The sequence below is a fragment of the Pseudomonas sp. GM102 genome, from assembly GCF_000282555.1.
Classification (GTDB): domain Bacteria; phylum Pseudomonadota; class Gammaproteobacteria; order Pseudomonadales; family Pseudomonadaceae; genus Aquipseudomonas.
This window is the reverse complement of record NZ_AKJB01000012.1, coordinates 1-192,171: the sequence shown is the minus strand read 5'-3', so window position 1 is coordinate 192,171 and position 192,171 is coordinate 1. Positions and strand designations below refer to the sequence as shown.

General features: G+C 59.7%; 170 protein-coding genes and 4 pseudogenes. 78 read left to right on the top strand and 96 right to left on the bottom strand.

Features of this window, described 5'->3' with window-relative positions; genetic code table 11:
- From PMI18_RS31420 to sctW, 12 genes are all read right to left on the bottom strand, one after another.
- Positions 1 to 236, bottom strand: a 236-nt coding sequence (locus PMI18_RS31420) for a hypothetical protein (protein WP_007895867.1), incomplete at its 3' end; no start/stop codon positions are given.
- Between the two features lie 363 nt (positions 237 to 599).
- Positions 600 to 1,691 (bottom strand): type III secretion system export apparatus subunit SctU, encoded by a 1,092-nt coding sequence (gene sctU, locus PMI18_RS25705; RefSeq protein ID WP_007895866.1) that lies wholly within the window; start codon positions 1,689 to 1,691, stop codon positions 600 to 602.
- Positions 1,692 to 1,724: 33 nt separating this feature from the next.
- On the bottom strand, positions 1,725 to 2,525 hold the full coding sequence (gene sctT, locus PMI18_RS25710) for a type III secretion system export apparatus subunit SctT (protein WP_007895865.1): 801 nt from the start codon (positions 2,523 to 2,525) through the stop codon (positions 1,725 to 1,727).
- Position 2,526: 1 nt separating this feature from the next.
- On the bottom strand, positions 2,527 to 2,787 hold the full coding sequence (sctS, locus tag PMI18_RS25715; RefSeq protein WP_007895864.1) for a type III secretion system export apparatus subunit SctS: 261 nt from the start codon (positions 2,785 to 2,787) through the stop codon (positions 2,527 to 2,529).
- 41 nt (positions 2,788 to 2,828) lie between these two features.
- A complete protein-coding gene (gene sctR, locus PMI18_RS25720) occupies positions 2,829 to 3,482 on the bottom strand; it encodes a type III secretion system export apparatus subunit SctR (protein ID WP_007895863.1) in 654 nt (217 codons plus the stop codon).
- Complete coding sequence (locus PMI18_RS25725; protein ID WP_007895862.1) at positions 3,479 to 4,549, bottom strand: FliM/FliN family flagellar motor switch protein; 1,071 nt, start codon at positions 4,547 to 4,549, stop codon at positions 3,479 to 3,481. The genes sctR and PMI18_RS25725 overlap by 4 nt, the downstream gene beginning before the upstream one ends.
- A gap of 1 nt (position 4,550) precedes the next feature.
- Positions 4,551 to 5,084: a type III secretion system HrpP C-terminal domain-containing protein gene (locus PMI18_RS25730; protein WP_007895861.1), complete on the bottom strand. Its 534-nt coding sequence runs from the start codon at positions 5,082 to 5,084 to the stop codon at positions 4,551 to 4,553.
- Complete coding sequence (locus tag PMI18_RS25735; protein WP_007895859.1) at positions 5,081 to 5,542, bottom strand: hypothetical protein; 462 nt, start codon at positions 5,540 to 5,542, stop codon at positions 5,081 to 5,083. Before PMI18_RS25735 ends, PMI18_RS25730 begins: the two co-directional genes overlap by 4 nt.
- Positions 5,529 to 6,884 carry a type III secretion system ATPase SctN gene (gene sctN, locus PMI18_RS25740; RefSeq protein ID WP_007895857.1) on the bottom strand — a complete coding sequence of 452 codons (1,356 nt, stop codon included), beginning with the start codon at positions 6,882 to 6,884 and terminating at the stop codon, positions 5,529 to 5,531. The genes PMI18_RS25735 and sctN overlap by 14 nt, the downstream gene beginning before the upstream one ends.
- Positions 6,884 to 7,849 (bottom strand): FHA domain-containing protein, encoded by a 966-nt coding sequence (locus tag PMI18_RS25745; RefSeq protein ID WP_007895855.1) that lies wholly within the window; start codon positions 7,847 to 7,849, stop codon positions 6,884 to 6,886. The genes sctN and PMI18_RS25745 overlap by 1 nt, the downstream gene beginning before the upstream one ends.
- A gap of 12 nt (positions 7,850 to 7,861) precedes the next feature.
- On the bottom strand, positions 7,862 to 9,955 hold the full coding sequence (gene sctV / locus PMI18_RS25750; RefSeq protein ID WP_007895853.1) for a type III secretion system export apparatus subunit SctV: 2,094 nt from the start codon (positions 9,953 to 9,955) through the stop codon (positions 7,862 to 7,864).
- Positions 9,952 to 10,983 carry a type III secretion system gatekeeper subunit SctW gene (gene sctW, locus PMI18_RS25755; RefSeq protein ID WP_238542579.1) on the bottom strand — a complete coding sequence of 344 codons (1,032 nt, stop codon included), beginning with the start codon at positions 10,981 to 10,983 and terminating at the stop codon, positions 9,952 to 9,954. Before sctW ends, sctV begins: the two co-directional genes overlap by 4 nt.
- A gap of 105 nt (positions 10,984 to 11,088) precedes the next feature.
- Here sctW and PMI18_RS31005 point away from each other — a divergent pair, with 105 nt between their 5' ends.
- The 3 genes from PMI18_RS31005 to PMI18_RS25765 all read left to right on the top strand — a co-directional run bounded on the left by PMI18_RS31005 (position 11,089) and on the right by PMI18_RS25765 (position 12,463).
- Positions 11,089 to 11,277, top strand: a complete 189-nt coding sequence (locus PMI18_RS31005; protein ID WP_157221662.1) for a hypothetical protein — start codon at positions 11,089 to 11,091, stop codon at positions 11,275 to 11,277.
- Positions 11,278 to 11,420: 143 nt separating this feature from the next.
- Positions 11,421 to 11,888 (top strand): RNA polymerase sigma factor, encoded by a 468-nt coding sequence (locus PMI18_RS25760; protein ID WP_238542578.1) that lies wholly within the window; start codon positions 11,421 to 11,423, stop codon positions 11,886 to 11,888.
- Positions 11,885 to 12,463 (top strand): GNAT family N-acetyltransferase, encoded by a 579-nt coding sequence (locus tag PMI18_RS25765; RefSeq protein WP_007895840.1) that lies wholly within the window; start codon positions 11,885 to 11,887, stop codon positions 12,461 to 12,463. Before PMI18_RS25760 ends, PMI18_RS25765 begins: the two co-directional genes overlap by 4 nt.
- Positions 12,464 to 12,826: 363 nt before the next feature.
- Here the strand turns inward: PMI18_RS25765 and PMI18_RS25770 are convergent, their stop codons facing one another.
- The 4 genes from PMI18_RS25770 to fliB all read right to left on the bottom strand — a co-directional run bounded on the left by PMI18_RS25770 (position 12,827) and on the right by fliB (position 16,599).
- Positions 12,827 to 14,035, bottom strand: coding sequence for a T3SS effector HopA1 family protein (locus PMI18_RS25770; RefSeq protein WP_007895838.1), 1,209 nt, complete (start codon positions 14,033 to 14,035; stop codon positions 12,827 to 12,829).
- On the bottom strand, positions 14,032 to 14,415 hold the full coding sequence (locus PMI18_RS25775) for a CesT family type III secretion system chaperone (protein ID WP_007895837.1): 384 nt from the start codon (positions 14,413 to 14,415) through the stop codon (positions 14,032 to 14,034). Before PMI18_RS25775 ends, PMI18_RS25770 begins: the two co-directional genes overlap by 4 nt.
- Before the next feature lie 61 nt (positions 14,416 to 14,476).
- Entirely contained in the window at positions 14,477 to 15,241 is a 765-nt protein-coding gene (locus PMI18_RS25780; protein ID WP_007895836.1) for a substrate-binding periplasmic protein, read from the bottom strand.
- Positions 15,242 to 15,423: 182 nt separating this feature from the next.
- Complete coding sequence (gene fliB, locus PMI18_RS25785) at positions 15,424 to 16,599, bottom strand: flagellin lysine-N-methylase (protein ID WP_007895835.1); 1,176 nt, start codon at positions 16,597 to 16,599, stop codon at positions 15,424 to 15,426.
- 216 nt (positions 16,600 to 16,815) lie between these two features.
- Here fliB and PMI18_RS31830 point away from each other — a divergent pair.
- Positions 16,816 to 17,613: pseudogene (locus tag PMI18_RS31830) on the top strand (MCP four helix bundle domain-containing protein); the annotation flags it as partial.
- Entirely contained in the window at positions 17,608 to 18,471 is an 864-nt protein-coding gene (locus PMI18_RS31825) for a methyl-accepting chemotaxis protein (RefSeq protein WP_443200861.1), read from the top strand. The pseudogene PMI18_RS31830 and the gene PMI18_RS31825, both read left to right, overlap by 6 nt.
- 41 nt (positions 18,472 to 18,512) lie before the next feature.
- Here PMI18_RS31825 and PMI18_RS25795 read toward each other — a convergent pair whose 3' ends face one another.
- Both PMI18_RS25795 and PMI18_RS25800 read right to left on the bottom strand, forming a co-directional pair.
- Positions 18,513 to 19,409, bottom strand: a complete 897-nt coding sequence (locus PMI18_RS25795; protein ID WP_007895833.1) for an alpha/beta hydrolase — start codon at positions 19,407 to 19,409, stop codon at positions 18,513 to 18,515.
- 126 nt (positions 19,410 to 19,535) lie between these two features.
- Positions 19,536 to 21,311, bottom strand: a complete 1,776-nt coding sequence (locus tag PMI18_RS25800; protein ID WP_007895832.1) for a sigma-54-dependent Fis family transcriptional regulator — start codon at positions 21,309 to 21,311, stop codon at positions 19,536 to 19,538.
- A gap of 285 nt (positions 21,312 to 21,596) precedes the next feature.
- Here PMI18_RS25800 and PMI18_RS25805 point away from each other — a divergent pair, with 285 nt between their 5' ends.
- The 10 genes from PMI18_RS25805 to PMI18_RS25850 all read left to right on the top strand — a co-directional run bounded on the left by PMI18_RS25805 (position 21,597) and on the right by PMI18_RS25850 (position 35,547).
- On the top strand, positions 21,597 to 23,072 hold the full coding sequence (locus PMI18_RS25805; RefSeq protein WP_007895831.1) for a benzaldehyde dehydrogenase: 1,476 nt from the start codon (positions 21,597 to 21,599) through the stop codon (positions 23,070 to 23,072).
- Positions 23,073 to 23,131: 59 nt separating this feature from the next.
- Complete coding sequence (locus PMI18_RS25810; RefSeq protein WP_007895830.1) at positions 23,132 to 23,899, top strand: coniferyl-alcohol dehydrogenase; 768 nt, start codon at positions 23,132 to 23,134, stop codon at positions 23,897 to 23,899.
- 101 nt (positions 23,900 to 24,000) lie between these two features.
- Complete coding sequence (locus PMI18_RS25815; RefSeq protein WP_007895829.1) at positions 24,001 to 25,650, top strand: DUF1302 domain-containing protein; 1,650 nt, start codon at positions 24,001 to 24,003, stop codon at positions 25,648 to 25,650.
- A 15-nt stretch (positions 25,651 to 25,665) separates the two neighbouring features.
- Positions 25,666 to 27,027, top strand: coding sequence for a DUF1329 domain-containing protein (locus PMI18_RS25820; RefSeq protein ID WP_007895828.1), 1,362 nt, complete (start codon positions 25,666 to 25,668; stop codon positions 27,025 to 27,027).
- A 69-nt stretch (positions 27,028 to 27,096) separates the two neighbouring features.
- The gene (locus tag PMI18_RS25825; RefSeq protein ID WP_007895826.1) at positions 27,097 to 28,200 is read left to right on the top strand and encodes a WD40/YVTN/BNR-like repeat-containing protein; all 1,104 of its coding nucleotides are present in this window, start codon (positions 27,097 to 27,099) and stop codon (positions 28,198 to 28,200) included.
- A 52-nt stretch (positions 28,201 to 28,252) separates the two neighbouring features.
- Complete coding sequence (locus PMI18_RS25830) at positions 28,253 to 30,676, top strand: efflux RND transporter permease subunit (protein WP_007895824.1); 2,424 nt, start codon at positions 28,253 to 28,255, stop codon at positions 30,674 to 30,676.
- A gap of 147 nt (positions 30,677 to 30,823) precedes the next feature.
- Positions 30,824 to 31,807 carry a helix-turn-helix domain-containing protein gene (locus PMI18_RS25835; protein ID WP_007895823.1) on the top strand — a complete coding sequence of 328 codons (984 nt, stop codon included), beginning with the start codon at positions 30,824 to 30,826 and terminating at the stop codon, positions 31,805 to 31,807.
- Positions 31,808 to 31,885: 78 nt separating this feature from the next.
- Complete coding sequence (locus PMI18_RS25840; RefSeq protein ID WP_007895822.1) at positions 31,886 to 32,821, top strand: SphA family protein; 936 nt, start codon at positions 31,886 to 31,888, stop codon at positions 32,819 to 32,821.
- A 10-nt stretch (positions 32,822 to 32,831) separates the two neighbouring features.
- Positions 32,832 to 34,079: an MFS transporter gene (locus PMI18_RS25845; RefSeq protein ID WP_007895821.1), complete on the top strand. Its 1,248-nt coding sequence runs from the start codon at positions 32,832 to 32,834 to the stop codon at positions 34,077 to 34,079.
- 16 nt (positions 34,080 to 34,095) lie between these two features.
- Positions 34,096 to 35,547, top strand: coding sequence for an amidase (locus PMI18_RS25850; RefSeq protein ID WP_007895820.1), 1,452 nt, complete (start codon positions 34,096 to 34,098; stop codon positions 35,545 to 35,547).
- 82 nt (positions 35,548 to 35,629) lie between these two features.
- Here PMI18_RS25850 and mhpT read toward each other — a convergent pair whose 3' ends face one another.
- Positions 35,630 to 36,865 carry a 3-(3-hydroxy-phenyl)propionate transporter MhpT gene (mhpT, locus tag PMI18_RS25855; RefSeq protein ID WP_007895819.1) on the bottom strand — a complete coding sequence of 412 codons (1,236 nt, stop codon included), beginning with the start codon at positions 36,863 to 36,865 and terminating at the stop codon, positions 35,630 to 35,632.
- 335 nt (positions 36,866 to 37,200) lie between these two features.
- Between mhpT and PMI18_RS25860 the strand changes: the two genes are divergently transcribed.
- Positions 37,201 to 38,511, top strand: a complete 1,311-nt coding sequence (locus tag PMI18_RS25860; RefSeq protein WP_007895818.1) for an OprD family porin — start codon at positions 37,201 to 37,203, stop codon at positions 38,509 to 38,511.
- A 57-nt stretch (positions 38,512 to 38,568) separates the two neighbouring features.
- Here the strand turns inward: PMI18_RS25860 and PMI18_RS25865 are convergent, their stop codons facing one another.
- Positions 38,569 to 39,057: a MarR family winged helix-turn-helix transcriptional regulator gene (locus PMI18_RS25865; protein WP_007895817.1), complete on the bottom strand. Its 489-nt coding sequence runs from the start codon at positions 39,055 to 39,057 to the stop codon at positions 38,569 to 38,571.
- A gap of 212 nt (positions 39,058 to 39,269) precedes the next feature.
- Here PMI18_RS25865 and PMI18_RS25870 point away from each other — a divergent pair, with 212 nt between their 5' ends.
- The 5 genes from PMI18_RS25870 to PMI18_RS25890 all read left to right on the top strand — a co-directional run bounded on the left by PMI18_RS25870 (position 39,270) and on the right by PMI18_RS25890 (position 45,737).
- Positions 39,270 to 40,100, top strand: a complete 831-nt coding sequence (locus PMI18_RS25870; protein WP_007895816.1) for a p-hydroxycinnamoyl CoA hydratase/lyase — start codon at positions 39,270 to 39,272, stop codon at positions 40,098 to 40,100.
- A gap of 128 nt (positions 40,101 to 40,228) precedes the next feature.
- Complete coding sequence (locus PMI18_RS25875; protein WP_007895814.1) at positions 40,229 to 41,677, top strand: aldehyde dehydrogenase; 1,449 nt, start codon at positions 40,229 to 40,231, stop codon at positions 41,675 to 41,677.
- Positions 41,678 to 41,809: 132 nt separating this feature from the next.
- Positions 41,810 to 43,693, top strand: coding sequence for a feruloyl-CoA synthase (locus PMI18_RS25880; protein ID WP_007895812.1), 1,884 nt, complete (start codon positions 41,810 to 41,812; stop codon positions 43,691 to 43,693).
- Positions 43,690 to 44,937, top strand: a complete 1,248-nt coding sequence (locus tag PMI18_RS25885) for a thiolase family protein (RefSeq protein ID WP_007895810.1) — start codon at positions 43,690 to 43,692, stop codon at positions 44,935 to 44,937. Before PMI18_RS25880 ends, PMI18_RS25885 begins: the two co-directional genes overlap by 4 nt.
- Before the next feature lie 86 nt (positions 44,938 to 45,023).
- Positions 45,024 to 45,737, top strand: a complete 714-nt coding sequence (locus PMI18_RS25890) for a GntR family transcriptional regulator (RefSeq protein ID WP_007895809.1) — start codon at positions 45,024 to 45,026, stop codon at positions 45,735 to 45,737.
- Between the two features lie 11 nt (positions 45,738 to 45,748).
- On the opposite strand, the gene PMI18_RS25895 is transcribed toward PMI18_RS25890, so the two are convergent.
- From PMI18_RS25895 to PMI18_RS25905, 3 genes are all read right to left on the bottom strand, one after another.
- On the bottom strand, positions 45,749 to 46,699 hold the full coding sequence (locus PMI18_RS25895; protein WP_007895806.1) for a PDR/VanB family oxidoreductase: 951 nt from the start codon (positions 46,697 to 46,699) through the stop codon (positions 45,749 to 45,751).
- Entirely contained in the window at positions 46,696 to 47,742 is a 1,047-nt protein-coding gene (locus PMI18_RS25900; RefSeq protein ID WP_007895804.1) for an aromatic ring-hydroxylating oxygenase subunit alpha, read from the bottom strand. The genes PMI18_RS25895 and PMI18_RS25900 overlap by 4 nt, the downstream gene beginning before the upstream one ends.
- 139 nt (positions 47,743 to 47,881) lie before the next feature.
- On the bottom strand, positions 47,882 to 49,369 hold the full coding sequence (locus PMI18_RS25905; RefSeq protein WP_007895790.1) for an aldehyde dehydrogenase family protein: 1,488 nt from the start codon (positions 49,367 to 49,369) through the stop codon (positions 47,882 to 47,884).
- A gap of 273 nt (positions 49,370 to 49,642) precedes the next feature.
- Between PMI18_RS25905 and PMI18_RS25910 the strand changes: the two genes are divergently transcribed.
- The 3 genes from PMI18_RS25910 to PMI18_RS31700 all read left to right on the top strand — a co-directional run bounded on the left by PMI18_RS25910 (position 49,643) and on the right by PMI18_RS31700 (position 52,960).
- Entirely contained in the window at positions 49,643 to 50,812 is a 1,170-nt protein-coding gene (locus tag PMI18_RS25910) for a p-hydroxyphenylacetate 3-hydroxylase oxygenase component (RefSeq protein WP_007895788.1), read from the top strand.
- Between the two features lie 68 nt (positions 50,813 to 50,880).
- Positions 50,881 to 51,837: a p-hydroxyphenylacetate 3-hydroxylase reductase component gene (locus PMI18_RS25915; RefSeq protein WP_007895786.1), complete on the top strand. Its 957-nt coding sequence runs from the start codon at positions 50,881 to 50,883 to the stop codon at positions 51,835 to 51,837.
- A 217-nt stretch (positions 51,838 to 52,054) separates the two neighbouring features.
- Positions 52,055 to 52,960, top strand: a complete 906-nt coding sequence (locus PMI18_RS31700) for a methyl-accepting chemotaxis protein (protein WP_007895784.1) — start codon at positions 52,055 to 52,057, stop codon at positions 52,958 to 52,960.
- Positions 52,961 to 52,999: 39 nt separating this feature from the next.
- Here PMI18_RS31700 and PMI18_RS25925 read toward each other — a convergent pair whose 3' ends face one another.
- Positions 53,000 to 54,310 carry a hypothetical protein gene (locus tag PMI18_RS25925; RefSeq protein WP_443200860.1) on the bottom strand — a complete coding sequence of 437 codons (1,311 nt, stop codon included), beginning with the start codon at positions 54,308 to 54,310 and terminating at the stop codon, positions 53,000 to 53,002.
- A 321-nt stretch (positions 54,311 to 54,631) separates the two neighbouring features.
- Here PMI18_RS25925 and PMI18_RS25930 point away from each other — a divergent pair, with 321 nt between their 5' ends.
- The 3 genes from PMI18_RS25930 (at position 54,632) to feaR (ending at position 57,769) form a co-directional block, all read left to right on the top strand.
- Entirely contained in the window at positions 54,632 to 56,131 is a 1,500-nt protein-coding gene (locus PMI18_RS25930) for an APC family permease (protein ID WP_007895780.1), read from the top strand.
- Positions 56,112 to 56,696, top strand: coding sequence for a DUF3156 family protein (locus PMI18_RS25935; protein ID WP_033035785.1), 585 nt, complete (start codon positions 56,112 to 56,114; stop codon positions 56,694 to 56,696). Before PMI18_RS25930 ends, PMI18_RS25935 begins: the two co-directional genes overlap by 20 nt.
- A gap of 110 nt (positions 56,697 to 56,806) precedes the next feature.
- Positions 56,807 to 57,769, top strand: coding sequence for a transcriptional regulator FeaR (gene feaR, locus PMI18_RS25940; RefSeq protein WP_007895776.1), 963 nt, complete (start codon positions 56,807 to 56,809; stop codon positions 57,767 to 57,769).
- Positions 57,770 to 57,914: 145 nt separating this feature from the next.
- Here the strand turns inward: feaR and PMI18_RS25945 are convergent, their stop codons facing one another.
- From PMI18_RS25945 to PMI18_RS25970, 6 genes are all read right to left on the bottom strand, one after another.
- Complete coding sequence (locus PMI18_RS25945; protein ID WP_007895775.1) at positions 57,915 to 58,682, bottom strand: SDR family oxidoreductase; 768 nt, start codon at positions 58,680 to 58,682, stop codon at positions 57,915 to 57,917.
- A complete protein-coding gene (locus PMI18_RS25950; RefSeq protein ID WP_007895767.1) occupies positions 58,675 to 59,475 on the bottom strand; it encodes an SDR family NAD(P)-dependent oxidoreductase in 801 nt (266 codons plus the stop codon). The genes PMI18_RS25945 and PMI18_RS25950 overlap by 8 nt, the downstream gene beginning before the upstream one ends.
- On the bottom strand, positions 59,468 to 60,289 hold the full coding sequence (locus tag PMI18_RS25955) for a molybdenum cofactor biosynthesis F family protein (RefSeq protein WP_007895765.1): 822 nt from the start codon (positions 60,287 to 60,289) through the stop codon (positions 59,468 to 59,470). Before PMI18_RS25955 ends, PMI18_RS25950 begins: the two co-directional genes overlap by 8 nt.
- 85 nt (positions 60,290 to 60,374) lie before the next feature.
- A complete protein-coding gene (locus tag PMI18_RS25960; RefSeq protein WP_007895763.1) occupies positions 60,375 to 61,034 on the bottom strand; it encodes a helix-turn-helix transcriptional regulator in 660 nt (219 codons plus the stop codon).
- Positions 61,035 to 61,088: 54 nt separating this feature from the next.
- Entirely contained in the window at positions 61,089 to 61,454 is a 366-nt protein-coding gene (locus tag PMI18_RS25965; RefSeq protein ID WP_007895762.1) for a cupin domain-containing protein, read from the bottom strand.
- 50 nt (positions 61,455 to 61,504) lie between these two features.
- The gene (locus PMI18_RS25970; protein WP_007895761.1) at positions 61,505 to 62,803 is read right to left on the bottom strand and encodes an NAD(P)/FAD-dependent oxidoreductase; all 1,299 of its coding nucleotides are present in this window, start codon (positions 62,801 to 62,803) and stop codon (positions 61,505 to 61,507) included.
- 234 nt (positions 62,804 to 63,037) lie between these two features.
- On the opposite strand from PMI18_RS25970, the gene hpaR (PMI18_RS25975) reads away from it, so the two are divergent.
- Complete coding sequence (gene hpaR, locus PMI18_RS25975) at positions 63,038 to 63,463, top strand: homoprotocatechuate degradation operon regulator HpaR (RefSeq protein ID WP_007895760.1); 426 nt, start codon at positions 63,038 to 63,040, stop codon at positions 63,461 to 63,463.
- 93 nt (positions 63,464 to 63,556) lie between these two features.
- On the opposite strand, the gene hpaI is transcribed toward hpaR (PMI18_RS25975), so the two are convergent.
- From hpaI to PMI18_RS26015, 8 genes are all read right to left on the bottom strand, one after another.
- Positions 63,557 to 64,357: a 4-hydroxy-2-oxoheptanedioate aldolase gene (gene hpaI, locus PMI18_RS25980; RefSeq protein WP_007895759.1), complete on the bottom strand. Its 801-nt coding sequence runs from the start codon at positions 64,355 to 64,357 to the stop codon at positions 63,557 to 63,559.
- 18 nt (positions 64,358 to 64,375) lie between these two features.
- On the bottom strand, positions 64,376 to 65,179 hold the full coding sequence (gene hpaH / locus PMI18_RS25985) for a 2-oxo-hept-4-ene-1,7-dioate hydratase (RefSeq protein ID WP_007895758.1): 804 nt from the start codon (positions 65,177 to 65,179) through the stop codon (positions 64,376 to 64,378).
- 12 nt (positions 65,180 to 65,191) lie between these two features.
- The gene (locus PMI18_RS25990) at positions 65,192 to 66,496 is read right to left on the bottom strand and encodes an MFS transporter (RefSeq protein ID WP_007895757.1); all 1,305 of its coding nucleotides are present in this window, start codon (positions 66,494 to 66,496) and stop codon (positions 65,192 to 65,194) included.
- Between the two features lie 50 nt (positions 66,497 to 66,546).
- The gene (locus tag PMI18_RS25995) at positions 66,547 to 66,939 is read right to left on the bottom strand and encodes a 5-carboxymethyl-2-hydroxymuconate Delta-isomerase (RefSeq protein ID WP_007895756.1); all 393 of its coding nucleotides are present in this window, start codon (positions 66,937 to 66,939) and stop codon (positions 66,547 to 66,549) included.
- 45 nt (positions 66,940 to 66,984) lie between these two features.
- Entirely contained in the window at positions 66,985 to 67,842 is an 858-nt protein-coding gene (gene hpaD / locus PMI18_RS26000; RefSeq protein WP_007895755.1) for a 3,4-dihydroxyphenylacetate 2,3-dioxygenase, read from the bottom strand.
- A gap of 203 nt (positions 67,843 to 68,045) precedes the next feature.
- Positions 68,046 to 69,506: a 5-carboxymethyl-2-hydroxymuconate semialdehyde dehydrogenase gene (hpaE, locus tag PMI18_RS26005; protein WP_007895754.1), complete on the bottom strand. Its 1,461-nt coding sequence runs from the start codon at positions 69,504 to 69,506 to the stop codon at positions 68,046 to 68,048.
- Positions 69,507 to 69,511: 5 nt separating this feature from the next.
- On the bottom strand, positions 69,512 to 70,297 hold the full coding sequence (locus tag PMI18_RS26010) for a fumarylacetoacetate hydrolase family protein (protein ID WP_007895753.1): 786 nt from the start codon (positions 70,295 to 70,297) through the stop codon (positions 69,512 to 69,514).
- A 12-nt stretch (positions 70,298 to 70,309) separates the two neighbouring features.
- Positions 70,310 to 70,969, bottom strand: coding sequence for a fumarylacetoacetate hydrolase family protein (locus tag PMI18_RS26015; protein ID WP_007895752.1), 660 nt, complete (start codon positions 70,967 to 70,969; stop codon positions 70,310 to 70,312).
- Between the two features lie 180 nt (positions 70,970 to 71,149).
- Between PMI18_RS26015 and hpaA the strand changes: the two genes are divergently transcribed.
- The 3 genes from hpaA to PMI18_RS26030 all read left to right on the top strand — a co-directional run bounded on the left by hpaA (position 71,150) and on the right by PMI18_RS26030 (position 75,059).
- Positions 71,150 to 72,052, top strand: coding sequence for a 4-hydroxyphenylacetate catabolism regulatory protein HpaA (hpaA, locus tag PMI18_RS26020; RefSeq protein ID WP_033035781.1), 903 nt, complete (start codon positions 71,150 to 71,152; stop codon positions 72,050 to 72,052).
- Positions 72,053 to 72,234: 182 nt separating this feature from the next.
- Positions 72,235 to 72,657, top strand: coding sequence for a homoprotocatechuate degradation operon regulator HpaR (hpaR, locus tag PMI18_RS26025; protein ID WP_033035779.1), 423 nt, complete (start codon positions 72,235 to 72,237; stop codon positions 72,655 to 72,657).
- A gap of 314 nt (positions 72,658 to 72,971) precedes the next feature.
- On the top strand, positions 72,972 to 75,059 hold the full coding sequence (locus PMI18_RS26030) for a TonB-dependent siderophore receptor (protein WP_050548129.1): 2,088 nt from the start codon (positions 72,972 to 72,974) through the stop codon (positions 75,057 to 75,059).
- A 106-nt stretch (positions 75,060 to 75,165) separates the two neighbouring features.
- Here the strand turns inward: PMI18_RS26030 and PMI18_RS26035 are convergent, their stop codons facing one another.
- The 6 genes from PMI18_RS26035 to PMI18_RS26060 all read right to left on the bottom strand — a co-directional run bounded on the left by PMI18_RS26035 (position 75,166) and on the right by PMI18_RS26060 (position 82,094).
- Positions 75,166 to 77,352 (bottom strand): TonB-dependent siderophore receptor, encoded by a 2,187-nt coding sequence (locus tag PMI18_RS26035; RefSeq protein WP_007895747.1) that lies wholly within the window; start codon positions 77,350 to 77,352, stop codon positions 75,166 to 75,168.
- A 173-nt stretch (positions 77,353 to 77,525) separates the two neighbouring features.
- Positions 77,526 to 78,749, bottom strand: a complete 1,224-nt coding sequence (locus tag PMI18_RS26040; protein ID WP_007895745.1) for a DUF3422 domain-containing protein — start codon at positions 78,747 to 78,749, stop codon at positions 77,526 to 77,528.
- 168 nt (positions 78,750 to 78,917) lie between these two features.
- A complete protein-coding gene (locus PMI18_RS26045) occupies positions 78,918 to 80,132 on the bottom strand; it encodes a pyridoxal phosphate-dependent aminotransferase (protein WP_007895744.1) in 1,215 nt (404 codons plus the stop codon).
- A complete protein-coding gene (locus PMI18_RS26050) occupies positions 80,129 to 80,767 on the bottom strand; it encodes an RraA family protein (RefSeq protein WP_007895743.1) in 639 nt (212 codons plus the stop codon). The genes PMI18_RS26045 and PMI18_RS26050 overlap by 4 nt, the downstream gene beginning before the upstream one ends.
- Positions 80,767 to 81,429, bottom strand: a complete 663-nt coding sequence (locus PMI18_RS26055) for an RraA family protein (RefSeq protein WP_007895742.1) — start codon at positions 81,427 to 81,429, stop codon at positions 80,767 to 80,769. Before PMI18_RS26055 ends, PMI18_RS26050 begins: the two co-directional genes overlap by 1 nt.
- On the bottom strand, positions 81,429 to 82,094 hold the full coding sequence (locus PMI18_RS26060) for an RraA family protein (protein ID WP_007895741.1): 666 nt from the start codon (positions 82,092 to 82,094) through the stop codon (positions 81,429 to 81,431). Before PMI18_RS26060 ends, PMI18_RS26055 begins: the two co-directional genes overlap by 1 nt.
- 105 nt (positions 82,095 to 82,199) lie before the next feature.
- On the opposite strand from PMI18_RS26060, the gene PMI18_RS26065 reads away from it, so the two are divergent.
- From PMI18_RS26065 to PMI18_RS26080, 4 genes are all read left to right on the top strand, one after another.
- Complete coding sequence (locus PMI18_RS26065; RefSeq protein ID WP_007895738.1) at positions 82,200 to 83,093, top strand: LysR family transcriptional regulator; 894 nt, start codon at positions 82,200 to 82,202, stop codon at positions 83,091 to 83,093.
- 252 nt (positions 83,094 to 83,345) lie between these two features.
- Entirely contained in the window at positions 83,346 to 84,164 is an 819-nt protein-coding gene (locus PMI18_RS26070) for an alpha/beta fold hydrolase (protein ID WP_007895723.1), read from the top strand.
- A 174-nt stretch (positions 84,165 to 84,338) separates the two neighbouring features.
- The gene (locus PMI18_RS26075; RefSeq protein ID WP_007895712.1) at positions 84,339 to 85,226 is read left to right on the top strand and encodes a universal stress protein; all 888 of its coding nucleotides are present in this window, start codon (positions 84,339 to 84,341) and stop codon (positions 85,224 to 85,226) included.
- A gap of 44 nt (positions 85,227 to 85,270) precedes the next feature.
- Positions 85,271 to 85,975 (top strand): phosphoribosyltransferase, encoded by a 705-nt coding sequence (locus PMI18_RS26080; protein ID WP_007895709.1) that lies wholly within the window; start codon positions 85,271 to 85,273, stop codon positions 85,973 to 85,975.
- 36 nt (positions 85,976 to 86,011) lie between these two features.
- On the opposite strand, the gene PMI18_RS26085 is transcribed toward PMI18_RS26080, so the two are convergent.
- The gene (locus PMI18_RS26085) at positions 86,012 to 87,436 is read right to left on the bottom strand and encodes a homospermidine synthase (RefSeq protein ID WP_007895707.1); all 1,425 of its coding nucleotides are present in this window, start codon (positions 87,434 to 87,436) and stop codon (positions 86,012 to 86,014) included.
- A 243-nt stretch (positions 87,437 to 87,679) separates the two neighbouring features.
- On the opposite strand from PMI18_RS26085, the gene PMI18_RS26090 reads away from it, so the two are divergent.
- Entirely contained in the window at positions 87,680 to 88,009 is a 330-nt protein-coding gene (locus tag PMI18_RS26090; protein WP_007895705.1) for a hypothetical protein, read from the top strand.
- Positions 88,010 to 88,159: 150 nt separating this feature from the next.
- Here PMI18_RS26090 and PMI18_RS26095 read toward each other — a convergent pair whose 3' ends face one another.
- Positions 88,160 to 89,062, bottom strand: coding sequence for a LysR substrate-binding domain-containing protein (locus PMI18_RS26095; protein WP_007895703.1), 903 nt, complete (start codon positions 89,060 to 89,062; stop codon positions 88,160 to 88,162).
- 106 nt (positions 89,063 to 89,168) lie between these two features.
- Here PMI18_RS26095 and PMI18_RS26100 point away from each other — a divergent pair, with 106 nt between their 5' ends.
- The gene (locus PMI18_RS26100; RefSeq protein ID WP_007895700.1) at positions 89,169 to 90,566 is read left to right on the top strand and encodes an MFS transporter; all 1,398 of its coding nucleotides are present in this window, start codon (positions 89,169 to 89,171) and stop codon (positions 90,564 to 90,566) included.
- Positions 90,563 to 91,837: a glucarate dehydratase family protein gene (locus PMI18_RS26105; protein WP_007895691.1), complete on the top strand. Its 1,275-nt coding sequence runs from the start codon at positions 90,563 to 90,565 to the stop codon at positions 91,835 to 91,837. The genes PMI18_RS26100 and PMI18_RS26105 overlap by 4 nt, the downstream gene beginning before the upstream one ends.
- 82 nt (positions 91,838 to 91,919) lie before the next feature.
- On the opposite strand, the gene PMI18_RS26110 is transcribed toward PMI18_RS26105, so the two are convergent.
- On the bottom strand, positions 91,920 to 92,597 hold the full coding sequence (locus PMI18_RS26110) for a glutathione S-transferase family protein (RefSeq protein ID WP_007895690.1): 678 nt from the start codon (positions 92,595 to 92,597) through the stop codon (positions 91,920 to 91,922).
- Between the two features lie 307 nt (positions 92,598 to 92,904).
- On the opposite strand from PMI18_RS26110, the gene PMI18_RS26115 reads away from it, so the two are divergent.
- From PMI18_RS26115 to PMI18_RS26130, 5 genes are all read left to right on the top strand, one after another.
- Positions 92,905 to 93,840, top strand: a complete 936-nt coding sequence (locus PMI18_RS26115) for an alpha/beta fold hydrolase (protein WP_007895689.1) — start codon at positions 92,905 to 92,907, stop codon at positions 93,838 to 93,840.
- 100 nt (positions 93,841 to 93,940) lie between these two features.
- A complete protein-coding gene (gene phaC / locus PMI18_RS26120) occupies positions 93,941 to 95,629 on the top strand; it encodes a class II poly(R)-hydroxyalkanoic acid synthase (protein WP_007895688.1) in 1,689 nt (562 codons plus the stop codon).
- Between the two features lie 469 nt (positions 95,630 to 96,098).
- The gene (locus tag PMI18_RS31405) at positions 96,099 to 96,341 is read left to right on the top strand and encodes a hypothetical protein (RefSeq protein WP_238542577.1); all 243 of its coding nucleotides are present in this window, start codon (positions 96,099 to 96,101) and stop codon (positions 96,339 to 96,341) included.
- Positions 96,342 to 97,264: 923 nt separating this feature from the next.
- On the top strand, positions 97,265 to 97,498 hold the full coding sequence (locus PMI18_RS26125) for a hypothetical protein (RefSeq protein ID WP_007895686.1): 234 nt from the start codon (positions 97,265 to 97,267) through the stop codon (positions 97,496 to 97,498).
- Between the two features lie 161 nt (positions 97,499 to 97,659).
- Positions 97,660 to 98,352: an SOS response-associated peptidase family protein gene (locus tag PMI18_RS26130; protein ID WP_007895685.1), complete on the top strand. Its 693-nt coding sequence runs from the start codon at positions 97,660 to 97,662 to the stop codon at positions 98,350 to 98,352.
- Between the two features lie 96 nt (positions 98,353 to 98,448).
- Here PMI18_RS26130 and PMI18_RS0129280 read toward each other — a convergent pair.
- Both PMI18_RS0129280 and PMI18_RS26135 read right to left on the bottom strand, forming a co-directional pair.
- Positions 98,449 to 98,847, bottom strand: a pseudogene (locus tag PMI18_RS0129280) (DNA adenine methylase); the annotation flags it as partial.
- A gap of 19 nt (positions 98,848 to 98,866) precedes the next feature.
- A complete protein-coding gene (locus PMI18_RS26135; RefSeq protein WP_007895680.1) occupies positions 98,867 to 100,123 on the bottom strand; it encodes a tyrosine-type recombinase/integrase in 1,257 nt (418 codons plus the stop codon).
- A gap of 909 nt (positions 100,124 to 101,032) precedes the next feature.
- On the opposite strand from PMI18_RS26135, the gene PMI18_RS26140 reads away from it, so the two are divergent.
- Both PMI18_RS26140 and PMI18_RS26145 read left to right on the top strand, forming a co-directional pair.
- A complete protein-coding gene (locus tag PMI18_RS26140; protein ID WP_033035769.1) occupies positions 101,033 to 101,611 on the top strand; it encodes a hypothetical protein in 579 nt (192 codons plus the stop codon).
- 49 nt (positions 101,612 to 101,660) lie between these two features.
- Positions 101,661 to 102,335 (top strand): MarC family NAAT transporter, encoded by a 675-nt coding sequence (locus PMI18_RS26145; protein WP_007895675.1) that lies wholly within the window; start codon positions 101,661 to 101,663, stop codon positions 102,333 to 102,335.
- A 524-nt stretch (positions 102,336 to 102,859) separates the two neighbouring features.
- Here PMI18_RS26145 and PMI18_RS26150 read toward each other — a convergent pair.
- On the bottom strand, positions 102,860 to 104,278 hold the full coding sequence (locus PMI18_RS26150; RefSeq protein WP_007895674.1) for a diaminobutyrate--2-oxoglutarate transaminase: 1,419 nt from the start codon (positions 104,276 to 104,278) through the stop codon (positions 102,860 to 102,862).
- A gap of 26 nt (positions 104,279 to 104,304) precedes the next feature.
- Positions 104,305 to 104,520, bottom strand: a complete 216-nt coding sequence (locus PMI18_RS26155; protein ID WP_007895672.1) for an MbtH family protein — start codon at positions 104,518 to 104,520, stop codon at positions 104,305 to 104,307.
- 200 nt (positions 104,521 to 104,720) lie between these two features.
- Here PMI18_RS26155 and PMI18_RS26160 point away from each other — a divergent pair, with 200 nt between their 5' ends.
- Genes PMI18_RS26160 through PMI18_RS26185 form a run of 6 tightly spaced genes read left to right on the top strand, consistent with a single transcriptional unit; the run spans position 104,721 to position 128,301 of the window.
- Entirely contained in the window at positions 104,721 to 105,707 is a 987-nt protein-coding gene (locus PMI18_RS26160) for a TauD/TfdA family dioxygenase (RefSeq protein ID WP_007895670.1), read from the top strand.
- A 1-nt stretch (position 105,708) separates the two neighbouring features.
- Positions 105,709 to 114,639, top strand: a complete 8,931-nt coding sequence (locus PMI18_RS26165) for a non-ribosomal peptide synthetase (protein ID WP_007895669.1) — start codon at positions 105,709 to 105,711, stop codon at positions 114,637 to 114,639.
- Positions 114,640 to 114,647: 8 nt separating this feature from the next.
- Positions 114,648 to 117,764, top strand: coding sequence for a non-ribosomal peptide synthetase (locus PMI18_RS26170; RefSeq protein WP_007895668.1), 3,117 nt, complete (start codon positions 114,648 to 114,650; stop codon positions 117,762 to 117,764).
- Between the two features lie 23 nt (positions 117,765 to 117,787).
- Complete coding sequence (locus tag PMI18_RS26175) at positions 117,788 to 122,554, top strand: non-ribosomal peptide synthetase (RefSeq protein WP_007895667.1); 4,767 nt, start codon at positions 117,788 to 117,790, stop codon at positions 122,552 to 122,554.
- Positions 122,555 to 122,557: 3 nt separating this feature from the next.
- The gene (locus tag PMI18_RS26180) at positions 122,558 to 123,613 is read left to right on the top strand and encodes a TauD/TfdA family dioxygenase (protein WP_007895666.1); all 1,056 of its coding nucleotides are present in this window, start codon (positions 122,558 to 122,560) and stop codon (positions 123,611 to 123,613) included.
- Between the two features lie 56 nt (positions 123,614 to 123,669).
- Positions 123,670 to 128,301 carry a non-ribosomal peptide synthetase gene (locus tag PMI18_RS26185; protein WP_007895664.1) on the top strand — a complete coding sequence of 1,544 codons (4,632 nt, stop codon included), beginning with the start codon at positions 123,670 to 123,672 and terminating at the stop codon, positions 128,299 to 128,301.
- A 49-nt stretch (positions 128,302 to 128,350) separates the two neighbouring features.
- On the opposite strand, the gene PMI18_RS26190 is transcribed toward PMI18_RS26185, so the two are convergent.
- From PMI18_RS26190 to PMI18_RS0129270, 9 genes and pseudogenes are all read right to left on the bottom strand, one after another.
- Entirely contained in the window at positions 128,351 to 128,662 is a 312-nt protein-coding gene (locus PMI18_RS26190; protein ID WP_007895663.1) for a DUF3325 family protein, read from the bottom strand.
- Positions 128,655 to 130,202: a PepSY-associated TM helix domain-containing protein gene (locus PMI18_RS26195; protein WP_007895651.1), complete on the bottom strand. Its 1,548-nt coding sequence runs from the start codon at positions 130,200 to 130,202 to the stop codon at positions 128,655 to 128,657. Before PMI18_RS26195 ends, PMI18_RS26190 begins: the two co-directional genes overlap by 8 nt.
- The gene (locus tag PMI18_RS26200; RefSeq protein ID WP_007895648.1) at positions 130,202 to 130,513 is read right to left on the bottom strand and encodes a hypothetical protein; all 312 of its coding nucleotides are present in this window, start codon (positions 130,511 to 130,513) and stop codon (positions 130,202 to 130,204) included. Before PMI18_RS26200 ends, PMI18_RS26195 begins: the two co-directional genes overlap by 1 nt.
- An 89-nt stretch (positions 130,514 to 130,602) precedes the next feature.
- A complete protein-coding gene (locus tag PMI18_RS26205; protein WP_007895645.1) occupies positions 130,603 to 132,831 on the bottom strand; it encodes a TonB-dependent siderophore receptor in 2,229 nt (742 codons plus the stop codon).
- A gap of 101 nt (positions 132,832 to 132,932) precedes the next feature.
- Positions 132,933 to 134,597 carry a cyclic peptide export ABC transporter gene (locus tag PMI18_RS26210; protein WP_007895642.1) on the bottom strand — a complete coding sequence of 555 codons (1,665 nt, stop codon included), beginning with the start codon at positions 134,595 to 134,597 and terminating at the stop codon, positions 132,933 to 132,935.
- A 45-nt stretch (positions 134,598 to 134,642) separates the two neighbouring features.
- On the bottom strand, positions 134,643 to 137,918 hold the full coding sequence (locus PMI18_RS26215; protein WP_007895639.1) for a non-ribosomal peptide synthetase: 3,276 nt from the start codon (positions 137,916 to 137,918) through the stop codon (positions 134,643 to 134,645).
- Between the two features lie 153 nt (positions 137,919 to 138,071).
- Positions 138,072 to 138,362, bottom strand: a pseudogene (locus tag PMI18_RS30905) (aldehyde dehydrogenase family protein); the annotation flags it as partial.
- A 14-nt stretch (positions 138,363 to 138,376) separates the two neighbouring features.
- Positions 138,377 to 138,631 (bottom strand): annotated as a pseudogene (locus PMI18_RS30900) (enolase C-terminal domain-like protein); the annotation flags it as partial.
- 396 nt (positions 138,632 to 139,027) lie between these two features.
- Complete coding sequence (locus PMI18_RS0129270; RefSeq protein ID WP_033035760.1) at positions 139,028 to 139,417, bottom strand: hypothetical protein; 390 nt, start codon at positions 139,415 to 139,417, stop codon at positions 139,028 to 139,030.
- A gap of 188 nt (positions 139,418 to 139,605) precedes the next feature.
- Here PMI18_RS0129270 and PMI18_RS31165 point away from each other — a divergent pair, with 188 nt between their 5' ends.
- The 9 genes from PMI18_RS31165 to PMI18_RS26265 all read left to right on the top strand — a co-directional run bounded on the left by PMI18_RS31165 (position 139,606) and on the right by PMI18_RS26265 (position 145,105).
- Positions 139,606 to 139,788: a hypothetical protein gene (locus PMI18_RS31165; protein WP_007895620.1), complete on the top strand. Its 183-nt coding sequence runs from the start codon at positions 139,606 to 139,608 to the stop codon at positions 139,786 to 139,788.
- Entirely contained in the window at positions 139,739 to 139,939 is a 201-nt protein-coding gene (locus PMI18_RS26230; RefSeq protein WP_007895617.1) for a hypothetical protein, read from the top strand. The genes PMI18_RS31165 and PMI18_RS26230 overlap by 50 nt, the downstream gene beginning before the upstream one ends.
- Before the next feature lie 325 nt (positions 139,940 to 140,264).
- The gene (locus tag PMI18_RS26235; protein ID WP_007895615.1) at positions 140,265 to 141,056 is read left to right on the top strand and encodes an XRE family transcriptional regulator; all 792 of its coding nucleotides are present in this window, start codon (positions 140,265 to 140,267) and stop codon (positions 141,054 to 141,056) included.
- A 108-nt stretch (positions 141,057 to 141,164) separates the two neighbouring features.
- Positions 141,165 to 141,710 carry a DUF4410 domain-containing protein gene (locus PMI18_RS26240; protein WP_007895611.1) on the top strand — a complete coding sequence of 182 codons (546 nt, stop codon included), beginning with the start codon at positions 141,165 to 141,167 and terminating at the stop codon, positions 141,708 to 141,710.
- A 291-nt stretch (positions 141,711 to 142,001) separates the two neighbouring features.
- Positions 142,002 to 142,676 carry a polysaccharide lyase family 7 protein gene (locus PMI18_RS26245; RefSeq protein ID WP_007895609.1) on the top strand — a complete coding sequence of 225 codons (675 nt, stop codon included), beginning with the start codon at positions 142,002 to 142,004 and terminating at the stop codon, positions 142,674 to 142,676.
- A 289-nt stretch (positions 142,677 to 142,965) separates the two neighbouring features.
- On the top strand, positions 142,966 to 143,325 hold the full coding sequence (locus PMI18_RS26250) for a hypothetical protein (protein WP_007895608.1): 360 nt from the start codon (positions 142,966 to 142,968) through the stop codon (positions 143,323 to 143,325).
- A gap of 188 nt (positions 143,326 to 143,513) precedes the next feature.
- A complete protein-coding gene (locus PMI18_RS26255; protein WP_007895606.1) occupies positions 143,514 to 143,777 on the top strand; it encodes a hypothetical protein in 264 nt (87 codons plus the stop codon).
- A 66-nt stretch (positions 143,778 to 143,843) separates the two neighbouring features.
- A complete protein-coding gene (locus tag PMI18_RS26260; protein WP_007895603.1) occupies positions 143,844 to 144,536 on the top strand; it encodes an SOS response-associated peptidase family protein in 693 nt (230 codons plus the stop codon).
- A 155-nt stretch (positions 144,537 to 144,691) separates the two neighbouring features.
- Positions 144,692 to 145,105: a CBS domain-containing protein gene (locus PMI18_RS26265; RefSeq protein ID WP_007895592.1), complete on the top strand. Its 414-nt coding sequence runs from the start codon at positions 144,692 to 144,694 to the stop codon at positions 145,103 to 145,105.
- Between the two features lie 195 nt (positions 145,106 to 145,300).
- Here PMI18_RS26265 and PMI18_RS26270 read toward each other — a convergent pair whose 3' ends face one another.
- From PMI18_RS26270 to PMI18_RS26280, 3 genes are all read right to left on the bottom strand, one after another.
- Positions 145,301 to 145,555 (bottom strand): hypothetical protein, encoded by a 255-nt coding sequence (locus tag PMI18_RS26270; protein ID WP_007895590.1) that lies wholly within the window; start codon positions 145,553 to 145,555, stop codon positions 145,301 to 145,303.
- Between the two features lie 222 nt (positions 145,556 to 145,777).
- Positions 145,778 to 146,083 (bottom strand): hypothetical protein, encoded by a 306-nt coding sequence (locus PMI18_RS26275; protein ID WP_007895588.1) that lies wholly within the window; start codon positions 146,081 to 146,083, stop codon positions 145,778 to 145,780.
- A gap of 120 nt (positions 146,084 to 146,203) precedes the next feature.
- A complete protein-coding gene (locus tag PMI18_RS26280; protein ID WP_007895586.1) occupies positions 146,204 to 146,398 on the bottom strand; it encodes a hypothetical protein in 195 nt (64 codons plus the stop codon).
- A gap of 188 nt (positions 146,399 to 146,586) precedes the next feature.
- On the opposite strand from PMI18_RS26280, the gene PMI18_RS31400 reads away from it, so the two are divergent.
- Positions 146,587 to 146,781 (top strand): hypothetical protein, encoded by a 195-nt coding sequence (locus tag PMI18_RS31400; protein ID WP_007895584.1) that lies wholly within the window; start codon positions 146,587 to 146,589, stop codon positions 146,779 to 146,781.
- Between the two features lie 264 nt (positions 146,782 to 147,045).
- Here the strand turns inward: PMI18_RS31400 and PMI18_RS26290 are convergent, their stop codons facing one another.
- The 3 genes from PMI18_RS26290 to PMI18_RS26300 form a co-directional block, all read right to left on the bottom strand.
- Positions 147,046 to 147,276 (bottom strand): hypothetical protein, encoded by a 231-nt coding sequence (locus PMI18_RS26290; protein WP_007895583.1) that lies wholly within the window; start codon positions 147,274 to 147,276, stop codon positions 147,046 to 147,048.
- 93 nt (positions 147,277 to 147,369) lie between these two features.
- The gene (locus PMI18_RS26295) at positions 147,370 to 147,606 is read right to left on the bottom strand and encodes a hypothetical protein (RefSeq protein ID WP_007895580.1); all 237 of its coding nucleotides are present in this window, start codon (positions 147,604 to 147,606) and stop codon (positions 147,370 to 147,372) included.
- Between the two features lie 98 nt (positions 147,607 to 147,704).
- Positions 147,705 to 148,931 carry an RtcB family protein gene (locus tag PMI18_RS26300; protein WP_007895577.1) on the bottom strand — a complete coding sequence of 409 codons (1,227 nt, stop codon included), beginning with the start codon at positions 148,929 to 148,931 and terminating at the stop codon, positions 147,705 to 147,707.
- Positions 148,932 to 149,022: 91 nt separating this feature from the next.
- On the opposite strand from PMI18_RS26300, the gene PMI18_RS26305 reads away from it, so the two are divergent.
- Both PMI18_RS26305 and osmE read left to right on the top strand, forming a co-directional pair.
- On the top strand, positions 149,023 to 149,262 hold the full coding sequence (locus PMI18_RS26305) for a hypothetical protein (RefSeq protein WP_007895573.1): 240 nt from the start codon (positions 149,023 to 149,025) through the stop codon (positions 149,260 to 149,262).
- Between the two features lie 11 nt (positions 149,263 to 149,273).
- Positions 149,274 to 149,636 carry an osmotically-inducible lipoprotein OsmE gene (gene osmE, locus PMI18_RS26310; RefSeq protein WP_007895571.1) on the top strand — a complete coding sequence of 121 codons (363 nt, stop codon included), beginning with the start codon at positions 149,274 to 149,276 and terminating at the stop codon, positions 149,634 to 149,636.
- A gap of 70 nt (positions 149,637 to 149,706) precedes the next feature.
- Here the strand turns inward: osmE and PMI18_RS26315 are convergent, their stop codons facing one another.
- A complete protein-coding gene (locus PMI18_RS26315; protein WP_007895567.1) occupies positions 149,707 to 149,910 on the bottom strand; it encodes an SPOR domain-containing protein in 204 nt (67 codons plus the stop codon).
- 221 nt (positions 149,911 to 150,131) lie between these two features.
- Here PMI18_RS26315 and PMI18_RS26320 point away from each other — a divergent pair, with 221 nt between their 5' ends.
- On the top strand, positions 150,132 to 150,494 hold the full coding sequence (locus tag PMI18_RS26320) for an NUDIX hydrolase (RefSeq protein WP_007895564.1): 363 nt from the start codon (positions 150,132 to 150,134) through the stop codon (positions 150,492 to 150,494).
- 43 nt (positions 150,495 to 150,537) lie between these two features.
- Here PMI18_RS26320 and PMI18_RS26325 read toward each other — a convergent pair whose 3' ends face one another.
- The 8 genes from PMI18_RS26325 to PMI18_RS26360 form a co-directional block, all read right to left on the bottom strand.
- Complete coding sequence (locus PMI18_RS26325; protein WP_007895561.1) at positions 150,538 to 151,311, bottom strand: 1,6-dihydroxycyclohexa-2,4-diene-1-carboxylate dehydrogenase; 774 nt, start codon at positions 151,309 to 151,311, stop codon at positions 150,538 to 150,540.
- Positions 151,312 to 151,501: 190 nt separating this feature from the next.
- A complete protein-coding gene (benC, locus tag PMI18_RS26330) occupies positions 151,502 to 152,515 on the bottom strand; it encodes a benzoate 1,2-dioxygenase electron transfer component BenC (RefSeq protein ID WP_007895558.1) in 1,014 nt (337 codons plus the stop codon).
- Between the two features lie 10 nt (positions 152,516 to 152,525).
- Positions 152,526 to 153,014 carry a benzoate 1,2-dioxygenase small subunit gene (benB, locus tag PMI18_RS26335; RefSeq protein ID WP_007895555.1) on the bottom strand — a complete coding sequence of 163 codons (489 nt, stop codon included), beginning with the start codon at positions 153,012 to 153,014 and terminating at the stop codon, positions 152,526 to 152,528.
- Positions 153,011 to 154,375 carry a benzoate 1,2-dioxygenase large subunit gene (benA, locus tag PMI18_RS26340; RefSeq protein ID WP_007895554.1) on the bottom strand — a complete coding sequence of 455 codons (1,365 nt, stop codon included), beginning with the start codon at positions 154,373 to 154,375 and terminating at the stop codon, positions 153,011 to 153,013. Before benA ends, benB begins: the two co-directional genes overlap by 4 nt.
- A 253-nt stretch (positions 154,376 to 154,628) precedes the next feature.
- Complete coding sequence (locus PMI18_RS26345) at positions 154,629 to 155,588, bottom strand: AraC family transcriptional regulator (protein ID WP_007895551.1); 960 nt, start codon at positions 155,586 to 155,588, stop codon at positions 154,629 to 154,631.
- 193 nt (positions 155,589 to 155,781) lie between these two features.
- Complete coding sequence (gene catA / locus PMI18_RS26350) at positions 155,782 to 156,711, bottom strand: catechol 1,2-dioxygenase (RefSeq protein WP_007895548.1); 930 nt, start codon at positions 156,709 to 156,711, stop codon at positions 155,782 to 155,784.
- Positions 156,712 to 156,762: 51 nt separating this feature from the next.
- A complete protein-coding gene (gene catC / locus PMI18_RS26355; RefSeq protein WP_007895545.1) occupies positions 156,763 to 157,053 on the bottom strand; it encodes a muconolactone Delta-isomerase in 291 nt (96 codons plus the stop codon).
- A gap of 10 nt (positions 157,054 to 157,063) precedes the next feature.
- Positions 157,064 to 158,224, bottom strand: a complete 1,161-nt coding sequence (locus PMI18_RS26360) for a muconate cycloisomerase family protein (RefSeq protein WP_162131367.1) — start codon at positions 158,222 to 158,224, stop codon at positions 157,064 to 157,066.
- A gap of 127 nt (positions 158,225 to 158,351) precedes the next feature.
- Between PMI18_RS26360 and PMI18_RS26365 the strand changes: the two genes are divergently transcribed.
- Positions 158,352 to 159,242 (top strand): LysR family transcriptional regulator, encoded by an 891-nt coding sequence (locus PMI18_RS26365; protein WP_007895537.1) that lies wholly within the window; start codon positions 158,352 to 158,354, stop codon positions 159,240 to 159,242.
- Position 159,243: 1 nt separating this feature from the next.
- On the opposite strand, the gene PMI18_RS26370 is transcribed toward PMI18_RS26365, so the two are convergent.
- The 3 genes from PMI18_RS26370 to PMI18_RS26380 form a co-directional block, all read right to left on the bottom strand.
- Positions 159,244 to 159,495 carry a DUF1652 domain-containing protein gene (locus tag PMI18_RS26370; RefSeq protein WP_007895535.1) on the bottom strand — a complete coding sequence of 84 codons (252 nt, stop codon included), beginning with the start codon at positions 159,493 to 159,495 and terminating at the stop codon, positions 159,244 to 159,246.
- A 135-nt stretch (positions 159,496 to 159,630) separates the two neighbouring features.
- Positions 159,631 to 160,530, bottom strand: coding sequence for a polysaccharide deacetylase family protein (locus tag PMI18_RS26375; protein WP_033035750.1), 900 nt, complete (start codon positions 160,528 to 160,530; stop codon positions 159,631 to 159,633).
- Positions 160,531 to 160,699: 169 nt separating this feature from the next.
- The gene (locus tag PMI18_RS26380; protein WP_007895529.1) at positions 160,700 to 161,647 is read right to left on the bottom strand and encodes an ABC transporter substrate-binding protein; all 948 of its coding nucleotides are present in this window, start codon (positions 161,645 to 161,647) and stop codon (positions 160,700 to 160,702) included.
- A 296-nt stretch (positions 161,648 to 161,943) separates the two neighbouring features.
- Between PMI18_RS26380 and PMI18_RS26385 the strand changes: the two genes are divergently transcribed.
- The 3 genes from PMI18_RS26385 (at position 161,944) to PMI18_RS26395 (ending at position 164,628) form a co-directional block, all read left to right on the top strand.
- On the top strand, positions 161,944 to 162,930 hold the full coding sequence (locus tag PMI18_RS26385; protein WP_007895526.1) for an aliphatic sulfonate ABC transporter substrate-binding protein: 987 nt from the start codon (positions 161,944 to 161,946) through the stop codon (positions 162,928 to 162,930).
- 144 nt (positions 162,931 to 163,074) lie between these two features.
- Positions 163,075 to 163,911: an ABC transporter permease gene (locus PMI18_RS26390; protein ID WP_007895523.1), complete on the top strand. Its 837-nt coding sequence runs from the start codon at positions 163,075 to 163,077 to the stop codon at positions 163,909 to 163,911.
- A gap of 3 nt (positions 163,912 to 163,914) precedes the next feature.
- Positions 163,915 to 164,628, top strand: coding sequence for an ABC transporter ATP-binding protein (locus PMI18_RS26395; protein WP_007895520.1), 714 nt, complete (start codon positions 163,915 to 163,917; stop codon positions 164,626 to 164,628).
- Positions 164,629 to 164,815: 187 nt separating this feature from the next.
- On the opposite strand, the gene PMI18_RS31205 is transcribed toward PMI18_RS26395, so the two are convergent.
- The 3 genes from PMI18_RS31205 to PMI18_RS26405 form a co-directional block, all read right to left on the bottom strand.
- Positions 164,816 to 164,974 (bottom strand): hypothetical protein, encoded by a 159-nt coding sequence (locus PMI18_RS31205; protein ID WP_007895518.1) that lies wholly within the window; start codon positions 164,972 to 164,974, stop codon positions 164,816 to 164,818.
- A 67-nt stretch (positions 164,975 to 165,041) separates the two neighbouring features.
- Positions 165,042 to 165,353, bottom strand: coding sequence for an AzlD domain-containing protein (locus PMI18_RS26400; RefSeq protein ID WP_162830927.1), 312 nt, complete (start codon positions 165,351 to 165,353; stop codon positions 165,042 to 165,044).
- Entirely contained in the window at positions 165,353 to 166,051 is a 699-nt protein-coding gene (locus tag PMI18_RS26405; protein ID WP_007895507.1) for an AzlC family ABC transporter permease, read from the bottom strand. Before PMI18_RS26405 ends, PMI18_RS26400 begins: the two co-directional genes overlap by 1 nt.
- A gap of 393 nt (positions 166,052 to 166,444) precedes the next feature.
- Between PMI18_RS26405 and dapA the strand changes: the two genes are divergently transcribed.
- Positions 166,445 to 167,320 carry a 4-hydroxy-tetrahydrodipicolinate synthase gene (gene dapA, locus PMI18_RS26410; protein WP_007895504.1) on the top strand — a complete coding sequence of 292 codons (876 nt, stop codon included), beginning with the start codon at positions 166,445 to 166,447 and terminating at the stop codon, positions 167,318 to 167,320.
- Positions 167,321 to 167,380: 60 nt separating this feature from the next.
- Positions 167,381 to 167,764 carry a DUF2784 domain-containing protein gene (locus PMI18_RS26415; protein WP_007895501.1) on the top strand — a complete coding sequence of 128 codons (384 nt, stop codon included), beginning with the start codon at positions 167,381 to 167,383 and terminating at the stop codon, positions 167,762 to 167,764.
- Between the two features lie 15 nt (positions 167,765 to 167,779).
- Here the strand turns inward: PMI18_RS26415 and PMI18_RS26420 are convergent, their stop codons facing one another.
- Together PMI18_RS26420 and PMI18_RS26425 are read right to left on the bottom strand one after the other, a co-directional pair.
- Complete coding sequence (locus PMI18_RS26420) at positions 167,780 to 169,357, bottom strand: sensor domain-containing diguanylate cyclase (protein WP_007895498.1); 1,578 nt, start codon at positions 169,355 to 169,357, stop codon at positions 167,780 to 167,782.
- Between the two features lie 150 nt (positions 169,358 to 169,507).
- Positions 169,508 to 170,035 carry a DUF3087 domain-containing protein gene (locus PMI18_RS26425; RefSeq protein WP_032835278.1) on the bottom strand — a complete coding sequence of 176 codons (528 nt, stop codon included), beginning with the start codon at positions 170,033 to 170,035 and terminating at the stop codon, positions 169,508 to 169,510.
- Positions 170,036 to 170,262: 227 nt separating this feature from the next.
- Between PMI18_RS26425 and ppnN the strand changes: the two genes are divergently transcribed.
- Positions 170,263 to 171,636 (top strand): nucleotide 5'-monophosphate nucleosidase PpnN, encoded by a 1,374-nt coding sequence (ppnN, locus tag PMI18_RS26430; protein WP_007895491.1) that lies wholly within the window; start codon positions 170,263 to 170,265, stop codon positions 171,634 to 171,636.
- A 208-nt stretch (positions 171,637 to 171,844) separates the two neighbouring features.
- Here the strand turns inward: ppnN and PMI18_RS26435 are convergent, their stop codons facing one another.
- The 12 genes from PMI18_RS26435 to PMI18_RS26490 form a co-directional block, all read right to left on the bottom strand.
- Complete coding sequence (locus PMI18_RS26435; protein WP_007895489.1) at positions 171,845 to 172,204, bottom strand: DUF6124 family protein; 360 nt, start codon at positions 172,202 to 172,204, stop codon at positions 171,845 to 171,847.
- 519 nt (positions 172,205 to 172,723) lie between these two features.
- Positions 172,724 to 174,166 (bottom strand): FAD/NAD(P)-binding protein, encoded by a 1,443-nt coding sequence (locus PMI18_RS26440; protein WP_007895487.1) that lies wholly within the window; start codon positions 174,164 to 174,166, stop codon positions 172,724 to 172,726.
- A 14-nt stretch (positions 174,167 to 174,180) separates the two neighbouring features.
- Positions 174,181 to 174,948, bottom strand: a complete 768-nt coding sequence (locus tag PMI18_RS26445) for an ABC transporter ATP-binding protein (protein ID WP_007895484.1) — start codon at positions 174,946 to 174,948, stop codon at positions 174,181 to 174,183.
- 3 nt (positions 174,949 to 174,951) lie between these two features.
- A complete protein-coding gene (locus tag PMI18_RS26450; RefSeq protein WP_007895480.1) occupies positions 174,952 to 176,292 on the bottom strand; it encodes an ABC transporter substrate-binding protein in 1,341 nt (446 codons plus the stop codon).
- Positions 176,293 to 176,318: 26 nt separating this feature from the next.
- Positions 176,319 to 177,368 (bottom strand): branched-chain amino acid ABC transporter permease, encoded by a 1,050-nt coding sequence (locus PMI18_RS26455; RefSeq protein ID WP_007895477.1) that lies wholly within the window; start codon positions 177,366 to 177,368, stop codon positions 176,319 to 176,321.
- A 4-nt stretch (positions 177,369 to 177,372) separates the two neighbouring features.
- Positions 177,373 to 178,254: a branched-chain amino acid ABC transporter permease gene (locus PMI18_RS26460; RefSeq protein ID WP_007895472.1), complete on the bottom strand. Its 882-nt coding sequence runs from the start codon at positions 178,252 to 178,254 to the stop codon at positions 177,373 to 177,375.
- A complete protein-coding gene (locus PMI18_RS26465; protein WP_007895463.1) occupies positions 178,254 to 179,030 on the bottom strand; it encodes an ABC transporter ATP-binding protein in 777 nt (258 codons plus the stop codon). The genes PMI18_RS26460 and PMI18_RS26465 overlap by 1 nt, the downstream gene beginning before the upstream one ends.
- Positions 179,027 to 179,932 carry an AMP-binding protein gene (locus PMI18_RS26470; RefSeq protein WP_007895461.1) on the bottom strand — a complete coding sequence of 302 codons (906 nt, stop codon included), beginning with the start codon at positions 179,930 to 179,932 and terminating at the stop codon, positions 179,027 to 179,029. Before PMI18_RS26470 ends, PMI18_RS26465 begins: the two co-directional genes overlap by 4 nt.
- A 387-nt stretch (positions 179,933 to 180,319) precedes the next feature.
- A complete protein-coding gene (locus PMI18_RS26475; RefSeq protein WP_007895459.1) occupies positions 180,320 to 181,723 on the bottom strand; it encodes an LLM class flavin-dependent oxidoreductase in 1,404 nt (467 codons plus the stop codon).
- Positions 181,723 to 182,160: a hypothetical protein gene (locus PMI18_RS26480; RefSeq protein ID WP_007895457.1), complete on the bottom strand. Its 438-nt coding sequence runs from the start codon at positions 182,158 to 182,160 to the stop codon at positions 181,723 to 181,725. The genes PMI18_RS26475 and PMI18_RS26480 overlap by 1 nt, the downstream gene beginning before the upstream one ends.
- 10 nt (positions 182,161 to 182,170) lie before the next feature.
- The gene (locus PMI18_RS26485; protein ID WP_007895455.1) at positions 182,171 to 183,373 is read right to left on the bottom strand and encodes an SfnB family sulfur acquisition oxidoreductase; all 1,203 of its coding nucleotides are present in this window, start codon (positions 183,371 to 183,373) and stop codon (positions 182,171 to 182,173) included.
- Between the two features lie 156 nt (positions 183,374 to 183,529).
- On the bottom strand, positions 183,530 to 184,093 hold the full coding sequence (locus PMI18_RS26490; protein WP_008012097.1) for a helix-turn-helix domain-containing protein: 564 nt from the start codon (positions 184,091 to 184,093) through the stop codon (positions 183,530 to 183,532).
- Here PMI18_RS26490 and PMI18_RS26495 point away from each other — a divergent pair.
- From PMI18_RS26495 to PMI18_RS26525, 7 genes are all read left to right on the top strand, one after another.
- A complete protein-coding gene (locus PMI18_RS26495) occupies positions 184,088 to 185,116 on the top strand; it encodes a DMT family transporter (RefSeq protein WP_033035739.1) in 1,029 nt (342 codons plus the stop codon). The genes PMI18_RS26490 and PMI18_RS26495 overlap by 6 nt on opposite strands.
- Before the next feature lie 248 nt (positions 185,117 to 185,364).
- On the top strand, positions 185,365 to 188,295 hold the full coding sequence (locus tag PMI18_RS26500) for a monovalent cation/H+ antiporter subunit A (protein ID WP_007895431.1): 2,931 nt from the start codon (positions 185,365 to 185,367) through the stop codon (positions 188,293 to 188,295).
- Complete coding sequence (locus PMI18_RS26505; protein ID WP_007895429.1) at positions 188,295 to 188,639, top strand: Na+/H+ antiporter subunit C; 345 nt, start codon at positions 188,295 to 188,297, stop codon at positions 188,637 to 188,639. Before PMI18_RS26500 ends, PMI18_RS26505 begins: the two co-directional genes overlap by 1 nt.
- A complete protein-coding gene (locus tag PMI18_RS26510; RefSeq protein WP_007895426.1) occupies positions 188,636 to 190,321 on the top strand; it encodes a monovalent cation/H+ antiporter subunit D in 1,686 nt (561 codons plus the stop codon). Before PMI18_RS26505 ends, PMI18_RS26510 begins: the two co-directional genes overlap by 4 nt.
- Positions 190,318 to 190,806 (top strand): Na+/H+ antiporter subunit E, encoded by a 489-nt coding sequence (locus PMI18_RS26515; RefSeq protein WP_007895416.1) that lies wholly within the window; start codon positions 190,318 to 190,320, stop codon positions 190,804 to 190,806. Before PMI18_RS26510 ends, PMI18_RS26515 begins: the two co-directional genes overlap by 4 nt.
- Entirely contained in the window at positions 190,803 to 191,081 is a 279-nt protein-coding gene (locus PMI18_RS26520; protein ID WP_007895415.1) for a K+/H+ antiporter subunit F, read from the top strand. Before PMI18_RS26515 ends, PMI18_RS26520 begins: the two co-directional genes overlap by 4 nt.
- Positions 191,078 to 191,440, top strand: a complete 363-nt coding sequence (locus PMI18_RS26525) for a Na+/H+ antiporter subunit G (protein ID WP_007895414.1) — start codon at positions 191,078 to 191,080, stop codon at positions 191,438 to 191,440. Before PMI18_RS26520 ends, PMI18_RS26525 begins: the two co-directional genes overlap by 4 nt.
- 108 nt (positions 191,441 to 191,548) lie before the next feature.
- On the opposite strand, the gene PMI18_RS26530 is transcribed toward PMI18_RS26525, so the two are convergent.
- Positions 191,549 to 191,986: a DUF3995 domain-containing protein gene (locus PMI18_RS26530; RefSeq protein WP_007895413.1), complete on the bottom strand. Its 438-nt coding sequence runs from the start codon at positions 191,984 to 191,986 to the stop codon at positions 191,549 to 191,551.
- Between the last annotated feature and the right edge of the window lie 185 nt (positions 191,987 to 192,171).

The window sequence follows — 192,171 nt, the reverse complement described above, 5'->3', positions numbered from 1 at the left end:
GAGGCGGTGGAGCCAGAAGCCGCTGCCGAAGTGTTCGGTCGGCTGCTTGAGGAAGAGCCAATATGCAGGAGCTTGCCGAGCTTTTTCCTGAAGCGTTTACCGATACTGCCCAGTGAATGCGAGCTGCGTTGGGTCGGTTGTTCCGTTTGTTGATGAAATTCGCTGCTGCCGCCGGCTCGTTGCGCGGCATCCACGGAACCTGAACTGGAGGTCCGGACATTTGATGATGGGATCATGTAGGTACTCCTCGACTCGTACTGAAATCCGCGCGCCCGGACAGACCCTGCCTTGGGCGAACATTAGGGATGTATTCAGTCCGGTGAGTGGCAGGCCACGTCCGGCGGTTCCATGGGCACGGCGAATAGAGGCCGGATATCGAGGGGCAGGGGGTAATGCCTGTCAATTAAGGTTTCCCCAGTCGAACATTGTTCTGTGGCGAGCGAGCTTGCTCGCGCTGAGCTGCGTAGCGGCCCCAAAATTCTGGCAACAAATGCCGATTTTGTGAGTGCTGCGCACTCAAGCGCGAGCAAGCTCGCTCGCCACAATGGCACCTTATGGCTTGAGATCATTCTTAACTAACAGGCATTAGGGGCAGGGAATCAGTGCGGGTTGTCGGTTATTTCGATGATGTCGTCAGCGGCGTGCTCATCAAGCTCACGCAACAGGCGATAAGCCTGGGCCACCGCTTGCAGGGTTTCGCGTGGGATGAAACGACCAACCTCAGTGCGATACAGGGTGCGGGCCAGCCAGACGAAGCGTATGACCGGCACACCGGCCTCGCGGGCACGCTCGATCAGGTCGCGGGCTTCGGCGTCCTGACCCTTGCAGATGATGCGCGGCAGTGCGGTTTCCTCAGGCCGGTAGAACAGCGCCACGGCGTAGTGCGTGGGGTTGACCAGCAGCATATCGGCGTCTTCCACCGGGGCTTTTTGCGGCGCGGGCGCGGCACCGCCCTGGGTGAGTTCGCGGCCCATGGAGCGGCGGTGCGATTTCATGTGCGGGTCGCCTTCGGAATCCTTGTGTTCCTTGCGGATGTCCTCGTGGCTCATGCGTTGACCTTTGAGGAAGAAGTATTTCTGCAGCCCGAAATCAAGCGCCGCCAACACCAGCAACACCCCCAGGCAGATGCGCGAAAGCCGCGAGAACATGTCGATCATGGCGCGCCAGTACGTATCCAGATCGGTATTGGCCAGCCCGATCAGATCCCCCACGGCGGGCGGTAACAGTACATACAGCACGCAGGTGATCAGCACCGCTTTGCTCAGGCTGTTGAACAGGTTGAACAGTTGTTTGGCTGAGAACATCTGCTTGAACTGATTGATCGGGTTGAGCCGGTCGAAATCCAGTTTCAATGCCTCGGGTGCGAAGAGGATGCCGAACTGCGACCAGCCGCCGATGACCCGCATGATCACCGCCAGACCCAGTGCCGGCAGCATGAACAGCAGCAGGTCGATACTGGCCTTGACGAACATCTCTTTGAGCGCGGCCTGGAAGGGCATGCCCAGTTGCCCGAAGGGTACGGACATCAGGCCTTTGAGCTTATCCATGCCGCTTTCGGCCAGGGTGAAAATCAACTCGATCAGGGCGCCGAAGATCAATAGTTTGTGAACATCCTGGCTTTGCCCGATCTGGCCTTTCTTGCGCGCATCGTTGAGTTTTTTCTGGGTCGGCTTTTCTGTTTTTTCGCTCATCGCGGGCTCCTCGCAAGGGTGTCTGTCGAGGCATCAGGGCCTTGGGTTCAATAGCAACGGCAGGGTATGGCGCAAATCGCCCAAGGCATCGAGCCGGCCTTCGGCAAGGAACGACAGCATCGGCAGGTACAGCACCAGGAATGCCAGCCCGGCCAGGCTCTTGGCCGGCATCGCCAGGGTCGAGACTTGCAGTTGCGGGCTGTACAGACTGAGGATCGCCATGCCGAACTCGATCAGCAGCAGCAGGCCGACCAGGGGCGCGGCATAGAGCACCATGAAGCGGAAAATGCTCGCGACCAGGCTCAGGTAAACAGCGAAGCCATCGGCCGCGGGCATCGGCATCCACCGGGTCGCCGGCCACACGCTGTAGCTGTCCCACAGCACTTGAGTGAGGCTGGAAAAACCGGCGCCGAGGATCAACAGCATGATCAGCACTTGTTTGAACATGAAGCCGAGTTCAGAGGTGTTATCGCCAAGCGCCGGGTTGATCTGCCCACCGACCAGGGCGCCACGCTGGTTGTCGAACAGGCAGCCGATGGATTCGAACAGCCAGAACGGCATGGCCAGCAAGACCCCCAGCAGCATGCCGAGCACCGCTTCCTTGAGGGCCAGGCCGCAGAGGTTCAGCCAATGGAATTCAACCCCGGCCAGCGTGGCGCGGATCCCCGGCATGGGCATCAGGGCCAATGCCAGGACGATGCCGTTGCGCTGCATGCCTTTGAGTTCGCGAAAGGAAAATGCCGGTACCAGCAGCAGGCAAGGGTAGATCCGCGCCATGCCGAGGGTCAGGGCGATGACCGAGTCGGACAACAGGCTGATGACGTGCTCGAACATCTCAGTGCCCTGTCTGCGCAATCATGCCGAACGACAAAATGGTCAGTTGCATCAACTCGACGCCGATCCAGCGCCCGGTCAGGGCCAGGGCGACGCCGACCGCGACCAGTTTGATGGCGAACGGCAGCGTCTGGTCCTGCAACTGCAGCACCGCTTGCAGCAACGACGTCACGATGCCGACGATCACCGCCACGATCAGTGGCGGGGCGGAGAGCACGACCACCAGCAACATGGCCTGCTTGAACAGGTTCAGGATTTCCATAAGTGCCTCGATTTATCGCGCACAGCAGTGCAGGCAGGCGGTTACAGGTAGCTGTAGAACAGACCGTCGAGCAGGCGTGTCCAGCCGTCCACCAGAACGAACAGGAGGATTTTCAGTGGCAGGGAAATCGTCATGGGCGCGACCATTTGCATGCCCAGGGCCAGCAGGATATTGGAGACGATCAAGTCGATGACGATGAACGGGATATAGATCAGAAAACCGATCTGAAAACCGGCCTGCAACTCCGAGAGCACGAAGGCCGGGACGATGACCAGGATGTCCTCGCGACTGGCCTTGGCCGCCATCTCCGCCGGCCACATACGCTGGGTGTTTTCCAGTAGATGGGTCTGGGTGTCGGGATCGACATTGCGCGACATGAACAGCCGTAGCGGCTCGACGATCTGGCTGGCCGAACTCTGCATCTGCGCCAATGTTTCATGGCGTTCCGGCAATTGCTTGAAGCGTTGCCCCATCTCGTTGAACACCGGGGCCATGACGAACAGGGTCGCCGCCAGCGCGATGCCATACAGCGCCATATTTGGCGGCACCTGTTGCACCCCGATGGCGTTGCGGGTGATCAGCAGCACCATGGAGATTTTCAGGAAGGCAGTGCAGATCACCATCAATAACGGCACCATCGAGAGCCCGCCGAGAAACAAGGCGAGCATCATCGGATCGATCTGTCCCTCACTCATCGCTGTTGTTCCAAGCGCGTAATCTGCAGGCCGAGACGGCCCTCCACATCCACCAGTTCACCGTGGGCCAAAGGCCGTTCGCCATGGCACAGCGTGGCATTGCCTACGGTGCTGCCCTCCACGATCAGTACCGAGCCGATGGCCAGATTGTGCAGTTCGGAGAGCTTTAGCGAGACGCTGCCCATGCGCAGGGTCAACGCCAGTGGCAGGTCGGCGAAGCGGTCGGGGCTGGTGAGTGTTTCCTCGGCGGCGTCACGCTCGTGGTTGGGGTTGTCCAGGTCGGGCAAACCTTCAATGGCCTGCAGGTGGTCAAGGCTGGGAGGGCTGAGGTGATCGAGGGGGGCATTCATGGCGGTTTCTTCCAGTTCGGTGACAATGAAGCGCGGCGGGTTGGTACTCTCCAGCTGCAGACCCAGGCGGCAGCCACCGATTTGCAGCGGGCCTTGGCCGTCAGGGGCGAACATGGCTTGCTCGGGGAATACGATGTCGCCTTGACGCAAGGAGTGCAGGAGCGCCGCACTCATGTGGGTACGACCCAGCAGCAAAGGGATGCAGAGGGGCAGGTCACTCTCCGGACCTGACAGCGGTGGGCGCCAGTTGCCCCGATCGAGCAGCCGCAGCAAGGTGGTCGGTGCCAGTCGTAACCGGCTGCAAATGCGCAAACCGTTGATGCGCGCTTCCAGCAAACATTCCAGGCCGTTATCAAGCGTCGTTTGCGCGGGTTCCAGATGGACGAACAGCGCCTGCAATTCGGGGCTCAGGTACTGGTTATAGATCTGCCAATACCAGGCACTGTCTTCCGGGTTGCGATCACTGTCCGGCAGCATCGCCGGGCAACTGGATATCAGGCTGAGAAAGGCTTCCGCATCGCTCAGTAACAAGGGACCGCAGCCGCTGGTCATGACATTGCCGGTGATCGACCGGGGGGCGGTGTCGAGCAGGTGCACGCTCAACGTGCCGTGGGCCGCTTCCAGCTGAAAGTCCAGTTTCAGCCCTTTACCAAGACGTCTGCGCACCTGCGCTTCATCGTTTTTCATCGGCCGCAGCCTGAGTGCTTGAACGGTCATCTCAACGGTCCTTCAGATCGAATGACAACTTGACTCGCCGCCCGAGCCGCTGGCTCAACAGTTGGCGGCTGGATTCCTGGCTTTCCCGGCAGCGTGCCCAGGCTTCGCCCTGGGCAAAGCGCAGGGCGATATCCATGACGTTGCCCTGGCGCATGACCTGTACGGCGACTTCGCCCAGGTTCGGCAATTCGAAGACGGCCTCGATGGGCAGGTCATCCATAAGTGGTGGCTGCTCGTCGATATGCTGGATCAGGGCATCCCACAACGGTGCGCTATAGGTTGCTGCCGCAGACTCCGATTCGAACGACGACGGGCTGCCGGCGAAGCCCTGCGAAGAGCCTTCGCCCGTGAACCCTGTGAGCGCCGGGGTGAACCAGCCGAGATCGGGGCTGATCAGCGTCTCGAAGACTTCACCGTCGTGGCGGACCTCGCTCGCCGGCTCGAACGGGCGCGCGGCTCTGGGGAACTCGGCGCGTCCGGTCGCTTCCTGGGGGCGGGCGTTGGCCGTTTTGGCCGGGGCGTGAGCCTGGTTCATGACGCCTCCCGGGCAAGATCGAGCAAGTAATCGAGCTTCTCGACATCGCGCAGTCGACGGCTGACTTCGAGGCGACTTTCCTCAGCCCAGAGCGATTGTTGGTCGTGTTCTTTTTGCAGCGCGATGCGTGCCTGCTCGCTGCGCTCGATCCGTCGCAGCGACAGTTGTTCCTCGGCCAGGGAATCCTTGAGTTCAGTCAACGGCATCGGTTTGTCACGATACTGTTCGAGCAACTCGAGGCTCCGCTGGCGATGGATCGCCCGCAAGCGCATGGCTTCGGTAGTCAAACTGTCGAGCCGGGCGCGCATCTCGTCGAGCACCTGGCGCTGGCGGCGCCAGGCCTGTTCAGCGAGCCTCAGGCGTTGCCGACGAATAGGCGCCAGCATGTCGACCGTTTGGCCAATCGCAGCGAATTCGCCAGCAGGGCAGTCGTCTTGGTCTGCATCAGAGTGGGACATTGGCGGTTACCTGGGCAAGATGATCGAGGGTGTCCTCGAAGGACACCGGTTCGCGCAGTGACTGTTGCAGGAAGTCATTGATGGCCGAGCGCGAGTCCACCGCACAATCGGTCAAGGGGTCATGACCCGGTTGGTACTCACCGAGCTTGAGGAGCATTTCCACTTGCTGATACGTCGCCATCAATTTCCGTATCTGGGTGGCGCTTCTGACCTGTTCGGTTCCCACCACGCCGCTCATCGTGCGGCTGAGACTGGCAAGGATATCGACCGCCGGATAATGGCCGCTTTCGGCGAGCTTTCTCGAGAGCACGATGTGGCCATCGAGCAGCGACCGGACTTCATCGGCAATCGGGTCGTTCATGCTGTCCTGTTCGATCAACACCGAGTACAGGGCGGTGATCGCTCCGTCGTGGGTTCGTCCGGCCCGTTCGACCAGGCGCGGCAGCAGGCTGTACACCGAGGGTGGTAATCCGCTGCGCCCGCTTGGCTCACCACTGGCCAGACCGATTTCGCGCTGGGCCCGGGCGAAACGCGTCAGCGAATCGACGATCAGCAGCACCGATTTGCCTTGCTCACGGAAACCTTCGGCGATCGCGGTCGCGGTGAAGGCCGCCCGGGCTCGCTCCATGCTGCTGCGATCGGACGTCGAGCACACCAGCACGGTGCGGCTGCGTAACTGCTCATCGAGTTCATGATCGAGAAATTCGCGCAGTTCGCGCCCACGCTCACCGATCAGGCCGAACACGATCGCATCGCAAGGCGTGTTGCGCGCCAGCTCGGCGAGCAGGGTGGTCTTGCCGCAACCGGCGCCGGCGAACACCCCGACCCGTTGCCCCTCGCCGAGGGTCAGCATCCCGTCGATGCTGCGCAACCCGGTGGGCAGGGGCATCTCGATGCGTGGGCGGGCGGTCGCTGCCGGCGCATCGCGAATCACCGGGATGGCGCCTGGCGTGCCGGCATCGGCAAATGCGCTGGGGCCGTCGCCATCCAGACTGCGGCCGAAACCGTCCAGCACCGCGCCCAGCAAGCCCTCGTCGACACACAGGCTGTGGGGCTGGAACAACGGTTTCACCGGCGCGCCAATGGCAATGCCGTCAAGCGGGCCGAGGGCCGCGAGCAAGGTATTCTGGCGGTCGAAACCGACGATTTCGGCCAGCACCAAACTGCCGTCGGCTCGGCGGATTTCGCACAGGTCACCCATTCGCGCCTGGGGGATCTGGCTGTGCAGGAGAATCCCGCTGACCGCGCAGATACGCCCGTGAACTTCCACGGGAGCCGCCCGTTGCAGGCGTTCGCGTTCGCCCTGCGCCCAGTCGTCTAAACGCTCGAAAGCCTCACGCATCACCAGCTCAACTCGACGCGGCGATCGCCTTCGAAAATCACCCGGTTATCGTTAATTTCCACTAGGCGCATCCCGTCGATTTCGTCACCGAGGAACAGTCGGCGCCCATCGTTGGTGACGATATGGGCCAGTCGGCCATTGCTGATCTGGGCCACGGTAAAAGGCAGGATCGGTGTCGCGACCGGCAAGGCGCTCTGTACCCGGATCGGGCTTTGATACTGACGCTCGAAACGCAGCAACATCCGTTCGGTCAACTGCAGCAAATCGTCTTCGACGAAGTTGCCGTGCAAGAACATTTTTCCCGGCTCTTCGGTCAAGGTGATGCGATTTTGCAGGTCGCGCTGTTGCAGCATCTTCAGGATGACTTTGCGCACTTCCTGCGCATCGGCCAGCACCACTTTTGCGGCGGGTGGCGGTGCGGCGGGTACCGGCTCCTGCCGGTTGAATGCCCACAGCAGGATCCCGAGAAACAGTGCCAGGCCGGTGATCAGCAGCAGTGAGGCGATCAGCGAGGGGGGCTGGCGGCGTGGTTGCGAGTGTGCCGTTTCCTCACGTTGGGCGCTCATCGACAGCAGTTCTGGCTGCTCTTGAGGCTGTTCACTGACGATCGACGGCGTGTCAGACGCTGGAGGCGCTTGCTCGGCGGTGAGGGTCTCGTCTTCAGGCCAATCGGTGTTGGCACTGACCACCGAGAGCCAGACGCCGTTCAGGGAAAAAGGGGTATCGGGTTGCAAGGTCGAAATGGCATCGACGCGATGGCCCTCGTTGTCGGTGACGACGCCTTCCTGGCCGGTCAGCGACCAGGTGCTGTCAACCAGGCGTAACAGGCAGTGACGGTGTTTGATCCCGGTATCGTAGAGCGCGAGGTCTGCCTCGCTCGACGAGCCGATGCTCCACTCAGCGCCGGACAAAGGCAGTGCGGCGCCACGATGCAAACCGGTTAATACCCGCAATTCATACAGCATTGTTGTGCTCCGTCAGGCCAGCAAGGCCTGTGCCTCTTCCAGGTCGATACGTCCCAGGACATTGACCTGCACCGCGGATAACAACTCGGCGAAGGACAAGACCGGAACATGATTGAAATCATCCTGCAGCAGGCTGCGCATCGGGCTGCGCAGATCCTGAGCAACCAGCAGCACCGGCGCCGGTCTGGCACGCAATGGAAAGGCTTCGCGCAGTTGCTCGACGAAGGCGCCGGCCAGTTCCTGTTCGAGCGCGAAATAGGATTCGCTCTGGGTCTGGCGCAATGCGTCGCGTAACAGCACCTCGGTTTCCGGGGTCACCAGCCAGGCGTGCATGACCCCACCTTCGCTGTGCTGGTGGCAGATCTGGGCCTTGAGGGCGATGCGCACATAGTCGGTCAACGCACTCAGGTCACGTTCATGCTGGCCTTGCTCGATCAGCGTCTCGGCGATCAGGCGTACCGCCCGCAGGGAAACCAGTTCGGACGAAAGTCGCTGCAGCACCGCCGAGAAGCGCGCCAGGGGCAGGGTACGTTGCAGCTCCTGGGCGAGTTCCGGTTGCTCGCTTTCCAGCCAGCCGATAATCGCCTTGGTTTCCTGCAAGCCGATAAATTGCGGCCCCGTGGACTGGAAGGCGCGGTTCATGCGTTCGAGAATCAGCTCATCGCAACGGGCGCCTTCGACCTCGTCACGCAGCAGGATGGGGTGCTCGGGATCGAACCAGAACCACTGGCTTTCATCGCGCTCGGGCGCGCCGGGTTCGCCGCCATCGTCTTCATTGACCAAGTGATAAGCCACGGCCAGTTTTTGCGTGGCGAAACTTGCGCGGATCAGCGGCACCTCATACACGCTGAACAGAAACTCGTCGGTTTTTTGCAGCTCGTCGAATTCAATATCGAAGGAGGGCAGGGTCAGGCCGAACCGATGAACCAGGGTGTTACGCCGCTGGCGAATGATCTGGATCAATTGCTCGACTTCGCGGCTACCCTGATGACTGACATGGAAGCGCAGCAGATAGGCCCGGGACGGGTTGAAGCGGCGGATGTCTTCACGGCCATTCAACTCAGGGTTCTTGAGTCGCTCTTCTCCGGCGTTGGCCTGTTGGGTGCTTTTATGGCTGGCGCGCAACAGTTGAATCAAGCCACTGCTCAGGCACAGCATGCTGATCGTGATGAACACCAGGCTGGGCATTCCGGGGATGGCTGCAAAGCCGAGCATCCCCACCGAGGAGATGACCCAGGCCTTGGGCTGGCTGGTCAACTGTTCTGCGATTTCGCGGCCAATGTTCAGATCCAGGGATTGGCTGTCGGGGGCCACGCGGGTGATGATCATGCCGGCGGTCAGGGAAATCAGCAGGGCGGGGATTTGCGCGATCAAGCCGTCACCGATGGTCAGCACCGAGTACAGGTGCATCGAATCCGCCGGTTCCATGCCGTTCTGCAAGACACCGATCGAGAAGCCGCCGATCAGGTTGATAAACACGATGATCAGACCTGCGATGGCATCACCCTTGACGAACTTCATCGCACCGTCCATGGCACCGAACAGTTGACTCTCCTTACTCAACTGTTCGCGTCGCTGGCGGGCTTCGCGGACATCGATCAAACCGCCTCGCAGGTCACTGTCGATGGACATTTGCTTGCCGGGCATCGCGTCCAGGGTAAAGCGCGCGGCCACTTCCGCGACACGCTCCGAACCCTTGGTGATGACCAGGAAGTTGACGATGGTGAGAATCAGAAAAATCACCAGGCCGACCGCCAGGTTGCCACCGACGACAAAGCTGCCAAAGGCCTCGACGATGTGCCCGGCATCCTGTTGCAGCAGGATCAGGCGCGTGGTGGCGATGGACAGTGCCAGGCGAAACATGGTGGTCAGCAGCAACACGGCCGGGAACGTCGAAAACGCCAGCGGTCGTGGCAGGTACATGGCCAGCACGATCAGCAAGGACGAGATGCAAATGTTCAGGGCGATCAGCACGTCCACCAGAGCGGTGGGCAAGGGCAGGATCATCATGAAGACGATGGCCATGACCATGAACGCACCGACGATTTCGGTACGGCGCATCGCCGATATGGCCAGCCGGTTGAGCCAATAGATGAGCTTGTTCATCGTTTGGACTGTCCATCGGGAAGCCCAAGGGTTTTGCGCTCATGCCTGGACATTTCCTCCATCAAGCCCAGCATCAACCGCAGGCTGTTCTGCCGGGTCTTGTTGTCTTTCCATACCGGCAAGGGCAAACGCTGCAACAGAGACAACAAACCATTGAGGAAAATCGGTTGCAGACGTTGATCGCGGCCGACGGTTTCTTCGGTCAGGGTGGAAAGGTCACGGGCAAAGAAGCCATTGCCGCAGAACCGCACGATCCGGCGAGCCAGCTGCAGGGTGGTCATTTTACCGGCAGGGTTCTTCAGCGCGAGGCGTTCCAGCAGATCGCGACAGATCTGCAGCATATTGCTCAATTGGCTGGAAGCGCCCAGACCGCGCAACATCGAGCGTAATGCCACGCCGGGCAAGGACGGTGCCATGGCCGCGATGTCGTCGGCCAGTGCCCGTTGCAAGGTGCGCAGCACCCGGGGGAATTGCTCTTCATTGAAGCGTTCGAACAGCGACTCCAGCAGGCTGGACAAGGGCTGCTGCCCGACGATTGCTTTGTAATAGAGCTGACGAATGATCTTGCGTTGGTCTGCGTCCTGACTGAACAAGGCGATGGCGCTGGCAGTGTTCAGCCCCGCGCGAATCTTGTCGCCATGTGATGCTCGCAATTCCTCAATAGCGGCCTGCACGTCAGCGATTTCTTTCTCGTCGCCACTGGCGGTAGCCAGGCGCAGGGTTTGCTGCAAAACGATGTCGGTGCGTGCCGGATCATCCTGGGTCAGTGCCAGCATCGCCTGCATCGAGGGTTGCTGTTGCAGCAGCATCTGCATGCGCCGGGCCTGCTGTTCCAGGCTGGGTTGGTCAGGATGATCGAGTAGCCGATAGAGCTCGGTCAGCTTCTCGATTCTCTCCAGCCGGCTTGGCGCATGGGAGGTCTGCACGTGACGTTCGTCGATACGCTTGGAGTGCCGTTCGACACTCTCGCTGAACTTCATGCCGATTTCTTCCATGGAGTCCAGCAACGGGTTTCTGGGGACCTCCACGCGTTCTACTTTGGGGGCGAGTGGAGGAATGAAATCCGGTATTACAGGCGTGTCGTTATAAGCACCGATTTTCATAAATAAGGAACGCCATGAAAGAGTCTATGTGTGTTCTGTGTGGCACTTTCAGGTGTTGAGTTCCGTGAATGCTTAACTATTTTTTCTGTTTTAAAAGTTGTGCAAGAAATTGCATTTGGTTTGTGTCTGGAATGCAACAAATGGCGCGGTGCCACTATTTTGATTTATAAATATGCAAGCAAATCAGGTGGTTATATTGTTATAAAAGCTGGTACGTAAGCTGCTCTGTCTCTCTCGCCATGTTGGCTATTTCAATTGCATGAAGCGAGGGATTAATTTTGGAACTAAACAGCGTTCAGCCTGAGGTGATGGGCTCGATACATCTGGATGTTGGGGCGTTGGCAAAAAACAGTGAGCGAAAGTTGCGCAGCTTTATTACTCAGCGGGTGTTCAATGCCGCCGATGTCGATGATTTGATGCAAATGACTTACCTGGAAGCACTGCGTAACCAGCATAAGTTCATCGGCGCTTCGAAACCGGAAACCTGGTTGTTTGGCATTGCGATGAATCTTGTGCGCAATCACTTCAAGTGTATGTATAGCCAGCCGCAATGTAGCGAACTGGAAGAGTCAGGCGCCAACAACCTTGAGCATGGCCATGATCCAAGTAATGTGAGCGACCATCAGCGTGTTCTCAGTCGGACGCTGAAGGCCATCGGTGAATTGTCGGAGGACATGCGTAACGTCATGACACTGGTGGTTGAAACCGATATTAGCTATCAGGATGCGGCGGACAGTCTGGGTATCCCGATCGGCACCGTACGCTCGCGCTTGTCCCGTGCTCGCGAGCAGTTGAAGGCCAGCGTTTTTGCAGGAGCCGTTTACTCATGAGTAGCCTCAAGCAAGGCGTTCCCCAGCAAGTCCTGCCGCGCGGTGTCCGCGAATCCACTGACGCGGACCTTCCCGCCATGATGGCGATCTTCAACGAGACGGCTGACACGGGGGCCAATTCACCGGTGACCCGTCCCATGACCCTTGAAGAGGTCACCTTTTATATCAACCTGTACAAAAACGACGGCTTGCCGGTGTACGTCATCGAGCGGGGTTGCGAAGTGGTCGGCTGGTTATCGATCAACCGGTTCAGTTGGGGCACCCAGGCGTGTCGCAACACGGGTGAAGCCGCCATTTATGTGCGCGCTGACCATTACGGTCGGGGAGTGGGCGTGCGCCTGGGCCAGGCGTCGGTAATTCTCGCCAGGCAATATGGCCTGGAAACGGTGGTGTCATGGATCATGGGCGCGAACATGCCGAGCCAGCACATTGTTCAGGCCATCGGAGCACGTCTGTGGGCGCGCCTGCCCAACATCGCCCGATTCGGCGAAACCCGTGCCGATGTGCTGCTATTTGGCTTACCGCTCTATGAAGAGCTCTCGAGCCCGGCGCAACTGTTCAATCAAGACGCTTGATAGGAAGCAGATCAACCTGTGGGAGCGGGTGTGCTCGCGAAGGCGGTGTGTCAGTCAGCATCGATGTTGGATGTGCCGGCCTCTTCGCGGGCAAGCCTCGCTCCTACAGGTAATGCCGTTCACTTAAGAGAGTCTTGAGTCAGCGAGAAACCTGTGGCGAGGGAGGCATGCTCGCGCTTGAGTGCGGAGCACTCACAAAATTCGGCGATTGTTATCAGATTTTTGGGGCCGCTACGCAGCCCAGCGCGAGCAAGCTCGCTCGCCACAAAGGTAGGTTTGACTGAAGAATCTCGCTTAAGTGAACAGCATTACGCTCCCACAGGGGATTTGTGGTGTTGATGCAATGAGTGGCACACCGGGATTTTAATGTGGGAGCGAGCCTGCTCGCGATGGCGGTGTGTCAGTCAACATGGGTGTTGGTGTCATTCTGAAAGCCGGGTTGTCCGGGTTATAGCCTTTCGCGGCGAGCGCGGTTTTCAGCTTTTTCTCCAGGGCGCCGCTGCTGTGATCGCTCAGCACGGTCGCAATGATGTCTGCTCGTGACAGGCCATGACTGCTGGAGTCACCCTTGACCGTTTCGGCATAGGCCAGACCTTTGCCCGCCGACTGCATGCCCGCGGGGGTATGGTCGATGAAGGCTTGCGCGGGCAACATGCTCTGTAGTTTGCGGCCCAACGCCTGGGTCTCTGCGTAATCGCTGCGCACATAGAGAATGGCCGAATCGGTTCGTTGGCCAAATATTTCCGGCCCGGCTATTTTGCCGCTGAGGACATTGCCCTCGCTCTTGATCAGCGTCGTCATGGCCTTTGCCAATTCGCCGGCATAGCGCGGCTCGACACCGATGGTCAGCCGTCCCGTATCGTCTTCCTCAGTGCGACGAGAGTGTTCAGGCACGATCCGGTAGAAGTCCTTGCCTGCACCGGGATGCTCGGCCATGTAGACGCCGATTAGGCGGTCTTCCTTGTTCATGCCGTCCAGCCCTTGGGGCCACAGATCGATACCCTCCGTGCGTTCGAGCTTTTTAAACCCCTCCATGTAGGCTTTCTGCGCGTCGGGCGCCATGGGCTTGGACTTGGGTGTTTCCTGCTTGAACAGATGATAGATGGTCTCCCGCATGGGCTGTTTGAGCTTTTGCGCTTTTTTCGTCCAGGCGAGCAGGCTGGCAAAGGCTTTCTTGCCGTCGGGAATCTCGCCTTCTTTTGCCGTAACGGCGGTCGCCGAGGAACTGCTCTGGCCTTGCTCCAGGTTGATCTGTTGCAGATTGAGGCGTCCACCCAGTTGGCGCGTAAGCTGCGGCCGTGCAGAGGCTGCGGCGGCTTTCTCATTGAGCGTCTGGGCGATCCGCATGCTCTGACTCTGTCCGCCGAGAAGATGGCTGGCACTCTTGAAGAACTTGTCCACGGCGGCCTGTTTGTCCGGGCGTTGCACACTGAGTTGCCCATCCGCCGCGGCGCGGATTTCATAATGCTTGCCATTGACCTCGATCCGGCCGTGGGCCTTGAGCGCCCGCACGTCGACAGTCGAGTCTTTCAGCGCTTCGATACTGGTAAAGCGTGATTGCACGGGATTCATATACGCGCCTCACGCCAACCCTTGATCCAGTCGATCAGCGTCGCGATTTCACGCATCAACACCGCTACGCTGGCTTTTTCCCGGGCGATGCTTTGATAGGCAAAATACAAACCGCTGCCAGCATCCCAACCGAGCCCGGGACCGGCACTGACGAGGGGATTGAGCGCACCCCCCAACAAGCGCTGCAACGGCAGGTCTTTTGGTGTCTCGAGCAAGCCGATCAGAAGCAGGCGCTGGTGAGGGTCATTGCACGCCAGCTTCAGCGGATAGGTGTCATCGATGATCAGATCGCACATCCCTCGTGCATCGAACGCCAAGGGCTGCATCTCGAGGGCGGTGGAAAGATCTTTGAGCAAGGTTTTGTAGAAGAGGCCACTCATGGCTTAACCCGTTAATGATGGACATAGGGGCTAAGTGGTGTGGCGGGTGCTGGCGGTTCCGTTAATGCGACAAATAGCTCTGTTGTATACGCGCCAGGGTGCCGTCATCGCGAAGCGTTTCAACTGCCTTGCGCAAGTCTTGCACCAGTTGCTCGGAGCAAAGCCTGGAGCAAGCCAGATAGAGCTCCGCGCGGCTCATGACGGGGCTCATGAACAGCTTGCGTTCAGACATCTTCGGCCAGATGTACTGACTCTCGGGCACACCGTTGAACCAGGCATCAATGCGACCTTTCAAGAGCATCTGCGCAGGATTGTCGCCAATGGTCAGCGGGTAGATCTGCTCGTCGCTGAAGCCTTGTGCACGCAGGATTTCCTCCTGCGCACTGCCCAGGCCGACGCCAATCACCCGGTAGGTTTTTTTCGCTTGCGCAAAGCTGCTCACTGGCCGGTCGAGGCTGAAAAAGGCTCGCTCCATGGGCATGATCGACGCGATCCAGGTGAAGCGATCCTCGCGTTCTGGCGTACGTGACAAGGGGGCTATCAGGAGGTCCTGCTTCTCGCTGACGTATTTCTGCGATCTGGCCCAGGGAAGCCCATGGACATGAGCGACATAACCCGCGTTGGCAATGGCCGTCAGGACGGCTTCTCCGACCATTCCGTGGCCTTTGGAACCATCGACAAACGTCAGTGGCGGAGCGTCCGGGATATACAACTCAAGCGGCAAGGAGGCGCCCTGCGCGTTACAGGTGATCAGCAGCGATACCCACAGACAAAGCCTGCAAAGCGCTTTTGTATTGGCGATTAATACCCATGAGCTCTCGCTCATGGTTGATAGTTCAGGCATTGAACGTAAAAGGGCGCCACAATTCACCAGTGGTGTTGATCACAGGGATGATGAGTCTGCCGACCGTCGTTTGTTATTGAATCCGGTATCGACCCGGCATTCTACGCAGACTTGAGGTCAGGACACATCCTCCCTGGGTGACAGGGGCGCTTGTTGCTCTTTATTCAAACCTCTATTTGCCCAATCAGCGCGCCCAGATACGCTGCGCCCCTGTCACCGATTGCATGACGCAATGTCCTCTCGGTTACCGTGACAGCGTTATGGCTGGCCGCCCGGCAAAATCGATAAACCAGATCAACCACTTGTTGCCGGTCCGGTGCCTGTCGTGTGTCCGCATCACAATGGGCAAGCAGCAGGTGGCGTAGCGTCAAGGTCCGGATGGCCAGTGTGGCCGCCCACTCGGTAAGGTTCGCCCCATAATCAAGCCCGGCACTGGTACTGGAAATGAACGGGAATCCCGTGCGGGTCATTTCGGCGGCAATGAAACGCTTCAGGATCGGGTCGAGCGTGCCATGAATTTTTTCCCGGTAGAGGACTCGATAGGCAGGCTTAAGCATCCATTGAGTCTGTTCCGGCGTTTCGCCGGGCTCGATGAACGAGGCGCCGAGGATTTGTTGACGCAATGCCGGCGGCACGCCCGATGCGTTCAGAATGTTCATCAGCACGATCAGCAACGGGTCCGCAATGATCGGCTCGCTGCTGGCTATTGGCGGTTCATACCCTGCCGCCTGAAGGGGGAGCTCTTCGGCCCAACAGGCATAGGGCAACGCGTTCAGCCTGGCGGCGATCCAGTGCAGGCGCAGCAATACCTGTCCGGTGGACAGTTCCGTCGACAGCGCCATCTGCAGAAGAAAGTCGACCACTGAACGCCAGTGGGACGCGTCGATGCCAGCAAACGCCTGGTTGCTTGCCCCGTAAAGGTGGAAGTCGTCTTGCCGGCTTTCCTCGATACGGTACGGGTCGTCGCCAAACAGCCCCAGACGAGCGATTTCCGGGCAGCTCATGGTCGCCGACTTCACCAGCGAGCCATTGATCCGGCGATACATGCGCGGGTAGTTGGCACAGGTATCCGTGAGTACTTGTTCGCCCTGTTGCGCGTGTATCTGGCAACGTCCGCCCTGAAGCGCTCCACACTGACCGCCGGCCCTGCTCATTTGATAGCCGGAATCGTCTTTGACGATCAGGTTCAAGAGCTCAGGGTAGGTTCGGTTATACAAATCCTGACTGCGATCACTGACCGCGATGCGCCAGTCGCCCTTGCAGCAGTTGTCTTCGCAGCGTTCGGCCAAACACGCGAATTGCTGCACATACCTGAAAGCCCTGGTGGACTGAATTCCCATGAACAATCTCCAGCGTTCGTTTCAGACTGAGTGGACGTTGTGCTGGAGTTGTTCCATGGAGCAAGAGCAAATAACGAGGGAACTTCGGATCATCTTGATCGCGTTGCAATGGAACTGAATCGCTTCGGGCCGCCACTGAATTGAAACCGCTGGCTTGCTGGAGATCGTTCGGTTTTTGTTTTTCGCCAACGACGGAATTCTTATTTTAATAAAATAATGCGCAGGGAGATCAACATGGGACTGAAGCTGAACGTTGGGCAGAAACTGGGGTTGGGCTTTACCTTTGTGTTGATACTGACGCTCGCTTCCATACTGCTGGCCATGAGTCGCGTGCATGAAATCAAGGACACATTGACGCGAATCAATGACGTCAACAATGTGAAAACCCGCTACGCCATCAACTTCCGGGGAAGTGTGCATGATCGGGCGATCGTTTTGCGTGACATCCTGCTGATAAACAACATTCAGGATGTCTATCCAGAGCTTGAAAAAATAAAACAACTCGCGGCCAACTACACTGAAGCGGCCATCGCCCTGGACAAGATTTTTGCGTCGCGCACCGATATAACCGACGAAGAACAGCGAGCGCTTTCAGCGATTAAAGAGGTTGAGGTCAATACCTTACCGTTGATTGAAAAGGTCATCCATTTACGCATGAGCGAGCAAGCGCCACGCGCGGTAGAGGTCTTGCTTGCCGAAGCCCGGCCTGCTTTTGTGGAGTGGTTGCGCGTGGTCAACCAAATGATCAACCTCGAAGAAAGGATGAACCAGAAGGCTGCGGCACAAGCACGCGATGTCGCGACAAGCTTTGATGCACTGATGTGGGCACTGGCACTCGGAGTGATTCTGCTCAGTGCGGTGATGGCATGGCTGCTGACGCGCAGCATCACGCAGCCACTGCGCCAGGCTTCAAAGCTGGCTCAGGATATTGCTTCCGGTAATTTGTCCGGAGTGGTCAATATCAAGGGGACAGATGAGCTGGCAGGGCTGCTCAATGCGCTGGTCGGTATGCAGTCGAGTCTGAGTGGCACGATCAGGCTCATCTCGGACACGGCAGACAAAGTAGCCGTCTCCGCAGAACAGATGCAGGTGGCTACCGAGAAAAATACGCAGCACATGCACAAGCAGAGTGACGAAGTGATCCAGGCTGCAACCGCCGTCAATCAAATGAGTACGGTGGTCGATGATGTGGCACGCAATGCCGCGTCGACTTCAGATTCATCAGTCATCGCCAATCGTTCTTCCCGGCAAGGGCGGGACCAGGTGCTTGCCACGGTCGGTGCGATTCAGAACATGGCCGATGAATTGGGTCATACCTCGGTGTTGGTCCTGGGGCTGGCCGATAAAAGCCGGGAAGTCGGCCGGGTGCTGGATGTGATCCGTAACATCGCCGATCAAACCAACCTGTTGGCACTCAATGCCGCCATCGAGGCCGCCCGTGCCGGAGAAAGTGGTCGAGGTTTCGCCGTTGTGGCGGACGAGGTAAGGGCGCTGGCGCACAGAACTCAAGCGTCGACGGTTGAGATTGAAGCCATGATTTCCAGTATTCAAACATGCGTCGATGATGCCACACACTCCATGAGTCAATGCACGAGCAGAGCTGAAAGCACGCTCGAAGTCGCCAATTCTGCGGGTAGCGCCCTTGACGAAATTGCCGCTGCGGTCGAGCTGATCACTGAACGCAATCTGCTCATTGCCGGCGCCGCCGAGCAACAGGCCCAAGTGGCTCGGGAGGTCGATCATAATCTGGTCAACATTCGCCAACTCTCGATGCAATCCGCCGAAGATGCAGGTCGCTCCAGCGTGGCCAGCGGTGAACTGTCCAGGCTGGCTCAGGGCTTGCGGGAGATGGTGCTGAAGTTTTCGTTATGAAAGAAAACTTCAGCGATAGATAGAACACGCCCAGGCCGATATCAACGACCCAGGTGCCGCAGGAGGAAGGCGCTGATCTGGTCCAGTGCCTGGTGGGCTTCTTCGAGTTGATCGCTCATGGTCTGGAAGACATGAATCATTCCCGGCCAGACGTCCAGGTGGACCGCCACTTCGGCGCTGGCCAGGCGGCTGGCGAGCCGGGTTGAATCGTCCAGCAGGCATTCCCGACTGCCCACCTGGATCAGCACCGGCGGTAGACCCTGAAGGTCACCGTACAGGGGGGAAGCCAGCGGATTCAGTGGCTCGGCGCCCTGCAGATAGGTGTCGGCCATAAGGGTCTTGCCAGCAAGCGGGCCGAGCAATGGATCTCGAGCCTTCTGCAAATTCCACGACTCTCCTGTCTGAGCCATGTCCACCCAGGGCGACATCACTACTGCAGCCGCAGGCAGCGGCAAACCCGCGGCCTTGGCAGCCAGCATCAGAGCCATGCACAGACCGCCGCCGGCACTGTCTCCGGCCAGCACCAGGTGTTCGGCGTTCACACCGTTTTCGAGGAGTGCACGGTAGACATCCAGAGCGTCCTCTACGGCGGCCGGGAAAGGGTGTTCCGGGGCCAGGCGGTAATCGATGCACAGGGTACGAATCCGGCTGCGGGCTGCCAATTGGCTGGTGAGCGGGCGATAGGCCTGGGCACTGCCGAACGAGTAGCCTCCGCCATGCAGATACAACAACACGAAGTCAGGCCGGGCATCCGTGGGAATGGCCCAAAGCCCGCTGACGCTGGCAAGGTTGGCGCCCTCAAAGGTCACGCCCTCGGCACAGGAAGCGCTGCCGAAGAGTTGTTCTGCCTGTTGACGTTGTTGATCGATCGTCAGCGAGCCGAGGGGCGGCAGTTGGCTGAGTTGTTCGATGAGGCCGTCGATAGTGTTGTGGGCCATGTGGCTTCCTGATCGTTGTACCGAGATGGGATGGGGGCTTCCGTCAAACAAGTTAACTTCCAACATAGTTAATGTTAATAACTATATTGGCAAGATAATTTCGTTTCATCCCCAGGTCGGCCTGCATCAGGCCGATGCCTGTCGGTACTTCTTCAATCGGTACGCAAACTGCGCACGACTCAACCCCAGCAACCGCGCGGCGGCGGCCAGGTTGCCTTCGCTCTTTTGCAGTGCTTCGTCGATCAAGCGCGACTCCAGTCCTTCAATGGAGAAGCCGTGTTCCAGACGAGCCAGGGTTTCCAGCAAGGCCGGCCGAGGCTGTGTGCTGGCGGGGCTCGGGTCAGTGGCTGCGAGACTGCCATTGCCGTCCAGAGAGTACGCCTCCTGCGGCATGGGTTCGTTGCGAAACAGGTGGACCAGATCGATGGCTTGACCGTCTTCGCTGGCGATCAGGCCGCGCTCGACCAGATTCTGCAATTCCCGCACGTTGCCGGGGAAGTCATAGCGCAACAACACCTTCAGCGCGCGCATGGTCAGCCCGGCCGGCTTGCGCGCGTAGGCCTGGCAGTAGCGCCGCAGGAACGCGTTGACCAGCAACGGGATGTCGTCACGACGTTCGCGCAGTGGCGGCAACGTGATGGGGTAAACGTTCAGGCGGTAGAACAGGTCCTCGCGAAAGTCTCCGGCCGCCACGGCTTTGCGCAAGTCGACATTGGTGGCCGCCACCACCCGGACATCGACCTTGATCGGCTGGCTGCCACCGATGCGCTCGATCTCACGCTCTTGCAATGCACGCAGCAGCTTGCCCTGCCCAGGCAAGCTGAGGCTGGCGATTTCATCGAGAAACAGTGTGCCGCCGTGAGCGCGTTCGAAGCGTCCAGGGCGCGAATGGGTCGCGCCGGTATAGGCGCCGCGCTCGACACCGAACAGTTCGGCCTCGATCAGATTGTCCGGGATCGCGGCGCAGTTGAGGGCCACGAAAGGTGCTTGATGACGTGGGCTGAACTGATGCAACTGACGGGCGAACAATTCCTTGCCGACCCCGGACTCGCCGCTGAACAACACTGTGGCGGGCGTCGGCGCCACGCGCTGCAAGGCGAGGGTGGCGGCATTGAAGGCCGCGCTGGCGCCAATGGGTTTTGGTCCGCCGGGGTTTTCGCTGTCGTCGTCCTGGGGGGCGGGCGCCGGGGCTTGAGGCTGTTTGGACGCCACGCTGGAGGGCGAGGCGGTGAGATAACTCAGGTCCTGTTCGACATCGCCCCATTGCTCGGCGGTCTTGCCGATCACCCGGCAGCTCTCATGGCCCATGCCGCGGCACTCGGTTTCACGGAAGATCACCAGGCGGCCGAACAGCCCGCTGACATAACCGATGGCATAGCCCAGTTCGGTCCAGCACACCGGATCCTGGCCGATCCCGTAGGCGGCGATATGTTCGTCGGCCTCACAGGAGTGGTGCCAGAGGAATTCACCCTCGTAAAAGCCTGAGTCGGCGTCGAATTTGAAGTGCAGGGGTTCGACCTTGGTCATGCCTTCGAGCGTGTGCAGGCGCGTGCCTGCCGAGAAAACCGCCGCGGCATCGGCGTCTGGCCAGCGCTCGCGGATCAATCGCGCATCGCGTGCACCGGACAGATAGCCGGTGCGGGTAAACAGACCGCGGGTCTGTTCCAGTCCCTGGCGCTCGATAATCTCGCGCCGCAGCGCGCCGAAGGATGAACTGTGCAACAGCAACATGCGCTGGTCGTTAAGCCAGATGCGTCCGTCGACAGGGGAAAAGAACAGGCATTCGGTCAACTCGGCCAGGGTCGGTGAGTTGCCCTCGGCCAGTTGCGTACTGTCTCCCCGGGGCGAGAAATGTTCCTCCTGCACCGCGAGATGAGGAAGCAGCGAATGGGGATTGTTCATTGTTATGCCCCTGGGCGAGTCCACTGATCGAAATGATCAATTAGCAAAACAGTTATTAAACATAACTTTATCATTTGGACAAGTGGCCGGGTGCCGACCGGGCGCCACACGCCTTGCCCTATTCAATCAGTGCTCCTCTCAAACCTTCAGGCCAGAGCCGTCGCCACTTAAAACGCGTGGCAATGGAGGAAGTCGGCACAGCCCTTGCTCTAGTGCTTTCACGACGCTGCATCGTTTTCGCGAGGCGCGTCAGGCAATTACAAACACAAGAGCCGGGAGACCGAAATGTCGGTAAGTGAACCATCTGATTTTCTGCGGGACGAGCTGTGGTGCGAACGCATCTTCAATGGCGACTGGATACGTCCATTGGGCGGCGTGAACAGAGTCGTCGAGCCGGCCACCGGCGAGGTACTGACCGTCACCGGTTTAGCCGATGCGGCGGACATCGCGTTTGCCACCCTGACTGCCGCCCGTGTTCAACCGGCCTGGGCGGCATTGGGGCCACGGGAACGTGCAGAGATCTTTCGCAAAGCCGCAGACCTGGCCCAGCAACATTTTGCCGAACTGGCACTGTACATCGCCCGGGAAAGCGGCGGCAGCCTGTTCAAGGGTGAACATGAGGTTCGCGAGGCGATCGTCTTGCTGCATCAGGCCGCCGGTCTGCTGTCGCAACCCCATGGTGTGGTTCTCCCAAGTGAAGCGGGGCGTTTGTCCTATGCACGGCGGTTGCCCCATGGCGTGGTCGGGGTGATCTCGCCGTTCAACTTTCCCTTGGTGCTCTCCCTGCGTTCGGTGGCACCGGCGCTGGCGGCCGGTAATGCGGTGGTGCTCAAGCCCGATCCGCAGACCCCGGTCAGTGGCGGTTTCATCATTGCCCGGTTGTTCGAGGCGGCCGGTCTGCCCAAGGGACTGCTGCAGGTTTTGCCGGGCGCAGCAGTGGCCGGTGAGGCCCTGTGCCGCGACCCGCATGTTCGGATGATCGCGTTCACTGGTTCTACCGCCGCCGGGCGCAAGGTCGCGGAGCTGGCTGGGCGTCATCTGAAAAAAGTCGCCCTGGAGTTGGGCGGCAAGAACTCGTTGATCGTGCTCGAGGATGCCGATCTTGAGTTGGCGGCGAGCAATGCCGCCTGGGGTGCCTGGCTGCATCAGGGGCAAATCTGCATGGCCACCGGACGCATCCTGGCCCATGAATCGATTGCTGAGGAACTGGTCCGCCGGCTGGCAGAAAAAGCCCGGGCTATCACGGTCGGCAATGCCGCTCGTGGCGAGGCGGTATTGGGGCCTTTGATCAACAAACGACAGTTGCAACGCGTGCATGAAATCGTCACGGAGAGTGTGACTGCCGGGGCAAAACTGCAAGCCGGCGGCGAGTTTGAACAGCTGTTCTATCAACCCACGGTGCTTTCCGGCGTGCGCCCGGGCATGCGCGCATTCGACGAGGAGATCTTCGGCCCGGTGGCCACGGTGGTGAGTTTTGCCAGCGACGATGAGGCCATCGATCTGGCCAACCGCACCGAGTATGGCTTGTCCGCGGGGATCATTTCGCCTTCGGTCGGGCACGCGATGGCGATTGGCGAGCAACTCAATTGCGGTCTGCTGCACATCAACGATCAGACGGTGGCCGACGAGTGCATCAACCCGTTCGGTGGGCGCGGCAGCTCGGGAAATGGCGGCAGCGTTGGCGGCCCGGCCGACTGGGACGAATACACCCAATGGCAATGGGTGACGGTCAAGGATAAGGCGCCACGCTACCCGTTCTGACGGACAGGACCAGGCCGACGAGGTCGGGCGAGTACACAAAAATAATAAGAGGACTCAACATGAAACTCGACAACAAGATTGTGCTGGTGACCGGGGTCTCCTCGGGTATCGGCGCCGCTACTGCAAGCCTGCTGCGCGCCCACGGCGCCCACGTGATTGGCGTCGATCTGAAGGCCCCGCACATGACCCTGGACGGTTTTGTTCAGGGTGATCTGAGCAGCGCCGAGAACATCGACCGGCTCCTTCCGCAGCTGCCGGCGCGAATCGACAGCCTGTGCAATATCGCCGGGGTGCCGGGCACCGCAAACCCGCAACTGCTGGCGAAGGTCAACTACCTGGGGTTGCGTCACCTGAGTCAGGCATTGCTGCCGCGCATCACCGCTGGCGGCAGCATCGTCAATATCGCCTCGATCCTCGGCGCCGAGTGGCCATTACGCCTGGAGTTGCACAAGGCGCTGGCGCGCATCGAAGGTTTCGCCGCCGCGCAAGCCTGGCTGGCCGAGCACCCGGTACCGGACACGACCTGCTACCAGTATTTCAAGGAAGCCTTGATCGTCTGGAATTACCTGCAGGCCCAGCCCTGGTTTCTCGAACATTCAGTGCGCATGAACAGCGTGGCGCCGGGCCCGGTCTTCACGCCCATCCTTGGCGACTTCGTGAGCATGCTCGGTGAAGCACGAACCCAGGCCGATGCCCATCGCATGAAGCGCCCCGGTTATGCCGATGAGGTGGCGGCGGTGATCGCTTTCCTGTGTGCCGACGAATCGCGCTGGATCAACGGCGTCAACCTGGCTGTCGATGGCGGATTGGCCTCCACCTACATCTGAAACGCACACCTGTAGACAGCGGCGCAAGCCGCTCACTGAGCGTCCTGGCTGGCGCCACACGTGCAAAGCCATGCCAAAAATAAAAATAATGAGGAGCGTCCATGGACAACGTTAAACGTTGCTTTCGTTTCAAGCATTGCACCCTGTTTCTGGCGTTATGCAGTGCAGGCGTGATGATCGAAAGGGCCGAGGCCATGCAAATGGACCTGGGGGATTCGGACTGGAAACTGCGTTGGGACAACACCATCAAGTACAGCCAGGCCTGGCGTCTGCAAGGTCAGGACAGCCGATTGGTCAACGCACCGACCGCCAATGGCCTGTACCCCTCGATCCAGAGTCAGGGCGATAAAAACTTCAGCCGCGGCCTGGTCTCCAACCGCCTGGATCTGTTCTCCGAAATGGACCTCAGCCGGCAAAACTATGGGCTGCGTGTGAGCGGCGCGGCCTGGTACGACGATATCTACAACCAGGACACCGACAGCAGCGAGCAGCCGCATTTCCTCAGCGAAACCCGCGAGCTCCACGGTCGTGACGCGGAAATTCTCGACGCCTTCGTGTTCCTGCGCGGTGACCTCGGTGACGACTCCCAGGGCGTGGTGCGTCTGGGCCGGCATAGCCTGATCTACGGTGAAAGCCTGTTCTACGGTGGCAACGGCATCGCCAATGCCCAAGGCCCGACCGATGTAGTCAAGTTGCTCAGCGTGCCGGGGACTCAGTTCAAGGAGATCCTGCGCCCGGTCAATCAGATCTCCGGGCAGTTGCAGATCAACCCGCAGTTGTCGGTGGGCGCTTACTACCAGTTTGAGTGGGAACGTTCCAATCTGCCCGGCGCCGGCAGCTACCTGAGCGATGTCGATGCCATCGGTTATGGCAGCGGTTCCCTGCGCGAAGTGTTCGGCAACGACACCGTGAATGGCGGCGATTTGAAGCCACGAAATTCGGGGCAGGGCGGCATGCAGATTCGCTTCAAACCGACCGGGACCGAACTGGAGCTGGGTTTCTACGCCGCGCAGTATCACGACAAAGCCCCGATCGGCTTGTACGCCTACCTCGACGGTGCAGCCGCGGCAGCCACCGGGCTGCCGATCCTGAGTTCTTATCGTCAGGTCTACGCCGAAGATATCAAGACTGCCGGCGTCAGCTTCTCCACCGCCTATGGGCCGTTCAACTTTGCCGGTGAAACCTCCGTGCGCTGGAATGCGCCGCTGGTGAGCAACCTGCAAGTGGTGACCCCAGGCATGGAGGCCGATGGCGGCGATGACTCACTGTTTGCCCGAGGTAAAACCGCTCACGCCAACCTGTCGGCGATTTACCTGTTATCGCCTGGCGCTTTCTGGGATGGCGGTTCGGCGCTGGCCGAACTGGCCTGGAACCGAACCCTGAGCGTCACCGAGAACGCCGCGGCCCTGGATTCCAACACCACCCGCGATGCCACTGCGTTGCGGGTATTGATGGAGCCTGCGTACTTCCAGGTTGTCGACGGGATCGACCTGACCGTGCCAATCGGCATGGGCGTGGTGCTCGACGGGCGTTCTTCGGCCGTCAACAAGTCGGGCTTCGGCAATACCCATGCTGGTGACTGGAGTGTCGGGCTCAAGGCCACGTATTTGCAACGCTGGGATGTCGGCCTCAACTACGTGAACTTCTTCGGTGCGCCGAAAGCCGGGCTGCGCGAGGACGGCAATTTCAGTTATGGGCAGTCGCTGGCCGACCGTGACTTCGTTTCGCTCTACGTGAAAACCTCATTCTAATAAGGTGGATTCGCCATGCAGAACAACGCTTTTCTCAACACTTGCGTCCTCACCCTGGCCCTGGCCGGCATCAGTCTGGCGCAGGCAGCGGTGTCGCCTGAACAGGCTGCACGTTTGAAGTCTGAACTGACGCCCCTTGGCGGCGAGCGCGCCGGCAATGCCGATGGCAGCATCCCGGCCTGGGATGGCGGCTACACCAAGGTCGCGCCGGGCTACAAGCCGGGTGACAAACGTGCCGATCCATTCGCCGGCGAGAAACCGCTGTACTCGATCAAGGCCTCGAACATGGAGCAGTACGCCAGCGGATTGGCCGAAGGCACCAAGCTCCTGCTGAAGAAATACCCGGACTATCGCCTGGACGTATACCCGACCCATCGCTCGGCAGCGGCCCCGCAATGGGTGTATGACAACACCGGCAAAAATGCCACCCGTGCCACGCTGGATGTGGACACCGAGAAAGTCAGCAGCGCCTATGGCGGTATCCCGTTCCCGATCCCGGACAACGGCGCGCAGGTGCTGTGGAACTACCGGTTGTCCTGGCAGGGCGGCGAGACCATCAGCGCACCTTTTGATACCTGGCTGATGACCGCCGGTGGCAAGAAGGTCCAGGCGACCCGAGCGCTGTTCAGCTATCAGTTTCCCTACTACTCCGAAAGCGGCAGCCTGGAAAGTTTTGCCGGCAAGTACCAGATTGGCAAGTTGCTGACCGAACTGCCGTCATCCAAGGCCGGCGAAGGCCTGATGACCCATTGGGACATGGACCCGGCCAACCGTGCAGCCTGGCAGTATCTGGTCGGTCAGCGCCGGGTACGCCGAGCGCCGAACATCGCCTATGACACCCCGGACTTCGTCACCTCTGGCGTCGGTCTGTTTGACGAAGCGTTCATGCTGTTCGGGCCTACCGACCGCTACGACCTCAAGCTTGCGGGCAAGAAAGAACTGATCGTCCCTTACAACAATAATCGCGCCGGCCTGGCCAAGAGCGACGACCTGGTCAAACAGAACTTCCTCAATCCTGATCTGGTGCGCTGGGAGAAGCATCGGGTCTGGGTGGTCGAGGCCACGCTCAAATCCGGCAAGCGCCATGTGGTGCCGCATCGGACCTACTACGTCGACGAGGACTCCTGGCAGATCCTGATGGTCGACGGGTATGACGCCCAGGGCAAACTGGGCCGGCAGATGTATTCGCTGACGCTGTTGGCACCGGACCTGCCGGCGCTCACTGCGCAAGTCATGTGGGGCAGCTACAACCTCGATACCGGCGCCTACTTCCTTAACTCTTCGAGCAACGATCTGGCGGTCCAGTACCAGACGATCGCAAAACCTTCGGCTTCCTTTTACACACCGGATGCCATGGCCAACGAAAACATGCGTTGAACCATGGAGCGCCGTGACGAGCGAAAAACTCGTCGCGGTCGCTGGCGATTTTCCAGGCAGGATAAAGACATGAACGTTGAAAAAATCTTTGCGAGTTTCGGTCTGCGATGGAGTGCCTGCGCCCTGGCGTTGTGTCTGTTGGCGAGCACGTCCATGGTTGCGCAGGCCGCGACGTTTGCTGTGCTACAGCAACCGGCACTGCCGACCGCCAAGGCCGCGCGCGCGGTATTGCTTGGGTTGGCCCGGGCTGGCGAGCGTCTGGTGGCGGTCGGCGAGCGCGGCATCGTGTTGCTCTCGGATGACTCTGGAATGACTTGGCGCCAGGCCCGTGTGCCGGTCAGCGTCAGCCTGACCGCGGTGCAATTCGTCGATGCCGAGCAGGGCTGGGCGGTCGGTCATCTGGGGGTGGTATTGCACACCGAGGACGGTGGCGAAACCTGGCACAAGCAACTCGACGGTGAGCGTGCCGCCGCGCTGGCGGTGCAGGCCGCGGAGCGCGATGCCGATCAGCCGGGCGGCGCCAGCCACCTTGCGCAGGCACGGCAGATGCTGGATGACGGGCCGGATAAACCGTTTCTCGACCTGTACTTCAGTGACCGCCTGCATGGCTACATCGTGGGTGCCTATAACCAGATCTATCGGACCGACGACGGCGGGCGAAACTGGCGGCCGTGGATGCAGCATGTGAACAATCCGCAGGGCCTGAACCTGTATGCGATCCGTGCTTCGGGTAACGACTTGCTGCTGGTAGGAGAGCGCGGTCTGTTGTTGCGTTCGACCGATGCCGGGCATTCGTTCCAGCCTCTGAAATCACCTTATGAAGGCAGCTTCTTCGGCCTGCTCGGCACCCGCGCAGGAGCGTTGATTGCCTATGGATTGCGCGGCAACGCCTGGTGGTCCGAGGACCGTGGCAGCAGTTGGCGACGCCTCGACACCGGCATCGAATCAACACTGGCGACCGCCATCGAGCTGCGTGACGGCAGCCTGCTGTTGGCCAGCCAGAGCGGTGAACTTTTGTTCAGTCATGACCAGGGTCGCAGCTTCGACAAGCGCCAGAGCCGCAACGGCGGGACGGTCGCTGCGGTGCAACAGACAGCCGACGGCAGTCTGGCCAGCGTCGGTTTGAGTGGCGTGGCCACTGATCAGGATCCGCGGGCCTCCGGCAAACCTTGAAACTTCACGGTGTAGCGCTATCGGGCCATGGCCCGTGCAACAGGAGTCAGACTTGAAAGACGACAAAACCCAAACCGTGATCGGCCGCCTGGAAGACTTCGACCAGGCGTCGGGCAACTTTGCCGAGCGAATGATCTTCAACCAAAGGCCGCTGGTGATCCTGCTGTGTCTGCTGGTGACGCTGGTGCTCGGTTGGCAAGCCACGCGCATCGGTATCAACGCCAGCTATGAGAAGACCATCCCTACGGGGCACCCCTATGTCGCCAACTTCCTGGAGAATCGCAGCGAGTTGAGCGGTCTGGGCAACTCGTTGCGGATCGCAGTGGAGGTCAAGCAGGGCAGCATCTTCACCAAGGATTACCTCGACACCCTGGCCAGGCTCAACGACGAGCTCTATCTGCTGCCGGGTGTCGACCGCCCCTACATGAAGTCGTTATGGACCCCGACCACGCGCTGGACCGCCGTGACCGAAGAGGGGCTCGATGGCGGCACCGTGATCCCCGACGATTACGATGGCTCGGCGACCAGCATCGAGCAGGTGCGGACCAACGTCGCCCGCTCCGGTGAGGTCGGTCAGTTGGTGGCCGGTAACTTCAAGTCCAGCGTGATCTTCGTGCCGCTGCTGGAAATCAGTCCGCAAACTGGCAAAGCCCTGGATTACGGTGAGTTCTCCCGGCAGCTGGAGGCGCTGCGGGACAAGTACCAGACCGATGAACTGCGAATCCACATCACCGGTTTCACCAAGATCGTCGGCGACCTGATCGAGGGGCTGACCCAGGTCTTGTTGTTCTTCGTGATGGCTGTGTTGGTGACCGTGGTGGTGCTTTACGGTTACACCCGTTGCGCGCGCAGCACCCTGGTGGTGGTGACCTGTTCGCTGGTGGCCGTGCTTTGGCAGATGGGCCTGCTTGCGACGCTTGGGTACGAGCTGGACCCGTACTCGGCGCTGGTGCCGTTTCTGGTGTTCGCCATCGGCATGAGCCATGGCGCGCAGAAGATGAATGGCATCATGCAGGACGTCGGTCGTGGCACCCATCGGGTAGTGGCGGCGCGTTATACCTTTCGCCGACTGTTCGCCGCCGGCATGACTGCGTTGCTCTGCGATGCGGTGGGCTTCGCCGTGTTGCTGTTGATCAATATCCGGGTGATTCAGGACCTGGCGATCACCGCCAGCCTCGGCGTGGCGGTGCTGATTTTCACCAACCTGATTCTGCTGCCGATCCTGCTCAGCTACATCGGTGTCAGCCCGACAGCGGCGCAACGCAGCCTGAGTTCGGAAACCGCCGAGTTGCAGGCACAGATCAAGCATCCGTTGTGGCGTGTGCTCGATTTGTTCACCCAACGGCGCTGGGCCATTGGCGCCATGCTGGGCGGCCTGCTGCTGGCAGCGTTCGGTTTTGCCGTGAGCCTTAACCTGAAGATCGGCGATCTCGATCCTGGCGCCCCGGAGTTGCGCGCCGACTCGCGCTACAACCGCGACGCGCTGTTCATGACCCAAAACTATGCGGCCAGTTCGGATATTTTCGTAATCATGATCAAGACGCCGGAAGATCAGTGCACGCGCTACGCCAGCCTGTCTGCGGTGGACGCGTTGGCCTGGCAACTGGAGCAATTGCCTGGCGTGGAGTCGACCACTTCAATGGCAGCGCTGAGTAAGATCGCCACGGCCGGTTACAACGAAGGCAACTTCAAGTGGTATGAGCTGATCCCCAATGACGGCGCGCTGGGCGCTGTGCAAACCCGTGCACCGCGGGAGCTGTTCAATCAGGGCTGTTCGATGTTGTCGCTGTACGTTTACCTGTCCGATCACAAGGCCGATACCTTGAATCGGGTGGTGGAGGCGAGCGAGGCCTTCATCGCTGTGCATCAGGTGCCAGAGGTCAAATTCATGCTGGCCGCCGGCAGCGCTGGTATCGAAGCCGCGACCAATATCGTGGTGAAAAAATCCATGCACGAGATGCTGTTCTGGGTCTACGGCGCGGTCAGCCTGCTGTGCCTGCTGACTTTCCGTAGTTGGCGTGCAACCCTTTGCGCGATGCTGCCGCTGATGCTCACCTCGATTCTTTGCGAGGCGCTGATGGTGGGGCTGGGCATGGGAGTAAAAGTGGCGACACTGCCGGTCATCGCGCTCGGCGTGGGCATCGGCATCGACTATGCGCTCTATGTGTTGAGTGTGATCCTGGCTCGAATGCGTGCCGGTGACACTCTGGCACAGGCCTATTACCAGGCGCTGTTGTTCACCGGCAAAGTGGTTCTGCTGACCGGCATGACACTGGCGGTTGCAGTATCAACCTGGGCCTTCTCGCCGATCAAATTCCAGGCCGACATGGGCATCCTGCTGGCCTTCATGTTCCTGGTGAACATGCTCGGTGCCTTGATCCTGCTGCCAGCACTGGCCTGGCTGCTGCTGCCGCAGAAGGTCTTCGCAAAAAAGCCTGAGGCGAGCGTGCTTGTGCAGTGGGTCAAGGAGGGCTGAAGCACTCGGTAAAGAGCAAGGGCCGGGATGGAGTGCTGTCGTTGCGAGTAGCCGTTTTCGGCACAATTGCGCCATTGCTCGGTCCGGCGGAATGGAACTTGCGTGCTCAACGGTCTGTAAGCCTTGTGTGCCCAACAGGACAGGTCCATGAATAACAATAATCCAGGCGTGGAAGTCGCTACCGGCACGCCGGACATGACCGCGGTGATTCATCGCTATCGCACCAATGACATCGATCAGCACGCACAGAACATGGGCGGCTGGCAGGTACGCTATGACCAGCTGACGCCAGGACGTTTCGAAGGCGAGTTGATCGAGTTTCGCGCAGGCTGGATGCAACTGGTGCGGGACCGCTCTAATCAGTCGATGCTCAAGAGTGGTAGCGCCTGGAAAGGGGCCATTACCTTCAGCGTGCCGTTGAGTTCACAGGGGCCGGTGTTTTGTGCGGGGCATCCGATTCATGAGCAGAGCCTGCTGGTGGCCCATGGTGACCACCTGCCCGATCTGCGCACGCCCGAGCATCTGGATCTCTTGGGGGTGGCGGTTGAAGTTCAGGCCCTTGAACATGTGCTGGAGCGCCAGGGCGCCCGGTTTCGAATTACCGATCTTCCCAAGTGTTACCGTTTGGGGATGTCCTCGGTGCAGGCAGAGCTGGCGGCACTGTTCGATGAGTTGGCCAGTGCCGATCAGGGGCACGATAGCCTGCTGGGCTATGAGGCGATCCGTCATGGCATCCGCGACGCCGTGATGGTGCAACTGCTGGAGTTAGTCGCGCCGGACCAGGCACCGCCCCTGAGCCCGACGGCGCGCAAACGCATGGTCGATCGCGCCAGAGAATACGTGTTGGGGCATCTGGACGAGCCATTGTCGATCCTTGATCTGTGCAATCACATCGGCGCCAGCCGACGCAAACTTCAGTACTGTTTCCAGGAAACCCTGGGCATTAATCCGGTGGCGTATTTGAGGGCATTGCGCCTCAATGCGGTGCGCCGCGAACTGCGAGACAGCATTGATGAGCACGGAGTGCAACAGGTGGCGGCACGTTGGGGGTTCTGGCACCTGAGTCGCTTTGCCAGTGATTACCGTACCTTGTTCGGTGAGACGCCATCGCAGACCTTGCGTCGCCATTAACTGTGCTGAAATCGGATAACCCGCCTCCCGGGGTCGTTACTAGGATGGCCCACACCATTTGGTTGGGAGGGGCATTCGATGATTTACAACAACAACAAATCAAACGTCAGTCGCGTCACCTTGGTCACCCTGGGTCTGTTCAGCCTATGCACCGCAGCACAGGCTACTGAAAACGGGGCGCCGACCACCGCTGTAGGGGTCTATGACTTCGGCGCAGGGATGATGCCGCCGGCCACGCCGTTCGGCACTCTGGGCCTGCGCACAGCCTTTTATTCGGCCAATGTGCAGAAGGACCGCCACGGGCGTTCCTCCGACAACAACTTCTCCCTTGACGTACTGTCGATCGGCCTGGCCTACATGCGCATGACGGACTACAGCGTTCTGGGCGCCAAGTACGGCTTTGGCACGGTTGTGCCCTTTTTCAAGATGGACGCTTCCCTGGAGGTGCCGACGCCGGGCGGTCCGTTGAAGCTTGAGGCCGATCCGTTCCGTCTGGCCGATGTGCAATTCCTCCCGCTGATCCTGCAGTGGACCCTGTCGCCCAACCTGTTCATCAACGCCCAGTTTCAGATCCAGGCCCCCACCGGCGACTACGACAAGAACCGGCTGATTTCCCCCGGGCTCAATCACTGGACTTTTTCCCCCATCGTCAACGCGACCTACATCAGCGACACCGGCTTCGAGGTGTCGTCGAGCTTCGAGGTGGACGTCAACACGCGCAACCCGGACACCGACTACAAAAGCGGCGTGGAGTACCGTCATGAGTTCGCCGTGGGACAGCACTTTGGCCCCTGGACCGCAGGCATCGGCGGGTACTACTACCGCCAATTCACGGATGACGACGCTCCCGCCTTGACCAGCGGCAATCGTGCCCGGGTGCTGGCCGTGGGCCCGGCGGTGAGTTACTTCAAACCGGGGCTGCCGCCAGTCTGGCTGCATCTTTACAAAGAGCAAGGCGCGCGCAACCGCGCCGAAGGCTACACCGTCGCCTTGCGCGTTTCCCAAAGCTTCTGAGGGCCGGACCATGACTTCTGTGCATTCTGCTTCGACCCTGGCGATGCCTGTCGCGCGTCAGGCCACGGGACGCCGTGAAGGGCTGGTGCTGATGTTGGGCAGCAGCTTGACCATCATGGGAGCGGTGATGATCGCGCCGATCCTGCCCAAACTCGGTGCCGAGTTCGGACCGCTCAATCCTCGGGCTGATCTGCTGGTGCCATTGGCGGTGACCGGGCCGGCGCTGGCGATTGCCTTGTGCGCGCCGCTGGCCGGCTGGCTCGCCGATCGAGTGGGGCGCAAGGCGCTGCTGGTGATCGCCACCTTGCTTTATGCGGTGCTCGGCGCGGTACCGGCACTGCTCGGAGATCTGTTGTCCATCGTCGCCGTGCGCCTGCTGTTCGGGGTGGCCGAAGCGGCGGTGATGACGTGTTGCGCGACCTTGATCGCCGACTATTGGCAGGGCGAAGAGCGACTGCGCTACATCAATCGCCAAGTAGTCACCATCGGCCTGGTCGGCGCGCTGTTCTTCGTCCTGGGCGGTGCTTTGGGCGAGCACTCCTGGCGCTTGCCGTTCCTCCTCTATCTGCTGCCGCTGCTGTTAGTGCCTGCAATGATGAAGGTGCTCTGGGAACCGGTTCGTGCTCAGCCATGCGTTGAGGCGCAGGGACCGGAGCGGGTGGCGATCCTGCCGCTGATGCTGGGTTATCTGCTGATCCTCGGCGGTATGGTGCTGAGCTTCGTAGTGCCGGTGCAGGCGCCCATTTTGCTGGTCGGTCTTGGCGTGACATCCAGCACCCTGATTGGCCTGTCCGCCGGCCTGAGCCTGCTGGCCACCCTGGGCGGTTCCCTGGCCTGGCCGCTGCTGCGTCGGCGCCTGGGGATCGCCGGCACCAATGCGGTGTTGCTGCTGTTGCTGGCGCTCGGGCTGTGGTTGCTGATGCGCGGGCAAAGCTACAACGAGGTGTTGCTGGCAGTGCTGATCCATGGCTTGGGCGCGGGACTGCTGGTGCCCAATGTCATGGCGCCGGTGATGGAGGCCCTGAGTGTCCGAACCCGTGGCCGGGGCTTGGGCGGCTTTACCGCCTGCCTGTATTTCGGTCAGTTCGTCAGTCCCTTGGTGGTAGCTGTGCTGAGCGCGTTTGCCGGGGACTTGCGCCATGCCATCGAGTGGCTGGCCTTTGCCAGCCTCGCTGCCGCGTTGTTTTGGGGGATCGTTGGGTTGTTGCGTCACCAATCGAACTCTCCCGAGCCTTTCACCCATTCGTCATTGAAATAGATCCGGAGTATCAAGCATGCAAGACATCCAGCAGCTGTTGGACAAGGAAGACGCCACTGGCTTGGCCGCGTGGGTCAGGCGTGGCGAAGTGCAGCCCGTGGAACTGCTCGACGCGGTGATCGAACGACTGGAGCGGGTTGAGCCTCAACTCAATGCAGTGGCGGAGCGGCTCTACGACAAGGCCCGTGAGGCGGCGCTTGAGCCCGGAGGGCGGGAGGGACTGTTCGCCGGTGTGCCGACCTTGATCAAGGATCTGTTTTCACCGGTGCAGGGGGCGGCGATGACTAACGGATCATTGGCGCTGGGCGGGGCACGCGCCGATTTTGAGTCCGAGGTTGTCACTCGCTTGCGTCGCGCCGGTTGCCTGATCATCGGCACCAGCACGGCACCGGAATTCGGGACGTCCTATTCCACCGAGTCGACACGCTTTGGTGCCACTCGCAACCCATGGAATACCCAACGCAGCGCCGGCGGCTCCAGCGGCGGAGCGGCGGCCCTGGTGGCGGCGCGGGTGGTGCCTTTTGCCCATGGCAATGACGGCGGTGGTTCGTTGCGGGTGCCGGCGTCCTGCTGCGGGGTCTTCGGCCTAAAACCCAGCCGCGGCTTGCTGCCCTCCGGGCCGATGGTGGGCGAGGGGTGGGCCGGCATGGGCACCAATCACTGCATCACCTTGTCGGTGCGCGACAGCGCGGCGTTGCTCGACGCCACGGGGGGGATCGACTTGGGCGCACCCTATGCGGCACCGCTGCCGGCGCAACCTTATGTGACGGCTTTGCAACAGGCGCCGCGGCCATTGCGTATCGCGCTGGTGGAGCAACTGGGGCCCTGGCCGACTTCCACGCAAAGCCTGGAGGCGGTGCGTCAGGCCGCGAGCCTGTGTGAGTCGCTGGGGCATCGGGTGGAACCCGCCCGGTTGCCGGTGGTGCTACCTGAGTTTCTCGACCAGGTGTTCACCATCATCGGTGCCAGTACGCGAAATTATGTCGACCTGTTGGGGCGAATGCGTGGCGCGCCTGTGCAGCCAGAAGAGTTGGAAACCCGCACCCGCATCATTCTGCGCGACAAGGGCGGAGTCAGCGGTGCGCAATACGCAGCAGCGGTGGAGTGGATCCATGCCCTGGGTCGGCAGCTGGCGCTGTTCATGCGCGATTACGACCTGATCCTCAGCCCGACCCTGACCCGTGAACCGGTACTGATCGGCGAACTGGATCTGCAGGACGACAGCTTGAGCCTCGATGAATTGATCGAGCGCTTCCACAGTTACTCGCCTTTTACCGCGTTGTTCAATGCCAGTGGGCAGCCGGCGATGTCGGTGCCGCTTCACTGGAGTGCGCAAGGCTTGCCCATGGGCGCCCACTTCGCCGGCCGTTTTGGCGAGGAGACGACCTTGCTGGCCCTGGCCGCGCAACTGGAGCAAGCCCAGCCCTGGCGGCAACGCGTACCGCCGGTGAATGCGCGCCAGCCGTAGCAGCCGAACGCTGCCTCGCAGGCTCGACAGCTGCTACAGGTGAACGCTGCCTTCGGCAGCTGCTACAAAGAGTGCGGCGTGGTCAGGGTTTGTCCGCGACCGGATTCGCCGTTCTGAGTCCGGGCTCGGTCAGTGGGGCCGAACGGGCAATCACGCTGATGATGGTCAGTGCTGCAATCACCAACCCGGGGGAGGTCGCCAGCAATACCCCGGTGGTGCCAGCTCCGGCCGCCAGAATCTGCCCAGCGGCCAAGGGTCCGGCGACTGACCCCAAGCGACCGATGGCCACGGCCGCGCCGACGCCGGTGGCACGCACCGAGGTCGGGTACGACGGCGGTGCCAGGGCGTAAAGCACCAGTTGCGCAGCCATCACAAACAACCCCGCGGCAAACCCTGCGATGCCCATTGGGACAATGCCCACCGACAGGCCGACTCCGGCCAGCGCCGCCAGCAACCCGGCGTAGACAAACAGCACCACCTTGATGCCGTTGCAGCGATCCAGCAGCAGCCCGCCGAGCAAGGAACCGAGGGCTCCGCCGATATTGAACAGCATCTGCACCAGGCCCGCCTGGGGTTTGCTGAATCCCTGTTCCAGCAGCAGTGACGGCAGCCAGTTGAGCAACATATACATCACGGTCAGGGTGAAGAAGTAACTCAGCCATAACGCCAGGGTGACGCGAGCCCGGCCTTCGCCGAACAGTGCCTGGCCGGTTGAAGCGCGCGCCACATTGACGGTGCCTTGTTGCTGGCGAAAGGCGCTGGATTCGGGCAGCAAAAGGATCATCAGCGGCACCACCAGCAGCGGTGCGAGACCGCCGATGATGAAGGTCGCCTGCCAATGATCGGTGAACAGCATGGCGACCACCGCCGCCAGTGCTCCACCCAACGGCACGCCGGCATACATGATGCTGATCGCAGTTCCACGACGTTGCTCACCCACGGCTTCAGCACACAGGGCGATCAGGTTGGGCAGGGCGGCGCCCAGACCCAGGCCGGTCATGAAACGCGCCAGCAGCAGGCTGGAGAACGTGCCGACGTAGGCAGTGCTGAGCGAGAACACGCCGAACAGCAGCACGGCGCCGATGAGGATTTTCTTGCGACCGATGCGATCGGCAATCCAGCCGCCGAAGAAGGCGCCCGGCAGCAAGCCGATGATGCCGGCACTGAACACCCAGCCCATCATTTTCGGGTCCAGGGCAAAGGTCTGGCGCAGGCCCGCGGCGGCAGTGCCGGCAGCTTGCAGGTCGAAGCCTTCAATCAGTGCAACGATAAAACACAGGGCGATGGTCAGCGTCGTACGACGTGATGGGGTGTCCATGGCGAACCTCATTTATTGTTTTTGTGGGTGTGCTGACGGGTGAACGCGAGCCTGCTCGCCTCAAGCGACGATAGGCTGGAATTAAGATTAACAAAGATAACTAAAAAATGAACGGTCGTGGATATTCGGTGGAAAATGTCATTAATTCCATTTAAATCAATGTTATGGCGTGCCGGCTAAGATGGATCTAAAAAATAGATAATAATATTAATGTTCGTTTATCGGCCATTATGGATTGACGCCGTCCTCAGCTGTTTCCATTCTCTGGCCTGAGATCCCAGGGGCAACCTTGGCGATCCCGTTCAAAAAACAACAACAATAAGTGGACATCGAACATGCCAAAGCTCCCTTGGAACGCCCTTGCGGCGACTTCAGCCTTACCTGTTCGCGCACCTTGCCTGGTCCTGTTGGGCTTGAGTGTGATTGCCACCCCGGCGCTGGCCGAAGGCTTCATCGACGACAGCCACGGCACCTTGACCTTGCGCAATTACTACCTGGATCGCGACTACAAGGATGACGGGGCGAAAACCGCGGCCAGGGAATGGGCTCAGGGTTTCATCATGAATGTGGAGTCGGGCTTTACCCCGGGGACTGTCGGCTTCGGCCTGGATGCCCGCGGGCTGATGGGGGTCAAGCTGGACTCGTCACCTGACCGTAGCGGCACCGAGTTGCTGCCGGTGTCCAGCAGCGACAAGCGCGCGGCGGACGAATATTCGCGCCTGGCCATGACCGCCAAGATGCGTTTTGCCCAGACCACGGTGAAGACCGGTGATGTGTCGATCTTCCTGCCGTTCGCTTTCGCCAGCCCGTCGCGACTACTGCCGCAGACTTTTCGCGGCACCACCCTCAGTTCCAAGGACATCGACGGACTGACCCTCAATACCGGCTACATCGATCGCATCAACAAGCGTGATTCCACCGACTACCAGCCGATGAGCATCGCCTCGCCGAACCGGCGTTTCAATGGCGCGGCCACTTCATCGCACATGGCCTATGTCGGCGGCGATTATCAGGTGAACAAGGACCTCAGTCTGCGTGCCTATCACGCCGAAGTGGCGGACCTGTACCAGCAGAACACCCTGGCCTTGCTGCACAATCTGCAGGTGGGCGAGGGCACGCTGACCACCGACCTGCGCAGTTTTTTCAGTGACGAAGATGGCAGCGCCAAGGCCGGCAAGGTGGATAACCAAAACCTGTCGGCGCTGTTCGGCTATCGCTTTGGCGGTCATCGCTTGAGCCTGGGCTATATGCACGCCAGTGGCGAGACGGCGACGCCTTATGTGTCGGGCACCGAGTTGATGGGCATGAGTGAGCTGACCATGAGTTCGGACTTCCTCAATGCCAAGGAGCGGACCTGGCAGGCGATGTACGACTATGACTTTGCCGCCGTCGGGGTGCCCGGGCTGAAGAGCCGGCTACGTTATGTGCGCGGTGACCATATCGAGCTGACGGCGTTGAATGCCGACGATCGCAAGGAGCGAGAGTTCCAGATGGAACTGGGGTATGTCATCCAGAGTGGCCCGCTGAAGAACGTCGGGTTGATGGCGCGCAAGTCGATCTATCGCAATGATTTCCCCGCTGGCGCAGCGTTTCGCGATGAAAACCAGACCCGCTTTCTGGTGCTCTACACCGTGCCGATCTGGTAAGTCATTTTACCTGCCACGAAACCGGCCGTTCCCCAGGAACGCGCCGGCGTTGGCGTTTTAGGCCTGGTAGACCTTCTTCAGCAGCCTGAGCAGTTCTTCGCGTTCCTGGCTGTCGAGGTTGGACGTTGCATCCAGGTCGCTCTCGGCTGCGATCAGTTTCAGTTCCTTGAGCAGGGCCTCGCCGGTCTTGCTGAGAAAAATCCCGTAGGAGCGCTTGTCCGGTTTGCAGCGCACCCGCACCGCCAGTGCCCGGCTTTCCAGTTTGTTCAGCAGCGGCACCACTTGCGGCGGCTCGATGGTCAAAGCCTTGGCCAGGTCGGCCTGCATCAGCCCGGGATTCTGGTCGATGATCGCCAGGGCCGAGAACTGCGCCGGTCGCAAGTCATGGGCCGAGAGCCGGCCAATGAGGTTCTGGAACAGTTTCAGCTGCGCTCGGCGCATGGCGTAACCGATCAGATCGTCCAGGGCGGAATCCAGCGGCGCCTGGGTTTCGGCGCTGTCGGCAGGGGCCTCGGGGGCGGCGGCAATCTTGGAAGACTTGGCCATTGCAGGGTGAATCCTCAGGCTGGCGGTTAAGAAGACTATCTAGTTTGCCGAGATTGGCCGGGGATAGCCATGACCTCTTTCAGATCTCTGGGCGTTGCGCTTGTTTTCGGGACAAAAAATATTCGGTTAATTTGATTAATAGTTAATTGACATAACTATTATTGGAGTTTAGTTTTTACCCATCGTCAAGCCAAGAACAAGAGAGCAACGCCATGAGCAATTACGAAGGTCGCTGGACAACCGTCAAAGTGGAAATCGAGGAAGGCATTGCCTGGGTCATCCTCAATCGCCCGGAAAAACGCAATGCCATGAGCCCGACCCTGAACCGCGAGATGATCGATGTTCTGGAAACCCTGGAGCAGGATCCGGACGCCGGCGTACTGGTGCTGACCGGTGCGGGCGAAGCCTGGACCGCCGGCATGGACCTCAAGGAATACTTCCGCGAAGTCGACGCCGGCCCGGAAATCCTGCAGGAAAAAATTCGCCGCGAAGCCTCTCAGTGGCAATGGAAACTGCTGCGCATGTACGCCAAGCCAACCATTGCCATGGTCAACGGTTGGTGCTTCGGTGGAGGTTTCAGCCCGCTGGTGGCCTGCGACCTGGCGATCTGCGCCGATGAAGCGACCTTTGGCCTCTCGGAAATCAACTGGGGCATCCCGCCAGGCAACCTGGTGAGCAAAGCCATGGCCGACACCGTGGGCCATCGCCAGTCGCTGTACTACATCATGACCGGCAAAACCTTCGGCGGGCAGAAAGCCGCCGAGATGGGCCTGGTCAACGAAAGCGTACCCTTGGCGCAACTGCGTGAAGTGACGATAGAGCTGGCGCGTAACCTGCTGGAGAAAAACCCGGTGGTGCTGCGGGCGGCCAAGCACGGCTTCAAGCGTTGCCGTGAACTGACCTGGGAGCAGAACGAAGATTACCTCTACGCCAAGCTCGATCAGTCGCGCCTGCTGGACACCGAAGGTGGCCGCGAGCAGGGCATGAAGCAGTTCCTCGACGACAAGAGCATCAAGCCCGGTCTGCAGGCTTACAAACGCTGAAACCCGGCATTGAATCAGGGCGAGCTGGCCGGGCGATCGAGCGTCTGCCAGCTGTTTGCCCCGGCGCCCAGGCGCTACTGTGAGCCCCTCGAACGTATTCCCGATAAAGACAATAAAGAGGAATCACCATGCTGGACGTGCCCCTGCTGATCGGCGGCCAGTCGTGCCCCGCCCGAGACGGACGAACCTTCGAACGGCGTAATCCGGTGACCGGCGAAATCGTGTCGCGGGTTGCCGCCGCCACTCTGGAAGATGCCGATGCTGCGGTCGCCGCGGCCAAAGCGGCATTCCCCGCCTGGGCGGCCCTGGCCCCCAATGAACGACGCACCCGGTTGCTGCGTGCGGCCGAACAGTTGCAGGCCCGCAGCGCGGAATTCATTGCGGCAGCCGGCGAGACCGGCGCCATGGCCAACTGGTACGGCTTCAATGTGCAGCTGGCGTCGAACATGCTGCGTGAAGCGGCGTGCATGACCACCCAGATCACCGGCGAAGTCATTCCCTCTGATGTGCCCGGCAGCTTCGCCATGGCCCTGCGGCAACCGTGCGGCGTGGTGTTGGGCATCGCGCCGTGGAACGCTCCGGTGATCCTCGCCACCCGCGCCATCGCCATGCCGTTGGCCTGCGGCAACACCGTGGTGCTCAAGGCGTCGGAACTGAGCCCGGCGGTGCACCGATTGATTGGCCAAGTGTTGCAGGATGCAGGCCTCGGGGACGGCGTAGTCAACGTCATCAGCAACGCGCCCCAGGATGCCGCGGCGATTGTCGAGCGGCTGATCGCCAACCCGGCGGTGCGTCGGGTCAACTTCACCGGCTCGACCCATGTCGGGCGCATCGTCGGTGAGCTGTCGGCGCGTCATCTCAAACCGGCGTTGCTGGAACTGGGCGGCAAGGCGCCGTTCCTGGTGTTGGAGGATGCCGACCTGGACGCAGCGGTGGAGGCTGCGGCCTTCGGCGCCTTCTTTAATCAGGGGCAGATCTGCATGTCCACCGAGCGCCTGATCGTCGATGCCAAAGTGGCCGATGCCTTTGTCGCCAAACTCGCGGCGAAGATCGCTACCTTGCCCGCCGGCAACCCCAACGCCGAAGGTTCGGTGCTCGGTTCACTGGTGGACAGCAGCGCCGGTGAACGCATCAAACTGTTGATCGACGATGCCCTCGACAAGGGCGCAACCCTGGTCACGGGTGGTCAGCTTGCGGGCAGTATTCTGCAGCCGACCTTGCTCGACGGTGTCACTGACGGCATGCGCTTGTACCGCGTAGAGTCCTTCGGCCCGGTGGCGGTGGTGTTGCGTGGCGAGGGCGATGAAGAATTGTTGCGCCTGGCCAACGATTCCGAGTTCGGCTTGTCGGCGGCGATCTTCAGTCGCGACACTGGTCGTGCTCTGGCCCTCGCCCAGCGGGTCGAGTCGGGCATTTGCCATATCAACGGTCCGACCGTGCACGACGAAGCGCAGATGCCCTTCGGCGGGGTCAAGTCCAGCGGCTATGGCAGTTTTGGCGGCAAGGCGTCTATCGAGCATTTCACCCAGTTACGCTGGGTGACCTTGCAGAACGGCCCGCGGCACTACCCGATCTGAGCATCCGCCGCACCGTCGGGCGACAAACACTTGAGAGTGATTGCCGCCCGCGTGCAGGCAGACATAACAATAAAGAGGCTGCAGCCACGCATTTGTGCGAGCCGGTGGTATGCCTTGATGGAGAGCAAGCACGTGAGTTCCGAATTCAGATCGCCACCCCAGACCGAAGCCAATGCGCCGCGCTATCGCCAAGTGTCCATCGGCAATCCTGCGGTCGAGGTCAGCGAAGAGCAGGGCATCCTGCATATGCGCTCCCTGGAACCCTTGGCCAAGTTGCCTGTACGTTTGCTGGATCGCCTGGTGCATTGGGCCCATGTGCGCCCGCAACAGACCTTTATCGCGGCTCGCCAGAACGGCGGCGACTGGCGCCGGGTGAGTTACGCCGAGATGCTGACCAGCGTCCGCGCCATTGCCCAACGCCTGCTCAGTTATGGGCTTTCGGCGGAACGACCGCTGGCGATCCTCTCGGGCAACGACATCGAGCATTTACAGATTGCCTTGGGTGCGATGTATGCCGGGATTCCTTACTGCCCGGTTTCTCCTGCCTATTCATTGTTGTCCCAGGATTTCGCCAAGCTGCGGCATGTCTGCAATCTGCTGCAACCGGGCCTGGTGTTCGTCAGCGACGCCGCAGTCTATCAGCGGGCGATCGATGCGGTGCTGCCGACCGAAACGCCGCTGATCACCGTGCGCGGTCAAATTCCTGGGCGCAATCAGGCGAGCTTTGCCAGTCTGCTGGAGCAACCCGGCAGTGCCGAGGCCGATTGCGCTTTCACGGCTACCGGGCCGGACAGCATCGCCAAGTTCCTGTTTACCTCAGGCTCCACCAAGTTGCCCAAGGCAGTGATCACCACCCAGCGCATGCTCTGCGCCAACCAGCAAATGCTGTTGCAGACCTTCCCGGTGTTCGGCGAAGAACCTCCGGTGCTGGTGGACTGGCTGCCGTGGAATCACACCTTCGGCGGCAGCCACAACGTCGGGATCGTGCTGTACAACGGCGGCACTTTTTACCTGGACGACGGCAAGCCGAACGTCCAGGGGTTTGCTGAAACACTGCGCAACCTCAAGGAAATATCGCCCACCGCGTACCTCACCGTACCCAAGGGTTGGGAAGAACTGGTCAATGCGCTGGAGCAGGACGGCGAGTTGCGCGAACGTTTTTTCTCGCGCATGAAACTGTTCTTTTTCGCCGCCGCCGGTTTGTCCCAACGCGTTTGGGATCGCCTGGACCGGGTTGCCGAACAGCATTGTGGAGAACGCATTCGCATGATGGCCGGGCTCGGCATGACCGAGGCGGCACCGTCCTGCACGTTCACCACCGGGCCATTGTCCATGGCCGGCTACATCGGCCTGCCAGCACCCGGATGCGAAGTGCGGTTGGTGCCGGTGGACGGCAAGCTGGAGGGACGTTTTCGCGGGCCGCACATCATGCCGGGTTACTGGCGCGCGCCGCAGCAGACCGCCGAAGTGTTCGACGAGCAGGGCTTTTACTGTTCCGGCGACGCATTGAAACTGGCCGACGCCCGCGATCCGCAACTGGGGTTGATGTTCGACGGGCGCATCGCCGAGGACTTCAAACTGAGCTCCGGCGTGTTTGTCAGCGTCGGCCCGTTGCGCAACCGCGCAGTGCTCGAAGGCTCGCCCTATGTTCAGGACCTGGTGGTGGCCGCGCCGGACCGCGAGTGCCTGGGTGCGCTGGTCTTTCCCCGTCTTTACGAATGCCGACGTCTGGCCGGTTTGAGTGCGCACGCCAGCGATGCCGAAGTCCTGGCCAGCGCGCCGGTGCAAGAATGGTTCGGCGATTGGCTGCAACGGCTCAACCGCGACGCCACCGGTAATGCCAGCCGCCTGGAATGGATCGCGCTGCTCGACGAACCTGCTTCCATCGACCGTGGTGAAATCACCGACAAGGGCTCGATCAACCAGCGTGCGGTGTTGCAGTGGCGTGCCGACAAGGTCGAGGCGCTGTATCGCGGCGAAGAAGCTTCCATCTTGCGTGCCGGACCTCTGCCATGAGTGGGGCTGGGCAGTATTCGAACTTTGGCGATGTGGCCATTTTCGAAGCACTGCGCACGCCTTGGGTCGATCTCGGCGGGGCCTTGGCCCAAGTTTCGCCGATCGACCTGGGGATCAAGGTCGGACGCGAGGTGCTTGCCCGCGCCGCTATCGATCCGTCTTTGGTCGATAGCGTATTGGCCGGCTCCATGGCTCAGGCCAGTTTCGATGCTTACCTGCTGCCTCGGCATATCAGCCTTTATAGTGGCGTGCCGCAAGAGACTCCGGCACTGGGTGTGCAGCGCATCTGCGCCACCGGTTTCGAACTCTTGCGGCAGGCCGCCAGGCAGCTGGATGACGGCGTGCAGTTGGCGCTGTGCGTGGCAGCCGAATCCATGTCGCGCAACCCGATTGCCGCCTACACCCACCGAGGTGGTTTCCGGCTTGGTGCGGGCGTGGAATTCAAGGACTTTCTCTGGGAAGCCCTCTACGACCCGGCCCCGGGTGTAGACATGATCACCACCGCCGACAACCTCGCCCGGCGGCACGGCCTGAGCCGCGAAGAGGTGGATCGTTACGCTCTCGACAGCCATCAACTGGCGTTGCAGGCGCAAGCCGAGGGCTGGTTTGAACCGGAGCTGGTGGCGCTCGGCAATGAGCGCTTTGAACTGCCTGGCTATCAGCCTCGCAGTATCCAGTTGCCACGGGGCGTAGACCGCGTGACTTGCGACAGTCATCCGCGACCCACCGATCTGGACGCCTTGCGCCGATTGCGAGCGGTGCATGCCGGCGGTGTGCAAACGGCCGGCAACAGTTGCGCGGTGGTCGATGGCGCGGCGGCCGCGCTGGTGGGGCGAGCGTCTGCCGCCCGGCGTCCGGTATTGGCCCATTTGCTGGCCAGTGCCGTGGTGGGCGTGGCACCGGAATTCATGGGCATAGGGCCGGCGCCAGCCATCCAGTTGCTGTTGCAACGCAGCGGGCTGTCCCTTGGTGAAATCGGCTTGCTGGAAATCAATGAGGCCCAGGCCGCTCAGGTATTGGCTGTGGCCCAGGCGCTTGAACTGGACGGTGACCGGCTCAACCGGCGGGGCGGCTCGATTGCTTTGGGGCATCCTTTGGCCGCCACGGGTTTGCGCCTGGTGCTGACCCTGGCCAGGCAACTGCGCGAGGGCAATCTGCGTTATGGCATCGCCGCCGCGTGTGTCGGTGGCGGGCAGGGCATGGCACTGCTGATTGAAAACCCGGCGTATCAAGGCTTAGGTTAACCCCGAGGCCTTTGTTGTAGCCAGCCCAATCCTGGCGTCACTGACTTGCGTTACTATGCAGACCCACCTTTCTGGAAGTTGCCTGGATGAGTAAGCCCGGTCAAACGGTGCTGGTCGCGTTGCGCAAGATGATCGCCTCGGGCGAACTGGCGGCTGGCGAGCGCTTGATGGAAATTCCCACAGCAGAGTTGTTTGGTGTCTCGCGAATGCCAGTGCGCATGGCGTTCCGCACGCTGGAGCAGGAAGGCTTGCTGGTGCGCTTTGGCGGGCGCGGGTTTCAGGTGCGTTCGGTCAGCCCCGATGACATTGCCGGTGCGGTTGAAGTGCGAGGTGTGCTCGAAGGCCTGGCGGCGCGCCAGACCGCCGAGCGCGGGCTATCGGACGAGGCCCGGGCAACCCTTGAACAGTGCCTGATGCAAGGTGATCAGCTGTTCGACAAGGGGTTTGTGACCATCGAGGACCTGGAGGTCTATCACGACCTCAACATGCGTTTTCACGAAGTGATTGTCGAAGGCAGCCACAACCCGGCGATCGCCGACGCCCTGGCGCGCAACGACCACTTGCCCTTCGCTTCGGTAACAGCCCTGGCAGTGGACCGTAACGACATGGTCCGGGAATACCGACGCTTCAACTACGCCCACATGCAACACCATTCGGTGTTCGATGCCTTGGTCAACCGCCAGGGCGCGCGTGCCGAAGCGATCATGCGTGAGCACGCCAACGCCACGCTACGCTATGCCGAGATCTTCGGCTCGGCGACGGCTGAAGAGCGGATGAAGGTCATTCTCCGCTCGGAATAGGCGCGATTCTTTCAGATGTCCAGCACCAGCAGCGGCGTTTTCGAGCGCGAGCAGCAAGGGGTGAACTGGTCATTGCAGGCCTGTTCATCCTCGGTGAGGAACAGGTCACGGTGTTCCGGCACGCCCTCCAGCACCCGCGTCAGGCAGGTGCCACAGATGCCCTGTTCGCAGGAAATGGCGATCTCGATGCCCTGGTTTTGCAGCACCTGCACCACGCTCTTGTCGGCCGGCACCTCGAAGACCTGGCCGCTGCTGGCGACCTTGATCGAGAAACTGCCGTCGGCGCCAGTGTCGACAGGGTTGGCGGCGAAGTACTCGCGATGCAGGCATTGCTCCTGCCAACCTTTGGCCTTGGCCGTGTCCAGCACATGCTGCATAAAACCGCCGGGGCCACACACATATAAATGCACATCGTTCTGAGGTGTGGCCAGGACCTTGGTCGCGTCCAGCGCGGTGTCGGGTTCCTGATCGAAATGCAGGAATACCTGGTGGGCAAAAGGCGAGTGTTGCAGGCGTTCGACAAAGGCTGCGCGCTCTCGCGAACGGGCGCAGTAGTGCAGTTCGAAATCCGCGCCGCTGTGGGCCAGGCGCTCGGCCATGCACAGGACCGGGGTAATGCCGATACCGCCGGCGAAGAGGAGGCTGCGCCGGGCCTCATGTGCCAATGGAAACAGATTGCGCGGCTCACTGATAGATAGCCGCGTGCCGGGGTGGATCTGCTCGTGCATGGCCAGTGAACCACCGCGAGAGGTCGGATCCTTGAGCACGCCAATCAGGTAGCGATGGCGTTCTTCGGGGTGATTGCACAGGGAATATTGCCGGATCAAGCCGCCGGGCAGGTGCACATCGATATGCGCACCGGCGCTGAAGGCTGGCAGCGGTCGGTCATCGACACTGGCCAGCTCGTAGCTGCAGATGTCTTGGGCTTCGTTGTTGCGCGATACCACCAGCACTTCGATCATGCCATTGACTCCTGCGTGGCCCGTTCCTTGGCGATCAGGCGCTCCAGGATACGGCGCGACTGCACACCGCCGGCGTCGATATTGAGCTTGAGCAAGTTGCGCTGGGGATGGCTGATCAGATTCTGTTGCTGGCGTTCGAGCATCTCCAGGTCTTCGCTGAAAATCTTGCCCTGACCTTCGCGAATGCTCGCGGTCAAGGCCTCATCCTGCGGGTTGAAATTGCGCGCCATGCCCCAGAAGTACCAGATCGAGGTTTCGGTTTGCGGCGTGATGAAGTCGACGACGATACTCGACGCCTTGAACTGTTGGGGGGCGTGATAACCACCTTTTCCGGCATGGGCCACACCGACTTCGATCAGCACATGACTGGGCGGGGTGAAGCGGCAGATCTGCCAGCGGTCCACGGGTACATCGTCGGCCAGGTTGTTGCCGCGCAGGGCCATGCGCCAGAAGGGCGGGGCCATGATGTTTTCCATGTGGCGGGCAGTGACCACCTCGTCGCCGTCGACCGTGGTCACCGGCGGTGCTTCGTCGATTTCCTTTTGACCGATGCTGGACGCGTGAACGTAGGTTTCGTGAGTCAGATCCATCAGGTTGTCGATCATCAGGCGATAGTCGCACTGGATGTGGAACAGACCGCCGCCATAGGCCCATTCGTCGCTGACGGCCCATTCCAGATGATGGATCAGCGCCGGGTCGGCCAACGGCTGATCGCCGGGCCATACCCAGATAAATCCGTAACGCTCGACCACGGCGAATGTCTTGTTGCACGGAAAGCCGCGAACCCGCTGCCCGGGCATTTCCACGGTCTTGCCGTCGCAGCCCATCACCAGGCCGTGATAGCCGCACACCAGATTGCCGTTTTCCACATAACCCAAAGACAGCGGTGCGCCGCGGTGGGGGCAGAAGTCCTCGACAGCCGTCACCTTGCCTTCATGCCCGCGGTAAAAAACCATCTTTTCACCACAGATCTGACGGCCTAGCGGCTTGTCGGCGATTTCATCGGGCGTACAGGCGACGTACCAGGTGTTCTTGGGATACATGGAGATTCTCCAAGGCTGTTTGTTGTTATTCAGTGGATCCATTAATGGTGATTTATGGGGTGTTTGTCAAACTGATTCTGTTTGTTAATGATTTAGTGGATCCATTGATGGTTTTCAAGCTATCTGGGCGGGGCCAGGATCAGTAGCGGATCATCACGGATTTGAGCTCCGTGTAATCGTCGATGAAAGCGCTGCCGAACTCGCGGCCAATGCCCGAAGATTTGACGCCGCCGAACGGCACAGCCGGATCAAGCAGCGTGTGCATATTCACCCAGACGGTGCCTGCTTCGATGCTCGGGATCATGCGCAAGGCTTTGGATAAATCGTTGGTCCACAGGCTCGCACTCAGGCCGTACGGTGTGTTGTTCATCAGGTCGAGTAGCTCGTCTTCGGTGTCGTAGGGGAAGAAGGTGGCGACCGGACCAAAGGTTTCTTCGTTGAGCAGGGTGTCGTTCACGGTGTTGGCGAGGATCACCGTCGGTTCGACATAACAGCCGGGGCGGTCGATCAGTCGACCACCGCAGATGATGGTGTTGTTTTCGGCGCGGGCCTTGCCAAAAAACGCTTCGAGCTTGAGTTGATGCTGGCGATTGGTGACTGGACCGAATTCGGTTCGCTCATCCAGGGGGGAACCTATGTTCAGCGTGCTCAAGCGCTGGGCCAGCTTGTCCATGATCGACTCGATCTGCGAGCGATGAACGAAGAACCGTTCGGCCGCGGCGCAGATTTGTCCGGAGTGCAGGAAACCGGCTTCGATGATGCCGTTGACCGCCTTATCCAGATCCACGTCGCGCAAGAACCCCGCCGAGTTTTTACCGCCCAGTTCCAGGGTGGCGCGAGTCACTCCGGCACCCATGGCACTCTGGCCGACGGCAATGCCGGTCGGCACCGAACCGGTGAACGAAACCTTGTCGGTGCCCGGGTGCTCGATCAGCCCTTTGCCAACAAGTCCACCCCCGGTCAATACGTTCAGTGCGCCCGCAGGGAGGCCGGCTTCAACGGCCAGTTCGGCGATGCGCAGGATGGTCAGCGGGGTGAACTCGCTGGGTTTGATAATAATGCTGCAACCGGTCACCAGTGCCGAGGCGAGTTTCCAGATGGCGATCATGGTCGAGAAATTCCACGGCACGATGCCGACCACTACCCCGACAGGTTCGCGCAGGGTGAAGGCGGTATAGCGTTCGCCCGCGAAGGAGGGCAGTGACGGGGTGATGGTCTGACCGCCGATTTTAGTGGCCCAGCCGGCGTAGTAACGCAGGAAGTGAGCGGCTTGATCGACTTCAAAGGCTCGGGAAATCTGAATGATCTTGCCCGACTGGCAGGTTTCGATCTGCGCCAGTTCTTCGCGATTGCGTTCCAGCAGGTCAGCCAGTTTCAGCAGCACGTTGCCCCGCGTTGCCGGTGCGACCTGGGACCAATGCTTGAAGCCGCTCTTGGCCGATTCCACCGCCGCATCGATATCGACAGGATCCGCGTCCGCGACCCGGGCGATGACCTTGCCGGTGGCGGGATTGATCACCTCCAGCGTCTGGCTGGAATGACTCTGGATGTAGTCGCCGTCGATAAACAATGCATGGCTTCGACGGAGGAAGGCTTCAACTTCAGGTAGCAGTGCGATATCGCTCATGGGGTTTTCCTGGTCACGAACAAGAGAAAAGCCCGAGGTTAATCCGTGGGGGGCAGGGGTAGCTTGACTGTGCCTGCCGGGAGACATGTCTGTGGCTGCCAGCGCTGTTTCAAATCCGGGACGTGACTTGGGCTGTTGCCTATGAAAAGTACAATCTTGGCTCTGGAAGGTGCATTTTCTACCGCAATGACGGGTTCCATACTGGCCCTGCATCCAGCGCCGTACCTCGATTCGGGGCGCCGGCCGGACATCCAATAATAAGCAGGGCCGTCCATGAAAAAGCCAAACCCGCTCCTCGAAGACCTCAAGTCCATTCTGCCGACCATCGCTGCCAATGCCTTTGAGGCCGAGCAGAACCGCAAGGTCCCCGACGAGAATATTGCGCTGCTCAAAAGCATCGGCATGCACCGTGCCTTTCAGCCGAAGAAGTTCGGTGGCATGGAAATCTCGCTGCCGCAATTTGCCGACTGCATTGCCTTGCTCGCTGGCTCATGTGCCAGCACTGCGTGGGCGATGAGTCTGCTGTGTACACACAGCCATCAACTCGCGCTGTTCTCGGCCAAACTGCAGCAGGAAGTCTGGGGCGATGACCCGGATGCCACGGCCAGCAGCAGCATCGCGCCGTTTGGCCGCACCGAAGAGACCGAAGGCGGCGTGCTGTTCAGCGGTGAAATGGGCTGGAGCAGCGGCTGCGATCACGCCGAGTGGGCAATTGTCGGTTTCCGTCGCAAGAATGCTGAGGGCTCTCAGGACTACTGCTTCGCAGTCTTGCCGCGCAGCGACTATCAGATCCGTGACGACTGGTTCGCCGCCGGCATGAAGGGCAGCGGTACCAAGACCTTGATCATCGACAACGTGCTGGTGCCGGAACACCGCATCCAGAAAGCCAAGGACATGATGGAAGGCAAGTCCGCAGGCTTCGGTCTGTACCCGGACAGCAAAATTTTCTACTCGCCGTACCGTCCTTACTTCGCCAGCGGTTTTTCTACAGTGAGTCTGGGTGTTGCCGAGCGGATGCTTGAGGTGTTCCGCGAAAAGACCAAAACCCGCGTGCGTGCCTACACCGGTGCTGCAGTCGGTGCCGCGACTCCGGCCTTGATGCGACTGGCCGAGTCGACTCATCAAGTGGCGGCCGCCCGCGCCTTCCTCGAGAAAACCTGGGAGGAACATGCAGAGCACAGCGAACAGCAGCGTTACCCAAGCCGCGAAACCCTGGCGTTCTGGCGCACCAATCAAGCCTACGCCACCAAAATGTGCATCCAGGCGGTGGACCGTCTGTTCGAGGCCGCCGGTGGCAACGCCTGGTTCGAGCACAACGAGATGCAGCGTCTGTTCCGCGACTCGCACATGACCGGAGCCCATGCCTACACCGACTACGATGTCTGCGCGCAGATTCTCGGTCGTGAGCTGATGGGCCTTGAGCCCGACCCGAGCATGATCTGAACCGGATCGTCACGGCGTCCCCATAACAACAATCAGGACTGCTCCTGGCAGCAGTCCGGGAGTCTTGCATGTCTGATAACAGCGTTTGTGCAGCCACTGAAACGACCTTCGACCCACGGGCCTTTCGCCGGGCACTGGGCAATTTCGCCACCGGGGTGACCGTGGTGACCGCCGCCACCGCATCCGGGCGCAAAGTCGGAGTGACCGCCAACAGCTTCAACTCGGTGTCCCTTGATCCGCCACTGGTGTTGTGGAGCATCGACAAGCGGTCCAACAGCCACGAGGTGTTCGAGCAGGCCAGCCATTTCGCAGTCAACGTGCTGGCAGCGGACCAGATCGACCTCTCCAACAATTTCGCCCGCCCCAAGGAAGATCGCTTCGCCGAGATCGAGTTCGAACCAGGCGAGGGTGGCGCGCCGGTATTCGCTGATTGCTCGGCGCGGTTTCACTGTGAGAAGTACCGGCAAGTGGACGGTGGAGATCACTGGATCATGATCGGCAAGGTGGTGGCCTTCGACGACTTCGGCCGCTCGCCATTGCTCTATCATCAGGGTGCCTACTCCATGGTCCTGCCCCATACCCGCATGACCAAACGCGACGAAAGCCAGCCGCCGAGCAGCCATTTCCAGGGGCGCCTGAGTCACAATCTGTACTACCTGATGACCCAGGCGGTGCGGGCCTACCAGTCCAGCTACCAGCCACGGCAACTGTCCACCGGCCTGCGCACCAGCGAGGCACGGATGCTGATGGTGCTGGAAAGTGACGCGGGGCTGGGCCTGAACGATCTGTTGCGGGAGGTGGCGATGCCGGTGCGGGAAATCGATGAGGCGGTGGCCAACCTCAAGCGCAAAGGGCTGGTCAACGACGATGACAGCCGCGTGCGCCTGACCGCAGCGGGAACCGAGCAGACCGAAGACCTCTGGGCCATTGCTCGGGAGCAGCAGGATAAGGTGTTCGCCGATTTCAACGAAGAACAGATCGATACCTTCAAGGCAGTGTTGAAGACGTTGATCAGTCGTTGCTGATGGCCGAGCAGGTCAGGTAAGTTAAGTATTGGTTGTCTCAAAAGATCGCAACCTTCGGCAGCTCCTACAGACGTACACAAAACCCTGGAGCTGCCGAAGGCTGCGATTTTTTTTTCATGGCAGACAGGAGCAAATACTTCAGCAGCCTCGCACAAGCAATCACCTTCAGTTTGCTATCAGATCCAGTGTTTCGACTCGACGAACAAAGGACAAGCTGATGTTCTTCAAGAAACATAAACAGCAGCAGGCGCTCACTGAGGCCTTGCAGCTGGAACAGTTCATGCAAGAAAAAGCCCAACTCGTGCACCGGCTGCGGGTGGCCGAGGGCCTGGCCAAGGACCAGACCGGCCAATTGGAGCGCAGCGAGCAGGCGCTTGAAACGCTTCGCCAGCAACTGGAACAGGCTCAGTACCGCGAGCAGGCGCTAGAAGTCGAGTTAAGCCTGCACGTGCAGCTGTTCCGCCAACATCAGCAAGAAGCGCAGATTTGGGAGTTGTTGCAATCGACACTGACCGAAGGCTGCTGGGACATCACCGTAGTCAACGGCGATGTGCAGGATCCAGCCAGCTGCATGCGGTTTTCCAATCAGTTCCGCATCCTCATGGGCTATGCCCTGCATGAGCTGCCCGATGGCTGGGATGCTCAGGTCAGCATTACTCATCCAGACGATCTGCCGAAGATCATGGCGATCTTCGATCGGGAAATCCTCACAACTCGCGGCAATGGTGAATACGTCTTTGAATACCGGATGCGCCACAAGACGCGCGACTACATCTGGTGTCGCGAGCGTGGCCGTGCGGTGCGTGACGAGCAGGGACGTTTGACCCGGGTCATCGGCGCGGTACGTGATATCAGCGACGAACATTCGGCCAAGGCGACTCACCGGCAAATGCTCGAGCAGAATCAGGCGACCTATGGCCAGATCGCGACGGTGGTGGGGGTCATCAAAGGCATCGCCGACCAGACCAATCTGCTGGCCCTGAACGCCGCCATCGAAGCGGCGAGAGCGGGAGAGGTCGGGCGCGGGTTTTCAGTGGTGGCTGATGAAGTGCGCAAACTCGCGGAAAATACCCGTCAGGCGACGCATCAGATTCAGACGATGTTGCATCAGCACAAGCAGTAGGCCTGTTCAGGAGCTGCGCAAGGCAGCTCCTGAAGGAGATCAGAAGGGTACGGCCACGGTCAGCTGGCTGTAGACATTGGTGCCGTTGCCGCCTACCTGATTGCCACCGTTGCTTGCATCCTTTTTCGGTTGGTACAGACCGACCAGCGGACTGATGATCAAGTGGCTGTTGACCGCCCATTCGACATACAGGTCCAGTTCGCGGGCATCCAGATTGAGCATATTGCTTTTATCCAGGGTGTTGAAGTCGAAGTACAACGCACCGACCGTCAGATTATCCAACGGGGTCGCCTTGAGGCCGACATGGTGGATGCTGGTGTTGCTATTGAAAGGACCGGCGTAGTTGGACGCAACCTCCCCCTGAAACCAGGTGCCGTAACCGGTGCTCAATCCAGTGAACAGGGCGTCCCATTTTTCCGAGTAACGCGTGTAACGGTAGGTCAGCTTCGGTGACCAGGCAACGTCAGCGAAGGTATAGCCGGCCTCGGCATACCACGCTTTTTCAGGACCCGCGTCCTTGTCCTGCCATGCGTATTCGAAAGCGAAACTCGCGTTCTCGATACCGGCATCACCTTCACCGCGCAGGCTGTAGATATCCATGCCTTTGCGTTGTTTCTGGAAATCGCTGGCCCACTGGTCCGTGACATCAATACCGTGGACCCAGGTCAGACCCAGCGTGCCGGCTTTGGCCGTATAGTCCAGGGTGCCGGCTGCCAGTTCGGTTTCGGCCTGGGCACGGTTGTCAGACTTGAGCCAGAGCACATTGCCATGCAGGCCATCCTGGCCACCCAGGCGTAGCACGGCAGTGCGGTCGAAGGCATGCCGTGCCGCGAGGTAGTAGGCACCGCCACGGTTCAGCGCACCGTCAGCCGGGCCTTTGCCCAGGTTCGGTCCGTCGTCATTGATGAGGAACCCTCTGCCGAGTTTGACCACTTGGCGACCGGCGGAAAAATCGACGCCGTCTTCCCCTAGCGCCGGGAACAGGTCCGCAGAACGCCAACCAAGGTAAGCATCCTCGATTTTAGTGGTGCGCTCCGAACCGTCGGTGTTGCCGGCGGCGTCGCCGTCGCCCCAAGTGCCGGAGCTGACCCAATTGAGCGCTCCATAGCCCGTGCCGCTACTGCCTGAACCTTGATCGCCGCTCAATCCATACTTGATGAAACCTTCCCGCCAGGTGGAACCGCCCGGCGTGCCATCGTAATTCTTGCGACTGTTGAACATCCCGTACACGGCCAGGAAATCGGCGTTCAGATGGGTATCATTATCGGCGTAAAGCTCAAAGGCCTGGACCGACGAGTCGCTGATCAAGAGTGCGATACCCAAGGCGACGGCCTTGGACAGCGATCGCATTTTCAGTGTTTGCTCCATTATTGTTATTCCCCGGTATGGTAAGACAGCAGGTAGGTCGAGCGTCCATTAGGGCGACCGGGGGCGGGAGAAGTCTTTCACCTGCGTGCCAGACATTTGATCCTGTCAGCCACGTGGTGAAGCTTGGCAGGGAGCAACAAAACCGGCGGCAGACATGGGCAAGACGATCAGGGCGGCAGAGGCGCACAGTAGCTCTGCACACGGCGCCGTTTCGATCAGGGACTGGCTGGGGAGGCTTTATCGCCGGCCCCCTGAACGGCTCGATATACCCATTATAAAAATCCGCTTTCGAGGATCTGCACTATGTCGATCAATGACAGACTCACCGAGCATTTGAACCGGGGCACGGTCGGTTTTCCCACTGCGCTCGCCAGCACCATTGGTCTGATCATGGCCAGCCCGGTGATTCTCACCGCGACCATGGGGTTCGGCATCGGCGGCAGCGCCTTCGCGGTGGCCATGTTGATCGCCGTGGTGATGATGCTGGCTCAGGCGACCACCTTCGCTGAAGCCGCGTCAATCCTGCCGACCACCGGTTCGGTCTACGACTACATCAATTGCGGCATGGGCCGTTTCTTCGCGATCACTGGCACCTTGTCCGCCTACCTGATCGTCCATGTGTTCGCCGGAACCGCGGAAACCATTCTTTCCGGGGTCATGGCGCTGGTGAACTTCGAGCACCTCAACACTCTGGCCGAGTCGGCCGGCGGTTCATGGTTGCTGGGGGTGGGCTTCGTCGTCGTGTTCGGGGTTCTCAATGCCTTCGGTGTCAGTGCTTTCGGCAGGGCCGAGATCATTCTCACTTTCGGTATGTGGACCACCTTGATGGTGTTTGGCGTATTGGGTTTGATCGCCGCACCAGCGGTGCAACTGGATGGCTGGTTCGGTGAGTCGATGGTCGGCACTGACCTGATTACCATTCTGTCGCTGGTGGGCATGGCCATGTTCATGTTCGTCGGCTGCGAGTTTGTCACCCCGCTGGCGCCGGACCTGCGCAACTCGGCCAAGGTCATGCCCAAGGCGATGATTCTCGGCTTGCTGAGCGTGGCGACGTGCATGTTTATCTACGGCGCGGCGATGAAACGCCAGGTGGAGAACGTGTTGCTCGATACCGCCAGCGGCTTGCATCTGCTGGATACACCGATGGCCATCCCAAAGTTCGCTGAGCAGGTGATGGGCGATATCGGTCCGATGTGGTTGGGGATCGGCTTTCTGTTTGCCGGGGCGGCGACCATCAATACGCTGATGGCCGGGGTGCCACGGATTCTCTACGGCATGGCGGTCGACGGCGCGTTGCCCAAAGTCTTCACCTACCTGCACCCACGCTTCAAGACGCCGCTACTGTGCATTCTGGTGGTGATGCTGATTCCTTGTCTGCATGCACTGTATCTGGGCGGTAACGCCGACAACATCATGCCCCTGGTGCTGGCGGCCGTCTGTGCCTGGAGTTTTGCCTATCTGCTGGTGACGCTGTCGGTGGTGATCCTGCGGATCCGCCGTCCCGATCTGCCGAGGGCCTATCGCTCGCCATTGTTTCCGCTGCCGCAAATTCTCTCCAGCATCGGCATCCTGCTGGGCATGTGGTTCATTACGCCGCCCGGCATGAACCCGGCGGATATCTATATACCGTTTGGTGTGATGCTTGGTTGCACCGCGGTGTACGCGCTGTTCTGGACTTTAGTCGTGCAGAAGGTCAATCCATTCAAGCCGGCTTCGGTGGAAGAAGTGCTGGCCAAGGAGTTCTCCAATGAGCCGGGTCCCCATGACAACGAGTATATCCACCATGTTGCAAAAACTGTCTGAGCTGTTCAGCGCCAGACGCGCCCCGGCCGGTTATCGACCGGGGGTGACGCTTGAGCGCCTGCGACGTAACCTCGGCCTGGGCAGTTTCGAGCAAACAGCACCGGCAGCGGCGCGGGCTTCCCTGAACGATGGCAACCTGCAATTGGAGATCGTCGAACGCACCGAGTCGCAACTGTTGATGCACCTGGTCCTGACCGAATTCGTAATCCGGGTGCCTGCTTCGAGGGAGGGCACGGCGAGCTTTGAATTGCACCATGGCGGGGCTATCCGACGGACCGGAATCCGCTGTCGGCAGCGTGCTGGAGATGCCGCACTACTGAGCAGGTTACAGGCCAGGTTGCAGGAGGATAGAACACTGCACCAGGCCTTGATGCCGCTGGACTTCAAACGCTTGCGCATCGATCTGGACGGGCGTCAGTGGTGCGTTCGGCTGGAGCATATGGGCGGTAGCGAGGTAGTCAACCGGATGCCGGCCTTTCGTCGCTACATCGCCTTGAGCCGTGAGCAGCGCGACTGGCTGCTCGAAGCCTTGAGCGGTTTGCAGCGAGTGCTGCGCACGCTTTGAATTTGGCATCATAAGTGCTTTCACATACGGCTATCAGTACTTGTTGCGCACATATAGATAACATGTTAACTATTGCGCTACAAAAACAAAAAGCCATTGTGGAGATACCCATGAGCATCCAACAGATTGTGCAAGACGGGCTGGAAACCTGGACCCGGGATCTGCGAGCTGTTTGCGGTCACTTCGACACAGAACTGGCCTTCAACCGCGCGCTGTTCATCGGTGAGGTTTCCAAGTTCTCCCGAGGCGGTCTGCCGCTGGCCAACCTGCGTACCAATGCGGGCCTCATCAAGCGCTCCAAGAACAACCCCGACCACGATAACGACCAGCATTGTTTCCTGGTCAGTCAGCGCAGCGGCTACGCCCAGATCACCCAGAATGGCCAGAGCATCCAGCTGGCTCCCGGGGATCTTCTGTTGATGGATTCGGCAGGGTCCATCGAAATCACCCCCTTCGGCCTGATCGAACATGCCTCCCTGTCATTGTCTCGCAATGAAGTGTGCAAGCAGCTCGGCAGCCAGTCCGGGACCTTCGGCAAGATTTCCTCGAGCAAGGCCTGCGGGCGGATGCTGCACGTGCTGATGGATCAGTTGTGTAAAGACAGCCTGGAGGGTGAAGGCGCCGTGGGCGAAGGCGAGGCCCTGCAGTGTGCTTTTGTTTCGCTGCTCGGCTCGGCATTCGAGCAGGATCATGATTCGCGGGACGACAGCGCCTCGTTGCAGGGCAGTAACCTGCGCAGCTATGTGCAGAAAGTCATCGATGAATCCCTGACCCAGCCCGGCCTGAGTCCGGTGGGCCTGGCCAGTCGACTGAACATTTCAGTGCGGCATTTGTACCGGTTGTTCGAAGAGCAGGACGATAGCGTCTGCCGCTACATTCAACGGGCGCGGCTCAAACGCAGCGCCGATGACCTGACCAACCCTTTTCTGAGGACCGAATCGATTACTTCGATCGCCTACAAGTGGGGCTTCACCGATTCGGCGCACTTCAGCCGCTCGTTCAAGAAGCAGTTCGAGCTGTCGCCCAAGGATTTTCGTTCCACGCATTTGCAGCAGGCAGCAGGCGCGGCTTGAGTCTTGGGTATTACCGATAAAGTCCGGTGCAGAACCTGTGGGAGCGTGGCTTGCCCGCGAAGGGAACACCGCGGTTTTCAGGCATTACGCGTTATCGTTCTTCGCGGGCAAGCCACGCTCCCACTGGAGGCTTCGTCGCTGAGCTTCAAACCTCCGGCAACGTCGATCCGCCATCAACCACTAGCGTCTGCCCGGTAATGTAGCTCGCCAGATCCGACGCCAAAAACAACATGGCTCCGGCGATATCGGCCGCAGTACCCAATCGTCCCAAGGGCACCCGGCTGGCGATATTCTCGTTCAGCTGATCATCCCCCAGGTTTCCCATCGCAGGTGTCGCGATCATGCCCGGCTCGACGCCGTTGACCCGTACATTGTGCCCGGCCAGTTCCAGCGCGGCGTTGCGAATGAAACCGTTGACCCCGGCCTTGGACGCCGCATAGTGGCTCAGCCCCGGGTAGGCTACCCGTGGGCCAGTGACCGATGAGGTCACCAGCACGCAGCCCTGACCCTGACGGCGAAACATCGGCAAGGCAGCCTGGGTCAGCCAGAACAGTGCCGAGAGATTGACGGCCAGCGTGCGGTCGAGAATGGCTGGGGTGATTTCAGCGAACGGTGTCAGCGGAAAGTATCCGGCGTTGTGCACCAGAATATCCAGTCGACCCATACGTTGCTCCAGGCCCTGAACCAGATTGAACACCGCCGTGGCATCAGCCAGGTCGACGCACACGGCTTCGACCTGACACGCCCGCCCAGACAATTCGATGGCCAGCGCCTGGGCCTGAGGCAGTTGCAGGTCGGCGATTACCACGCGCGCACCGCGCAAGGCGAAAGCTTCGACGATCGCCCGTCCAATGCCTTGGGCGCCGCCGGTCACCAGTACGGTGCGACCGCTGAAATCCAGGTCTTCAGACATGAGGCTGCTCCAGATGGGTATAAGCCAGGGTCGGCACATCGACGATGCTCGAACCGCCGTCGGCCACTACCGTTGCACCTGTGATGATCGATGCGTCGCTGGAACCCAGGAAGCGACAAACTCTGGCGATTTCCTCAGCATTGGCGGGCCGTTGCAATGGCACATCAGCGCAGACCCGGTCATAGGCTTGCTGTAGCGTCTCGCCATAAAAATCCATCAGCGGCCGCATCTCCTGATCAGCCATGGGCGTGCGCACCCAGCCGGGGCATACGGCATTCACCCGGACACCGCGTGAGCCGTAATCCCTGGCCAACGAGCGGTTGAGGCCGAGCAGCGCATGCTTGGCGGTGGTGTAGCCGCAAACTTCGGGCCCTGCCGCCAGTGAGGCAATGGAGCCGATCAGGACGATGTTGCCGGCAGTTTCCAGCAGCAGCGGCAGACAGGCCCGGGCGCTGTAGAAGGCGCTGTCGAGGTTGCTGCGCAGCGCCGCTTCCCAGGTTTGCGGGCTGGTCTGGGTGGCGCTGCCCAGACCATGGCCGCCGGCACAGGCCAGCAGCACATCGAGTCGGCCGTAACGCTGACGAATCTGCGCCACGAAACCTTCCCAAGTCTCCGGACAAGCGGCATCACCGACCAGGACCAGGCCGCCGGTTTCCTGGGCAATCTGCTCCAGAGGCTCGCGGCGGCGGCCGATCAGCACCAGATTGGCGCCTTCGGCTGCGTACAGCCGAGCGCAGGCGGCACCGATGCCAGTCCCGGCTCCGGTGATTGCAACGGTACGTGGCTCAGTCATGGGGATATTCCGTCTGGTTGAGAACCTGGCAGTAAGAGGCGACCGGAAAGTTCGACAGCTCATCGAAGGACGACCCGGCATAACCGAAAATCTTGCCGTCGCTGCGGTGCTGTTGCATGTCGATCAGCAACACACCGAGGGTCGGGATGATCTTCTCGCGCCAGACGAACAGGTACAGCTGATCGGCGATTTTGTAGTAATGGCAGCGATCGGTGTCGCACAGGCCCTGCTCGACGCCCTTGAGGCACTGCCAGGAATAGAACTGATCGTTGAGGTAAATGTGCTCGTAGACTTCGCTCGGGCTGTAGCGATACAGGTTGCGCAGACCGGTCAGCTCGGTGGTCGGTGCGTGTGGGCATTGGCCTTCCTGCCATGGGCGATCGAGGCTGCCATGAAGGAAATCCACCTCCACCGAAGTCAAATGCTTGCCGGTCAGCGCACGGCTGTAGAGGCCTTCACGGGTTTGCTCCTGGCTCGGCATGCGGCCGATCACGGCAGTGAACGCTGCGCTGGCGGTATCGAGCACGAGACTGATCGACCAGGCTTGAGCACCTTCGCGCTTGATGAAATCCACCAGGTACAAACCGGGGCGTACCGAGGTGGCCCGATAGTTTGCAGTGCCCGCGGAGTGCCCGTCGGCAGCGGTCCAGGACACCGTTTCGGTGTCGAAACGATGCTCGATCTGCCAGCCATTGGCGAAGTGCAACGTGAAGGTCTTGCCGTTCAGGTCGGCCAGGTTTGGCAGGATGAAGGCTTCTGGGGCGAAGCCATCGGCCAGGGCGCCAACGGTGATCCAGTCGGATGATGTCGTCATTGCAATGCTCCGGTTGTGTGAAATAACAACTTGGAGCATGCGGTTCGCAGACAAGCTCGCCTATCAACCGGATGGTTGAACCGGGTTAGAGAAACAGCGTCCCCACCAGCTCGGTGCGGCTGCTGACGCCGGTCTTGCGAAACAGGTTGATCAGATGAGTCTTGATGGTCGGTAGACCGACTTCCAGTTCCCGGGCCAGTTGCTTGTTGCTGGCGCCCTGGCGCAACAACAACGCGATCTGCCGCTCCTTGGGCGTCAGGCTGATGAGCGGATCTTCGCAGGGCTGCATGTTTGCCACGGCCAGTTGCAGTAGGGACTGCAAGGCATTGAGTCGGGCCAACTGGTCGGGGGTGAAGGCACCTTGTTCGGCGGTGCGTAGCAGCGAGATGGCGGCCTGAGGCTGGCCGGCGCGATGGGCAAGGATTTCCACCACATCGACGACGCCATAGCGTTGCAGGAAATCCTGATAACGCTGACTGTTTCGTATCGGCTGTCGAGCCATGGCAAACCCCAGAGGCACCACGGCCAGCCCGCTGGACAGGCAATTACGCGGTTGCAACGGGTCGAACTGACGGTAGTTGTCGAGATAGTCGCGATGCATCTCGCCGCTCATGCCATGCAGTCGGAAATCACGGGCTTGCAGGTGCCGGTCGACACAGTAGAACGCCGCCTGACGGGCAGGAACGAGTTGAGTGAAAGCCTGAAGGCAATGGCCAGCGACTTCCTGTGCAGGGATGGCGTTCATGGTAAGTAACCTTCGCCAAAAAGGCTGCCGGTGGGAGTCGGCAGCCGGGATCGGTCAGACGACAGCGAAATAATGCTTCACAAAGCTTTCACTGACAACTTCCCAGAGCACAGGCGTGCCCTTGGTCACGAACCAGCTGTCACCGGTCTTGTAACGAGTGCTCTGGCCGGTGGATTCGTCCGTAAGGACCACTTCGCCGGTGACCACCGTGGCTTGTTCGGCGAACGGATAGACCATCCGGAACTTGCCTTGGGTAGTGCCGAAGTAGGCACTGCTGACCGGATCGGTCGGTGCGCCGAAGGTCATTTTACCGAAGGCTTTGACTTCACCTTCGAGGATTTCCGAGCCAAGGTCGGCGACGGTGCCCCAGGCGTCCAGTTCGGACAGCTGGATGTCTTTCTTGAGGGTGGTAAGGGTCATGGCAGTTGCTCCTGATGAGTAAAAAACAGCAAGGGAAGAGCGCCTCTGAGTTACCGGCGCCCGTTCCAGTAACCCGAGAGCTGGTGCCAGGACTTGCCGGCGGTCAGCAACAGTGGGCGCAACGCATCTTTGCCAAGGATGGTCGGGCGGTGGATCGAGCTGACCAGGTCATAGCGAGCCGAGCCTTCACTCATGCCTTCGGCGAGCACCTTGCAAATAATGTGGCTCGGGGTGACGCCGAAGCCCGAATAACCCTGAACGAAGAAGGCGTTGCTGCGACCGGGCAGGGTGCCGATCTGCGGGAACAGGTTCGGGCTGCACGCCATCGGACCACCCCAGGCCAGGTCTATTTTCACGTCTTTGAGGTAAGGGAAAATCTTCAGCATCAAGCGGCGATTCCAGGCCTTCAGGTCCAGGGGAATATGCTCGACCAGCGGTGTGGCCGCGCCGAACAACAGACGGTTTTCGTTGGTGACGCGGTAGTAGTCGATCACCGGGCGAATATCGCTGTAGGCGCCGCGAATCGGGCTGATGCGGTTGATCAGCTCGTCTGACAATGGCTCGGTCATCATCTGGAAGGCATAGGTGTTGATGGTCGAGCGATGCAGCTCGGGTTCAAGTTTGTTGAGGAAACTGTCGCAGGCCCATAACAGCTTGCTGGCCTTGACCGAGCCGCGCCCGGTACGCACGGTGATGCGTTCGCCGTAACTGACTTCCAGGGCCGGGCTGTTCTCAAAAATCCGCACGCCGTGACCCGCTAGCGCCTTGGCTTCACCGAGCAGCAGGTTCAGCGAATGGACGTGACCGCCACCCATGTGCAACAGGGCACTGCTATAGGCGTCGGAACCGATGATTTGCTTGACGTCCGAGCCGCCGAGAAAGCGAATCTCGTGCTTGGTGTTGATTGATTTGAAGTCCTTTTCCCAGGCGCGCAGGGTCTTTTCCTGGCGGGCGTTGAAGCCCATGTAACCGTAGCCATGGCAGAAGTCGGCGTCGATGTCGTACTTGGCAATGCGGTCCTTGATGATGTCGGCGCCCAGGTCGCTGATCTCGAAGACCTGGCGCAGGCCGTCTTCACCCACGTCCTTCTTGATCTTCTCCAGGTCGTGACCGATGCCGGCCATGATCTGCCCGCCATTGCGCCCGGTGCCGCCAAAACCCAGGTAACGCGCCTCCAGCACGACAATATTGGTGATGCCTTTTTCGGCCAGCTCAAGTGCAGTGTTGATGCCGGAGAAACCACCGCCAATGACCACAACGTCAGCTTCCACATCCTGTTCCAGGGTCGGGAAACTGAGGTTGTACTTTTTGGTGGCCGTGTAATAGGTGGGCGTTTCGATATTGATCATGGCGCAGCCTGAAAAAGTGAAAGAAAACTCAAACGCTCGGGACTTCGAGAAGCTCTGTACCGGATAGCTCCTATTAAGGGGCATGGCAGGGTGGATGTCTTGATTATCCGTGCCGGGATTTTTGATTCAGCGCGCCAGAGCCTTCGCAGCCACACAAGTTATAGCGTGTCGTAAGTGTGAGAGTGGTAGAGTTTCGTTAAACTATTAACTAAATAAATCGTGATTCTGACTCCCATGCACAAACCGCGACAATCCCTGACCTTGACCCTATTGCAGGCCCGTGAAGCGGCCATGAGTTTTTTTCGGCCTTCGCTCAATCAGCATGGCCTGACTGAACAACAGTGGCGGGTCATCCGCATCCTCAGTCAGCACGACGAACTGGAAATCTATCAGCTGGCGGAATTGGCCTGCATTCTCAAGCCGAGCATGACCGGTGTATTGGTGCGCATGGAGGCGGCCGGTATGGTCCATCGGCGCAAGGCTGAACAGGATCAGCGGCGGGTGCTGGTGACCCTGGCCGAAAAGGGCCGGGCGTGTTTTGCGTCTATGAGCCAGTGCATGGAAGAGAACTACCAGCGTTTGCAGGCGCAGTTGGGCGAGGAGAAGTTGCAGACGTTGCTCGGGTTGCTCAATGAGTTGAAGACCATCAAGCGTTTGTAGGCGCTAACCTCTAATACGCAGCAGATCTAGTGTGGGAGCGGCGGTGCGGCGACCCCACACCAGATCTGCTGAGCGACATCAGGGTTTTGCCAATCAGTACACGCCGCCAGAGCTGGTGGGCGCCGGGGCATCTTTGAATTTGGCGGCGAGGGTTTGCAGGCCGCGCATCAGCACCGTGGTGTCGACACCGACGGCAACGAACGCGGCGCCCAACTCGATATAGCGTCGGGCAAGTTTTTCATCGGCACTGAGAATGCCTGCGGCCTTGCCGGCCTTTTGAATCCGCACAATGGCGTCTTCGATCGCCGATTGCACTTCGGGGTGGCCCGGATTGCCGCGATGGCCCATGGACGCGCTCAAATCTGCAGGGCCGATAAACACCCCGTCGACGCCCTCGACCGTGGAAATGGCATCCAGATTGGCCAGGCCTTCGCGGTTCTCGATCTGCACCAGCAGGCACATTTGCTCATCGGCTTTATCCAGGTAGTCGGGAATGCTGTTCCACCGAGAAGCTCGAGCCAGTGCGCTGCCCACGCCGCGCATGCCGCGTGGCGGGTAATGGATGGCACGTACCAGCTCGCGGGCCTGATCGGCGCTTTCCACCATGGGCACCAACAAGGTCTGTACGCCGATGTCGAGCACTTGCTTGATCAGTGCGGTGTCGCCGATGACCGGGCGGATGATGGGATGGCTGGGGTAGGGCGCGACGGCCTGAAGTTGACCGAGCATCCCGCGCAGATCGTTGGGTGCGTGTTCGCCGTCGATCAGCAGCCAGTCGAAGCCGGCGTTGGCGGCCAGTTCGGCGCAATAGGCGTCGGCCAGTCCCAGCCACAGGCCGATCTGCGCTTCACCGCTTTGCAGGCGAAGCTTGAAGGAGTTGATAGGCATGTCCATCTAACGATCCTCGGATGATCAAACGAAACGGCAAGCGATGGAGCCCAGCATGTCGTAATCAACATGGAAGGTATCGCCAGGGTTTGCCGCCACAGGGCGGGTGAAGGAACCGCCCAGGATGATTTGCCCTGGTTGCAGGGTGACGTCATAGGCCGCCAGTTTATTTGCGAGCCACGCCACGCCCTTCGCCGGATGGTTAAGCACCGCTGCAGAAACCCCGGACTCTTCGATCACACCGTTGCGGTAGAGCACGGCTGGCACCTTGCGCAGGTCGATTTCCGTGGGGCGTACGGCGCGGCCACCCATGACCACGCCGGCATTGGCGGCGTTGTCGGAAATGGTGTCGAACACCTTGCGGGTCGTTTTGGTCTGCGGGTCGATTTGCTGAATACGCGCATCAATGATTTCCAGCGCGGGGATCACCCATTCGGTAGCGTCCAATACATCAAACACCGTCACATTTGGACCTTTCAAAGGCTTGCCTAGAATGAACGCCAGCTCCACTTCAACCCGCGGCACGATAAAGCGCTCGAACGGAATGTCGGTGCCTTCGTCGAAAAACATGTCATCCAGCAACGCGCCGTAATCCGGCTCGGTGATGTTGGAAGAGACCTGCATCGCCCGGGAGGTCAGGCCGATTTTATGCCCGACCAACTTGCGACCGTCCTTGATCTTTTGGGCCACCCAGGCGCGCTGAATGGCATAGGCGTCTTCGATAGTTATGTCCGGATGGTCCAGGGAAAACTGACGTACCTGCTCGCGTGAGCGCTCGGCGTGGTCGAGGCGGGCGGCAGCTTGCTGAATAAGGCTTTGATCAAGCATGACAATGGTCTCTTACTGAGGGTTGACGATGGAGGCCTGGGTGCGCAGCACCAGAAAACCACCGAGAGCGATGAGCAGCGCCAGGACGTATAGGGCCAGGCTGGCACTCTGGGTTGTGTCGCGCATCCAGCCGATCAGATAGGGCGCGAAGAACGACGCGATGCTGCCGAAGGAACTGATCAGGGCAATGCCCGCAGCTTGGGTGCTGTTGGACAGGAATGCAGGAGGCAGCTGCCAGAACATCGGCAACGCGGCGCTGGCGCCCATGCCCGCGACAATCAGACCACTCAGCACCAGGATCGGATTGGTGGGTGAAAGCCCGGCGATGGCAATGCCGGCGGAGGACATCAGCAATGGCACGCAGAGGTGCCAGCGACGTTCACGGTGACGATCAGACGAGCGACCACAGCCGATCATGAAGAAACAGCCCGCCAGATACGGCACGGCGCTGAGCAGCCCGACCTTGCCATCGCTGCCGATACCGGCGCCGTGGATCAGTGTCGGCATCCAGAACGCCAGGGTATTAACCGCTAGCATTACCGCGAAATACACCGCCACCAGCAGCCACACTTGCGGGTTATTGAGGATGGCGGAGAACGAGGTGATCGATTTGCGGTGTTCTTCCTTGTTCAATTGTTCGCGCAGCTGTTGCTTCTGCTGCGGTGCCAGCCATTTGACCGTTTCGAAGCTGTCCGGCAGACACTTGAGGACCACCAGCCCGAGCAGAATCACGGGCACGCCCTCAATGACGAACATCCACTGCCAGCCCCGCAGGCCGCCAATGTCATGGAAGCTCTGGAGGATCCCGCCGGACAGTGGGCCGCCGATCACGCCCGCCATCGGTACCGCAATCGCAAACAATGCAGTGATTTGTGCTCGGCGACCGGCGGGATACCAGCGGTTCAGAAACACCAGGATCCCGGGAAAGAAACCGGCCTCGGCCACCCCCAGCAAAAAGCGCAGGACATAGAAACCGGTAGCGCTGTCGATCAAGAACATGCTGGTGGATAACGCTCCCCACACCACCATCAGTATGGCGATCCAGCGCCGCGGACCCACGCGATCCAGGGCCATGTTGCTCGGTACGCCAAACAGCGCGTAGGCGACGAAGAACAGACCGGCGCCAAAACCGTAAACCGTGTCGCTGAAATTCAGGTCAGCGCTCATCTGCATCTTGGCGAAGCCGATGTTGATCCGGTCGAGGTGGGCAAAGAGGTAACAAATCAGCAGCAGAGGCATCAGACGCCAGGTGATGGTGCTGTGGGTTCGATCGCGTGCGACCGTGTCGAGGGTGTCGGCGGTATTGGCTGTGCTCATGGTTTTATACTTTTTGTCTGAGAGGCCGATGGAACGAACGGGTGGCCGCCTTAACGGGCCTGAGCCTGGAGAAAGGCGTGGACGTTGTTTGCCTTGAAGTTGAGTTGCTCGTGCAGTTCGATCATCTCGAACGACAAGGCCAGCAGGCGTTGGGCTTGAAGTTCGGCGAAGTGTCGGGTGATGACCTCGAAGAGTTTTTCCGCGACTTTCTGCCGTGTCGCCAGATCGCGGCCATGGCCGACCTTCAGGGTCATGTGGACGAAGGCGTAGTCGTGCTTTCCGTCGGCCATGCGCCAGGTGTCCAGGCGCACGCCGCGGCTGCGGATGCCGCCCAAGGGGAACACGCCACTGTCGCCGAGGGTGGCATGGACTTTTTCGAACAGACCGGGCAAGTCGGCTTGTTGTTCGATGTTGTCGGTGTATTCAGCAATGAAATGAGGCATGCACGGCTCCTTCATACCGCACGGCGATGCTGTGCGGTCAGGCTTTCATAGAGGGAAGATGGCGTTGATCTGACCGGTGCCCGAACTGCCGAAGGGCTGGGTGATGATTTCTGCCGGTTTGTCGTAATCCGGGCCGCCGAGCAAACCTAGGAGCATGGCGGTGTCATGCATTTTGCCTTCGCCAAAGCAATGCTCGGCATAGTCAGGGAGCATGGCGCAGAACTCTTTCCAGCGGCCCTGGCGCCAAAGCTCCACTACATGCAGATCAACTTGTTTGTCGAACTCTCGGGTCCAGTTGTGAATGTTGGCTTCGGCATTGCGATCATCGGAGAAGCGGTGTGACAGCGAACCGGAAGCCAGCACCAGCACCTTGCGGTCACTCTTTTCGATCGCCCGGCGCACGGCCGCGCCGAAGGCAAAGCTGTCTTCCAGTCGATGCCAGGCACACCAGGCCGCAATGGAGATCACGTCGAACTTCTGCTCGTCGGGTACGCCCATGTGCATGTAGCGCATCGGCACCAGCGTGCCGTATTCCAGCTCCAGGCTCGGAATGTTGTGAGCCATGGTGCGCACGCCGGCCAGATTGGCTTCAGCCGCGATCAACTCGCCCAGCTCCGGGCAGCCTGGGTACTCGTATTCCATGTTCTTGATGAAGTGCGGCAGTTCGTTACTGGTGTAGATGCCCTTGAAATGCGCGCCGCAGTTGACGTGATAGCCGCTGTTGACCAGCCAGTGCACATCGAACACCACGGCAGTATCGGCACCGAGTTCGCGGGCGCGACGACCGATTTCCTTGTGTCCGGCAATCGCCGCTTCGCGACAACCGTGGTGCTTGCCGGGCATCTCAGACAGGTACATCGAAGGTACGTGGCAGATCTTCGCGGCCAGGACGACTTCGCCCATGATAATTCTCCTGAAATTGTTGTTCTTGTTGAGTGTGAAGGTGAGTCACGGCACTTGTGGCTTGATAAACGATGTGGCGAGGGAGGCTCCCGCTGGGCAGCGAAGCAGCCCCATTTTTTTTGCGATTGCTGCGCAATCGAGCGGGAGCAAACTCCCTCGCCACAGGTTTATCACCGAGCCGCTATGTGTTTGCGGCTCCCGCCTTACACCCCCCAACGCGGAATGTGATGGCTGCCCATAGAGATACAAACGTTCTTGATCTCGGCGAACACTTCGAAGCTGTACTGGCCTCCTTCGCGGCCGGTGCCGGAACCTTTCACACCGCCGAACGGCTGACGCAAGTCTCGAACGTTCTGACTATTGATGAATACCATGCCGGCTTCGATGCCATAGGCCAGACGATGCGCTTTGCCAATGTCCTGGGTCCAGATATAGGATGCCAGGCCGTACTCGGTGTCGTTGGCCAGTTGAAGGGCTTCGGCTTCGTCCTTGAACGGAATCAGGCATACCACCGGGCCGAAAATCTCTTCCTGGGCGATGCGCATCTTGTTGTTCACATCGGCGAACACTGTCGGCTGGATAAACTGGCCTTTACTCAGGTGTGCCGGCAAGTTGGCCGGACGTTCCAGACCACCGGCGAGGAGGGTGGCGCCTTCTTCGATACCGATCTTGATGTAGCCAGTGACTTTGTCGTAATGGGCCTGAGTGATCATCGAGCCGACCTGGGTTTTTGGATCCTGTGGGTCGCCGACGATCAGGCGTTTAGCGCGGGCGGCAAACTCAGCAACGAACTGCGGGTAAACGCTTTCCTGGATGAAGATCCGGCTACCGGCGGTGCAGCGTTCACCGTTCAGCGAGAAGATGGTGAACAGCGCCGCGTCGAGGGCGCGTTCCAGATCAGCGTCTTCGAAGATCAGCACCGGCGACTTGCCGCCCAGTTCCATGGAGTACTTTTTCAGGCCGGCGGTCTGCATGATTTTCTTGCCGGTGGCGGTGCCGCCAGTGAAGGAAATCGCTCGCACGTCCGGGTGGCGAACCAGCGCGTCACCGGCGGTGGCGCCGTAGCCCTGGATGACATTGAGCACGCCATTGGGAATGCCGGCTTCGACGGCCAGACGACCCAGTTCATTAGCGGTCAGCGGTGACAGCTCGGACATCTTCAGTACCGCGGTGTTGCCCAGCGCCAGGCATGGTGCGGTTTTCCAGGTGGCGGTCATGAACGGCACGTTCCATGGCGACACCAGGGCACATACGCCCACCGGTTGGTAAAGGGTGTAATTGAGCATCTGGTCGTCGACCGGATAGCTGTGACCGTCCATGCGAGTGCAGACTTCGGCGAAGAAATCGAAGTTGTGCGAGGCGCGCGGGATCAAGACATTCTTGGTCTGATGAATCGGCAGGCCCGTGTCCAGGGTTTCGAGTTCAGCCAAGTGCGGGACGTTTTGCTCGATCAGTTCGCCGAGCTTGCGCATCAGCTTGGCGCGTTCCTTGGCTGGGGTCGCCGCCCATTTCGGGAATGCTTCCTTGGCTGCCGCTACCGCTTGAGCGACTTCCTCGGCGCCGCCGCTGGCGACTTCGCCAATGGCCTCACCGGTTGCCGGGTTGTCGTTGACGAAAACGTCTTTACTTTCGACCTCACGGCCGTTGATCCAGTGTTTGATCATGTTGCTCAAGCCTCTTTACGGGCGGAGAAGAATTCCGCTTCGCTGACAATTCGATTGACCAGGCGACCTACGCCTTCCACTTCCACAATCACCTCGTCGCCTGGCACCACATCGGCCAGACCTTCCGGCGTACCGGTGGCGATCATGTCGCCCGGCTGCAGGGTCATGAAGCTGGACAGGTATTCGATCAGGTAAGGGATGTCGAAAATCATGTCGGAGGTCGAACCTTCCTGACGCAATTCACCGTTGATCCAGGTGCGCAGTTTCAGGTTGCTCGGGTCCGGCACGTCGGCGACGTCGACGATCCACGGACCGACAGGCGTGGTGGCGTCGCGGTTCTTCACTCGCAGGTTGGGGCGGTAGTAGTTTTCCAGGTAGTCGCGGATTGCGTAGTCGTTGCACACCGTGTATCCGGCCAGGTATTCCAGGGCGTTTTCACGTTTGACGTTGCGCGCCGGCTTGCCGATGACGGCGACCAGTTCACATTCGTAGTGCATGTAGGCGACATTGTCCGGACGCCAGGTGGTCTGGTTGTGGCCGGTGTAGGTGCCGGGGGATTTGATAAACGCCAAGGGCTCGGTGGGCGGCTTGAACGCCAGCTCGGCGGCGTGATCAGCGTAGTTCAGACCCAGGGCGAACATGTTGCCGGTAGCTGGTGGCAGCCACTGCACTTGATCTTCAGCCAGCACCCGGCCATCGGCCAGGTGGACGGCATGGCTATTATCGGTATGGTTTTCTTCAACAGTGGCGAGGTAAGTCTCGCCTTCGAAACGCACGCGTGCATGTTTCATGGGGAGCTCCTCTTATACGACCACGATATGGTTGATGAGGCGGCCCAGACCGCTGATCTCGATTTCGACACGGTCACCCGGCACCACATCGACACGACCTTCAGGCGTGCCGGTAATCAGTACATCACCGGCATGCAGGGTCATGAACTCGCTGATCTCGGCGATCAATTGCGCAACACCGCGAACGAAGTTGGCGGTGCTGTTGGCCTGGCGAACTTCACCGTTGACGAAGAGTTTGATATCGAGCTTTTGTGGGTCAGGTATCTGCGCCGCGGGGATCAGCTCAGGCCCAATGGAGCAGAAGCCGTCGCGGCATTTTGCTTTCACGGCCGGACGATAGTAGCTGTCCTCCGGCAGGCTGAATTCGTTGACGATGGTGTAACCGGCCACGTAATCCAGGGCCTGGTCGACACTGACGCGACTTGCGGATTGACCCATCACCACACCTAGCGCGGGGCCGGGTTGCAGGCGTTCGCCAGCGCCGGGATGCACCACGACGCCATCCTGACCATTGCGTGTGTTGGGTGTCTTGATGAACAGCACTGGTTTGATCGGCGGCTTCTGGTAAGGCGGCTGCTCGAACTCGGTCAGGTGCTGATTCAGCAAACCCTGATAGTTCAGCGCGACGCCGAACAAGGTGCCGGTCGCAACGTCATGCAGGGCACGGCTCATGCTTTTCTCCTGGCAGTGGCAGAGTGATGGGGCTCTGCTCATAATTGTTAATGTATTAACGTTATAATTAATATGTTAACTATCGTCAAGCGTGGAAAGTCGGCTGACGGTGGTCGCCTTGGCAAAATCGGTGCAGGATGAAATCCAGTGCAATGTCAGAACAAGAATGAGTACCCCGCCATGACCGATCGGCAGCCGATCCCGAACATCAACATTGGGCAGGTCTATGACCAGCGCTACAGCGATGCCGAAGTCCATTACGACAGGCTGGGCAATCTGGCCGGCTTTTTCGGGCGCAACATGCCGGTTCATCGTCATGACCGGTTCTTCCAGGTCCACTATGTGAAAAGTGGCTCCGTCAGGGTTTATCTGGACGATCAACAATACGTGGAGTCGGGACCGATGTTCTTTTTCACGCCACCGACCATCCCCCATTCCTTTGTGACTGAGGCTGACAGTGATGGCCATGTGCTGACGGTGCGGCAGCAGCTTGTCTGGGGATTGCTTGAGGCCGATCCAAGCCTCGCGCCGGGCCCGCAGTTGCAAGCTGCGTGTGTTGCACTGGGTCATCTGGATCCGGCAGGTGAGCGCGAAGTGCGCCGTCTCGAATATCTTTTCGACGAATTGAGCGACGAAATTGAGGCTGATCGTCCGGGGCGGGGTGCGGTTCTGGACGGTCTGACGCGCCTGATCATGATCAGTCTGCTTCGCCTGTGCTCCAACTCTCTGCAGGCACGCCCGGCCCGGCACGAGGACCTGAGGATTTTTCATCGATTCAACGAACTGATCGAAAGCCACTACCAGCAACATTGGCCGTTGTCGCGCTACGCACAAGGCGTGGGGGTGACCGAGGCGCGGCTCAACGATGTGTGCCGGCGCATCGCCGACCTGCCATCCAAGCGCTTGATCCTCGAACGATTGATGCAGGAAGCCAAGCGACTGCTGTTGTTCACGGGCAGTTCGGCCAATGAAATCTGCTACCAACTCGGGTTCAAGGACCCGGCCTATTTCAGCCGGTTCTTTCAGCGTTATGCGCAGATGACGCCGGGGGAGTACCGCCAACGGCAGTCGGAGTTGCGTTGAGGCAAGCATGGGGATTTTCCGTTGTTGTTATCGCAGCAGTGAATGCCTGGCAGACAGCATGGCAACGGTCCGGGGCCGACGGAATGGCTTTTACGGGGAACCGATTGTACTTTTCACAGCTGCCTTGCACCTGCACGCCGAGGGCTCTAATCTGCCTGCTCGCCCTTAAAAGTGTTTAGATCATGGCAACCCCAAGACCCTCATTGACGCTCACATTGCTGCAAGCCCGGGAAGCCGCCATGGCGTTCTTTCGTCCGGCACTCAACGAACATGACCTGACCGAACAGCAATGGCGCGTCATAAGGATTCTGCGTCAGCAAGGTGAACTGGAAAGCCATCAACTGGCCCACCAGGCCTGCATTCTCAAGCCGAGCATGACCGGTGTACTGGGCCGTCTGGAACGTGACGGGCTGGTACGACGCCGCAAATCGACAGAGGATCAGCGCCGGGTCTTTGTCGGGTTGACCGAGCAGGGTCAGCAATGCTTTGTCGCGATGAGCGAGGGAATGGAGGCCAACTACCAAAGGATTCAGGAGCAATTTGGTGAAGAAAAAATGCAGCAGTTGCTGGTCTTGCTCAATGAACTGAAAAACATCAAGCCCTGAAAGGCCGGGCTAACCTCTGAAGGTTGAGCAGATGCAAGCGTTGGTGGGTCGAGCGGTGGAGATGTTTCTGTTGGGGGGCAGCACCTCGCCAGCAAGGCGCAGTTTGAGATCCATACGGATGACGGCGACACCTGCTTCATCCGCCAAACAGTGCACAAACCACATCTATGCGGCGGATCAGTAACTCGTTAGTTAATAGTACTGAGGGTATTTACTGGAAATACGTCGCATAATACAATGAGAATCATTATTACTAACTCATTGAGTGCGACGTCTTGAGCCATCCCCACCCCTTTGCCCGCCGCAAAGTCTTCATGAAACACGCGTTGCCAACACTCTCCTGCGTTATGTTTGCCAGCCCACTGTGGGCACAGGAAGCCATCGAACTGCCGACCACTGATATTCAGGCAAGTCGCGTCAGCCAAGACACTAGCTACACCACTTCTCAAGCCAGTACGGCGAGCAAAAGCAATGTGCCGATCAAGGAAGAGGCGCAATCGGTCAATGTGGTCACCCAGCAGACCCTGGCCGACTATCAGGTGCGCTCGCTGGCCGACGCCATGAAGTTCGTCAGTGGCGTCAGCCAGGGCAATACACTGGGCGGCTCCCGGGACTCGCTGGTCAAGCGCGGTTTTGGCACCAACGATGACGGCTCGATTCTGCGCGATGGCGTGCGCTCCAACCTGGGACACAACTTCAGCGCCACGACGGATCGTGTCGAAGTGCTCAAAGGGCCTGCCTCGATGCTGTACGGCGCGCTGGAGCCCGGCGGATTGATCAACGTAATCAGCAAGAAGCCTGAATACACCCAGAGCACAACCCTGAGCGGCTCGGCCTATAGCGAAGGCGGCGGCACTATGGCGGTGGATACCACCGGGCCGATGGGAGATACGGGCCTGGCTTATCGCCTGATCGCTGAACGTGGTCACGAAGATTACTGGCGCAACTACGGCGTGAATGAGAGCACGTTGGTCGCACCATCGCTGACCTGGACCGGCGACCGCGCCAGCTTGACGCTGAGCTACGAGTACAACGAATACTCCAATCCCTTCGACCGCGGCACCGTGTTCACCAACGGTCATCCTGCGGACATCGACTACGACAAGCGCCTCGACGAACGCTGGGCGAAAAGCGTAGGTATCCGTGAACTGGCCACCGCGCGTTTTGAATATCAGCTGAGTGATGATTGGAAAACCCGCGTTACCTACGGCTGGAACAACGACCGCTACAGCCTCTCGATTGCCCAGCCGAATTCGTTGACCGGCAACAATCTGCGACGTGCTGCCAACGGCGCTCACTACGACGATGAGACCCGCTACGCCAGTTGGGATTTCATTGGCCAGCAGGAACTGTTCGGCCAACGCCATGACCTGCTGGTCGGCGCGGACACCGAAGCGTCCGACCAATTTCGCGGCAAAACCTACCGTAATACAGCACGGTCAGGCTTCGACATCACTTCGCCGGTTTATGGTCGTCTGGCCGAGCCCAGCCTCGTCAGCGCTGCTCAAAGCGACTTGAGCAACCAGCTGACCTCAAGCTCTGTGTACTTCAAGGATAACTGGCACCTCGATGACCGCTGGATCCTGGTCCTCGGTGGTCGCCAGCAGCATTACGATCAGTACAGCGATCAGGGCCGCGGCAGCAGCTATACCGTCAACCGCGACGATAACGGCGATGCCTTCGTGCCGTTCCTGGGTCTGGTCTACAAAGCCACCGATAGCCTGTCGCTGTACGGCAACTACAGCCGTTCGTTCAAGCCTAATACCGATGTCGACGATGCCGGCCACACCTTCGATCCGGAGGAGGGCCGCAGCTACGAGGTCGGTGCGAAGTACGATCCGCTGCCGGGGCTGAACATCAACCTTGCGCTGTTCGACATCGTCAAGAAAAACGTCGTGACCAGCCAGACGGTCAATGGCGTCAGCCTTTCGGAGGCGGCAGGCAAGGTCGGTTCACAGGGTCTGGAGCTGGACATCACCGGGCGTGTGGCCGAGCGCTGGGACCTGATCGGCACCTACGCTTACACCCACACGGAAATCCTCGACGATCCGGATGACGAGGGTCACCGTCTCGCCAACGCGCCGAAGCACACCGCGAGCCTGTACCTCACGCATCACCTGAACGTCCCTGCAGAGTTCGGCGCCTGGCACACCGGTGCCGGCGCACGTTACGTCGGCGAGCGTGCGGCGAATAACGCCAACGATTTCTGGCTGAGCAGCTACACCGTGGCCGATGCCTTCGTACGTTGGGAATCGCCGATGTTCGGGTACAAGACTTCGCTGCAGTTCAATGTCGACAACCTGTTCGACAAACAGTACTACCCGTCCTCCACCGGCAGCCAGCTGCAGGTCAATGTCGGCGAGCCGCGCACGGCACGCCTCAGCGCCAGTGTGACATTCTGATCGCACTGCCTTGACGCGCTACCCCGTTCTGTTCTTGTAGCCGACGGAACGGGGTGGCGGTCATCCTCAACCTCGACGGCACTTCAGGCGTCGGCCAACACTTGCATCAGAAGTTGATCGAGGCACTCAGCCGCGCAGTCAGTGGCGCGCCCTGGAACAGGTAGCCATCGCCCATGTACTCACCGGCGTCACGCCAGTAGCGTTTGTCGAACAGATTGTCCACGGTCAGCCGGAATACGGTGTCGTAACCATCGATGCGCGTGCTATAGCGGCTGCCGATGTTGAAGATGGCATAGGCGCCGGTCTGCACTTCACCCTGGCGGTTGGCGTACTTGTTGCCGCTGTACTGCACTCCGCCGAGCAACGCCAGGCCGTCGAGCCAGGGCAGGGCGTAGTCGCCGTAGAGGCTGGCGCGCAGGGTCGGAACGTTGATCGCCTGGTGGCCTTCATAAGCTGGCGTGCCGCTGTCGGTGACGCGCGCGCGAATCGCCGCGACGCTGGCAGAAATCTGCAGGCGCTGGCTGGCCCAGCCATTGGCCGAGAGCTCCACCCCGGTGTTCTTCTGTTCGCCCTGTTGGGTGAACGTGAACGTGCCGTCATCATTCGGTCGCGAGTACTGATAGGCCTGGCGGATCTGGAACAGCGCCGCGGCCAGGCTGATGCGCTGCCAGTCATATTTGACGCCGGCCTCGAGTTGTCGCGACACGGTGGGCGCGAGGATTTCAAAGGCATTGGTGGTGAACCACGCCGCTTCGCCGCCCAGGGACAGGCCCTTGCTGTAGCGGGTGTACAGCGACAGGTTTTGCAGCGGCTTGTAGATCAGTGCGGCCTGGGGCAGGAACACATAGCGCTGGGTGTGCCGGGTGGTGTCGCCCTGGCTGTCGAAGGTCTCTTCATCCAGGCGCACTTCGCGCCCGCCGAGCACGGTTTGCCATTGCTCGTTGAAACTGATCCGGTCATTGAAGAACAACCCGTACTGACGGCTGTCCAGGCGTCGATAGGAATCGTTGAGCGGCCCGTCGTAGCGGGCAAAATCAGCCGGTTCGCTGTTGATGTTGGCACTGCCGATCATCTGGTTGATGGCGTCGCGCTTGTCCACTACGCGACGGAACGCGCTGGTCCCGACGCTGAGTTCATGGCTCAGGCCGGCAGTGTTGAAGTGGCCGCTGAGGACTGCCTGCATCTCATCGTTGCGCCGGGTGTCGTCGGGGCTGCGGAAATCGTAAATGTCATAGTCGCCCTCGGGGCTGAAGTAGTTCGGCACCGCCGCGCTGGCGCAACTGGTGGAGCCGTAGCAGCCCCAGGCGAACGAACTGTAGTCATCGATCACCACCCGGCTGCGCGAGGCGCTAAGGCTACCTTTCCATTGGTCGCTGAAACGGTATTCGAAGTTGCCGTTGAGGTTCAGCGCATCGGTGGTGACCGGCTTCGAACCGCTCTGGTGTGCCAGCAGCTTCTTCGGCGAGGCGTGGTGCGGCAAGCTGGAACCGCCGAGCAATTGATAACCCGGTGCCGAGCGCTGTTCCTTGGTCTGGTACTCGGCATCCAGTTGTAGCAGGGCATCGGGGCTGATGTTCCAGTCGAAGGCCAGCGAGGCAAAGTCACGCTGGCCGTTGGTGTGTTCGACGTAGGAGTGAAGGTCTTCGTGTGCCAGGTTGGCGCGGAGGCCGAACTGCTGTTCGCTGCCGAACCAGCCACCGACATCGGTGGCCAGGTAACCGCTGCCGCGATCATCGGTGGAGACGGTGACCGAACGCACATCGGCAGGCCGTTTGGTCACGTAGTTGACCAGCCCGCCGGGCTCGCTGACACCGCTTTGCAGGCCGGAAAGGCCTTTGAGCAACTCCACCTGCTGTTTGTTTTCCAGCCCGACGTTCTGCTCGCCGGTGATGGTGCGGCCGTTGATCTTGTAGCTGCTGGCGGAGTTGAGGGAAAAGCCACGCACCACGAAGTTTTCGTAGTAACCCACCGGCGCGTAGCTTTCACCCACCGAGGCGTCGTTGCGCAGCACTTCACTGAGCAGGCGCGCCTGCTGATCCTTGATCAAGGCCTCGTTGACCACCGAAATCGAAGCCGGCGTATCGAGCAATGGCGCCGCTTCGAAACCACCGACCGAAGCGCTTTCCGCCTGATAACCGGAGGTGTCTTCGCCGGTGACTGTCACCGCCGGCAGTTCGGTGGCAGCCCAGGCCGAAGGCATCGCGCTGGCCAGCAGCAGGCCCAGGTTCAGGGGATTGAACGCGAACCGCGGGGCGGTCACTCCCTCGCGGGAGGTCCGGTAAAGCATATCCATGAAAACTCCTCGACAACTGCGCTCCCGGGCTCGCGAATACCGGGCACAGAGGCCCGGGCGCGCTTCAGGAATGAGTCGGTTAAAACTGGAAAAAGCGATGTGCCCCGAGGGCTGGTAGTGCATGACCCCTGGCGCGCACGGCAATCAGCGCGCGCAGGGGCATTCTACGGTGGTCAATGCTCTTTGGCTTTCCTGATTCTGATCAAAATAAACAGCAGGACGCAGAGCGCGAGCGGGGTCATGGCCAGCAGGGCGTCTCTCGCGGAAATGTCCGCGCCCATGACATGCAATCCCGAGTAGAACAGCTTGAACAGGCTCAACAAGTAATAGGTGATGGCGATGATCGACAAGCCTTCGACGGCGCGCTGGATTTTGATTTGAGTATCGGCGCGGGCGTTCAGGCTCTTCAGGATTTCCGAGTTCTGCTCTTCCATTTCGACCTGGACACGGGCCTGCAACAAGTCCCCGAGGTTGGCCACGCTTTCGGCCAGTTGCTCCAGGCGCTGTTCGGTCACCGCGCAGTATCTGACCGTGGGTTTAAAGCGTCTTTCGATGAAGATACCCAGTCGCTGGCAATCACCCACATGACTTTCGCGCAGTTCGCCCAGGCGTTCGAAAACCAACTGTGCATAGGCTTGGGTGGCGCTGAAGCGGTGTCGGGTTTTTGCACTGCTGCTGACCACTTGCGCCGACAGGTTGGCAATATCGGTCAGCAACGCTTTCGCATTTCCGGTATCGGGGCCGGCGTTACGTTCCGAAAGGTTGACCAGGGTCTTGTCGAAGACGTTGAGCTGAGTGCTCAAGGCTTTCGCGGTGATGAGTGAAAGCGAAGCCATCATTCGGTAGGTTTCGATTTCCAGCAGACGGCGGATCATCCGTCCCAGGCGATAGGCATTCAGGCGTTTGTTCACGAACAGAAAACGGTTGGTGCCATCCTCGCTTAGGCGAAAATCGCTCCAGACCGTCGCATCGCCACCGCCGATGCAAGAGCCGCTGGGATCCTTGAATCCATAAACAGACAAATCGCCGGAAAAGGACGTATCAGTGCGCACCACAATCTGCACCGCGTTGATCACGTGCTGCATGAAGGGTTCGACCCGGTCCATCAAGGCCCTGGGTGGCGGGCTCCAGCATGGTTCCTGACTGGAGGAGGGCACCACCAGCGTCAGCGTCAGGAACTCCGCGTGCCGTTCCCACTTCAAGGCATGGCCCTCCAACTCGGTGATGCCCTGGGCTGCATCCGGGTCGACCGGGCCTGGGCAGCAGCGACTCAGCAGGGTGTCGCATTCCCCGTCATTCGCCAGAAACGCCAGATGAAACACGTGGGCGGGCTCGTCGAAATACAGAGAAGGGCGCGCGTGCAACTCGTTGTGCAGGATCAGTCTTTGCGGATGCATGCTGTTTGGGCCATGTTGGAGTTGTTTGTTCTTGGGACTGGATGCCCCATTCTTGAGTCACAAACAAAACCGGCGATCGACCAATGCCAGTCAGCCAAGCGCAGTACATGTGGGAGCGGGCTTGTGTGGCGATGGGGCAAGCCCCCTCGCCACACAAGCCCACAGGTGTTAACGCAACGCTGTACAGAACGCCCGAATCGCCTCGCAGGCCTGGCGCAATGACGCGTCATCCAGCGCATAGGCAATACGAATGTAGGGGCCAAGGCCGAACGCACTGCCATGCACCACCGCCACGTCCGCTTCGTCGAGCAGCGCGTGGGCGACATCTTCGTCGGTGTGCAGCACTCGACCAGCGGGCGAGGTTCGGCCGATCAGCCCCGCACAAGAGGCGAACGCATAGAACGCACCCGCTGGGCTCACGCATTCCAGTCCCGGCGTGTCGTTCAGCAGCGTCACCATCAAATCGCGACGAGCCTGGAAAGCGGCACGGCTTTCGCGGATGAAGTCTTTCGGCCCCTCCAGCGCGGCGAGTGCGGCTTGCTGCGAGACAGAGCTCGCGCCCGAGGTCTGCTGGCCCTGCAGTTTTTCCATGGCCTCCAGCAACCAGCGCGGCCCGGTGGCAAAACCGATGCGCCAACCGGTCATGGCGTAGGCCTTGGAGACACCGTTCATGGTCAGGGTTCGCGGCGCAAGTCGTGGCTCCACCTGGGCCAGGGTGTAGAACGCTTGATCGTCGAAGATCAGGTGTTCATAGATGTCATCGGCCAGAATCAGCACGTGGGGATGATCCAGCAACACAGCCGCCAGGGCACGAAGTTCCACCTCGCTGTACACCGCGCCGGTCGGATTGGACGGTGAGTTGAGAATCAACCAACGGGTCTGCGGGGTGATCGCGGCGGCCAGCACTGCGGGTGTCAGTTTGAAACCCATACCGGCATCGCAGGTGACGATCCGAGCTTCACCGCCGCACAGTTGCACCATCTCCGGGTAACTGACCCAGTACGGCGCCGGCACGATGACCTGGTCACCCTCGTTGAGGGTCGCGGCCAGGGCGTTGTAGATCACTTGTTTGCCACCGTTGCAAACCAGCGTGTCTTGCCAGCTCACGTCCAGACCATTTTCACGGCGGAACTTGGCCGCCACCGCTTCACGCAGTGAGCGCACACCGGCGACCTGGGTGTAGCGGGTATGGCCGTGCTCGATGGCATGAATAGCCGCCTCGCGCACATGTTTGGGGGTGTCGAAATCGGGTTCGCCGGCACACAGCGAAATGATCTTCGCCCCTTGTGCCCGACGCTCCGCCACCCGGTCCATGATCCGATAAGTCGCCGAGGGTTGTGCGCTGGCCAGGCGCTGATTCAGCCGTTGGATATCGACACTCATGCGCGGGATCTCCACTCAGTCAGGTTCATCTGTTCCAGGGTCGAGCGGCCTTCGGTCAGCGCCTGCATCATCTGCGCTTCCTTGTTCGCCCGCGCTTCGCCTTCGGCGAGGGTACGTGCTGCATCGGCCTTGGGAATGATGATCACGCCGTCGTCGTCAGCCACCACCAGATCGCCCTGTGCCACGAAAGCACCATTGAAATTGAACGGTTGTCCCACTGAGGGGGCGCTGGCCTTGACCGTACCTTTCACCGAAATGCCACGGGCAAATACCGGAAACTGGCGTTTCTTCAGCGCGGCGATATCGCGTACGCCACCATCGATGACCAAGCCGACCACGCCCGCCGCTTCGGCTGCCACGGTGAGCACCTCGCCCCAGTAACCGGCGATGAAACCACCCGTGCCCACGACCAGTACGCTGCCACGGGGCACGCGTTCCATCGCCAGATGCAGGGCCAGGTTGTCACCCGGCGAACACTCCAGCGGATAGGCGGGGGCAGCGATGAAGGCTCCGTCCCAGATCGGCCGGATCGCACTGTCGACCGCGCAGGGCAGATGGGACGCTTCATACAGTGTCGAGCTGCCCAGTACTTTTGCCCGCGCGCGAAAATCCAGGGGGAAGGGGAGCGTGGTCATCAGACTTTCCTCTGAAGGTTGTGGTAACCCAGGGCGGCCCGGGCTTCTTTAAGGGTTTTGCCTTGGGTGATCAGGGCGCGAATATCGGCTTCGACTGATTCGATCTGACGGGCACACGCCGCCACTTCAGCGGCACGGGCGCGAGGCACGATCACCACACCATTGGCGTCGGCGACCACGATGTCACGGGAGCAGACCCTCGCCGTGCCGATGGACACCGGCTGGTTGACCGACTGTACTTGCACGCGGTCTTTGCCGGTGCGCATGAAGCGGCCTTTGCTGAAGATCGGGTAGCCATCTCCCAACGCCTTGTTCACATCACGGCACACCCCGTCGATGACCGTTGCGGCGATCTGTCGAGAGCCCGCGTACTGGGTCATGATGTCGCCCCAAACGGTGCAGTCGGTGCGGCCGCCATTGTCGATCACCACCACGTCGCCAGGCGCGACGTCTTCGATGAAATCACCCACCGTGCCCGGCGGGACACTGGCCGAGACGTATTGCACGGTGAACGCCGGCCCGACGACGACCTTGCGGTAATTGTCCAGCGGTGCCACGCCGAGGCATTGACCGGGCAGGCCGAGCTTGTCCAGGGCATCGGAGACGCCCGGAGTGTCGAGGCCTTCAAACAAGGCGACCAGGGTTTGATCTTCAAGATTCATCAGGCGTGCTCCACGCGGATCGCTTCAAACTGAGTGTCGTGCATCACCTCGGCCACCGAGCGACCGCTGCGCACGGCCTCGACCATGCCGTCCTGGCGGCGGGCGATGCGTTCGCCGAGATCGATGACCTTTTCGATATAGGTTTGGGGGACGAATACGGTTCCGCAGGTATCGGCAATGACGTAGTCATCCTCGCTGACGTCGACACCGGCGACCTTGATCGTCATCGCCGCATCGATCTGCACCACCCGGTTACGCGCACTGATCATGGTCACGCCACGCCCATAAACCGGGTAACCAATCGCTTCGCTGCCGTCGATGTCGCGGCTGAAACCGTCGATCACCGTGCCGCGTACGTGCTTGCCGGCCGCCGCGTTGGCGAGGATGTCGCCCCAACAGGAAATCCCTTCGATACCGCCGGCGATCACCAGCACACGATCATCGCTGTCGATCTGTTCAACCACCGGGGTAATCAGGTGAACGGTCGGTAAGGTGTCGGACTTGGGTGCCAGCAATACGGTACTGGCGCGGCCAACGATCTTCGGGCAGTTCCACAGCGGGCGTAGCCCCACGGTGGCGCCCGGCAGGCCGAGGAAGTCGAGCGCATCGGAGACCGTGTTGGTATCCAGCGCCGCCAAGCGATCCAGCAAACTCTTATTGATCATGGGAAAGCCCCAGTGGTGACGGAGGCGCCCAGTGTCAGCGAGACAATTTGATAGGTATATTACTAATCACAGAAGCGTTACATACGTTAAACCTATGGATTAGCCATGATCAATTTCCGTCTGATTCGTCACCTCTGGTTGTTCCTGGCCGTCGCCGAAGAACAGAACTTCGGCCGCGCCGCCAAACGCTTGGGAATGTCCCAGCCACCGTTAAGCGAGCAGATTCAAGTGCTGGAGCAGGCGCTCAAGATCAAACTGTTCGACCGCTCGCGGCGTGGCGCGAAGCTGACTCCGGTGGGGGCGGCGATCCTGCCGGCGGTGCGAAAATTCGCCGAGCAACTGGAGCGCCTCGAACTGGCCGTGGAAGAGGCGGTGGCAGGGCAGTCGGGGATGTTGACCGTCGGCGCGATTTCCACGGCAATGTTCGATGTGTTGCCCGGGTTGATCGAGCAACTGAAGGTCGATTACCCGCACCTCAGCGTGTCCGTGCGGGAGATCGACAGCGTCGAAGCCGTGCCCGCGCTGGAAGCCGGGGACATCGACCTGGCCTTCGCCCGTCTGGACGGTGACCTGGGGGCTTCGATCAAGTCGCTGCCGCTGACCGAGGATCGCCTGGTCGTGGCGTTACCCAGCGATCATCCATTGGCTTCGCGCAAGCGCATCAGCCTGTCGAGCCTGGCCACCGAGCCCTTGGTGATGTTTTCCCGAAAGGTCAGCCCGGTGTACTTCGACAATCTGATCGCAACCTGCCGCGCCAGTGGTTTTTCCCCGCGCGTGTTGCATGAAGTGCGCTCCGTCGCTTCGCAAATCGCTTTCGTCAGTTGTGGGCAAGGCATCGCGTTGGTGCCGGCGTCGCTGAAAAAACTGGCCCCCGATAATGTGGTATTGCGCCCCCTGAGCCAGCCGCTCAATGTGGTGACGACAGCGGTGGCCTGGAACGCCGATCGGCCCAATCCGCTGGTGGAGGAGGTGGTCGCCCGGCTCCGAAAGAGCGTTTGATAGGTTTGACCTATGACGGTATTCCCGAATGAGGAATTTACAGAAGGCCCGATCCCCGCGAAATTGACGGCCTGCCGGTGCAAAACCTGTGGCGAGGGAGCTTGCTCCCGCTTGAGTGCGCAGCACTCACAAAATCCTTGGGCCTGCTACGCAGCCCAGCGGGAGCAAGCTCCCTCGCCACACAAGCTCGCTCGCCACAGTGAATAGCATTTGCAGCCCGGCGGTCACCTTTTCGCTCAAGGAATCCATCACGTGTCCAAACCCGAAACCTTCACTCAAGCGCACATTCCTCTGACGGTGGAGGGCGTCCAGCTGAACATCGCTACCCTTCACCGAGGCGGTGTCCTGGCGCCGATTGTGTTCCTGCATGGGTTTGGCTCGACCAAGGAAGACTATGCCGACATCGTGCAGCAGGCTGCCTTCGCCGGTCATCCTTTCGTCGCTTATGACGCACCGGGTTGCGGCGAAAGCCAGTGCAGTGACCTTTCGCGGATTTCCATCCCTTTTCTGCTGAAAACTGCGTTGCAGGTGCTCGGGCATTTTGGTATCGAACGCTTTCATCTGGTCGGTCACTCCATGGGCGGACTGACCGCACTGATGCTGGCTCATCAATGCCCGGACCGGGTACTGAGCTTCGTCGACATCGAGGGCAACATCGCCCCGGAGGACTGTTTCCTCAGCCGGCAGATCGTCGATTACCCGGCGGACGATCCCGAGGTGTTTTTCGCCGCCTTCATCGAACGCGCCCGGCACGCGCCGGCTTATGCCAGTGCGCTTTATTCCGCAAGCTTGCGGCACAAGGTTCGTGCCGGAGCGGTACGCGGGATCTTCGAGTCGATGGTCGATCTTTCCGACAACGCCGACTTGATGGGCAAGTTCCTCGGCCTGGCATGCCCGCGCATGTTCATGTACGGCGAGCAGAACGCTTCATTATCCTATCTGCCGCATATCCAGGCCCAAGGCGTGCGGTTGGCGCCGATCGCGCAGTGCGGGCATTTCCCCATGTATTCCAACCCGATCGCGATGTGGCAGCAGATCGCCGATTTTCAGGCGAACGGCCATCGCGGATGAGTCCGGCACAAGATGCACAGCAGCGTTGTGAACTATTCTTCTCAAGTGGCCCCTGCAATGCCTCATTCAAGGAGTTGATATAAATCAAGGCCCAAGAGGCTTTAAGGGTGGAGTCTGGGCCTGATGCCGGATTCTCGAGCCGGCGTCGAGGATCAACCTGTCTGGAGTCAGATCATGAGCCAGTATCAACGGTTATTACTGATCATCAACCCGCTCCTGCGCCATTCACCTGCGATAAACCATGGCGCCGCCCTGGCCAAGGCCAGTGGGGCGAGCTTGCACATTGCCGGCCTGATTCCCTCGTTGGATATTCTGTCGCTGCTCGAAGAAGGCGACCGCAAAATGGCTCGCGCGACCTACCTTCAGGAGCACCGTGACTGGCTCGATGAACAGGCGGTAAAGATGCAAGGCCGGGGAATCGAGGTGACAACCGAAGTCGCATGGGCTGACAACATGCGCCAGGACATCCTTGACCACGTCACGCAAATGCAGCCCGATCTCTTGATCAAGCAAGTGCAGCATGAGCCGGTGCTCAAGCGCGCGTTCTTCACGCCGCTGGATTGGCGTTTGTTGCGCCATTGTCCGGTCCCGGTTTATCTGGTGGGGGGTGAATGCCATGCCTTGCCGCAGAAGGTGGTGGCCGCGGTTGACGTGTCAGACACCGAGCCTTCGAACAGTGAACTCAATGACCGGATCATCCTGCAGGCGTCGAGCCTTGCGCTGCAGTGCAATGCCGAGCTGCATCTGCTGTACGCGTGTGACATTTCGGCAGCTTTTCTGGCGGATCTGGGCGGCGGTCTGACGCTCTCGGAGCTGACCAAGGAGTTACGCAGCGACCTGGAAGCGTCATTTCTCAAGCTGGCCGCCCGATTCGGTGTACCCCCTGAGTGTCGACATTTCATCATCGGGCAACCTGTCTCGGTACTGAGCGAATTCACCCACGTGCATCAAGTGGATGTGATCGTGATGGGCAGGGCTCAATACCGTGGCCTGGAGCGGCTGCTTGGCAGCACGACGGAACATATCCTGTACCAGGTGCCTTGCAGCATTCTGGCGGTCTAGGGGCGGGCACCCTTATCGGGATCCCGCCCCAGGGAGGTTTTCAAATGACTAGTCCTTCATTGCAAACCATCTTGCATGACCGGGTCGATGCCGGCCGAGGCCTGGTGGAGCCGTTGCTTAAATACGCTAAAAGAGCCGACGTCATTGTCCTTGCCTTGCCCCGGGGCGGCGTTCCTGTGGCCTACGAAGTGGCCACGGCCCTGGAGGTTCGCCTGGACCTGATGTTGGTACGCAAGTTGGGAGTACCGACCCACCAGGAGTTCGCCATGGGCGCGATTGCCAGTGGCGGCATACAAATCGTCAATGAAGATGCGCTGCGGGCGAACGGTATTGATCAACGCACGCTCGATGGCGTGGTTGCAAAGGAAACGCAGGAATTGTTGCGTCGCGAGCGGGTATACCGGGCATCGCGCGCACCTGTGGCGCTCAAGGATCAGGTGGTGATTCTGATCGATGATGGCCTGGCGACAGGGGCGACGATGATGGCCGCGATACAGGCCGTGCGCCTGCAAGCGCCGTCTCGCATCGTCGTTGCCGTGCCGGTGGCCCCCCTTGAGACGGCAGAGGCGTTGCGCGACGAAGTGGACGAGCTGATCTGCCCGCTGATCCCTGATTGGCTGATTTCGATCGGCCATTGGTACACGGATTTTTCGCAGACATCGGACGAAGAAGTCATCGATCTTTTGCACCGGGCGTGGCAAAGAGAGTCCGGTTCGGGCGACTCATTTCAGAACGGTTCCGGTATTTGAGCCGATGCCTGGCATGGAATAAACCATGTCAGGCCTTCAAGTAATCCTGACGTTCACGAATTGCCACGGATCGGATTCATCGGTCTGCTCGGGCATCAGAGAGTGACGCCCGGTAAGAGGCGTCCAGTCGGAATAAATGCCTTCTACATTGCCAAGGTAAGGCATGCATATCTGCAGAATCTCCCTGAAGGGCAATTCATCCGGTTCGACTATGCCGCGTTGCGGATTGCGAATAACCCAGATCACGCCGGCCAGCACTCCCGCCGTCACTTGCAGGCTGGTGGCGCTGTTATAGGGGCATAGAGCCCGGGCTTGCTGGATCGATAAGCGCGAGCCATACCAATAACTGTTCCTGGCATGCCCCATCAGCAGCACGCCGAGTTCGTCACTGCCGTCGAGGATTTCGTCATCGAGCAGACGCTGGCCGCTCTGCGGTTTCCAGTTGCGCTCGGCGAGTTCGTGCACCGAGAGCAACGCGTCATCACAGGGCCGATAGGCGTAGTGGACGGTCGGCCGGTAAGTCGGCTGCCTTCCCTGGCCAAGGGTCAGGTAGTCGGCAATCGACAGGGCTTCGTTATGGGTCACGAGCAGCGCATGGGTTGGCCCCGTCGAGGGTGTCCAGGTTCGAACCGGCGTGGAGGCGCCGGGGCGTTGCAGATAGATCCCGGCCTGGCACCCGAAGGCGTGGTAATAGCCATCCTCGGGAAGCACTTTCTCATGGCTGCCCCAGCCCAACTCCGCCGGTTGGCTGCCTTCACTGATGAAGCCGTCCACGGACCAGGTGTTGACGAACTCATCGGCGATTTTGTGTTGCGATGAATACTGCGAATCGCGTTCGGCAATGTGAATGCAGCGGATATTCAGTCGGCTGGCCAGTTGCGCCCATTCTTCGCGAGTAGCGGGCAGGGGCGTTGTGTCACCCAAATCCTCAGCGAGGTTGACCAGTGCCTGCTTGACCAGGTGAGATACCAGCCCCGGATTGGCCCCGTGGGTCAAGATGGCGGTGGGAAGACCTTGCGCACTTTCATCCCGAAGCTGAAGTGCCGCTTCCCTCAATGCATAGTTGGATCTTTCGGACAGGGATTTGTCGGGGTCGGTATAACCGCCTTCCCACGGTTCGATACAGGTGTCCAGATACAACACGCCTTTACGCTGGGCGAACTGAATCAGGGACAGGCTGGATACACCCACCGAGAGGTTGAGCAGAAAGTCGCCCGCGCTCAAAAGAGGGTCCAGCACCTTCTCGTAATTATTCTGGTCCAGTTGCTCGGCTTGGTGGGTGACGCCAAATTCCTGCGCGAGCAGCCTTCCATCTTCATCAGGACTGAGGATCAACAATCGCTGCGGCTCAAGCTCAAGATGGCGCAACAGCAGCGGGAGTACGCCTTTTCCGATACAGCCAGAGCCGATCATCACCAACCTGGCATTAAAGGGCTGAATGACATGCTCAAGGTCGGACATCGATTGCCTCCACCGCCTGACAGCGCGCTCGCCGCGAATGACCTGTCGATAACCACGACGCTCTCAACTAGAGACTGCAACGCTGACTTAAAACTCAAAAAAGTTTCGGACGCCTTCAAGGTGGATCTCCTGCACCCATCGAGACCGAAAAAAAACTCATGAGAATGAGGCGAACTGCTGGCCCCCCGATGTCCGTTTGGTTGTCAAACTTGCTTTCTTTTCAGAAGGTTAGGCATTGGCGATATGCGGACTTTGGTTTGGATGGCTGCAACGTTTTTCCTGGTGACTCTCTCGCTTGAGGCTCAGGCAAAGGACCTGAGCAAAAACAGTCGTTTCGTCTGCAGCTGGGGCTCGGACATAGCTGCCGGCGCACAGGCGTCGAAGCTTTCCGGGCTCACGCTTTACGGGGCACGCAGGAAACTGCAAGCGCGAAAATTCCCCCGGCCGTGGATGCGTATGACAGCCATGGGGATCACGGAACAAACCTATAACAGTCCCTCGCGCCTCAAGCCGTCCGGCATCAAGCAAACGTATTACGAGCAATGCATCAACCACGAACTGGCGCAACGGTAGCCTGGAGAAGGGCTAATGTAGGAGCTGCCGCAGGCTGCGATCTTTTGACTTTGGCGTTTGTTCAGGCATGAGTCGTCTATTGGAAAAGATCAAAGGATCGCAGCCTTCGGCAGCTCCTACGGGGGTTCCCTCGCAACATACGCCGACAGCTCACAATCCCCATCCCTCTTTCACAGCCTTTCGAATCCCCTCCAGCAACATTGCAAACGCCGGGTTGTCATTGTTCTCGCGCCAGATCAAATGCAGCTCGCTCTGCACGCCTTCCCCCAGATCGATATCGCGAAACACCACGTTCTTAAACACGACACTGGTGGCGCAGCGCGGCACTAGCGCCAGGCCCATTCCGGCGTTGACCAGAGCCAGGATGGTCAGGGACGAGCCGAGCCATTGCACATATTCCGGGGCGACGCGGGCCGAACGGAGCATGCCGGTCAGCAGTTCGTTGAACGGCGGGTAAGCCGCATGGGAGTACATGAGGAAGGGTTGTGCGTCCAGGTCTTTGACAGACACGGTTTCGGCGCTGGCCAGCCGATGGTTATGGGGGACGGCCAATACAAAGGGTTCACGCACCAGGCATTCGGTGGCGTAGCCCGGCTCCAGCAACGGCGCGCGGACAATGCCCAGATCGATCCGGCGGGCGCGAAGGGCTTCGTGTTGCTGGTAGGTGTTCATCTCCGACAGATCGATTTTGACCTGAGGCTGTTTGAGCCGCGCTTCAGCAATGACCTTGGGCAGGAACTCGTAAACGGCGCTGCCGACGAAGCTGATGTTGACCGTACCGATGTCCCCTTCGGCGAAACGCCGGGCGGTCACGGCGGCTTGCTGAGCGCGCTCCAGCAGGTTCTGCGCTTCGATGAAGAAGGCCCGGCCGGCGGCGGTCAAGGCGACGCTGCGGGTGCTGCGGGTGAACAACTCGACGCCGAGGTGATGCTCCAACAATTGAATCTGCCGACTGAGGGGCGGTTGGGTCATGTTCAACCGTTCGGCGGCCCGGCGGAAGTTGAGTTCGGTGGCGACGGTTGTAAAGCAGCGCAATTGCGTCAGTTCGAACATTGATCTAATCCAAGTATCAATCGAGTGCCAAGTTAGATTAGACGGGATCAATAGGCCCGTCCATGATCGGCTTTCCCCTAAAAAAACAATGAACGGGAGTCGCCCCTTGAATAACCATCAGAGTCCGCCGGACCCGACAGTCCTCGCCCGAGCAGCGGCCAAGGTCAAACGTCATGTGCTGCCGCTGTTCGTGGTGATGTTCATCGTCAACTACATCGACCGGGTCAACATCGGCTTCGTGCGCAGCCACCTGGAAACCGACCTGGGCATTGGCGCCGCGGCCTATGGCTTGGGTGCCGGGCTGTTTTTCATCGGTTACGCGATCTTCGAAGTGCCTTCCAATATGTTGCTGCAACGCTACGGTGCCCGCGCCTGGTTGACGCGCATCATGTTCACCTGGGGCGCGGCGGCGATGGCCATGGCCTTTGTGCGCGGCGAAACCAGTTTCTATGTGCTGCGCTTCATTCTTGGCGCCGCCGAGGCGGGGTTTTTCCCCGGCATCATTTACTACTTCACCCAATGGCTGCCATCGAGCGAACGGGGCAAGGCCATGGCAATCTTCCTCAGCGGTTCGGCCATTGCCTCGGTGATTTCCGGTCCGGTGTCCGGCGCGCTGCTGCACGTCAGCGGTTTCAGCCTGCACGGTTGGCAGTGGATGTTCCTGATTGAAGGCTTTGCCTCCATCGTGCTCTGTGGGTTTGTCTGGTTCTGGCTGCAATCCCATCCACGTCAGGCGAATTGGCTTAGCGCCGAAGAAAAGGATGCTCTGGTCAGCGCCATTGCCCAGGAACAGCAGGCTCGCGAAGCCATGCAGACGGTCAAACCGTCGATGTTCAAATTACTGGCCGATCGGCAGATTGCTTTGTTCTGCTTTATCTACTTTTCCATCGCCCTGACGATTTATGGCGCCACGTTCTGGCTGCCCAGCATGATTAAGAAAATGGGCAACCTGGGCGACTTCCAGGTCGGCCTGTTCAACTCGATCCCGTGGATTATTTCCATCCTGGCGATGTATGGCTTCGCCGCCATGGCCAGCAAATGGAAATACCAGCAGGCCTGGGTGGCCGTGACGCTGGTGATTGCCGCATTCGGCATGTTCATGTCGACCACCGGCGGGCCGATCTTCGCCTTCGTCGCCATCTGTTTTGCGGCCATTGGTTTCAAGGCGGCTTCAGCATTGTTCTGGCCGATTCCCCAAGGCTATCTGGATGCGCGCATTGCCGCGGCGGTGATCGCGCTGATCAACTCCATCGGTAATCTCGGCGGTTTCGTCGCGCCGACCGCGTTCGGTTTCCTGGAGCAGACCACCGGTTCCATCGAGGGCGGTTTGTACGGCCTGGCGGCGACTTCTCTGGTGGCGGCCGTGGTGATCTTTTTTGCCCGCACTGCACCGCGTGGCGACACGCGCCGCTCGCTCACCGGTAAACCGGTCGACGTCGCAGCAGCAAAAAATCCTGTCAGTCATCAAGCCTTGAATACCGAGCCAAAGGGAGCTGCCTCTTGAAAATCAAACGCGTCACCGTCACCCCCATCGCCTTCCGTGATCCGCCGCTGCTCAATGCCAGTGGCATTCACGAACCCTTCGCGCTGCGCTCGATCATCGAGATCGAGAGCGACAATGGCTACATCGGCCTGGGCGAAAGCTACGGCGACGCCCCGGCGCTGGCGATTCAACAGCAATTGCAAAGTCAGCTGATCGGTCTCGACCCGTTCAACCTCAACCAGTTACGCGCCATCGTGCAGGCCACCGTGGCGGCAAACAAAACCCAGAGCATCGCCGGTGCAGAATTGGCGCCTGGCTCTCACGCCAGCAAAGCGGTAAGCAACGCGTATTCGGCGTTCGAAGTGGCGTTTCTCGATCTACAGGCGCATTCCCTGAACGTGCCGTTGGTGGACCTGCTGGGCGGGGCGATTCGTGATGAGGTGCCGTTCAGCGCCTATCTGTTCTTCAAGTACGCGCAACACATCGATTCCCCCTACAAACCGGATAGCTGGGGCGAGGCGTTGAGTGAAGAGCAGATCGTTGCCCAGGCCCGGCGCATGATCGAGGCCTATGGCTTCAAGAGCATCAAACTCAAGGCCGGCGCACTGCCGCCGGAGCATGAAGTGTCGTGCATCAAAGCGCTGAAAAAGGCCTTTCCCGGCTACCCGCTGCGCATCGACCCGAACGGCAACTGGTCGCTGGAAACCTCGATTCGCATGGCCGAACTGCTGGGCGATGACCTGCAGTATTACGAAGACCCGACACCGGGCCTCGACGGCATGGCCGAACTGCACAAACGCACCGGTCTGCCGCTGGCGACTAATATGGTGGTCACTGACTTTGATGAGTTCCGCCGCAGCGTAGCCCTGAACAGCGTGCAGATCGTGCTCGCCGACCATCATTACTGGGGTGGCCTGCGCGACACCCAGGCGCTGGCGAAAATGTGCGACACCTTCGGCCTTGGCGTGTCCATGCATTCCAATTCGCACTTGGGCATCAGCCTGATGGCCATGGCGCAAGTCGCCGCTTCGGTGCCAAACCTCGATTACGCCTGTGACACCCATTACCCCTGGCAGGAACCGGACGAGGAGGTGATCAAGGGCGGTAAGCTGCCCATCGTCAATGGCTGCGTGAAAATCACCCGTGCACCAGGGTTAGGCCTTGAACTGGATCACGATCAATTGGGCAAACTGCATGACCAATACCTGACCTGCGGCATTCGTCAGCGCGATGACGTGAAGCAGATGCAGCGTTACAAGCCGGAGTGGAAGACGCTCAAGCCGCGTTTTTGATCGCGCATTCCCGCAAAAAACGGCAACTGTCCCTTCGCGCTTCGAACCGACTGGCATCGGGCGCGAAGGCAGTCAGAGCCGCTCATGTGTTATCCGGCGCCAGAAACCGCTGCTCGATGGCATCCGCAAACGGGTACAACGAAAACCAGGGCCTGGCTTCGTCGATCACCCGCTGAAATGACGGCCTCTGTACCAAGCGGTCGAAATAGGCGCTCAAGTTCCGGTAGTCGTCGGGGAACGGCACGAGCGTGCTGGCATAGAAAAGTGCCGGGGCGGCGGCGCAGTCGGCCATGCTGAACGCCGGGCTGGCCACCCAGATTCTCGACGCCATCCGGCGTTCGAGCATGCCGTACGCCGTTTCCAGCGTGGACCGCTCCCTGGTCAGATCACCGTTGGTCGCGTGTAGTCGATCACTGACAATCTGTTGCATCGGCACTTGTACATAATGGTCGAAGAAACGATCCCATAACCGCACCTCCAGCGCACTATCCCAATCGTCTGGAACCAGTCTGTGCTTGCCCGGATACCGTCGATCCAGGTACTCGATGATGATGCTGGACTCCGGCAGATTCCGCTGGTGGGCATGGTCGCGAATAATCGGGAACTTTCCGATTGGCCACAATGCCTGAAGTTCAGCGCTGTCGGCAGCGTCCCCGAGATCGATGATTCTTCTCTCGAATTCGGTGCCGTTTTCGTAAAGCGCGATGAGTACTTTGTGGCAGAACGACGCCAGCGGATGGTAGTAAAGCGTCAGCGACATCTTTCAACTCCTCATTTGACGTGAGGGGGCGAGAGCCCTGGAACTGATGAAGGTGGGGCAATGAATAATCATAGGCGGATGTTGGCGATGCGTCAGGGCCGCCACTTTCGGGCGTGCGTACTTGCACACGGGAAAATCCCTGCTTTACTGTGAACCGCTGGTCGGGTTGTGACTTATTGGTCATGGCGTTCATCTCAGCGCCCTTGTACCGTTGTCGCTGGTTCGTGCTGTCAGGCTTGCCCGGAGGAAGCCGGATAGTCAATTGCGCTGTGTGTGTTGATCCAATTTGTTCAAGGAAGAGAATGACATGACGCTGAAAACTGCGATCGTCGAGATTGGTAAGAAGTACAAGGTTTATACCGAGCATTATCTCAACGCCACCGCCGACAAGACCATCATTCTGGTCAATGGCTCGCTGGCAACGACTGCATCCTTTGCCCAAACGGTGCGCTACCTGCGGCCACGCTTCAACGTAGTCCTCTACGATCAGCCCTACGCCGGTCAATCGAAACAACACAACCTGCATGACCAACCGATCCGCAAGGAAGACGAGGCCGCAATCCTGTTGGAGTTGATCGAGCACTTCCGCGCGCAGCATGTGATGTCCTTTTCCTGGGGCGGGGCGGCGACCTTGCTGGCGCTGGCGCAGCATCCGCGACGAATCGAAAAGGCAGTGATCAGTTCATTCGCCGCACGGATCAACACGCCGATGCGCGATTACCTGGAGAGCGGGCGGGATTTTCTCCAGGCGTGCGATCGGCGCAATGTCGGGCGCTTGATCAACAGCACCATCGGCAAGCACCTGCCGTCGCTGTTCAAGCGTTTCAATGAGCGCCATGTCAGCAGCCTGGACGAACACGAATACCGGCAGATGCATTTTCACGTCAATGAGGTGTTGACCCAGGACACTCACTGCTACGTTTCCTGTGCCGATGCCATCGAAGTGCCGCTGCTGTTTATCAACGGCGAACGGGATGAGTACACCTCGGTGGAAGACGCCCGTCTGTTCGCAACTCATTCCCGTCAGGCGCAGTTTCAGACCATCAAAAACGCCGGGCACTTCCTCGATATGGAACACCCGACGGCCTGGAATGACACCCAGCAGGCCTTGCTGGGCTTTCTGCAGCCGGCCTCCAGCCTTGTCAAACCGAAGAGCCCGCCACTGTTGGGCAGCCCGCACCGCTACACAACCAGTGACCGTATCTTCAGCCACAGTGCGGCGCATAACCACTTGCCTCGCTAGAGCGTGGCTCTGGGTTGACTCTTCGCGCAGCCGTTTGGCGCATGTTGGTACAAATCCTTTCTGTTTGGCTCGATAACGATACGACGATGGAGTTTGGTCCATGCGAAAAAAAACAACTGCAGCGAGTACCTTGCCCGGATCCGCGTCCCTTGTTAAAGCAGAGCGGAGCGCAATACTCGGTCTACATGGTCGAAGTCTGTTCCCCACATTGCGCACTCTGGCGCTGCAAGGCATCAAGCAGCCTATCCACAGCGCCCGCCATACTCTAGCTCTTGGTGGCCTACTGGGCCGCGTGCTGCTCGGTAATACGTCGAATCCCTCCCCCGTCCAGGATGCGCGCTTCCAGGACCCATCCTGGCGCTTCAACCCCTTCTACCGCCGCAGACTGCAAGCCTATCTGGCCTGGCAAAAGCAACTGAACGCTTGGATTGACGAGAGCAATCTGGCGGCCGACGATCAAGCCCGCGCACATTTCATATTGGCTCAACTCGGCGATGCGCTGTCGCCGTCCAACAGCCCGCTCAATCCGCTGGCGGTCAAAGAGCTGTTTAACACCGGCGGCGCCAGCCTGCTCAAAGGGGTTGGTCATCTGCTCGACGACCTGCGGCACAATGGCGGCATGCCCAGCCAAGTCAGCAAGCAGGCCTTTGAAGTCGGCCAGAATATCGCCATCACCCCTGGCGCCGTGGTGTTCCGCAACGAGCTGCTAGAGCTAATCCAGTACCGGCCGATGAGCGAAAAACAATACGCCCGTCCACTGCTGATCGTGCCGCCGCAGATCAACAAGTACTACATCTTTGACCTCAGCGTGGAGAAGAGCTTCGTTCAGTACGCACTCAAGAACGGCTTACAAGTGTTCATTGTCAGCTGGCGCAACCCCGACGCTCGCCATCGCGAGTGGGGTCTATCGCGTTATGTAGAAGCCATCGAAGAAGCCCTCGATGTTACCCGCGCCATCAGCGGCAGCAAAAAGGCCCATCTGATGGGCGCCTGCGCGGGCGGCCTGAGCATCGCCGCCCTGCAAGGCTACCTGCAAGCCAAACGACAGCTGCACAAAGTCGCAAGCGCAACCTATCTGGTCAGCCTGCTAGACAGTCAGATCGACAGCTCAGCCATGTTATTTGTCAATGAGCAAACCCTGGAAGCCGCCAAGCGCCGCTCCGATCAGCAAGGCGTGCTGGATGGCCGCGACTTGGCCAAGGTCTTCGCCTGGATGCGCCCGAATGACCTGATCTGGAACTATTGGATCAATAACTACCTGCTCGGCAAGCAACCCCCGGCCTTCGACATCCTTTACTGGAACAACGACAGCACTCGCCTACCGGCCGCCCTACATGGCGATCTGCTGGACTTCGTCAAACTCAATCCGCTCATACATCCTGACGGCTTGGAGGTCTGCGGCATGCCGATTGACCTGCAGAAAGTCACGGTCGACAGTTTCAGCATTGCCGGTATCAACGACCACATCACACCTTGGGACGCGGTATACCGCTCGACCCTGCTGCTCGGTGGCGAACGGCGCTTCCTGCTCTCCAACAGCGGGCATATCCAGAGCATCCTCAATCCGCCAGGTAATCTCAAGGCTAGCTATCTGGAGAACGACAAACTGCCATCCGACCCGCGTGCCTGGTATTCCGATACGCAGAAGCACGATGGCAGCTGGTGGCCAGGTTGGCTGGGCTGGATTCAGGCGCGTTCTGGTGCGCAACGCGAAATTCAGCTGGGGCTGGGAAATCAGAATCACCCACCGATGGAGGCAGCTCCTGGCACCTACGTGCATGCGAGTTAAACCCTGACTTGAACATTGAAAAGACCGGCCGGGGATTTCTCGGCCAGTTACCGTCGCCTTCCGACAGTTCCCTAATCAAATTAGGACTCCACGATTTGGGTGAGTCAGTGAATGTCTCGCCAACCAGATCCAATCAATGCTTCGTCCTACGCGGACTGCAGGCACTAGTCCCTCTGCTTCGCGATGCCCACGAGAAACAGCCAATTTTGACGCTATCCCAAAGCTCCCAGTAGCTCAAAAAAAGGTGCCTACACTGAAGGTTCCCCGCCTCTGAGGAGCCGACGAGTGAATCGACATTGGAAACGACTGTTGCCTGTATCAGGCGTAGTTATTGTTGTGGAAGGCGACCCAACAATACGTGCGTTCATGATGGAAATTTTGTCTGACATCGGCCTTCCTCTCTTGGGTTTCGAAAGCGCCAATGATGCATTCACGCACCTATCAGAGATGTGGGGGAGAATGCCTCCTCGTGATTGTAGATCAAGGATTACCTGGACAATTGCAAGGTACTGAATTCATTGAAAAGGTGAAAGGCCAATGGCCTTCTATTGCCGCGATTCTGACATCTGGCTATGACGAGGGGACCCATACGGTTCCCCCTTCCGCGATCTATCTGCGTAAGCCTTGGTCTTTGGATGAGCTGGTGGCCGCGGTTGCCACCCTGCTTCAACCGGGAACTCCGATTCATAAACGGTGGATCTATACTGATTAACCCCGCTTCCGATTGTGGGCGCTGCCATGGCTGAAAAATACTTCATTGTCATGCTATTGGCGCTGGGCGTGGTATGGATTGCGGTTGTTTGGTGGATCGTGGCTCCGTATATGGGAGGCACCTTCCTGTGACAGGATGTGAAATGACACCAGCGGCCTGAAAGGACTACCACCCAGCCTTTTGCAGCTTCGGTGGAAACTGAATTACCAGCCAAATATGCGTCTGGCTAGAGCTTCTCAGGATTCAAAAAGTCGCCAAACCTCCGATTTTCCAAGTCGCTGGCCTGATAAACCGGGGCTTGAGTGTCCGCACCCTCCCCGCGCCTTTGAGCGCTCTGTAACCTTTCTTCATTTCTTTGCAAAGCCTTGCATACTGCGAAATTGCCACTTATCCAACAGAGTCCCTGGCAGGCCTGGGTCCACCCACCAATTGCACCACCACGATCCTTTGCACAAAAAGCAGAAGCAAGGTTCGGCGGCGAGAGGGGGATAAGTGCTTTTCGTCGTGTTTTTTTATTGCCATCGGGAGGTTTGGTATCGGCTGCTATGGTTTTCGATATCAGACAGCGAGCCAGAGGGCTACCGCGATGAGCGAGAACGGTATGCAAAAAATTAGCTACCAAAGCTCGGTTATCCGCTGGAGTTGTTTATCGCCGTGCCGTTGCATGCGAGAGCAGATGCGTACGCTGCGCTATTCAATATTCTTAGACAGTATGAAAGCCGGAAGGACGTTGACATCGATTTGACGGTAGTCGGGGCAGAGCAGCTGCGTCCGCAAGTGGCAGCGTTAGGCATAACCGACGTCATCTGGGAATTCGTGTAGCGGAAAGAACGGACCCTTATTCGGGATGGGCCCTGCGCATGTGCATGCCAGGCTGGCATGTCATTGGGTGATATCAGACAGTGAGTCAAAGGGGCACAGGGATGAAGAACGGGACGCTAAAAATCATCTTCAAGAAACACGGCCATCCAGTACAGATGTCGATAGGCACTCTCCTCAGGGCGAGGACAGATGAGTTCACGGTGTTGTTCCATATTCTAAAGCGCTATGAACATCAGCATGCCGTTAACGCCGGACGGGCTGAAGCCGAGGAAGAGCAATTGCGTTCGCGGGTAGCAGCGCTAGGTATCACGGACGTTATGTGGGAGTTCGTGTAGGGAGTGGATGAATGGAGCCCTAAAGGTAAAACCCGCATTGCGCGGTTTATAGGGATGCGTCATTAGGTTTGGTCGCTGGAATCGATGCGTGAGCACAAGGCGTCGTCTTCAAGCTGTTAGGTTCTGGTCTACGCTGAAAACACAACCGGAGGCTTCCAACCATGTGCGGACGTCTTTCCCAGTACCGGGGCATTCATGATTTTGTCGCGGCGCTCAACATTCCAAACGCATTGATCAACTATGCAGGTGAGCGGCCTTTCGAGTTCTACAACGCCGCGCCACCCGCTCAGCTCGCCCTCTTCCACCAGGAAGGTCAGTTTCTGCGGGCCGACATGGTGCGCTGGGGATGGCGGCCGACTTGGGCAATGGATCGTGCCGCGTCGATCAAGGCCCGGGTAGACAGAATTGCCCATAATCCATTCTTCAGAGCGATATGGCCGCACCGGGCGATCATCGCGATCGACAACTGGTTTGAATGGGTGGATGAAGGCGGCCCAAAAAAGCAGCCCTACCTGATCCGTCGGAAGGATCGCGCCCCAATCCTCTGCACCGCGATCGGTCAGTACCCCCACGCAGAGCATCAACCGGACGCGCATGACGGCTTCGTGTTCATCAGTGCCGACAGCAAGGGCGGCATGGTGGCTATACACGACTGGCAGCCGGTGACGCTTAGCCCCGAACTGGCCCGGGAATGGCTGAATCCGGCGACACCGGAAAAGCGCGCCGAGCAAATAATGCTGTTGCACTGGGAACCGACCGAGGCTTTCGAGTGGTTCAAGGTCGACCGCCCTGTGGGCGATATCCGCAATCAGCAAAGCAGCGTGATCAACCCTATTAGCGATCCATTTGTCTGACTGCTTGCTGACGAGAGGCGCTATCCATGAACCAGATAGAACAAACCTACCAGCAGCTGCAGGCGCGTATTAACGAACTGGAAGCGCAGTATCAGACCAATAAGGTGGATCCATGTAATGGAAGGTATGCGCACGGTCATAACGCTCCGCGCATTCGAGCCAGGGTAGATGTTCGACGTAGGTCCCAGACAGGCGCTGCCAGGCCGCCGAGAGATTTTCCTCAATCCGCAGCAGGTTGATGGCCGGGCCTGTGCTGGCGGTACCGAACGTCTGCCCGGTGACCTTGCCGGCGAAGGCATGGTGCTGTAGGTAGAAAAATCGCGCGGCGCGCTGGATGTCGGTGAGGTTTTCGGGGCGGGTCATCTTCTGCCACTCGAACACCTGGCGTGAGCTCAGCGCCCATTTGAACTGGCGCACGAATTCTTCCAGGTGGTTCTGCACGACGCGGTACAGCGTGACCAGGTCGCCGTTGATGTCGTTGAGGACTTCAATAGGTCAGTAAACAAGCTGAACCTTAACTGGCAGCCTCCCTACTGTCCGGTGCGTCCTGCATGCCACACACATACCGTGACCATTGATCCATTAACATTTGACGCTTCCCGAACAGATCTCCACGGCGATAAGCAGCCTCAACCGCATTCTCTACTGTATGTGCAAGCGCCTGTTCGCAGACCTCTCGAGGATAGTGGGTGACCTCACTCGCCCAATCCCTAAAAGTCGAGCGGAATCCATGCGTCGTGAGATCGTTGCGCTTCATTCGACGCAACACCATCAACATCGCCATATTGCTCAGCGGCCTCCCTTTTCGAGCACCAGGAAACAGATGATTGTTCCCTTCTACGCGAGGAAGACCAATCAGTAGATCCAATGCTGGTTTCGACAGCGGAACCCGGTGCTCTTTCCCTGCTTTCATCCGCGACGCTGGAATGGTCCATATTCCAGCAACGAGATCAATCTCTGCCCACGTAGATAAGAGTACTTCGCTGGTTCGGCAAGCGGTCAGGATAGTGAAGCACAGGGCCTTAGAACTCAGATCTTCTGCTTTCTCAAGAGTCGCCACGAACGTAGGGAGCTCAGTCCATGGGATTGCTGCGTGATGTTTTACAGCACGCACTTTTTGGCGAGGAGGCAAAAGCTTGTCCAAGTGTCCTCGCCATCGAGCGGGATTTTCGCCTGCGCGTAGGTCTCGAGCTCTTGCTGCGTCGAGGACAAGTTCGATACGGTTTCGCAAACGACTAGCGGTTTCGGGCTTTACTGTCCAAATCGGCTTGAGGATTTTCAGCACATGTTCAATGCCTATCTCCTGGGTGGCAAGATCGCCTATGACCTTGAACGCATAAGTAGTCAGTGTGTTCTTCCACTGTTGGGCGTGCTTGGCATTTTTCCAGCCCGCCTTATGGGCAGCGATGTAATCAAGAGCAACCTCCTTAAAGGTTATTGGTTTGGTCGGGGTTTCGCGCTCCGATAGAAACGTGGCTTCTTTTTCCAGCCTTTTCCTCTCCAACACCTCATCTCGACTCGCAATTGGATCGACTCCAGATCTACTCAGCCTTCTAGCATCAGATGCTTTTTCCCGAGCTGCCGCGAGACTTGTCTCTGGATGCTTTCCCAAGCCCATGTATCGGCTCTTTCCTGAGAGCTTATAGCGGAAAAGCCAACTTGCGCCGCCGGTAGGGCCAACTCTCAGATACAACCCATCTCCGTCATTGGTCATGCCAGGCAAGCCAGTTCTGACTATTTTCTCCACCGCCTTTGTCGTAAGTGATGCCATGCGTCACCTCATCTCTTTAAGGACGATGACCTAATCTAAATCAGCTCCAGCCCACACTCCAGCCCACACCTTGGACGATGGCTTTCGGTAATATCCATTGGAACACAAAAGACAAAAAATCAAATATCTACATGTTTAATAAGGACTTTTTAGTAAACAGCCAGACGGCAATAGAACTCAAAATACGTCAAAATAGCGGACATCGCCTCCGCCATCTTTATACGACAAAGCCCTGATTATTCAGGGCTTTGTCGTTTCTGGGGTTCGCAGATTCTGTCACAGCGCTTCTGGATCGTTTCCGCATCTTTTCGGCAATTTCCGCAACCTTACCTCTCAGCCCGCCCTCCCCCCCGTCAATATCAACTGTCCAATCTGATATGAAGGATGCGTTTGGAGTGGTGCGATAGGCAGCTTTCGGCCCCGAGTGTGTAAAAACGCTTCGCCAAAATTGAAGGGTGGCGTCTACGTTAAATCTGAAACTTATCGGCATGTCAGCAGATGTGGATTTCACGCAGAGGCGCGATTTTCAGTCCGGTTTTGAGTACCCGTCGCGCTCGAAAATGTTTTTACACAGCCTCGGCCAAATGCAGCCTTCCGACACTAGTTTATATGTCAGGCGGGCGACAAAAACTCAATAGAAGATCACCTCGAAAGAAGGAGTTCCGCGATTACTGCCCTCGTGTAAGTGGTTGCTAGGATTGCGGGCTCTGCCGTTTCAATCTGCCGACTTCGGTCCGAAGGGAGGCCAGTAGGTTTGCAGATTGCAATACACAAATGAAAGCTACACTGAGCTGATTGGATTTTAGTGATTGCTACCGAGGTCAATGCGATTCCATCGGCTACGGCAAGTCACCCCAGAAAGCCGTATGCAGGATTCGTAATGTCAACACTCTATGGAAGAGCAGCCCCATGAGACCAATCCGTTCCGTTGCCTGCGCCATTGCCCTCGCTTCACTTCTCTCAACTGCCTGCCTGACCGCACATGCCGCCGATATACCATTGGGAAGCAGTGCGATGGAGGGGCACATTGTTTCCCGTGTATTGGCCGTTGATCCCGCTAACTACCAGGTCACCATCGAAGGTCGCGACAAAAGCCCAGTGTCTATCCAGCTCACCGACCAGGCCAAGAACCTGCACAATTTGAAAGTCGGCGACACGGTCGATATTCATGTGATTCGTTCGGTTGCTTATAAGCTTGATACAGAGGTTGGCGGTGCACCGGGCGTCACTAAGGAATCCATGTCCATCCGTGCCACCAAGGACAATCCCAATCCCGGAGGTGAAGCGGTTCGCCAGGTCAAGGTCACGTCCAAGATCACTCGCATTGACTTGCAACAGCATGAGGTGACCTTGCTTCCGCCGGAGGGAAAAGCGACTGTTCTGAAAGTCGAAGACCCGAAGCTTCAGGAAAGAATGAAGAAGCTCCATGTGGGTCAGACGGTCGATGCCATTTATACCGAAGTCCTGAAGGTCAAAACTTCACGCTAACAACGTTCGCCGACAAAAGTGGCCTCGAACAACAGGACTTGAGTTCGACATGACAGATCTGTTCAATGCAATCGGACTTGGGTTACTGGCGCTGCTGCCATTGACTAACCCTCCCACCACAGTTGCGCTGTTTCTTGCCTTGAGTAAAGGGCTGAGTCACAAGGAAAAAAAGACACAGGCTTTTCTGACGTCATTCTATGTCTTTCTGATCATGACGTTCACTTACTACGTAGGCGCGTTTGTTATGGATGCATTTAGCATTTCCATACCGGGCTTGCGTATGGCCGGTGGCGGAATTCTCATCATCATGGGCTTGAAGATGCTGTTTCCGCCGCCTCTTCAGCCCTCTGCCTCCAGCAACGGCGCAAGCGAACAACCGAACTTTGCCTTCATCCCGCTGGCCATGCCCAGTACGGCCGGGCCTGGCACCATTGCGATGATCATCAGTTCCGCCGCCACTATCAAACACAGTACGTTGTTTCCTGCCTGGGTATTATTAACAGCCCCTCCATTAATCTTCCTGTTTACCGCTCTTATCCTTTGGGTATGCCTGCTTGGCTCAGGACTAATCATGAGAATAATGGGACAGTCAGGCATTGATGCCATATCACGGCTGATGGGTTTCCTCCTGGTATGCATGGGCGCGCAATTCGCCATTAATGGCTCGGTGGAAATCATCCAGACCATCATCGACAGGAATGCTCACCTGTTTCGTCCTCAGTAATTTCGAGAGCCTTTATTGCTCTTCACGAAGGATAGCTCTCGGCAAAAAATCGGTCTGGCTTTCTAGGACTTGAAATCCTGGTATGTCTCCACTAAACATAAAGGGAGTACCTTATCGGGATAGCAAATATGTCCGATCGATTCTTGGTGGTAAACGCAAGGACAATGGAGCAAGGGCAACCGCTCGTACAGTGAGTCGCATGGCTCGCAGATATCTCATTTTTGATAAGCATTAGGGCACTATACTTCTGGATTGTTAGCTCAAGAAGAATGCAATCGTAGAAATGAGATGCGCAGCCGAATCCCTACATAAGCCACCGTATGTTGTGTGTGATCGAAAATCTGAGCCTCTCGCCAAGGACAGCCAAGCACAAATTTTTTGGGCATTTAGCCGAATCTGAAACGCGTCTATATAATGACTTTGGAGGAGGTAGGGGCAGGATTTTTACCCGCCCCCTCCAGGCTTGACCAGCCACTCGCCTTTTACGCGTGCCTTCTGAAAAAATCCGCCGTGGTGAGTCTGGCTCAGCCCCTAAGCTCCGAATCAAGGCATGCATTACCCAACGCGAACTGAAACTTCTCCACCAGCAGATCAATCTCGGCAGCCTGGATTGTTAACGGCGGCAAGAACCGTACGACAGCCCCGTGGCGCCCACCCAGTTCAATAATGACGCCCTCTCGCAGGCATTGCTGTTGAATGGCCTTTGCCATCACGCCGTCGGCCGGTGCCACACGCGCGCCTTGAGCTGCCGTCGAGACGATTTCGACACCCACCATCAGGCCACGTCCGCGAACCTGCCCGATGCACGGGTAATCACGCTGAATCTGCCGAAGCTGAGTCATCAAGCGCTCGCCCATGGCCTCGGCGTGGGACGCCAGGCCTTGTTCCTGGATATAGCGCAATGTTGCCGCACCCGCGGCCATGGCCATCTGGTTGCCGCGGAAAGTACCTGCGTGGGCCCCCGGTTTCCAGAGGTCCAAGGCTTCACGGTAAACCATGACCGACAACGGAAGACCACCGCCGATGGCTTTGGAGAGGACCAGGATGTCGGGTTCGATCCCGGCATGTTCAAACGCGAACATGCGTCCGGTACGGCCTAATCCGGTCTGGACTTCATCGACGATCAACGCGACACCATGCTGCTGGGTCAGCTTGCGCAACCCCTGAAGCCAGCGAGCCGGCGCTGGAATCACGCCGCCTTCCCCTTGTACCACCTCCACCACAACCGCAGCGGGTGGAAGGACTCCGGATTCGGGGTCCGTCAACAATTGCTCGATGTAACTCAACCCTGCATCGATACTCGCCTCGCCGCCAATATTGAATGGGCAGCGGTAGTCATAGGGATAGGGCAACACTTGCACGTCGGCCATCAGCGAGCCGGGCAATTGCTTGGGCCCCAGATTGCCCATCAGGCTCAATGCACCTTGGGTCATACCGTGATAACCACCGGAGAAGCAGAAAATGCCCTTGCGACCCGTCGCGATCTTCGCGAGCTTGAGGGCCGCTTCAATCCCGTCAGCCCCCGTCGGCCCACAGAATTGAATGCGTGCTTGCGCAGCAAACGCCGGCGGCAATGCGGCGAACAGGGCCTCGACAAACGCATCCTTGATGGGGGTGGTCAGGTCGAGTGTGTGCAAGGGCAAGCCGGAATCGAGCGTTGCTCGCATTGCGTCGATGGTCACCGGATGGTTGTGACCGAGCGCCAGTGTCCCGGCCCCGGCAAGACAATCCATGAACACCTGGCCGCGCGTGTCGAGCACATAGAGTCCATGGGCTTCCTTAAGGGCCAACGGAATACGTCTTGGATAAGAGCGGGCATTGGATTCGCGAGCGGCCTGGCGTTCAAGCAGGTCGTCCGGTTTGAACTCACGCGGTGGCTGCTGGCGGAAATGTTCGAGGGTAAAAATCGAGCCGGAATCAGTCCAGCGGTGAAGACTTTCCATACGAATGTCCTTGTATAGGCGAGCGTTCAGCGCTGTGGGGTGGCTTGCAGGGCCATACGCAAACTGAGCGGACGCATGTCCGTCCATTGCTCCTCGATCCAGGCCAGGCATTGCGCCTTGTTGCCTTGCTGGCCGGCCGCTCGCCAGCCCTCGGGTAGCGCCTTGTAATCCGGCCAGATCGAATACTGCTCCTCGTGATTGACCACCACGATAAAACCGCTTTCAGCATTGTCCCAACTCATTCCCAGTTCCTTGTATGAGGGTTATCCAATGAAGCCTGACGACTGCGAGAGCGGATGATTCTGGCAGCCAAAAAACAATAATGCGAATGTTAATAAATATTATTAACAACTGTCAGTAGTATCGGATAGTATTTCTCGCCTCAAGAAAACGCACTACAAAGTGGCGTTTTGACACATGACCGAATAGAAGGAGCAAGCGCATGGGACGGGAAGTCGAGCACGCAACAGGATTATCCGTGCGCCCACTTCTGGTGCACAAAACGTTGCCACTGCTGGTTGAACCGCTCGAGCGCACGCGCCCGTGCCTGAGCGAGCTTCACGCGTTGGTCGAGGATCAATTGCACGAGGCCGGCGCCCTGCTTCTGCGCGGGTTCGACGTTCTCGGGGAACATGCCTTTCAAGATCTGGTTCGCGGTTTTGGCCATGAGTTACTCAATTACGAATTCGGCTCGACACCTCGTAAAGCGATCGAGCAAGGTGTCTACACTTCTACCGAATACCCCGCCCATCAAACCATTCCCCTGCACAATGAGCAGTCCTACACCCTGCAATGGCCTCTGAAGATCTGGTTCCATTGCGTCCAGCCCAGTGTCGAGGGTGGCGAAACACCTATTGCTGACAGCCGTCGCATCTTCCAGCAGCTCGATCCCGCCTTGCGCCAGCGCTTCAGTGATAAACGCCTGATGTACGTGCGCAATTATGGCAACGGCCTGGACTTGTCCTGGGAGCAGGCCTTCAACACTGAGGACCCTGCGGTGGCCGAGGCCTACTGCCGGGCCAATCGCATTGCGTTCGAATGGAAAGACGATGGCGAACTGCGCACCCGCCAGATATGCCAGGCCGTTGCCCGTCATCCGAAAACCCAGGCTTGGGTCTGGTTCAACCAGGCGCACTTGTTCCACGTCTCCAATCTTGCGCCGGCGATTCGTGAAAGCCTCATGGCGGTTGTCGATGATGATCCGCTCGATCTGCCCCGCAATGTCTATTACGGCGACGGTACTGAGCTGGAAGAAAGTGTCCTGGAGGAAATTCGTGGGGTGCTGGCCGAAAACAGCGTTTATTTCCCTTGGGAAAAAGGCGACGTCCTGATGCTCGACAACATGCTGGTCGCCCATGGGCGCGCCAGCTTCAAAGGGCCCCGACAAGTGATCGTCGCCATGGCCGAACCTGCCCAGGAGCAAAACTGACATGATGTCCACCCCCTTACACCTGGCCAGCCCCGGTCAGCAGGCTCTATGGCAGTTTCACCAACTCAATCCGGCCAGTCATGCCTATAACATGGTCGCCGCTCGCGAGTTGCGGGCGGACCTGGACGCCGCAACACTGTGCGCGGCCTTCACGCGCGTCGTCGAACACTGCGAAACGTTGCATTGCGGCTATCGGGAAGTGGATGGGCAACTGTGGATGTTCCGTCCCGAACAGATCCGGGTCAGTGCAACCTGGGAGGGCCTCGACGACCTAGACGCGGCAGGGGTCAAGGCGTGGATCGAGCATCATGCCGACCAGCCGTTCGACCTCGCATCGGCAAATATCTGTCGCTTGCGGCTGCTGCGCAATCAAGGTCGACTTTATTTATGCATGGCGGCGCACCACATCAGCGGCGACTTCCTGAGCGTTGAATGGATGCTCAAGCTGACCTTCGCCGCCTACCATGCCCAAGTCACTGGCGAACCGCTGGTCTTGCCAGAACCAGGCCTGTATTTCGAATGGTTGAACGATCACCGTGAGCTGCTGGAAGACAGCAAGCTCGCATCCCTGGCCAGTTACTGGCAGGCGCAACTCAGCGGGACTCCCGCGGCCCTGGAATTGACACCGGACCGCCCTCGCCCGCGCACCCCCGACTACGAAGGCGACGAATTCGAACTACTGCTCAGTGAGTCCCAGAGCAGCCATCTGCGAACAATGGCCGACACTCATAATGTCAGCCTGTTTGTGTTACTGGTCGGGCTGTTTCAGGTGTTCATGCATCGCTGCAGCGATCAGGACGACTTCCTCATCGGCACGCCGACCATGGACCGGCACAAAGCCAAATACAAAAACCTGATGGGCTTTACGCTCAACAGCCTGCCGTTGCGCGCCCGTTTCGAGCACAACCCGACCCTGACCAATTGTCTGCGCGACATCGCGCAACAAATGCGTGAAGGCTTGCGTCATCGCCGTTATCCAGCGGTGCGTATGCAGGAAGACGTCGGCAACGGCCCGTTGTTTCGCTGCATGCTGACGTACATGCCCAGCCGTCGCGACGAGCACTTTGGTGAATACAGCGTGCAAGAGCATCTGTTCACCCAACGCGGCGCAGCCAACGACCTCAATCTGCGCTGGCAGGACGACGGTGTCCAATTGCTGGCGCAATGGCGCTATCGAACCGATCTGTTCGATGCGCAGCGTATCGCCCGTCTGGCCGAAGATTTCGTCTGGTTTGCCGGCGAGGCTCAGCAGATGCCCGAGGCGCGGGTCAGCGACCTGCCGGCCTGTCCGCCCTCAACAGCATCGCGCTGTCTGGGGTTGAACAGCCAGCCAGCCTTTGCAACCGCTGTCGAAGCGTTCGAACACCAGGTTCGCACGCATTGTGATCGAACCGCCCTGAGCGATGCCAACGGCTCGCTCACTTACGCCCAGCTCGACCAAGCGGCCGAAGCATTGGCACAACAGCTGCGTAGCGCCGGAACGGGCACAGGCCAGATCGTCGCCTTGGCCCTGCCCCGGGGCCGCACGCTGATGACGGCCATGCTGGCCAGCTGGAAACTGGGCGCGGCTTATCTGTGTCTGGACCCGGCATTGCCTGAGTCACGACGTCAGCAGTTGCTCGATAACAGCGCTGCCAGCGTACTGATCGGCCCCGATCAAACCGTGCGCCGCCTGGCCCAAGGCACAGGCGTCGCACCCATGAATGCCGCGCCTGCCCACCCTCAACAACTGGCCTACCTGATTTACACCTCAGGCTCCACAGGCACGCCAAAAGCCGTGCGCGTGACCCAGGGCAACCTGATTCACTACGTCGACGGGGTGATGCAGAGTCTGGCACTGAGCGAAGACGCCAGCCTGACAGCCTTGGCCAGCGTGGCCGCGGACCTGGGTTACACCGCCTGGTTTGGCGCGCTGCTGACCGGACGAACCCTGCGCCTGATCGATGAACAACTGGCCGCAGACCCCGAAGAGTTGGCGCAAAGCCTGGCCGCCGCGCCAGTCGATTGCCTGAAGATCGTACCTTCGCACCTCAACGCCCTGCTCGCGGTCGCCGACCCACAGCGCCTGCTCCCGCGCCAATGCCTGGTGCTGGGTGGCGAAGGCCTGGACCTGACGCTGGTAAAGCGCCTGCAAGCGTTGTCGCCGGGCTGCCGGATCGTCAACCACTACGGCCCTACGGAAACCACCGTCGGTTGCCTGACTCAACCAGTGAACGAGTCTGACGATACCTTTTCAGGTTTTGCGCCGATTGGCGCGCCACTGGCCAATGTCAACGTTCACGTGCTCGATCGCTACCTGGACCCGATGCCACTGGGCAGCGCCGGCGAGCTCTATATCGGTGGCCCGGGCGTTGCCGATGGTTACCTGGGGCAACCCGGTCTCACCGCCGAGCGGTTCATCCCCAACCCGCTCAGTGGTTCGGGTCAACGCCTTTATCGCACCGGTGACCGCGCACGACTGCTGCCTTCAGGCGTCGTAGAGTTCCTTGGACGTATTGATGATCAAGTGAAGATCCGTGGCTTTCGCGTTGAGCCAGGGGAAATCGAAGCATGTCTCAGGGCCTGTGATGGCGTGCGCGAGGCGGTCGTGGTGGCCCGGACATTGGGCGACAACGATGCCGCAAAACTGATCGCTTACCTGGTGCCGGACACCGGGATGGATCGCGAACAGTTGCGCCGGCAACTGGCGGCGCAACTGCCTGAGCCGATGTTACCGAGCCTGTATGTCGAACTGACCGAACTGCCACGCCTGGCCAACGGTAAAGTCGATCGACACAACCTGCCCGCCCCGGAACAGAGTCAGCGACAAAACACCCTGGACATCGCCCCCCGCGATCCGGTCGAGGCGTTGTTGATGGAACTGTGGTGCGCCCTGCTCGGCAAGTCCTCGCTGTCGATCCACGATGACTTCTTCGCCTTGGGCGGCGACTCGATCCTGGCTCTGCAATTGATCGCTGGCGCGCGCAAGGCACAACTCAAGTTCACCCCCAAACATTTCTTCGCGCATCCCACCATTGCACAACTGGCTGCCACGCTGGATTCGCCCCTCAAGCAGTTGGAAGCGCAACTAACTGCCCTGTGGCGTGATGTCCTGCAACGCACGGACGTGGGCCGCGAGGACGATTTTTTCGCCTTGGGTGGGGACTCGATCATCGCCCTGCAATTGATTGCAAAGGCACGCAAGCAAGGCCTGCGATTCAGTCCAAAAGAGCTTTTCGCCCACCCGCGCGTCGAAGCGCTGGCCAGCCTGATCAATTGCCGCGCACCGGCGGTGGCGGCTCCGGTGCCTCAAGCACCGACAAATCCACCGGCGGTTTTCTCCCTCAGCCCTATCGAACGCGAGGCGCTCGACGCCCTGGCCGGTACCGAACTGGAGGATGCCTATCCGCTTTCGCCGCTGCAAAAAGGGCTGTTGTTCCACAGCCTGCTGGAGGGCGGCAATGGCGTTTATGTCAACCAGTTGCACGCCGAATTGCAAGGCCCGCTGGAGCCTGCGCGCTATCTGGCCGCGTGGCGCGATACCTTCGCCGCGCATCCATTGATGCGTACCGGGATCCTCTGGCAAGGCCTGGAGGAACCCATGCAAGGGGTCTATCGCGACCTGCATTTGCCGGTACAACAGCTGGACTGGAGCACACTCGATGAGACCCAGCGCCAACAAGCCATGGCCGATTACTGCCAGGCTGACCGTGCACTGGGTTTCGATCCGCAGTGCCCGCCCTTGCAACGCGTCGCGCTGATCCAGCTCGACGAGCAGCGCACATGGCTGGTGTGGAGCCGCCATCACCTGATCGCCGATGGCTGGAGTTCGGTGATGTTGATGGAAGAGATACTCGCCCGCTACAACGGTATCGCGGTCAACACCCGGGCACCCTACCGCGACTATATCGACTGGCTCGCCGCGCAACCGGACGCCCAGAGCCAGGCTTACTGGCAGCAGCGCCTGGCAAGCTTCGAAGGCGCAGGGTCCCTGCCCGTCCTGAACGCTGCGCAAAGCGCGGCAACAGCGGTTTACTACACCCGCAACCTGCAACTGAGCGAAGCGCAAACCACTGCGTTGAACAACCTCGGAAAAAACACCCGGGTCACCCTCAATACGCTGATACAGGCGGCTTGGGGTTTGCTGCTGGCGCGCTATAACAACCAGCCGGACGTCATGTTCGGTGTCACCAGCAGCGGGCGGCCGGGTGAGCTGCCAGATGCCGGGCAGATACTCGGCGTATTCATCAACACACTGCCGCTGCGTTTGCAGGTTGACTCCGGGTTGACCCTGGGCGACTACCTGCATCAGGTCCAGGCAATCAGCGTCGCCATGCGCGAACATGAGCAAACGCCGCTGGCCGAAATCCTCCAGCAGCACCCACGAGGTGCCGGACTGTTCGACACGCTGCTGGTGTTCCAGAATCTACCGGCCCTGAGTGAGCGGCAACTGCAATCCGGTGAGTTGACGCTCAAGGTCATGGATAACCTTGAGCAGACCAGCTACGGCCTCACGGTCGAGGCCCTGCCCGGACGCCGCCTGGAGGTGCTTTTCAGCGCCGACACCCGATGCCTGCCGGTCGAATCGCTACAGACACTGATCGATCATTTGCACCGGCTCCTGATCGCCATGGATACCGCGCCCGACACCCGTATCGAGCAGCTGTCGATCATGACCGCCGACGAACGCGCGCACCTGCTTGACTGGGGAACCCATCGGGCCGATTACAGCCTCGAAGACAGTTGGGAGCAACGGGTGGCCGCCCAGGTGGCCGCCCACCCTCAGCGATTGGTCGCACGTTGTGCCGATCAGTCCCTGACGTATGCCCAACTCTGGCAACGCTCGGAAGTCATGGCCCGTGGTCTCCAGGCTTTGGGCGCGCAACCCGACCAGCCAATCGCCTTGCTCGCCGACCGGGGCATCGACTGGTTGTGCCTGATGGTCGCGACCTTGCGCGCAGGCTGTGCCTGGCTGGCGCTGGAACCCTCTCAACCCCCGGCGCGCTGGCAACAGGTGCTGGCGCGGCTTGAGCAGCCGATGGTGATCTGCACACCCGAGTACGCAGAGCGCCTGGCTTCAGTCTATCAGGGCAAACACGCCCTGCCGCACGACCTGGTGGAAATGAGTACCCTTGGACGTCTGCCGCAACAACCGGCACGTCAGGATCAACTGGCCTACGTGCTGTTCACCTCCGGCTCCACCGGTCAGCCCAAGGGCGTGATGGTCACTCGCGCCGGCATGCTCAACAACATGCTGGCCAAGCTGGAACCGCTTGGCTTGAACCAGAACGATGTGATCGCCCAGACCGCACCGGCCTGTTTTGATATTTCTGTCTGGCAAGCCCTCACCGCACCGCTGTTCGGCGCTTGCGTGGAGATCATCGGCGACAGCGTCGTACGTGATCCCCAGGCACTGCTCCAGGTCCTGCGCACGCGCCACGTCAGCCTGTTTGAGCCGGTACCGGCATTGTTGCAGGCGATGCTGGAAAGCCAGGCCGACCAGCCGGTGTCATTGCCGGATCTGCGCTGGGTGCTGCCCACCGGTGAAGCGCTGCCGGTGGCAACCACCCAGCAATGGTTCAGCCATTACCCGCACACTCCATTGATGAACGCCTATGGTCCAGCCGAGTGCTCGGATGACGTGGCGTTCCAGCCATTGCGCAACGCACCCGATCAAGGCACCAGTGTGGCGATCGGCCGGCCCACCGCCAATGCCGAACTATACGTTCTGGGCCACGACCTTCAACCGCTGCCCAAAGGCGTAGTCGGCGAATTGGCCATCGGCGGCATCGGCGTCAGTCGCGGCTATTTGGCGGACCCCTCGCGCACCGCCGCCAGCTTCATTCCCAACCCGTTCGGCGAGGCAGGCAGTCGTCTTTACCTGAGCGGCGATCTGGCGCGCTGGGGTGACGACGGCGTGTTGCAGTATTTCGGACGCAAGGATTTCCAGCTCAAACTGCGTGGCTTCCGCATCGAACCGGGAGAAATCGAAGCGCATCTGGAGCGTCATCCAGACATCCTTCGCGCCATGGTCAGCCTGCAACGACTGGGCAGCAGCGAGATGCTGGTGGGCTATTGGCAGGGTCGTCACGGGCACGCACTCACTGATGCCGCGCTGGCCCAGTTCGTCCGCGACGGCTTACCCGCTTACATGGTGCCCTCCCTGTGGGTGCAGATGGACAGCTGGCCACAGAACGCCAACGGAAAAATCGATCGCAAGGCCCTGCCGGCACCCACACTGGACAGCATCGAGGTCGATCCCCCGAGCAGCGCCAACGAACACTTGCTGGCTGAGCTATGGGCGGCGCTGCTGCCGCACCAGACACTGGGACGCAACAGTCATTTCTTTGAAGCCGGTGGGCACTCACTCCTGGCTACCCGCCTGATCGCCCGCATTCGCCAACGTTGTGGCCTGGAGCTGGCGCTGCGCAGTGTTTTCGATGCGCCGCTGCTGTGGCAACAGGCGCAGTGCCTGGACGCCCTGTCGGCACAACCGGTTAACGCCGCCAGCGCGCCAGTGTTGCGATCGGTCGAGCGCCAGGTGCACATGCCTCTGTCCCTGAGCCAACATCGTCTGTGGATGATCGATCGCCTGCACGGGCCATCAGCGGCGTACAACATGGCCGCCACCCTTAGCCTGCAAGGTGCGCTGGACATGAACGTCCTGCGCGCTACTTTCAATGCCCTGCTAAACCGTCATGAGGTTCTGCGGACCGCCTATTCGGACATCGACGGCGAACCAGTGTCCTTGATCGCGACGCACCTTGAAATGGACGTGCCGCTGCGCGATGTCTCGCATCTCGATGCCGGGCAGCGCCAGGCTGTGGCCGATCAGGAAAGCCTCGACAACCTGCGACGCCCCTTCGACCTGGCACAGGTGCCCTTGATCCGGGCGCGGGTACTCAAGCTCGACGAGCATCAGCACCTGTTGTTCCTGGGCTTGCATCATATGGTCGCTGACGGCTGGTCGGTCGGCGTACTGATCAATGAGCTCAGTCATGTCTATACCGCGCTCCAGGCCGGCAAAGCCCCGCAACTGGCTTCATTGCCGGTGCAATACGCAGACTATGCGCACTGGCAGCGTGAGTGCCTGCAAGGTCCAAGCCTCGATAACGAAGTGACCTTCTGGCAGGAACAGCTGCGCGGTGCGCCACACGTACTCGCGCTACCCACAGATTGGCCGCGCCCGGCCCAGGCCGATGCACGGGGCGCCGCCAAAGCCCTGGAAATACCCGCGCCACTGCTGGCACGCCTCGATGCACTGGCCCTGGCTGAAGGGGTCACCCTGTATATGGTGCTGCTCAGCACCTTCGAATTGCTGCTGCATCACTTGACTGGCAACGATGAGCTGTTACTGGGCACTGACGTCGCCGGTCGCGACGACGCCAGCCTTGAAGGTTTGATCGGCTTCTTCGTCAACGTCCTGCCGCTGCGCTCGCGTCGAATGAGCAACGAGCGCTTCAGCGATTTCCTGGGCCGTACCCGCGACACCTGCCTGCAAGCCTTCGAGCATCAGGCGCTGCCGTTCGATCGTATTGTCGAAGCCTTGCAAGTGCCCCGCGAACGCAGCCGCAACCCCTTGGTGCAAGCCCTGTTCGTCCTGCAGAACACGCCCCAGGCTGAATTTGCCATCTCCGGTCTTGAAGTGCGCCAGCAGCCCCCGGCGGAACGCACCAGCAAGTTCGACATGGCGCTGTTCCTTGAGCGCCAGGGCGATGTCATGCGCGGCGACTGGGTCTACGCCCGCGCACTGTTCAAGGGCGAACGTATCGAGACCTTGATCCGTGCCTGGCTGAGTCTGCTGCAACAAGTCGTCGAGCAGCCCCATGCCGCCCTCACTCATTTCACCATCACATTGCCCTCTGTGGAGTCATCTGCCTTGGCTAATTCGCCCTCGCCATCGAGCAAACTCGACAAGTTGAAAAAGATGCCGGCCCGCGCCACAACGCCCAAGCCGCTGATCCGGACCGCCCCGCTGCTGCCGGGACGGGAATTCCCCTTGATGATCGAACCCTGTGTGCCGGACCTGGATCCAGTGGGATGGGCGCAAAGCTCCCGGGACCTGATCGATACCCTGCTGTGCCAGCACGCCGGCCTGCTGTTTCGCGGCTTTGCCCTGGACGACGCCAAGGCCTTCGAAGCCTTCGCCGAGGCCATCCATCCCGGTCTGTTCGGTGGCTATGGCGACCTGCCGAAGAAGGAAGGTGGACGCAATATCTACCGTTCCACGCCTTATCCCGAGCGGGAGATGATCCTGTTCCACAACGAGAGCTCGCACCTGCCCCGCTCTCCACGCAAACAATGGTTCTTTTGTGAACAACCTTCGCCTGTGGGTGGTGCGACGCCCATCGTTGACTGCCGCGAACTGTACCGTCGCTTGCCGACAGCCCTGGCCGAAAGGTTCGAAAGCAAAGGGTTGCTTTATGTGCGTACGTTCACCGAGCGCCTGGATGTCAACTGGCGGGAATTCTTCAAGACTGAAGATCGCGACGAGGTTGAGGCCCAGTGCCGGTCCAGCGGTACCGAGTTCCACTGGCTGGCCAATGATGAGCTGCAAACCCGCACCCGTTGCCCCGCGGTGATCCACCACCCGCTGAGTGGCGAGCGCAGCTTCTTCAATCAGATTCAACTGCACCACACCTTTTGCCTGGACCCTCAGGTACGCGAAGACTTGCTGCGAATGGTCGGTCAGGAACGTATGCCACGCCAGGTGTATTTCGGTGATGGCAGCCCCATCGACCACGAAACGATGTCGCTGATAGGTCGACTCTACGAAGAATGCGCAGTGCGTTTCGACTGGCAACAGGGCGATGTGATCATGCTCGATAACTTGCTGGCCGCTCACGCCCGTGACCCCTTTGAGGGCCCGCGAAAAATTGTCGTCGCCATGGGGGATCTGCATGAGCCGGCTCGCTTGGCCAATTACAACAACGCAATGGAACTGCAGGATTGAGCCCTACCATGAGCAATAACCAGGAAGCGAACCACGATCTGCCCCTCAGTGCGGAGCAGGCCGTCGCCTTGCAAAGCAGCCGCCCGTCCGTGCATCTGGGCATGACCCTTGAAGGCCCGCTGCACCCAGGGCAGCTGCATAAAGCGTTGCTGCAAGTGATCGAACGCCATACCAGCCTGCGCACGGCGCTGCGTCCTTCGAGCCTGTATCGAAGCCTGCGCCAGCACGTCGTGGCGCCTGCGCTGCAATGGCATGTTCTGGAGGCCGGTTTGTCCGTCGCCGAGCAGCAACAGCAAAGCGCTGCGCTGCTTGAAGCGCCGTTTGCCATTGAAAGCGGTAGCCTGGTTCGCGGCATCTTGCGTCAACTGGCACCGGCCCAATGGCACCTCGACCTGCTGGTCGCTGCCTGTGCCAGCGACCGGCTCAGCCTGCAAAATCTGTTCAGTGAATTGGCCGAACTCTATGCACGCCCCACTACCGTGCTGGAGGAAGCGTTCCAGTACTCGCAGTACGTGGAATGGCGCAACGACCTTGATGCCGATGACGAAGCCCTGAACGGTCGCGCCTACTGGGCCGCGCTGAAACTTGCGGACACGCCACCGATGCACCTGGGGTCGCGTCACGAGCCGATAGGGCAGCGTAGCCTCCCGACGGTGAGTCAACGCTTGCCCGTCGAATTGCATCACGCGCTGCAACAACTCGCCGATCAAAGCCAGCAACCGCTGGGGACAGTGCTGCAAGCGGCCTGGTGGTTACTGTTGGCACGTGTTGGCGGGCAAGCGGTGTACACCGCCGGCTGGCAACAGGATTGCCGTGTCGACTACGACACCCTGGCCAACGGAATCGGCGTCTATGAAAAGATCCTGCCGCTGGTGCTCAACCCCGACCTGAACGGCACGTTCGATCAGTGGCTGCAAAGCCTGGCCAGTCAACTCAACGAACACACTCAACAACAGGAATACTGGAACGTCGCCGACCCGGCCCATACCCGTCATCGCAAAGTCGGTTTCAACTTGGCAAGCCACTGCCAGGACATCGACAACGCAGGCCTGCGCTGGCAGGTCGATACGCTGCCCGGTGTCGACTCATGCTTCGAGCTGGCGCTGCAAGTCGTACTGGACGAGCACGGTGCAGGGCTGACCGTCAGCGTCCAGTCGCCCGGCGCGCACTATGGCGACGAAGCGCTGCAATGCTTGTTGGAGCAATACGGCTACCTGCTGCGCGTCTTGCCCGAACGGCTGAATACCTGCGCCATGCTCGAACTGCCGCTGAGCAACGCCGAGCATCGGGCCCGCCAATTCCAGTTGTGCGGCCCCAGCCGAGACTTCGGTTCCCGGACACTGCCTCAGCGACTGCTCCACTGGGCGCACAACACGCCGGAAGCTCCGGCCTTGCAGGTCAACAGCCAAACCTTGAGCTATCGACAACTGCACGAACAGGTCGAGCAGTTGGCCGGTGCCTTGTGCGCGCGAGGTATTGGCCGTGAGTCGAAAGTGGCCTTGCTGCTGCCACGCTCGGCGGACTTGCTGCTGGGCTTGTTCGCGGTGCTGCGAGCCGGTGCTGCCTACATCCCTCTGGACCCGACCTGGCCGGCCGCTCGCCTGGAAAAAATCCTTGGCGATGCGCAGCCGCAACTGCTCATCGGCTCTGCCCAGGGCGTGAGCATCTCCGAGCTGCAAGACTCGGCGGTTGTCGCTGTGCCTTCGACAGATAACATCTCGCTCAACGACGCGGCTTATCTGCTCTATACCTCTGGCACCAGCGGTGAACCCAAGGGCGTGATCATCGAACACGGTCATTTGCTCAACTACACCGCGGCGGTCAGCGAAGCGCTGGACCTGGCCCATTGCAAACGCTTCGCGCTGATTTCCTCGGTGGCTGCGGACCTGGGCAATACCACGCTGTACGGCGCGCTATGGAACGGTGCCTGCATGGTGCTGGCCAGTGACGAAGCCAGCCGCGATGCCAGCGCATTCGCGCGTTATGTTCGCGATCAACGTATCGACTGCCTGAAAATCGTTCCGTCACACCTGGCGGCTCTGCTCGAAGACCAGGCCAGTGTCTTGCCGGATGTCGTGATATTGGGTGGCGAACCTTGCCCGGGCGCACTGCGCCAACGCATCCAGCAAGTGGCCCCCAATAGCCGGGTACACAATCACTACGGCCCGACCGAAACCACGGTCGGCGTACTGTGCAGTCTCAGCCAGGCGTTCGAAAGCACTGCACCGCTGGCCCTGGAACAGGCACTGGCAAACACCCGCGCCTATGTCCTCGAGCAGACCCCGGCAGGTCTGCAACCCGCGCCGCTGGGTGCCCTGGGTGAGGTGTACCTGGGCGGCGCGCAAGTCAGCCGTGGTTATCTGAACCGAGCGTCTGATGCGTTTATCGACGATCCATTCAACCCCGGCCAACGCCTGTATCGCACGGGAGACCTGGCACGGCTGTCGCCCAACGGGCGCTTGCACCTGGCGGGCCGCAGCGACCAGCAGATCAAGGTTCGCGGCTTTCGCGTCGAACCGGGTGAATTGGAGGCGGCCCTCCTGAAGCTGGCCGGCGTCAGTCAGGCAGTGGTGCATTTCACGGGCGGCAAGTTACTGGCCTACGCCGTCAGCAACCGTGAAAGCGCTGACTTGCTCGCCGAGTTGCGCACGTCGTTGCCCGACTACCTGACCCCTTCGCAAGTGCTGCGCGTGCAGGCGTTGCCGCGCCTGGCCAACGGTAAGGTCAATTACGCCGCACTGCCCACACCCGATAGCCTGACTGAACGCCGAGTCGAGCTCGCGCCAAGGGATGCGCTCGAAGCCCTGCTGACAGATCTTTACCAGGAACTGCTGGAGCGCGACAGCCTGAGCATCACCGACAGCCTGTTCGATCTGGGCGGCCATTCCTTGATGGTCATCAAACTCTGCACGCGCCTGCGCAGCCTGTTGCAACTGGAAGTACCGCCGGGGCTGGTGTTCGACAACCCGAGCATCGCGACATTGGCGCAGGCGTTGCGCACCCAGGAAAGCCAGCCGGGGCGACTGCTGAAAATCGCCGAGCTGCGCCGCACCCTGGCCGCGATGTCGCCCGAGGAACGCGCCGCCTTGCAGGCACGCGCCAAATCCGCCAGCCCTTCTGTCTGATGCCCCCAGGACGCAATCACGCTATGGAAATCAACCCGCATCAACTGGCAGAGCGCATCGCCAGGCTCACGCCCCACAAACGCGAAGCGTTTGCCGCGGCACTGGCTGCACAAGGCATACAACTCAATCGCTTGCCGATTGTCCCATCGCCTGACGAGGGGCCGCGCCCGCTGTCCTGGGCCCAGCAACGCCTGTGGTTTCTCCACCGTCTCGACCCCGACAGCAGCGCCTATAACATGCCGGCTGCATTGCGCTTGCGTGGCGCACTCAACATCGGCGCCTTGCAACACGGCTTCGATCAACTGGTGGCACGGCATGGGATTTTGCGCAGCACGTTTCACGAAGCCGAGGGCAAGGCGCATCAGATCATTCACGAGCAGTTGCCATTGGCGCTGCCGCTGATCGATCTTTCAGATGAGCCCGACAGCGATCGCGAATCACGCCTGCAACACCTGATCGATAGCGAAACCAACCGCACCTTCGACCTGCAACAGGCGCCACTGCGCTGCCTGCTGGTAAAACTCAGCGACGACGAGCATGTGCTGATCCTGACCGCACAACATATCGTCGCTGACGGCTGGTCCCTGGGGATCCTGGTCAAGGAACTGAGCGCGTTCTACAGCGCCGCCCTGGAAGGCATTGAGGCGCAACTGCCCGCGTTGCCGGTCCAATATGCCGACTATGCGTTGTGGCAACAGACCTGCCTGAGTGACAGCACACTGGCTTCGGAACTGAACTATTGGCGCGAACATCTGGCGGGAGAACAACCCTTGCTGGAATTGCCGACCGACCGTCCTCGCCAGAAACATTCAAGCGGTCGTGGCGCCCGCCATTATCTCAGCGTCGACCCGACATTGACCGAAGGTTTGCGACAGCTTGCGAAAGCGCGCGGCACCACGTTGTTCACGGTGCTGTTGAGCGCCTTCAACGTTCTGCTGTATCGCCTTAGCGGCCAGACCGACCTGCGTGTCGGCGTGCCCGTAGCCAACCGCACGCGCGTGGAAACCGAAGGTTTGATCGGCTGCTTCATCAACACCCTGGTCATGCGCTGCGAACTCAACGGCCGGCGCACCTTCAATGAGGTGATGGACGACGTCAACAACGTGCGGCGCAGTGCCCTGGAACATCAGCAACTGCCCTTCGAGCGACTGGTCCAGGCACTCGAACCTGAACGCCATCTTTCCCACTCCCCCTTGTTTCAGGTGATGTTCAACCTGCTCGACGATCACGCGCCGCGTCGACTGCAACTGCCAGGGCTTGAGATCGTGGAAATCGAGCGCCAGCAGATGACCGCGCAACTGGACCTGGTGCTCAACGTGTCGGAGCGCAGCGACCGGCTTGAGGTGTGCTTCACCTACAATGGCGATCTGTTCGAACATGACAGCATCGTCAACCATGGTCGGGCTTACAGCGCCCTTTTGCAGGGCTTGGTACAGGCTCCCGACGGCATGATCGGTCATCTGCCGATACGCGACGCCGAAGCCGAGCAGCGTCTGTTGGCGCAGTGCCAGGCTTCATTGCCGCTTTCGCCACTGCCTGAAATGGTCCATCTGCGACTGGCGGCGCAAGCGTCGAAAACCCCGGACAGCCTGGCGCTGATCCACGATGACCAGAGCTGGACCTACGCCGAACTGCAACGCCGGGCTGACCGTATTGCCCAACATCTGCTGGCGCTCGACCTGCCACCGGAAGCGCGCATCGGGCTGTGCCTGCCCCGCGGGCTGGACATTGTCGCGGCAGTGTTCGGCACATTGAAAGCCGGGCTTGCCTTTGTGCCGCTGGACCCACAATTTCCAGCCGAACGCCTGGCTCACATGATCGACGATGCCGACATTCGCCTGGTGTTGGTCGACGCGTCCACAGCGCCGGTGGTCAAGACTTATCAACGGCCGTGCCTGGACGTCTGCGCACTCCCGCCAATGCCTGGCCTTCAACCCGTCAAGGCGGGCCGGACCGTGCATCGCGAACAACTGGCCTATGTCATCTACACCTCCGGCTCCACGGGCAAGCCCAAGGGTGTCGCGGTCACTCACCGTTCACTGGCCGGTTATACCGAAGTCGCTCGCACCTATTACGGTGTCAGCGCCGAAGATCGGGTGTTGCAGTTCTCCACGTTCAACTTCGATGGTTTCGTCGATCAACTGTTTCCTCCACTGGTGTGCGGCGCCAGCCTGGTCGTGCGCGGCCCCGAGTTATGGGACAGCCGCGAATTCCTCGCCCGACTGTATCGCCATGGCATCACCGTGGCAGCCTGCCTGACCACCGCCTATTGGTACCAACTGACCCAGGATTTCGCCCTGGACCCGGCCAACGCCTACGGTACCCTGCGTCTGGTCAGCGTCGGTGGCGAAGCCATGCCTCCCGAAGGGCTCAACGCCTGGCGCAAGGCCGGGCTGAGTCATGTCCGGCTGCTGAACATCTACGGCCCCACGGAGATCACCGTGGTGTCGAGTATTCAGGACTGCACCGAACTGCTGGCCAGTGAACACTTGCCACTGCAAATGCCGATCGGCGCCCCCTTGCACGGCCGCGCCTATTACCTGCTCGACCGCGATGACAACCTCGCGCCTGCCGGTGTGCCCGGGGAGCTGTGCATTGGCGGCTCATTGTTGTCCCGCGGTTATCACGACGTTCCGGGGCTGACTGCCGAACGTTTCTGCCCCGACCCGTTCGGCCCGCCGGGCAGCCGCCTGTACCGCACCGGTGATCGGGTCCGGCGCTTGCCCAACGGCACCTACGAATACCTCGGCCGGATCGACCAACAGGTCAAGCTGCGGGGCTTTCGTATTGAATTGGGCGAGATCGAATCACGCTTGCAGAGTCATCCAGAGGTACGCCAGGCCTTGGTGATCGTGCGTGAGGACCGGCCTGGCGATCGTCGCCTGGTCGCCTATGTGGTTTACCAGGCAGAACCCTTGGCACTCACCGCCTTGCGCGAACACATTGCCGAACATTTGCCTGACTACATGGTGCCGTCCGCCTTCGTCTCCCTTGAGCAGATACCGCTGACCCCAGGTGGCAAGCTCAACAGAGCGGCGCTGCCGGCCCCCGATTATTCGCTGCAAGCCACACAGGTGCGAGGGCCCGATACCCCGCAGGAGAAGCAGTTGCTAATGCTCTGGCAAGAAGTACTCGGGCTGGAATCCATAGACCTGCACGACAACTTTTTCGCCCTGGGTGGGCACTCGTTGCTGGCCGCTCAACTGGTCACGCGAATTCGCCTGACGCTGAACATCGAACTGCCCCTGCGGGCGCTTTTCGAAGCACCGACCATCGCGCAATTGGCGCTTGCGCTGTCCAGGGCCGAGGCCAGCAACGAGCAACCAATAGGGCCCGCCCCTATCCCGTCTCATGGCCGGCGGTTGCTGTCCCACGCACAACAAGGAATGTGGCTGGTGCAGGCCATGCAACCCGAGAGCGCGGCGTACCACATCCCCAGCGCGGCGCGCTTGCGCGGTCACCTGGAGATCGACGCGTTGCATCAGGCATTCCGGGGGTTGGTGCAGCGCCATGAAGCATTGCGCAGCAGCTTCCACGAACGGGACGCGGAACTCTTCGTTCAAGTGCAGGCAGATATCGATCTGCCGATGCCATTGCATGACCTCAGCGCCCTGCCTGTCGAAGCAGCCGAAAACGCGGCACGACGGTTGTTGATCGACCTGGCGACACGCCCTATCGATCTGCGCCAGGCGCCGTTGCTGCGTTTGCATGTGATCAAGCTGCGGGACAATGAGCACCTGCTGTTGCTGGTGCTGCACCATATCGTTTCCGACGGTTGGTCCATGGGCCTGCTGGTGAGCGAATTGACTCACCTCTATCGCACCGCCCTGAGTGGTGAAACCCCAGCACTGGCGCCATTGTCCATCCAGTACTGCGACTATGCAGCCTGGCAGCAGCGATACCTGGATGAGCCGATGCTTGAGCGTCAGCTTGGCTACTGGAAGCAGGCGCTTGGCGAACCTCAGCCACCGCTGGACCTGCTCAGTGACAGGCCGCGCCCGGCGGCCATGAGCGGACAAGGTGCACGCTGGTCGTTCCAGATTGGCGAGCCCACCACCCAAGCCCTGAAACAGCTTTGCCTGACCAACGGGGCGACCTTGTTCATGGGCTTGCTGGGGGCTTTGCAGGTGTGCCTGTATGCCCAAAGCGGTCGCCAGTATCCGGTGATCGGCACCGACGTAGCCAACCGCAACCGCGCGGAAACCGAAGGGCTTATCGGCTTTTTCATCAATCAGTTGGCCCTGCGCGGCGATCTGACCGGCAACCCGACGTTCAGCGGGTTGATCCAGCGCCTGCGCCCCCAGGTACTGGACGCTTTCAAACATCAGGAGTTGCCTTTCAACAAGCTGGTTGAAGCGCTCAACCCGCCGCGCAGCCTCGCTTACAACCCGTTGTTCCAGGTCAAGCTGGTGCTGCAGAACCAACCGGCAAGCGTACTGCAAATGCCAGGGCTGGAAGTCCTGCCCGAGCGCATCGAGCACGGCCAGTCACAACTGGACCTGCACCTCACCGTGGAAGAAGACCGGGGCGCCCTGGCCTGCACCCTCAAGTACAGCACCGACTTGTTCGACGCGACAACGGCCGAGGCTTTCGCCAGTGCCTTCAGCACGCTGCTGGAGCACGTCGTCACGGACCCGGAGCGACTGATCGACGACCTCGCCCAGGACCTGAAACGGCAAACGCATGAACAACGCATGAAGCATCTGAGCGCACGCAACGAGCAGAGCCTGGCACGGTTGGGCAGCGCACGTCGGCGTACTCGATTTACCACTGACTCTATGGAGGGATAAGACATGAATGGTCCCGCGACACCTACCTTGGGCGGCATGCGCCGCAAGCCGATTCGCCTGGATGAAGACGCACTGGTCACCTTCAAGCCGCTCAATGATGGTCAGAACTACACATTGCTGTGCGAACCCGCCAGCCCCGGTGTCAGCCTGATCGCCTGGGCGCAGCGGCAACGGGAACTGATCGAGCGCAAACTCCTGGAACACGGCGCATTGCTGTTTCGTAATTTCCAGGTCGACAATGCCACGGCCTTCGACCAATGCATCAGCTCGTTGTCGGGCGGTGCGCTGGAGTACAAATTCAGGGCCTCGCCGAGGACGCAGGTCGATCCACGCCTGAACATCTACACCTCCACCGACTACCCGCAAGACCAGCGCATTTTCCCGCACAACGAACACTCTTACTCGCCGGTGTTCCCGTTGAAGATTTTCCTGTGGTGCGACGTCGCCCCGCAGTGGCGTGGTGAAACACCGATCGGCGATACCCGCGCCATTACCCGTGGCATCGATCCGCAGGTACGCGAACGCTTCGCCCGCCTGGGCATCATGTACGTGCGTAACTACGGAGACGGCTTTGGCCTGCCCTGGCAAACCGTGTTTCAGACCGAGGACCGGGCGCAGGTCGAGGCCTACTGCGCCAGTGTCGGCATCCAGACGCAATGGAAAGACAACAATCGCCTGCGCACGCGCCAGGTCGGCCCGGCGTTGGTCCGTCATCCGCGCACCGACGAAATCCTCTGGTTCAACCATGCCACGTTTTTCCACGTCAGCACGCTGCCGGCCAGCGTCGGTGACGCACTGCAGGCTGACTTCGCCGATGCCGACGATCTGCCGCAGAACACTTTTTATGGCGACGGCAGCCCGATCGAGCCCGAGGTGCTGGAGCATCTGCGCGCCGTGTACCTGCAAAACATGATCGAGTTCAGTTGGCAACGCGGCGATGTGTTGTTGCTCGACAACATGCTCTCGGTGCATGCGCGCAACGAATACAACGGCCCCAGACGCATCCTGGTCTCCATGGCCGAAGCACTGAACAGCACAGACGTGGCGCTCAAGCCCTGAACCGCTCGCCCGCTCGACGGGCCTGACTTGCCCCTATTTTTCAAGGCCTCAATCCTATGTCCAGTAATGCCTTAGAGGGCTTTCGCCCCGCCCTGCAACAAAACCTGTACTGGTCGCGCGCCACTGATCGCAGCGCTGTCCTGTTCCTGACCCTGGCCTTGCCTGACGCTATCGACAGCGCACGCCTGCGCTCGGCCCTGGAGCAAGTGCTGGAGCGCCACGAAATTCTGCGCACCCGTCTGGTGGCCGCACCCGGTATGGAATTGCCGGTGCAGGTGATCGCCGAACACATCAACATTGACTGGCGGGAAATCACTGCGCCCCAGCCTTCTGTCGACGATTTGAAATCGACACTGCGCGACGTCTTGAGCCAGGCGACGCCACCGGCCCTGGCCGTTGCCCTGCTACCATCCACCTTGTTGGTCGCACTGCCTGCCGCCAATGCCGACGCCACCACACTGGAACGCCTGCTGTTGGAGTGGCAAACGCTTTATCTGGGCAGTGAGCTGACGGAAGACGCCGTCCAGTTTGCCGACTTCGCCGAGTGGCAGTTCGAATACACCAGCGGCAGCGACAGCGATGCCGGGCGCGCCTTCTGGCAGCGCCAACAGGCGCCGGAACTGCTAACGGTACTGCATCCGTTCCAGCGCGCCACGACCTCTGGCGAACGGCAAATGACCCAGGTCGAACAGACTCTGGACGCGGATTTTCAAGACCGACTCAGCAGCGCCCTCGCCGGCCTTGATACCCCGGCGCAGAATCTGTTCGGCGTATGCTGGGCGGTGCTGCTCAGACGCCATCTGGGTCAGCCTCAGGTGCTGCTCGGCTGGGAACATCAAGGCCGCAACAGCGCCACGTCAACGGCGATGGGCCCCTACGCCAAGCGCCTGCCGCTGCTGCTGACCTTCGACGACAGTCAGTCGCTGGCCGGCCTGCTCGGTGAGTTTTCCTCGTTGTTGACCGAGGCCAACACCTGGCAAGAAGCGTGGCCCGCTCAATCGGTAGAAACGCCGTTCGGTTTTCGCTTGCGCAAACCCGCGCCCTCGGCCTGGACGGTACAGGCACTGGAAGGCGAAGAATGCCCGCATGCACTGCTGCTGGACGTCACCGAACACGCGCAAGGGTTTGATTTTCGCCTGCACTTCGACGCCTCGGCGCTGGACATCGACGCCGCCCGTTTGTTGCTCGATCAGTACCTGACCCTGTGCGTGCAGGCCAGCGCTGCCAGTTCGCAACCGTTGAGCGATGCCAACGGTATCAGTCGTGCTCATCAGGATTGGCTGGCGGCCTTGAACCAGACCGCTACGCAGCTGGCGGCCCCGACGTTGTTGCACCATCTGTTCGAGCAACAGGTCGACGCACAACCTGACGCCATCGCCGTTACCCACGGTGATGTTCACCTGAGTTATCAAACGCTGGAGCGCCAGGCCAACCAGGTGGCGCAGCGACTGCGCCAAGCGGGCTTGACGGCCGGGCAGCCGGTGGGGTTGTTCATCGAGCGTTGCAGTGAAGCCCTCGTCGGCATCCTGGGCATTCTCAAAGCGGGCGGCGCTTACTTGCCACTGGACCCGACGTACCCCGCCGAACGCCTGAGCGACATGCTCGAGCAGACCGCGGCCCCACTGCTGCTGAGCCTGACGCGCCTGCAAACGCGCTTGCCCAGGGGCAACTACGAAACGGTGTGGCTCGACCTGCCGGGTAGCGACAGCGCCTTCGATCAGCGTCCCGAACCCATCAGTGATGCCGACACCTTGGCCTACCTGATTTTCACCTCGGGCTCCACGGGGCGCCCGAAAGGGGTCATGGTGACTCATCGCAATGCCGTGCATTCGACATCGGCGCGCCAGTTGGCCTACGAAGAGCCCCTGGAGTCTTTCCTGCTGGTGTCCGGATTGGCGTTCGACAGTTCGGTGGCCGGTCTTTTCTGGACCCTTGGCCGTGGCGGTCGACTGTGCCTGCCGCAGGACGACCAGGTACAGGATGCATTGGCCTTGGGCCGCTTGATCGCAACCCAGCGCATCAGCCACACCTTGATGTTGCCGTCGCTCTACGCCCAGGTACTGGAGCAGGCAGCCGACCAGTTAGGCAGCCTGCGCTGCGCCATCGTCGCCGGCGAAGCCTGTCCGGCTGCCCTCGCCCGACATCATCGCGAGCAATGCGAGCACGCCCAGCTATACAACGAGTACGGTCCGACCGAAGGCACCGTATGGTGCAGTTACTATCGCGCCCGGGGCGACGAACACGGTGTGCTGCCGATCGGCAAGGCCATCGCCAATATGCAGGTGTTCGTACTCGACGAGCAGATGCGCCCGGTGGCGGCCGGCGTGGCAGGTGAAATCTACCTCAGTGGCGCAGGCATTACCCAGGGCTATCTGGGACGACCTGACCTGACCGCCGAACGCTTCTTGAGCAACCCGCTCGATCCCCAAGGTAGCAGTTGGTATCGCAGCGGCGATATCGGCAGGGTCAATCCCCATGGCGACATCGAGTTCCTCGGGCGTGTCGACGACCAGGTGAAAATTCGCGGCTTCCGGATTGAACTGGGGGAAATCGAAGCCCTCCTGCTGAGCCATCCCGGTATACGGGAAGCCGTCGTCATCGCCCGCCCGAACGAAGTCGGCGATATGGAGCTGGTCGCTTATTTGGTGGCGCGCGAGGTATGCCCTGGCGCCACCGCGTTGCGCGAGTACCTAGGCACGCAATTGCCGGACTACATGCTGCCAAATGCCTATGTGATGCTGTCGGCATTTCCCTTGACCCCTAACGGCAAGCTGGACCGCAAGGCATTACCGGCCCCCGCTCGCAATCGCCAGCTCAGCTACCGGGCGCCACGCAACGAACGCGAGCAATTGCTGGCCGCACTGTGGACGCAAGTGCTGGGGGTGGAGCGTGTCGGCCTGGACGATAACTTTTTCGAACTGGGCGGCCATTCCCTGACCGCGACCCGACTGGTGTCGCGACTGCGCAGCAGCCTGGGGCTGGAAGTGCCGGTACGTGCCCTGTTCCAGCATCCGACGCTGGGCGAATTCATTGACCAGGCGCTGCCAAAGGCCGATGCCTCGACGTTGCCGCCCATCACGGCCCAACACCGCCAGCCTTCAACGGCGATGTCGTACGCCCAGGAACGGCTCTGGCTGTTCGATCGCCTGCACCCGGGAAGTACCACTTACAACGTGCCCGAATCGGTGCGCCTGCACGGCGACCTGGACGTGTTGGCGCTGGAGCGCAGTTTTGCGCTACTGCTGCAACGCCATGATGCTCTGCGCACCACTTTCACACTGGAAAACAATCAACCGGTGCAGCGCATCAGCGTAGCGCAGGGTTTCACGCTGCCATTGATTGACCTGAGTCATCTGGACGAAAGTGATCGGCATCAACACCTGCACTCCGAACTCCGGGCCCAGGCCGCCCACCCGTTCGATCTGGCGCAGGGGCCTTTGATCCGAGCAGGCCTGGTTCGGCTGTCTGCCCAGGAGCATGTACTTTGGCTGACCTTGCACCACATCGTCTTCGATGGCTGGTCGATGCGTGTGTTCACCCGTGAATTGACCCAGCTCTACACCGCATTGAGCAAAGGGCAGCCTTCGCCCTTGATCGGGCAAACCTTGCAGTACGCGGACTTCGCCCAATGGCAACGCCGTGAACTCAATCACGACGTGCTCAAGCCGCAACTGGATTTCTGGCTGCAACACCTGGGCACCGACCGAACGCTCTTGCAACTGCCTTGCATGTTGCTGCGTCCGGCGCTGCCCAGTCATCGGGGTGCCGAATACACCTTCGAACTGGGCCTGGAGATCACGCAAGCGCTGCACGCCTACAGCCGGGAACAGGGCGCGACCCTGTTCATGACGCTGCTGGCCGTGTTCAACGTGCTGCTGGCCGGCCATAGCACGCAGCAGGCCATACGGATCGGCATTCCTATCGCCAATCGCCATCACCAGGAGCTGGAGGGCTTGATCGGTTTCTTCGTCAATACCCTGGCCTTGCGTACGGACCTGGCGGGCAACCCGGGATTCGACAACGTACTCAAACAGGTCCGGGACAACCTGCTGACGGCTCACGCCAATCAGGACCTACCGTTCGAACAACTGCTGCAAGCACTGCCCAGCGCTCAACAACACAGTGCGCCGTTGGTCCAGGTAATGTTCGATCTGCATCGCGAGCGCATTCTCACCTCCTCCGAGTTTGGCGATTTGAGGATCGAGCCGGTCAAGGAAGACAATGGCAAGCGCAGTACCCTCTTTGACCTGATGCTGGACATCAGCGAGCGTGAGCAAGGGCTGATCGCGACGTTCACCTACAGCACCGATCTGTTCGAGCACGACAGCATCGTGGCATTGAGCGAAGATTTCCGCGTCTTGATCGATACCGTCCTGGGCCAGACATCGCCGTCCTTCGAAACGCTGTTGCAGCAGCTCAAACCGATGAAACGGCCACAGGTCGAGCCTCTAGCGGACGCCCGAACGCAGGTTTTCGACGCCTTGCAGGAGGTGCTTGAACACACCGATCTGGACGAGCAGGCGAACTTCTTCGAAGCCGGTGGCAGCTCGCTCAAGGCAGTGTTGTTGTGCGCTCGGCTACAGGAACAGTGGGGCACGAAAATCCCCGCTCACCTGGTGTTCCTGAACCCGATACTGGCTGATCTGGCCAATGTCTTGAGCCGTTACGCCAAAGCGGTGGCTGGCTGAATAACAGGCCCCGGGGAATGCCCCGGGGCCTGCCAACTTGCGCACGGCCTCAAGCCCTGAACAAGCGCCCCAACCCGCGCAGCCACGAACCACGCCAGCACAGCAGCAGCGTCACGACCATGCCGCAGGGCACCAGCGCCAAAAACCAGAAGACCGTGCCCATAGCGACACCCAGAACGGCCTGGCTCAACACCAACCCCAGGGTCAACGCCAGTAGCGCGGCCCAGCGCAACGCTCGGGGTCCGGGGAATGGTTCACCCGCCATGACTTTGCGCCAATGAACGATCTGACTCAGCGCCAGCGTGCTGAGCCCCACACCCTGCAACATCAACACCATCAGGCTCGACAATCCATCAGCCATTCTTCACCTCACCGAGCGCAACCACTGCGCCAGCGCGACTGCGAAAACGCCAGCCAATGCTTGCCGCGAGCAGCGCAACCGCTAACAGCGCCAGGTCCACCCCCGCCACTGCCGTGAAGCCCTGCTTGATGGCTTGCCATGGATGATCGCCGGTGCTCCAGGCATTGGAGATCACCGCCAGCACTGCCAACACACTGATCGCCAGACAGTGCATAGCCCACGGCGCGCGCCGTTGCGGCGAGCGCCAGACAGCCTGCGCGGCATGCGCGGTCGCCAACAGCCAGGCTCCGTAGAACACCTGAACTTCCCAATCGGCTCGCGCACTCAGTTCGACCGGCAGCCAGCGATTGGCGACGAGCATGGCCAAGGTGGCCAGCGGCATCCCGGTGATCAGTGCGCAGGTAAACAGCGTCATCGACGCCACGCCCCACCGCCCATTGGCGCTCTGCAGGCGGCGCTTCTCCAGCCAGTACAGCAGACCGCTGCCCAGCATCACGCAACCACTCAAACCGGCGAGAAAATACAAGGCGCGCAACCATGGCTGCTGAAAGTGTGTGACATGCAAACCCGCCAGAAACTTGAAGGTCCCGGCGGCGGCAGGCAATCGAGATTCGTGCAGCAGGCTGGCGCTGGCACCGTCGAAATACAAGGTCTGCTCATCCTTGCTTAGACGGTCACCGGCAGAGCGACTGATCTCAACGTAGGCATTGGCGTCCCCCGGGTGCCAGACCCTGACGAACGTAGGCTCACCGTTACCCCAGTGCAATCGGGCTTGCGCCATCATCTGATCGAGCGACGCCAGAAGCCCCGGTGTGCCTGAAGCTTCCCGGCGATACGCCGCGCTGGCTTCGGCACCAAACTGATCGGCCTGCTGCTGATACACCGCCAGGACGCTGGCAGGCAAATACAGCGGGAACAGAATCAGCAAGCCGGTCAGCATGATGACGAAATGAAAAGGCAGGGCGAAAACCCCCGTGAGGTTGTGAAGGTCCAGTAAGCGCCTTGGCGATTTGTCGACGCGCAAGGTAAACAGATCCTGGAACAGCCGGGCATGGATGCAAACGCCGACAATCAACGCCATCAACCCCAACATGGCCGCCAGACCGAGCAAGCGGGCACCGGCGCTCCAGGTGGTTATGTTCAAGGTGTAATGCAGTCGATAGAAAAAATCACCGCCGCGACTGCCGGCTTCAGGCAAGACCTGATCACCCGTCGGCGCGAGAAATCGACTGTAGCCACCGCCCTCAAGGGTCCAGGCTTGAAAACGCAACAGCGGTCGACGCGCATCGGGCAATTCGACGTACCACTGCATGAGCGGTTTGCCCTCGCTCAAGCTCGCGACATGAGGAACCACGCGCCGGTCCAGGGAGATCGGCCCATCGACAGGAGCCAGGCGGGTTTGCGGCAGCATCCAGCTATCCAGCTCACGGTCATACACCGCCAGGCTGCCCATGAAAAAGGCAATCAGTAACAGTCCTGAAAAACCGACACCGATGAACCGGTGCAGCCACAGCATGGACTGACGAGCACTGTCGAACATCAGGTTCCTCCCGCCAGATAATGAACCATCCCGAGCAACAGCATCGATGCGCCAGCCACCAGCACGCCATTGCGCCTTGCGCGTCGGGCGCAGAATAACCAGAGCACCAATAACGGGTAGATCACAAAACCCGCCATCGTGCTGATCAGCACCGCTTCACTTCGCTGCAGGCCCAGCTGCAACAGACTCAGCCCCGACAGGGTCGTCAGTGCCCAGATGAACAGATAGCCGATCAACAACGCCAGCACCAGCCACACCGCTCGCTGTCGATCCAGCGGCTTTTTGTTCTGTTTTACAGATCGATGCCTCACCCACCCTCCTTGACCACTCATGTAGCTGCCCGATAACGACAAAAGCCCGGCATACCGAAGTATGCCGAGCTTGTTTCAGGCCGTCCCGATCAGAACTTGGCGCGCAATGTCATGGACACAGCCCGAGGGTCACCGTAGATGTTCCCGTCTTGGAAGGTGTTGATACGCTGGAAATACTTCTTGTCGGCCAGGTTGGTACCCAGCAGGTCAGCCGACAGGTTCGGCGTGATCTGATACCCGATACCGGCATCGTACAAGGCATAACCACCCTGACGCAGTTTGGTGCCGTTCATGTCGAGCGAAGGCACATCCAGTTTGTTGAAGGTTTCGCTGACGACACTGACGCCGCCCTGCACGCTCCATTTTTCCAGCTCGCCTGGCAACTTGTAGAGCGTCCAGACGCGCAACATGTTTTTCGGCAGGTAAGTCTGCAGCTGTTCGTTGGGGCTGTCATAGCGTTTGTAGGTGTGGGTGAAGTTGGCGGTCAGGAACCAGTCCGGCGTCAACTGCCCACTCAATTCAGCTTCGAAACCACGGGTTCTGGCCTTGCCGCTGGCGACCATGGCCCGGGAGTTCGGGTCGTTCATGTCCGGAACCGCACGGTTCTCTTCTTCGATCTGGAACGCCGCCAGCGACGCGTTCAAAGCACCGTCGAGGAATTCACCCTTGATGCCCAGCTCGTACTGCTCGCCTTCACGCGGCTTGATGATGTTGTTGTTGATGTCCAGGTTGCTGATGGGCTGCGGCTGGAACACCCCGGCGTAGTTGCCGTACAGCGAGTAGGTGTCGTTGAGTTCATAGATCAAGCCATAAAACGGCGTGAACTTTTGCGAAACGCTATCACCGACCTTTTCCGACGGCGAACCTGCAGTGGGTTGATGCTGGCTGCGGTGCATATCGAGCCAGGTCACCCGCCCGCCAAGCACCAGCGTCAATGGGTCCGCAAGGCTCAGGCGCAGGTTGCCATAGACCGCTTTGGAGCGGGTGTTGGCCACGCTGGTCGGCAGTTTGTCCGAATCAGGGAACGCGGGAAATGGGAAATCCACCTGCGGATCGTTGAGGTCGACATCGCCCAGGAAGTCGGAGAAGTAACCACCGTTCGAAGCAAACTCTGAGCGCGAATAGTTGGCGCCTACCAACAGTTTGTGCTCACGACCGAGGAAGTTGAACGGCCCGTCGAGGTACAGGTCCGCCTCGTCCTGCTTTTCCCGGTAATCGAACATGATCGAGTTCATCGACACCAGATTGTCGGCAGGGTCGATCCCTCCACCATTGCGCGCATAAGCCTGGGTCAGGTCATAGTTGTTGTCGGCGTGACGCAAGGCCAGTTTGGTTTTCCAGCCGTCACCCAACTGGTGCTCGACTTCGGTGAACACCGCAGTGCTCCAGAAGTAATCGCGGTTCCAGTCTGCGCCGTAGAAATTCTTGCGCGACGCGTCCGGCAGCGACATGGCGGCTTCACCGGCAGCATTGGTGTAGCGATAGGCCGGCAGGGAGCGCTGGGCGCCTTGGATATCGGTATTCTGGTTGCTTGCACCGATGGTCCAGACGGTGTCTGGCGTCAGGTCAATGTCGACGACGCCATAGATCTGGTTCGACTCGCGTTTACCGCCACCGTCGTAGTAGAAACCTTGCTTGCGATCGCTGAGCACAACGCGTCCACGCACGTTGCCGCTGTCGGTCAACGGGCCGGTGACGTCGACCATGCCCCGATAGTCGTCCCAAGAGCCGGCACTGATTTCAGCCGATACCGCCGCCTCGGCCAATGGGCGTTTGCGCACCAGATTGATACTGCCGCCGGGGCCGCCGGCGCCTGTCAGGCTGCCGGACGGTCCCTTGAGCACTTCGACGCGGTCATACATCGTCAGATCAGGTGAAAGGAAAATCCGGTTGTCCATGGTGGTCGGCGTGCCGTCCAGCTGCAACGAGGTGATCTCGAAGCCTCGGGAGAAAAAGCTCAAGCGGCTGGCGTCGATACGCTGCACGGTGACACCGCCGACCTTGCCCAGGGCATCCTCGAGGGTATACAGGTTCTGCTTCTGGATACGTTCCTGGCCGATCACGTTGATGGTCTGCGGCACTTCGCGAAGACGCAACGGTACCTTGGTCCCCACCGACACGGTGGGCGCCTCGGTCTGCATACCCACAATCGACTGCTCGGGCAGCGTCATGGTGCTCGTTGTTTCGGTTGACGCCTGCCCGGCTTCTTTCTCTTCTGCCCATGCCGACGGCGTCAGCAACATGCCCCCGCTCACTATTGGCACCAACAGCAGATTCCCCATCTTGGCCGTTGGCCGACCTTTACCCCGTTGTTGCATGCCGCTCGCTCCTAAGTGTGGCCCCTGCTGGGGCCATCATTTTTTTGATTGTTGTGGTGCAAAAACCACTGCTCGCCAAGAAACACTGCAGAGAAACCCGTTCAAACAGGAACGCAATGCTCCTGCGCAGAAAGCTGTCCGACATCTGCCCCGGCATGATCGAACGGATACAGCTGACCGCCATCGCATTTGAGGACCCGATCGGCGATGGAGAAGTAACGATCGTCATGACTGATCGCGATAATGGTTTTCCCCTGAGCCTTCAGCTCAGGCAGCAGCTCTTGATAGAAAAAACCACGGAAGCCGGGATCCTGGTCAGCGGCCCACTCATCAAGCAAAAGGATCGGCCGCTCCTCCACCAACGCCACCAGCAGCGCCAGTCGCTTGCGCTGCCCTTGGGACAAGCGAGTGGTGGAAAGGCCACCTTGCTCGTCAATCGTGACCTTGCGTTCCATGCGCAAACGCTCAAGCCATGCCTGGGCCAGGTTCATGTCGAAGTCACCGTTTGGACCGACCAGGCGTTCGAACAGATAGAAGCTGGAGAACACCGTGGAGAAATGTGCGCGATACCAGTCCCGCAACTCAGGGGTGATTTCCACGCCTTGGAGCCGCAGGGTGCCGGTGCTGGGCTCATACAGCCCGGTCAACAATTTGGCCAGGGTCGACTTGCCGCTGCCATTGCCCCCGACGATGAACAGGATCTCGCCCTTCGCGACACTCAGGTCCACGGGTCCCAGACGGAATCCGTACTCGTCGCCAGCCTGGGGGTAGTCATAGCCTAGCCCCTGCAGTTCGAGCATCGGCTGCCGGACATCCGGCTGACCGGTCCGGGTCGAGAACTCGGTACGGTAATCGGCAAAGGCCAGGGTCTCGATCTTGGCCAGCGAGACATTGCCCGCCACCAGGGTCGGCAGGCTGCCGATCAGGTCATTCAGTGGCATGCGCAAAAACATCAGCACCAGGACAAACGCGGCGATGATGCCATTGCTCAGACCTAGCCAGGCTCCGGCAGCAAATAATCCACCGGCCAGTGCAAGGATCAGGGTCACCGTCCAGTTCAGGCTCAAGGTCCAGTAACGATCGGCGTGCACTTCATTGCGCCGTGCATATTCCGCGGCAGGCTGCAGATCCAGTGCATAGAAACGCTCCTTGCGCCGGGCATTGAGTGCCAGTTCGAAGCGCCCCTCGATCGCGCCCTGATAGGCGGCGTACAAGCGGTCGTCGGTTTCCCGTACGCGCTTCATCAACTGGCGCATCTTGGTGAACCAGCCATGGGCCAACCAGGTTCCCAGGCTCAAGCCGACGACGCAAATCAGCAACAGCTGCCAGGACAGCCAGGCCATGTACAGGCAGCCGCCGAGCATCAGGACGGTGTTGTAGAACACGAACGGCAGGCGGTTGAAGGCCTGCCCGATACTTTCGATGTCCTTGCTCAAGGTCGCATACAGACTGGCTTCGCCGATTTTCTCCAGTTGTTCGATGGAGGTGTCCAGCAAGCGCTTGACCATTTGCAAGCGCAACTCGTAAACCACTCGATGGCCCAGCGCGGTCAACAAGGCCTGAGAACCGAAACCGCAGGCAAACAGCAGCACCAGCAAGCCAAGAAACTTCGCGGCCAGCAGCGTATTCATGATGGCGGCGCCTGAAATCAGGCGATTGATCTCATTGAGCAGTCCAATGCCGGCAGCGGCGCTGACCAGGCTGGCCAGCAGGCCCAGACTCAACAACGTACGGTGACGCTTGAGCAGAGATAAGAACAGGGTCATGCAAATTCCTCGCAGGCTGCACACGCGTGCGGCGGATCGAATGGTTTATTCGAAGGCCAGCAACAGATTTTCAATAGCGGTCAGTTCATCAACCTCAGGTGTACCGCAGGCTTGCTCGATCAACGCGGCCATATCACTGAGCACCGGGTGAGCGAACAACTGCGCCAGTGCGACCTCACAACCAAACTGGTGCCTGATCCGTGCCTGAATCCTGACCAGTTGCAGCGATTGGGCGCCCAATCGGAACAGATCGGCATCGGATGCAATGGGCCAGACCCCGAGCACTTCTTTCCAGATTTCGGCGAGGCTTGTCTGCCACTGCCCTACAGGCTCCTCCCCCGCCTCCCCTGCACTCCAGAGAGGCTCCGGCAGCGCCTTGCGATCGATCTTGCCGTTGGCATTGAGTGGCAGCTTCGCCAGAACGACAAACGCTCCCGGGACCATGTAGGCCGGTAGCCGTTCACGCAGTCGCTGCCCAACGGCAGCGCTGTCCACCTCGGTGATATCACCGCACAGATACGCCACCAGAACGTCCTGATCGCCGGTGCCGCGTCGCAACACCACCACCGCCTGCGCCACGCCAGGCAACGCGGACAATGCCGCCTCGATCTCACCTGGCTCGATGCGAAAGCCGCGCAGCTTGACCTGAAAATCGCTGCGCCCCAGGAACTCCAGGCAACCGTCACTGCGATAACGCGCGCGATCACCGGTCCTGTACAGCCGACTGCCTGCCTGGACGCCCGGCGCATGAGGCTGCACAAATGGATTGGGGATAAATGAGGCGGCGGTCAATTCAGGCCGATCGGCATACCCTCGGGCGACACCACTGCCGCCGATGTATAGATCACCTGCAACGCCAACCGGCTGGGGCTCGAGGAACTCATCCAGGACATACAGGCGATTGTTGGCCAAGGGCTGTCCGATGGGGATGACAGCACTGTCCACCTGTTCTACCGCATGCACCGCGGACCATACTGTGGTTTCCGTGGGACCATAGACATTCAGCAGCCTGACCTGGCGCGCCAGCAGGCGTTCGGCCAGTTCTGACCCCAGTGCTTCGCCACCGCAGAGCACTCGCAGCCCTTTCCAGGCGAGTGAATCGTGATCGACCAGCATTTGCCAGGTGGCAGGTGTCGCCTGCATGACACTGATGGCGTGACGCTCGAGCAAGTCGATCAATGCCCGTGGGTCCAGGCTGGCTTCACGACTGGCCAATACCACCGTCGCGCCCTGAATCAGCGGCAGGAACAGCTCCAGCCCGGCGATATCAAAGCCCAGGGTGGTCACCGCCAAGAGCCGATCGGCGTCGCTCAGTTGCACATGTTCCTGGATGCCCAGCAGAAAATTGATAAACGCCTGGCGTTCAATGTCGACGCCCTTGGGTCGTCCCGTAGAGCCAGAGGTGTAAAGGGTATAGGCCAGTTGACGTGGATGAGTGGCCAGCGCCAGGTTGGTATCGGGCAGCGCGGGCAAGGCATCGGCCAGCGTTTCGAGGGTGACCACCCGCGCGGAGGAACCGACGACGCCCCGCAGAGCCTCACGGGTCAGCACCAGGCCCGGTCGGGCTTGCTCGATGATATCGGCATTGCGTGCCGCTGGTTGTCCGGGGTCGATTGGCAGATAGGCGCCGCCGCTTTTCTGAATGGCCAGCAATGTCACGAGCAAATCAGCTTCGCGATCCAGGCAAACGCCTACCCGTTGATCCCCGACAACACCGGCCGCTCTCAGCCAATGGGCCAGTCGATTGGCACGGGCGTTGAGCACTGCGTAGCTCAACTGTTGCTCGCCGCTGATCAACGCGCAGCGATCAGGATCGGCACTGACCTGACGCTCGAACAAGCCCAGCATGTCCTGATTCGGTAACAGTGTTCGCTCAGTCCGGTTCCAGGTATCCAGCTGCTGCAAGCGCTGAACCTCATCAAGCATCGGCAGATGCCAGACCGGCACATCTGGTTGGGTCAACAAACCATTCAGGAGGTGACGATAAAGTCCGGCGAGACGCTCGGCGGTGGCAGGCGAGAACAGGTCCAGGTTGTATTCCAGCTCGCAATACACACCGTCTGGTCGAACCGCTACGTCCAGGGTGAGATCGAATTTGGCGCTGTCTTGCGTCGGCAATACACGTTCGACCTCAAGCCCGGGTAACGCAAGGTTGACTGCCGCCCCTGTACTCAAGTTGAACATCGCCTGGAACACCGGTGTGCGGCTGACGTCACGCTCGATCGCGAGATGCTCGAGCAGCAACTCAAACGGCAGTTCGGCGTGCTGCAGTGCAGACAGCGACTCACCGCGCAAACGACGGCAAAGCGCACGGCCCGTCAGTTGCGGGTCCAGTTGAACGCGATAAACCAGCGTATTTACGAAAAAGCCCAGCAACTCTTCCAGTTCTTCACGGCTGCGCCCGCCGTGGGGAACGCCCACGGCAAATGTCTGTTGGCCGCTATAGCGCGCCAACAGCAGCTGCCAGGCCGCCAGGAGGATGACAAAAGGGGTCGATGCATAATCGCGACAGAACGCGTGGATCCGGGCAGACTGCACATCGTCCAGTGCGAACCGAAGCCGTTGTCCGCGCTGACTTTGCTGCGCGGGGCGCGGAAAATCGGTGGGCAATTCCAACACCGGTACCGACGCGCCGAGATAGTTTTTCCAGTACTCAAGATCAGCCTGCACCACGTCAGTGTGCAAGCGACGACGCTGCCAAACCGCGTAGTCCACATATTGCACGGGCAATGGGGGCAGCGTCGGGGCTTCATCTCGGATGGCTTGGCTGTACGCCGTTGCCAGGTCGCGCACGAGAATCGGATTGGACCAGGCGTCAGTCACGATGTGATGCATTTTCAAGAGAAGAGCGTGGCTGAATTCGTCGTAGCGAATCAGCTTGACCTCGAGCAGGGGCGCCTGGGAAAGAATAAACGCCGACTGATCCTCAATCGCCAGCAACGACGCCAGATGCTCATGCCGTGAGGCGCGATCGACTCCAGGCACCTCACGCTCTTGCATGACGAACACCACATCATCCAGCAGCTCCTGCCGAGGCTCGCCATCGACTTCGATAAATCGTGTGCGCAATACCCCATGTCGCTTGATCAGCGCCTCGAATGCCAGGCGCAATGCAGAGATATTCAAGGTACCCGCGAACAGAAAAGCACGAGACAGGTTGTAAGCCGTGGCATTCGGTTCCAGGCGTTGCAGGAACCAGAGACGCTGCTGAGCGAAGGAAAGGACTTGCGGCCCACCACCTGACTGCCTTTGGAGGCTGTCTGGCAGCTGTAATTCGTCATCCTGGAGCAAGGCAAGCAAAGCATCATCAAAGTCTTTCATCGGCGCTTCTATATCCTTATACGGTCCGACCGGCACAAAGGGGAATGAATACTAGGTGCCAATGATAATTAATGTCAATTGCAACGAAAGGTTTTCATGCTCATTTGCAGCTCAGATCACTAAACCCTGCTGACAGACGTCACCGAGCCAGCCGCGCCCTCTTTCGCCCTGCATCCGCCCGGTAGGCAATGCCGTTTCGCGGCACACGGTGGCGACGAAATCCTCCCCCAGCGCATCGATTTCATCGGCAATGGCGTCAAGGAACCTGGCGCGCTTCTCCGCGCTCAGGTTGCGATACACCGGATAGGCCAGCGCAGCGGCTTTGGCAGCGGCATCCACTTCGGCTTCGGTGGCCTGGAAGAAAGTACCGGGCAATGCGTCACCAGTGCTTGCATCCAGACTTTGCAGTTGCAGCGTGCCGTTGGCGCTGCGGCCACCACCGATGTCGTTGTGTCCAAGCTGCCGACCTCGACCTCGAACACCGGGAAGAACTCAGCCATTGGCGAAGCGGTGGTGGACATGGTCAGGTGATAGTTGTGCATCTGTCCGGCGTGCGGAATCACCGGCACCGACCAGGCTTCGGCCAGGGCGTTGATCTTGCGCGCGGCAATGATGCCGCCAACGCGGTTGGTGTCGTACTGGATCACATCGATGGCGCGGCGTTCCAGCAGGTCTTTGAAGCCGTAGGAGGTGAACTCATGCTCGCCGCCGTTCGGCCTGATCACCCGGCATCATCGGATCATGTCATCAGCCACGCAAGCCTTCATCAGTACAGTGAAAACTGAACATCAGCTGCAAATAACCGCAGACATGCCGACAATCTGAATCAACTCTTTCAAGAAAGGTATGGCCCACGTCATCGGCAGTCACTGACCGACTGGCAGCCTAAATACTGTAAAGATTGCCCAAGCAAGTTCAACCCTGACGACGGTTCCTGGAACGACTGTATGCGCCGCGACATCGCCGCCCTGGTGAACTGTGACACCGTGGCGACGCTCCCTGGCTGGGAGCATTAAATGGGCGCTCGCCTCGAAGTGTTGATCGCTGAACGCCTCGGTATGACAGTTGTGAATGCCCGATATCTGGTATCGATGGAAATTGCAGAATGATCAATCCTGCTTTTTCTGTAAGTAATCCGCTCGCTTCTCCGGGTTAGCCACGGTCTGAGCGCATTGATCCGCATATTTGGCTGAGAGTGCAGGAAAGCTCACAGCACCACTTTTCAAATCGCCGACCATCGATACAAGCGCCGCCTCAGATCTGGCTCGAGTCGTCTCAACATCGGTGAGCGCGTTCGAATAGGCCAGAGCGTTCACCGCTGCTTGCTTGTTCTGCTCAGCCAATTCCGGTTGCTGCGCCCGAACACGTCCAGCTGAGATTAAATAGAACCCAGCACAGTCAGTGAGTTCGTGCGACAGAACATCTACAGCTTTCTCAAGCTCGTACGCAGACGCTGAGCCCAGCGGCAACAACAAAACAAAAAGAAAATTACGACCCACAGCGAAGCATCCTTTCACGGCTTGTGAAGTGCAGGCTTTGTAACACACCAGCAAAGAACAGCAACAACTCCCTCCCCCTTTCAAAGTCAGCCAAATAGCAGAAGCCTTCTACTCGTCGATCATAGCAACTGAAGATCAACGCGCTGCAGCAGCGTCTGAACGTCGCAGATCAGAGGATTGATGAATTGATGGCAGCCGCTCAGCACTACACCTTCCAACAGATCCAGGATCAGCAGATCAGCATCATCGGACCACGTGTTATGGTGGGCGATGTATTCACGCTGAAGCTGATGAAGCAATGCCCTGAAGAAGGGTTGATCAATGCCAAAGAAACATCAGGAAAGCAAAGCAGCGACTGCTGCCGACATTGAGCGCTCTATCCAGGCGCTGAACAAAATGGCTGAACGCCTCTGGGGCGATGGTCGGGAAGCTGAGGCGAAAGCCCTCCTCGATGCCTTGGATGCGTTAAACCGGGCGCTTGATCGGATCAGGATTGGAGAGAGCCGCAGGGTTCTTCATTGAAACGTACACGTCCCGGGCTAAAAGCTGGGTGTATAAACAGCGAGCTTGATAGCTGATGGGGCTGCTCGAGTTTTTATCCAACCTTCTTGCCCTCGCAGGGTATTCACGCGCGGCTTTGTTGCATTCTGCGTGCTGGTGGCTGTTTTTGAACTGATAGCCCTGAACCAGTTCTATGGCACGCGCGGCTGAATTCGTTACCGGCCCCTGAGGTTGTACGGCTTCGAAAGCATACAAACAAATTAATAAGCATCCATCGTCGAGTCCAGACCGGATTACTAGTAGCACTACTTGCAGAAATATCAGTTCTGCTAATATTCTTGTCGCCATGAAAACACGCCGCCCTCTTACCCCTGAAGAAGTCGCCGAGAGCACCAGGCTCAAGGCTATTTACGACCAGCGAAAGTCTGCTGCCAAAGCGGCTGGATCAAATCTCACTCAAGCGGACGTCGCTGAGGCTTGCGGCTGGTCTGGCCAAAGCGCCTTCAGTCAGTACGCAACCGGCAAGGTTCCACTGAACGTCGAGGCACTCCTGAAACTGGCAAAAGCCTTGCGCTTCGATGCCAGCGAAGTGAGCCCACGCCTGATCTCGACCATTGCCAGCGTCCAGTCTTCCGAGCGCATTCAGCCAAGCGTATTGATGTCGGACATCCAGCCTTGGGATGACGACACCCCCCTGGATGACGATGAGGTCTACGTTCCCTTCCTGCGCGAAGTGGAACTTGCGGCCGGATCAGGCCGTTTCGTGATTGAGGAAAGCGACAGCGCCCGGCTGCGCTTTTTCAAGAAGGACCTTCGCCATAACGGCGTTCAGTTCAGCAACGCGAAGTGCGTGGTTGTCAGCGGCAACAGCATGCTGCCAGTGCTGCGTGACGGCGCAACCGTAGGCATTAACGTCGGCAAGAGTTCACTGGGCGATATCGTTGACGGCGACATGTACGCCATCAACCACAACGGTCAGCTGCGGGTGAAGCAGGTTTACCGCCTACCGACAGGCATCCGCCTGCGCAGCTTCAATCGTGACGAGCACCCGGATGAGGACTACACCTTTGCAGAAATCCAGGAACAGCAAATCGTGATTCTGGGCCACGTGTTCTGGTGGGGGATGTTTGCCCGCTGATCGACGTTCACATGCCCGGTGGGCGATGTAGACGCAATGATGTGCCCGGACTGGCGACGGTCAGCATTTGTATGAAAGCAACCCACTCTTTATGGATACGGAAATTCAATGAAAAACCCTAAGCTTTTGTTCTCCCTGTCATGCGCCATTGCCATCTCGCTGCTGAGCGGCTGTGCTGCTTCCGTTAAAAGCGGCGGCACTGAAACGCTGGCTATCCAGGAATCAGCCAAGCAAAACCTGGTCGTAAATTTCCAAGGGAATAGCAAGGTTCTGCAAAACGAAGACTGGCCTCGCTTAAAACAGGAATGGAATGCGGCCCTGCAAAACGAAGCTACTCGAGCGGGCTACAGCCTTACTGAGAATCAGGCATTAAGCCCGTCTGGCAAAGACGGTGTGGACATCAAGATCAACGTGACCAACTTTCGATACCTGACGCCAGGTGCGCGCTACGGCGCGGGCGTGATGGTCGGTAACGCCTGGGTCAACTCAAGCGCAGATTACTCAGACTTGAAGTCGGGCCGCCTGATTGGCACCCGGACCTATGACACGTCATCGTCTGCGTGGGAAGGTGTCATGTCAGCCATGACCAAAGAGCAGGTTGAAGCTATTGCGCAGCAAATCATAAGCGACATTAAAAACGCCAAGGCGAAATAACCCGGCGCGGCGCGCTCGACATGTGTTTGAGGTTGCAGCTAAAAAGCCGAAGCATCGAAAACCCGCCTAACGCGGGTTTTTTTACGCTTAATCAAAATATTATTAGCAGCGCTGTTTACACAATATATAAGCACTGCTACTTTTACATTCAATACCCCGGAAGCGGCGCGAGCAACAACGAAAGCATCACTTCTGCCCATTCATCGAGTGGGCAGTGGGATGTAGGCCTACATCAAAAGCGCAAGGCTCAACGGAGCAAAAGGTGACATCAATGAATTAAGGAAAATGACCATGACCGTAGATATCAGCAACTACACAATCGCTACACCGCTTCCTATCTCCGACACCAACCCCATCGCACTTGAGCTCATCGGCTGGAGGGCACTGCTTGAATGTCCGGAAATCATTTCGATGCTTCCAGATGGCTCGCTGCAAATGACGGCGCCGACGCTCGGCGCTTCGAGCAAAAGCACGCACCGTACCCGCTGCGAGTGGAAAGAGCCGGGTTATTGGCTGTTCGCCAGCGCTGCTGACCACTGGAATCGACAAGAAATGCGCCTGACGAAAGTCAACTCGCTGCAGAAGGTCGTGATCGGCCAGATTCATGTGCAGGGTTCAGAGCGACCACCGGTGAAAGTGTTTTGGAACAAAGGCCGAATCACCATGGGGTTCCGATCGAGTTATCTTCAAGAAGACCCGGTGAACATAACGGTTCTGGAAGACGTGCCGCTCGGTGCACTGTTCAAAATCAACATTCACGCCAATTCGAGCGGCGCTGTCTCCGTTTCGGCGAGCTGTAACGGGGTCAAATCGACCTCCGCAATCATGCGCCTCGACAACACCTGGGACACGAAAACGCTGGCCTTCCACGGCGGTGTGTACAACCAGATCGATTACTCCGACACCACCGACCCCGAAGACGGTTCGGTGTGCATCATCAGCAACCTTTCCATCACCCACGCTTGATATTAAATCGGACCTGTAGGAGCCAGCGGTGCGGCGATCCGACTTGCCGGCGAAGAGGTCCTTAAGAGCGCCTTCGCCGGCAAGTCGGATCGCCGCACCGCTGGTTCCCACGAAAAGCGGATCAACTCTTTGCGGGCAGTTTGGAAGTCATCCACCCCCCTTGTCTGTAGTAATTGACCGCATCAAGGCCCCCAGTCGCCAGGCAGGTGCCGTATAGAGCGACTGCCCTCCTCCATCGCAATCCTGCAGCTAAGCTTCTAACGGCTGAACAGACTAGGAGTCGCCGCTCATGCTCAATAAAAATCCTTTCCCAAGCGTTGGGGCACCAGACCATCCAACCCTGTCGACATGGGACGATCAAAACGCCGCAACATCCATCGATGGCGACGCGTTTACCGCCCCGCCCGCCTTGACCAACGCCGAACTGGTTCACTTGCGTGTCCGGGTGATTGCCCTGGAAAATCTGGTCATCGCGCTGCTGGCAGAAGGCTCGGAGCGTCAGCTCTCCATTGCCCGGGAAATGGCCGACTACATTTCCCCCCGACCCGGTTTTACCCAGCACCCCTTGACCGTTCATGCGGCGGCACAGATGACCCACTGTGTCGAGCGCGCCCAGCGATTTCGCCAGCGTGACAAGCCATCGGGTTAACTGGGGGACTACGGGCCAAGGATCGCGCGGCACCGATCCTGTGCGGCGCGATCAGCCAGGCTATCGGACACAAGTTCGACTTCGCGCCATTGATCGACAATACTCAATAATCGAAAGTACCTGCCGATAGTCAAAACAATGCCCCGGTATCAGGGGATTTCAGAACGTGTAGTTGTGGGTTCAAGCTTATGAAAGATATCTATCTGCTGATCGAACATGGAATGGATCAGGGCGAAGTTTATGTACTTGGCTGGTTCGATGATGAGAAAAGGGCCAAGGAAGTGGCCGAGGAGAAGGAGTGGGAGGTGTACCGCGCCAGCTTGAAAACCGAGCATCCCTGGTCAAATCACAAACCGCTGTCGCCAGACCAGACTAAATATCGTCGTTTCTGGATCAAAGAGATTTCCAGATTTGATCACGTCGCGGTTCCCAGGTCCTCGGCGGTTCATTGACCCCCATCCGACTTCGGCTGCTCGGGGTACGCCCCCAGTGATGGGCTTAAGCATGAGGGCTCAGCCATGTGCGGACGACTTTCGCAGTATCGAGGCATTCACGAGTTCGTGGCGGCGCTGAGTATGCCCAACGCCCTGGTCAACAATGCTGGCGATCTGCCGCTCGAGCTCTACAACGCCGCGCCGTCGACTCAGCTCGCCCTGTTCCACGAGGAAAGCGGCATGCTGCACGCCGACAGGATTCGTTGGGGCTGGCGACCGCACTGGGCCAGGGATCACGCGACACCGATCAACGCCAGGGTTGAGAAAGTCGCCCACGACCCATTCTTCAAGGAAATATGGCCGCACCGGGCAATCATTGCCATCGACAACTGGTTTGAATGGGTTTACGAGGGCGGTCCGAAGAAACAGCCTTACCTGATCCGTCGCAAGGATCGCGCGCCGATCCTGTGCGCCGCCATTGGTCAGTATCCAAGGTACGAAAAGGAGCCGGACGAGCATGACGGCTTCGTGATCATCACCGCGGACAGTGAAGGCGGCATGGTGGATATTCATGACCGTCGGCCTGTGACGCTCAGTCCCGAACTGGCCCGGGAGTGGATTGATCCCTACACGCCCAAGGAGCGCGCCGAGCAGATACTCCTGCAGCAACGCGAACCTTGCGACGTCTTCGAATGGTTCAAAGTGGACATGGCCGTGGGCAATGTGAGGAACCAGGGCTCAGAACTGATAGACCCTATCGACGACCTGAGCAAATGACTCGCCCCCAGACTCACCCCGCGTGTATGAATCCCCAGTGACGCCCCGCGACCATGACGAGCGGGGATAAAACAATCTGAACCCGCACTTCCCCTCCAAGTCGAAAAAATTGGCAGCCCTTAATCACTGAAGCATCACTTTAAAGGAGTCTTTTCATGAAGATTTCGGAAGTTATGACGAAAGATGTTTTAACAGCCAAACCAAGCCAGACGATCCAGGAGGCCGCGAACATGATGGCCAGGATCGATAGCGGCGCCATCATGGTTGAGGAGCAAGAGCGTCTGATTGGCATGATCACGGATCGGGATATAGCCATCAGGGCCGTAGCCGAAGGACTCCCCGGCAAAACCCCTATCAGTAAAGTAATGACTGGCGGCATCCGCTATTGCTTTGAGGATGAAGACATAGAGCATGTGGCAAAAAACATGGCGGACGTGCAACTGCGTCGCCTGCCCGTGCTCAGCCGAGACAAGCGTCTGGTTGGCGTCGTATCGCTGGGAAACATTGCCAGCACTCGATCTCAATCCGCCGCTGCTACGGTTTTGCGCGGAGTGGCACAGGCTCATTGACCGGGCCGCTTAAGTGTTCATCAGGATTAAAGCTCGCATGGATCTGGGACGCTCGCCTGACCTGGAATCCGTTCGAAACCCGGCTTCAGGGTCAGGCGAGTCCTTGTGCACACATCCGCCGCAACTGTCTCGCCGAGATAACCTTCCCACACCCAGTGCGTCGTTCGCTGGGTCCCATGCTTATTGCAGAACACATCAGTTTGGCTCGATGAGCAGGTCCTTGTCCTCCGCGCCTAGCGCCGGCTCCTGGTCTTCCAACTTGTCAGTTTCACGCTTCTTTTTCAGTCGGGCTCGAGTGCGCTCGGTGTCATAGGTTTTTCCGTCGGCCAAGGCATTCAGGGTTGTTGAAATCCGATAGAAACCACCGCACGGCTCACAATAAATGCGCAAGCCGCCCCCGAACGAAAGATCTTCCAGCGCATTAGTGTTTCCACAAAGCGGACAGTGCATAGCCACCTCCTGATCATTCAGTTAGCCGCTTTCAGCCCGCCATAAATGCTGACAACCTGGGTAGGTGCGATGACGAATAGCGGGACATGTTGATATCGACAGGGGCTATCCATGGAGGTTGCTTGTTTTTTGTCGATAGATCGAGCAATACCTGCGTGAGCCTCTGTAGGAGCAGCCTTTGGCAGCTCCTACAGAGCCTTCGTCAGCATTGGGGGACGGATCCTAATCCGAAGTCAACGGCTGCCTGGCGCGAATCGGCGCGATGACCGACCTCTCCTCGGTGTCGCGATGCAATAAGGCAACGTGGTAGTCATAGGTGGATATCAAGGGCACCGGCTCATCGATTCGGGACATCTCAAGCCATCGTCTTGTGCGTTCGATATCAAAGAATTCGTTCTTGAGTTTCATTTTCGCCATAAGGTTCGCCGAGACCTTGTAGCGTCCACATCCGGCCGAGCATTTGACTTCTGACCAGTCTCCAGCCGCGTGAACAGCATTAGAGGCAGCCTGACAGATTAGGCACTTCATGTTCGATCTCCGTATCCATGAATTACCAACTGTAGACGATCCGCGACCAGGGAGCGTTCACTTGGCACAAAGATAAGAATCTCAGAAAGTGAAGAGCCCAGCGCAATGGCTGGGCTCCGGTTATCTTCTGTTTTCCAGCATCTTATCGGCGAGTGCTTTGGCCCTTTGGATTAACAGATTCTGCCTGTCTTCGTGGGTGGCTTCTCCTACCACCGGTGCCGTCAGATTGCTTTCGGCAATCAACGCGGCACAGAAGTATTGATCCCAAACAGCGCCTTGCTCCGACTCCTGTCTATTCATTTGGTCGGCGATCATATGCGGCTCCTTTTGGTGAGGTAGCCTCTTTAGTTTACGCCCGAATCGTGGACTACCCGCGTCGCGAAGGATGATCGGCACCTCATTGCAATCCGCTCACTGGCGACAAGTCGTTTCCTCAACTAGGATTTTTAGCGCACAGGACTTCGCCCACTGTGTTGTCGGGCGATTCATCAAAGGAGAGATCGATGACATCTACTCGAATTTCCGAGCAAACCTATCGTGGATGGTCCAACCCCATCTTGCTCGAACTCAAGGAGAGAGAAGATCAGTTAAGCCCTTCGGCACGCCAGGCCCTGCAAAATGTCCTGGTAGAAAGGAGGCTTCTTGACACTGGCAACCCGTCCGGCAGCGATCGGCGCAAGGCTGATCCAGTCGGGTAACGACAGGCATCAATAACGTTTGTCCATCACGCTCATCATCGACGCTGCTGGCTCTCTGCCGGCAGCGCGCGCATAAGCCATTCCAAATTCCAGACAAAAAAAAGCCCAGGCAGCTGATGGACGCCTGGGCTTTAAAAATGCATAAACCGTGGTGGTGAACGCGGGGGCGATATTACCCAATCGTGCGACTTGTAACAAGATATTCTGACTCACTATCCAGTTACTAAATCTCTTAACTCATTAAATATCCACACTATTTTTAAGTCATCTGCTGACTGCTCCACTTCCGACACCATCGATTGCAATGGAAAAAGCTCCCCGAGCATCGCGCACCAGCTCGCGCCATTCGGCGTTGTTGATGAGCCCGGCTCCCTCCATTTCATCCGCCGCTTTCAGCAATTTGTCGTAGTGTTCTTCACAATCCATCCCGGCCTCCGGTTCTCTCAAGAGCCGGTACCAGGCATCGAGGGCTGCCTTTTTGCGATCATCATTCATAGCCAAACTCCCAGGGACTGTTTGCTCTTGGAAGTTATTTCAGGAATGACCGTTCCTGGATTCCGACATATGGCTGCGACATACGGCGCGGGTCTATACAGGGGCTTCGCCCTTCCCCGGTTCGGCCCCCGAGCCGGAGTCGGAATACGACCTCGCATTCAGGTACGTCATCCATCGCTCGTACGCTTCATGCTGCCATTTCGTGACCCGCTCCCATTCCGCGCCGCTCAACTGATGGGCCGAGATCAGTTTCATCATTTCCGTGGTTGCCGCATCCAGGTCAACGATCAGTTCATGCGCATGGTGTCTGAAATCATCGGTAGTCGTCATTTGAGATAGCCTCCCTAGCGAATGAATCATTACCTCAATACGACAGCAGAGCTGTTCATTCGCGTTAATGTTCCCGACCAATGGAAGCCGTTCCCTCTCTACCCCTTCACGCAGACCACCTGTCGCAAGGTGTGCACTACTTCCACCAGATCTCGCTGGGCGTACATGACTTTATCGATGTCCTTGTAAGCCATCGGAATCTCATCGATGACCGCCGCATCCTTGCGGCACTCCACATGAGCGGTCGCGCGGATCTGGTCTGCGACAGTGAAGGTATTTTTGGCTTTGGTGCGGCTCATGGTCCGACCGGCACCGTGGCTGCAGGAACAGAACGATTGCTCGTTACCGAGCCCCCGAACGATGAAGCTTTTGGCGCCCATGGAGCCGGGAATGATCCCCAGTTCGCCCTTCTTCGCCGACACCGCGCCCTTGCGGGTGACCAGCACGTCTTCGCCGAAGTGCCGCTCTTTCTGCACGTAATTGTGGTGACAGTTCACAGCCTCCAGCGCGACCTCGAAGGGTTTGCGGATCACTTGCCGCGCGGCCTGAATCACCGCCTGCATCATCAACGCGCGGTTCTGCCGGGCGAAGTCCTGAGCCCAGCCCACCGCTTCGACGTAGTCATCGAAATGCCGGCTGCCTTCCTTGAAATAGGCCAGATCGCGGTCCGGCAGATTGGCGATGTGCTGGCGCATGTCCGCCTGGGCCAATTGAATGAACAGGGTCCCGATGGCATTGCCAACGCCGCGAGAACCGCTATGGAGCATGAACCAGACGCGATTGGCCTCGTCCAGGCAGACCTCGATGAAGTGATTACCGGTACCGAGGGTGCCCAGGTGATGACGATTGTTGGTGCTGGCGAGTTTCGGGTATTTGTCGGTGATCGCCTTGAACCGTGAGCTCAGCGCCGCCCAGGCTTGATCGGCCTGCTGTGGAACGTGATTCCAGGCGCCTTCATCGCGGCGGCCACGGCTCAACGTGCGGCCATGAGGCACGGCCTTTTCGATGGCGCTGCGCAGGCCGTGCAGGTTGTCTGGCAAGTCGGCGGCGGTCAGTGACGTGCGCGCGGCAATCATGCCGCAACCGATGTCCACCCCTACGGCCGCCGGAATGATCGCGCCCATGGTGGGGATCACACTGCCGATGGTGGACCCTTTGCCCAGATGCACATCCGGCATCACCGCCAGATGCTTGAAGATGAACGGCATCTTCGCGGTATTGATCAATTGTTGCCGGGCTTCGCTTTCAACCGGCACACCCTCGGTCCAGAGTTTGATCGGCTTGCCGTTGGTGACTTCCAGCAGTTGGTAGACAGGTTGTTGCATGATTTCGACTCTCTTGCGATCAGACGAACATAACGCTCCAGACAGGTAAATGGGACTACTATTTCGTAGCGGGGAATTGCAGGAGGTCATCATGTGGCTTAACGAATATGAACAGCAACTTCGGCGCGACCTGCAAGGTGTAGCCTCGGACCTGAGGTGGTCGGCGGTAGAGCTTTTGCGCATCGCCGAGCAGTTGCGCCAGGCCGGCAATGATGTGGACGCAGAGGCAACGCTAAGGCTGTGCGCGTTGTTCCAGGGCGATGAAGAGCGACTGGCGGGCTATGCTGAAGAAGTGAAAGCAAAATCCATCACTCGAACGAAAGTTCACTAGAGAGCGCTGCCATGAACAAGCCTCTATGCGCGCTGATCGCCGTGCTGGCGGCGTCAAGTGGCTGCACCACGGAATCACATATTTATCGAGACCAACCGCTGGTCGCCAAGGTCGAGACTGGCATGAGCAAGGAGCAAGTCCAGCAGATTGGCGGCCAGCCATTATCGATCACCAAGCGCACGGTGGAACCTGGTACCTGCTTTGACTACAAGCTGACGCAGGCCGGTCATCAGCAGCCGTACAACGTCAGTTTCGACAAGCTGGGCAAGGTCGACCACAAAAGCTTCATGACCTGTGCGCAATGGAGTCGTGCCCAACAAAAAGCCAGAGAATATTCCCCTTCCACAGGCGGGATGGGTGGCGGCGGGTATTGACCCCATGTAGCAGCTGCCTCGCAGGCTCGGCAGCTGCTACCACGCCCCGGCGTACCTGGGCTTCAGCGCGCTATTTGTCTGATTTGTGGCTACGCGACGCTTTACCCGACCGGGCTCTGTAGGCGGGAAGCGAAGCCGCATAAGCCAGCGCCTCCTCTCTGCTGCCAAAGGCTCCCAACCGGTCACCTTTGGTGCACACCCGCCAGGGGCCGTTGTTCACGCTGAGTACGTCGTAGCCGTTCATGTGCATTTTGGTCAGCATCGGAACGCTCATAGTCACCTCCATTTCGGCAGTGATAGTCCTGGATCGACTCAATTACCTTACACCCGACCTTCACTGAAGTGCCAGCCAGACGTCGCGTCAGGATTCCGGCAGTTCATTGCACCTTCAGCCGCCCTGTCGACTCCAACCCTTGAAGCAGACACTTCTTCGGATGTCGGTCTGAATATTGCATTTTTATGACTGTTTTGTGACAAGCAGCAGTCGGGTAACCCATGAAAGTACGTGCAACCGTCATTTGCGAGCAGGATCGGCACATTCTCCTGGTGCGCAAACCCAAGTCTCGCTGGACCTTGCCCGGCGGAAAAGTCGAGCCTGGCGAAACCGCTGCGGGCGCGGCCATGCGAGAGCTCTATGAAGAAACAGGGCTTGAGGTCGATGACATGCTGTACTTGATGGAATGGGAAACGACCAGCACCCGGCACCATGTTTACGAGGCGTCGGTCGTAAACATCGCAGAGGCTCGGCCACAGAATGAAATCCATGACTGCATCTGGCATCCGCTGGACGCCGTCCAGAACCTGAAAACAAGCGACGCTACGCTCAGAATCGTCAAAGCGTTTCAGCGCCGCTTGTAGATCGCAGGTATTCAGGCTTTAGCCGATGCCATCTGCAAGCTTTTCAGCCCAGATCGCCGCCACCGACCGGCATGACCATCCCGGTGATGTAGGAGGCTTCGTCGCTGGCCAGAAACAGGATAGCGCTTGCCTGCTCATCCAGCGTGCCATAGCGCTTCATCAAACTGCTGTCGAGGGTCTGGTCGACAATCTGCTGGTACCAGAGCTTTTCCTGAGCGCTTTGTTCCGCGGCATTGCGCGGGATCAGCCGCGGCGGCGCCTCGGTGCCACCGGGGGCGGTCGCGTTGACCCGCACGCCACGACCGGCCGTTTCGAACGCCAGGCATGCGGTCAGCGCATTGACCCCGCCCTTCGCCGCACCGTATGGCACGCGATTGACGCTACGGGTCGCAATAGACGAAACGTTAACAATGGCGCCACTGCCTTGTTCGAGCATGAACGGCAGCGCGGCATGGCAACACCACAGCGTCGGGAACAACGAACGGCGGACTTCGGCTTCGATCTGCTGCTCTTCATAGTGCTCGAAAGGCTTGGCCCAGATTGTGCCGCCGACGTTATTGACCAGCACATCGAGGCGATCAAAACGTTCGACAGCGGTGCGCATAACGCGCCTGCATTCGCTGTACTGCTCAAGGTCGGCGGTCAAGGCGAGTACCTGGCTGCTCTGCCCCAATTCCTTCTGGAGTTCGAACACCAGATCGGAGCGGTCGACCAAAATCAGCCGCGCACCTTCGGCGGCCATGCGTTCAGCCACGCGCCGGCCGATGCCTTGGGCGGCACCGGTAATCAGCGCGACTTTTTCGTGGAATCTGTTCATGTGTACCTCGTGACGAAGGATGCCGGCCAGTTAGTTCTGTGGGAGCGAACCAGGTAAGTTAAAACGCAGAACCTGTGGGAGCGTGGCTTGCCCGCGAAGAACGATGACGCGTAATGCCTGAAAAACCGCGGTGCATTCTTCGCGGGCAAGTCACGCTCCCACAGGATTTTCATCGCTCCCCCAGCACGGCTCAGGCCGCGCTGGCGGCAAATTTTTCGTAGTAGAAGTTCACCGGCGCAATGCCTTGCTCGCGGATGAACTGGCTGACCGCTTCGACCATCGGCGGCGGGCCGCACAGGTAGACGTCGACGTCGCCATCGTTCAAATGCCGTGGCTCGATGTGTTGGGTCACGTAACCCTTGAGCGGGTGCCGGCTGTCGGGATTGGCCACGCAGGCACTGAAGCTGAAGTTCGGGATTCGTGCGGCGAAGGCTTCGAGTCGATCGAGTTCCACCAGGTCGAAATCGTTGGTCACGCCGTAGATCAAATGCAGCGGATGTTCACTGCCCTGCTCGGCGATTTTTTCCAGCATCGCGGTAAACGGTGCCAGACCGGTGCCACCGGCCAGCAGCAACAATGGACGGCGGATGTCGCGCAGATAGAAGCTGCCCAAAGGCCCGGCGAGGCTCATGCTGTCGCCGGCCTTGGCCATGCCGGTCAGGAAGCTGCTCATCAAGCCACCGGGCACGTTGCGAATCAGAAAACTGACTTCGCCGTCGCGCTGCAACGAGCTGAACGAATAAGCCCGAGTCTGCTCGCTGCCGGGAACCCCGAGGTTCACATACTGCCCCGGCAGGAACGCCAGTTTGCTCAAGGCTTCGCCCTTGATCGACAGCGCGATGGTGCTGTCGGACAACTGCCGCACGGCGCTGATGGTCGCGTCATAACTGGCCTGACGGGTGCGGCAGACATCCGATGAAACTGGCACCCGCACCACGCAATCGCTCTGCGCCCGCATCTGGCAGGTCAGGACAAAACCCTGCTGCGCTTCGTCGGCGCTGAGCGCATCTTCGATGTAGTCCTCGCCCAAATCATAGCGGCCAGCCTCGGCGAAGCACTTGCAGGTGCCGCAAGCGCCGTCGCGGCAGTCCAGTGGAATATTGATGCCTTGGCGATACGCGGCATCGGCCACGGTTTCGCCGGCGTTGGCGTCGATGAATCGGGTGACGCCATCTTCGAAATTGAATGCAATGGAATGAGTCATGACGGCCGCCTCAGAGGTGGTAGACATCGATGACCTGGCGAACGTAGTCGTTCTTCAGGATCACTTTCTTGGCCTTGATCAATGGGTTCTCACCGCGCACATCCAGGGTGTAGAAGCTGCTGCCGAAATAGCTGTCGACGGTCTTGTAGCGAAAGCTCAGGGTGTGCCAGTTGAAGCGCACCTTGCATAGCCCGTCTGCCTGTTCGAGCAGCTCGATATTGCTGAGGTTGTGCGAGGTGCGGGTGTCCGGCACGCTGGCGCTGGAACGCTCGGTCTTGATGCGGAAGATGCGGTCTTCCAGGCCGGTGCGGTTGCCGTACCAGATCAGCGAGATTTCCCGCTGCGGGTCTTCTGTCAGCTCGTCGTTGTCATCCCAGGATGGCATCCAGAACGTGGCGTCCGGCGCGTACAACTCCAGCCAGTCGTCCCATTGTTTGTCGTCGAGGTAGCGTGCTTCGCGGTAGAGAAAATCGCGCACCGCGTCATAGGTAATGGTCATTGCACGGCCTCCACTGCAATCAGTTCGGACTGCTCCGCGGCCAACGCCTTGAGCATCGTTTGCTGCCAATACTTGTGTTGCAACACGAACAGGCCTTCGTCTTCGGTACGCACGCCGCTGAGCAGCGGATGCAGGTCGATTTCCTTGGCCGCGTCATCAGCGCCTTCGACCCAATGTTCGGCGCCACGGGACATGTCGTTCCACGTGGTGACGCTGCCCTGGTAACCCGTCTGGCAGGAGCGAAACTCTTCCAGATCGTCCGGGGTCGCCATGCCGCTGACGTTGAAGAAATCCTCGTACTGACGAATCCGGCTCGAACGGGCGTGATCGCTTTCGCCTTTGGGGGCGATGCAGTAAATGGTGATTTCGGTGCGGTTGACCGAGATCGGCCGGGCAATGCGAATCTGCGAGCTGAACTGGTCCATCAGGTACACGTTCGGGTACAGGCACAGGTTGCGCGAATTCTCGATCATCCAGTCGGCGCGAGCCTTGCCGAAATCCCGGGCCAACTCGTCGCGACGCTCGTACAGCGGACGGTCCTCGGGGTTGGACCAACGGGTCCAGAGCAGCATGTGGCCCTTGTCAAAGGAATAGAAACCGCCGCCCTGCTTGGCCCAGGCGCCGGCGCTCATGGTCGGGTTGCAATCACCGGCCTCGCGCTGTTTGCGCTGGTTCTGGGTCGCGGCGTAGTTCCAGTGCACCGAGCTGACGTGATAACCGTCGGCACCGTTTTCGGCGGTGAGTTTCCAGTTGCCTTCGTAGATATAACTGGAGGAACCGCGCAGCACTTCCAGGCCATCGGCGGACTGGTCGACAATCATGTCGATGATCTTCGCCGACTCGCCCAAATGTTCAACCAACGGCACGACATCGGCCTTGAGGCTGCCGAACAGGAAACCGCGATAGGATTCGAAACGCGCGACTTTGGTCAGGTCGTGGGAGCCTTCGCAATTGAAGCTCGCCGGGTAGCCAGCCGCCGCCGGGTCCTTGACCTTGAGCAGCTTGCCGGAGTTGTTGAAGGTCCAGCCGTGGAATGGGCAGGTGTACGAACTCTTGTTGCCGGTCTTGTGCCGGCAGAGCATCGCTCCACGGTGGCTGCACGCATTGATAAAGGCGTTCAGTTCACCGTCCTTGTTGCGCGCGATGAAGATCGACTGACGCCCCATGGTGGTGGTGTAGAAATCGTTGTTGTTGGGGATCTGGCTTTCGTGGGCGAGGTACAGCCAGTTGCCTTCAAAGATGTGTTCCATCTCGAGGTCGAACAGCCGCGGATCGGTGAACATCTCGCGCTTGCAGCGATAGATGCCCTGCTCAGGGTCTTCTTCAAGCAGGGAGTGAAGGTATTCGGGTCGCAGGGTCATGGCCGCCGCCTCCATTGTTTTTATTCAGGCAGGGCCATGCTAGGACGAGGGGATGGGGCGGACTATCCGCCGGGTGCAGACCTGTATCCGTTTTGTGCAGAGAGCGATCGGTGATTGACGCGTGCCAATGTGGCGAGGGAGCTTGCTCCCGCTGGACTGCGCAGCAGTCCCATTCTTTCAGGAAGAGAGTGGGGCCGCTTCGCAGCCCAGCGGGAGCAAGCTCCCTCGCCACAGGTTATTTATCGCAACCTATTCAGTGGCGACGTTTGAGGGTGTCCGACGGCAATTCGCCGAACTGTTTGCGGTAGCTGTCGGAGAACCGGCCCAGGTGCAGAAAGCCGTAATCCATGGCCACTTCCGTGACGTTGCGCACGTTGCAGGTCGGGTCGCTCAGGTTGGCGTGAATACGTTCGAGCTTTTTCTGCCGGATGTAGTTTTTCGGCGTGTCCCCCGCGTTGCGTTCGAACAACCCATACAGCGACCGCAGGCTCATCCGCGCCTGGCGCGCCAGTTCTTCGCTGTCGATGTCCTGCTTGAGGTTGCACGCGATGTAATCGACCAGCGCCTCGAACGTGGCCGAGGGTGAGCCGGGATCGGTGCGCATGACGTTGGTCTTCATCAGGCCGAGCATCTTGCTGACCACGATTTGCGCATAGTGCTCCTGCACCCGGGGAATCTGTTCGGTGGCTTCCGCCTCCTGGCAAATCATCGCCAGCAGACCGACGAAACCTTCCAGCTCATTGAGCTGATAACGGTTCTCCAGGAACCGCACGCCCTGCCCCGGGTACCGCCAGCGCTGCTCTTCGCACACCGACTCCAGCAGCCGCGCGGGGACTTTCAGGATGAATTTTTCGCAATCACTGGAATAGGTCAGATCCACTGGATCGTCAGGGTTGATCAGCAGCAACTCGCCGGGAGCGAAGTAGTGTTCCTGGCCATGACCACGCCACAGGCAGTTGCCACGCAGCAACACTTGCAAGTGATAGATGCTGTCCAGCGCATGGGACATAACCCGCACGCTGGCGCCGTAACTGATGCGGCACAGGTCGAGGCTGGCGAATTTGCGATGATCGAGGCTGGCCAGCGGCCGCCCGGCCCTGGGCATCCGGAGGCAATGGTTGCCGACATGCTGATTGACGTAGCCCGACACCGCGTAGGGGTCGGCGTGGTCGAAGACTCTGCTGCGATGACTCAACAATTGCGCTTGCATCATCGGTTCACTCTCATTGTTGTTATCGGTTGCGTCAGGCCATTCCAGGGCAGTGGTTGTAACGGTGTGTCAGTTGACCGACCTGTGGGAGCGAGCCCTGCTCGCGAAAGGGCCATCAGCTTCAACATCAACGTTGACTGACACTCCGCTTTCGCGAGCAGGCTCGCTCCCACAAAGGTTCGGCTGGTCGAGGGTATCAGTCCTCGAGCGCACGCACCCGCTCGTGGCGTTGCTGCTCTTCAGGCTGGGCAGAGGATTGTAAGGTGAAATCGAAATCGATTTCGGCAAAGCGACCACTGACACCATGGGCCGCCGCACGCTGCGGATCATCGCTGAAGGTGATTTTGGCGATCAGTTCGTCACGGGTGGCGTAGGCGAAATCGTCATGCAGGTATTGATCGCCGTCGAGGTTGATCTGGGTGGTCAGGTGACGATGATCCGGCGCAGAGATGAAGAAGTGAATGTGCGCCGGCCGCTGACCATGACGGCCCAGTTGATCGAGCAATTGCTGGGTCGGACCGTCCGGCGGGCAGCCGTAGCCCGACGGCACGATGCTGCGAAAACGGTACCGGCCCTCGGCATCAGTGACGATACGACGACGCAGGTTGAATTCCGATTGAGTGGTATCGAAGTACGAATAAGTGCCGCCGGTGTTGGCGTGCCACACATCCACCACCGCGCCAGCCAGCGGTTCGCCGGCGGTATTGCGCACTTGGCCCTGCATGAACAGCACCACACCCGGATCGACGCCATCGTCCAGCCGTGCTTCACCTTCCGACAGTGGCGCACCCGCCACATACAGCGGCCCTTCGATGGTCCGTGGTGTGCCGCCGGCCTTGCCGGCCTGTTCATCTTCGGCATCCATCAGCAGGTCGAGGTAATGCTCCAGACCGAGCCCGGCCACCACCAACCCGGCCTCTTGACGCGCACCCAGCACGTTGAGGTAGTTGACGGCTTTCCAGAACTCTTCCGGGGTCACGGCCAGGTCTTCGATGATGTTCACCGAATCGCGCAGGATCCGGTAAATCAGCGCCTTGACCCGCGGATCGCCGGCTTCGTTATGCAGACCGCTGGCGTCTTCGAGAAACTTCTGGGCACTGGCAGTGTGGGAAATCTTGACGTTCATGGTGGTTCCTCATCTTGTAATTATTAGCGTAGCGAACTGAACAGGCTGGGTTCAGCGGTCATCCTCGCGAATGGAAGAAGGATGCCGGCACATCGCGGTGACTTCGATCGCCATGTACGGGTACAACGGCAATTGCATCAGCAGGTCATGCAGTTCCTGAACGCTGTCGACATCGAACACGCTGTAATTGGCATAGAGCCCGGCGATGCGCCACAGATGACGCCACTTGCCTTGCTCTTGCAGGCGCTGGGCCAGGGCTTTTTCGTCGGCCTTGAGCTGAGCGGCACGTTCCGGGTTCATGTCGACCGGTAAATTCACTGTCATTTTTACGTGAAACAGCATGATGCCCTCCTCAGGCTTGATGAACGGCAGTGGATGTGGTCCTGGAGACTTTGTCCCGACGGAAAAACGCCAGGCGCTCTTCATCCAGAAGAAGGCCCAGCCCCGGTGTTTGCGGAACGTGCAGTTGGAAATCGCGATAGACCAATGGCTCGCTGAGAATGTCTTCGGTAAGCAGCAGCGGGCCGAACAGCTCGGTGTCCCAGCCCAGTGTGTTCAGGGTGACGAAGGCATGGGCCGAGGCCAGCGTGCCGATGCCGCCTTCGAGCATGGTGCCGCCGTACAGGCCAATACCCGCCGCCTCGGCAATCGCGGCGGTTCGCAACACGGCACGTGGGCCGCCGTTCTTGGCGATTTTCAGGGCGAATACCGAAGCCGCGCCCTCGCGTGCCAGGTTGAAGGCATCCTCTACGCATTCGATGGATTCATCGGCCATGATCGGCGCCGGGCTCACGGTATTCAGGCGCACCATGCCGGCGCGGTTATTGCGCGAGATCGGTTGTTCGATCAGGTCGATGCCGTTGCTTCCGAGGATCCGGCAAGCGCGCAGCGCGACCGCTTCGTCCCAGGCCTGATTGACATCGACCCGCACGCTGGCGCGATCGCCCAGCGCCTTTTTGATCGCAATGACGTGGGCCAGGTCGCGGTTGACCTCGCCAGCGCCGATTTTCAGCTTGAAGATCCGATGGCGACGCAGGTCGAGCATTTGTTCCGCTTCGGCGATGTCCTTGGCGGTGTCGCCGCTGGCCAGGGTCCAGGCCACCGGCAGCGCATCACGAACACGGCCGCCCAGCAGCTCGCTGACCGGCAGGTCCAGGCGCTTGCCCTGCGCGTCGAGCAAGGCACTTTCGATACCTGATTTGGCGAAGGTGTTGCCACGAATGCTGCGCTCCAGGCGCAACATTGCGGCATTCACATTGCCGCTGTCCTGGCCAATCAAAAGTGGCGCGAAGTGCTTGTCGATGTTGGTCTTGATGCTGTCCGGGCTTTCGTTGCCATAGGCCAGACCGCCAATGGTGGTCGATTCACCAATCCCTTCAATACCGTCGGCACAGCGCACACGGATGATCACCAAGGTCTGGTTTTGCATGGTGTGCATCGCCAGCTTGTGCGGGCGAATGGTCGGCAGATCGACGATGATCGTCTCGATCGATTCAATGGCAGTTGCACGCATGTCGATACCCGTCAGGTTCTTAAAGTTCTGGAACGGATTCTCATACGGCTTTTTCCAGGCGGCCAATATAGAATTGGTCTGGCTCGATACCTTAAAGGTATTCAACAGATCAATGTGCGGAGGCCTCATGGAACTGCGTCACCTGCGGTATTTTCAGGTGTTGGCTCAAACCCTCAACTTCACCCGCGCCGCCGAACTGCTGCACATCGCCCAACCGCCGCTGAGCCGGCAGATCCAGCAACTGGAAGACGAACTCGGGGTGCTTCTGCTGGATCGTGGCCGACCGCTGAAGCTGACGGACGCCGGGCGGTTTTTCCATGAACACTCCACCGCCCTGCTCGAACAACTGGGCAAGGTGTGCGACAACACACGGCGGATCGGTTTGGGCGAAAAGACCTGGCTGGGCATCGGCTTTGCACCATCGACACTCTATGGCGTGCTGCCGGAACTGATTCGCCGACTGCGCAGCGGTGAGCCGCTGGCGCTGGAGTTGGGGCTCTCGGAAATGACCACGTTGCAACAGGTGCAAGCGCTCAAGGCCGGGCGCATTGATATCGGCTTCGGGCGCATCCGCATCGACGACCCGGCGATCCTCCAGACCGTGCTCACCGAAGATCGACTGGTCGCCGCCCTGCCCGCCGGCCATCCGCTCCTCGCCAGGCCCATCAGCCTTCGTGAACTGGCGAAGGAACCCTTTGTGCTTTACCCCGGTAACCCGCGCCCCAGTTATGCCGATCATGTGATCGCGTTGTTTGAATCCTATGGCGTGCACATCAACGTGGCGCAATGGACCAATGAGCTGCAAACGGCGATCGGGCTGGTGGGGGCGGGAATCGGGGTGACGTTGGTGCCGGCTTCAGTGCAGTTGCTGCACCGCGACGATATTGGCTTCACCCCGGTGCTGGAAGACAACGCCACCTCGCCGATCATCCTCAGCAGGCGCGTGGGCGATGTATCGCCGGGGTTGAATCATTGTTTGCAGATGATCGATGAACTGCTGCCGCGCGAAGGTTCGTAAATCAAGCCATGACTCCGGCAAAGGCTCGGCGCCCGGCGCGCATTTCGGCGCGAAGTTCGCCGATCAGATTGGAAATATCGCGGACACTGGTCAACTCGTCGGGCGATACGCCGGTAATCAACAGCTCAATCCGTCCGGTGGTGCAATCGAAGACCTTGATCCGCAATGTTTCATCGCGATTCACGGTGCATTCGCAGGACAACGGTTTGAAACCGGACTCCACAATGCTGCAAAGCTGGGGAACTGGAACCATGGCGAGCACCCTCGGGGACGGTTTTCCGATTGGATCCACTCAAGCGTAGATCAACTTCAATAAACCCGCGCCAGCGAACGCTAACAATTAGTGTTAGCTACTTCTCACTTTGAACTGTTAATCGCCCGGCATCGCTCAGTGAGCATCCCCGTCCCATAACCAGTTCCAGATCCCTGGCAACTCAACCGCCTCTGAACTGTCACGGACAGTACGCGCCATGGCCGCCCGCTGCAGTGCTGCCGTATCGTCGTAAAACGCTTTTTGCGCCGTCACTAGACCTGTGTCACGGGCGCTGTCCAACAGGATTTGCAGGTATTCGCGGGTATGCCGGGCGGTGTAGCGATTCAGGTCGTGAAAGGTCACCACCACCGGAATCACCCCGTCCACCGTCGGCAACTCGCCGAGGGCGATGCGTTCGCGGACTTCGGACAGCTGCCGCAGCATATTGGCCCGCCGACGAGGGCTGGCGTTGAAACCCCAGATTTTGCCGTCATTGGCGCTCAGGTCGGTCAGCAGTACGTGCATGCCATGCTGTTGATAGGCCGCAAAGGTGCGCTTGTCATAGTTCCAGAACGGCGGGCGTAGCAGGGTCGGCGAGGCGCCAGTGATCGCAGCAATATCTGCGCTGCCATCAGTGAGCGACTGCTCCAGTTCTTCCGGGTCCAGTGAACGATGGTTGGTGTGCCGGCGCGTGGCGGTGTGGAAACCCAACAGGTGACCTTCGGCGTGTTCGCGACGCATGATCTGTCGACCCGCTTCACTGCCGCCGGCACGTGAGTCACGGGTCTGCACGAAGAATACGGCTTTAATGTCGGGTTGCAGCGGATTGCGCGCGAGGCTGTCGAGCACGGTGACCGTCGGGTTGTAAAAACCGGACGCGCTGGGTCCGTCGTCGAAGGTCAGCAGAAAACGGATCGGCGCTTGCGTGCGCAGACCTTGTTGCGTTTGCGGAGTCATTTCAATGGGCGCGGCAATGCAGCCCAGCAAGCCGACTGCGATGGCGAACGCGGAGAAAACCTTGACCAACTGTTTCATGTTTTGCCTTGGACCAGACCTTGCGGTCATCACGTTTAATGGCAAAAACCCCTCGCCCATTCATCCCTCGACCGGCTCGCAGATCGCTGCAAGCCGAGGTTGGATAAGGGTACACAGTGTTTGGTTCCAGCGCCCGCTCCCGGACTCGCGTTATGCCTTCGATTTTCGGTTATTGCGTCAGCGCCTGCTGGAACGAGCTGTCGATGATCGGTGCCGTCGCCAGGGCGGCCGGCAATGCCTTGACCTTGAACAGGAAGTCCGCGGTGCTTTGCAGATCTGCCGCGGCCTGCTGATCCACCGGGCCGACGCTCATGTGCGCCTGGCGCAGCCAATGGCGCGATACATTCTGATCAAGGTTGGCCTTTTTCGCCCAGAGATCGGCGTACTCGTCAGTGTGAGTGTCGACCCAGGCCCGGGCCTTTTTCAGGCGCACCAGGAAGTCGGCAATGGCTTCGCGTTTGCTGTCGATCGAAGGCGTCGAAGCGGTGATGGCGCTCAGGCCGGGCATCAGGTTTTTGGCGGTGAGAATCGGCCGGGCGCCGGAGAACAGAATCTGCTGGGAAATGTAGGGTTCCCAGACCGGAAACGCGTCGATGCTGCCTTGGGGTAACGCGGCAGCGGCGTCGATTGGCATCAGTTTGATGAAGTCGACATAGTTGTCCGGCAAATCGGCTTGTTCCAGGGCGCGCAGGGTCAGCTGCTGGCTCCAGGCCCCGGGCCAGTAAGCGACTTTCTTGCCCTTGAGGTCGGCGATGGTTTTCACCGGCGAGTCCTTGGGCACCAGCAAGGCGATGGTGTCCGGGTTCTGCCGTGACACACCGATCAGCTTGACCGGTGCCTGTTTGGCGGCCAGAAACAGAAACCCCGAATCACCGAGAAAACCCAGGTCCAACGCGCCGGTATTCAGCGCTTCGGCCAGCGGCGCAGCGGCCTGGAAGTGCTTCCAGTCAACGGTGTAGGGCGCTCCTTGCAGCACACCCGAAGCCTCCACCGACGCGCGAATGTTGTAGTAGTTCTGATCGCCAACGTGCAACACCACGGGCTCGGCACCGTAGCTCAAAGGCGCGGCAAACAGGGCGCTGGCCAACAGACCGCGCAAGTATCGGGACAGGTTCATCAGGGGCTCCTGGAGGGTTATTTTTATAGACCATAACGCTCTTGTAAAAGCCTGATTAAATTCTATTTATGCATAAGCTCATGACCGGGAACAGTCGGTGTTTACCCAGCAACAGTGACTCAACAGACTGTTTTCCCCGGTGCACCCTGATACCCCATCATCCGCCTCCAACCCCTGATAAACCGGCAATTCCAGGACATGGCACAGAGCCTGCAATATTCCTTTAACGCAGGACGCACTCACGAAAAATGATTTTTCGGAAATAAGAATCTCGCCGCCTTGCCAGGAGCTGTCCCATGAAACCGATCTTCCGTTTTCCCAACGTCAGGCACCTGCTCAGCGCCTGCGCACTGGCCCTATGCCTGCCAACCTTCGCCCAGGCGGCTGAAACGCCACCGGCCGAAGTGCATCTGGACTATGCCTACTACTCGCCGGTCAGCCTGGTGCTCAAACACTTCGGCTTTCTGGAAAAGGCCCTGCCACAGACCAAAGTCAGCTGGGTGCTGAGCCAGGGCAGCAACCGCTCGCTGGAATACCTCAACAGCGGCGGTGTCGACTTCGCCTCGTCCGCCAGCCTCGCCGCCGTGCTCAGCCGGGCCAACGGCAGTCCGATCAAATCGGTTTACGTATACAGCCGCGCCGAATGGACGGCGTTGGTGGTGCGCAAGGATTCGCCGTACAAAACCGTGGCCGACCTCAGAGGCAAGAAAATCGCCGCGACCAAAGGCACCGATCCGTACCTGTTCACCCTGCGCAGCCTGCAACAGGCCGGCCTGACCAAGGACGATGTGGAGCTGGTGCACTTGCAACACCCGGACGGTCGCACCGCATTGGAGAAAGGTGACGTCGACGCTTGGGCCGGCCTGGATCCGCACATGGCCGCGAGCGAAGTCCAGGCCGGTTCGCGCTTGCTGTACCGCAACACCAATTTCAACAGTTATGGCGTGGTCAGCGTCACCGACAGCTACGCCAAAGAGCATCCGAAAACCATCGAAACGGTGCTGAGCGCCTACGAAAAGGCTCGCGACTGGGCGGTGAAAAATCCTGACGAGCTGGCGAAGTTGCTCGCCACCGAGTCCGGTCTGCCGCTGGAAGTGGCCCGGCTGCAACTGTCGCGCACCGACCTGAGCAGCCCGCAACTGAGCGCCAGGGATGTGATCGCCTCAAAGGCTGCCGCACCGATTCTGGTTTCCGAAGAACTGGTTCGCCGTGGGGTGAATGTAGATCAAGTGATCGATCAGTTGATCGACACCGGTTTCAAAGAAACCGTGGCCCGTCAATAAAGATCAAAAGATCGCAGCCTTCGGCAGCTCCTACAGAGATAGGCGTACACCGTGGATTCATGGTTGTGCCCGATCAATGTAGGAGCTACCGAAGGCTGCGATCCTTTGATCTTGCTTCAAATCAGCCGTCACTGGAGAGCCCCCATGACCAGCAACAGCAAAGACCTGCCCGCCAGCCTGACGTTGCCCGCACCGCGCCGCCTCGGCAACGCCTGGCAATTGCGCCTCAAGGGCCTGGCCCTGCCAGTATTGATTGTCCTTGTGCTGGAATTCGTCGTGCGGATTGGATGGCTGCCGTCCTACCAAATGCCCGCGCCGAGCGAAATCGCGCTGACCTTGAGGGACCTGGCCGAAGGCGCGCTGTGGAAACACATCAGCGCTAGCCTGCTGCGGGTGCTGCTGGGATTCGCCATTGGCACTGGTCTGGCGCTGCTGTTCGCTGCTTGGGTCGGTTTGAGCCGCGAAGCCGAAGCCTGGCTGGAGCCGACTTTCGCCGGCCTGCGTTCAATCCCGAGCCTGGCCTGGGTGCCGCTGTTGCTGCTGTGGCTGGGCATCGACGAGACCTCGAAAATCGTCCTGATCGCCATTGGCGCTTTTTTTCCGGTGTACCTCAACGGCGTCGCGGCGATTCGCAACATCGATCGCAAACTGGTGGAAGTCGGGCAGATGTATGGCTTCAGCCGGCGTCGATTGGTGCGGCGGATTCTGTTACCCGCTGCCCTGCCCGGCCTGTTCACCGGCTTGCGTAGCGGCATGAGCCTGGCCTGGATGTTTCTGGTGGCCGCCGAGCTGATCGCTGCGACCAAGGGCCTGGGTTACTTACTCAGTGACGGGCGCGAAACTTCACGCCCGGATATCGTGCTCGCCGCGATCATCGTCTTGGCGCTGCTGGGCAAACTCAGCGACGGCATCCTCGCAGGCTGTGAGAAACGCTTCCTGGCCTGGCGCGACACCTTCAACGGCCAAAGCACAGGGGATTGAGCCATGACCGAACACCTGCTGGACATTCGCGTCGAGCGCAAAACCTTCGCCGCCACCACCGTCCTGAAAAACATCCATCTGCAATTGCAGCCCCGGGAAACCGTCAGCCTGCTCGGCCCCAGCGGCTGCGGCAAAAGCACCTTGCTGCGGATTGTCGCCGGCCTGGAAAAAGACTTTCAGGGCGAACTGCGCAACAACGCCGGCGAAGTCGCCTTCGTGTTTCAGGAACCGCGATTGATGCCGTGGCTGACGGTCGAGCAAAACATCGGTTTCAGCGCCGACAGCGATTACGACAAGGCTTGGGTCGCCCAACTGATCGAAGAAGTCGGCCTCGGCGGTTTCGCCCAGGCCCTACCCAAAGCCCTCTCCGGCGGCATGGCGCAACGGGTCGCGATTGCCCGCGGCCTCTACTCGCGGCCGCAGGTTTTGCTGCTGGACGAGCCCTTCAGCGCGGTGGACGCTTTCACCCGGATGAAACTCCAGGATCTGTTGCTGCAACTGGCCGAGCGCCACGCCATCGCCCTGCTGCTGGTGACCCACGATGTCGATGAAGCGCTGTACCTCAGCGATCGCGTGCTGGTGATGGACAACCGCCCCAGCAGCATTCGTCAGGAACTGGCGGTGGAACTGGCGCATCCCCGGGACCGGCGCGATCCATTGCTGGCGCGTCTGAAGGCATTGTCATTGACCGAGTTGCAGCGGGCGCATGTCATTTGACGATGCCCTCCTCCTGGAGGCTGCACCTGTGGGAGCGAGCCTGCTCGCGATGGCGGTGTAACAGCCGACATTGATGTTGAATGTTATGGTTTCATCGCGAGCAGGCTCGCTCCCACAGGGTGTTGAACCATCGGAAATTAAAAAGCCCCGCTATCCATGGCGGGGCTTTGGGGTATATACAAGCCGATCAGGGCTTCAACGGACGCTCCTGGTCGCGGTCCGACAGTTCTTTACCATCGTCAGGATGCTTCCAGTCAGGCGTCGAACGCCTCTGCTGCTCGAGCTCTTCCTCCGTCGGTTCATCGATGTCCTCATCCGGGTCCGGACGCTTTGGTTCAGTGGCCATGTCCACCTCCCTTCCTCAAAAGATCAGTCATCTTTTTTAAGCGTAGAACAGTTTCAGATGGGACGACTCAGAGCCACCACCGCAGCAAAAAGAAGAACCCCATGCTCAACAACATGCTGAGCAAGGTGTTGCGGGTGTAAAGCACCAGGCCCACGGCCACCAGCGAACTGATCAGGTAGGGGTTGTCCCACTGCAGGTTCAACTGCTTGTCGGGCATGAACACGATGGGCCCGCAGATCGCCGTGAGCATGCCCGGCACCGCAAAACCGAGAAACTGCCGGGCATTGCTGCTCAAGCGCACCGGCAGTCGCGGTTCAAGAAATACGTAGCGGTTCAGGAACACCAGCAGGCCCATCCCGATAATCACAGCCCAGACCATCATGTGCGCCCCACATAGAATTTGTTGCAGATAAAGCCTGCGGTCATGCCCGCCAACCCCGACAACACCAGGGCCGAGCCCCATTGCCAATAGCTGAACAGCACCGAACAGAACAGTGAAACCGCCACGCAGACCACCGTCGGAACGTTGCGCACCACCGGTGTGATCAAGGCAATAAAGGTCGCCGCGATGGAGAAGTCCAGCCCAAGGTGTTCAAGGCCCGGAATGCTGCTGCCCAACACAATGCCCGCCAGGGTGAAGAGGTTCCACGCGATGTAGAACGTCAGGCCCACGCCCAGGGCATACCAACGATTGAACTGCTGTTTGTCATGCTGACTGGTCAGGGCGAACAACTCGTCGGTGAGCAAAAAGCCCAACCCCACACGCCAGCGGCCCGGCAACGGGGAAATCACCGAACGCATGCTCATTCCGTAAAGCAAATGCTGGGAGGTCAGCAACAACGTGGTCAACAGGATCGAAAAAACCCCGGCGCCGCCCTTGAGCATGCCAATGGCGACCAATTGAGCCGCGCCGGCAAACACGATGCTCGACAGCCCCTGGCCTTGCAGCGGTGTGAGATTGGCCTCGATGGCCATGGAACCGGCCAGCAACCCCCAAGGCGCGGTCGCCAGGGACAACGGCATGATGGCCGCGGCACCGCGAAGGAATGCACTGCGCGGCATGAGTGAGTTGGACATATCGCTCTACAACCAGGGAAAGACCCCAGACTGTGCCAGCAGTCGCGGTGGATGGCTTGAACAATCTTGCGCACTTGCAAGCGACCGGTGCTGATTTTCGAGATTGACAAACATCGCGCCGACTTTTAAAACTGAGCACCTCATTCAGGGTGTAAGCAACCATGTCCGCAACCTTCAACCTCAACACTGTCGTCATTGGCTTGAATGCCAAGGCGCAAGGTTGCGTTGCGCACGCCCCTAAATCGAAGAAACAGTCGCTCATGTGACCGGGGCGCGCTGTCCCGTCAGATGAGCTGACAGGACATTGAGCGCGGCGGAAACTCCCTCCTTCTTGCTGACTTCCTTCTACGCTTCTGACGGTGACGAAATCGGTCAACCTTCAGGAGAAAGTGCATGTCATCGTTTCAAGGTATCTGGGTTCCCATCGTTACGCCGTTTCACGATGGCGCGATTGACTTCGCCGGGTTGCGGCGGCTGGTCAGTCATCTGCTGGAAAAAGGCGTCGATGGCATTGTGGTCTGCGGCACCACCGGGGAAGCCGCGGCGCTGGGCAAACATGAGCAACTGGCAGTGCTCGATGCGGTGCTGGAACAGGTTCCGCCAGAACGTGTGGTGATGGGCCTGGCCGGCAACAACCTTGCCGAGTTGCTGCAATTTCAAAGCGAAATCCTCAAACGTCCCCTGGCGGGTTTGCTGGTTCCGCCGCCGTACTACATCCGCCCTTCCCAGGCCGGCCTCGAAGCTTTTTTCAAGACCGTCGCCGATGCGTCCAGCGTCCCGGTGATTCTCTACGACATTCCCTATCGCACCGGCATCGCCTTCGAACAGGCGACCTTGCTGCGGATCGTTGCCCACGAGCGGATCGTCGCAATCAAGGACTGCGGCGGCAATCCAGCCACCACTCTTGCGCTGCTCTCCAGCGGCAAAGTCGACGTGTTGTGCGGTGAAGACCACCAAATCTTCGGCGCATTATGCCTGGGAGCCAAAGGCGCGATTGCCGCCTCGGCCCATGTTCATCCCGAGCTGTTCGTGAAGCTGTATCAACAGATCCGCGATAACCGGTTAGCGGCCGGCCGAACGACCTTCTTCCAGTTGCTGCCGCTGATTCACAGCCTGTTCATCGAGCCCAATCCCGCCCCGGTGAAAACCGCCCTGGCCCTTGAAGGGTTGATCCACGACGAGTTGCGCCCGCCGATGCAACGCAGCAGCGAAGCCACGGCGGTGCGCTTGAAAGAAGTATTGGCAGTGCTCGAAAACAGCAATCGATAGAGCACACGCGCCCAGCCCGAGTACCATGGAACGATTCACATAACGCGTCAGGGAATCGACATGCTTTACCGAATCGCCGCCGACGGGCTGGTGCTGTCTCACTTGCTGTTCATTCTGTTCGTGCTGTTCGGCGGGCTGCTGGTGCTCAAATGGCATCACCTGGCCTGGTGGCACCTGCCCGCCGCCGCGTGGGGCGTGATCGTGGAAGTTTTCCACCTGACGTGCCCACTGACCGAATGGGAAAACCTCATGCGCCATGCAGCCGGGCAAACCGGCTACGGCGGCGGTTTTATCGAGCATTATGTGTGGCCGATTATCTATCCGGCCGGGCTGACACCCACGATTCAGCTGGGGCTGGGCAGCGTGGTGCTGGCGATCAACGTGCTGATCTACCTGCGACTGATCCGCTTATGGAAGCGGCACCCGACTCGTTCAGGGCAGTAACCGGTCTGGTTGAGTTCAGTTGGCAATGACGCTCATGTTCCGGCCACTGGCCTTGGCCACATACAGCGCCTTGTCTGCTGCGCCGATCAAGTCTTCGGGCTGGCTCTGCGCCGCCTGGTTGTAGGCACAAACCCCAATACTGACCGTGACGAGGCCTTCGGGGCTGCCGCTATGCTTGATGTCCGTTTGCTGAACCGCGCGACGGATCTTTTCCGCCACCAGAAACGCCCCCACATAATCGGTGCCGGGCAGCACCACCGTAAACTCCTCGCCACCGAAGCGGGCAGCAAGATCGCCGGGGCGCTGGATGTTGTCGGTGATGACGGTGCTGATCTTACGCAAACACTCATCGCCCGCCAAATGACCGTAGTGATCATTGAAACTCTTGAAATGATCGACATCGATCATCAGCAACGCAAGGCTGGTGTGGGTACGCCTGGCACGGCCCATTTCCGCCAGGATGAACAAATCGAACTGACGCCGGTTGGAAAGCCCGGTCAGTGCATCCTCCAGAGCCAGCAACTTAAGGCTTTGGTTGACCTCAATGAGTTTTTCCTGAGCCTCCAGCAATTCGCTCTGAACATGATTCTGCTGCTTCATGACGCGGATCAGGCGATAGCCGAGAACGCCCAGAAACCCCAGCAGCAATGAGACGATCCCCGCACTGAGCATTGACTCCTGCACCCAGCTGGCCAGGACTTCTTTTTTGTCGAGCGCGGTAAAAACGATAAGCGGATAACCCTCCACCCGCCGAAACCCCACCACCCGCTCCACCCCGTCCACGTAGGATTTGACGACTGCCGTACCGGAATCGCCCTTGGGCAACAGCTGGGTAAACAGCGGCCCCTTGGCGACGCTGGTGCCGATATCGGCTTCCTTGAACGGGCGGCGAACGACGATGGTGGCGTCATCGGCGATCAGGTTGATCACCCCGTTACTGCCCATGTCGATGCTGTTGTACAGGTCCAGGAAATGCTTGAGATAGATCGAAGCCACCACCACGCCAGCAAACCGGCCATCGGCGTGATTGATCCGGCGTGACACGGTCATGATCCATTCACCGGTCGAGCGACTTTTTATCGCCGGACCGATATGAGGACCGCGGTCGGGGTGATCACGGTGGTAGATGAAATATTCACGGTCGGAATTATTGGCATTGGGCGGTATGACGTTAATGGCGTTGGCGAGCCAGCGTCCTTCTTCGTCGAAAACGAATAACCCATGAATCTGCGCCAGCTCACTGCGCTGGGCGTGGAGCAAACGTTGCAGCCTGGGCATTTTCGCCGGTTCCATGCCGTCGACTTCAAGGCGATCCACCAGGTCAAACAGCAGCGTGTCGGCCTGTTTGATCGATGCTCGCGCCTGCGAGGCCAGGGTTTGCGCCAGGTTGGACATCTCCACTTCGCTGCCGCGCAAATGATACTGGCGCGCATTCCAGCCTTCACCGATCACAATGGCCGTCATGGACAGGCACACCGCAACGAGCAGGGAGACTGCGTATCGAACCTTGAGTCTCGACTCAACCTGCTCAGGTACCCAAGGCGTGGCGAGCCGGGTGCTTTCAATACGATCTTTGACGAACGGATGCCCCATGACGCTCCCTTAATCCCTTATGACATGGCGAATTTTCCCGTTCGCCCTTTTAGCGCCAGCCAGCCGTAGCTGGCGCTCGGACCACTATGACTCATCAACGAATACGATAGGTGATTTGCGCGAAAATGCTCATCGCCCGCAATGACAGGGCTACACCCGCGTCTGTTTCACCGCCTCAAGCCAGGCCGGGTTCAATTGCGTCTGTTCGGTCTCGATGCCCAGCGCTTCCATCCGCGCCTTGTGTTGGTCCATCTCACGGGTCAACTGGCTATGGTCGCTGGAGTTGCCGTCCAACTGGTGCATCTGGCTCAGCCCCAAGTGATAAAAACGCAGCAACTTCATGGCGTCCGGATCGCCCTTCTCCACTGCCGCCGTCACCTGGTGCATGACGTTGGTGATGCTCATCAGGCTGCGTTTGAGCTGCCAGCCGTACACCGCTGGCGCCATCCATTCCTGGGTCCAGAACTTGCCGCGCATCAGCGCCGCCATCAGCAACAACGCGGCAAACACGCCGCCCACGTTGAAACGCAGATTGTCGCCGCCGGGCTCACCGAACAGCGCCACCGCCGCCGTGGACAGCACCATCGCCAGCGCCAGGAACATCAGGGCGATGATTACCGTGCTGCGCCGCGTCTGGCGTCGATAGGTTTCGGCATTCATTGGCTGGATTTCGAACATCGCGACGGGGTTCCTTGCATCAATGGTAAAAGGCTCTGTGGCAAAAAGACTGCGGGGCATTATCGCCTCCCCGAAGGATTTAGCTATGCTGGGGCTCCTTTTCATCTTTTCATCGTCAAACGGGGAACATGGCGATACAGCGCAGTTCGTGCCATCTTCTCCATGGATACACACTATTCGGATGCCATGCGCCTGCCGGCGGGTGACATCGTTTTAAGGATCATTGAATGACCCAACGACATGTAATCAACGCCTCGGTCAGCCCTAAAGGCAGCCTGGAAACACTGTCCCAACGTGAAGTACAGCAACTGAGCGAAGCCGGAACCGGCCTCACCTACACCCTTTTCCGCCAGTGCGCCCTGGCCATCCTCAATACCGGCGCTCACGTCGATAACGCCAAGACCATCCTGGAAGCCTACAAAGACTTCGAAATCCGCATTCACCAGCAAGACCGTGGCGTGCGCCTGGAACTGCTGAACGCCCCGGCCGACGCTTTCGTCGACGGCGAAATGATCGCCAGCACCCGGGAAATGCTCTTCAGCGCCCTGCGCGACATCGTCTACACCGAAAACGAACTCGACGCCTTGAGCATCGACCTGAGCACCTCCCAGGGCATCAGCGACTACGTCTTCCACCTGCTGCGCAACGCCCGCACCCTGCGCCCCGGTGTCGAACCGAAAATCGTGGTGTGCTGGGGCGGTCACTCGATCAACACCGAGGAATACAAATACACCAAGAAAGTCGGCCATGAACTCGGCCTGCGCAGCCTGGACATCTGCACCGGTTGCGGCCCGGGCGTGATGAAAGGCCCGATGAAAGGCGCAACCATCGCCCACGCCAAACAACGCATCCACGGTGGCCGCTACCTCGGCTTGACCGAACCCGGGATCATCGCCGCCGAAGCGCCGAACCCGATCGTCAACGAACTGGTGATCCTGCCGGACATCGAGAAACGTCTGGAAGCGTTCGTCCGTGTCGGCCACGGCATCATCATTTTCCCGGGTGGCGCAGGCACGGCCGAAGAATTCCTGTACCTGCTCGGCATTTTGATGCACCCGGACAATAAAGGCCTGCCCTTCCCCGTGGTCCTCACCGGGCCGAAAAGCGCCGCGCCGTACCTGGAGCAGTTGCACGCCTTCGTCGGTGCCACCCTCGGTGAAGCCGCGCAGCAGCACTACGAGATCATCATCGACGACCCGGCTGAAGTGGCGCGGCAAATGACTCAAGGCCTCAAAGAGGTCAAACAGTTCCGTCGCGAGCGCAACGACGCGTTCCATTTCAACTGGCTGCTGAAGATCGACGAAGGCTTCCAGCGCCCGTTCGACCCGACCCACGCCAACATGGCCAACCTGCAACTGAGCCGCAACCTGCCGTCCCACGAACTGGCCGCCAACCTGCGCCGCGCGTTCTCCGGCATCGTCGCCGGCAACGTCAAGGACAAGGGCATCCGCCTGATCGAAGAACACGGGCCGTACCAGATCCGTGGCGACGCCGCCGTCATGCAGCCGCTGGACAAACTGCTCAAAGCCTTCGTCGCCCAGCACCGGATGAAACTGCCGGGCGGCGCGGAGTATGTACCGTGTTATCAGGTGGTGGCGTAACCATATTGATGTGAGCTTTAACATCACCCCTGTGGGAGCGGGCTTGCTCGCTCCCACTTTGACAAGAAACCCCGCGTGATGCGGGGTTTTGATCGTTCCCACGCTCTGCGTGGGAATGCCTCAACGGACGCTCTGCGTTCGGCTCTGGAAGGGACGCGGAGCGTCCCGGGCTGCATTCCCACGCAGAGCATGGGAACGATCATCCTCGCTAACCTCGTGGATCGAGGTTATCCAGCACCCGGTTCACCGCCAGCTCCCCGAGCATGACCACCGATTGAATCCCCAACATCATGTTGCGATGTGGCATGTCCATCAATCCGGCGAACTCGCTGAGCATCATGCTTGCTGACGCCAGGGATTCGCAGGCGTTGACCAGAAGGGTTTCGTTATCGACCTCGGCGCCGACATGGTAAATGGTGCTGGGTTTGCGCTTGGTGTCTTTGGGGATGGGCGGTTTGAGGTGGTAATCGAGGGCGCGGTCGGCGGCTTCGTGGAGTTTTTTCGAATCGAGGGATTCGTACGGGGATGTTGGATCGGTTTCAGGCGGGTTGGGTGTTGGTTTGATCATCGATGAAGCTCCTAGAGTCATGGAGCGGCCACGGTTCGCTGCGAGACGAAAGGAGGTGGCAGCTATACGCAGGTCGCAGACCGGGACTCTAGAACCGGCAGACCCGAAGGCCTCCCACGTACAGCCGCCATAACATGAACGGACAGGCATACCTGTTCACGAACGGAGGATGTTGTGCGTCTAGAGATGCACGGGCTGCGAGACCCGATCGCTGATTCATCAGCGACCCGGAAACGATAGAGCCCGGCCCCAAGGCGCACAAGCCGGCGGATTCTGGCGCAGTAGTAGGCAACGGCGCAAGGATGTGTAGCCTGGGTGAGTATCTGGAAGTGTCGTTTAAACATCGGTTGTTTATCGGTCTCACTTCAGGTTTTGTGGTGGATGGGGCGGCCCTATCGCGAGCAGGCTCGCTCCCACATTTGCTCTGTAGCGTTCGCAAAAAATGGATTCACAGCAGATCCCCTGTGGGAGCGAGCCTGCTCGCGATGAGGCCCGAAAAAACACCCTCAAACATTTCGGTCAAACCACCGGACAAATACCTGTCAACCGCGCAGCGAGAGATTTGGCCTGGCTCGCCACATCAGTCACCGCCGTACTCTCCCACCACATCCCACGCAACGGTGGGCCCATGGCGAACAAACGGCTGGCGACCAGCCCATCAGCGCCTAACACCGCGCCGTCATCCGCGGCGGCAATCCCCAACGCCAATGGCCCCGGCCGCACCAGCCCGCGCGCCAATAGTTGCTGCGGCAATGGCCGCGCCACCCGCCGCCAGTCGTATTCGATGCCGCTGGAGTTGATCAGCGCCGCGCCGTGCACCACGCAGGTTTGCGCCTCGCCACGGCGACGGATGCGAATGCTGACCTCCCCGTTCAACGAAGGCTCCAACCCTTTGAACGATGCAGCCTGAATCCGCAACCGCCCTTCCCCGTGCAGTCGTGCCACCAGCTCGGCACTCAGCGGTGGCGAGCGATGGTGATGGCTTTCCCACCACGGCCGCACATGCCGCACAAACTGCCGACGCTGCACATCCGTCGCCTGACTCCACAACCGCCCGATATGCGCCCGCACGGTGTCGAGCGGCGCTTGCCAGTCGATCCCCTGGGCGATGGCGTCGCGGCAATGCCGACGCAGTTCGCGCATCAGCTGACGCGGTGTGCGAATGCTGTGATCCTCGGCTAGGAAATCCGCCCAGGCCGGAGGCTGTCGTCGTTCATGGGGCAGCAGACCATGCCGGGAAAATACTTCGATCGGCCCGCGATGCCCGGCCTGTTCCAGCGACACCACGGCATCGACCATGGTCAGGCCCGAGCCGATGATCAGCACCGTCGACTGCGGATCGAGCTGACGCATGGCGGTCACATCCCAGGGGTCGAGCGCCGCTGCGTTCAAGCCGCTGGATTCGGTTTGCGGCGTACGCGCAGCGGGGAACATGCCAGTGGCCAGCACTGCATAGGCGCCTTGCAAACGTCGCCCGTCACTCAAGGTCAGCAATACAGCGTTGTCCCGGGTTTGCAGGTCGACCACCTCGGCCCGTACATGCTCCACCGTCGAGCCGTACCGCGCCCCCACCGCCTGCGCCTCGGCCAAACGCTGCTGCACATAAACGCCAAACAGCCCACGCGGCGCAAATAATTCGCTGACCGGCACATGCTGCTGATCCGACTCCGGCCAACCACCCGCCGCAATGTACTCGGTCAACCATTGGGTCAAATCATCAGCGTTGTCGGGATCGACGCTCATCCGCGCCGCGTTGCCGTTGAGCGTATGGCCCAACTCCACCGCGCTGTACGCTTCGCCCCGACCGAGTTCGGCCCGGGGTTCGATCACCAGCACCTGACGCTTGCCCGGCAAGCGCAGCAACTGCGCCGCCAGCATCGCGCCGCTGAGGCCACCGCCGATGATCAGGATGTCCGCGTGGCGGATGGCGTCGTTCGCCTGCCCGCTTGGGGTGTCAGTCATGGCGTTCTCATTGATCAGTGTTTACCTAAATAGAAGTCGTGCAGATCGCCCCGTGCCAGTAACTCATCGGCGGTGCCGGACAGCACCACGCGACCCGTGTCGAGGACGTAGGCCTTTGAGGCGTACTTGAGTGCCACGTTAATATTTTGCTCGGCAATCAGGAAGCTCATGTGCTCGTCTCGATTGAGTTGCGCCACGATTTCGAAAATCTCCTGGACGATAATAGGCGCCAAACCCATGGAAGGTTCATCAAGCAGTACCAAAGTAGGACGTGTCATCAACGCCCGGCCGATGGCGACCATTTGCTGTTCGCCACCGGAAGTCAGCCCGGCCTGGGTCTTGCGCTTGGTTTTCAGGCGTGGAAACCAGGCGTAGATGCGCTCCAGATCCGCCGCCAGGTCCTTGCGGCTCAGACCGCGAACGAAGCCGCCGCTGCGCAGGTTGTCCTCCACCGTCAGTTGCGCGAATACGTGCCGGCCTTCCAGCACATGCACCATGCCCTGGCGCACGCGAACGCTCGGATCGACCCCTGCAGTATCGCGCCCGAGAAACTCGATCGTCCCTCGACTGACCTCCGCGCGCTCGGCCCGCACCAACCCGGAAATCGCCTTGAGCGTGGTGCTTTTGCCCGCACCGTTGGCCCCGAGCAACGCGACGATGCCACCCTTGGGCACCGTCAGCGACACCCCGGCCACGGCCAGGATCGCTCCGTCGTAGATCACCTCGATGTCTTTGACTTGCAACAGGTCATTGGCGGCAATGTCGCTGGCGGCTTGGCTCATACGTTACTCATCCCCGGTGCAGGTGCGTGGCGTCAGGCCTTTTTCCTTGGCGAACGCGGCGGATTTCTCATCGATCAATGGCCGCAGCAAGGCGCGGTCGGCGGGAATCCAGTCGCTGATCAGCGTCCAGTTGGCGCCGTCCCACTGCTGCACCCGCGCCGAACCGCCACCCTCATGATCCTTGCAAAACAGCTTGAGGTTCTGCATCAGGCCGAAGTAGCCGATATCCTTGAGTCGAGCATCGTCGATGTTCAGGTGTTCCAGCCCCCAGCGCCCTTCTTCGCCATTAAGCGGCCGCTTGCCGAATTTGCCTTGGGCGGTACGGATCGCTTCCACCATCACTGCCGCGTTCACCAACCCGGAGTTGTAATAGACGCTGCCGAAATTCTTCAGGTCCTTGAGGTCGCTTTTACCCTTGTCGAGGATGTTTTGCTTGAGGCGTTTGTGGATCTCGAAATCGGTGCCTGCCGGGTATGGCGTCAGCGCCAGATACCCTTTGGCGGCGGCGCCCGCGGGCAACACGTCTTCGCTGGAACTGGCCCAGATGTCGCCGACGATGTGGTCCACCGGGAAGCCGAAACGCGCCGCCGTCTTCACCGCCACCGGCGTCGACACGCCCCAGGTGCGCAGGAACACCCAGTCCGGATTGGCCTGGCGCACTTGCCGCCATTGCGACGATTGCTCGTTGCCTGGATCGGCCACCGGGATCTGGATGTTTTCGAAACCGTATTTCTCTGCCAGCAGCTTCAACGGGCCGAGGGTTTCCCGACCGTAAGCCGAGTCGTGATAAACCGTGGCGATTTTCTTGCCCTTGAGTTTGTCGAACCCGCCCTCGCGCTGGGCGATGTAGTTGATCAGGCTCGAGGCCTCGCTGTAGAAGGTCAGCATCACCGGAAAGTTATAGGGGAACACCGTGCCGTCGGTGGCTTCGGTGCGACCGTAACCGAGGGTGATCAGCGGAATCTTGTCGACTTCCGCCCGCTCGCTCAGCGCATACGCCGCCGGTGCGCCGTTGGGTGAATAGATCGCCACCGGGGCGCCATCCAGGCCTTTCTTGAAGCGCTCATAGCACTCGATGCCCTTCTCCGCCGTCCACTCGGTTTCGCATTCCTGCCAGACCAGTTTGACGCCGTTGATCCCGCCTTCCACATCGTTGATGTAGTTCAGGTAATCGAGCATGCCGGCCCACACTTGCACACCGCTGGAGGCGTAAGCGCCGACGCGATAAGTGGCCAACGGGAAGAACTGCTGGTCCGGCGAGGCCTGAACCATCGGCACCGCACTGCCCAATACCGCCAACGTCAGAGCGACGCCGGCCAACGAACGTTTCAAGGATGCACGCATGTTGTCTCTCTACCAGGTTGGGGAATTCAGAAACGCAGCGGCCAGTGACTCAGCCGTTCACGAAGGTTGCTCAAGAGGCGAATCAGGCCTTCCGGTTCCTTGATCAGAAACAGGATGATCAGCACGCCGAAGATGATTTTTTGCAGGTTCTGCAACTGGCCGGCGTCCACCGAGCCACCGAACAAGGCTTGCCCGGCGTGGCTGAGCAGGATCGGCAGCAGGCTGATGAATGCCGCGCCGACGAAGTTGCCGGCGATGCTGCCCATGCCACCGATAATGATGATGAACAGGATCTGGAACGACCGGTTGATATCGAAGCTGCTGGCACTGGCCGTGCCCAGATAAGCAAAGGCCCACAGCGCCCCGGCGATGCCGAGGTAAAACGAGCTGACGGCGAACGCCAGGTGCTTGTAGCGCACCACCGGAATGCCGACGACGGCGGCGGCAGTGTCCATGTCACGGATCGCCATCCAGTTGCGGCCGATCTGGCTTTTCACCAGGTTCACCGCGACCCAGGTCAACAGCAACACCGTGGTCAGGGTCAGCAGATAGCGGCCCAATGGGGTGTTCAGGTCATGGCCGAACAGGGCCAGTTTCGGCGCGGAAATGGTCCCGGATGAACCGTAGTTGTAGAACCAGGGAAACTTGACGAACAGCCATTCCAGGAAAAACTGCGCAGCCAATGTGGTGACCATCAGGTAAAAGCCCTTGATCCGCGAACTCGGCAGGCCAAAGACAAACCCCACCACCGCGCTGATCAGCCCGCCGCCGAGCAGCGCCACCGGCAAGCCCAACTCTGGCAAACGCAGTAGAAAACCGTAGGTGGCAAAGGCGCCGACCGCCATGAACCCGGCCGCGCCGACCGAAGTCTGGCCGGTGTAGCCGGTGAGAAGATTGAGGCCAAGCCCGGCCAGGGACAGCACCAGGAAAGGGATCAGAATCGCGTTCAGCCAATAGTCGTTGCCGGTCAGCGGCACGACCAGGAAGGCGATCAACAACAGGGCAATCAAACCAATCGGCACACGGCGCTGGACCAACACCGCCGGCGCGGTTTCGCGGGTAAGGGAAATCGACATGGGTTCAGACTCGCTCGATGGCGCGCTCGCCGAACAGGCCGGCGGGACGGATGTACAGGAAGGCCAAAGCCAGGACGTAAGCGAACCACGGGGTAATGCCACCGCCGATCAGCGGGCCGATGTACACCTCGGCGAGGTTCTCCGCCGCACCGACGATCAACCCGCCGACAATCGCTCCGCCAATCGAGGTGAAGCCGCCGATGATCAACACCGGCAAGGCCTTGAGCACCACCAGCGACAGCGAGAACTGCACACCTTGGCGCGCGCCCCACAACAACCCCGCCACCAGCCCGACAATGCCGGCCACTGCCCAGACGATCTGCCAAATGCGGTTGAGGTTGATGCCGATCGACAGCGCGGCGGTGGTGTCATCCGCCACCGCGCGCAGGGATATGCCAATGCGGGTTTTGTTGAACAGCAGCGCCAACACCGTTACCAGCACGATGGCCGCCGCTGCGGCAATCAGGTCGAACTGGCTGACCATCATCCCGCCGATAAAAACCGGTATGTCGTCGATCCCCAAGTCCAGCGCCCGCACTTGCGAACCCATCAAGCCCTGAGCCAGGCCTTCGATGATGAACGACAACCCGAGGGTGGCCATGAAAAGGGTGATCTGCGAGCGATTGACCAGTGGCCGCAACACCAGCCGTTCGATCAGCAGCGCGCCGACGATCATCACCACAACGGTCAGCAACAGCGCCAAGGCGAACGGCACGCCTTGATCGTGCAGGCTGACAAAGGTCAGCGCGGCGAACAGCAGCATTGCGCCCTGAGCGAAATTGAACACGCCGCTGGCCTTGTAGATCAGCACGAAGCCGATTGCGACCAGCGAGTACATGGTTCCGGCGAGCAAGCCGCCGAGCAGGGTTTCAAAGAAGAATGTCATCAGTGCACCACCCCCAGATACGCTGCGATGACGTCCGGATTGGCCTGCACTTCGGCGGGTGTACCGTCACCGACCTTGCGCCCGTAATCGAGCACCACCACATGGTCGGACAGGCCCATCACCACGCTCATGTCGTGTTCGATCAAAACCACCGTGGTGCCGAGGTCACGGTTGATGTCGGCGATGAAGCGGGCCATTTCCTGCTTCTCTTCGGCGTTCATCCCGGCCATGGGCTCATCGAGCAGCAACAGGCTGGGGCCGGCAATCAAGGCACGGCCCAGCTCCACACGTTTTTGCAGGCCATAGGACAGCTTGCCTACCGGCACATCGCGATGGGCTTGCAGTTCGAGGAATTCGAGAATGCCCTGGGCCTGCCGGCGGAAGTCTTCAGCCTCACGCCGGGCTCTTGGCAGGTTCAAAGCCTGCTCAATGAAACAGCTGCGCAGGTGCCGTGACAGGCCGGTGAGGATGTTGTCGATCACGCTCATTTTCTTGAACAACGCGTTGTTCTGGAACGTGCGGCCGATGCCCCGGCGTGCGGCGCTCAACGGGTCGATGCGCTTGAACAGCTGTTGCTCGAACACAATCGAACCGGCATCGAAGCGGTACACGCCGTTCAGCACGTTGAGCAGCGAACTCTTGCCCGCGCCGTTGGGGCCGATCAGCGCGCAGATCTCGCCCCGACGCACGTCGAACGACAGTTCATTGATCGCCTTCACGCCTTTGAAGGACAGGGAAATACCGCTGACTTGCAGAATGGAGTCGGTCGAGCTCATGCGATGTCCCGTTTGAATTCAGCGAGCCAGGTCGGCTCGGGTTGAGCATCGGAAATGCGGGTGGCTTGCCAGATGAAATGCAGGTTGTGGAAACCCAACAGGCGGCGAACGCGGTTCTTGATCAAGCGTTGCAGGCCTTTTTCGGGATGGGCGATGGCCCACTCGCAGAGACGTCGGCGCCAAGTGCCGTGGGGTGCGAGGCGGCTGTCAATTTCTTCCGCGAGCAGTTGCAGGCGTTCGGCGGACAGCAGCAGCCCGGACGGCGCGACTTCACGACGGTCGCGGCTGGCGCTGCCGGGGCTTTCCGGGAAGGCCAGGGATTGGCCGCTGGTCAGCCATTGTTCCAGCAGCACCGTCAGGCCGTGCTGCCACTGGGTGCCTTCTTCGCTCCACAGTTGCGCATTTTGATTCCAGCGGTTGAGGCGCTGCGCAGGGTCCACCGGGCCGAGTAATTCGGCGAAATCCAGCAGAGCCTGGCCTTGGTTGATCCAGAGTTGCTGTGTCTGTCGCCCCTGGACGAATGCATGGGTCGGACGGCTGCGCCACAGGACTTTGTGCAGGGCTTCGGGGTCGAGGTTGTCCGGCAGCGTCAGCAATTCGGCGCCGATGTGCCGGGCGGCCAGTGCGAGCAGCAACAGATCTGGCTCGAACGCACCGCTCAGGGCCAAACGCGAGTCTTCGGTAAAACCCTGCTGACGCAAGCCATCGGCCAACCGCTCGACATCGCGCAAGGCATCGATCCAGCGCCAGACGAACCACTGGCCGTGGCGCTTGTGGCGCAGCGCCGGTTGCAAAGGACTGACCTGCGCCCAGTGCTGCAACTGCTCCAGGGCCTTGGGCAGCTTGACCTGCCATTCGGTGGTGTCCGCGATGGGCGGACGTTTGAGTTCATGCACGCTCATAGGCTTACCTCTTATCCATGGGCAAAAAGCGTGCGGTGGTCCGCCGGGCTGAAGAATTAACGCAATCTCTAAAACACCGCCGCCCCCCTGTGGGAGCCAGCCTGCTCGCGATAGCGGTGTAACAGACGACATCAATGTTGGATGTACTGGCCTCATCGCGAGCAGACTCGCTCCCACATTGGATCTTCGCCAGGCGCTGTATTTGTGTACGACGCCAATTACCTGTAGGAGCGAGGCTTGCCCGCGAAGGCGGTGTAACTGGCGATATCAATGTTGAACGTGCCGGCCTCTTCGCGGGCAAGCCACGCTCCCACAGGGTCTTGTGTCTTCCACAAATATCGCCGGCGCCACGAAACCTGTAGGAGCGTGGCTTGCCCGCGATGGCATCTAGGCAGACGCCACTTTCTTCTCCTGCTGACGCAACCCCACCAGGTCTCGATAACCGGCACCCGGATGGCTATCCGGCAATCGTGCCCCTGCCCCAAACAACTTCTCGCGCAAGGTGCCCGGCGCATAGTCGGTCTTGTACACCCCACGCTTCTGCAACTCCGGCACCAGCAACTCCACGGCGTCGATGAAGGTTTCGTGGGTCAGCGCATAAGCCAGGTTGAAACCGTCCACATCGGTCTCCTCGACCCACTCCTGCAGCAAGTCGGCAACGGTCTCGGGGCTGCCGACAAACAGCGGTCCGAAACCACCGATCCCGACCCAATCGGCCAGCTCGTTCGGCGTCCAGACCTTGTTCGGGTCCGCCGTGGAAAACGCCTCCACCGCCGATTGAATGGCATTGGTGTGCACGTGTTTGAGCGGTTCATCCGGTTTGAACTGGCTGAAGTCGATCCCGGTCCAGCCCGAGATCAACGCCATGGCGCCCTCATAACTGACCCAGGTTTTGTATTCTTCGAACTTGGCTTTGGCCTTGGCGTCGGTCTCGCCGAGGATCACCGTTTGCAGATTGAAGATCAGGATTTTCGACGGATCGCGCCCCGCCTCCGCCGCCCGGCGACGGATATCGGCCACGGTTTTCTTCAGCAGCACTTTCGACGGCGCGGCGACAAACACACATTCGGCATGTTCGGCGGCGAACTGCTTGCCGCGACTCGAGGCGCCGGCCTGATACAGCACAGGCGTGCGTTGCGGCGAGGGTTCACAGAGGTGAATCCCTGGCACCTGGAAATGTTTGCCGACGTGCCGGATCTCGTGGATTTTGCTCGGGTCGCTGAAGATCCGCCGCTCGCGATCCCGCAGAATCGCACCCTCTTCCCAGCTGCCTTCCCACAGCTTGTAGCAAACCTCCAGGTACTCTTCGGCGAAGTCATAACGGGCGTCGTGTTCGGTCTGGGCTTTCTGGCCGAGGTTCTTCGCACCGCTTTCCAGATACGAGGTGACGATGTTCCAACCGGCGCGGCCCTTGGTCAGGTGATCGAGGGTCGACAGGCGTCGGGCGAACGGATACGGGTGTTCGAAGGACAGCGACGCGGTCAGTCCGAAGCCCAGATGCTCGGTGACCAGCGCCATCGGCGGGATCAGTTGCAATGGATCATTGACCGGCACCTGCGCTGCCTGACGAATCGCTGCATCACCGTTACCGTTGAAGACGTCATAAATGCCCAGCACATCGGCGATGAACAAACCGTCGAACTTGCCGCGCTCAAGGATTTTCGCCAGATCGGTCCAGTACTCAAGATCCTTGTACTGCCAGGATCGATCACGCGGATGCGCCCACAAACCCGGCGACTGGTGGCCGACGCAGTTCATGTCAAAAGCGTTGAGACGAATTTCACGGGCCATCAAACGACACTCCGGACGCTTGGGGGATGGATGCCGTTGAGGCGGAAGTTGCCAATGAGGTGGAGTTTCCAACGCAACGGATCATCCAGCGAGCCAGGCAACGCGGTGCGTTGGCCGGTGAGTTCGAATTCGGCATTGCTGACGGCATTTAAAGCATCCGCGCTGGCCAGGCGCGACTCGGCGATGGCGACGCTGATTTCCGTGTCGTCATCAACGCTGTGCAGAAAGTCGTCGGCGCGTTCGAGCAGCGCGGCGGCGACTTCGATGCGGATGTGCAAGTCGCCGAAGCGGCTGATGACGTAAGGATCATCCGTGGCTTGGGTTTGCTGCCGGACGAAACGCAACGTCGCATCGAACAAGCTGCGGGCGTTGTGCAGGTCGTGCTGAGGCTTGGCCAGGGGCTGCCCGGTAACAATCGGTTGGGTCAAGGCGTTCATGGGTTGCTCCTCAGTTCCAGGCGTGGCGCGCAGGCTTCACGCCGTTGAGCAGGTAGTTGCCTATCAAGTGATATTTCCAGCGCGCCGGGTCGTGCAAGGTGTGCGTCCGGGCGTTGCGCCAGTGACGGTCGAGGTTGTACTTGCCGAGCACCGAGCGGGTGCCGGCCAGTTCGAAGAGTTTGCTGCTGGTGAGCAAGGCGATTTCGGCAGAGAGGACCTTGGCTTGGGCGACCACGACCGAGGCGTGAGCCACAGTATTTTCACTGGGCTTGAGCAACGCTTGGTCGATGGCCTGGCCCGCTTTTTTCAGGATCGCTTCGGTACCGTGGACCCGCCATTCCAGATCGCCGATCGCGGCGATGCTGAACGGGTCCTGCCAGCCGTGATCCTGCTGGCTGTCGATCCATGGCCGGGCTTCACGGGCGTAGCGCTTGGTTTCTTCCAGGGCGCCGACGGCGATGCCGGTGTCCACGGCGGCCTGAATGATTTGCGAGATCGGGCCGTCGGCGGTGGGTTCGTCGAACGCCTTGTGGGCCGGGATCACCGCGTTCAAAGGCACGTTCACCGCCTCCAGAGTCACGCCGCCGCTGGCCGTGGTGCGCTGGCCGAAACCGTCCCAACTGTCGATAACGGTCAAACCGGGCGTGTCGCGCTCAATGAAGGCGATGAAAGCCTTGTTCTCTTGATCGACCGCCACCGCCGGCACAATGTGCGCGAACAAGGCGCCGGTGCAGTAGAACTTCTCGCCGTCGATTTGCGCAGAGTCTTTATCGAAACGGATACGCGTTTCAAAAGCGCCGGCATTCTTGCTTTTGGATTCGGAGAAGGCGTTGCCGAAACGATAGCCCTGCAAAACTTTGCCGAAGTAATAGCGCTTCTGCGCTTCGGTGGCGGTTTGCAGCAGGATGTCGAGCACGCCCAGATGGTTTTGCGGGATCTGGCCGAGGGACGGGTCGGCGGCGGAAATGATCTTGATCACTTCGGCAACTGTCACGTAGGACACGCCGGCACCGCCATATTCCTTGGGAATGGTGATGCCCCATAAACCACTGGCGGAGAACTCGTCGAGTTCGGCAACCGGCAAACGTCGCTCGCGATCACGAGCGCTGGCCTCGATAGCGAAGCGCGCGGCGAGCTTGTGAGCGACGGCGATGGCCTCGGCGTCCGAGTGGATCACATGGGCGGTGCGAGGGGGTTGGGCAGAGACTGTCATGGGCCGACTCCGGGATTCTGGTGAATGCCCCAGAGCTTTTGCAGGAGTCGTGCCTGAAATTAAATTTGTTTTATTTCAATAAGTTAACAAACTATCCGAGAAACACTTGCAGCTTTAAAACAGCAAAGTGCTTATCCAGTGTTGGTCGGCAAACAGTCAAATCACCACATTACGCACAAACCGCGCCGCCACTTCCCCATCGTTGCGATAGGAATGCGGCTGATTACTGGCGAACATGAAGAACTCACCGGCAGCGATTTTCTGCGGCTGATCGCCGAGCATCAGGGTCAGGCAGCCTTCAAACACGTAGATCTGTTCGCTCCAACCCTCCGCATCCGGTTGCGAGGGGTAAATTTCACCCGGTTGCAGGCACCATTCCCATTGTTCCACTTCTCGGGTGGCGGTGGCTTTTGACAGTAAAACGGCTTTACTGCCGGGGATCGTTCCGGCCCAGGCCACTTCGTTGATGCGGCTGGGGTCGCGGGCATCCGGGGCCTGGATCAGGTCGCTGAAGGCAACGTCCAGCGCTTCGGCCACGCGGTCGAGGGTGGTCAGGCTGACGTTCTTCTCGCCGGCCTCGATGGCCACCAGCATGCGGCGACTGACCCCGGACTTTTCGGCCAGGGCGGTCTGGCTCATGTCGGCAGCGTGGCGCAGACGTCGGACGTTCTGGCTGACGTGCTGGAGGACCGAAGCCCGTTGGGTGGAATCTTTGTGCACTATATTGCTCACTGGGTGGTGTTGCGCAGTATACTGCCCAACTTACGGCGCATTGTGCGTCTCCCTCAGGTAGCGCGCAAGGTCATGACGTCGATGAACTCCTCCCCTGCTTCCTCCCGCTTCTCACGGTTCAGCAAAGCTGAGTGCGTGTTGGTGCTGATCACCATGGTCTGGGGCGGGACCTTTTTGCTGGTGCAGCATGCAATGACCGTCAGCGGGCCAATGTTTTTCGTCGGTCTGCGTTTTGCGGCGGCGGCGAGCATCGTGGCGCTGTTCTCCTGGCGTCATCTGCGTGAACTGACCCTGTTCGAACTCAAGGCCGGGGCGTTTATCGGCGTGGCGATCATGCTCGGTTACGGCTTGCAGACCGTGGGTTTGCAGAGCATTCCCAGCAGTCAGTCGGCGTTTATTACCGCGCTGTATGTGCCGTTCGTACCGTTGCTGCAATGGCTGGTGCTGGGGCGGCGTCCGGGGTTGATGCCGAGCATCGGGATCATGCTGGCCTTTACCGGGTTGATGTTGCTGTCGGGACCTGCCGGCGCTTCGTTCAATTTCAGCCCTGGTGAAATCGCCACATTGATCAGCGCCGTGGCGATTGCGGCGGAGATCATTCTGATCAGCACCTATGCCGGTCAGGTCGACGTGCGCCGGGTGACGGTGGTGCAGCTGGCGGTGACTTCGGTGCTGGCGTTTCTGATGGTGGTGCCGACCCGGGAAGTGATTCCGGGGTTCTCCTGGTTGCTGTTGTGCAGTGCATTGGGGCTGGGCGCGGCGAGTGCGGCGATTCAGGTGGCGATGAACTGGGCGCAGAAGAGTGTTTCGCCGACGCGGGCGACGTTGATTTATGCCGGTGAGCCGGTGTGGGCAGGGATTGTCGGGCGAATTGCCGGGGAGCGGTTGCCGGCGATTGCACTGGTTGGGGCGGGGTTGATTGTCGCGGCGGTGATTGTCAGTGAGTTGAAGACAAAGGGTAAGGCGGTTCTTGAGGTTGAGGACGATCTGGATCGCGAAGCCGAGCACTGATCGTTCCCATGCTCTGCGTGGGAATGCAGCCCGGGACGCTCCGCGTCCCAAGAGCGGACGCAGAGCGTCCATGGAGGCATTCCCACGCGGGAGCGTGGGAACGATCGAACAGGCGAAATCGCGCTCCCGGAAACAATGATAAACACGAATTTTCCGTTTACCTTGTAGGATTCTGCGACAGCTTGGCGTTTGGTGATCCGGGAGCTGGCACGTATGATGCTTCACAAACTTCCGCAGATTAGAAGCCTATGTCTCTGATAGTTCTACTGCTTCTGCCTTTTATCGGCAGCTGTCTGGCAGCCTTGCTGCCGCACAACGCGCGTAACACCGAATCGCTGTTGGCTGGCCTGGTTGCCCTTATCGGCACCGTCCAGGTCGCGCTCTTGTACCCGCAAATCGCCGATGGCGGCGTGATCCGCGAAGAGTTCTTCTGGCTGCCCAGCCTGGGCCTGAACTTCGTTCTGCGCATGGACGGTTTCGCCTGGCTGTTCTCGATGCTGGTGCTGGGCATCGGCACGCTGGTTTCGCTATACGCCCGCTACTACATGTCGCCGGACGATCCGGTGCCGCGTTTCTTCGCGTTTTTCCTGGCGTTCATGGGCGCCATGCTGGGGTTGGTGATCTCCGGCAACCTGATCCAGATCGTGTTTTTCTGGGAGCTGACCAGCCTCTTTTCATTCCTGTTGATCGGCTACTGGCACCATCGCGCCGATGCGCGACGTGGTGCCTATATGGCATTGATGGTCACCGGTGCCGGTGGCTTGTGTTTACTGGCGGGGGTCATGCTGCTCGGCCATGTGGTCGGCAGCTATGACCTGGACAAGGTCCTGGCCGCCGGCGAGCTGATTCGCGCACATGCCCTCTACCCTATTCTGCTTCCCCTGATCCTGATCGGCGCCCTGAGCAAAAGCGCGCAATTCCCCTTCCACTTCTGGCTGCCCCACGCCATGGCGGCGCCGACACCGGTTTCGGCGTATCTGCACTCGGCGACCATGGTCAAGGCCGGGGTGTTTCTGCTCGCACGCCTGTGGCCGTCGCTGTCCGGCAGTGAAGAATGGTTCTACATCGTCAGCGGGGCTGGCGCTTGTACGTTGTTGCTCGGCGCTTACTGCGCGATGTTTCAGAACGACCTCAAGGGCCTGCTGGCCTACTCGACCATCAGCCACCTGGGCCTGATCACTTTGCTGCTGGGGCTGAACAGCCCGCTGGCCGCCGTGGCCGCGGTGTTCCACATTCTCAACCACGCCACGTTCAAGGCTTCGCTGTTCATGGCCGCCGGGATCATCGACCACGAAAGCGGCACCCGGGATATTCGCAAACTCAGCGGCCTGATCAAACTGATCCCCTTCACCGCCACCCTGGCCATGGTCGCCAGTGCCTCCATGGCCGGCGTGCCACTGCTCAACGGTTTCCTGTCCAAAGAGATGTTCTTCGCCGAAACCGTGTTCATCAACGCGACGGCCTGGATCGAGATGACCCTGCCGATCGTCGCGACCATCGCCGGGACGTTCAGCGTGGCTTACTCCCTGCGCTTCACCGTTGATGTGTTTTTCGGCCCGACCGCCACCGACCTGCCGCACACCCCGCACGAACCGCCACGCTGGATGCGCGCGCCGGTGGAGTTGCTGGTGTTCACCTGTCTGGTGGTGGGGATCTTCCCCGCTCAAGTGGTCGGCCCGTTGCTCGCGGCGGCGGCATTGCCGGTGGTGGGCGGCACGCTGCCCGAGTACAGCCTGGCGATCTGGCACGGCTGGAACGCACCGATGATCATGAGTCTGATCGCCATGTCCTGCGGCATCATCCTCTATCTGCTGCTGCGCAATCAGCTCAAGCGCGGGCGCTTCCCGCACCCGCCGGTGATCAGCCACTTCAACGGCAAGCGCCTGTTCGAGCGCTGCCTGGTGATCATGATGCGCCTGGCCCGTCGCCTGGAGCGGCGGATCAGCACCCGGCGCCTGCAAACCCAACTGTTTCTGGTGGTGCTCGCCGCGGTGCTGGCCGGGTTGATCCCGATGCTGCACAGCAGCCTGAGCTGGGGCGACCGACCGAAGATTCCGGGCTCGATCGTGTTCGTGACCCTCTGGCTGCTGGCGATTGCCTGTGCCCTTGGCGCGGCGTGGCAAGCCAAATATCACCGGCTCGCGGCCCTGACCATGGTCAGCGTCTGCGGCCTGATGACCTGCGTGACCTTCGTCTGGTTCTCGGCGCCGGATCTGGCGCTGACGCAACTGGCGGTGGAAGTGGTGACCACGGTGCTGATCCTGCTGGGCCTGCGCTGGTTGCCGCGACGGATCGAAGAGGTGTCACCGTTGCCGAGCAGTCTGCGCAAGGCACGCATCCGCCGTATCCGCGACTTGCTGCTGTCGATCGCGGTCGGTGGCGGCATGGCGTTGCTGTCCTACGCGATGCTGACCCGCCAGACGCCCAACCACATTTCCTCGTTCTACCTCAGTCGCGCCCTGCCCGAAGGCGGCGGCAGCAACGTGGTCAACGTGATGCTGGTGGACTTCCGTGGCTTCGACACCCTCGGCGAAATCACCGTGCTGGTGGCGGTGGCCCTGGCCGTGTTCGCCCTGCTGCGACGCTTCCGTCCACCGAAAGAAAGCCTGCAACTGCCGGCCCAACAGCGCTTGCTGGCGCCCGACGTGGTCACCGACCTGGTCAACCCGCGTCACGCCAGCGACACCGCGCTCGGTTTCATGATGGTGCCTGCGGTGCTGGTGCGTCTGCTGCTGCCGATTGCGTTTGTGGTGTCGATCTACCTGTTCATGCGCGGGCACAATCAACCGGGTGGCGGTTTCGTCGCCGGGCTGGTGATGTCGGTGGCGTTCATCCTGCAATACATGGTCGCCGGCACCCAGTGGGTCGAGGCGCAAATGAGCCTGCGGCCGCTGCGCTGGATGGGCACCGGGCTGCTGTTCGCCACGGTCACCGGGCTCGGGGCGATGGTGGTCGGGTATCCATTCCTTACCACTCACACCTGGCATTTCGCATTGCCGCTGCTCGGCGAGATTCACATCGCCAGCGCGCTGTTCTTCGACATTGGCGTGTACGCCGTGGTGGTCGGCTCGACGCTGTTGATCCTGACCGCCCTCGCCCACCAATCGGTACGCGGTCATAAAACCAGCGCGCAACCCAAGCCCATGGCCAAAGCGGCTGCCACGCAAGGAGCCATCTGATGGAAGAAGTCATCGCAATCGCCATCGGTGTGCTGGCCGCGTCCGGCGTGTGGCTGTTGCTGCGGCCACGGACGTTCCAGGTGGTCATGGGCCTGTGCCTGCTGTCCTACGGCGTCAACCTGTTCATCTTCAGCATGGGCAGCCTGTTCATCGGCAAGGAGCCGAACATCAAGGACGGCGTGCCGCAGGATTTGCTGCACTACACCGACCCGCTGCCGCAAGCGTTGGTGCTGACCGCGATCGTCATCAGCTTCGCCATGACCGCGTTGTTCCTGGTGGTGCTGCTCGCCTCTCGGGGCCTGACCGGTACCGACCATGTGGATGGCCGGGAGCCTAAAGAATGAATCCGATGGCGCACCTGATTGCAGCCCCCATTCTGCTACCGCTGCTGACCGCCGCGGTGATGCTGATGCTGGGCGAGAAACACCGCCCGTTAAAGGCAAAAATCAATCTGTTCTCCAGCCTGCTGGGGCTGGGCATTGCCGTGATGCTGCTGCAATGGACGCAAACCACCGGCGTGCCCGGTTCCATCGGCGTGTATCTGCCGGGCAATTGGCAGGTGCCGTTCGGCATTGTGCTGGTGGTCGATCGTCTGTCGGCGCTGATGCTGGTGCTGACCGGGATCATCGGTGTCAGCGCGTTGCTGTTCGCCATGGCCCGCTGGGACGGTGCGGGCTCGAGTTTCCACGCGCTGTTCCAGATTCAGTTGATGGGTCTGTATGGCGCCTTCCTGACGGCAGACCTGTTCAACCTGTTCGTGTTTTTCGAAGTGCTGCTGGCCGCCTCTTACGGGCTGATGCTGCACGGTTCGGGCCGGGCGCGGGTGTCGTCGGGCCTGCATTACATCTCGATCAACCTGCTGGCCTCATCGCTGTTCCTGATTGGCGCGGCGCTGATCTACGGCGTTACTGGCACGCTGAACATGGCCGACCTGGCGCTGAAAATCCCGCTGGTGCCGGAAGCCGATCGCGGCTTGCTGCATGCCGGCGCGGCGATTCTGGCGGTGGCGTTCCTGGCCAAGGCCGGGATGTGGCCGCTGAACTTCTGGCTGGTGCCGGCCTACTCCGCGGCCAGCGCTCCGGTGGCGGCGATGTTCGCGATCATGACCAAGGTCGGCGTCTACACCTTGCTGCGTTTGTGGACGCTGCTGTTCTCCGGCCAGGCCGGGGCATCCGCGTATTTTGGTGGCGACTGGCTGATCTACGGCGGCATGGCGACCATCGTTTGCGCCGCCGTGGCGATCCTCGCCGCGCAACGCCTGGAGCGCATGGCCAGCCTGAGCATTCTGGTGTCGGCAGGCATTCTGTTGTCGGCCATCGGTTTCGCCCAGCCGAACCTGATTGGCGCGGCGCTGTTCTATCTGGTCAGCTCGACCCTGGCCTTGAGCGCGCTGTTCCTGCTGGCCGAGTTGATCGAGCGCTCGCGTTCGGCCAACGAAATGCCGCTGTTCGACGACGGCGAGCTGTTGCCACGGCCCCTCGAATCCTTGCAGCCACCCAAAGGCTTCAACCTCGATGACGAACAGAAAGCCGTGGTCGGCCAGGTGATTCCCTGGACCATGGCGTTCCTCGGTTTGAGCTTCATCGCCTGCGCCCTGCTGATCATCGGCATGCCGCCGCTTTCCGGGTTTATCGGCAAACTCAGTCTACTCAGCGCCCTGCTCAATCCGCTGGGCCTGGGTAATGGCAGCGACGAACCGATATCGAATGGCGCGTGGGCTCTGCTCGCCCTGTTGATCTTGTCCGGTCTGGCCTCGCTGATCGCTTTCTCGCGTTTGGGCATCCAGCGTTTCTGGACCCCGCAAGAGCGGCCGTCGCCCTTGCTGCGGCGCCTGGAATGCGTGCCGATTGTCGTCCTGCTGGGACTGAGCATTGCGCTGACGTTCAAGGCCGAACCGCTGCTGCGCTACACCCAAGCGGCGGCCGTTGCATTGAACAACCCGCAGCAATACGTGATGGCGGTGCTCGAAACCCGTGTAATTCCAGGCCCGCAAGCCAAGACAGCGCTGCTGGAGGTGCAACCATGAAACGTCTGTTTCCTGCACCGTGGCTGTCGCTGGCGTTGTGGCTGCTTTGGCTGGTGTTGAACCTGTCGATGAGCCCCGGCAATCTATTGCTGGGCGCCATGCTGGGGTTCTGCGCGCCGTTGATGATGCGCAAACTGCGGCCACTGCCGATCCGCATTCGTCGGCCTGGGGTGATCCTGCGTTTGTTCTTGCTGGTCGGGCGCGACGTGATCGTGTCCAACCTCGCCGTGGCCTGGGGCGTGCTCAACGCGGGCCGTCGTGCGCCCCGTTCGCGGTTTATCAAGGTGCCGCTGGACTTGCGCGATGCCAACGGCCTGGCGGCGCTGTCGATGATCTGCACGGTGGTGCCCGGTACGGTCTGGTCGGAACTGGCGCTCGACCGCAGCATTCTGTTGCTGCACGTCTTCGATCTGGATGATGAAAGCCAATTCATCCAGCACTTCAAGACGACCTACGAGCGCCCCTTGATGGAGATCTTCGAATGAGCGCATTGCTGTCGAACGCGATCCTGCTGAGCCTGTTCATCTTTTCGATGGCGATGATTCTGACCCTGATCCGGCTGTTCCAGGGCCCGTCGGCTCAGGACCGGGTTCTGGCGCTGGATTACCTGTACATCATCGCCATGCTGATGATGCTCACGTTGGGTATTCGTTATGCCAGTGACACTTATTTCGAGGCGGCGCTACTTATCGCCCTGTTCGGCTTCGTCGGCTCGTTCGCCCTGGCCAAATTCCTGCTGCGTGGCGAGGTGATCGAATGAGGCCTGAACTGTCTTTGTGGGTGGAAATAGCAGTGGCAATTCTGCTGGTGCTGAGCAGCCTGTTTACGCTGATCGGTGCGGTCGGGCTGTTGCGGATGAAGGATTATTTCCAGCGCATGCACCCGCCGGCGCTGGCCTCGACCTTGGGCGCGTGGTGCGTGGCGCTGGCTTCGATCATTTACTTTTCGGCGCTCAAGTCGGCGCCGGTGCTGCATGCCTGGCTGATTCCGGTTCTGCTGTCGATCACCGTGCCGGTGACCACGCTGCTGCTGGCCCGGGCGGCACTGTTTCGCAAGCGCATGGCGGGGGATGATGTACCGGCTGAGGTGAGTAGTCGGCGCACCGAAAGCGGGAGTTGAATCCATAGGTTTGCGTTGAATTGCAGGGCCTCTTCGCGGGCAAGCCTCGCTCCTACAGGTTATGTTATGCGCAGACCTTGTAGGAGCGAGGCTTGCCCGCGAAGCTTTTCAAATCCAGGCCACTGCCAGCAATCCAGCCCCCAACACCACACACAACGGCGAATACGCCCATGTGTCGAGCCAGGCAAACTTCGAATCCTTGACCTGCTTGAAAAACCCCACCAAATTCGAATCACCGATCGCCCGGGCGAACATCAGCATCGCAATCGCGCTGATCACCCATTGCAGCGACCAGTGATGCACCGTGGGCAGATACAGCCCGACCCGCAGGCACACCAGCATCGCGATCAGCAGTAAACCCACCGCCACCAGCAACGTGGCAAAGCCCGACGGCTTGAACGCAGGCCTTGATGCCTCACCGCCCTCCCCGGGCACGCGCGGCACCGCCGCCTCACTGCCCCACTTTCCACCCGCCGCCCAATACAGATGGACCAGGCTGATCAATAAAAAGATTGCCGCAATCCATTGCGCGACCAATAGGCTCATATTCAGACGTCCCGTGTGAAATGTGGCAGCAGGATGAACTTCCTTGCGCGTTTTTGTAAGGGTATTTGCTATCGAACAGTCGTTCGGCTGCACACACGATTGAGAAGCGCGCCCTGTAAGAGCTGCCGCAGGCTGCGATCTTTTGATCTTGTTTTTTAAAGCCAAGTCAAAAGATCGCAGCCTGC

Bases quoted from the DNA above. Each gene is read 5' to 3' on its own strand.
- PMI18_RS26450 (WP_007895480.1), bottom strand. From the start codon at position 176,292: ATGCGTGCATCCTTGAAACGTTCGTTGGCCGGCGTCGCTCTGACGTTG.
- PMI18_RS26125 (WP_007895686.1), top strand. From the start codon at position 97,265: ATGAAGAACGGGACGCTAAAAATCATCTTCAAGAAACACGGCCATCCA.
- PMI18_RS26375 (WP_033035750.1), bottom strand. From the start codon at position 160,530: ATGAAACAGTTGGTCAAGGTTTTCTCCGCGTTCGCCATCGCAGTCGGC.
- PMI18_RS25915 (WP_007895786.1), top strand. From the start codon at position 50,881: ATGTCTGATAACAGCGTTTGTGCAGCCACTGAAACGACCTTCGACCCA.
- PMI18_RS26210 (WP_007895642.1), bottom strand. From the start codon at position 134,597: ATGACCCTGTTCTTATCTCTGCTCAAGCGTCACCGTACGTTGTTGAGT.
- PMI18_RS26385 (WP_007895526.1), top strand. From the start codon at position 161,944: ATGAAACCGATCTTCCGTTTTCCCAACGTCAGGCACCTGCTCAGCGCC.
- PMI18_RS26305 (WP_007895573.1), top strand. From the start codon at position 149,023: ATGTGGCTTAACGAATATGAACAGCAACTTCGGCGCGACCTGCAAGGT.
- PMI18_RS25930 (WP_007895780.1), top strand. From the start codon at position 54,632: ATGTCGATCAATGACAGACTCACCGAGCATTTGAACCGGGGCACGGTC.
- hpaR (WP_007895760.1), top strand. From the start codon at position 63,038: ATGCACAAACCGCGACAATCCCTGACCTTGACCCTATTGCAGGCCCGT.
- PMI18_RS25805 (WP_007895831.1), top strand. From the start codon at position 21,597: ATGTCGGTAAGTGAACCATCTGATTTTCTGCGGGACGAGCTGTGGTGC.
- PMI18_RS26455 (WP_007895477.1), bottom strand. From the start codon at position 177,368: ATGTCGATTTCCCTTACCCGCGAAACCGCGCCGGCGGTGTTGGTCCAG.
- feaR (WP_007895776.1), top strand. From the start codon at position 56,807: ATGAGCATCCAACAGATTGTGCAAGACGGGCTGGAAACCTGGACCCGG.
- PMI18_RS26475 (WP_007895459.1), bottom strand. From the start codon at position 181,723: ATGGCCCGTGAAATTCGTCTCAACGCTTTTGACATGAACTGCGTCGGC.
- PMI18_RS26445 (WP_007895484.1), bottom strand. From the start codon at position 174,948: ATGAGCCAAGCCGCCAGCGACATTGCCGCCAATGACCTGTTGCAAGTC.
- hpaI (WP_007895759.1), bottom strand. From the start codon at position 64,357: ATGGACATGCCTATCAACTCCTTCAAGCTTCGCCTGCAAAGCGGTGAA.
- PMI18_RS31700 (WP_007895784.1), top strand. From the start codon at position 52,055: ATGTTCTTCAAGAAACATAAACAGCAGCAGGCGCTCACTGAGGCCTTG.
- PMI18_RS26160 (WP_007895670.1), top strand. From the start codon at position 104,721: ATGGGACGGGAAGTCGAGCACGCAACAGGATTATCCGTGCGCCCACTT.
- PMI18_RS25735 (WP_007895859.1), bottom strand. From the start codon at position 5,542: ATGTCCCACTCTGATGCAGACCAAGACGACTGCCCTGCTGGCGAATTC.
- PMI18_RS26390 (WP_007895523.1), top strand. From the start codon at position 163,075: ATGACCAGCAACAGCAAAGACCTGCCCGCCAGCCTGACGTTGCCCGCA.
- PMI18_RS25725 (WP_007895862.1), bottom strand. From the start codon at position 4,549: ATGACCGTTCAAGCACTCAGGCTGCGGCCGATGAAAAACGATGAAGCG.
- PMI18_RS26235 (WP_007895615.1), top strand. From the start codon at position 140,265: ATGAAAACACGCCGCCCTCTTACCCCTGAAGAAGTCGCCGAGAGCACC.
- PMI18_RS31825 (WP_443200861.1), top strand. From the start codon at position 17,608: ATGCAGTCGAGTCTGAGTGGCACGATCAGGCTCATCTCGGACACGGCA.
- PMI18_RS26060 (WP_007895741.1), bottom strand. From the start codon at position 82,094: ATGATCAATAAGAGTTTGCTGGATCGCTTGGCGGCGCTGGATACCAAC.
- PMI18_RS25990 (WP_007895757.1), bottom strand. From the start codon at position 66,496: ATGAGCACAGCCAATACCGCCGACACCCTCGACACGGTCGCACGCGAT.
- PMI18_RS26290 (WP_007895583.1), bottom strand. From the start codon at position 147,276: ATGAATGATGATCGCAAAAAGGCAGCCCTCGATGCCTGGTACCGGCTC.
- PMI18_RS26240 (WP_007895611.1), top strand. From the start codon at position 141,165: ATGAAAAACCCTAAGCTTTTGTTCTCCCTGTCATGCGCCATTGCCATC.
- PMI18_RS26080 (WP_007895709.1), top strand. From the start codon at position 85,271: ATGACTAGTCCTTCATTGCAAACCATCTTGCATGACCGGGTCGATGCC.
- PMI18_RS26320 (WP_007895564.1), top strand. From the start codon at position 150,132: ATGAAAGTACGTGCAACCGTCATTTGCGAGCAGGATCGGCACATTCTC.
- PMI18_RS26500 (WP_007895431.1), top strand. From the start codon at position 185,365: ATGTCTCTGATAGTTCTACTGCTTCTGCCTTTTATCGGCAGCTGTCTG.
- PMI18_RS26265 (WP_007895592.1), top strand. From the start codon at position 144,692: ATGAAGATTTCGGAAGTTATGACGAAAGATGTTTTAACAGCCAAACCA.
- PMI18_RS25810 (WP_007895830.1), top strand. From the start codon at position 23,132: ATGAAACTCGACAACAAGATTGTGCTGGTGACCGGGGTCTCCTCGGGT.
- PMI18_RS26275 (WP_007895588.1), bottom strand. From the start codon at position 146,083: ATGAAGTGCCTAATCTGTCAGGCTGCCTCTAATGCTGTTCACGCGGCT.
- PMI18_RS26255 (WP_007895606.1), top strand. From the start codon at position 143,514: ATGAAAGATATCTATCTGCTGATCGAACATGGAATGGATCAGGGCGAA.
- PMI18_RS26440 (WP_007895487.1), bottom strand. From the start codon at position 174,166: ATGACTGACACCCCAAGCGGGCAGGCGAACGACGCCATCCGCCACGCG.
- mhpT (WP_007895819.1), bottom strand. From the start codon at position 36,865: ATGGACACCCCATCACGTCGTACGACGCTGACCATCGCCCTGTGTTTT.
- PMI18_RS26205 (WP_007895645.1), bottom strand. From the start codon at position 132,831: ATGCAACAACGGGGTAAAGGTCGGCCAACGGCCAAGATGGGGAATCTG.
- PMI18_RS26525 (WP_007895414.1), top strand. From the start codon at position 191,078: ATGAGGCCTGAACTGTCTTTGTGGGTGGAAATAGCAGTGGCAATTCTG.
- PMI18_RS25770 (WP_007895838.1), bottom strand. From the start codon at position 14,035: ATGAATCCCGTGCAATCACGCTTTACCAGTATCGAAGCGCTGAAAGAC.
- PMI18_RS26315 (WP_007895567.1), bottom strand. From the start codon at position 149,910: ATGAGCGTTCCGATGCTGACCAAAATGCACATGAACGGCTACGACGTA.
- PMI18_RS26365 (WP_007895537.1), top strand. From the start codon at position 158,352: ATGGAACTGCGTCACCTGCGGTATTTTCAGGTGTTGGCTCAAACCCTC.
- PMI18_RS25935 (WP_033035785.1), top strand. From the start codon at position 56,112: ATGTTGCAAAAACTGTCTGAGCTGTTCAGCGCCAGACGCGCCCCGGCC.
- PMI18_RS26245 (WP_007895609.1), top strand. From the start codon at position 142,002: ATGACCGTAGATATCAGCAACTACACAATCGCTACACCGCTTCCTATC.
- PMI18_RS25900 (WP_007895804.1), bottom strand. From the start codon at position 47,742: ATGTATCCCAAGAACACCTGGTACGTCGCCTGTACGCCCGATGAAATC.
- PMI18_RS25970 (WP_007895761.1), bottom strand. From the start codon at position 62,803: ATGATCAATATCGAAACGCCCACCTATTACACGGCCACCAAAAAGTAC.
- PMI18_RS26300 (WP_007895577.1), bottom strand. From the start codon at position 148,931: ATGCAACAACCTGTCTACCAACTGCTGGAAGTCACCAACGGCAAGCCG.
- PMI18_RS26435 (WP_007895489.1), bottom strand. From the start codon at position 172,204: ATGATCAAACCAACACCCAACCCGCCTGAAACCGATCCAACATCCCCG.
- PMI18_RS25945 (WP_007895775.1), bottom strand. From the start codon at position 58,682: ATGTCTGAAGACCTGGATTTCAGCGGTCGCACCGTACTGGTGACCGGC.
- PMI18_RS26015 (WP_007895752.1), bottom strand. From the start codon at position 70,969: ATGAGCCGTGCCCTGCATGACGTTGCGACCGGCACCTTGTTCGGCGTC.
- PMI18_RS26050 (WP_007895743.1), bottom strand. From the start codon at position 80,767: ATGACCACGCTCCCCTTCCCCCTGGATTTTCGCGCGCGGGCAAAAGTA.
- PMI18_RS25765 (WP_007895840.1), top strand. From the start codon at position 11,885: ATGAGTAGCCTCAAGCAAGGCGTTCCCCAGCAAGTCCTGCCGCGCGGT.
- dapA (WP_007895504.1), top strand. From the start codon at position 166,445: ATGTCATCGTTTCAAGGTATCTGGGTTCCCATCGTTACGCCGTTTCAC.
- PMI18_RS25895 (WP_007895806.1), bottom strand. From the start codon at position 46,699: ATGATCGAAGTGCTGGTGGTATCGCGCAACAACGAAGCCCAAGACATC.
- PMI18_RS26180 (WP_007895666.1), top strand. From the start codon at position 122,558: ATGAATGGTCCCGCGACACCTACCTTGGGCGGCATGCGCCGCAAGCCG.
- PMI18_RS26010 (WP_007895753.1), bottom strand. From the start codon at position 70,297: ATGAAACATGCACGCGTGCGTTTCGAAGGCGAGACTTACCTCGCCACT.
- hpaA (WP_033035781.1), top strand. From the start codon at position 71,150: ATGACCGATCGGCAGCCGATCCCGAACATCAACATTGGGCAGGTCTAT.
- PMI18_RS25800 (WP_007895832.1), bottom strand. From the start codon at position 21,311: ATGAACAATCCCCATTCGCTGCTTCCTCATCTCGCGGTGCAGGAGGAA.
- PMI18_RS26175 (WP_007895667.1), top strand. From the start codon at position 117,788: ATGGAAATCAACCCGCATCAACTGGCAGAGCGCATCGCCAGGCTCACG.
- sctN (WP_007895857.1), bottom strand. From the start codon at position 6,884: ATGCGTGAGGCTTTCGAGCGTTTAGACGACTGGGCGCAGGGCGAACGC.
- PMI18_RS26505 (WP_007895429.1), top strand. From the start codon at position 188,295: ATGGAAGAAGTCATCGCAATCGCCATCGGTGTGCTGGCCGCGTCCGGC.
- PMI18_RS26380 (WP_007895529.1), bottom strand. From the start codon at position 161,647: ATGAACCTGTCCCGATACTTGCGCGGTCTGTTGGCCAGCGCCCTGTTT.
- PMI18_RS26370 (WP_007895535.1), bottom strand. From the start codon at position 159,495: ATGGTTCCAGTTCCCCAGCTTTGCAGCATTGTGGAGTCCGGTTTCAAA.
- PMI18_RS25960 (WP_007895763.1), bottom strand. From the start codon at position 61,034: ATGAACGCCATCCCTGCACAGGAAGTCGCTGGCCATTGCCTTCAGGCT.
- PMI18_RS26250 (WP_007895608.1), top strand. From the start codon at position 142,966: ATGCTCAATAAAAATCCTTTCCCAAGCGTTGGGGCACCAGACCATCCA.
- PMI18_RS26165 (WP_007895669.1), top strand. From the start codon at position 105,709: ATGATGTCCACCCCCTTACACCTGGCCAGCCCCGGTCAGCAGGCTCTA.
- PMI18_RS25885 (WP_007895810.1), top strand. From the start codon at position 43,690: ATGAGTGGGGCTGGGCAGTATTCGAACTTTGGCGATGTGGCCATTTTC.
- PMI18_RS26280 (WP_007895586.1), bottom strand. From the start codon at position 146,398: ATGATCGCCGACCAAATGAATAGACAGGAGTCGGAGCAAGGCGCTGTT.
- PMI18_RS26470 (WP_007895461.1), bottom strand. From the start codon at position 179,932: ATGAGCGTGCATGAACTCAAACGTCCGCCCATCGCGGACACCACCGAA.
- PMI18_RS25835 (WP_007895823.1), top strand. From the start codon at position 30,824: ATGAATAACAATAATCCAGGCGTGGAAGTCGCTACCGGCACGCCGGAC.
- PMI18_RS26170 (WP_007895668.1), top strand. From the start codon at position 114,648: ATGAGCAATAACCAGGAAGCGAACCACGATCTGCCCCTCAGTGCGGAG.
- PMI18_RS25780 (WP_007895836.1), bottom strand. From the start codon at position 15,241: ATGAGCGAGAGCTCATGGGTATTAATCGCCAATACAAAAGCGCTTTGC.
- hpaH (WP_007895758.1), bottom strand. From the start codon at position 65,179: ATGCTTGATCAAAGCCTTATTCAGCAAGCTGCCGCCCGCCTCGACCAC.
- PMI18_RS25850 (WP_007895820.1), top strand. From the start codon at position 34,096: ATGCAAGACATCCAGCAGCTGTTGGACAAGGAAGACGCCACTGGCTTG.
- PMI18_RS26425 (WP_032835278.1), bottom strand. From the start codon at position 170,035: ATGTTCGAAATCCAGCCAATGAATGCCGAAACCTATCGACGCCAGACG.
- catC (WP_007895545.1), bottom strand. From the start codon at position 157,053: ATGCTGTTTCACGTAAAAATGACAGTGAATTTACCGGTCGACATGAAC.
- PMI18_RS26515 (WP_007895416.1), top strand. From the start codon at position 190,318: ATGAAACGTCTGTTTCCTGCACCGTGGCTGTCGCTGGCGTTGTGGCTG.
- PMI18_RS25815 (WP_007895829.1), top strand. From the start codon at position 24,001: ATGGACAACGTTAAACGTTGCTTTCGTTTCAAGCATTGCACCCTGTTT.
- sctR (WP_007895863.1), bottom strand. From the start codon at position 3,482: ATGAGTGAGGGACAGATCGATCCGATGATGCTCGCCTTGTTTCTCGGC.
- PMI18_RS26115 (WP_007895689.1), top strand. From the start codon at position 92,905: ATGACGCTGAAAACTGCGATCGTCGAGATTGGTAAGAAGTACAAGGTT.
- PMI18_RS26150 (WP_007895674.1), bottom strand. From the start codon at position 104,278: ATGGAAAGTCTTCACCGCTGGACTGATTCCGGCTCGATTTTTACCCTC.
- PMI18_RS26215 (WP_007895639.1), bottom strand. From the start codon at position 137,918: ATGAAAGACTTTGATGATGCTTTGCTTGCCTTGCTCCAGGATGACGAA.
- catA (WP_007895548.1), bottom strand. From the start codon at position 156,711: ATGAACGTCAAGATTTCCCACACTGCCAGTGCCCAGAAGTTTCTCGAA.
- PMI18_RS31205 (WP_007895518.1), bottom strand. From the start codon at position 164,974: ATGGCCACTGAACCAAAGCGTCCGGACCCGGATGAGGACATCGATGAA.
- PMI18_RS26230 (WP_007895617.1), top strand. From the start codon at position 139,739: ATGCCAAAGAAACATCAGGAAAGCAAAGCAGCGACTGCTGCCGACATT.
- PMI18_RS26395 (WP_007895520.1), top strand. From the start codon at position 163,915: ATGACCGAACACCTGCTGGACATTCGCGTCGAGCGCAAAACCTTCGCC.
- PMI18_RS25775 (WP_007895837.1), bottom strand. From the start codon at position 14,415: ATGAGTGGCCTCTTCTACAAAACCTTGCTCAAAGATCTTTCCACCGCC.
- sctT (WP_007895865.1), bottom strand. From the start codon at position 2,525: ATGTTCGAGCACGTCATCAGCCTGTTGTCCGACTCGGTCATCGCCCTG.
- PMI18_RS26130 (WP_007895685.1), top strand. From the start codon at position 97,660: ATGTGCGGACGTCTTTCCCAGTACCGGGGCATTCATGATTTTGTCGCG.
- PMI18_RS26030 (WP_050548129.1), top strand. From the start codon at position 72,972: ATGAAACACGCGTTGCCAACACTCTCCTGCGTTATGTTTGCCAGCCCA.
- fliB (WP_007895835.1), bottom strand. From the start codon at position 16,599: ATGGGAATTCAGTCCACCAGGGCTTTCAGGTATGTGCAGCAATTCGCG.
- PMI18_RS26530 (WP_007895413.1), bottom strand. From the start codon at position 191,986: ATGAGCCTATTGGTCGCGCAATGGATTGCGGCAATCTTTTTATTGATC.
- PMI18_RS26510 (WP_007895426.1), top strand. From the start codon at position 188,636: ATGAATCCGATGGCGCACCTGATTGCAGCCCCCATTCTGCTACCGCTG.
- PMI18_RS26325 (WP_007895561.1), bottom strand. From the start codon at position 151,311: ATGAACAGATTCCACGAAAAAGTCGCGCTGATTACCGGTGCCGCCCAA.
- PMI18_RS25925 (WP_443200860.1), bottom strand. From the start codon at position 54,310: ATGCGATCGCTGTCCAAGGCCGTCGCCTTGGGTATCGCACTCTTGATC.
- PMI18_RS25745 (WP_007895855.1), bottom strand. From the start codon at position 7,849: ATGCTGTATGAATTGCGGGTATTAACCGGTTTGCATCGTGGCGCCGCA.
- PMI18_RS26270 (WP_007895590.1), bottom strand. From the start codon at position 145,555: ATGCACTGTCCGCTTTGTGGAAACACTAATGCGCTGGAAGATCTTTCG.
- osmE (WP_007895571.1), top strand. From the start codon at position 149,274: ATGAACAAGCCTCTATGCGCGCTGATCGCCGTGCTGGCGGCGTCAAGT.
- PMI18_RS26345 (WP_007895551.1), bottom strand. From the start codon at position 155,588: ATGATGCAAGCGCAATTGTTGAGTCATCGCAGCAGAGTCTTCGACCAC.
- PMI18_RS26295 (WP_007895580.1), bottom strand. From the start codon at position 147,606: ATGACGACTACCGATGATTTCAGACACCATGCGCATGAACTGATCGTT.
- benA (WP_007895554.1), bottom strand. From the start codon at position 154,375: ATGACCCTGCGACCCGAATACCTTCACTCCCTGCTTGAAGAAGACCCT.
- PMI18_RS25845 (WP_007895821.1), top strand. From the start codon at position 32,832: ATGACTTCTGTGCATTCTGCTTCGACCCTGGCGATGCCTGTCGCGCGT.
- PMI18_RS25950 (WP_007895767.1), bottom strand. From the start codon at position 59,475: ATGACTGAGCCACGTACCGTTGCAATCACCGGAGCCGGGACTGGCATC.
- PMI18_RS25860 (WP_007895818.1), top strand. From the start codon at position 37,201: ATGCCAAAGCTCCCTTGGAACGCCCTTGCGGCGACTTCAGCCTTACCT.
- PMI18_RS26185 (WP_007895664.1), top strand. From the start codon at position 123,670: ATGTCCAGTAATGCCTTAGAGGGCTTTCGCCCCGCCCTGCAACAAAAC.
- benC (WP_007895558.1), bottom strand. From the start codon at position 152,515: ATGACTCATTCCATTGCATTCAATTTCGAAGATGGCGTCACCCGATTC.
- PMI18_RS25825 (WP_007895826.1), top strand. From the start codon at position 27,097: ATGAACGTTGAAAAAATCTTTGCGAGTTTCGGTCTGCGATGGAGTGCC.
- PMI18_RS26065 (WP_007895738.1), top strand. From the start codon at position 82,200: ATGATCAATTTCCGTCTGATTCGTCACCTCTGGTTGTTCCTGGCCGTC.
- hpaE (WP_007895754.1), bottom strand. From the start codon at position 69,506: ATGATCAAACACTGGATCAACGGCCGTGAGGTCGAAAGTAAAGACGTT.
- PMI18_RS25730 (WP_007895861.1), bottom strand. From the start codon at position 5,084: ATGAACCAGGCTCACGCCCCGGCCAAAACGGCCAACGCCCGCCCCCAG.
- PMI18_RS26090 (WP_007895705.1), top strand. From the start codon at position 87,680: ATGCGGACTTTGGTTTGGATGGCTGCAACGTTTTTCCTGGTGACTCTC.
- PMI18_RS26140 (WP_033035769.1), top strand. From the start codon at position 101,033: ATGAGACCAATCCGTTCCGTTGCCTGCGCCATTGCCCTCGCTTCACTT.
- PMI18_RS26415 (WP_007895501.1), top strand. From the start codon at position 167,381: ATGCTTTACCGAATCGCCGCCGACGGGCTGGTGCTGTCTCACTTGCTG.
- phaC (WP_007895688.1), top strand. From the start codon at position 93,941: ATGCGAAAAAAAACAACTGCAGCGAGTACCTTGCCCGGATCCGCGTCC.
- PMI18_RS26465 (WP_007895463.1), bottom strand. From the start codon at position 179,030: ATGAGCTCGACCGACTCCATTCTGCAAGTCAGCGGTATTTCCCTGTCC.
- PMI18_RS25995 (WP_007895756.1), bottom strand. From the start codon at position 66,939: ATGCCTCATTTCATTGCTGAATACACCGACAACATCGAACAACAAGCC.
- sctS (WP_007895864.1), bottom strand. From the start codon at position 2,787: ATGGAAATCCTGAACCTGTTCAAGCAGGCCATGTTGCTGGTGGTCGTG.
- sctV (WP_007895853.1), bottom strand. From the start codon at position 9,955: ATGAACAAGCTCATCTATTGGCTCAACCGGCTGGCCATATCGGCGATG.
- PMI18_RS26360 (WP_162131367.1), bottom strand. From the start codon at position 158,224: ATGCGTGCAACTGCCATTGAATCGATCGAGACGATCATCGTCGATCTG.
- PMI18_RS25820 (WP_007895828.1), top strand. From the start codon at position 25,666: ATGCAGAACAACGCTTTTCTCAACACTTGCGTCCTCACCCTGGCCCTG.
- hpaD (WP_007895755.1), bottom strand. From the start codon at position 67,842: ATGGGCGAAGTCGTCCTGGCCGCGAAGATCTGCCACGTACCTTCGATG.
- PMI18_RS26095 (WP_007895703.1), bottom strand. From the start codon at position 89,062: ATGTTCGAACTGACGCAATTGCGCTGCTTTACAACCGTCGCCACCGAA.
- PMI18_RS25875 (WP_007895814.1), top strand. From the start codon at position 40,229: ATGCTGGACGTGCCCCTGCTGATCGGCGGCCAGTCGTGCCCCGCCCGA.
- PMI18_RS26520 (WP_007895415.1), top strand. From the start codon at position 190,803: ATGAGCGCATTGCTGTCGAACGCGATCCTGCTGAGCCTGTTCATCTTT.
- ppnN (WP_007895491.1), top strand. From the start codon at position 170,263: ATGACCCAACGACATGTAATCAACGCCTCGGTCAGCCCTAAAGGCAGC.
- PMI18_RS26075 (WP_007895712.1), top strand. From the start codon at position 84,339: ATGAGCCAGTATCAACGGTTATTACTGATCATCAACCCGCTCCTGCGC.
- PMI18_RS26145 (WP_007895675.1), top strand. From the start codon at position 101,661: ATGACAGATCTGTTCAATGCAATCGGACTTGGGTTACTGGCGCTGCTG.
- PMI18_RS26480 (WP_007895457.1), bottom strand. From the start codon at position 182,160: ATGAACGCCTTGACCCAACCGATTGTTACCGGGCAGCCCCTGGCCAAG.
- sctU (WP_007895866.1), bottom strand. From the start codon at position 1,691: ATGAGCGAAAAAACAGAAAAGCCGACCCAGAAAAAACTCAACGATGCG.
- PMI18_RS26085 (WP_007895707.1), bottom strand. From the start codon at position 87,436: ATGTCCGACCTTGAGCATGTCATTCAGCCCTTTAATGCCAGGTTGGTG.
- PMI18_RS26260 (WP_007895603.1), top strand. From the start codon at position 143,844: ATGTGCGGACGACTTTCGCAGTATCGAGGCATTCACGAGTTCGTGGCG.
- PMI18_RS25910 (WP_007895788.1), top strand. From the start codon at position 49,643: ATGAAAAAGCCAAACCCGCTCCTCGAAGACCTCAAGTCCATTCTGCCG.
- PMI18_RS26400 (WP_162830927.1), bottom strand. From the start codon at position 165,353: ATGGTCTGGGCTGTGATTATCGGGATGGGCCTGCTGGTGTTCCTGAAC.
- PMI18_RS25865 (WP_007895817.1), bottom strand. From the start codon at position 39,057: ATGGCCAAGTCTTCCAAGATTGCCGCCGCCCCCGAGGCCCCTGCCGAC.
- PMI18_RS31400 (WP_007895584.1), top strand. From the start codon at position 146,587: ATGACATCTACTCGAATTTCCGAGCAAACCTATCGTGGATGGTCCAAC.
- PMI18_RS25870 (WP_007895816.1), top strand. From the start codon at position 39,270: ATGAGCAATTACGAAGGTCGCTGGACAACCGTCAAAGTGGAAATCGAG.
- PMI18_RS25795 (WP_007895833.1), bottom strand. From the start codon at position 19,409: ATGGCCCACAACACTATCGACGGCCTCATCGAACAACTCAGCCAACTG.
- PMI18_RS26045 (WP_007895744.1), bottom strand. From the start codon at position 80,132: ATGAGTGTCGATATCCAACGGCTGAATCAGCGCCTGGCCAGCGCACAA.
- PMI18_RS26155 (WP_007895672.1), bottom strand. From the start codon at position 104,520: ATGAGTTGGGACAATGCTGAAAGCGGTTTTATCGTGGTGGTCAATCAC.
- benB (WP_007895555.1), bottom strand. From the start codon at position 153,014: ATGACCATTACCTATGACGCGGTGCGCGATTTTCTCTACCGCGAAGCA.
- PMI18_RS25965 (WP_007895762.1), bottom strand. From the start codon at position 61,454: ATGACCCTTACCACCCTCAAGAAAGACATCCAGCTGTCCGAACTGGAC.
- PMI18_RS26055 (WP_007895742.1), bottom strand. From the start codon at position 81,429: ATGAATCTTGAAGATCAAACCCTGGTCGCCTTGTTTGAAGGCCTCGAC.
- hpaR (WP_033035779.1), top strand. From the start codon at position 72,235: ATGGCAACCCCAAGACCCTCATTGACGCTCACATTGCTGCAAGCCCGG.
- PMI18_RS25955 (WP_007895765.1), bottom strand. From the start codon at position 60,289: ATGACGACATCATCCGACTGGATCACCGTTGGCGCCCTGGCCGATGGC.
- PMI18_RS26420 (WP_007895498.1), bottom strand. From the start codon at position 169,357: ATGGGGCATCCGTTCGTCAAAGATCGTATTGAAAGCACCCGGCTCGCC.
- PMI18_RS25905 (WP_007895790.1), bottom strand. From the start codon at position 49,369: ATGAGCGATATCGCACTGCTACCTGAAGTTGAAGCCTTCCTCCGTCGA.
- PMI18_RS26405 (WP_007895507.1), bottom strand. From the start codon at position 166,051: ATGTCCAACTCACTCATGCCGCGCAGTGCATTCCTTCGCGGTGCCGCG.
- PMI18_RS26040 (WP_007895745.1), bottom strand. From the start codon at position 78,749: ATGCATCCGCAAAGACTGATCCTGCACAACGAGTTGCACGCGCGCCCT.
- PMI18_RS25890 (WP_007895809.1), top strand. From the start codon at position 45,024: ATGAGTAAGCCCGGTCAAACGGTGCTGGTCGCGTTGCGCAAGATGATC.
- PMI18_RS26190 (WP_007895663.1), bottom strand. From the start codon at position 128,662: ATGGCTGATGGATTGTCGAGCCTGATGGTGTTGATGTTGCAGGGTGTG.
- PMI18_RS31165 (WP_007895620.1), top strand. From the start codon at position 139,606: ATGGCAGCCGCTCAGCACTACACCTTCCAACAGATCCAGGATCAGCAG.
- PMI18_RS26035 (WP_007895747.1), bottom strand. From the start codon at position 77,352: ATGGATATGCTTTACCGGACCTCCCGCGAGGGAGTGACCGCCCCGCGG.
- PMI18_RS26485 (WP_007895455.1), bottom strand. From the start codon at position 183,373: ATGACAGTCTCTGCCCAACCCCCTCGCACCGCCCATGTGATCCACTCG.
- PMI18_RS26195 (WP_007895651.1), bottom strand. From the start codon at position 130,202: ATGTTCGACAGTGCTCGTCAGTCCATGCTGTGGCTGCACCGGTTCATC.
- PMI18_RS26135 (WP_007895680.1), bottom strand. From the start codon at position 100,123: ATGGCATCACTTACGACAAAGGCGGTGGAGAAAATAGTCAGAACTGGC.
- PMI18_RS25840 (WP_007895822.1), top strand. From the start codon at position 31,886: ATGATTTACAACAACAACAAATCAAACGTCAGTCGCGTCACCTTGGTC.
- PMI18_RS26460 (WP_007895472.1), bottom strand. From the start codon at position 178,254: ATGACATTCTTCTTTGAAACCCTGCTCGGCGGCTTGCTCGCCGGAACC.
- PMI18_RS26110 (WP_007895690.1), bottom strand. From the start codon at position 92,597: ATGTCGCTGACGCTTTACTACCATCCGCTGGCGTCGTTCTGCCACAAA.